133 protein-coding genes and 4 pseudogenes (2 of these 137 running past the window's edge) are annotated in these 230686 nt (G+C 68.6%); 81 read left to right on the plus strand and 56 right to left on the minus strand.

Translation table 11 applies throughout. The annotated features are described in order from the left end of the window. On the plus strand, positions 1-1570 hold the 3' portion of the coding sequence (gene fusA, locus D7316_RS24150) for an elongation factor G (protein WP_124710517.1). The gene continues 536 nt to the left of window position 1, outside the view; 1570 of the gene's 2106 nt are visible here — the last part of the coding sequence; the start codon falls outside the window, past its left edge; it ends in the stop codon at positions 1568-1570. Between the two features lie 119 nt (positions 1571-1689). After that, complete coding sequence (gene tuf, locus D7316_RS24155; RefSeq protein WP_124710518.1) at positions 1690-2880, plus strand: elongation factor Tu; 1191 nt, start codon at positions 1690-1692, stop codon at positions 2878-2880. Positions 2881-3014: 134 nt separating this feature from the next. Here tuf and D7316_RS24160 read toward each other — a convergent pair whose 3' ends face one another. Both D7316_RS24160 and D7316_RS24165 read right to left on the minus strand, forming a co-directional pair. Continuing rightward, entirely contained in the window at positions 3015-3890 is an 876-nt protein-coding gene (locus D7316_RS24160; protein ID WP_124710519.1) for a CDP-diacylglycerol diphosphatase, read from the minus strand. A gap of 155 nt (positions 3891-4045) precedes the next feature. Further along, positions 4046-4897 carry a CDP-diacylglycerol diphosphatase gene (locus tag D7316_RS24165; protein ID WP_124710520.1) on the minus strand — a complete coding sequence of 284 codons (852 nt, stop codon included), beginning with the start codon at positions 4895-4897 and terminating at the stop codon, positions 4046-4048. Positions 4898-5021: 124 nt separating this feature from the next. Between D7316_RS24165 and D7316_RS24170 the strand changes: the two genes are divergently transcribed. From D7316_RS24170 to D7316_RS24180, 3 genes are all read left to right on the plus strand, one after another. Continuing rightward, positions 5022-5873, plus strand: a complete 852-nt coding sequence (locus D7316_RS24170) for an SHOCT domain-containing protein (RefSeq protein WP_232017054.1) — start codon at positions 5022-5024, stop codon at positions 5871-5873. A gap of 112 nt (positions 5874-5985) precedes the next feature. Next, on the plus strand, positions 5986-6954 hold the full coding sequence (locus D7316_RS24175; protein WP_408610050.1) for an alpha/beta hydrolase: 969 nt from the start codon (positions 5986-5988) through the stop codon (positions 6952-6954). Between the two features lie 43 nt (positions 6955-6997). Further along, the gene (locus tag D7316_RS24180; protein ID WP_124710521.1) at positions 6998-7753 is read left to right on the plus strand and encodes an alpha/beta fold hydrolase; all 756 of its coding nucleotides are present in this window, start codon (positions 6998-7000) and stop codon (positions 7751-7753) included. Positions 7754-7770: 17 nt separating this feature from the next. Here D7316_RS24180 and D7316_RS24185 read toward each other — a convergent pair whose 3' ends face one another. Next, positions 7771-8703: an oxygenase MpaB family protein gene (locus D7316_RS24185; RefSeq protein ID WP_124710522.1), complete on the minus strand. Its 933-nt coding sequence runs from the start codon at positions 8701-8703 to the stop codon at positions 7771-7773. A gap of 83 nt (positions 8704-8786) precedes the next feature. Between D7316_RS24185 and D7316_RS24190 the strand changes: the two are divergent. The 4 genes and pseudogenes from D7316_RS24190 to D7316_RS24205 all read left to right on the plus strand — a co-directional run bounded on the left by D7316_RS24190 (position 8787) and on the right by D7316_RS24205 (position 12791). Next, a pseudogene (locus D7316_RS24190) lies at positions 8787-9778 on the plus strand (o-succinylbenzoate synthase). Positions 9779-9867: 89 nt separating this feature from the next. Further along, positions 9868-11202 (plus strand): cytochrome P450, encoded by a 1335-nt coding sequence (locus D7316_RS24195; RefSeq protein WP_124710523.1) that lies wholly within the window; start codon positions 9868-9870, stop codon positions 11200-11202. Further along, entirely contained in the window at positions 11199-11795 is a 597-nt protein-coding gene (locus D7316_RS24200) for a TetR/AcrR family transcriptional regulator (protein ID WP_124710524.1), read from the plus strand. The genes D7316_RS24195 and D7316_RS24200 overlap by 4 nt, the downstream gene beginning before the upstream one ends. 78 nt (positions 11796-11873) lie before the next feature. Then, on the plus strand, positions 11874-12791 hold the full coding sequence (locus D7316_RS24205; RefSeq protein WP_124710525.1) for an SDR family oxidoreductase: 918 nt from the start codon (positions 11874-11876) through the stop codon (positions 12789-12791). Here D7316_RS24205 and D7316_RS24210 read toward each other — a convergent pair. After that, the gene (locus D7316_RS24210; RefSeq protein WP_124710526.1) at positions 12759-13643 is read right to left on the minus strand and encodes a universal stress protein; all 885 of its coding nucleotides are present in this window, start codon (positions 13641-13643) and stop codon (positions 12759-12761) included. The two genes, D7316_RS24205 and D7316_RS24210, sit on opposite strands and share 33 nt — an antisense overlap. Further along, positions 13640-15091: an amino acid permease gene (locus D7316_RS24215; protein ID WP_124710527.1), complete on the minus strand. Its 1452-nt coding sequence runs from the start codon at positions 15089-15091 to the stop codon at positions 13640-13642. The genes D7316_RS24210 and D7316_RS24215 overlap by 4 nt, the downstream gene beginning before the upstream one ends. 154 nt (positions 15092-15245) lie before the next feature. Here D7316_RS24215 and D7316_RS24220 point away from each other — a divergent pair, with 154 nt between their 5' ends. The 6 genes from D7316_RS24220 (at position 15246) to D7316_RS24245 (ending at position 19582) form a co-directional block, all read left to right on the plus strand. Continuing rightward, positions 15246-15827: a hypothetical protein gene (locus D7316_RS24220; RefSeq protein WP_124710528.1), complete on the plus strand. Its 582-nt coding sequence runs from the start codon at positions 15246-15248 to the stop codon at positions 15825-15827. Then, positions 15824-16357, plus strand: coding sequence for a hypothetical protein (locus D7316_RS24225; RefSeq protein WP_124710529.1), 534 nt, complete (start codon positions 15824-15826; stop codon positions 16355-16357). The genes D7316_RS24220 and D7316_RS24225 overlap by 4 nt, the downstream gene beginning before the upstream one ends. Further along, complete coding sequence (locus tag D7316_RS24230) at positions 16354-16971, plus strand: hypothetical protein (RefSeq protein ID WP_232017055.1); 618 nt, start codon at positions 16354-16356, stop codon at positions 16969-16971. The genes D7316_RS24225 and D7316_RS24230 overlap by 4 nt, the downstream gene beginning before the upstream one ends. Then, complete coding sequence (locus D7316_RS24235; RefSeq protein WP_124710531.1) at positions 16968-17519, plus strand: hypothetical protein; 552 nt, start codon at positions 16968-16970, stop codon at positions 17517-17519. Before D7316_RS24230 ends, D7316_RS24235 begins: the two co-directional genes overlap by 4 nt. Before the next feature lie 115 nt (positions 17520-17634). Beyond that, entirely contained in the window at positions 17635-18849 is a 1215-nt protein-coding gene (locus tag D7316_RS24240; RefSeq protein ID WP_124710532.1) for an NAD(P)/FAD-dependent oxidoreductase, read from the plus strand. A gap of 19 nt (positions 18850-18868) precedes the next feature. Beyond that, positions 18869-19582 carry a DNA alkylation repair protein gene (locus D7316_RS24245; RefSeq protein ID WP_232017056.1) on the plus strand — a complete coding sequence of 238 codons (714 nt, stop codon included), beginning with the start codon at positions 18869-18871 and terminating at the stop codon, positions 19580-19582. A 24-nt stretch (positions 19583-19606) separates the two neighbouring features. On the opposite strand, the gene D7316_RS24250 is transcribed toward D7316_RS24245, so the two are convergent. The 3 genes from D7316_RS24250 to mftR all read right to left on the minus strand — a co-directional run bounded on the left by D7316_RS24250 (position 19607) and on the right by mftR (position 21806). Next, positions 19607-19981, minus strand: coding sequence for a DoxX family protein (locus D7316_RS24250; protein WP_124711552.1), 375 nt, complete (start codon positions 19979-19981; stop codon positions 19607-19609). 55 nt (positions 19982-20036) lie between these two features. Beyond that, on the minus strand, positions 20037-21092 hold the full coding sequence (locus D7316_RS24255) for a ferredoxin--NADP reductase (protein ID WP_124710533.1): 1056 nt from the start codon (positions 21090-21092) through the stop codon (positions 20037-20039). Between the two features lie 111 nt (positions 21093-21203). After that, a complete protein-coding gene (mftR, locus tag D7316_RS24260; RefSeq protein WP_124710534.1) occupies positions 21204-21806 on the minus strand; it encodes a mycofactocin system transcriptional regulator in 603 nt (200 codons plus the stop codon). 128 nt (positions 21807-21934) lie between these two features. On the opposite strand from mftR, the gene mftA reads away from it, so the two are divergent. From mftA to D7316_RS24285, 5 genes are all read left to right on the plus strand, one after another. Next, positions 21935-22027 (plus strand): mycofactocin precursor MftA, encoded by a 93-nt coding sequence (mftA, locus tag D7316_RS24265; protein WP_124710535.1) that lies wholly within the window; start codon positions 21935-21937, stop codon positions 22025-22027. After that, positions 22027-22416, plus strand: coding sequence for a mycofactocin biosynthesis chaperone MftB (gene mftB, locus D7316_RS24270; RefSeq protein ID WP_124710536.1), 390 nt, complete (start codon positions 22027-22029; stop codon positions 22414-22416). Before mftA ends, mftB begins: the two co-directional genes overlap by 1 nt. Before the next feature lie 48 nt (positions 22417-22464). Beyond that, positions 22465-23742: a mycofactocin radical SAM maturase gene (gene mftC / locus D7316_RS24275; protein WP_124710537.1), complete on the plus strand. Its 1278-nt coding sequence runs from the start codon at positions 22465-22467 to the stop codon at positions 23740-23742. 90 nt (positions 23743-23832) lie between these two features. Beyond that, positions 23833-25029, plus strand: coding sequence for a pre-mycofactocin synthase MftD (gene mftD / locus D7316_RS24280; RefSeq protein ID WP_124710538.1), 1197 nt, complete (start codon positions 23833-23835; stop codon positions 25027-25029). 108 nt (positions 25030-25137) lie between these two features. Next, positions 25138-25950 carry a mycofactocin-coupled SDR family oxidoreductase gene (locus tag D7316_RS24285; protein WP_124710539.1) on the plus strand — a complete coding sequence of 271 codons (813 nt, stop codon included), beginning with the start codon at positions 25138-25140 and terminating at the stop codon, positions 25948-25950. A gap of 75 nt (positions 25951-26025) precedes the next feature. On the opposite strand, the gene D7316_RS24290 is transcribed toward D7316_RS24285, so the two are convergent. Then, positions 26026-27138, minus strand: coding sequence for a CaiB/BaiF CoA transferase family protein (locus tag D7316_RS24290; RefSeq protein ID WP_124710540.1), 1113 nt, complete (start codon positions 27136-27138; stop codon positions 26026-26028). 182 nt (positions 27139-27320) lie between these two features. On the opposite strand from D7316_RS24290, the gene mftE reads away from it, so the two are divergent. The 7 genes from mftE (at position 27321) to D7316_RS24325 (ending at position 35040) form a co-directional block, all read left to right on the plus strand. Continuing rightward, complete coding sequence (gene mftE / locus D7316_RS24295; protein WP_124710541.1) at positions 27321-28067, plus strand: mycofactocin biosynthesis peptidyl-dipeptidase MftE; 747 nt, start codon at positions 27321-27323, stop codon at positions 28065-28067. Continuing rightward, positions 28064-29500 (plus strand): mycofactocin biosynthesis glycosyltransferase MftF, encoded by a 1437-nt coding sequence (gene mftF / locus D7316_RS24300; RefSeq protein WP_124710542.1) that lies wholly within the window; start codon positions 28064-28066, stop codon positions 29498-29500. The genes mftE and mftF overlap by 4 nt, the downstream gene beginning before the upstream one ends. Positions 29501-29503: 3 nt before the next feature. Next, positions 29504-30829, plus strand: coding sequence for a mycofactocin system GMC family oxidoreductase MftG (gene mftG / locus D7316_RS24305; RefSeq protein WP_124710543.1), 1326 nt, complete (start codon positions 29504-29506; stop codon positions 30827-30829). A gap of 39 nt (positions 30830-30868) precedes the next feature. Next, positions 30869-31294: a PPOX class F420-dependent oxidoreductase gene (locus D7316_RS24310; protein WP_124710544.1), complete on the plus strand. Its 426-nt coding sequence runs from the start codon at positions 30869-30871 to the stop codon at positions 31292-31294. Positions 31295-31324: 30 nt separating this feature from the next. Then, entirely contained in the window at positions 31325-32002 is a 678-nt protein-coding gene (locus D7316_RS24315) for a FadR/GntR family transcriptional regulator (protein WP_124710545.1), read from the plus strand. Positions 32003-32118: 116 nt separating this feature from the next. Next, positions 32119-33237 (plus strand): CynX/NimT family MFS transporter, encoded by a 1119-nt coding sequence (locus D7316_RS24320; RefSeq protein ID WP_232017221.1) that lies wholly within the window; start codon positions 32119-32121, stop codon positions 33235-33237. A gap of 207 nt (positions 33238-33444) precedes the next feature. Next, on the plus strand, positions 33445-35040 hold the full coding sequence (locus tag D7316_RS24325) for a DUF222 domain-containing protein (RefSeq protein WP_232017057.1): 1596 nt from the start codon (positions 33445-33447) through the stop codon (positions 35038-35040). A 15-nt stretch (positions 35041-35055) separates the two neighbouring features. Here the strand turns inward: D7316_RS24325 and D7316_RS24330 are convergent, their stop codons facing one another. The 8 genes and pseudogenes from D7316_RS24330 to D7316_RS24365 all read right to left on the minus strand — a co-directional run bounded on the left by D7316_RS24330 (position 35056) and on the right by D7316_RS24365 (position 45975). After that, on the minus strand, positions 35056-35784 hold the full coding sequence (locus tag D7316_RS24330; RefSeq protein ID WP_124710547.1) for an aspartate/glutamate racemase family protein: 729 nt from the start codon (positions 35782-35784) through the stop codon (positions 35056-35058). A 17-nt stretch (positions 35785-35801) separates the two neighbouring features. Then, positions 35802-37370: an NCS1 family nucleobase:cation symporter-1 gene (locus tag D7316_RS24335; RefSeq protein ID WP_124710548.1), complete on the minus strand. Its 1569-nt coding sequence runs from the start codon at positions 37368-37370 to the stop codon at positions 35802-35804. A gap of 162 nt (positions 37371-37532) precedes the next feature. Further along, positions 37533-38252: a YoaK family protein gene (locus tag D7316_RS24340; protein WP_232017058.1), complete on the minus strand. Its 720-nt coding sequence runs from the start codon at positions 38250-38252 to the stop codon at positions 37533-37535. Positions 38253-38263: 11 nt separating this feature from the next. Continuing rightward, positions 38264-38959 (minus strand): GntR family transcriptional regulator, encoded by a 696-nt coding sequence (locus D7316_RS24345; protein ID WP_124711555.1) that lies wholly within the window; start codon positions 38957-38959, stop codon positions 38264-38266. A gap of 8 nt (positions 38960-38967) precedes the next feature. Next, positions 38968-40917 carry a S9 family peptidase gene (locus D7316_RS24350; RefSeq protein ID WP_232017222.1) on the minus strand — a complete coding sequence of 650 codons (1950 nt, stop codon included), beginning with the start codon at positions 40915-40917 and terminating at the stop codon, positions 38968-38970. 14 nt (positions 40918-40931) lie between these two features. Further along, a complete protein-coding gene (locus tag D7316_RS24355; RefSeq protein WP_124710550.1) occupies positions 40932-42731 on the minus strand; it encodes an N-acetylglutaminylglutamine amidotransferase in 1800 nt (599 codons plus the stop codon). A gap of 6 nt (positions 42732-42737) precedes the next feature. Continuing rightward, positions 42738-45424 (minus strand): annotated as a pseudogene (locus D7316_RS24360) (glutamate--cysteine ligase). A gap of 65 nt (positions 45425-45489) precedes the next feature. Next, on the minus strand, positions 45490-45975 hold the full coding sequence (locus tag D7316_RS24365) for a hotdog fold domain-containing protein (protein ID WP_124710551.1): 486 nt from the start codon (positions 45973-45975) through the stop codon (positions 45490-45492). 428 nt (positions 45976-46403) lie between these two features. Between D7316_RS24365 and rpsJ the strand changes: the two genes are divergently transcribed. The 16 genes from rpsJ to D7316_RS24445 all read left to right on the plus strand — a co-directional run bounded on the left by rpsJ (position 46404) and on the right by D7316_RS24445 (position 58101). Further along, positions 46404-46709: a 30S ribosomal protein S10 gene (gene rpsJ / locus D7316_RS24370; RefSeq protein WP_003938093.1), complete on the plus strand. Its 306-nt coding sequence runs from the start codon at positions 46404-46406 to the stop codon at positions 46707-46709. A gap of 19 nt (positions 46710-46728) precedes the next feature. Further along, positions 46729-47403, plus strand: coding sequence for a 50S ribosomal protein L3 (rplC, locus tag D7316_RS24375; RefSeq protein WP_124710552.1), 675 nt, complete (start codon positions 46729-46731; stop codon positions 47401-47403). Next, a complete protein-coding gene (gene rplD, locus D7316_RS24380) occupies positions 47400-48056 on the plus strand; it encodes a 50S ribosomal protein L4 (protein WP_124710553.1) in 657 nt (218 codons plus the stop codon). Before rplC ends, rplD begins: the two co-directional genes overlap by 4 nt. A gap of 2 nt (positions 48057-48058) precedes the next feature. Next, positions 48059-48364, plus strand: coding sequence for a 50S ribosomal protein L23 (gene rplW, locus D7316_RS24385; protein ID WP_124710554.1), 306 nt, complete (start codon positions 48059-48061; stop codon positions 48362-48364). 30 nt (positions 48365-48394) lie between these two features. Beyond that, positions 48395-49231, plus strand: a complete 837-nt coding sequence (gene rplB, locus D7316_RS24390) for a 50S ribosomal protein L2 (RefSeq protein ID WP_124710555.1) — start codon at positions 48395-48397, stop codon at positions 49229-49231. 18 nt (positions 49232-49249) lie between these two features. Then, positions 49250-49531, plus strand: a complete 282-nt coding sequence (rpsS, locus tag D7316_RS24395) for a 30S ribosomal protein S19 (protein ID WP_005203946.1) — start codon at positions 49250-49252, stop codon at positions 49529-49531. Beyond that, positions 49531-49941 (plus strand): 50S ribosomal protein L22, encoded by a 411-nt coding sequence (gene rplV, locus D7316_RS24400; RefSeq protein ID WP_124710556.1) that lies wholly within the window; start codon positions 49531-49533, stop codon positions 49939-49941. Before rpsS ends, rplV begins: the two co-directional genes overlap by 1 nt. Then, entirely contained in the window at positions 49941-50759 is an 819-nt protein-coding gene (gene rpsC, locus D7316_RS24405) for a 30S ribosomal protein S3 (RefSeq protein ID WP_124710557.1), read from the plus strand. Before rplV ends, rpsC begins: the two co-directional genes overlap by 1 nt. 2 nt (positions 50760-50761) lie before the next feature. Next, the gene (rplP, locus tag D7316_RS24410; protein ID WP_023956020.1) at positions 50762-51178 is read left to right on the plus strand and encodes a 50S ribosomal protein L16; all 417 of its coding nucleotides are present in this window, start codon (positions 50762-50764) and stop codon (positions 51176-51178) included. Further along, the gene (gene rpmC, locus D7316_RS24415; protein ID WP_124710558.1) at positions 51178-51411 is read left to right on the plus strand and encodes a 50S ribosomal protein L29; all 234 of its coding nucleotides are present in this window, start codon (positions 51178-51180) and stop codon (positions 51409-51411) included. The genes rplP and rpmC overlap by 1 nt, the downstream gene beginning before the upstream one ends. Next, positions 51408-51707 carry a 30S ribosomal protein S17 gene (gene rpsQ / locus D7316_RS24420; protein WP_124710559.1) on the plus strand — a complete coding sequence of 100 codons (300 nt, stop codon included), beginning with the start codon at positions 51408-51410 and terminating at the stop codon, positions 51705-51707. Before rpmC ends, rpsQ begins: the two co-directional genes overlap by 4 nt. A gap of 80 nt (positions 51708-51787) precedes the next feature. Further along, positions 51788-53248: an alpha-amylase family protein gene (locus D7316_RS24425; protein ID WP_124710560.1), complete on the plus strand. Its 1461-nt coding sequence runs from the start codon at positions 51788-51790 to the stop codon at positions 53246-53248. A 67-nt stretch (positions 53249-53315) separates the two neighbouring features. Next, entirely contained in the window at positions 53316-54563 is a 1248-nt protein-coding gene (locus D7316_RS24430; RefSeq protein WP_124710561.1) for a sensor histidine kinase, read from the plus strand. Further along, positions 54560-55687 (plus strand): hypothetical protein, encoded by a 1128-nt coding sequence (locus D7316_RS24435; RefSeq protein WP_232017059.1) that lies wholly within the window; start codon positions 54560-54562, stop codon positions 55685-55687. Before D7316_RS24430 ends, D7316_RS24435 begins: the two co-directional genes overlap by 4 nt. Positions 55688-55748: 61 nt before the next feature. Continuing rightward, positions 55749-57023 carry a sensor histidine kinase gene (locus D7316_RS24440; protein WP_232017060.1) on the plus strand — a complete coding sequence of 425 codons (1275 nt, stop codon included), beginning with the start codon at positions 55749-55751 and terminating at the stop codon, positions 57021-57023. Beyond that, positions 57010-58101: a hypothetical protein gene (locus tag D7316_RS24445; RefSeq protein ID WP_124710562.1), complete on the plus strand. Its 1092-nt coding sequence runs from the start codon at positions 57010-57012 to the stop codon at positions 58099-58101. Before D7316_RS24440 ends, D7316_RS24445 begins: the two co-directional genes overlap by 14 nt. Before the next feature lie 6 nt (positions 58102-58107). On the opposite strand, the gene D7316_RS24450 is transcribed toward D7316_RS24445, so the two are convergent. The 3 genes from D7316_RS24450 to D7316_RS24460 form a co-directional block, all read right to left on the minus strand. Then, a complete protein-coding gene (locus D7316_RS24450; RefSeq protein ID WP_124710563.1) occupies positions 58108-58482 on the minus strand; it encodes a GNAT family N-acetyltransferase in 375 nt (124 codons plus the stop codon). Between the two features lie 48 nt (positions 58483-58530). Continuing rightward, entirely contained in the window at positions 58531-59334 is an 804-nt protein-coding gene (locus tag D7316_RS24455) for an ABC transporter permease (RefSeq protein WP_232017223.1), read from the minus strand. Between the two features lie 68 nt (positions 59335-59402). Further along, positions 59403-60197: an ABC transporter permease gene (locus tag D7316_RS24460; protein ID WP_232017061.1), complete on the minus strand. Its 795-nt coding sequence runs from the start codon at positions 60195-60197 to the stop codon at positions 59403-59405. Positions 60198-60817: 620 nt separating this feature from the next. On the opposite strand from D7316_RS24460, the gene D7316_RS24465 reads away from it, so the two are divergent. The 6 genes and pseudogenes from D7316_RS24465 (at position 60818) to D7316_RS24485 (ending at position 124254) form a co-directional block, all read left to right on the plus strand. Continuing rightward, positions 60818-69148: a non-ribosomal peptide synthetase gene (locus D7316_RS24465; protein WP_124710566.1), complete on the plus strand. Its 8331-nt coding sequence runs from the start codon at positions 60818-60820 to the stop codon at positions 69146-69148. Then, positions 69145-114741: a non-ribosomal peptide synthase/polyketide synthase gene (locus tag D7316_RS24470; RefSeq protein ID WP_124710567.1), complete on the plus strand. Its 45597-nt coding sequence runs from the start codon at positions 69145-69147 to the stop codon at positions 114739-114741. The genes D7316_RS24465 and D7316_RS24470 overlap by 4 nt, the downstream gene beginning before the upstream one ends. Then, positions 114639-122177, plus strand: a pseudogene (locus D7316_RS27565) (amino acid adenylation domain-containing protein); the annotation flags it as partial. The gene D7316_RS24470 and the pseudogene D7316_RS27565, both read left to right, overlap by 103 nt. A gap of 78 nt (positions 122178-122255) precedes the next feature. Continuing rightward, a pseudogene (locus D7316_RS27745) lies at positions 122256-123467 on the plus strand (thioesterase domain-containing protein); the annotation flags it as partial. Then, entirely contained in the window at positions 123464-123697 is a 234-nt protein-coding gene (locus D7316_RS24480; RefSeq protein ID WP_124710569.1) for an MbtH family protein, read from the plus strand. The pseudogene D7316_RS27745 and the gene D7316_RS24480, both read left to right, overlap by 4 nt. 215 nt (positions 123698-123912) lie before the next feature. Beyond that, positions 123913-124254, plus strand: a complete 342-nt coding sequence (locus tag D7316_RS24485; RefSeq protein WP_124710570.1) for a hypothetical protein — start codon at positions 123913-123915, stop codon at positions 124252-124254. 57 nt (positions 124255-124311) lie between these two features. Here D7316_RS24485 and D7316_RS24490 read toward each other — a convergent pair whose 3' ends face one another. From D7316_RS24490 to D7316_RS24500, 3 genes are read right to left on the minus strand one after another with little or no spacing between them, the layout of a single operon-like run. Next, positions 124312-125133, minus strand: a complete 822-nt coding sequence (locus tag D7316_RS24490; protein WP_124710571.1) for an ABC transporter permease — start codon at positions 125131-125133, stop codon at positions 124312-124314. Next, positions 125130-125924, minus strand: coding sequence for an ABC transporter permease (locus D7316_RS24495; RefSeq protein ID WP_124710572.1), 795 nt, complete (start codon positions 125922-125924; stop codon positions 125130-125132). Before D7316_RS24495 ends, D7316_RS24490 begins: the two co-directional genes overlap by 4 nt. Continuing rightward, positions 125921-127513 (minus strand): ATP-binding cassette domain-containing protein, encoded by a 1593-nt coding sequence (locus D7316_RS24500; RefSeq protein WP_232017062.1) that lies wholly within the window; start codon positions 127511-127513, stop codon positions 125921-125923. The genes D7316_RS24495 and D7316_RS24500 overlap by 4 nt, the downstream gene beginning before the upstream one ends. Before the next feature lie 489 nt (positions 127514-128002). Between D7316_RS24500 and D7316_RS24505 the strand changes: the two genes are divergently transcribed. The 4 genes from D7316_RS24505 (at position 128003) to D7316_RS24520 (ending at position 161786) form a co-directional block, all read left to right on the plus strand. After that, positions 128003-136024 carry a non-ribosomal peptide synthetase gene (locus tag D7316_RS24505; RefSeq protein ID WP_232017063.1) on the plus strand — a complete coding sequence of 2674 codons (8022 nt, stop codon included), beginning with the start codon at positions 128003-128005 and terminating at the stop codon, positions 136022-136024. Then, positions 136021-160983, plus strand: coding sequence for a non-ribosomal peptide synthase/polyketide synthase (locus tag D7316_RS24510; RefSeq protein ID WP_124710574.1), 24963 nt, complete (start codon positions 136021-136023; stop codon positions 160981-160983). Before D7316_RS24505 ends, D7316_RS24510 begins: the two co-directional genes overlap by 4 nt. Next, positions 160980-161222, plus strand: coding sequence for an MbtH family protein (locus D7316_RS24515; protein WP_124710575.1), 243 nt, complete (start codon positions 160980-160982; stop codon positions 161220-161222). The genes D7316_RS24510 and D7316_RS24515 overlap by 4 nt, the downstream gene beginning before the upstream one ends. A 264-nt stretch (positions 161223-161486) precedes the next feature. Next, complete coding sequence (locus tag D7316_RS24520; protein WP_232017064.1) at positions 161487-161786, plus strand: hypothetical protein; 300 nt, start codon at positions 161487-161489, stop codon at positions 161784-161786. Between the two features lie 100 nt (positions 161787-161886). Here D7316_RS24520 and D7316_RS24525 read toward each other — a convergent pair whose 3' ends face one another. Together D7316_RS24525 and D7316_RS24530 are read right to left on the minus strand one after the other, a co-directional pair. Continuing rightward, on the minus strand, positions 161887-162480 hold the full coding sequence (locus D7316_RS24525) for a DUF4190 domain-containing protein (protein ID WP_124710577.1): 594 nt from the start codon (positions 162478-162480) through the stop codon (positions 161887-161889). Between the two features lie 183 nt (positions 162481-162663). Next, positions 162664-163176: a DUF4878 domain-containing protein gene (locus D7316_RS24530; RefSeq protein ID WP_124710578.1), complete on the minus strand. Its 513-nt coding sequence runs from the start codon at positions 163174-163176 to the stop codon at positions 162664-162666. A gap of 130 nt (positions 163177-163306) precedes the next feature. On the opposite strand from D7316_RS24530, the gene D7316_RS24535 reads away from it, so the two are divergent. Together D7316_RS24535 and D7316_RS24540 are read left to right on the plus strand one after the other, a co-directional pair. Then, on the plus strand, positions 163307-164419 hold the full coding sequence (locus tag D7316_RS24535) for an LLM class flavin-dependent oxidoreductase (protein ID WP_124710579.1): 1113 nt from the start codon (positions 163307-163309) through the stop codon (positions 164417-164419). After that, on the plus strand, positions 164416-165129 hold the full coding sequence (locus D7316_RS24540; protein ID WP_124710580.1) for a CE1759 family FMN reductase: 714 nt from the start codon (positions 164416-164418) through the stop codon (positions 165127-165129). The genes D7316_RS24535 and D7316_RS24540 overlap by 4 nt, the downstream gene beginning before the upstream one ends. 4 nt (positions 165130-165133) lie before the next feature. On the opposite strand, the gene D7316_RS24545 is transcribed toward D7316_RS24540, so the two are convergent. After that, positions 165134-166147 (minus strand): pirin family protein, encoded by a 1014-nt coding sequence (locus D7316_RS24545; protein WP_124710581.1) that lies wholly within the window; start codon positions 166145-166147, stop codon positions 165134-165136. A gap of 97 nt (positions 166148-166244) precedes the next feature. After that, the gene (locus D7316_RS24550; protein ID WP_124710582.1) at positions 166245-167003 is read right to left on the minus strand and encodes an acetoacetate decarboxylase family protein; all 759 of its coding nucleotides are present in this window, start codon (positions 167001-167003) and stop codon (positions 166245-166247) included. Between the two features lie 198 nt (positions 167004-167201). On the opposite strand from D7316_RS24550, the gene D7316_RS24555 reads away from it, so the two are divergent. Together D7316_RS24555 and D7316_RS27570 are read left to right on the plus strand one after the other, a co-directional pair. Continuing rightward, entirely contained in the window at positions 167202-167915 is a 714-nt protein-coding gene (locus D7316_RS24555; protein ID WP_124711559.1) for a response regulator transcription factor, read from the plus strand. A gap of 254 nt (positions 167916-168169) precedes the next feature. After that, positions 168170-168556: a LuxR C-terminal-related transcriptional regulator gene (locus tag D7316_RS27570; protein ID WP_232017065.1), complete on the plus strand. Its 387-nt coding sequence runs from the start codon at positions 168170-168172 to the stop codon at positions 168554-168556. A gap of 55 nt (positions 168557-168611) precedes the next feature. Here the strand turns inward: D7316_RS27570 and D7316_RS24565 are convergent, their stop codons facing one another. After that, positions 168612-169589, minus strand: coding sequence for an alpha/beta hydrolase (locus D7316_RS24565; protein WP_408610081.1), 978 nt, complete (start codon positions 169587-169589; stop codon positions 168612-168614). A 187-nt stretch (positions 169590-169776) separates the two neighbouring features. Here D7316_RS24565 and D7316_RS24570 point away from each other — a divergent pair, with 187 nt between their 5' ends. Beyond that, positions 169777-170355, plus strand: coding sequence for a sigma-70 family RNA polymerase sigma factor (locus tag D7316_RS24570; protein ID WP_232017067.1), 579 nt, complete (start codon positions 169777-169779; stop codon positions 170353-170355). Continuing rightward, positions 170348-171181 carry an anti-sigma factor gene (locus D7316_RS24575; RefSeq protein WP_124710584.1) on the plus strand — a complete coding sequence of 278 codons (834 nt, stop codon included), beginning with the start codon at positions 170348-170350 and terminating at the stop codon, positions 171179-171181. Before D7316_RS24570 ends, D7316_RS24575 begins: the two co-directional genes overlap by 8 nt. A gap of 103 nt (positions 171182-171284) precedes the next feature. On the opposite strand, the gene D7316_RS24580 is transcribed toward D7316_RS24575, so the two are convergent. The 4 genes from D7316_RS24580 to D7316_RS24595 are packed head-to-tail and all read right to left on the minus strand — an operon-like array spanning position 171285 to position 187249. Next, complete coding sequence (locus tag D7316_RS24580) at positions 171285-172064, minus strand: ABC transporter permease (RefSeq protein WP_124711561.1); 780 nt, start codon at positions 172062-172064, stop codon at positions 171285-171287. Continuing rightward, a complete protein-coding gene (locus tag D7316_RS24585) occupies positions 172064-173116 on the minus strand; it encodes an ATP-binding cassette domain-containing protein (protein ID WP_408610051.1) in 1053 nt (350 codons plus the stop codon). Before D7316_RS24585 ends, D7316_RS24580 begins: the two co-directional genes overlap by 1 nt. Continuing rightward, positions 173094-173354 (minus strand): MbtH family protein, encoded by a 261-nt coding sequence (locus tag D7316_RS24590; protein WP_124710586.1) that lies wholly within the window; start codon positions 173352-173354, stop codon positions 173094-173096. The genes D7316_RS24585 and D7316_RS24590 overlap by 23 nt, the downstream gene beginning before the upstream one ends. Then, on the minus strand, positions 173351-187249 hold the full coding sequence (locus D7316_RS24595; RefSeq protein WP_232017068.1) for a non-ribosomal peptide synthetase: 13899 nt from the start codon (positions 187247-187249) through the stop codon (positions 173351-173353). Before D7316_RS24595 ends, D7316_RS24590 begins: the two co-directional genes overlap by 4 nt. Before the next feature lie 422 nt (positions 187250-187671). Here D7316_RS24595 and rplN point away from each other — a divergent pair, with 422 nt between their 5' ends. Genes rplN through D7316_RS24620 form a run of 4 tightly spaced genes read left to right on the plus strand, consistent with a single transcriptional unit; the run spans position 187672 to position 189126 of the window. After that, positions 187672-188040 (plus strand): 50S ribosomal protein L14, encoded by a 369-nt coding sequence (gene rplN, locus D7316_RS24605; protein ID WP_004019493.1) that lies wholly within the window; start codon positions 187672-187674, stop codon positions 188038-188040. Between the two features lies 1 nt (position 188041). Further along, the gene (gene rplX / locus D7316_RS24610) at positions 188042-188359 is read left to right on the plus strand and encodes a 50S ribosomal protein L24 (protein WP_124710587.1); all 318 of its coding nucleotides are present in this window, start codon (positions 188042-188044) and stop codon (positions 188357-188359) included. 1 nt (position 188360) lies between these two features. Further along, entirely contained in the window at positions 188361-188939 is a 579-nt protein-coding gene (rplE, locus tag D7316_RS24615; protein ID WP_124710588.1) for a 50S ribosomal protein L5, read from the plus strand. A gap of 1 nt (position 188940) precedes the next feature. Continuing rightward, on the plus strand, positions 188941-189126 hold the full coding sequence (locus tag D7316_RS24620; protein WP_023955966.1) for a type Z 30S ribosomal protein S14: 186 nt from the start codon (positions 188941-188943) through the stop codon (positions 189124-189126). A gap of 114 nt (positions 189127-189240) precedes the next feature. On the opposite strand, the gene D7316_RS24625 is transcribed toward D7316_RS24620, so the two are convergent. After that, entirely contained in the window at positions 189241-189846 is a 606-nt protein-coding gene (locus tag D7316_RS24625; RefSeq protein WP_124710589.1) for a DUF4262 domain-containing protein, read from the minus strand. A gap of 152 nt (positions 189847-189998) precedes the next feature. On the opposite strand from D7316_RS24625, the gene D7316_RS24630 reads away from it, so the two are divergent. Next, positions 189999-191675 (plus strand): alpha-keto acid decarboxylase family protein, encoded by a 1677-nt coding sequence (locus D7316_RS24630; protein ID WP_124710590.1) that lies wholly within the window; start codon positions 189999-190001, stop codon positions 191673-191675. Between the two features lie 36 nt (positions 191676-191711). On the opposite strand, the gene D7316_RS24635 is transcribed toward D7316_RS24630, so the two are convergent. The 11 genes from D7316_RS24635 to D7316_RS24685 all read right to left on the minus strand — a co-directional run bounded on the left by D7316_RS24635 (position 191712) and on the right by D7316_RS24685 (position 207364). Next, positions 191712-195014, minus strand: a complete 3303-nt coding sequence (locus D7316_RS24635) for a helicase HerA domain-containing protein (protein WP_124710591.1) — start codon at positions 195012-195014, stop codon at positions 191712-191714. Continuing rightward, a complete protein-coding gene (locus D7316_RS24640; RefSeq protein ID WP_124710592.1) occupies positions 195014-195679 on the minus strand; it encodes a MarR family transcriptional regulator in 666 nt (221 codons plus the stop codon). Before D7316_RS24640 ends, D7316_RS24635 begins: the two co-directional genes overlap by 1 nt. Before the next feature lies 1 nt (position 195680). Then, positions 195681-196811: an endonuclease domain-containing protein gene (locus D7316_RS24645; RefSeq protein ID WP_124710593.1), complete on the minus strand. Its 1131-nt coding sequence runs from the start codon at positions 196809-196811 to the stop codon at positions 195681-195683. A gap of 69 nt (positions 196812-196880) precedes the next feature. Beyond that, entirely contained in the window at positions 196881-198095 is a 1215-nt protein-coding gene (locus D7316_RS24650) for a nitrate/nitrite transporter (RefSeq protein ID WP_124710594.1), read from the minus strand. Continuing rightward, positions 198092-198838, minus strand: a complete 747-nt coding sequence (narI, locus tag D7316_RS24655; RefSeq protein ID WP_124710595.1) for a respiratory nitrate reductase subunit gamma — start codon at positions 198836-198838, stop codon at positions 198092-198094. The genes D7316_RS24650 and narI overlap by 4 nt, the downstream gene beginning before the upstream one ends. 4 nt (positions 198839-198842) lie before the next feature. Continuing rightward, positions 198843-199529, minus strand: a complete 687-nt coding sequence (narJ, locus tag D7316_RS24660; RefSeq protein ID WP_124710596.1) for a nitrate reductase molybdenum cofactor assembly chaperone — start codon at positions 199527-199529, stop codon at positions 198843-198845. Beyond that, positions 199526-201190, minus strand: coding sequence for a nitrate reductase subunit beta (gene narH / locus D7316_RS24665; protein ID WP_124710597.1), 1665 nt, complete (start codon positions 201188-201190; stop codon positions 199526-199528). The genes narJ and narH overlap by 4 nt, the downstream gene beginning before the upstream one ends. Then, the gene (locus tag D7316_RS24670) at positions 201190-204909 is read right to left on the minus strand and encodes a nitrate reductase subunit alpha (protein ID WP_124710598.1); all 3720 of its coding nucleotides are present in this window, start codon (positions 204907-204909) and stop codon (positions 201190-201192) included. Before D7316_RS24670 ends, narH begins: the two co-directional genes overlap by 1 nt. 177 nt (positions 204910-205086) lie before the next feature. Beyond that, positions 205087-205419 (minus strand): cupin domain-containing protein, encoded by a 333-nt coding sequence (locus D7316_RS24675; protein ID WP_124710599.1) that lies wholly within the window; start codon positions 205417-205419, stop codon positions 205087-205089. 84 nt (positions 205420-205503) lie between these two features. Continuing rightward, positions 205504-206571, minus strand: coding sequence for a PQQ-dependent sugar dehydrogenase (locus D7316_RS24680; protein ID WP_124710600.1), 1068 nt, complete (start codon positions 206569-206571; stop codon positions 205504-205506). A 52-nt stretch (positions 206572-206623) separates the two neighbouring features. Next, complete coding sequence (locus D7316_RS24685; RefSeq protein ID WP_197718395.1) at positions 206624-207364, minus strand: DUF2127 domain-containing protein; 741 nt, start codon at positions 207362-207364, stop codon at positions 206624-206626. A 119-nt stretch (positions 207365-207483) separates the two neighbouring features. Here D7316_RS24685 and D7316_RS24690 point away from each other — a divergent pair, with 119 nt between their 5' ends. The 12 genes from D7316_RS24690 (at position 207484) to D7316_RS24745 (ending at position 217841) form a co-directional block, all read left to right on the plus strand. Continuing rightward, the gene (locus D7316_RS24690; protein WP_124710602.1) at positions 207484-208149 is read left to right on the plus strand and encodes an EthD domain-containing protein; all 666 of its coding nucleotides are present in this window, start codon (positions 207484-207486) and stop codon (positions 208147-208149) included. 244 nt (positions 208150-208393) lie between these two features. Then, complete coding sequence (gene rpsH / locus D7316_RS24695; protein ID WP_124710603.1) at positions 208394-208792, plus strand: 30S ribosomal protein S8; 399 nt, start codon at positions 208394-208396, stop codon at positions 208790-208792. A gap of 12 nt (positions 208793-208804) precedes the next feature. Further along, positions 208805-209341 (plus strand): 50S ribosomal protein L6, encoded by a 537-nt coding sequence (gene rplF, locus D7316_RS24700; RefSeq protein WP_124710604.1) that lies wholly within the window; start codon positions 208805-208807, stop codon positions 209339-209341. 3 nt (positions 209342-209344) lie between these two features. Then, positions 209345-209749, plus strand: coding sequence for a 50S ribosomal protein L18 (rplR, locus tag D7316_RS24705; RefSeq protein ID WP_124710605.1), 405 nt, complete (start codon positions 209345-209347; stop codon positions 209747-209749). 61 nt (positions 209750-209810) lie between these two features. After that, positions 209811-210467: a 30S ribosomal protein S5 gene (gene rpsE, locus D7316_RS24710; protein WP_124710606.1), complete on the plus strand. Its 657-nt coding sequence runs from the start codon at positions 209811-209813 to the stop codon at positions 210465-210467. Positions 210468-210472: 5 nt separating this feature from the next. Continuing rightward, complete coding sequence (gene rpmD / locus D7316_RS24715) at positions 210473-210655, plus strand: 50S ribosomal protein L30 (RefSeq protein ID WP_124710607.1); 183 nt, start codon at positions 210473-210475, stop codon at positions 210653-210655. Then, entirely contained in the window at positions 210655-211095 is a 441-nt protein-coding gene (rplO, locus tag D7316_RS24720; protein WP_124710608.1) for a 50S ribosomal protein L15, read from the plus strand. Before rpmD ends, rplO begins: the two co-directional genes overlap by 1 nt. Before the next feature lie 243 nt (positions 211096-211338). Then, positions 211339-212664, plus strand: a complete 1326-nt coding sequence (secY, locus tag D7316_RS24725; protein ID WP_124710609.1) for a preprotein translocase subunit SecY — start codon at positions 211339-211341, stop codon at positions 212662-212664. Beyond that, the gene (locus D7316_RS24730; RefSeq protein ID WP_124710610.1) at positions 212661-213215 is read left to right on the plus strand and encodes an adenylate kinase; all 555 of its coding nucleotides are present in this window, start codon (positions 212661-212663) and stop codon (positions 213213-213215) included. Before secY ends, D7316_RS24730 begins: the two co-directional genes overlap by 4 nt. A gap of 36 nt (positions 213216-213251) precedes the next feature. Then, on the plus strand, positions 213252-214049 hold the full coding sequence (map, locus tag D7316_RS24735) for a type I methionyl aminopeptidase (RefSeq protein WP_124710611.1): 798 nt from the start codon (positions 213252-213254) through the stop codon (positions 214047-214049). A gap of 331 nt (positions 214050-214380) precedes the next feature. Further along, complete coding sequence (locus tag D7316_RS24740; protein ID WP_124710612.1) at positions 214381-215673, plus strand: alpha/beta hydrolase; 1293 nt, start codon at positions 214381-214383, stop codon at positions 215671-215673. After that, on the plus strand, positions 215670-217841 hold the full coding sequence (locus D7316_RS24745; protein ID WP_124710613.1) for a bifunctional lysylphosphatidylglycerol flippase/synthetase MprF: 2172 nt from the start codon (positions 215670-215672) through the stop codon (positions 217839-217841). Before D7316_RS24740 ends, D7316_RS24745 begins: the two co-directional genes overlap by 4 nt. 16 nt (positions 217842-217857) lie before the next feature. Here the strand turns inward: D7316_RS24745 and D7316_RS24750 are convergent, their stop codons facing one another. The 12 genes from D7316_RS24750 to D7316_RS24805 all read right to left on the minus strand — a co-directional run bounded on the left by D7316_RS24750 (position 217858) and on the right by D7316_RS24805 (position 228105). Continuing rightward, positions 217858-219297 (minus strand): alanine--tRNA ligase-related protein, encoded by a 1440-nt coding sequence (locus tag D7316_RS24750; protein ID WP_124710614.1) that lies wholly within the window; start codon positions 219295-219297, stop codon positions 217858-217860. 53 nt (positions 219298-219350) lie between these two features. After that, entirely contained in the window at positions 219351-220241 is an 891-nt protein-coding gene (gene fdhD, locus D7316_RS24755; protein WP_124710615.1) for a formate dehydrogenase accessory sulfurtransferase FdhD, read from the minus strand. Between the two features lie 49 nt (positions 220242-220290). Then, on the minus strand, positions 220291-220740 hold the full coding sequence (gene dtd / locus D7316_RS24760) for a D-aminoacyl-tRNA deacylase (protein WP_124710616.1): 450 nt from the start codon (positions 220738-220740) through the stop codon (positions 220291-220293). Between the two features lie 61 nt (positions 220741-220801). Further along, positions 220802-221644 (minus strand): nitroreductase family protein, encoded by an 843-nt coding sequence (locus D7316_RS24765; protein WP_124710617.1) that lies wholly within the window; start codon positions 221642-221644, stop codon positions 220802-220804. 99 nt (positions 221645-221743) lie between these two features. Beyond that, positions 221744-223105, minus strand: coding sequence for an LLM class flavin-dependent oxidoreductase (locus D7316_RS24770; RefSeq protein WP_124710618.1), 1362 nt, complete (start codon positions 223103-223105; stop codon positions 221744-221746). A gap of 6 nt (positions 223106-223111) precedes the next feature. Next, complete coding sequence (locus D7316_RS24775) at positions 223112-223873, minus strand: ABC transporter ATP-binding protein (protein ID WP_124710619.1); 762 nt, start codon at positions 223871-223873, stop codon at positions 223112-223114. Then, positions 223849-224724, minus strand: a complete 876-nt coding sequence (locus D7316_RS24780) for an ABC transporter permease (protein WP_124710620.1) — start codon at positions 224722-224724, stop codon at positions 223849-223851. The genes D7316_RS24775 and D7316_RS24780 overlap by 25 nt, the downstream gene beginning before the upstream one ends. Then, positions 224721-225851 carry an ABC transporter substrate-binding protein gene (locus D7316_RS24785; RefSeq protein ID WP_232017069.1) on the minus strand — a complete coding sequence of 377 codons (1131 nt, stop codon included), beginning with the start codon at positions 225849-225851 and terminating at the stop codon, positions 224721-224723. Before D7316_RS24785 ends, D7316_RS24780 begins: the two co-directional genes overlap by 4 nt. Before the next feature lie 242 nt (positions 225852-226093). Continuing rightward, positions 226094-226822: an SIMPL domain-containing protein gene (locus tag D7316_RS24790; RefSeq protein ID WP_124710621.1), complete on the minus strand. Its 729-nt coding sequence runs from the start codon at positions 226820-226822 to the stop codon at positions 226094-226096. Continuing rightward, positions 226819-227205 (minus strand): phage holin family protein, encoded by a 387-nt coding sequence (locus D7316_RS24795; protein WP_124710622.1) that lies wholly within the window; start codon positions 227203-227205, stop codon positions 226819-226821. Before D7316_RS24795 ends, D7316_RS24790 begins: the two co-directional genes overlap by 4 nt. A gap of 70 nt (positions 227206-227275) precedes the next feature. Then, the gene (locus D7316_RS24800; RefSeq protein WP_124710623.1) at positions 227276-227623 is read right to left on the minus strand and encodes an iron chaperone; all 348 of its coding nucleotides are present in this window, start codon (positions 227621-227623) and stop codon (positions 227276-227278) included. A 5-nt stretch (positions 227624-227628) separates the two neighbouring features. Then, positions 227629-228105 (minus strand): MarR family winged helix-turn-helix transcriptional regulator, encoded by a 477-nt coding sequence (locus D7316_RS24805; RefSeq protein ID WP_124710624.1) that lies wholly within the window; start codon positions 228103-228105, stop codon positions 227629-227631. 71 nt (positions 228106-228176) lie between these two features. Between D7316_RS24805 and D7316_RS24810 the strand changes: the two genes are divergently transcribed. From D7316_RS24810 to rpsK, 5 genes are all read left to right on the plus strand, one after another. Then, positions 228177-229373 (plus strand): FAD-dependent monooxygenase, encoded by a 1197-nt coding sequence (locus D7316_RS24810; RefSeq protein WP_124710625.1) that lies wholly within the window; start codon positions 228177-228179, stop codon positions 229371-229373. A 271-nt stretch (positions 229374-229644) separates the two neighbouring features. Next, on the plus strand, positions 229645-229866 hold the full coding sequence (gene infA, locus D7316_RS24815; protein ID WP_005170487.1) for a translation initiation factor IF-1: 222 nt from the start codon (positions 229645-229647) through the stop codon (positions 229864-229866). Between the two features lie 75 nt (positions 229867-229941). Then, positions 229942-230055: a 50S ribosomal protein L36 gene (rpmJ, locus tag D7316_RS24820; protein ID WP_005207978.1), complete on the plus strand. Its 114-nt coding sequence runs from the start codon at positions 229942-229944 to the stop codon at positions 230053-230055. A gap of 193 nt (positions 230056-230248) precedes the next feature. After that, positions 230249-230617: a 30S ribosomal protein S13 gene (gene rpsM / locus D7316_RS24825; RefSeq protein WP_124710626.1), complete on the plus strand. Its 369-nt coding sequence runs from the start codon at positions 230249-230251 to the stop codon at positions 230615-230617. Beyond that, a protein-coding gene (gene rpsK / locus D7316_RS24830) for a 30S ribosomal protein S11 (protein WP_124710627.1) crosses the window boundary here: on the plus strand, positions 230617-230686 show its 5' portion. It continues 338 nt past the right edge of the window; only the first 70 of its 408 coding nucleotides appear in the window; its start codon is at positions 230617-230619; its stop codon lies beyond the right edge, outside the window. Before rpsM ends, rpsK begins: the two co-directional genes overlap by 1 nt.

Below are 230686 nucleotides of genomic sequence, written 5' to 3' on the forward strand. Positions count from 1 at the left end.
CCTGATCGAGCAGAAGGCGATCACCTGGCGCGGCACCGTCGAGATCGGCGCCGCACCGACCATCGAGGAGATCCCCGCCGATCTCGCCGACCAGGCCGCCGAGTACCGCGAGAAGCTGCTCGAGACCGTCGCCGAGACCGATGAGGCACTGCTCGAGAAGTACTTCGGTGGCGAGGAACTCACCACCGACGAGATCAAGGCGGCCATCCGGAAGCTCACCATCGCGCGTGAGTACTACCCGGTGATCTGCGGTTCGGCGTTCAAGAACAAGGGTGTCCAGCCCATGCTGGACGCGATCATCTCCTACCTGCCGTCGCCGCTCGACGTCCCCTCGGTCGAGGGTCACGCCGTGGGCAACGAGGAAGAGATCCTGTCGCGCAAGCCGTCGGCCGACGAGCCGTTCTCGGCGCTCGCCTTCAAGATCGCGGCACACCCCTTCTTCGGCAAGCTGACCTTCGTGCGCGTGTACTCGGGTCACATCACCGCCGGCACCCAGGTGCTCAACGCCACCAAGGGCAAGAAGGAGCGCATCGGGAAGCTCTTCCAGATGCACGCCAACAAGGAGATGCCCGTCGAGGATGCGACCGCTGGTCACATCTACGCGATGATCGGCCTCAAGGACACGACCACCGGTGACACCCTGTGTGACTCCAGTGCGCCGATCGTCCTCGAGTCGATGAGCTTCCCGGACCCGGTCATCAACGTCTCGATCGAGCCGAAGACCAAGTCCGACCAGGAGAAGCTCGGCACCGCGATCCAGAAGCTCGCCGAAGAGGATCCGACCTTCTCGGTCAAGCTCGACGAGGAGACCGGCCAGACCGTCATCGGCGGCATGGGCGAGCTCCACCTCGACATCCTGGTCGACCGCATGAAGCGGGAGTTCAAGGTCGAGGCCAACGTCGGCAAGCCGCAGGTGGCCTACCGCGAGACGATCCGCAAGACCGTCGACAAGCACGAGTTCACCCACAAGAAGCAGACGGGTGGATCGGGGCAGTTCGCCAAGGTCATCATCAAGCTCGAGCCGTTGGTCGACGCCGAGGACGGCGCCACCTACGAGTTCGACAACGCGGTCACCGGTGGTCGCGTCCCGCGCGAGTACATCCCATCCGTGGATGCCGGTGCGCAGGATGCGATGCAGTACGGTGTGCTCGCCGGTTACCCGCTGGTCAACTTGAAGGTCACCCTGCTCGACGGTCAGTATCACGACGTCGACTCCTCGGAGATGGCCTTCAAGATCGCCGGTTCGCAGGCCCTCAAGGAGGCCGCGCGGATGGCGAGCCCGGTCATCCTGGAGCCGATCATGGCCGTCGAGGTCACGACTCCGGAGGACTACATGGGTGACGTGATCGGCGACCTGAACTCCCGCCGTGGCCAGATCCAGGCCATGGAGGAGCGCAGTGGTGCGCGTGTCGTGAAGGCACAGGTGCCGCTGTCGGAGATGTTCGGCTACATCGGAGACCTTCGGTCGAAGACCCAGGGCCGGGCAAACTACTCCATGGTGTTCGACTCCTACGCGGAAGTTCCCGCGAACGTGTCGAAGGAGATCATCGCGAAGGCCACCGGCGAATAAGTCGGTCGTCCCCGCGACACGCGCCGGCCACATCACAAGCGGGCGCAACAACGTAAGTAACCGAAAACAGCTGTTGGGATCCACCCAACAGAGCAACAACAGTCCAGGAGGACAATCAAGTGGCGAAGGCGAAGTTCGAGCGGACCAAGCCGCACGTGAACATCGGCACCATCGGTCACGTCGACCACGGCAAGACCACGCTGACCGCGGCCATCACCAAGGTGCTGCACGACAAGTACCCGAATCTCAACCAGAGCTTTGCGTTCGATCAGATCGACAAGGCGCCGGAAGAGAAGGCTCGTGGTATCACGATCAATATCTCGCACGTGGAATACGAGACCGAGAAGCGTCACTACGCACACGTCGACGCCCCTGGTCACGCTGACTACATCAAGAACATGATCACCGGTGCGGCCCAGATGGACGGCGCGATCCTCGTGGTCGCCGCCACCGACGGCCCGATGCCGCAGACCCGCGAGCACGTGCTGCTGGCCCGCCAGGTCGGTGTGCCCTACATCCTCGTCGCCCTGAACAAGGCCGACATGGTCGACGACGACGAGATCATCGAGCTCGTCGAGATGGAGGTCCGCGAACTGCTGGCCGCCCAGGAGTTCGACGAGGAAGCTCCGGTCGTCAAGGTCTCGGCGCTGAAGGCGCTCGAGGGCGACGCCGAGTGGGCGAAGTCGATCGAGGAACTGATGGCTGCGGTCGACGAGTCGATCCCGGACCCGGTCCGCGAGACCGACAAGCCGTTCCTGATGCCGGTCGAGGATGTCTTCACGATCACCGGCCGCGGCACCGTGGTCACCGGTCGTGTGGAGCGCGGCGAGGTCAACGTGAACGAGGAAGTCGAGATCGTCGGCATCCGCGAGAAGTCCACCAAGACCACCGTCACCGGTATCGAGATGTTCCACAAGCTGCTCGACTCGGCTCAGGCCGGCGACAACGCCGGTCTGCTGCTGCGCGGCCTCAAGCGTGAGGACGTCGAGCGCGGTCAGGTCATCGTGAAGCCGGGCACCACGACTCCGCACACGGAGTTCGAGGGCCAGGCCTACATCCTGAGCAAGGACGAGGGTGGTCGTCACACCCCGTTCTTCAACAACTACCGTCCGCAGTTCTACTTCCGTACCACCGACGTGACCGGCGTCGTGACCCTCCCCGAGGGCACCGAGATGGTCATGCCGGGCGACAACACCGAGATGAGCGTCAAGCTCATCCAGCCGGTCGCCATGGACGAGGGCCTGCGCTTCGCCATCCGCGAGGGTGGCCGCACCGTCGGTGCGGGTCGAGTCACCAAGATCAACAAGTGACACTCTCACCTGCTTGATCTGACTCACTGAGTCGACAAAGGCACCCGGTCACGAAAGTGGCCGGGTGCCTTTGTCTGTCGGTGCCTTTGTCTGTCAGGGGCTTGTCTGTCGGGGGTCTCGGATGGCCTCAGGGGCTAGTACTTCCACCCGTAGACATAGTCGGCCAGGCCGGTTCCGTGCTCGGATTGCTGCCCGGGCAGACCCGGCGTGCTGTTGAGTACGTAGTACGTGTTCGGTGTGCCCGCGTCGATCACGGCGATGGACTGGCTCGACATGGTCTCATTGGCAGGCAGCGCCTTCTGGAGGGTCACGAACAGATTCGGCAGCGAGCCCGTGTACTTGACGACGCGGAACTGAGCGTGCGTCTTCGTCTTCTTGGGATCGTTGATGCGCAACCGGACATTGGTGCTCATCCAGTTCGTGAAGCTCGTCGCGGGATTCTTGATCGCCTTCAGATCGGCCACGGTGTCGGGATTCGCCTGCGCGAGATGGATATGGAGCTGGTCCTGGCCGCGCGCAGTCGCGGAGTTCACACCCAGGGCGATCGGCTTGGCCGGGTTCTTGGCAACTCGCCGGGTGGCCTGGAACCATGCGGCAGACCACAGGTTCAGCTGAGATCCGTTCCACAGGTAGGAACACTCGATGCCCTTGATGCGGTTGGTGGGCAGCAGCAGGAAATCGTCATTGACACCTTTGCTGTCACCGCCTTTGCGCACCGCGTAGAACTTGGGATGGGCCGGGCTGGGCTGATACTGCGGACCCGGTTTGATCACGTCGATGTTCGTTCCGACCTTGCCGGGTGCGGTGTCCTTCACCTGGCCCCACAGATAGAGGCGTTTGTCGGTCTTCGGATCGTCGCTGTTCTGTCCGCAACCCGCCGGTGCCGGTTTCGGCGCGGCCGAAGCGAGGCCGGCGACACCTCCACCGAGTGCGAGGCTGACGGCCAGTGCGATTCCGACGACGATAGTGGCAAGAGTCCGGCCACGGGCCCTCCGGCGGGTCGCTGTCATGGAGATCCTCTCGCCGGTGAGCCGGTTCGACTCGTCTGCAGCGAAAGTGTGCCACCGTACATGCTGGTGAGCGCGCCGAACGGCGAGATCGACGGGGGTTGTTCACCGACAGGACCGCCAGAGAAAGGGGACTGGGTGGCTGTGCGTCCCACTGGTCACATGAAGAACAGGCCCTCACACGAACCGGTGCCGTCGTGGACCCCGCTCCCGGAACTGCTGATGACGTAGAAACCCTTGGGCGCCTTCGCGACCGCGATCATCTGATCCGCCATGGCAGCTTTGCCGACCAATTTGTGGAGTTCGACGAAGAGATTGGGCAGCAGAGCGTCGAGGTGCACGACGCGGAAATGTGCGCTCGGGCGGCCGGGTTCGTTGATGGACAGCTTCACGAGCGCGTTGGGCTGCGTCCAGTCCGACAGTTTCGTGGGCAGTCCCGTTGCGCCGTTCAAGGACTTGCGAGTGTCGTTGTTGAGGCGCGACAGATGAATGTGGAGCTGATTCAGCTTGCGCGCCTTCTTCGAGTTGATCCCGACGACGATGGTCTCCTCGGGGATCTTCAGGATGCTCGTCGCCTCGGTCCACGAGTACTTCCAGAGGTTCAGCATGTCCGGCTGCCAGGTCGTCTCGCATTCGATGCCCGAGATGCGTCGGGTGGGCAGCAGGAGTTGATCGAACGGGGATTTCGGTTGATCGCCCCCGTGGCGGATCGCATAGAGCTGGCTGAAAGCGGTCGTCGGCTGGGGTTGCGGCTCGACCACGTAGTCATTGGTCCCCTTGTTCGCGGGCGTCACGTCCTTGACGGCCTGCCACAGGAAATCCTGCGAGTTGACGCTTCCGCAGCCCGGAGGCGGTGGGGGCGGGGCGCCGCGGAGACCCGACGACCCGAGGTCGAGCGGCGCGGCGGATACGGAGCCGGCGCCGAGGGCGGCACCCACGCCGATGGCCGCCGAGGTCGTCAGAAAGGTGCGGCGACTGAAGCCCTGTGTCCTATGCGTCGAGTCATCCATGATCGCCCTCTCGCCCCGTGCCTCATCTGCACATCGAGTGTGCCACCGGGCGCGGCGGTCGGCGCGCAGAACGCGACGGATCGGAGGCGGCAGGTCACCCGGTGCGCACTATCATCTGCAGGACATGACGATGTTCGGTGAGGCCGGTACGGGACCTCGCGTGCCGGGGACGGTCACCTCGTTCCTCAAGATCTTCGGATTCGTGATGTTGTGCGGCATCGTCGGACCGATCTTTCTGGTCGCCTACTTCCTCATCGATGAGCCGGGCACCGAGTGGATGTTGTGGACGGGGCTGGGGGTGACCCTCCTCGACGTGGCAATCGCGTTGTTCGTCGCGCGACTGAGCATCGGCGGGCAGCAGAGGAGCGCACGGTTGCGGACCACAGGACGGATGGCCGTCGCTGAGATCCGGGGAGTCGAGCAGACGAATGTCCAGATCAACGATCAGCCGCTGATGAAGCTGGATCTCCACATCCACGGCGAAGGTGTCGCGCCGTTCGACACGCAGAAGCGAACCGTCGTGCCGATCTTCCAGCAGCCGATGCTGCATCGACGCACGCTCGCGGTCCTCGTCGATCCGACCACCAACGAATACGAGATCGATTGGCAGGGAACGGCGTTGCTCACCGGATCGGTTCCCGCACAGTTCACCTCCGGCGAGGATGGCCGCACCTACGACCTGACGGGTCAGACGGAACCGTTGATCAAGATCCTCGAGATCCTCCGGCAGTACGACGTGAGCGCCTCGGGATCGATCGACCTCCGCAGCAATCCCCATGCGCGGCAGGCGGTGATGGACGTCGTACGGACCTACGTAGACGGGGGAGCGGTCGGCCCAGGCCGGGAGGAGGGTGCCCCGTCGCCTGCGCGGACGTCGGGTGAGCGGTTGGCGGAACTCGAGGGTCTGCGGCTCCGTGGTGCGATCAACGATCAGGAGTATGCGGCGGCGCGCCAACGGATCCTCGACTCGATCTGAAACGCCTACCTCCTAAGTCACATGCGTCACTTTGGTAACACCTCGATTGCAATGTGCCGGAACCGGGCCGCAGCTGTGGCGTGGTGAGACCTGGCCGAATTACGGTGCTGCGGTGCGTGTTCACCACTCCCGCCGGCGTCAGGCCGTCTTGCGGCGTCGATTCGTTGTCCTTCTGCTCGCCGTCGCGGCGACGCTCGGAATCGGGGTGGTGTCGGCGGGGACGGCGAACGCCGCGACCTTCGGTCGTTTCTACGTCGCCGGCTGCGGCATGCCGTCCACGCCGGTGGACATGTGGACCCGGTGGGGCAATTACAAGACGGTGATCGCGCTCGACGGACTGCGTGCGACGAACGACTCCAGCGGTTGGCGCCACGAGACGCGCATCCAGCGGATCGCCGACTCCGGTGTGAACGTGATCCAGCCCGTCGGCGGGCTCGCGAGCTTCTACACCGATTGGGATGCCGCGAGCCCCGGCAACAAGGTCAAGTACCGCTATCGCTGGACGTGCCGACTCAACACCATCATCAACGAGCTCGACGCACGGGGTCTGGCTGTCGGCCCACGCGAGAAGTACGCCCTCATGGGCATCTCGATGGGTGGCAACGCGGCGATGATCTACGGTGCGTACCACCGCAAGCGGATCTCGCACGTCTTCTCCATGTCGGGGTTCCTGAACCCGTCGGCGCCGACGATGCGTGAGGCGGTCCGGTTGGCCCTCATCGACGCCGGGATGGCGGCCGGTGTGGGGCCGTTCAGTGCGGACAGCATGTGGGGACCGCCCTGGGGCAAGCGGTGGGTCACCAACGACGCCGTCGTACAGCTGCCGCGGATGCGCGGCATGCACATTCGCGTTGGGGCGGCATCCGGGGTCTGGGGCCGCTACAACACCGACGCCATCGGGTCCATCAAGGGCACGCCGCTCGAGGTGTTCTCGCTCGCGCAGACGCGGACCTTCGAGGTGGCTGCCGCGATCTCGGGCGTGCGCATCACCACCGACTACCCGGCCGTCGGGACGCATCAGTGGGGGTACTGGCAGGACATGGTGTTCAACGCCAAGCGCAGCGGGTGGTTCCGCGACTGACGGGCCGATTCCCGACGTCTGTCGCCTCGCTAGGCTGTCGCCCATGCGTGTGCTGCAACGACCGACCTCTGCCGGAGAGCTCGCTCTGGGTGTCCGGGTCAGCGGTGCCGACCCTGACCGCCCGCCGGTGCTGCTGGTGCACGGTATGGCCGGCGACCACAGCACCTGGCGTACCTTCGCCGGCGCGCTGCGTCGTCAGGGAAGGGCGGTCGTCGCTGTCGACCTCCGCGGTCACGGCCGGAGTGGGCACGCCTCGACCTATCGGCTCGACGACTTCCGCGACGATCTGCGATTCGTCCTCGACGACCTCGACATCGCGGTGGCCGACGTCGTGGCCCACTCGCTCGGTGCGCACGCCGCGCTGAGACTGGCGATGGACGAACCGGACCGGATCCGGCGTCTGGTGCTGGAGGAGATCCCACCGATGCCCCGTGACCAGGATGACCTCGACCTGAACATCGTGGTCGCGGCCTCGCTCGGCGAACGGGTGCGGGGATTGGGCTGGGCCGTGCGCAATCCGCTGCCGCTCATCCGATTCGACCGGCGCGTCGCCGACGACGTCTCGCCGCAGTTCGAGGTCGCCGACCCGGACTGGTGGGCGGGACTCGACGCGGTCACCGCGCACACACTCGTGATCTCCGGTGGGCGCCAGAGCTTCCTGCCGCCGGACCATCTGCGTACGCTCAGTGCGGCACTACCCGATGGTCGGTTCACCCAGATCGACACGGGACACAGCGTGCATCGCGATCGGCCGGCCGACTTCGGTTCGGCTGCCGGCGATTTCCTTTCCGCTCCGTAGGGGCGGACGACGTACGTTCAGGCGGCGGGCTTGTTGTACAGCGGACGCGGGTCGACGCCGATCTCGCGCCACGCCTGATAGGCCCACGGCACGTACAACCATTGCAGCGGCAATCGGTTGATCAGTGGGTTGGCGGTTCGCATAAGAGACGCGAAACGCTGAAAACGCTTCTCTCGTTTGGTATCCCACTCGAGGCCGCAGACGTCGCGCATCTGCTGTGGGATCGTGCCGACGATCACCGTACGGATGAAACCGTTGAGCGGGGCCGACAGCACCCGCCAGACCGGGGCCGGGATCTTCTTCGGTCGGGGGAGTCCCTGGCGGATATAGCCGGTCGCATAGACCACCGTCTTGTGCGGAACGAAGCGGTCGAGCATGTCGTCCCAGTAGGCGAGGAACTCCTCGTACGTCTGCGGCTGACTGCGCGCGCTCACGCCGTAGAGCTGGTACCAGACCTTGCTCTCCTCGAAGATCTGGACCTTCTCGGCATAGCTCAGTCGTCGGATGAACGTGTCGGTGATGTAGAGGACCTGGTCGACGAAAGTCGCATGGGCCCAATAGAACAGCTCGGGATTGAGGGCGTGGTAACGCGAACCGTCGCTGATCGTGCCCTTGATGTCGCGGTGGAAGTCGCGAACGGTGCGACCCCATTTCTGCGGCTCGGTGCTGTAGACGGTCTTCATCACCGGCGGCCCGGTGCGGCGGGCGCGACCGAGGAAGTCGTCGAAGATGACCGAGTGGTCGAGGACCGCCTGGCCGAGCTGCTCGATGCAGTTCTCCGTACCCGCGAGTCGCTGGAATCCGAGGATGCCCCGACTGTCCCCGTAGAACTTCCAGATCAGCGAATCGGCACCCAGGCGAGGCGTGGCCTCGACGGCGGTCGCATCGTCGTCGACGATCACCGGTTCCGCCTCGCGGATTGCATGCTCGTAGTCCTGGTTGACTGACATGAGAAGGAGAGTAACCCAGCTTGGAACGAAGTGGAAGATTTGTTCCAAGCGTGTGGCGAACCCGGTGACGAGAGGATGTGTCCATGGAATCGATCGCGCCACCACCGGCCGCGGAGTTGCTCGAGTCGGCGCTGGTGGTCCGATTGCCGATGCGTACCCGGTTCCGCGGGCTCATCGAGCGCGAGACGATGATCTTTCCGGGACCGGCCGGCTGGGGCGAGTTCGGCCCGTTCGTGGAGTACGACGACGTCGAGTCGTCGGCGTGGCTCGCGGCGGGTATCGAGGCGGCCTACCTCGGGCCACCGGCGGCCCGGCGGTCGGCCGTGCAGGTCAACGCGACGGTGCCGGCCGTTCCGGCCGCCGATGTGGCCGCGATCCTCGCCCGATACCCCGGCGTCACCACGGCCAAGGTGAAGGTCGCCGAGCCCGGGCAGACCCTCGACGACGACGTCGCCCGAGTGGCCGCCGCGCGCGCGGGGTGGCGCGGGTGCGCATCGACGCCAACGGCATGTGGACCGTCGACGAGGCGATTCGCGCGATCCGGGCGATCGGTGACGTCGAGTACGTGGAACAGCCGTGCGCCACGGTCGAGGAACTCGCCGAGGTCCGCCGTGCCGTCGAGGTGCCGATCGCCGCGGACGAGTCGATCCGTAAGGCGGCCGATCCGTACCGCGTGGTGGCCGCCGGTGCTGCGGACGTGGCGATCGTCAAGGTCGCGCCGCTCGGCGGCATGCGGGCGACGCTGGATCTCGCGGAGAACCTGGGGTTGCCGATCGTCGTGTCGTCGGCGCTCGACTCCGCGGTCGGAATCGCAGCCGGGGTGGCCGCGGCGGCGGCGCTGCCGAAACTCGACCATGCCTGCGGACTGGGCACCGGCACACTCTTCACCACCGACGTCGCGTCGTCGTTCGTGCCGGTCGGCGGGGTTGTCGTCCCACGGTGGCCGGGTTCGGACGCCGTGGACCCGGCCACGGTGCCGACGGTCGGTCCCGAGCGCGAACGGTGGTGGCGGGATCGACTCCTCCGGTGTCATGCCGTTCTGGCCCGTCGCGCGACGTCGCCGGCAGGGGACTAGAAACATTTTCGTCAATCTGTTCCAATAGACACCTGATGGGATCGGGGTCACAGTCGGCGCCTGATCCGTGGTGTGGTGAGGAGACGACGATGAAGGTGTTCGCCGAGGCCCCGACCGGCAGCGACCTGCTCGAGGTGCCGTGCGCCGAGCGCAACGGAATTCTCGAGATGATGTCGATGCGGCGTGATCCGTTCGCATTCGGCGACGACCGGTTGGCCCGGTTCGGCCAGGTGTCCGGGCTCAACGCGCTGGGTATCCAGATGGTGATCGCGGCCGGACCGCGTGCCGCCGACGAGATCCTGATGAACCGCGACAAGGCGTTCGCCAACGGTCCGGCGTGGAGCTACTTCATCGGCCCGTTCTTCAATCGCGGCATCATGCTGCTCGACTTCGACGAGCACCGCCACCACCGCCACATCCTCCAGCAGGCGTTCACGCCGTCGGCACTCAAGGGCTACATGCAGGAGATGCAGCCGATGATCGCCGACCGCATCGAACGGTTCCCGACCGGAGATGTGAAGCTGTTCAGCGAGTTCAAGGCCTTGACCCTCGACGTCGCGCTCGAGGTGTTCCTCGGGGTCGAACTGCCCAAGCGTGATGCCGACAAGCTCAACCAGGCGTTCATCGACACGGTCCGGGCGGGTGTCGCCTACGTGCGCAAGCCGGTTCCGGGTGGACGGTGGTGGAAGGGGCTCCGTTCCCGCAAGGTGCTCGAGGAGTTCTTCTACGAGAACATCCCCGCCAAGCGGGCGCGGGAGACACCCGACCTGTTCTCGGTGCTCTGCCACGCGGAGAGCGACGAGGGTGACACCTTCACCGACGCCGACGTCGTCAACCACATGATCTTCGTGCTCATGGCCGCCCACGACACGTCGACGATCACCATGAGTCAGATGGCCTATCGGATGGCGAAATCACCTGAATGGCAACAGAAGGCGTATGAGCAGTCGATGGAGTTGAACCCGGAGCTGGGCTACGACGACCTCGGCAAGCTCTCGGTCATCGACGCGGTGATGAAGGAGTCGCTGCGGATGTGCCCGCCGGTGCCCGCACAGCCGCGGATGGCGATCAAGGACACCTCGGTTCAGGGCTATTTCGTCCCGAAGGGCAGCTTCGTCTCGGTCCCGCAACTCACCAATCATCGCGACCCCGAGTTCTTCACCAATCCCGACATGTTCGACCCCGAGCGATTCTCCAAGGAGCGGGCCGAGGACAAGGGACACCGGATGGCGTGGATGCCGTTCGGCGGCGGAGTGCACAAGTGCATCGGCCTGTATTTTGGCCAGATGGAGATCAAGACGATCCTGCATCACCTGGTGCGTGGGTACGAGTGGTCGGTGCCCGACGATTATCAGATCCCGATGGACTACAGCTCGCTGCCGGTCCCGAAGGACAAGCTCCCGGTGAGTCTGCGGCGCCGATGACCTCCACCAAGACATCCCGCAAGACCCGGAACACCTCGAGCCCCGAGGACCAGGAGCAGGCGATCCTGGCCGCAGCGGGTGCCGAGTTCACCGCGGCGGGCGTGCGCCGCGCGAACATGGACGAGGTCGCCGCGCAGGCCGGGGTGAGCCGGAGCACGCTCTACCGTCGCTTCCCGAACAAGGAAGCGCTGCTGCTGGCCGTCGCCAACGACCTCTACGTCCGGGGCATGCACCGCCTCGAGAGCGCGGTCGTGGGACTCGCGCCGGCCGACGCGGTCGTCGAGGCCTTCGCCGAGGGTGCGGTGATGATCTCCGAGGATCCGCTGATGCGTCGTCTGGTCCTCACCGACTCGGAGATGAAGGGCATCACCTCGGCGATCACCGGACTGTTCATCGACATGGTGACCAATCGGGTCGCCGCGACCCTGCGTGACGCCGGCGCGAAGATGCCCGACGAGGAACTCCATCATGCGGTGGAACTCCATGTCCGGCTGGTGATCTCCTATCTCGAGGTGCCCACCACCGACGAGCGGCAGCAGCCGGACGCCGTGCGTGCGCTGGCGGCGAAGTACCTGGCACCGATGATCTGGTGAGCAGATCCACCTGCGCCTGATCCACCTGCGCCTGATCCACCAGCACCCGAACCACCCGACACCATCGAAGGAATTGCCATGTCCGTACGTGACCTGCTGAACCGGAAGCCCGATCGCGACGAGGTCTCCTCGGTCCTGCGCGGCAAGGTCATCGCCATCACCGGTGGCGCCCGCGGCATCGGCTTCGTGACCGCGACCCAGCTGTTCGAGGCGGGCGCAACCGTCGTGCTCGGCGACATCGACGACGACGCGGTCGGCAAGGCCGCAGCGGACCTGGGGGTCGAGGGTTTCGCCGTCGACGTCACCGACCGACGCTCGTTCGACGACTTCCTCACCGCGGTCGAGGAATCCGTCGGACCGATCGACGTGCTGATCAACAACGCCGGCATCATGCCGGTGGGGGCGTTCCTGTCCTACGACGACGCGCTCATCCGGCGCACCTACGACATCGACGTGATCGGCGTGATCACCGGAACCCAGCTCGCCGCCCGCCGGATGGTGGCCCGCGGGCACGGTCAGGTCGTGAACATCGCATCGGTCGCGGGCCGGCTGCCCACCCCCGGACTGACGATCTACAACGGCGCCAAGGCCGCCGTCATCGAGTTCTCCGAGGCTCTCGACGCCGAGCTCGAGTCCACCGGCGTCCGCATCAGCACGGTCTTGCCGACGTTCACCCGGACGGGCCTCATCTCCGGATTGCACACCAACAGCATGGTGCGCGCCGTCGAACCCGAGGACGTGGCCGAACAGGTCGTCGCCATCATCGTCCGTCCCCGCGTGCGCCTGACCGCGCCCCGGTCGATGGCCTGGACCCACGCGAATCCGATCATCCCGCAACGGATGAAGCGTGCATCACGCCGGATGACCAAGTTGGACACCATGTTCCTGGATTACGACCACGATCAACGGGCCGCGTACTCCACCCGGATCGGCGCCGGCCAGACCTCCGCGGAGGAGGCGCAGTCAGCGCGGCAGGACGACCACCGGGACGGATGAGTGCCGGATGAGTTTGGTTGCCCGGGACCCGAGGAACACCTGGGACAGGATGCCGTCGCGGGTGCTGCCGACGAACAGGACCTCGCCCTCGATCCACTCGATCGAGTCGAAGGCCTCGCGATAGCCGCGGCCCGAGGCGATCACGCAGGTCGTGTCGGCCGGTACGACACCGTCGGTGAGCAGTTGTCGCTGCGCGGCCAGTGATTGTTCCTTCCACTGATCGAGCACCGCGTCCTCGGTGCTCAACCCGACCAGGGGTGGGTACATCGCGCCACCTCGGACCGCGAAGGTCGCCAGGCGCAGCGGAGCATCCATCCGATCGCACAGTCCGCGGGCACGTTGCACCACCGGCAGCGATTCGGGTCCGGATCCGGCGACCGCGGCCGTCACCCGGGTGAGCTGCCCATCCTTCGGGGATCGGTAGCCTCGCGGGCTGATGCCGACCGGAACGGGTGAGCGGTGCAGCAGGGTGTCACCGGTGGAGCCGATGACGATCTGCCCGAGCTGGCCGTCGCCGCTGGACCCGATCACCAGTGCGTCCGCGGACAATTCGCGGGCGCAGTCGATGAGTGCGGCCGATGTCGTCCGATGGTCGAGCCGCCGGAACCGCCAGCTGAGTTCCGGTGGATAGATCTGCATGTACTCCGCGATCTCCGACTCCGCGGTGGTCGTCACCCGGTCGGTCCACTCGATGAACTCGGCATCCACCTTTCCCATCGACGGGGTCGTCCACGGCCTGGGCACCACCGTTGCCACCACGAGATCGGTGTGCAGCGATTCGGCCAACATCGCTCCGAGCTGGACACCGCCGGTGCCACCCGTGCCCGGCGCGTACCCGACGAGGATCGTCATCGCGGTGTCTCGTCGACCTCGGCGGCGTTCAGCGCGCTGTGGCGCCGACCCCAGAGGAAGTAGAAGATCAGCGCCGCGCCGACCCAGATCCCGAAGAACAGGAAGGTGATCGGGGTCAGTCCGCTGAGAATCCAGATGCACGCGGCCACGGACAGGAACGGTGTGACCGGGTAGCCGGGAACCTTGAACGGGCGGGGCAGATCCGGCATCGTCCGACGCAGGATCACGACGCCGATCGAGACGACGATGAAGGCTGCGAGGGTGCCCACCGACACCAGATCCCACAGCTTGTCGATCGGCACGAAGCCACCGAGGATGCCGATGATCGCGCAGACGATGACGGTATTGTTCACCGGCACCATCGTTTTCGGGCTGACCTTGGAAAAGGTGGCGGGCAACAGGCCGTCCCGGCCCATCGCGAACAGGATCCGCGTCTGACCGTAGATCACCACGAGCGTCACCGAGAAGATCGAGATCACCGCGCCGGCGGCGATGATGGTGCCGACCCAGGTCGATCCGGTCACGGTGTTGGCCAATCGGGACAGGCTCGCGTCGTCCTCCGGATTGAAATCCGTCCAGGCCTGCGCGCCGATCGAGGCGACCGCGGTCAACAGGTAGATGCTCACCACCACCACCAGTGCGCCGATGATCGCGCGGGGCATCGCGCGCTGCGGGTCCTTGACCTCGTCGCCAGCGGTGGACACGGCGTCGAGGCCGATGAACGTGAAGAAGATGACCGCGGCTGCCGAGGTGACACCGGCCATGCCCTCCGGCATGAAAGGGGAGAAGTGGCTGGAGGTGAACGCGGTCAGGCAGACCGCCGCGAACAGCAGCAGGACACCGATCTTGATCAGGACCATCACGGTGTTGACGAGGGCCGATTCGCTGGCCCCACGGACCAGGAGCAGCCCGCACAGGACGACGAGGATCACCGCGGGCAGGTTGACCCAGCCCGGGTCCTCGACGCCCCACGGCGCGGCGGCGAGTTGGTGGGGGATCGACCAGCCGAAGAGGTTGTTGATCAGTTCGTTGAGGTACTGACCCCAACCGATGGACGTCGCCGCGGCGGACACGCCGTACTCGAGCATCAGGCAGGCGCCGATTCCGACCGCGACCACTTCGCCGAGGGTCGCGTACGCATAGGAGTAACTCGATCCGGAAACGGGAACCGCGGACGCCATCTCCGCGTAGCAGATCGCGGCCAGTCCGGCGGCGACGCCGGCGATGATGAAGGAGATCAGCACCGCGGGGCCGGCCTTGCTGATGGCCTCCGGGACGACGATGAAGATACCGGTGCCGACGGTGGCGCCGACCCCGAAGAGGGTCAACTGAAAGGTGCCGATGCTGCGGCTCAGATGGGGATCACCGGATGCGGACCCGGGCGCACCCGCACCCACGACCGGCTTGCGTCGGAAGATCGTGCTCGAGATGGAGTGTGATTGCGTCATGGCAGCGCCTCCTCGCAGGTAATTGATGATTGTGCGCCCTCGACGGTCCACATGCAGGGCAAAGGTCGCAGATGGTCCGAAGTTCCGCCGATCGCCGACCGTTAGGGTGGAGTCGGCCGGCCGGGGGCGCCGGTCGTCGGGAGAGGACGAGTTGATGGCCGAGGATGCCCGCCTCGACGCCGAGCGGGCCGCACGAGCCGGTTTGCGACGTGCGGTCGACGACCTGCGGGCCGCGGAAGTCGCGGCCGGGGTGCGGCGCCGGTCCCGGATCGCGTGGATCCTCCTGCCGATCGCGCTCGTCGCCGTGGTTGCCGCCGTCCTCGCCGTGACGATGTGGGTGCGGGCGGAGCGTGCCTACACCGACGCCGACTACCAACGCGCGGCGATCGCGCGCGTATCCCTGCTGCTGAGCCCGGACCATCGCCGACCCGATCAGGCACGCCGCATCCTCGACGGTGCCACCGGCGAGTTCCACGACGAGTTCGCCCAGTCGGCGGACGGTTTCACCCGCTTCATCCGGTCCCAGGGCACCGCGGCCACCGGAACGGTCGACGGAGCGGGTGTGTCCGGTCGATCGGGTGATCGGGCGACCGTGCTCGTCTCGGCGACCGTGGAATTCGAGAATGATTCCGGCGCAACGGGAACGCCCGTCAACACGCGGCAGTTCCGTCTGCGGACCCTGCTGGTGCCCGCTGACGGTGAGCTCAAACTCGCGGCGGTGCAATACCTCCCATGACCTCATCCACCCCGTCTGAGACCAGGACGACCGGCGGCACCCGTTCCGGCATCCTGTCGGTGAGATCGGCGATCGTCATCGTCACAGGCGCGACGATGGTGCTCGCGGTCGCGGTCGCCGCATTGATCTGGATGTGGCAGGTGTCGGTCACCGATGCCGCCACCGAGCGGAGCCGGGACGAACTGCGTCGTTCGGCGGGTGGGATCGTCGCGCAGGTCTTCTCGGTCGACGCCACCACGTGGCAGGACGATCGGGCCAGGGCCCGCGGACTGGTCGGCGGGGCGTTCGCCGCGCGGTACGCGACGGAACTGACCCGGCCCCCGACGGCGGGTGCCCGCGCGGTCACCTGGACCCCGGAGATCGTCGGCATCATCGACGCCGGTCCCGACGAGGGTGAGGTGCTGATCCGGGCGAAGGTCGTCACGACTCCCGAGGCAGGTGCCGCGAGCACCGAACAGCGTTCGGTCACTGCGGGTTTCGAGCGGACCGGCGACCGATGGGTCCTGACGCGGGTGGGAGTCGTGTCGTGAGCGCGGAGCGCGACGATCGCCTGGCCGTCGCGCGCGCGAGGGTCGAGGACGCGACCCGTGCCGCCCGGACGGCGCGGATCGCCGCCGCGGATCCGTTGCGCGAACGGGCCCGGCGCCGGACGCGCCACCTCCGTATCGGTGTGGCCGTGGTCGGCGTGCTCGCTGTAGCGGTCGGGGCGGTGGCGATCGGTCTGGCGGTGCACAATCGCGCTGCGGCCGAGCGCAGTGCTGCCGCGGACGACGCGCTGGCCGCCTCCCGCACCGCGATCACCACGCTGCTGACCGCGGACCCCGCCGACCCCGCGGGGTACGTCGACCACGCGCTCGCGGTCACCACCGGCGATCAGCACGAGCGGCTGGCGACGGCGCGCGACGCGCTCGCCGCGGAGATCGGCGCCCAGGAACGGCCCAGCAGCGGACAGGTGCTGTCGGCCGGTCTCGTCACCGACCCTCCCTCCGACGACGTCGGCGCGGAGGCGACGGTGCTGATGGTTGCGGAGGCGACCGACCCGCAGCTGGTCGGCGGGGACCGGCAGGACAGTCGGGTCACCGTCGAGGTGACGATGACCCGCACCGATTCCGGGTGGTCCATCAGCTCGGCGGGGATGGCATGACCGGCCGCGCGCACCTGTCGTCCCGCGGCCGGCGCTGGGTGGCGGTCGGTATCGCGGTCGCGCTCATCGCCACCGTGGTGGCGATCGCCGGTGTCGTCGGTGCCGCACGCGCCCGGCCCGTCCCAGACGAGCATCAGCGCACTGCCCTGCTCAGCGCGACCCGGGACGCGGTCACGGCGGTGATGACCTTCGCGCCCGACGACTCCCCCGCCGACCGGGACGCGGTCGCCGGACACCTGACCGCCCCGCTGCTCCCGGCCTATCGCGGCGCGGGACCCGACGTGGTGCTGCCCGGGGCGGTCGCGAGCGGACTGGGCATGTCGGCACGAGTGGTCGGCGTGGGGGTCAACGCCTACGCCGCGGATCAGGCCCAGGTGATCGTGTTCGTCGATCAGACTGTCCGGCTCCCGGGCGGAGACGGTGCCGGCGGAGCGCCCGACGTGCAGACCGGTCAGCACACCCCTACCGCTCGGTGGGCCACTATGCGTAATGTCGAGGGCAATTGGCGGCTCGCCGACCTGGAAATGGTCGGCGACGTCACCCGATAGGGGGGTCACATACCCCCGGGCCTGCCCGGCTGAGGCAGGCCGTCGCGCACGGCGGGGATCGCCGGTACCGCGGCTGGATTCCGTCATGGAAGGACACGCGTATGGAGGGACGGCGATGAGTGGGGCACCCGCGGGTGTGGTCGTGGTCGGTGCGGGGCTCGGAGGTATCCGCGTCGCGGAGAGCCTGCGCGCCAACGGTTACACCGGTCCGATCACGCTGATCGGCGCAGAGGCGCATCCGCCGTATGACCGGCCGCCGTTGTCGAAGTCGGTGCTGTTGGGCAAGGACGACCGGGTCGACCTCAAGCCGACGGAGTATTTCGCCGAGTCGTCGATCGAGCTGCGGATGGGGGAGCGCGTCAGCGCGATCTCACCCGATGACCATACGGTCACCATCGAGCGACCCGACGACCCGGCGCACAGCGAGACCATGGTCTACGACGCGCTGGTCCTCGCCACCGGCCTCACCCCGCGCGCGCTGCCCGGCACCGAGGGCGTGCAGGGTGTCCACGTGCTGCGCACCATCGACGACGCGCTCACCCTGCGCGGCGAGATCGACTCGGCGGCACGTGCTGTGGTGATCGGTGCCGGATTCATCGGCTGCGAGGTGGCGGCGAGCCTGAACCAGCGTGGACTCTCGGTGACGTTGGTCGAGCCGGCGCCGACCCCGCTCGCCGCCGCTCTCGGAACCGAGGTCGGGGCATTGGTCACCCGACTGCACCAGGCCAACGGGGTCGATGTGCGTACCGGCGTCGGGGTGGAGGAGATCGTCGACGACGGCACCGCGGTGACCGGTGTCAGGCTGGCCGACGGAACCGCCCTCGACGCCGACCTGGTGGTCGTCGGGATCGGGTCCATCCCGGTCGTCGACTACCTCGACGGCTCCGGGATCGAGCTCGCTCCGCGCGAATCGGGTGGCGGCATCGCCTGCGACGCGCGCGGCGCGACGTCGGCGCCGGATGTCTATGCGCTGGGTGACGTGGCGAACTGGGCCACCGGCGACGGCGGCACCCGCCGCGTCGAGCACTGGACGCACACCGTCGAGCAGGCCACCGAGGTCGCTCATCGAATCGCGCAGAGCGACAACATGATCCCGGCGGCACCGGCCTACTTCTGGAGCGACCAGTACGGGCTCAAGATCCAGGTGCTCGGGCGCCCGGCGCCCACCGATGAGCTGCATCTCGTCGACGACGACGGCACAAAGTTCCTGGCGTATTACAGCCGCGACGGTCTGCTGACCGCCGTGGTCGGCGCGGGCAAGGTCGGCGCGGTCATGAAGACCCGGCCCAAGTTGCTGACGCCCACGCCGATCGCCGACGTACTCGAATGACGCCGGCGCCGGGAACGGAGTGAGCGGGCCTGTCATTGCCGCGGTCGACGAGCTCGCCGATCCGGTGCGGGCCGCCGGCTCGGCCCGGTTCTTCAAGACCGGGCCGGGCGACTACGGCGAGGGCGACGTGTTCGTCGGCGTGACCGTGCCGCAGCTCCGCAAGGTGGCCAAGCGTTTTCGCGGTACCGAACCCGAGACGGTTCGGGAGCTGCTGGCCTCACCGATCCATGAACATCGCCTGGTCGCGCTGTTCCTGCTGCGTGCCGAGTTCGATCGGGCGGTCGGCGACGCGGCGCGGGCGGCCTGGGTGGACCTGTACCGGGATGCGCTGTTCGCCGGCCGGGTGGACAACTGGGATCTCGTCGACGCATCGGCCGACCCGATCCTGGGCGAGTGGCTGGTCGCGCGGGGTGATCACGGACCGCTGGTGGACTTGGCGGCGGAGGAGGACCTGTGGCGCCGGCGCGCCGCGATCGTGGCCACTTTCGCCTTCCTCAAACGTGGTGACCCGGATGCGACGCTCGCCGTCGTTCCGTTGGTTCTCGACGACCGGCGCGACCTGATCCAGAAGGCGTCCGGGTGGATGTTGCGCGAACTCGGCAAACGGGTGGACCGAGCGCTGCTGATGAGGTTCCTGAACGGTCGCGCCCCCGAGATGGGCCGTACCGCATTGAGTTACGCGATCGAACATCTCGACCCGGAGGACCGGGCGCGCCTGCGCGCGTTGCGGTGACGTCGCCGGGTCAGTGGTGCGATATCAGGACTTCGGTGCCGACCGGAAGACCTTGACCGCGGCCCAGATCATCGGGAACTGCAGCGGCAGGCGTCCGATCGCGATGGCGCGCATGGCCGCCGGCTTGTCCTTCCACAGTCGCACCATGTTGATGTTCGCCGGATAGACCGCGACGAACAAGGCGACGGCGAGCGCGGCGGCGGTGCGTCGGGTCCGGGGGGCCAGCAGTCCCGCACCGATCGCGACCTCGGCGACGCCGGAGGCGTAGGTGAGGGTCCGGGCATCGCCGGGGATCTCTTCGGGGATGATCTCGTCGAACGGCTTGGGCACCACGAAATGCAGTGTGCCCATGGTCAGCAGCGAGCCCGCCATCACGCGAGTCAATCGGTCCGGAGTCATGCGTGAGCCCTTCGTCGTGGGTGCGTCCATCGGGTGATCCGCCCGGCTGCGTGTGTCAGAACTCGATCTTCAACGCATCCGAGGTGGGGTGCGCCTGGCAGCCGAGGATGTAGCCGTCGGCGATGTCCTCCGGGTCGAGCGCACCGGTGTTCTCCATCTCGACCGTACCCTCTGTGAGGGTGCATGCGCACGAACCACATTCGCCTTCCTGGCACGAATACGGGGCGTCGAGCCCGGCGGCCAGCATCACGTCGATCAGCGATCGCTTGCGCGGCCAGCGCAGGTTGTGGGTCTCACCGTCGAGTTCCACCTCGACCTGTGCGGCCTCGGCGTCCTCGGCCTCGCTGACCTCGTCGAGTTCGACGTCGGCGAAGGGGTCGCCCGACAGCGAGTTGTAGACCTCGGTGTGCACGTTGTGGTGCGGGAAACCCGCTCCGGCAAGGCCTTTGTGGACGGCGTCCATGAACGGCCCGGGACCGCACATGTAGGCGGTGTGATCGGCGAATGCCCGGAACGTGGTGGCGAGCGCCCTGTCGTCGGGGAGGCCCTGCAGCGTTTCGAGCCAGTGGATCAGGGTGAGCCGGTCGGCGTGTGCGCGTTGCAGCTCTCGCAGCTCCGCGGCGAAGATGACATCGTCGATCCCGCGGTTGGCGTAGAAGAAGGTGATCGGTGCGGTGCCTGCGTGAAGTGCGGCCTTGAGGATCGACATCACCGGGGTGACCCCGCTGCCGGCCGCGATGAGCAGCAGCTTGGTGTCGAGTTCCTTGGGTGTGAAGACACCCGACGGCGGCAGCACCTCGATGCGCGAGCCGGGTGTCAGGTTGTCGCAGACCCAGTTGGAGCCGTATCCGTCGACGGTGCGCTTGACGGTGACCTTCGGCAGCTGATCCGTACGCGGTGACGACGCCAGTGAATAGCATCGTGCGACCGAGCCGGTCCGATCACTGGGGATTCGCAGGGTCAGGAACTGTCCCGGCTTGTAGTCGGTGAACGACTCGCTGTGGGAGTCCGGCACCTCGAAGACGACCGACCTCGCGTCGGCGGTCTCCTCGATGACCTCGGCAACGGTCAGGATCACGCTGCGCGAGCCATGCGGGGTCAGCTCGGTCATCACTCGTCACCTCTCCACAATCGTCTCCCAGCTGCGATAGCACCCGCATCGCAGCTGTTCAGGACGTAAATTAGAACACGTTCTAGTGGAGTCTACCGCAGTGTCCGCCGATCATGACAGCGCGTCCACTCCCTGCGCAAGGGTACGGCTACCGGCGACGATGAGCGCCTCGAGGTCGGCGTCGGGGTGCGTCAGCCACTGGTCGTACGCGGCCAGGGCGGTTCCCAGGCACAACCAGGCGATCGTCTGGGGGAGATGGGCGTGCTCGTCGAGTCCGAGCCGGTGGGCGCAGAACTCCGCGATCACCTGTCGCCATTCGGCGTACATGAGCATCGAATGGGCCTGCAGGGCGGGCACTCCGAGCAGGAGTGACATCCGTCGACGATGGCCGGCGAGCTCGGTGGCCGGGACGTCGTTGAAGGAGATCAGGGCTCGGCGCAGGGCGTCCGCGATCGGGAGGTCGTCGGGGATCTCGGCGAGCAGGGTGCGCATCTCGGCCAGATGTGAGTCGAAGTCGCCCCAGGCGATCGCGTTCTTCGACGGGTAATAGCGGAAGAGGGTGCGACGCGCGACGCCGACCGCGTCCGCCACGTCGTCGACGCTGGTGTCCTCGAAACCCTTGGCGGTGAACAGATCGATGGCGACAGCGCTGATCTCGGCACGTGAGGTCACGGGTCGGCGGCCCGGCTGGGTGGTGCGAGCTGTCGGTGTCATCGCGTCCGATGGTGTCATCGTCACCTGTCCAGAAGGTCAGTTTTGGGTTCGGGGTGTTTTTATGCACCGAGTGCCATTATAGTATCTGGTGATCCGCATCACTACCGAGAGAAATGGGAGGTTGGATCATGGCCGATCAGGTATCCGCTCAGGAGAACGAACTCGTGGGCGAATCGCTCGTCGAAGAGGTGTCGATCGACGGGATGTGCGGGGTCTACTGATGTCCACCCCGACATCGAGTCCGGTTGCCGGCGGCCGCAGTGATGCGGCCGCCGGGGCCGGGCCGTCCCCCCGATTCGACGCCCCTGGCTTCGACACCCCTGACTTCGACACCCCTGGTTTCGACACCACCGACGCCTGGGTGCTGAACCCGAAGGTCGCGCTGCGGCCGGAACCGTTCGGTGCCCTGCTGTATCACTTCGGAACGCGCAAGCTCTCGTTCCTCAAGAACCTCACCGTCGTCGGCATCGTCAATTCACTCGGCGATCACCCGACCGCAGAGCATGCCCTGTCCGCTGCGGGTATCGGTGCACCGGAACGTCCCCTCTATCTGCAGGCGCTCGGTGCGCTCGCGGACTCGGGGATGATCGTCCGCCGCGCCGACGCCTGACCGGCGACCGAAACCCGCACAGACTCGCCCCAGCCCGAGGAGTCCTCGATGACCACGCTTGAAATGCCGCCCACCGCACACGGTCTCGCCGTGCCCGAATCGCAGCCCGCCGCACCACCCAAGGTGGGCCGTCTGGTCGACCAGTTCGAGAAGGGACTCGACGCACCGATCTGCCTCACCTGGGAACTCACCTACGCCTGCAACCTGGCGTGTGTGCACTGCCTCTCGTCGTCGGGTAAGCGTGACCCGCGCGAGCTCTCCACCGAGCAGTGCAAGGCGATCATCGACGAACTCCAGCGCATGCAGGTGTTCTATGTGAACATCGGCGGCGGCGAGCCCACGGTCCGCCCCGACTTCTGGGAGCTGGTCGACTACGCCACCAGTCACCAGGTCGGCGTCAAGTTCTCCACCAACGGCCTGCGCATCGACAAGAAGGTCGCCGCCCGCCTCGCGGCCTCGGATTACGTCGACGTCCAGATCTCGCTGGATGGAGCGACCGCGGAGGTCAACGACGCCGTGCGTGGTCCGGGTTCGTTCGACATGGCCGTGCGAGCCCTGGAGAACCTGCACGAGGCCGGCTTCGCCGACGCGAAGATCAGCGTCGTGATGACCCGGCAGAACGTCGAGCAGCTCGACGAGTTCAAGGCGCTCGCCGACCGGTACAACGCGACCCTGCGCATCACCCGCCTGCGGCCGTCGGGTCGGGGCGCCGACGTGTGGGACGACCTGCACCCGCTGCCCGAACAGCAGCGTGAACTCTACAACTGGCTTGTCGCACATGGTGATGGCGTCCTCACCGGCGACTCCTTCTTCCATCTGTCCGCGTTCGGCGGGGCCAATGGCGGTGGCGCGCTGCCGGGTCTGAACCTGTGCGGCGCCGGGCGCGTGGTGTGCCTCATCGACCCCGTGGGCGACGTGTACGCCTGCCCGTTCGCGATCCACGAGAACTTCCTCGCCGGCAACATCGTGAGCGACGGCGGGTTCCAGCAGATCTGGCAGCACTCGGATCTGTTCACCGAACTGCGCGAACCTCAGAACGCCGGGGCGTGCACCAAGTGCGCGCATTTCGACGCGTGCCGTGGTGGCTGCATGGCCGCGAAGTTCTTCACCGGCCTGCCCCTGGCCGGGCCCGATCCGGAGTGCGTGCAGGGCTACGGCGAGCAGTTGCTCGCCGGTGAGCGCACCAAACCGACTGCGAACAAGGATCATTCGCGCGGCACACCGCTGACGCTGATGACCCGCCGACCGGACGGCGACCTCTTGCCGGTCGGCTCGCCACCCTCGAAGAGTTGCGACGAGAACCCGTTGGCGGGTTTCTCCGTCTAGACCCCCGTAGCGGCGACGCTGCACGCCCCGTCGTTCGACGCGGGGCGTGGTCGTGGCGCCACCAACACAACGAAGTAGGTAGGAAGAACAATGGCCAATCCCTGGGCAAAGAACCCGTGGTTCGAGACCGTCCACGAAGCGCAACGGCGCGCCAAGAAGCGGCTGCCCAAATCGGTGTACTCGTCGCTGGTCGCCGGCACCCAGGCCGGGATCACCCTCAAGGACAACACCGACGCCTTCTCCGAGTTGGGCTTCGCGCCGGTCGTCGTGGGCTCCCAGGCCGACCGCGAGTTCTCGACGACGGTGATGGGCCAGGAGATCTCCTTCCCGGTGATGATCTCGCCCACCGGGGTGCAGGCCGTCGACCCGGACGGCGAGGTCGCCGTCGCCCGTGCGGCCGCCGCCCGCGGTACCGCGATGGGATTGTCCAGCTTCGCATCTCACCCGATCGAAGAGGTCACCGCGGTCAACGACAAGGTCTTCTTCCAGATCTACTGGCTCGGTACACGCGACGAGATCCTCGCCCGCGCCCACCGCGCCAAGGAGGCCGGCGCCAAGGGGCTGATCGTCACCACCGACTGGGTGTTCAACGTGGGTCGGGATTGGGGTAGCCCGGAGATCCCGGAGAAGGTCGACTTCCAGGCGCTGCTCAAGCTGGCGCCGGAGATCGCGGTCAAGCCACGCTATGCGCTGGACTGGATTCGCGGCGGCAAGGTGGAGATCCCCGACCTGACCGCGCCCAATCTGGTGCACAAGGGTGAGCAGGGTCCGACGTTCTTCGGCGCGTACGGGCAGTGGATGGGTACCCCGCCGCCCACCTGGGACGACCTCCAGTGGCTGCGCGAGCAGTGGGACGGACCCTTCATGGTCAAGGGCATCACCCGGCTCGACGATGCCAAGCGGGCGGTCGACATCGGTGCATCGGCGATCTCGGTGTCCAATCACGGTGGCAACAACCTCGACGGGACGCCGGCGACGATCCGGCTGCTCGGCCCGATCGCCAGGGAGGTCGGCGGCCAGGTCGACGTGCTGCTCGACGGTGGCATCCGCCGCGGTAGCGACGTCGCCAAGGCGCTCGCCCTCGGAGCCCGCGCGGTGATGATCGGGCGCGCCTACCTGTGGGGTCTGGGCGCCAATGGTCAGGCGGGTGTGGAGAACGTCCTCGACCTCATGCGGATGGGCCTCGACGGGGTGGTCATGGGCTTGGGGCACAAGAGTGTTCACGATCTCTCCCGAGACGATCTGATCATTCCGGACGACTTCGAACGCACCTTCGGGGACGGCTGAGCGATCGTCTGCCAGTGGGCACCCGCCACAAAGTAGAACGTGTTACAGTTTTGCCTGTGACGGTTGCCTGTGGCGGGTGACCGACGAGCAGACGAGGACACGGAGCGGATGGGGCAGTTCGACGGCAAGGTCGTCTACATCACCGGCATCGCACGCGGGCAGGGGCGCAATCATGCGCTGCGCTTCGCACGTGAGGGGGCCGCGATCATCGGTATGGACATCGCGGCGTCGGTGGCCGATCACACCACCTATCCGGCGGCCACCGCCGACGACCTCGCCGAGACCATCCGTCTCGTCGAGGAGGCCGGTGGCAAGATCCTTGCCCGGCAGGGTGATACGCGCGATCTGGCGTTCCAGCAGCAGCTGGTCGCCGACGGTGTGGAGCAGTTCGGCCGCCTCGACGTCGTCGTCGCCAATGCCGGCCTGCTGACCTGGGGCAAGGTGTGGGAGCTGACCGAGGAACAGTTCACCGACGTCGTCGACGTCAATCTGGTCGGCACCTGGAAGACGCTGCGGGCCGCGATCCCGGCGATGCTCGAAGCCGGGAACGGGGGCTCGATCGTGGTCATCAGCTCGTCGGCAGGACTGAAGGCGATGCCGCTGCAGGCGTCGTACTCGGCCTCCAAATTCGGCCTGCGCGGGCTCACCCAGTCCGCGGCCAAGGAACTGGGTCACTACCGGATCCGGGTCAACAGTGTGCACCCCTACGCGGTCGACACCCCGATGGGGGTGGGCGACACCGAGGCGCACCGCATCTTCGGTATCCCTTGGGTGGGACCGCATCTCACCTCGATGATGAATCACCACCCCGTGGCCTCGCTCGACGAGATCTCCGACGCGGTGCTCTATCTCGCCTCCGACGGCGCCAAGGCCGTCACCGGCGCCGAGTTCCAGATCGACATGGGCGCCACCAAGGTCTGACCGCCGCCCGCCGTACGGGCGACACAGCAGGACGAGCCGGCACCCGAAGGGTGCCGGCTCGCTGTGCTCGAGGGGTCAGTCCTGCCAGAGGGTCGTCGCGTCGATGGCCTCGCGGGCCGGCCCGGCCGGCGTCTCCGGAGAAGTACGGGAGAAGCGCGGGGCCACCTGCGCCTGCATCACACCGTCGATCTCCACGAGGTTCGACCGTGCCGACATGTGCGGGTCCGCCGGCGCCTCGCCGAAGTCGAGGACCGGCGACGTGCACGCATCGGTACCGTCGAAGACCTTGGTCCACTCGTCCCGGGTGCGCGACTTGAAGGTGTCGGTGAACACCTCTCTGAGCTTGGGCCAGTTGGCAAAGTCGTTCTGGCCGGGCAGATCCGCGTCGGCGAGCCCGAGCCCGGAGATCAGTTCCGCGTAGAACTGCGGCTCGATCGCGCCGACGGCCATGTACTTGCCGTCGGAGGTCTCGTAGACCTCGTAGTAGGGGGCACCGGTGTCGAGCATGTTCACGCCCCGCTCGTCGCTCCACAGCCCGGTCCCGCGGAACGCCCACATCATCTGACCGAGGACCGACGCGCCGTCGACCATCGCGGCGTCGACGACCTGCCCACGGCCGGAGCCCTGACGTTCCAGCAGTGCGGCCAGCACCCCGACGACGAGGAACATCGATCCGCCGCCGAAGTCACCCGCGAGGTTCAGCGGCGGCACCGGACGATCCTCTTTGCGGCCGATCGCATGCAGCATGCCGGTCAGCGAGATGTAGTTGATGTCGTGGCCCGCACGGTCCGCCCGGGGGCCCTCCTGGCCCCATCCGGTCATCCGGCCGTAGATCAGTCCCGGATTGATCGCGGCGAGATCGTCGGGCCCGAAGCCCAGGCGCTCCATCACGCCGGGGCGGAAACCCTCGAGGATCACATCGGCCTTGGTGATCAGGCGCAGGATGGTGTCCCGGTCGGCCGGGTCCTTGAGGTTGGCCTCCACGACGGGCCGTCCGCGTAGGAGTGCGTCGGCGTTGCGGCCGGCCGCCGGCAGCGATCCGGGGCGCTGTACCCGGACCACGTCGGCGCCGAGATCGGCGAGAAGCATCGCCGCGTGTGGCCCTGGCCCGATGCCGGCGAACTCGACCACGCGGATTGCGCTGAGGGGCCCGCTCTTTCCGCTGCTGCGCGGCGCAGTTGACGTCATGACTGTCCTCCCGATCGGAACCCGATCGATGTGTCGGGTCTCACGTTTGTGGGTCCAGCATTACACAACCGATCGATCACTCGGGAAGGTGGGCGGCCGAACCATCGCGAATACGGGAATCGGAGGGAGCAAATGCGCCGACACGGTTAACACGCGACGGTGCCGTCGCTAGAGTTGAGCGAATGGGACGTCGGGCCGCGCTGGGACAGTTGTACTGGCCAGAATTGTCCGGACGATCGGTCACCCTCCTCGTCCCACTGGGCGCGACCGAACAGCACGGCCCTCATCTTCCGCTCGACACCGACAGTCGGATCGCCGCCATGGTGGCCACCCGCGCAGCGGCTCGTCTGGGCGCCGACGAGTCGTCGGAGGGTGTCGCCGGCCCGGTCGATTCGCTGGTCTTGTCGGCGCCCGGCCTGAACTACGGCGCGAGCGGCGAGCACGAGGGCTTCCCTGGCACCATCTCTCTCGGACATGAGGCACTGCATCTGATGTTGGTGGAGTACGGCCGCAGCGCTTGCCGCTGGGCCGATCGGGTGGTCTTCGTCAACGGCCACGGCGGAAACGGTCCGACGCTGGTCTCCGCGGTGGAGCGACTCCGCTACGAGGGCCGCGACATCGCCTGGTATCCGTGTGCCGTGCCGAACTCCGATGCCCATGCTGGTCACACCGAAACTTCTGTGCTGCTGCACTTTTCGCCCGACGACGTGACCCTCGCGCAGGCGGAGGCGGGCAATGTGGCGCCGATCGCGACCCTGCTGCCGTCGATGCGTACGGGTGGTGTGGCGGCGGTGAGTCCCAACGGGGTGCTGGGTGACCCGGTGGGGGCGACCGCGGAGCAGGGCGAGCTGATGGCCGAGGGTGTGGTGACCGGCTTGGTCGATGCGCTGCGTTCCTGGTCGGTCGCGGCGAACGGCCGGATCGGATGACCGCGGTGGAGCGCGAGCCCGAGGCCGCCGCGGTGATCGACCACGCCCTTCCCGACGGCTTCCAGGTGCAGATCGACATGCGCTGCGCACGCAACCGCGACCTGCGCTACCTGGTCGGGGGGTCGCCCACCCGGATGTTGCGCCTGACCGACGCGGCGCTCGGCATGACCTCCGCCGAGGGGCGCATCGAGGTGTGTGACTCGGCCACCCGCAGTCTTGCCCGTCGGTTGCTCGACAGCGGAATCGCCAACCCGCGCCCCATGTTCGGCCCGCGACCCGATGCGGTGACCGTCGTCGTCCCGGTGCGTGGCAACCAGGCAGGAGTCGACCGGCTCCTGCACGCCGTCGCCGGGACCAAGGTGATCGTCGTCGACGACGGCTCCGCGGAGCCGATCCGGGTGAGCGGCCCAGACGTCTCACTGATCCGCTTCGACGAGAACCGCGGCCCCTCGGCGGCACGCAACGCCGGTGCCGCCGCGGCGACCACCGACTTCGTCGCCTTCCTCGACTCGGACGTGGTCCCACCGGCCGACTGGCTGACCATGCTGCTCGGACACTTCTCCGATCCGGCGGTCGCGATCGTGGCGCCGCGTATCGTCGGACTGCGCCGCGGCGATCACGATCCGTCGATGGCCGAGCGGTACGAGAACGGCTACTCGTCTCTCGACATGGGCCCGGAGGAGTGCTCGGTGGTGCCCGGCAGTCGGGTACCGTATGTGCCCAGCGCGGCAATGCTGGTGCGGCGCACAGCTTTCGGTGGATTTGACGAGAGTCTTCGAGTGGCCGAGGACGTCGATCTGTGTTGGCGCACGCACAAGTCCGGGTGGCGGGTGCGCTACGACCCGGTGGCGCACGTCTCCCACGACCACCGCACCGACGTCCGTTCCGTGCTGGACCGTCGCCGCTACTACGGCACCGGCGCCTCGTACCTGGCGGACCGCCACGGCGGCTTCGCGGCGCCGGTGGTGATGTCGATCCCGATGGCCGCGGCGGTGGTCGCGCTACTCACCCGCACGAAGATCGGTCTGGCGATCGCCCTCATCATCGTCGGCCAGATCGGGATGCGCCTGCGACGCCGCCTGGGCGAGCTCCCGGAGGCGCCCATCGTGGCGACACAGATGACCGGCCGGGCCGTCGGATTCGGGCTGCTGCAGGCAGCCGGAGCCGTCTGTCGGCACTACTGGCCGGTGGCCGTGCTGCTCGCCATCTTCTCCGCGCGTTTCCGCCGCCTCGTCATCGAGATCGCGATCGCGGAGGGGATGGTCTCCTGGATTCGGCAGGTGGTCGCCGAACCTGCGGCCGGGCCGGCACTGGGGCCGGTGGCCTACACCCTGTTCCGTCGGCTCGACGACCTCGCGTACGGCGCCGGGCTGTGGCAGGGGGCGTTGCACCATCGCGACTTCGGTGCGCTGCGTCCCGTTCTCACCAGGTAGCCCATGACGGCTGCCGATCTGCCGACCGCGGTCGACGTGGTGATCGTCGGGGCGGGCAGCGCGGGCTGTGTCCTCGCTGAACGGTTGTCGCGCAACCCTGATCGGTCGGTCCTACTGCTGGACCGGGGGCCGGCCGGATGGCCGTCACCGACGGTCCGGGACCTCCACTCGCTGCCGATCACGGCCGACTCGCCGTACGCACTTGCCTACACCGAGGCGTCCGGCCTCGGGATCGTCCGCGGGCGTGGTCTCGGCGGATCGTCGTCGGTCAACGGCGGATACTTTTTGCGCTGGCACGCCGACGACTTCGCCGGGTGGCCGACCGGGTGGCACCCCGACGACATCGACCACGCCTATCGGGAACTCGACGGACCCGGCGGCACCATGAACGTCTCCGCGTTCGGCGACGACGAGCTGGCCGCGGTGGTCCCGAGGTTCGAGGAGTACTGGAGCCGGACACTCCCGGTGCGGCCGCACGATGAGCCGTGGCCGGTGGTGGGCGTCAACCGGGTCCGGTCCAACCGTGAGGGCACCATGCGGCGGACCGCGGCCGAGGCCTACCTGCGGGCGGCGCTGAACCGGCCCAACCTGATCGTCCGCGCCGACGCCGAGGTCGACGCGCTGGTCTCGAGCGGCCGGACCGTGAGCGGTGTGCAGGTGGGCGAGGACGTGGTCGGCTGCGGCGAGGTGCTGCTGTCGGCGGGCACCCTGGGCACCGCGTCGATCCTGCTGCGGTCCGGGCTCGATGTACTCGCCGGGGCCGACGAACTCCCCGTGCACGAGCACCGCGAGGTGCTGGTGCACTACCGGCGGCGCGTGGAGGATCGCCGGACGCCGTTGTTGCAGTCAGTGGTGCACACCGATGATGGACTCGAAATACGTTGTTACAGTGACGATATGGCGCGGTATATCGCGGGCTTGCCGCCGGTCGGGCCCGCGGTCGGGGTCGCCGAGATGCGGCCGGGCGCGCCCGGGGCGATACGGATGACCACGGCCGGACCCATCATCGACCTCGGTGTGGTGGAAGGTCTCGAGGCGGCCAGGCTCGACCGTGGCGTGGGCGAGGTCCTCGAGATGTTGCGATCGGCGACGTTCGCCGATCTGCTCGAGTCGGACTCGGTGGCGGTCGACCCGGTCGTACGGACCTCGCAGCACGCATGGGGCTCCATGCCGATGGGCACGCGGACGGATTGGCTCGGCGCAGTCGTGGGTATGCACGGACTCCGGATCGTGGACGGGTCGATCCTGCCGACCGGTGGCAGCAGCGGGCCGCACGCCACCATCATGATGGTCGCCTGCGCGATCGGCGATCGGTTGGCCCGAGCCTGACGGGGGTGCCGTGATCTCCGGCGGACGTAGGGTGGGGACATGGCCTCTCTGGACGACCCGAAGATCCGCGAATTCCTGACCGGTGGCACCAAGACCGGGCACCTGGGGTACCTGGCCAAGGACGGTCGGCCGCTGGCCGCGCCGATCTGGTTCGTGCTCGACGGTGACCGCATCGCCTTCAACACGGGTGCCACCACCGCGAAAGGTCGCGCAATACAACGAGATCCGCGAGTCGTGCTGACCGTGGACCTACCGGAGCCGCCGTACGCCTTCGTCCAGATCCAGGGCGTGGTGGTGATCGATGAGGATCTCGACGAGGTGCGGAGGATCGCCACCCTGTGTGGCGGTCGCTACATGGGCCCCGACCGGGCGGACGAGTTCGGGGCGCGCAACGGCGTCCCCGGCGAGCTCGCGGTGTGGATCGACACGACAAAGGTGATCGCGGGGCTCGACGTCTCCGGCTGAGCAGCAAACATGGGATGTTAGGCTTTTTGCATGTCGGATCTGATCACGCCACCTCCGCGTACCAGTGAACTCGTGGTGAGTCGCATGCAGGAACTCATCCGGACCGGCGACTGGCCGGTGGGTGGTCGCATCCCGGCGGAGCCCGCACTCGTCACCCAGTTCGGTGTGGGGCGCAACACGATTCGAGAAGCCGTACGCGCGTTGGAGCACTCCGGGATGCTGGTGCCGCGCCGCGGTGACGGTACCTACGTGCGTAGCCGCAACGTTCTGGCCGCAGCGATCGAGCGCTGCGTTCCGCGGTCGGACGTCCTGGAGCTGCTCGGTGCCCGTCGCGCCGTCGAGGTGGAGGCGGCGGCCGCCGCGGCGGACTGCGCGACGACGGCGCAGATCGAGGGTCTGCGCAGCCTGCTCAGTGCTACCGAGGGCGCTCTCGAGGTCGGCGACCACGCGGCATACACCCAGTCCGACATAGCATTTCACGCTGCGGTGGTCGCCGCGTCCGGGAACGGCCTGCTCGTCGAGCTGTACGGCGGGATCGTCGAGGTGATGCAGCGCGTGCACTCCGCGGTGCTCGATGCGAGCCGGGCCGACGGAGTGCATCCGCCGGGACATTCGGTGGTCGTCGACGCAATCGAGGCGGGTGACGCGGCTGCGGCCCGAGCGGCGGTCCACTCCTATCTCGACCATGCACGCGACGGCCTGACATGACGGCACGACGACCGGCGGTCGAGGTCTCGCCCGACCCTGCGGACGAGACGGTGCTGCCGGCGCGGGATGCGAGTGCGCCACGCGGGATCGCCGCCGTCGTGGCCGCCATCGGCATCATGCTCGTCGCGGCGAATCTGCGTCCACCGGTGGTCTCGGTGGCCCCGCTGGTGGACGACATCATGACCGACATCGGATTCAGCAGTGCGGCAGCCGGTTTGCTGACGACGCTACCGGTGCTCTTCTTCGGGCTCAGTGCGCCGTTCGCGCCCCGGATCGGGGCCCGGTTCGGTATCGAGCGGACGATCTTCGGCTCATTGATCGTGTTGATCGCGGGGATGTGCCTCCGGTACCTGCCGAACACCGTGACGCTCCTCGTCGGTTCGGCGGTCATCGGCGCGGCGATCGGTGTCTGCAACGTGGTGTTGCCGGCATTGATCAAGCGTGACTTCGCGCATCGATCGGGCCTGATGACCGGGCTGTACTCGATGACCCTCTCCGGTGGTGCGGCGATCGCCGCGGCGCTGACGATTCCGATCGATGAGCGAGTCGACGGCAACTGGCGACTCACCCTGACTTCGTGGTCACTACTCGCGGTGGTGGCGCTGGTGGTCTGGGTGCCGCAGCTGTCGAGGGTGCATCGCGTGGTCGTCGACCACGCTCCGGTATCGCTGTGGCGCAATCGGATCGCATGGTCGGTGACCGTCTTCATGGGCGCCCAGTCGCTGATCTTCTACACCTTCAGCGCATGGCTGCCGCAATATCTGCTCGATCACGGGCGGACCGACGGGCAGGCGGGGGCGATCCTCGCGATCGGTCAAGTGGTCGCGTTGCTCTCATCGTTGCTGATCCCCATCGTCGCGGGGCGATTCGCCGACCAGCGGTTGATCACCCTGTCGGTGGTCGGTGTGTGCGCGGTCGGTTTCATCGGCCTGCTGGCGACCGATCAGGTCGTGACCCTGTGGGTCATGCTCATCATGTTCGGGCCTGGTGCCTCGATCAGCCTGGCGCTGCTGTTCATGGTGCTGCGCAGCCCGTCGACCGCGGTGACCGGCCAGGTGAGTGGCATGGCCCAATCGGTGGGTTACGCCGTCGCCGCGTTCGGTCCCATTCTCATCGGGGCGCTGCACGACGTCACGGGGTCCTGGAATGTGGCGATGGCGGTGCTGGGTCTGGCGTTGCTCCCGCAGGGACTGGCCGCCCTCCTGGCCGCGAAGAACGTCACGATGCGGGTGTGACACGCGAGGCCTTGGCCTCATCTGCCGGCTTCGGTCGGTCGGCCCGCGGGTCGGTCGATCTTGTCAGTGGCCCGTTGTAGAGTTCTTGGCAGCAGGAACAAATGATGTGATGATGCGGGTGGAGGGCTTGGTGCCCTTGGCCTTTCAGGAAATGTTGATGCCGGAGCTGTCCTGCGGTGGTGTCCATTTCTCTGGAAGGTGGTTGCGGTGTCGGGTCGGGCGTGGTCGGTGGCGTCGTGGTGGGCAGCGGCTTCGCCGTGGCCGGATCTGCCTGCGATGTTCACCGGACACGTCGAGGTCGACGAGGTCGGCGAGGCCGACATCAATGATCTGATCGGCAGTCTCGTCGCCACCCAGCGGGGTCGCTCGTTTCTGGCGTGGCGCGACTATCAGGTGGCCGCCGAACTGCACTCGCGGTTGGTGCGCACCGAATCCGACCCGCACGATCTCTTGCTGGTCGATGGTCTTGCTGAATGTGCCGCCCGGATCGCGATCACCTTCGGGATCGGACAGGGCACAGCCGAACGACTGATCACCGAGGGTCTGGCCCTGCGCGACCGGCTTCCGCAGGTGGCGCAACGGTTGCGCGACGGTCGGATCTCGGCCGAGCGCGTGAAGTCGATCATCGCGCGCACCGACCTCGTCGACGGACATGACTGTGCCGCCGAGGTTGATGCCGACATCGCCGCCCGCCTGGACCTGCACCAGGGTGCGTGGTCCTCGGAGCGGTTGCGCGACATGGTCGATCGCATCGTCTACCGCCACGATCCCGATGCGGTACGCGAACGCCGTCAGACGGCCTTGGATGCCCGCGGTGTGCACACGCAGCCGCTGCCCGACGGCATGGCGAGGTATTCGGCGACCATGTCAGCGGAGAACGCGCGACTCTCGGATGCCTGCGTGAAGGCGCTGGCCGAAACGGTCTGTGCCCATGATGCGCGGACCGCGCAGCAACGCCGCTCGGATGCCGCGTTCGCCCTGTTGACCGGCACCGCGTTCGAATGTGAATGCGACGGCCAGGACTGCACCGCCGTCACCCCCGAGCAGGGCGCCGCGCCGCCGACCGGCAGCAGAGTCGTCGTCCACGTGGTGGTCGACGAATCCACCTTGAACGGCGACGCCGACAACGCCGGCCACCTCGCGGGACACGGCGTCATCTCCGGCGAACACGCCCGCGACCTCGCCGCGCGCCCCGACGCGGTGATCAAGCCGTTGGTGGCCAAGGGCACACCCGAGAACGCCGACGGCCCGTTCACCCTGCCCGCGCACCTGCCGTCGGATCCGTATCGGCCGAGCACCGCGTTGGACACGTTCGTGCGCATCCGGGACGGCTCCAGCGTCATCCCCGGCTCGACGGTTTCGGCATTCGACGCCGACCTCGACCACGTCGGCGAGTTCGACCACGAGAATCCCGCGCAGGGTGGCCCTACGTCGCCGGACAATCTCAACGCGAAGCACCGATTCGGGCACCTGCTCAAGACCTTCGGGAAGTGGGTCGATGATCAGTTTCGCGATCGCCACGGCGACCTGCGAACCGAATTCATCACCCCCGAGGGCCTGGTGATCCCCGGCGACCCGGAGAACCTCGAAGTCCTGTTCCCCGGCTTGCGGAGGATTCGATTCACCGGGCCGCCGCTCGGCGACGCCGGTCCCGACGCCGGCGACCAGCCACCTCCCGCCCGTCGCATGAGCCGGGTGGCGGCCAAACACGCTCGCCGACGCCAGGAACGCGAGCGGAATCGGCGACGTCGCGAATCGGAGGGCGAATCGCATGGGGGATCCGACACCGGCCCCGAGAGCTGACCAGATGGCCCGGGCTCACGTCCGTCCGAAACCCTCCAGCGGACCGGAGTAGATCTTCGTTGGGGGAGAGGCGAACTCGCCGGACGCCGTGCCCGTCCGCAGCCCCATCGCGGCCATCGACGACAGCATGCCGACCCCGGCGGCGACGCCGTCGATAACCGGGGCGCCGATCGCATCGCTGATGCGGTGGGCGAGGTCTGCCATCCCGGCACAACCGAGGACGATGGCATCGGATCCGTCGGCATGAAGCGCTTCGCGGCAGGCCTTCTCGAGGATGTCCGCGGTTGCCGGGTTGGTCTCGAGTTCGAGCACGGGGATGTCGCAGGCATGGATACCCCGGCACTGTCGGGCGAATCCATAGTGCTCGACCAGATCTCCTGCGCGCCCGATCGTTCGGTCCAACGTGGTGACGATCGAGAAGCCACGACCGAGGGGCGCCGCGACATGCATGGCGGCCTCCGCGATGCCGAGCACCGGGGCCACCGCGATCTCACGCGCGGCGTCGAGTCCGGGATCACCGAAGCACGCGATGAGGTAGCCGTCGTGATCCGGATGGTCGTCGATGGCACGCAGCAGACCCGGTACGGCGAGCGCCTCGTCGTAGTGACTCTCGATGGACGCCGGACCCATCGGTGAAGTGACAGCGACGATCTCGGCGTCGGGTCGGGCAACGGAACGCGCCGCGACGGCGATGACCTCGGTCATCGCCGTCGCGGTGTTCGGATTGATGACGCAGATGCGCATCGTCGGCGGCGTCACTCTCAGAGCGCGGACGGCTCGAGCTTGCCGTCCTTGGCCGTGGGGAGCACGGCCGGCTCCTCGCCGGCGGTGTAGATGAAGCTCGCGGGAGCGAACTTCATGCCCAGCCAGTAGATCAGGGCGCCGGCCGCCGCGCCCATGAACCAGGTGAAACTGGCCTGATATGCGGTGCCCCAGATGACGAAGCTGATCGGCAGGATCGACGCCACGATCACCGCGATCACCGCGATCGGGTTCCATCCGTTCCGATAGGAGTACGACTTCCCGGCGTCCATGCTGAACAGATCGTCGACCTCGATCTTCTGCTTCTTGATGACGTAGAAGTCGATGATCAGGATGCCGAACAGCGGACCGATCACCGCGCCCAGCGTGTCCATCGTGTAGTGGATGGCGGTCGGGTTGTTGAACAGGTTCCACGGAGTGATCAGCACCGAGCCGACCGCCGCGATCATGCCGCCGGTGCGCCAGGTGATCTTGGTCGGTGCAACATTCGAGAAGTCGAAGGCAGGCGACACGAAGTTGGCCACGATGTTGATGCCGATGGTGGCGATGGCGAAGGTCAGCACGCCGAGCACGGCCGCGGTGGTGTTGTCGATCCGGTCGACGATGTGCACCGGATCGGTGATGATGCTGCCGTCCTCGTCGGTACCGATCACCGTGGCACCGGCGGACACCGTGCACACCACCAGCAGCGAGAAGAACAGGAAGTTGACCGGCAGACCCCAGAAATTGCCCTTCTTCACCTCGGCGAACGACTTGCCGTAGCGGGAGAAGTCGCCGAAGTTGAGCATCGGACCGGAGAAATACGAGACCACGAGGGCGAACGCGCTGATCATCTGGGTGACCGACGACCAACCCGACAGCCCCGGACCTTCGGAGAGATCAAAGCTGACGTTGCTCCAGCCGGCCTTGACGATCAGGTATGCGGCCAGCGCGATCATCACGACATACACAGCGGGACCGCAGAAGTCGATGAACTTGCGGATCGTGTCCATGCCGTTCCAGAACACGAACGCCTGCAGGATCCACATGAGGATGAAGCCGGCCCACCCGAGAGTGCTCAGACCGAGGAAACCGTGCTGATCGACGTCGCCCCACGGCGCCAGCCCGGGCCAGAACTTCAGCGCGAGCAGACCGAAAGCGACTGAGGCCAGGTAGGTCTGGATGCCGTACCAGACCACCGCGATCAGGCCGCGGATGATGGCCGCGATATTGGCGCCCTTGACGCCGAATGCGACTCGCGTGGTGACCGGGTAGGGGACACCGGCCAACTGTGACGGCTTGGCCACCAGGTTGCACAGGATGTTGACGGCGACGATGCCCACCAACAGCGCGACCAACACCTGCCATGCGGCGATCCCCAGGGCGAAGAGGCTGCCGGCGAAGACATATCCGCCGACGCTGTGCACATCGGACATCCAGAAGGCGAAGATGTTGTACCACGTCCACTTCTGTTCCTTCAGTGGCGCGAGATCGGAATTCGTGAGGTTCTGGTGATACCCCAGTTTGATGACGCTCTCGCCGGCAGCACTCTCGTGAGCTGTCGCGACGTCGGCAGAAGGTGCAGACATGGTGGTTCTCCCGGTCGGACGGAGTCAGCGACGGACGGTCGGGGACGCTGATGTGATCACGCTAAGAACGCTTTGTTACCCGGGAATTAACGGATAGATATATTTCCGGATGACGGCTTTCTATTTCCCATCGCATGCCGAGAATGCGCCGGAATGTGACCGTTATGTCTGATTCTGTTCCGCGGCGGCGGTGCGGCCGTTGCGTTGACGGTCGTGCGTGGCGCCCGCCACGGTCACCCCGCAGATAAGCACCGCGGCGAGGAGCAACGCGGCGCCCATGTGTACATGCAGCATCGCGGCGCCGATGCCGGCGCCGCAGATGATCGCCACCACGGCGGCGATCCGGCGGCCCGTCCCACTCCCGTTGCCGGAGCCGAGGACCGAGTCCGCCGCCAGACCCGTGATGGTCGATGTCACCACCACGGTGGTCACATCCTTGACCGCCACCACCCGCGCGGCGGCCGCCTGGATGCCCATCGCGGTGGCCGCGATGGTGGTGACGGTGACCATCGTCGGCTTGCTCGGATCCTCACCGACGACGAACAATGTTGTCGCCAGGCCGAACATGATCAGCGCGACCGTCGCGAACAAGACGGTTGTCCCCGTGGTCCATCGCCGCCCCTGCTGACGGAGTACACGACCGCCGACAGCGGCGCCGACCATGAAACCGACCAGCGCCATCGCCGGGCCGAGAACCGGTAGATCGGAACCGCCGGCGATCGCCATGCCCAACACGACGACGTTGCCGGTCATGTTCCCGGTGAACACCTTGTCGAGTCCGAGATAGCCGACTGCGTCGTTGATCCCGGTGGTGAAGGTCAGGATGATCATCAGGATCAGGTGCATACGCTCGTCCGGAATCCGTGTGAGCCGGGTGAACAAGAGGAACTCCGTCAGTTGTCGTGCCGCACGTCGAGTTCGGCGGCGGTCTCGATGATCGCACTCTCCAGGCGTTGATGGTGCACCTGGGCCACGCGGAGCACTGCATCGACATCGCGGGCGGCGAAGGAATCGAGCAACGCTGCGTGGTCATCGTTGAGGGCTTGCTGCGTCTGTGATCCGACGGAGCGCATGACCTGGAACGGCTCGGTCAGATTCCACGTGGCCTCGAACATGTTGAGCAGGCGCGGCATCTCGCATGGTGCGGTCAGTTCGCGGTGAAAGTCGCGCGAGATGTTGTGAAATGCCTTGCGGTCGTTGTACTTCACCGCCGTCACCAGTTCGACATGACGGTCCCGGGCGCGCGCCAGGCCGTCCGAGTCGATGCGCTCCACGGCTCGGGCGAGTGCGGCCTGCTCCAGAGTCCCACGCACGAAGTAGATCTCACGAAGCTCGTCGGTCGAGAGCTGGCTGACCCGGTAGCCGGCGTTGCGTTGATGCACCACCAGTCCCTCGCCGACCAGTGTCTTGAGTGCTTCGCGAACCGGGATGGGGCTGACCTGGAACGCATCCGCGACCTCGCCGGGCGGGATCTGCGCCCCGGGCGGTGCTCCGCCCGACAGGATCAACCGACGTAACTCCTCGAGCACGTTGGCGCGCTCGTTGCCCGACCGGGTCTCGATGAGTTGGGCGATGAGGCGGTCGGTCATGCGTGAGTTCATCCGGTCACCGCCGCCGGTCTCACCGGATGCCGCAGGACCCACCCGGCGACCGCCTCGGTGAGTCGTTGTTGGTTGTGCCGCTTGACGATCTCATGCCCCTCGTCGTTGAACAGCAGCAGCTCGGCGATGGCACCCCGGGCGCGCAACTCGTCGACCATCTGCTGGGATTCGCTCACCGGCACATTGGTGTCGTGGGCGCCGTGGATCACCAGCAGCGGTGCCCGCACGTCGGCGATGCGATGGATCGGGGACAGGTCGGCGAGCAGCTCCCGATCGGATTCGGGGTGGCCGTACTTGGTGTGGGCCGCCACCGCGATCCACGGCTCGGTGTTGCGGAAGAACGACTCCAGGTCGCTCATGCCGCAGATGGCGATGCCGGCCGCGAACATGTCCGGATGGAAGGTCAGGCACGCCAGCGTCAGATATCCGCCGTAGGACCGGCCCGAGCAGTAGATCGCATCCGGATCGGCGACACCCTGCGAGACGAGGAACTCGGCGCAGTCGGCGGCGTCGTCGATCCCGGCGTACCGTCCGTAGCGGTCGTCGGCATGGGAGAAGAGCCGTCCATATCCCGAGGACCCGCGGACATTGGGGGCGAAGACGGTGATCCCGGCGTCGACGAGTGGACCGAACAGGAAGTTGTAGTCGGGCCGGGTCTGTGCCTCCGGTCCGCCGTGGAAATAGAGCAGGGTGGGGCCGGGGCCGTCGCGGCGGGCGCGGAACAGCAGGCCGGACAACGGCATCCCGTCACGGGCGGAGAACTCGAGCAGCTCCGGATGCAAGCCGCTCGACGGCCCCTCGCCGGTGATCACGTCGTCGCGGACGGCGAGGACATCACCGGTCCCCGTGTTGATCAGGTGTACGAGCGGCGAGTGCTGCGGACTCGACACCGTGACCGCGACGAGGCTGCCCGCCGCACTGATCGACAGGTCGGCGGCCACCGCCCCGGGTAGGGGGATCGGATCGTGCAGAGTCTGGTCGGGGAGGGTGAGCACCTGTAATTCGCTGCGGCCGTTGATATTCCAGAGCATGGCCACGGTGGACTGGTCGTGACTCACGGCGAACTCGTCGATGCCGGCGCCCGGCCGTTGTGCGAGCACCCGGAAGCGAACGCCGCCGGCCCCGACCTCGACGCCGAGCAGGCGGGGATACTTGGCGTCGAAATCACTGATCACGATGGCCTGCACGCTGTCGAGGTCGCGCAGCGCATCCTGCGGCGGTCCGACGAACACCGATGACGGATGATCGAAGCCCTGATCCAGGATGTACCCGTGGTCGGTCACGGCGCCGGGATCGTTGGGCAGCAGTGGTGTCATCACGATCTCGTCGGATGCCGCGTCGACGCGGCGGCGCAACAGCAGCATGTCCCGGTAGCCCCGCGGGCCGACCCGGACGAGGGTGGCGCCCTTCCACGAGTCGACGAGGGCGCCGCCGACGCGGACGTCGAGGGTCGTGGTGGTGGAGGTGCCCGGGTGTACCCGGAGGGCGTGTGCGGTGCCATCGGGTTCGGTGGCGGTGATGAGGACCCAGTCGGTGTCCCAGCCGACGAGCGCGACCGTGCCGAACGACCGCCCGTCCGGGCGGGTGGCGCCGATGCGATGGGCGGTGTCGTCGTCGGCGTCGGTGGTGACCACCCAGACCTGGTGGTGCTCACCGCCACTCGGCGCGATCTCGACGGCCAGCCACCGGCTGTCGGTGGAATGGATGACCTTGCGTACCGGTCCGGTCGCCCGCAGCCGCACCCACCGCAGGTCGCCGACGCCGTCCTTGGACAGGGAGCGTTGGGCGGCACGGGGATACCCGGTGCCGTCGTCGATGATGTAGGCGAACGCGGAACCGTCGGGGGACACCGACGCGCCGTAGGTGTGCCAACCGCGTTCGTCGAAGCGCACGGGGTGGGCCGGTGCCGACGTGTCCCGTCCCGGGTCGCCGGGGCCGGGCGTGATCGTCCTGCTCACGCTCACGGTGCGGTGACCGCTTCCATGCTCTGTAGCCACATCTCGAGCATCGCGAGCTGCCACAGTTCGTTGGAGCCCAGGGTGGTGCGGGTGCCGTTGGGGTCGGCGAAGAGTCGATCCAGCGCCTCGGGCCGGTAGAGCCCACGGTCAACGGCGGTTCGCGAGCGCAGCGCGTCGTTCACGAGGTCGAGGACACCGCCCTCGAGGTGACGGATTCCGGGGACCGGGAAATAGCCCTTGGTGCGGTCGATGACCGCCGCCGGGAGCAGAGATCGGCTGGCCTCCTTGAGAACTCCCTTGCCGCGATGGGCGAGTTTGAGATCCGGTGGGCAGGATGCGGCCAGTTCCACGAACTCGTGGTCGAGGAACGGCACCCGCGCCTCCAGTCCCCAGGCCATCGTCATCGTGTCGACGCGTTTGACCGGGTCGTCGACCAACATGACGGTGGTGTCCAGGCGTAGTGCCGCGTCGACGGCGGTCCGAGCGCCGGGCGCCGACTGATGCGCCAGGGCGAACTCCCAGCTGGGGTCGTAGTCGCGGTCGAGGTGGTAGGGCTCGCTGAGCAGCGCACCGATCGCGGCGTGACCGCGGTCGAAGAAGACCTCGGCATATGCCTTGGTGGTGTCCTCGCGGGGAGTGTGCTGCAACGGCGGATACCAGTCGTAGCCGCCGAGGATCTCGTCGGCGCCCTGCCCGGACTGGACGACCTTGATGGACTTGCTGACCTCCTCGGACAAGAGATAGAAGGCCACGCAATCGTGACTGACCATCGGTTCGCTCATCGCCGCGATGGTGTCCGGGACCGCGGGCAGCAGCCGGTCGGTACCGATGTGGATCTTGTGGTGGTCGGTGCCGAAGGTGTCGGCGATCAAATCGGAATAGGCGTATTCGTCGCCGGATTCGCCACCGGCCGAGTCGAATCCGATACTGAACGTCGCGAGGTCGGTCTGACCCTGTTCGGCCAGCAGGGCCACCACGAGGGAGGAGTCGATGCCGCCCGAGAGCAGGACCCCGACCGGGACGTCGGCCACCATACGGCGGCGTACCGAGGTGCGCAGTGAATCGAGCAACTCGTGCTGCCACCGTGCCTCGTCCCAGTCCTTGTGGTCGGATCTGGGCTCGAAAGCCGGCGTCCAGTAGCGCTTCTCGACGCTGCGGCCATCCGGGTTGATGGTCCGGACGGTGGCCGGCGGGAGTTTGCGGATGCCGTTGTAGATCGTGTGCGGCGCGGGGACGACGGCGTGGAAGCTGAAGTAGTGGTGCAGCGCGACCCGGTCGATCGAGGTGTCCACGCCGCCGGCGCGCAGCAGTGCCTGCAGCGACGACGCGAACCGCAGTCGACCCGGTGTCTCGGCGAGGTAGAGCGGTTTGATGCCGAGTCGGTCGCGCGCGAGGGTCACGACGCCGGTGTCGGTGTCGACGACGGCGAACGCGAACATACCGATGAGATGGTCGACGCAGTCGGGTCCCCAGGCGTGGAACGCCTTGAGGATCACCTCGCTGTCGGCGTGCGAGAAGAAGCGGTAGCCCTTCGCCTCGAGCTCCGTCCGCAACTCGCGGTGGTTGTAGATGCAGCCGTTGAACACCAGGGCGAGCGCGAGTTCCGGGTCGACCATCGGCTGTGCGCCGCGTTCGGAGAGGTCGATGATCTTCAGTCGGCGATGGCCCAGGGCCACCGAGCCCTTGGCGAAGATGCCGGAACCGTCGGGGCCGCGGCGGGACATCTCACACGTCATCGCATCGACGGCGGCGACATCCGGAGATGTTGCGTCGAAACGGATCTCACCACATATACCGCACATGTCGGATCAGCCCTCTCGTGGTTCCGGTGCGACACCCGCATGGCCCGCGCCCTGGATCCAGGTGTCCTTGCCCCCGCCGCCGCGCGAGGAGTTGACGATCAGACTGCCCGCCGGCGCCACCCGGGTCAACGCGGCGGGCGCGACGAGCGCATCGATCTGATCGCCGGTGTCGCGCAGATGGACGAACGCCCGGAGGTCGACGTGGTGGGCGTAGAAGCCGTTGCCGTCGAACGTCGGATGCGTGGACAGGGCGACCACCTCCTGGGCGATGAAGCGCTCGGGCTGGGTCAGCAGGTCGACACGGCGCTGTGCGAGCTCTTCGTCGCTGCATTCGGGTCCGATCGTGATCCCCGACCCGCCGAGTCCGTCGATCGGTTTGACGACGAGGCTCTCCAGATTCGCCAGGACGTGGTCGCGCTGGTGGCGCTCCGCGCACAGCCAGGTGGGCACCTGGTCCAGCAGCGGCTCCTCACCGAGGTAATAGCGGATCATCGCGGGCACGTAGTAATAGATGGCCTTGTCGTCACCGACCCCGTTGCCCAGCGCGTTCGCGATGGCGAAGCGACCTCGCCCGAGGCCGTCGAGGATGCCCGCGCGCAGGGGCTGCTCGTCGAAACCCTTCGAGGAGAGCAGCATGTCCTCGTCCATGCGCACGTAGGCCGTGTTGACGGGTACGCGGGTGGTGCCGTGATGGAAGTACACGCGCCCCACGTCGGGGCCGTCGGAGGTGTCCACCGAGATGTTCTCCGGCGTCGCGAGTCCGAGGCCCGCACCCTCGGCCAGCAGCTGGTGTTCGAACCAGGCCGAATCCTGCCAGCCGGAACTGAGCATGACGTCGATGCCGTCGGGGTGCGGGTCCGGAGGCCCGGCCGCGGCGATGGTCTCGCCGATCATCTTGGGGACACCGGCGATCGGCATCGTGCCGTCGGGCATGGGGATCTCGGGTAGGAACTGGGTCAGCAGAGCCCGGTTGGACATCGCGTACGCGATTCCCGACGGAACCCGCAGGTTGTCCTCGAGGACGACGAACTCGCCGGGCGTCGGGGAGACGAGGTCGGTGCCGCAGATGTGCGTGCGGACGCGTTGCCACGCGGGTACCCGTCCCGTGCGGCGGTAGCCCGGCGCGCGGTCGAGGGCCTCGGGCGGGAGTATGCCGTCGCGGATGGCGTGCTGCTCGCCGTAGACGTCGGCGATGAACGCGTTCAGCGCGAGTGCGCGTTGCGTCAGTCCTCGTCCGACCCGGAGCCAGTCGTCCGAGCCGATGTAACGGGGCATGACGTCGAGCGGGAAGAGTTGGGCGAGGGACTGTCCGGTGACGCGGAAGGTGACGCCGTCGATGCTCTGTTCACGTTCGATCTGGTACTGCCGTTTGCGCAGTTCGATGACCCCGAGCCCCGCTGCCGCGGTGAGGATCTCCGCGTAACCCGGTCGGGCGGACATCTCGGTGGTGACCGCCTCGTCGTAGGAGAGGAGTTCCGGCGACGTCACGGAAGGCACACCGGCTGGTGGTTCGACACGGTGATAGCCGTGCAACAAGCGGCCTTCGGGGTCGTCGGGCACCGTGAACGTGGTCAGCGTCCCCGCGGTCTCCGCGATCAAGCTGTCGACGACGGCGGTCAGGCGGCCGCGACGCCGCAGGGTACGGCGCTGCCGGGCCGACGAGCTGCCTTGCGCCAGGGTGACCTCGGCGAGTTCCTCGATGAGGTCGCGGTCGCCGGACTCCTCGAGTTCGGGACGGAGCGCGATGGTCAGATCGGTGACGACCTCGGCGGCCGGCCGGGGGTGGAACTGGCGACGTCGATCAGATCGCCCTCCAGACCGGACCGGGCGGCCTGCCAGATCGCGGCCCGATAGAGGGCGGGTGAGGTCGGTCGCGGTGGTTCGTCGAGATGCTTGGCCTCGCGCACCACGAGGGCCCGGAACAGCCCGGCGATCAACGCGATGGTGTCCACGGACGGGCAACTGTCGCAGACCCGCAACTCCAGCGTGCTGACCCGCGCCGACGGCCGCACGTCGAAATAGACCATCCCCCGGTCGCTGATCACGCCACTGCTGATCAGTCGCTCGATCTCGGCGTCGTAGTCGGCGGCGGTGTGGACGTCGGGGAACGGCCCGGTGGTCGGCCAGCGCTGCCACACGAGAGTCCGCGCACTGGCATATCCGGTGTCGGTACCGTCGGCCCAGAAGGGCGAACTCGCCGACAGCGCGAGCAGCGTGGGCAGATGTTGTGTGATGCGCGAGGCGATCGTGACCGCCTCGTCGCGGCTCGCCACATCGACGTGCACCTGGGTGCCGCAGATGAGTTGCTCGCGGGCGAGCAGTTGGTAGTCGGCCAGCATCCGTCGGTATCGCGGTGTCTCGGTGACCCGCATCTCGGTCGGTACCGCCAGAGGTACGGACCCGGCGGCGACGACCCCGATGCCGAGCGCCGCGGCGGCGTCGACGAGGACCGAACGATTGGACCGCAGGTTGTCGCGCAGTTGGGTCAGCTGGGGATGCACGCCGCTGTTGGCCTCGATGACGCAGCGCTGTAGTTCTTCGACGTACGGCCCGTCCGTCGGAAGGATCTCGAGGAGTTCCGGGGCACGGGTGGTCAACCTCGAGGTACGCAGATCGACCAGGTGGAATTCTTCTTCGACCCCGACCCGGCGGACACCGCGGATTGGATCGTCGCGGAGGGGGCGGGGCGTCATCGTCCAAGCCTAGGAGCAACACCGCCCCGGGGCAGGACGAGCGAGCAGGCCGACGGGCGGCAACGCTAGCGCGGAGTCACCCAGGTGGTGATGTCACAGTGGACGACCTCGACACCGTTCTTGTCGAGCACCCGGACATCGACGACGACGTCGGTGCCGTCGACGATCTGATCGAAGTCGACCGGTTCGGCCAGCCGGGCCTCGGCGGTGAGTCGTGTCGTCGCCTTGGCCAGGTACTGCGTCTGCATGGCCTTGGGGATCCAGCGATGATCGGCCGGGGTGGTGGCCTCCATCAACATGCCCATCGCGGCCTCGGCGAGATTGCACGCGGCGATGGCGTGGAAGGTCCCGAGGTGGTTGTGCACGCCGAACCAATTGGGTCCGGAAACCCGGCAGAATCCCGGCCGCATCTCCGTGACCACCGGTAGGACCGTGCCGAAGTACGGCACCCGCGCGACCATACCCAGGGAGAACAGGGCGTGCCCGACGACGTTGTCGGGCAATCTGCGGCGCAGGGCATAGGTGGGACTCGACGTCCGGATGTCGCTCATGGGCCCAGATCTTACTACTCGGTAAGTTGGTGGGTTCTCCGAGCCGCGCAGGTCCCGGCCGCCCGGATTTGAATAGTGACCCCGACCTGGTGCATACTTGTCGGGTTGCCTTGAGCGGCGGACGCGGGTTTCTTTGCGGCCTCCATCAGGTGAATGACTCCCAGGCCCCGGATTTCCGGGACCGGGCGTGTAACGCGTGCCCTGATTCAGTGGTACGGCCACGACACGCCCGACCGCGGGTGCCGGAGCACAACCGGTTCGTCCACAGTGGCGAACTTACGTACAACGATAGATGAACAGCGTCGATCCCCGTATCTCACACGGGTGGTCATGTGCCCACCGGCAATCTGAGCCGGCCTTCCCCTCGCGGGATGAAACGGTCACGCGGTGTTTGTCTGTCGAGAACAACTGACGGAAGAGGACACAGCGTGGCGGGACAGAAGATCCGCATCAGGCTCAAGGCCTACGACCACGAGGCGATCGACGCTTCGGCGCGCAAGATCGTGGAAACCGTGACCCGTACCGGGGCACGCGTGGTCGGCCCGGTGCCGTTGCCCACCGAGAAGAACGTGTATTGCGTCATCCGTTCGCCGCACAAGTACAAGGACAGCCGCGAACACTTCGAGATGCGCACACACAAGCGACTCATCGACATCCTCGACCCGACGCCGAAGACGGTGGATGCGCTGATGCGTATCGACCTGCCGGCCAGCGTCGACGTCAACATCCAGTAGGCGGGGGGCGAGAGCAGATATGACTACGCAGAGTGCGACCAGCAATCAAAGTGCCACACGGGGAATTCTGGGCACCAAGCTCGGCATGACCCAGGTCTTCGACGAGAACAACCGTGTCGTTCCGGTGACGGTGATCCAGGCCGGACCGAACGTCATCACCCAGCTCCGTACCGCGGACCGCGACGGCTACACCGCCGTCCAGCTCGCCTACGGCGCGATCGACCCCCGCAAGGTCACCAAGCCGGTGGCGGGTCAGTATGCCAAGGCCGGTGTCACGCCGCGCCGCCATCTCGCCGAGATCCGCGTCGCGGACGTCTCGGAGCTCGAGATCGGCCAGGAACTGACGGCGGAGATCTTCGCCGACGGCACCAAGGTCGACGTGACGGGTACCTCCAAGGGCCGCGGATTCGCCGGCGTCATGAAGCGCCACGGCTTCTCCGGTCTGGGTGCCAGCCACGGCGCACACCGTGTGCACCGCGCGCCCGGCTCGATCGGTGGCTGTGCCACCCCGGGTCGTGTGTTCAAGGGCATGCGGATGGCCGGCCGGATGGGCAATGACACCGTGACCACGCAGAACCTGACCGTGCACAAGGTCGACGCCGAGGCCGGTCTGCTGTTGATCAAGGGCGCGATCCCCGGCCGCAAGGGCGGCATCGTGGTGATCCGCGACGCAGTGAAGGGTGGTGCCAAATGAGCACCGAGACGACAACGAATCTGACGCTGGACGTGAAGTCGGCCGACGGCAAGACCAACGGCACCGTTGATCTGCCCGCCGACCTGTTCGACGCGCCGGCCAACATCGCGCTGATGCACCAGGTCGTCGTGGCCCAGCAGGCCGCGGGACGCCAGGGCACCCACTCGACCAAGACCCGTGGTCAGGTCAGTGGTGGCGGCGCCAAGCCGTACCGGCAGAAGGGCACCGGTCGCGCCCGCCAGGGTTCGACCCGCGCACCACAGTTCGCCGGTGGTGGCGTCGTGCACGGCCCGCAGCCGCGCGACTACAGCCAGCGCACCCCCAAGAAGATGAAGGCCGCCGCCCTGCGCGGGGCACTCTCGGACCGGGCGCGCAACGAGCGCATCCACGTGATCACCGAACTGGTTGCCGGGCAGGCCCCGTCGACCAAGTCGGCACGTCGGTTCCTCGAGGCGCTGAGCGATCGCCGCAAGTTCCTGGTGGTGCTCGGCCGTGAGGACGACGCCGCATGGAAGAGCGTCGCGAACCTGCAGAATGTTCTGCCGATCGCACCGGATCAGCTCAACACCTACGACGTCCTGGATGCGGACGAGGTGGTGTTCAGCGTCGAGACGCTCAACGCGTTCATCGAGCAGAACAAGAAGGAGGCCTAGATATGGCTACGCAGGCTGACCCGCGTGACATCATCCTGGCGCCGGTGATCTCCGAGAAGTCCTACGGACTGATCGAGGACAACGTGTACACCTTCCTGGTGCACCCGGACTCGAACAAGACCCAGATCAAGATCGCGGTCGAGAAGATCTTCGACGTCAAGGTCACCAGCGTCAACACCGCAAATCGGCAGGGCAAGCGCAAGCGCACCCGCTTCGGCTACGGCAAGCGCAAGGACACCAAGCGCGCGATCGTGACGCTGGCCGACGGCAGCAAGCCCATCGAGATCTTCGGAGGACCGGTCGGCTGACCGGGACTCGGGAACTGAGGGACTAGAGACATGGCTATTCGTAAGTACAAGCCGACGACCCCGGGTCGTCGCGGCGCCAGCGGATCCGATTTCGCGGAGGTCACCCGTGACCATCCGGAGAAGTCGCTGGTTCGCCCGCTGCACGGACGTGGCGGCCGTAACGCCCACGGCCGCATCACCACTCGGCACAAGGGTGGCGGTCACAAGCGTGCCTACCGTCTGATCGACTTCCGTCGTAACGACAAGGACGGCATCAACGCCAAGGTCGCGCACATCGAGTACGACCCGAACCGCACTGCGCGGATCGCGTTGCTGCACTTCGTGGACGGCGAGAAGCGCTACATCATCGCGCCCAAGGGTCTGAACCAGGGTGACGTGGTGGAGAGCGGCGCGGGCGCCGACATCAAGCCGGGCAACAACCTGCCGCTGCGCAACATCCCGACCGGTACCCAGGTGCACGCCGTCGAGCTGCGCCCGGGTGGCGGGGCGAAGATGGCCCGCAGCGCCGGTGCCTCGATCCAGTTGCTGGGCAAGGAGGGTGCATACGCCACCCTGCGTATGCCCTCCGGCGAGATCCGTCGCGTCGATGTGCGCTGCCGCGCCACCGTCGGCGAGGTCGGCAATGCCGAGCAGTCGAACATCAACTGGGGCAAGGCCGGCCGTATGCGCTGGAAGGGCAAGCGCCCCACTGTCCGCGGTGTCGTCATGAACCCGGTCGACCACCCGCACGGTGGCGGCGAGGGCAAGACCTCGGGTGGTCGCCACCCGGTCAGCCCGTGGGGTCAGCCGGAAGGCCGTACCCGCAAGAACAAGGCGAGCGACAAGCTCATCGTCCGTCGCCGTCGTACCGGCAAGAACAAGCGATAAGCAGGAGGGAGTAAGAGAATGCCACGCAGCCTCAAGAAGGGCCCGTTCGTCGACGACCACCTCCTTGCGAAGGTGGATACCCAGAACGAGAAGGGCACCAAGCAGGTCATCAAGACCTGGTCGCGTCGTTCGACCATCATTCCTGACTTCATCGGGCACACCTTCGCCGTCCACGACGGCCGCAAGCACGTCCCGGTGTTCGTCTCGGACAACATGGTCGGGCACAAGCTGGGCGAGTTCGCCCCTACCCGCACCTTCAAGGGTCACATCAAGGATGACCGGAAAGCGAAGCGCCGGTAATGACTACGCAAACCGATAATCCGACAGCCAAGGCCACCGCGAAGTTCGTCAGCGTGACGCCGATGAAGGCGCGTCGCGTGATCGACCTGATCCGCGGCAAGAACGTCGACGAGGCCCTCGACATCCTGCGGTTCGCCCCGCAGTCGGCTTCCGAGCCGGTGTACAAGGTCCTCGCCAGCGCCGTCGCGAATGCGGAGAACAACCTGGATCTGGATCGCCGGACCCTGGTCGTCGCCACCGCGTTCGCCGACGAGGGTCCCACGCTCAAGCGGTTCCAGCCGCGTGCGCAGGGTCGTGCGTTCCGCATCCGCAAGCGCACCAGCCACATCACCGTCGTCGTCGAGAGCCTTCCCGAGAAGGCAACCGCTTCGCGCGGCCGGTCGCGTCAGCCGAAGAAGGGAGCCCAGTAGTGGGTCAGAAAATCAACCCGCACGGCTTCCGTCTGGGCATCACCACGGACTGGAGTTCGCGGTGGTACGCCGACAAGCAGTATGCGGAGTACGTGAAAGAGGATGTCGCCATCCGCAAGCTCCTGTCCACCGGACTCGAGCGCGCCGGCATCGCCAAGGTGGAGATCGAACGCACCCGTGACCGGGTCCGCGTCGACATCCACACCGCCCGTCCGGGCATCGTCATCGGCCGCCGCGGCGCCGAGGCCGACCGGATTCGTGGCGACCTGGAGAAGCTGACCGGCAAGCAGGTGCAGCTGAACATCCTCGAGGTGAAGAACGCAGAGTCCGAGGCCCAACTGGTGGCCCAGGGCGTCGCTGAGCAGCTGAGCAACCGTGTGGCGTTCCGTCGCGCGATGCGCAAGGCGATCCAGTCGGCGATGCGTCAGCCGAACGTGAAGGGCATCCGGGTCCAGTGCTCGGGTCGCCTGGGCGGTGCAGAGATGAGCCGCAGTGAGTTCTACCGCGAGGGACGCGTGCCGCTGCATACGCTGCGCGCCGACATCGACTACGGACTCTACGAAGCCAAGACCACCTTCGGCCGCATCGGCGTGAAGGTCTGGATCTACAAGGGCGACATCGTCGGCGGCAAGCGTGAGCTCAGTGCAGCCGCGCCGGCCACCGAGGACCGTCGTCCCCGCCGGCCCAGCCGGCCCCGGCGCAGCGGTGCTTCCGGCACCACTGCCACGAGCACCGACGCGGGTCGCGCGGCGGAGGCTCCGGCAGAAGCCACCGCGGGGGCCACTGCAGCGGCGGGCGCCGAGAAGCAGGAGGGCTAGCCATGTTGATCCCCCGTCGGGTCAAGCACCGCAAGCAGCATCACCCCAGCCTGAAGGGTCAGGCGAAGGGCGGCACCAAGGTGACGTTCGGTGACTACGGCATCCAGGCTCTGGAGAGTGCCTACATCACCAACCGTCAGATCGAGTCCGCTCGTATCGCCATCAACCGGCACATCAAGCGTGGCGGCAAGGTCTGGATCAACATCTTCCCGGACCGCCCGCTGACCAAGAAGCCTGCCGAGACCCGCATGGGTTCCGGTAAGGGTTCGCCCGAGTGGTGGGTCGCCCCGGTCAAGCCGGGTCGCGTGCTGTTCGAGATGAGCTACCCCAATGAGGAGACCGCGCGCGAGGCCCTGCGCCGTGCGCAGCACAAGCTCCCCATCAAGACCCGGATCGTGACCAGAGAGGAGCAGTTCTGATGGCACTCGGAGTTGCTGCGAACGAGCTGCGTGAGCTCAGTGATACCGATCTGGTCGATCGCCTCAAAGAGTCGAAGGAAGAACTGTTCAACCTTCGGTTCCAGATGGCCACCGGCCAGCTCGACAACAACCGTCGTCTGCGGACCGTGCGTCGCGAGATCGCACGTATCTACACCGTGATGCGCGAGCGCGAGCTGGGCCTGGCGTCGGGACCGGATGGTGATGACGCATGAGTGAGGACCAGAACGTGAGCCAGACCGCCACAGGTAAGGCTGAAGTGCGTAACGACCGCAAGGAGCGGATCGGTTACGTGGTCAGCGACAAGATGCAGAAGACCATCGTGGTCGAGCTGGAAGATCGTAAGAGCCACAAGCTCTACGGCAAGATCATCCGGACCACGAGCAAGGTCAAGGCGCACGACGAGAACGAGACCGCCGGTGTCGGCGACCGCGTGCGGCTCATGGAGACCCGCCCGACGTCGGCCACCAAGCGGTGGCGCCTCGTCGAGGTGCTGGAGAAGGCCAAGTAAGCCTCTTCTCCGCGAGAGAGATTCAGAGAACGGCCCGTTCCCCGCTGGGGGGCGGGTCGTTTCTCGTGTAGAGAGTGCTTGTGCCCCAACTGCCGCCGTCGCCGCTGATCTACGAGATCAACACCTGGCCGTGGCTCGCCCGACTCACCCTCGAGAACGGGCGGCCGGTCACCCTCGGGACCGTGCCCGACGTCGAGTGGGACGCGATCGCGGAGTCGGGTTTCCACGCGGTCTGGTTGATGGGGGTGTGGCGGCGCAGTGCTGTCGGCGTCGCGATCGCCTGCGCCGACGAGCCGCTGATGGACTGGTTCGCATCCGCACTGCCGGATTTCCGATCCGACGACGTCGTCGGATCGCCGTACTGTGTGCGTGACTACGTCGTCGACGATCACCTCGGCGGTCCCGACGGGCTCGCCCATGCGCGTCGCGCGCTGGCCGATCGCGGTGTCGCGCTGATCCTCGACCATGTGCCCAATCACGTGGCCCTCGACCATCCGTGGGTGGCGGCCCATCCGTCGTGGTTCGTCACCGGCGACCTCGACGACCTCGATCGGGAGCCGGAGTCGTATGTGCTGGTCGACGGTGCCGTGATCGCCAACGGGCGTGACCCGTACTTCCCGGCGTGGCGAGACGTCGTCCAGCTGAACGCGTTCAGCCCGGGCCTGCGTGCCGCGACACTGGATACTCTCCGGCAGATCGCCGGCCAGTGCGACGGCGTCCGCTGCGACATGGCGATGCTGATGATGAACGACGTCTTCGCGCGGACGTGGGGGGCGAGCGAAGCGACGGGGGATGTGGGGGCGAGCGAAGCGACGGGGGATGTGGGGGCGAGCGACGAGTTCTGGCCCGGCATCATCGCCGCCATCCGCGCGGAGGTGCCCGGCTTCTGCTTCATCGCGGAGGCCTACTGGGGCACGGAACCGGCGTTGCGGGCGCAGGGCTTCGATCACTGCTATGACAAGTCGCTCTACGACACGTTGCGCGAGGACCCGGCGGGTCTGCGCGCGCAGTTGTCGGCGGACCCGGGACACCAGCGAGCGCTCCTGCGGTTCATCGAGAACCACGACGAGCCGCGCAGCGCCGCGTCCTTCGGCGAACGCGATGAGCTCGCGGCGGTCGCCACCCTGACCCAACTCGGGGCCCGACTCGTCCACGACGGTCAGCTGCAGGGACGACGCATCCGGGTCCCTGTCCAGCTCGGCCGGTTCCCCGACGAACCGGTCGACGCCGCGCGCGCCGACTTCTATCGGGGCCTGCTGGCCGTGCTCCGCGACGACGCTTTCGCCGGCGTCGAGTGGGGTCTGGTCCATGGCGCCGACGCATCGGATACCGGGGTGGTGGCCGCGTGGCGACGCGGCGGCCGTGACGGAGAGTGGCTGGTGGTGGTCAATCCCGGCGATCGACCTGCGACCGTGCGTCTCGCGTGCCGGACGACGGGGCACGAACTGTCCGACCCGTTGTCCGGGGAGTCGATCCGCGTCGGCGACGACGGGACCGTCGACGTCTCGCTGCCCGCGTGGGGCCGGCGGATCTACCACTGATCAGCGGCGGTCGCGCCTGCCACCCGCGATTCAACGATCGCGACGGGTCGATTTCTGGTGAACTTCCATGGTGGTGATCGATCGGCGCCCGCAGGTCGGGCACGCGGCTGTCGATCGCGTGCGTGCCTATCTCGGCGGATTCCGGGGCCCTCGGGTCGACGACTCAGACGTCACCCGCATGCAACGCATCGGAGCACGGTTCGTCGGGTGTGGGCTGCTCGTGTTCACCCTGGTGATGCTTCCGGTGACGGTCCGGTGCGCCGATCTCACCGACGCCTGGTGGACCCCGGTCAGTCTGCTGCTCGTCGTCGGGCCGGCGCTGGCGCTGGTGACGGCGACGCTGCGTCCGGTGCCCCAGGGTCTGATGGTGCTGACCTGCGTCTCGGCGATCGCCTATGTGGTGGCCACCCTGCTGTGGTTCGTGGCGTGGCGTGGGGTGCCCGACGATGTGACCCGGTACTCGGTGTGGTTGTGCCAGTTCCCGTCGGTGCCGAGTATCGCGCTGGTCCTGGTGTTGCGACCGGGGTGGGCGTTCGTCCATCTCGTCGGCGCGACGGTCCTCGCGCATGCGGCCAATCAGGTCGGTCTCTACGGTGAGATCCGCCCGGCCACGATGCTGAGTGCGCCGCTGACGATGGCACTCAGCGGGGTGTTCATGGCGGTGGCGTACGCGACGGTCCGCAACGTGCAATCACTCGACGCGAGACGTGCGGCGATGCTGCGGGCGGCGGCCTCGAGTGCCGCGGACATGGCGCAGGAAGGCGAGCGGACGCGCTTCGCGGCGATGATCCACGACAAGGTGATCGCCTCGCTGCTGGCCGTCGGTGCAGGTCGGTCGGATCCGCGCGTCGCCCGGCAGGCGGCCGCGACCCTCGAGGAGCTGGATCGTCGCGACGACGACACCGAGGGCGGCGAGGTCACCGTCGTCCGCTTCGCGGACGGCATCCGGCGCTCTGCCACCGCGGTCGGCGGCCGGATTCGCACCGAGATCGCGATGCCCGAGGAGGAGATCTCGTACCCGACGTCGGTCGTCGCCGCGATGACCGGCACGACCGACGAGGCGGTTCGCAACTGGCGACGGCACGCCGGGCCCGGTGCACACTGTGTGATCGACGCCGACTTTCACGACGGCGCCGTTCGCATCGTCATCGCCGACGACGGCGTCGGCTTCGACCCCCGATCCGTCAGCCCGGAGCGGTATGGGATCGCCGTCGGTGTCCACGGCCGCATGGACGCCCTGCCCGGCGGGTCGGCCCGGATTCACAGCGCACCCGGCGAAGGTACTGCCGTGGTCGTCGAATGGCGGCAGCCATGACGGATCGGCCGACCCGGATCGACGATCGCGACGTCGACGACCGTGACCTCGACGATGCGTCCGTCGACCTGTTCGGTCTCGGCTCCACGACGGTCACGGCAGCACTGTGGGTGTTCGCGGTCGTGTACGTGATCGTGTCGATCGGCGCCGGGTGGGAGATCACGTCCGTGGCCAGTTGGGTGGGGCGCGCGATCGGTCTGGGCATCTTCGCCGTCGCCGTCGCCATCGTCGTGCGCACGCGTGGTTCGCGGAGTCCCGTACCCGCTGCGGTCATCGTCGTCGTGTCGGCGGTCTGCGGCCTGGCGGTCTCGCTGTGGAGTCTGCCACCGGAGACGTATCAGACGTTGCAGACCGCGCCGCCGGTGTCGGCGATGACGATCGTGCTCACCTTGCTGGCGGTGCACCGGCGCCCGCTCTATGCGTGGGTCGGCGCCTTCTGCTGCACCGCGGTCTCCGGGCTGTGGGCCGCGGACGTCGGGCTGGGATTCGCGACGGGGGCGGTGAACACCAACTTCTGCTATCCGGTGCTGGTCCTGGCCGTGCTGTTCGCCCTCATGGCGCGGCCGATGGAAGAACGCATCCGCGTGTTGCGGGTGCGTGCGGTCGCGCAGGCGGCGACGGAGGCGGCCACCGCGGCGGCGGCGCGGGAGCGGGGTCGCCAGTTGCGCAGGCTCGATCGTCGTGCCCGTCCGATCCTGCAGCAGGTGGTGGACGGTCACGAGTTCACGCCGGCTGAGGTGGCCGACGCACGCCTCACCGAAGCGCAACTGCGCGATGGCATTCGCGCGCCCGCCTGGGAGTCGGGACAGGTCAGTGATGCCGTGTGGGCGGCGCGGCGGCGGGGCATCTCGGTCCTGTTGCTCGACGACGGTGCGCTCGCGGCACGACCCGACGACGACCTGACGGCACGCCTGCACGAGGTACTCGTCGCCGAGCTGCGTGGTGCACCGACCGGACAGGTGACCGCCCGGGTTCTGCCCCCGGACCGGGACCTGCTCGCGTCGATCGTCGTCAACGCGGGCCCCGACATCCGGCGCATCGAATGCGCGACAGACGGTGTGGTCACCGTGCAGGACGGTTCGGTGAGCGCTGTCGTCGACCGTCCGCGGGTGGGGGGTGGGTGACCGATCACCCGTGCAGGCATGGCATCGTCGGGTCCGAGTACTGCACGACGGAGATGATCTCGTGAACCAGCCTGCCGCCACCACGGTGATCGACCGACCGGCGGTCGCATCGAGTTCGGCGCACCTCCATCAGTGGCGTCAGCGGGTGATCGGGCCGCCCGACCGCTCCGACCTCGCGCGCGTCCAGCGGGTCGGTGCACGGTTCGTCGGGTGTGGGCTGATCACCTTCACCGTCGGGCTGACCCCGTTGATCGCGGGCCGCGCTGATCTGACCGCCTGGTGGTGGCCGGTGCTGAGCGTCCTGCTCGTGGCGGGGCCCGCCTTGATCCTGATCGTCGCGACCTATCGTGAGCAACTCGCTCATCTCACCGCCCTCGCCGCGATGTGCAGCCTCGGTTTCCTCGCGGCGACAGCGCTCTGGTTCGTGGCGTGGACCGGCGACGTTCCCTCGGACCACTCGGGGTGGAGCGTCTGGCTCGTACAGTTCCCCGGTGTACCCGGCCTGGTCTTCGGAATGGTCGGGCGCTATCGGCTTGCCCTGGCCCACATCGTCACCGCGGCACTGCTGGCCCAGACGGCCAACCAGGTCGGCCTCACCGGACATTTGGTCCCCGAGTGGTATCTCGGCTCGTTGATGACCATGGCGCTCACGTGCGTCTTCCTCGCCGTCGCGGTGGTCACCGTGCGGACCGCCGCGCTCCTCGACGACACGCGGGCGGCCGCGATGCAGGCCGCGGCGGCGTCGGCGGCGTCCACGGCCGTCGAGACCGAACGCGCCCGCTTCGCGGCGCTCGTCCACGACAAGGTCATCGCGATCCTGCTGGCCATCGACGTCGGCCGTCCCGCGCCGCGGCTGGCGACCCAGGCCGCCCTCGCACTCGACGAACTCGATCATCGGGACAGCGAGAATCCGCCGGCGTCGGTCGTCGGCGTCGACGAGTTCGTGCAGCGCGTCCGCACCGCGGTGACCACCACCGACGACGAGGTCGGCCGGGAATTCTCGATCGACCACACTGTGGCCGGCCGGTATCCGACCGGAGTGGTCTCCGAGATGATCGACGCGATGTGTGAGGCGATCCGCAACTCCGGCAGGCATGCCGGAGCAGACGCATCATGTCTGGTCGTCGGCGACTTCCGGGCCGATCGCGTCACGTTGGCGATCGTCGACGACGGCCGCGGATTCGACCCCGGACAGGTCAGTCCGGAACGGTTGGGCGTGGCCGTCGGAATCCGTCGTCGGATGACCGCGTTGGCCGGCGGCGGGGCCGAGGTACGCAGCGAGCCCGGTCGGGGCACCGCCGTCGTCTTGAGGTGGGTGCACGATGTCGGGGCGTGAGGACGTCGCGACGGCGCCGTCGGGGGAGTCGACGAGCGCCGACGTGGTCGACCTGTTCGGCGTCCGGTCGCGGCCCGTCGTCGGGGCGTTGCTGGCGTTCGGTGTGGTCTACGTGGTCGTCACCGTCGGCTCCGGCCTGGAGAACGATTCGGTGTCGAGCTGGGTCGGCCTGTCGACGGCCTTCCTGATCCTCGCGTCCGTGCTGGTGGGATTGATCCGGGTCGAGGGCGACCCGTATCCGTTGCCCGCCGGGGTGATCGCGGTGACGATGCTGGTCACGGGGGCTTCGATCGCCTGGTGGTCGGTACCGCTGAGCAACTTCGAAACCTTGCAGTGCATGCCGGCGGCGATCACCGGGATCGTGGTGCTCGCGCTGCTCGCGGTCCGGGGCCGACTCACGTTGTCCTGGATCGGCACGGTCGCCATGAGCTTGGCCGCCGGAATCTGGGCGGCGTTCCGCGGACTCGGGTTCGTCACCGGTGTGGGCTACACGTCGTGGGTCTACCCGGTGATGATCTTCGCGTCGCTCTTCGTGGTGATGCTGCGCCCGATGGCCGCGCGGATCGGGGCCCTGCGCGCCCGGGAGCTGCGCTATGCGGCGGCCGATGCCGCGGCCACCGCCGCCGCGGACGAACGCGATCGGCAGTTGGCGCGGCTCGATCTGCGCGCCCGGCCGGTGCTCGCGCAGGTTGCCGCCGCCCACGACTTCTCCACCGCAGAGGTCTCGGCCGCACGGCTGGTCGAGGCTGCTTTGCGCGACGGCATCCGGGCACCGTCCTGGGCGTCGCCGCGAGTCCGCGAGGCGGTGTGGCGGGCGCGTGAGCGTGGGGTTTCCGTGATCCTGCTCGACGACGGCATCGGGGTCCGGGCCGACGATGTCCAGACGCGCCTCGACGGCGTCCTCGTGGACGAACTCGAGAGTCGCGACGCGCGCCGCGTCACTGCCCGGGTCATGCCGCCCGGCCGTCCGACGCGCGCGACGATCGTCGTCAACACCGCAGGCGGAACCCGGTACCACGAATGTTCGGCCGACGGGGCGATCACGGACCGGCTCACCGCACCCGCGCCGGGTACCTGACGACGGTCAGCGCAGGGCGGTGTCCAGCCAGTGCAGGACATCGGGCGTGACCGGATGAGTGGCGTCGGCGTACCCGGGATTCTTGCGGAGGAACGCGGCGACCATCGGACACACCCCGACGATGGCCCGACCCTGTGCCCGGGTGTCGTCGAGGGCCTCGCGGATCAGGATGGTGCCGAGACCACGCCCGCCGAACTCCTCGGCGACCTCGGTGTGGAAGAACACTCGCTCGGCGCCGCTCTCGACGTCGCGGTCGCGATAGGCGGTGAACCCGGCCACCACCGTGCGGGCGGACTCGGTGTCCGGGACCGATATCTCGTAGCGGTGTTCGGCACTGTTGTCGGCGACGGAGGTCTGCGCCCCGGTCTTGTCGGTGACCATGATCCGAGCGTACGTGTGTGCGGCCCCCGCCTCAGCGGTCGTGGTGGTTCAGCGGTCGGTCGCCGCGCGTCGGTATCCGCGGAGGGCGGGCAGTGTGAACACAGCGAGCAGCAACGCCGCCCAGATGATCACCTTGATCAGGTTCTCGGTGATCGGTCCGCCGGATGCGAGTGACCGCATGACCTCGATGGCCGGCGTCATCGGCTGATTCGCGACGATCGGCTGCAGCCATCCGGGGTAGGCCTCGAGGGGACTGAACCCTGAATTGAAGAACATCATCACGCTCGCGCCGAGTGAGATCAGTGGCACGATCGGCGCCGTCGGCTTCGTGTTCACGGCCAGCGCGAGGACCATCATGGAGAACGCCATTCCGTAGAGCAACGCGACCCCGACGATGCCCGCCGCCGCCCAGGCGCCCTGGGTGAACCGGAATCCGATGAACACCCCCGCGATCAGCAGCACCACCGTGGCGACCAGGATGCGGACGAGTTCGGCGATGATCCGGGCACTCAGGTCGGCCGCCCGGTTGATGGGCAGGACGTACAGACGCCCGAGCAGGCCGGTGGCACGTTCCCGGTTGAGGCGTACCGCGGCCGCCATCGAACCGAACATGGCGCCGACCAGGATCACCAGTGGCACCGTCCCGTACGCGCTGTTCTGTCCGGTCGTGTCGGCGACGACCTCACCGAGCACCACCTTGAACATCACCATGGCCAGGGCCGGGAACAACAGGCTCTGCGTCAGCGTCGAGTAGTCCCGTAGCCAGACCGTCAACTGCCGGCCGGACAGGATCAGCGTCTGCGCCGTCCATGCCCCGACGGTGTGCTCCGGCGGCGAGTCGGCCGTCGGCATGTCGTCGGCTGCTGTCACGGTGAGTGTCGGCTGTGCTGTCGTCGCTGCTGTCGTCGCCGATGTCCTCGTCATGCGTGCGACCTCCGTTCCGCCCAGAAGAGCAGGGCGGCGGCCAACGCGGCGAGGCCCACACACCAGAACACCGTCGGCGCGACGACCGGCCAGGTGGCGCTGCCGTCGTTGAATGCCCGCATGGCATCGGAGAACTGCGAGACCGGCTGATTGCGGGCGAACGGCGCGATCCAATCGGGAAACCTGCTCGCCGGCACGAACCCGGTGGACAACATGCCGAGCACCAGGATCGGCAGGCCGATCAGCTGGCTGGTCGACTCCGGGCTGCTCGCCAGCAACCCCAGCGCGTCGGCGATCACCGACACCAGCAGCCCGACCGAGAGCGCGACGGCGTAGAGACCGACGGTCCCGTCGACGCCACCGTGCGGCCGCCATCCGATGACCAGGCTCGCGATGGTCGCGAACGAGAGCGATATCACCAACAGGATGGCGTTGGCCGATCCGCGCGCCGCGACCGGGACCACACCGTTCATCGGCATCACCCGGAATCGGACGTTGATGCCGCGCATCCCGTCCATCGACGAGCGCATCGCGGACGACGATGCGACGAACGACACGGATTGCAGGGCGATGATCGGCATGAGGTACTGCGCATAGTCCATGCCGGGGTAGCTGTCCATCATCGAGCGCAGCGGGATGTAGAAGCAGACGGCCAGGAATGCCGGCGCGATGATCGCGAAGACGATCTCGCCGTTGCGGACGATGCCGAACACGCCCCGGGAGGTCAGTGCCCACCACTGGTGTAGCGCGTTGATCTGCGGGGGAGAGGCCTCGGCCACCGGGGGATCCACAGGAGGATCCACCGGCGGATGCGGTGCGGCGGTATCTGTTGCTCGGGTGATCAGGGGGTCGGCACTTTCGTCGTCGGGAAGCGGGGCGTCGAGGGGAGCACCTCGTCGAGGGTAGTTGCCCGGCCGGCGGCGGCCCGTTGTCGGCAGTGCACGCACAACCGACAGCACCCACGGCGCCACCGGACAGCGTTCCCACAGGTTGGACTCGTAGAGTCCATCCGTGACCAGCGCGACATCGACCCTCGGCCACCGGCCCGGACCTGCGACGATCCGGCCGGTTGATGGCCCGGCCGACGCATCGATTACGGTCTCTCGGGTTGTGTTCGGGACCGTTCGTCGGCGAATGTTGCAGCAGACGTTGTAACGAACCGGCCACGAAGAACGAAATACGTCGTGGCTTTTGGAAGTTAGTTACTGACACTAAGGGAGTTGGATCGACAGCTGATTCACACGGTCGGGGGATCGGTCGGGGGAGATCGTCGTCATCATCCGCACTGCGGATCGGCGGCGAAGCACGCACGGAACGAGAGACGTCGTCGGGTGCCACATGCGGGAGTTCATCCTGCGGTACCCACAGGCCCCCGGGCGGAACGACGCACCCCCGAACGAGAGCGAGCCGAATGGACCCGACCGAAAGCGCGGATCGTCGCGCTGTCGACGACGTGGGGTACCGGCAGCTGTCCTTGACCGCCGCACAGCGCGGCATGTGGTTCGCGGAGAATCTGTCCCCCGACTACTCGGTGATCGTCGCCCAATATCTCGACATCCGGGACGACGACCGTCCGCTCGACATCGAGCTGTTCGCCCGTGTGGTCGGCGAGGTGGCCTGGCAACTCGAGTCCACCTTCACCCGCATCATCGAGGTCGACGGCGTACCCATGCAGGTCGTCGATCCGGAGGTCGACTTCCGACTCGAGGTCCTCGACTTCCGCGACGACCCGGATCCCATCGCGCGCGCCCACCGGTGGATGCACGACGACCACCAGCGCACCATCGACCTGGCCGACGATCGTCTCGCGATCACCAGGCTGATCCGGGTGGCCGACGATCGCGCCTTCTGGTATCTGCGGGCGCATCACATCGCCATCGACGGCTACGCCGCGCTGACCTCCGTCCACGAGGTCCTCGACCGGTACAACGCGATCATCCGCGGGCAGGAGCCCGTCGACCGGCCGCGGGCCGACCTCGCCGAGCTCGTCGCCGACGACGCCGCGTACACGGCCGGCACCCGGAGGGAGACCGACCGCAGCCATTGGGCCGCGCGGGTCGCGGATCTGCCCGAACGGGTCAGCCTCGCGGTCACGTCCGCCATCGCACCCCTGCACCCGGTGAACGTGGTGGCCGGCCGAGCGCTCGACGGTGACGTGCAGCGGGCCCTCGAAGATCACGCGGCGAAGACCTCGAGCTCGCCCGCGGTGGTGTTGACCGCCGCATTCTCCGCCTACCTCTCGCGGATGACCGGGACCGACGACGTGGTGCTGAGCCTGCCGGTGACCGGTCGCGCCACGGCCCGCATCAAGCGGGCCAGCGGGATGGTGTCCAACATGCTTCCGATCGTCGCGCGTGACGTGCGCGGGCTGCGTCTGCTCGATCTCGTCGAGCAACTCAAGATGGAACTGACCGGGGCGCTACGGCATCAGCGATATCGGTTCGAGGACATTCGGATCGATGCCGGGATGGGACAGTCGAACGCCGCGTCGTTCGGCCCGATCATCAACATGATGTTCTTCGACAAGCCGATCGAGCTCGTCGGTGCGCATGTCGACTATCAGATCCTGTCGTCGGGCATTCTGGAGGACCTGCGCGTCAACCTGTATCAGGCCGGTCCGGGGGAGCGGCTCGTCGTGGACCTGCACGGCAACCCGGGCCTCTACGCACAGTCCGAACTCGACGGGCACCTGCAACGCTTCCTGACCTTCCTCGAGCGCCTGCTGGCCGACCCGCACGCGACGATCATCGACATCGACCTCCTCCTCGACGACGAACGTGACGAGGTGCACGCGCTCGGACGTGGACCGCGCGCACGCGTGCCGGCCGATGACGACGGTGTGCTCGACGCGTTCGAGCAGCAGGTCACCCGGTCACCGGACGCGGTGGCGATCGATTTCGACGGCCGCACATGGACATACGCGCAGTTCGATGCTCTGCGCCTGCGACTGGCGCGCGAGATCGCTGATTCCGGTGTCGTCCCGGGTGAGCGGGTCGTGGTGTCGCTGCCGCGCGGCGTCGCCCAGGTCTGTGCCGTCTACGCGGTGCTCACCGTCGGGGGGACCTACGTGCCCGTCGATCCCGAACAGCCCGCGCGCCGGCGCGCCCTGATCGCGGAAACCGTTGGGGCGCAGGTCGTCGTCGACGCGGCGTACCTGCGGTTCGTCGGCTTCGACGAGAACCGCACCGACATCGCGGGGCCGGCGAATACGGTATGGTCCCCGCCACGCGGCTGCGGCGGGGACGCGTCGGCGTACGTCATCTTCACCTCCGGCTCGACCGGGGCGCCGAAGGGCGTCGAGGTGGGACACCGCGCGGTGATCAACCGCCTGTCCTGGATGCAGGACGACCACCCGATCCGCGCCGACGACGCGATCCTCTACAAGACACCCATCACCTTCGACGTCTCCGTCTGGGAGCTGTTCTGGCCGTTGGGCGTCGGCGCCCGGATGGTGATCGCACGGCCGGATGGCCATCGCGACCCCGAATACCTCGCCGGCCTGATCTCCGAACGCGGCGTCTCCGTCCTGCATTTCGTCCCGTCCATGCTCGATGCATACGCCGACATCATCGCGCACCGCAGTCGCGCGGATGCCCCGATCTTCGGGCCGTCGGTGCGCACGGTGTTCACCTCGGGCGAGACGTTGAGTCGTGCACTGGCCGACAAGGTGGCCGCCGCCGGTCCGGTCGAACTCGTCAACCTCTACGGTCCGACCGAGGCGGCCGTCGACGTCACCGGACATCGGGTGGCGCGGCGGGGCGGGCCGGTGCCGATCGGTCGGCCGGTCGCCAACACCGACATCCGTGTCCTCGACTCGCGCTTGCGCCCGGTACCCGTCGGGGTCGCCGGCGAGCTGTACATCTGTGGGGCGCAACTGGCGCGTGGCTATGTCGGCCGACCCGAGCTGACCGCCGACCGGTTCGTGGCCGACCCGGCCGGGCTCGGCGCACGGATGTACCGCACCGGTGATCTCGTCCGCTGGAACGCCTCCGGTGAACTGGAGTATCTGGGGCGCACCGACTTCCAGGTCAAGATCCGGGGCCAGCGGGTCGAACTCGGGGAGATCGAGGCGGTCCTGCTCGAGGCTCCGGGCGTCGATGCGGCGGTCGTGGTGGCGCGCGCCGACGACGGTGCGCCACCGATGCTGGTGGCCTACCTGCGGTCGGACTCCGCCGAGGTCTCCGCGACGGAGACGATCGCATTCTGTCGCCGACGCCTCCCGTCGCACATGGTGCCGTCCGCGGTGTTGGTCCTCGACGACTTCCCGGTCAACGCCTCGGGCAAACTCGATCGTGCCGCGCTGCCCGCGCCGGCGCTCGCCGCCGACGTCGCGTACGAGGCGCCGACGTCACCGGTGGAGGTGGCGTTGGCCGAGCTCATCGTCGACCTGGTCGGCGTGGAGCGGGTCGGGCTGCGCGACAACATCTTCGCGATCGGCGGTGATTCGCTGACAGCGGCCCGTCTGGTGTCGAGGGCGCGCACCGAGCACGGCATCTCGGTGCAGTTGACCGACGTCTTCGACAATCCGACCGTCGGCGACCTCGCCCGCCGTGCGGATGGCGGCCTCGACGCGGCGTTGCCCGTGCTCGTGCCGGTCGGCGACCGCGGTCCCCGGGTACCGCTGTCCCACGCCCAGGTCCGCCTGTGGTTCATCAACCGGATGGACCCGGCCGCGTCGACCTACAACATGCCCGGCGCGATCCGGCTCGGCGCCGATGCAGACATCGCCGCGCTGCGCCTCGCCGTCCGCGACGTGCTCGAGCGGCACGAGTCGCTGCGGACCCGGTATCCCTCGGTCGACGGCGAACCGGTGCAACAGATCCTGTCCATCGACGACGTGGCGCACGTCGCGGATGTCGACGTACGCCGGATCGACACCGTGGCGCACGTCGCGGATGTCGACGTACGCCGCATCGACTCCGCGGACACCGTGGCGCACGTCGCCGATGTCGACGTCCGCCGCATCGACTCCCCGGTCGCCGACGCCGTGGCCGAAGAGGTCGACCGCGGCTTCGACCTGGTGGACGAGATCGGTTTCCGGTGGGCACTGCTCGCCGACGACGATGGGTTCGTCGCCGTCGTCGTCCTGCACCACATCTCCGCCGACGGGTTCTCGCTGCCGCCGCTGATCCGCGATCTGCGTCAGGCCTACGATGCCCGTCGCGCCGGGCGCGCACCGGGATTCGAACCGCTGCCCATCCAGTACGCCGACTTCGCGTTGTGGCAGCACCGCGTACTCGGGGACGCGGAGAGTCCGACCGCCACGCGGACGCGGGAGCTCGAGTTCTGGCGCTCCGAGCTTGCCGGGATGCCGGAGTTGCTGGCCCTGCCGACCGATCGTCCGCGCCCCGAGATGGCCAGTGGTCGAGGTGGTTACGTCGACCTCGTCGTCGACGCCGATCTTGTCACCGGCATCCGAGCGCTGGCGCGCAGCGCCTCGGTGACCCCGTTCGCGGTGGTCCACGCGGCGCTGGCCGCGGTGTTGGCGCGGCTGGCCGACACCGACGAAGTCGCGATCGGGACCGCGGTCGCCGGACGTGAAGACGAACTGACCGCCGACCTCGTCGGCATGTTCGTCAACACCGTCGTCCTGCGTACGCCGGTGCCGACGGCGGCGACGGTCACCGATCTGCTGAGCACCGCGCACACCGGCCGCGCCCACGCGATGTCCAACGCGCACATCCCCTTCGAACGGGTGGTGGATGCGGTGGCCCCGCAGCGGTCCTTCGCGCACACCCCGCTCTTCCAGGTCGCGCTCACCATGCAGACCGATCGGTCCGGTGACGTTGCGCAGTGGACCGATTCGTCCGGTCCTCTCGACGCCCGTGTGCCCGCGGCCAAGTACGACCTCGCGTTCGCCCTCACCGAGCATGCCGCGGGTCAGGCGGGAGCCACCCGGTATGACGTCGAGATCTCCTACGCCACAGATCTGTTCGACGAATCGACGGTCGCCGGGATCGGCGATCACCTGATCACGATGCTGCGGGGGATGACGGCCGATCCGCACGGGCACGTCGCGCACATCGATCTGTTGCCGCCCGACCAGGTCGCCGCACTCACCGAGGCGCCGCACGACACGGTGGAGCCGCGGACCCTGCGTGAGTTGCTCGCCGCCGGCGCGGCAGCGGCCGATCCGGCCTCGCCGGCCCTCGTCGGCGACGAGACGGAGATGACCTGGTCGGTGTTCGATGCCCGCACCGATCAGCTCGCCCGCGAACTCGTCTCCCGCGGTGCGCGTCCCGGCACATCGGTGGCCATCTCGATCAGCCGCTCGGTCTACTCGGTGTTCGCCGCGGTCGCGGTGGCGAAGACCGGTGCCGCGTTCGTGGCCATCGATCCGCGCCACCCCGAGGTCCGACGCCGGGAGATGCTCGAGGATGCCGAGCCGGTGCTGGGTCTGACCGTTCTCGGTGTCGCGGACGAGGTCCCGGACGGTGTCGAGTGGCTGGTGATCGACGATGAGCCCGTCGAGCTGCAGGTGGCCGGCCACCGGGGTACGGCACTACGTGACGATGAGCTGCTCGCCCGACCGAGTGCCGACGACACCGCCTACCTGATCTACACCTCGGGTTCCACCGGACGGCCCAAGGCCACCGCGGTCACCCATCGCGGACTGGCCAACCTCGTCGCCAACCAGCGTCGCCTGCTGGGGGTGGGACCGGACAGCAGCGTGCTGCACGTCGCATCGCCGAGTTTCGACGCCTCGATGTTCGAGCTGACCATGGCCCTGTGTACCGGTGGTCGGCTCGTGGTCAGCCCGGCCGACGTCTTCGGCGGCGCCGAACTCGGCTCGATCATCGCCACCGGCGGGGTCACCCACGCGGTGATGACACCGTCGGCACTGAGCACCCTGGAGCCACAGGCGGTCCCGGGCCTCTCGACCGTCGTCAGCGTGGGCGAACCGTGTCCGCCGGAACTGATGCGCCGATGGGTCGGGGCGGGCCGCCGGTTCCTCAACCTCTACGGGCCGACCGAGGCCACCATCTGGGCGACCGCGACCGGCCCGATGCGCGCCGACGACGTCGTCACCATCGGGACCCCGGTGCCCGGGGTCGGGGCGTTGGTCCTCGACCGGGGCCTCCGACCGGTGCCCGCAGGGGTGCCCGGCGAGCTCTACCTCACCGGCACCCAACTCGCCCGTGGCTATCACGGCCGGACCGACCTGACCGCAGGCCGGTTCGTCGCCGACCCGTTCACGTCGGGGGCCCGGATGTATCGCACCGGCGATCGCGTCGTCCGCACCTCGTCCGGTGCGCTGATCTACTACGGCCGCAGCGACTTCCAGATCAAGATCCGTGGACAGCGGATCGAACCGGGCGAGGTGGATGCCGCACTGATGGATCATCCCGGGGTGGGCAACGCGCTCAGCCTCGGAGTGTCCGGACCGGCCGGTGAGACCACACTCGTCTCCTACGTCACGATCGTCGACGAGATCTCGCCGACGCCGCAGGATCTCCTCGATCACGCGGCATCCCGGCTCCCGGCTCACCTGGTGCCCCATACCGTGGTGATCGTCGACGCCTTCGAGCTGTCGCCGGTCGGCAAGATCGACCGTGCCGCACTGCCCCCTGTCGACATCTCCGTGAGCGACGAGTTCGTCGCACCGCGCAGCGAGATGGAGGCGGTGGTCGCCGACATCTTTGCCCACGTCCTCGGCGTCCCGCGGGTCGGCGTGCACCACAGCTTCTTCGACCTCGGTGGCAACTCGCTCTCGGCGACCAAGGTGGCGTCCCGACTCGCCGAGATCCTCGACAGCCGGGTCCCGGTCCGGGATCTGTTCGAGAAGCCCACCGCCGCCGGATTCGCCGCCCATCTCACCGCGAGCATGACCGGACGGTCCGCACCGCCGCTGACCGCGCGCACCCGTGCCGCGGTGGTCCCCGTGTCGGGCGTGCAGCGTGGCATGTGGCTGCTCAACCGCGCCGACCCGGAGTCGGCCAACTACAATGTGGCACTGGCCCTCCGGCTGTCCGGCGACCTCGACGTCGAGGCATTGCGGGCGGCGACGATCGACGTGATCCGCCGTCACGAATCACTGCGCACGACCTATCCGATGATGAACTCGGTGCCGAAGCAGATGATCGTGCCCGCCGATGTGTTCGCCGACGACCTGGACCTGCGCGTCGTCGACGTCGCGGGGGACGTGGCGGACGAGATCGCACGTGTCACGGGTGCGGGTTTCGACATCGTGTCGAGAGCACCGGTCCGGATGTCGGTGCTGCGCAACGGTCCCGAGGACCACGTCCTCGTCTTCGTCGTGCATCACATCAGCGCGGACGGGGCGTCCATGGCCCCGCTGGCGCGAGACCTGATGACCGCCTACGCCGCCCGGCTGGTCGGCGCCGCCCCTGCGTGGGAGCCCCTCGACATCCAGTACGCGGACTTCACGCTGTGGCAATCGGATCGGCTGGCGGCCGTCGGCGACGGCGGCGTCACCGAGGGTGACCGTCAGCTGCAGTACTGGACGGAGCGTCTCGCCGGTGCGCCCGATCAGATCGAACTGCCCACCGATCGCCCGCGCCCGCGGACACCGAGTTTCGACGGTGATGTCGTGGAGTTCGAGATCCCCGCGGATCTGGTCACCGCACTCGGGTCGCTCGCCCGGGCGAGCAACACCACGTTGTTCATGGTGACGCACGCCGCGTTCGCGGTGCTGCTCGGTCGGATCACCGGCAAGGACGACCTGGTGATCGGCACTCCGTACGCGGGCCGGGGTGACGTCGCCCTCGAGGCCGTGGTCGGCATGTTCGTCAACACGCTGGCGTTGCGGACGCGGGTGTCGGTGGACGAGTCGTTCTCCGGGTTGCTCGACCGCGTCCGGAACGACGACCTGGTCGACATGGCGCACGGTGACGTCGCGTTCGACGACATCGCGGCGCGGGTACTGGAGACGACCCCCACGTCCTACAACCCGCTGTTCCAGGTGATGTTCGCCTTCCAGAACATCGAGTTCCCGACCCTGGAGCTCGACGGTCTGCGGATCACACCGGAAAGTGATTCGCTCACCGCGGCGAAGGTCGACCTGCAGTTGACCGTGTTCCCGCGAGACCCGGCGGGCCGGACGTCCGACGGTGCGATGAAGGTTCAGTTGCTGTATGCGACGGACCTTTTCGATGCAGCGACGATCGAGCGGTTGGCGCAATGGTACCTGCGTGTGCTCGATGCGGTGACCGCCGATCCGGTCTGTATCGTGGGTGACATCGTGCTGGATCTCGCTGACCCCGACGTCGTCGACGCCGACGACATCGCCTCCATCGCGGACCCCTCCCCGGCCTCCTGGCGGGAGCTGGTGTCCGGGGCCTCGGCGACCGATCCTGAGGCCGCGGCGGTCGAACGCGACGGATATCTGCTGACGTTCGGTGAGCTCGAATCGATGACCGTCACGATGGCGACCGTGTTGCCGGATGACGACCCGAATGCCGCCCTGACGATGGCGTTGATGAGCCTGGTGCCGGACCTGGCCGCGGCCGGCCCGGACGCCCTGCACTCCGTGATCGGCGAGTTGCGTTCGCGCGCCGCTGCTGTCACCGGCGCCGGGAGCGAAGCGAGCGGGCCGAATGTCACCGGCGCCGGGAGCGAAGCGAGCGGGCCGAATGTCACCGGCGCCGGGAGCGAAGCGAGCGGGCCGAATGTCACCGGCGCCGGGAGCGAAGCGAGCGGGCCGGATCAGGATCAGAATGTCTACCGGCTTCCGGCGGCCGGTGACGCCCTGTCCGCGGCGGAAGGTGTCGACAGGGCGTGACGGCGATCGACACGGGTTCGATGGTCATCTCCCAGGGATGGGGCCGTCGACCCTCCACAGTGCATCTCATCGGTGCGGCGGCCGTGACGGCCCCGGACCGGGTCGCGTTGCGCGCCGCGTCCGGCCCGATGTCCTTCGCCGAGCTACACGAGCGTGTCGCGGTCACCGCGGGCGTACTCGCCACGCAGGGGCTCGACGCCGAGGCCGCGGTCGCGGGCACCGTGACCGGTCTGATGCGCAAGGACGGACTGGCGCCGACGGAGATCGCCGGTGAGGCGCAGCGACTCGTGGGTGAGATCCGTGCGGCCGCCTTCGACGTCGCGGGGTCGGCCGACTGGGGCTCGTTGGCCGGGTTGTTCCGGTCGGCCGCCCACCGCTTCGCCGATCGCACCGCCGTCGTCGATCTCGACGGCACGGCGTTGACGTACCGGGAACTGGACGAGCGGTCGGATCGGCTGGCCGCCGGTCTGGTCGCGGTGGGTGCCGGACCCGAGGTGCTCATCGGGATCGCGCTGCCGCGCACCGCGGAGCTGATCGTCGCCCTGCTCGGTGTGGTCAAGTCCGGTGCGGCCTACCTGCCGCTGGATCGTTCGCATCCGATCGAACGCCTGCGCACGATCGTCGAGGACGCGCGGCCCGCGGTGGTGCTCGCCGACGACGAGACGATCGCCGCGTGGTCCGACCTCGATGTCGCGTTGTCGACGGTCGCCGGCGCCGAGAGCGACGCGGGATTCGATCGGATCCCGACGCGGATCGACGGTGACCATCCGGCCTACGCGATGTACACGTCCGGGTCGACCGGCACGCCCAAGGGGGTGGTGGTCACCCACGACGATGTGGTCACGCTGCTGCGGTCGATGGGGGAGATGTACGACTTCTCCGAGCGCGACGTCTGGACGATGTTCCAGTCGTATGCGTTCGACGTGTCCGTCGGCGAGATCTGGGTGGCCCTGATCTTCGGTGGTCGCCTCGTGGTGCTGGATTATTTCACCACCCGTTCGCCCGCCGACTTCGCCGATGTGCTCGAACGCGAGCAGGTGACGGTCGTCAACCTGACGCCGTCGGCGTTCTATCAGCTCGCGGCAGCGGTGCGACCGCCGACCGCGAAGCGCCTCGCGTCCTCGATCCGGTACATGATCTTCGTCGGTGAGGCACTGGATTTCGCCCAGGTGCGTCGGTGGCACGACGACCGGCTGGAGTTCGACGGGACCGCCGGGCCGTCGCTGAACAACATGTACGGGCCGACCGAGGCGACCGTCTACATGACCCGGCGTGAACTGACCGTCGATTTCGTCGCGAACACCCTGGCCTCCGACATCGGCGGCCCCATCCCGGGCACCCGGACCTATGTCCTCGATCGGCGTCTGGCCCGCGTTCCGGACGGCGTCCCGGGCGAGTTGTACATCGCCGGTGGCCAGGTCGCCCGCGGCTATCTGGGCCGATTCGCAGTGAACGCAACACGTTTCGTGGCCGACCCGTTCGTCTCGGGCGAGCGGATGTACCGCACCGGGGACATGGCGATCGTGCGTGGGGACTCGATGGAGTATCTCGGGCGCGTCGACACGCAGGTCAAACTCCGTGGGTTCCGCATCGAACTCGGTGAGGTCGAGGCCGCGCTGCTCGCCGCGTCCGGCGTGAACGCGGCCGCCGCCGCGATCAAGCAGCGTGACGACCAGCCGGCTCAACTCGTGGGTTACGTCGTCGGAACCTCCACCACCGGTGGCCAACTCGATGTGGGGGAGATCCGGTCGGTCGCGGCCACCCGGGTGCCGGACTACATGGTTCCGGATGTCATCGTGCTACTCGATCAGTTGCCCCTCAACGTCAACGGCAAATTGGATCGCGCAGCCCTCCCTGTTCCGGCGCCCGCCGAGGCCGGCGTCTACGAGCCGCCTCGCGACGGCACCGAGCGTCGCATCGCCGACATCGTCGCGTCGGTCCTCGACGTCGACCGGGTCAGCGTGGTCGAGTCGCTGTTCGCGATGGGCGGGAATTCGCTTGTTGCCGCGCAGATCTCGGCTCGCTGCTCGGATGAATTGGGCGTCGATGTCTCGGTCCGGGACATCTTCGAGGCGCCGGCCGTCCGGGATCTCGCCGCACGCATCGCCGATCACCGGCACATCCGGCGGCCGGCGCTCGAAGCGGCCGACCGGGTGGGGCCGATCCCACTGTCCCACGCGCAGCGGCGGATCTGGTTCCTCGCCGAACTGGATCCCGGCAGCCACGTGTACAACATCCCGCTCGTCCTGCGGTTCCGCGGCGAGTTGTCCCCGTCGGCGCTCGACGCCGCGATGCGGGATCTCATCGGTCGGCACGAGATCCTCCGGACCGCGTTCCCGGCGGCCGACGGCGTACCCGAGCAGGTCGTGCTGTCCGTCGACACGCATGGTCCCGATGTCGTGATCACCCCGCCGGTGCGCGTCCCGGCGTCCGCGGACTCGGCGGCCCTCGATGACGCGGTCGCCGAGATCGTCAGCGCCGGCTTCGATCTCCGGCAGGCGCCGCCGATCCGGGCGCGGCTGCTCGAACTCGCGCCGGACGACTTCGTCTTCGTCCTGGTCGCCCACCATGTGATCAGCGACGGCGGTTCGCTCACCCCGCTGGCCCGCGACCTGATGACGGCCTATGCGGCGCGCTGCGTCGACGAGAGCCCCGGATGGCCTGCTCTCGACGTGCAGTACGTCGATTACACCCTGTGGCACCGTCGGTTGCTCGGCGACGTCGACGACCCGGATTCTGTTGCCGCGCAGCAGCTCGACTTCTGGGCGGCCACACTCTCCGGTGCTCCCGAGCTGATCGCGTTGCCGACCGACCGTCCCCGCCCACCGGTTCAGAGCCATCGCGCCGATGCCGTCACGTTCGACCTCGACCCCGAGCTGTTCACCGGCATCGGGCGGTTCGCGCGCAGCCACAACGTGTCGCTGTTCATGGTTCTGCACGCCGCGCTGGCGGTGGTGCTGCACCGACTCACCGGTGATCGCGACGTGGTGATCGGCACTCCGTACGCGGGCCGCGGCGAGCCTGCTCTCGATCACCTGGTCGGCATGTTCATGAACACCGTCGTCCTGCGTACCCCGGTCGACCCCGCGTCGGGCTTCGCGGCGCTCGTCGGCGACGTCCGCGATCGCGACCTCGCGGCACTGGGCAACGCCGACATCCCGTTCGACCTGATCGTCGAGAGGCTTCAGCCGACACGCAGCGCGGCGCATGCGCCGATCTTCCAGGTCCTGCTCCTGCTACAGGACGCGCAGGGCGCACGTTTCGACCTGCCCGGTGTCGGCGCCGAACTGCTCGAGCAGTACCGCGACCTGACCGACCACGATCTCGCGATCACCTTCATCGAGGGTGCCGGGTCGACGGACGTCCTGACCGGCGTGATCGAGTTCGCCACCGACCTCTTCGACCGGGACACCATGGTCGGCCTCGTCGCCCTGTTCGAACGGATCCTCCGCCAGGTGATCGCCGATCCGGAGAGCCCGGTCGGCGACCTGGACGTGCTGACCGTCGAGGACCGTGAGCGGCAGCGACAACTGTCCACGGGTGTGACCGCCACGGAGCCGGCCGGCACCGTGGCCGATGCCGTGTCCCGACAGGTGTCGTCGACCCCGGACGGCACTGCGCTGGTGTCCGGCGACCGGACCCTGACCTATGCCGAGTTCGGCGCCCGGGTGAATTCCGCGGCCCGCGAGCTGATCGCCCGCGGCGTGGGACCCGACGTCGCAGTGGGCGTGTGCATCCCGCGGTCGGTGGAGATGGTTGTGGCGATCCACGCCGTGGTCGCGGCAGGCGGCCAGTATGTCCCCATCGATGCCGCCGCGCCCGCCGACCGGGTGCGCTACATGCTCGACACCGCGGGTGCGCGGCTGGTGCTGGTCGGCTCGGACACCGTCCCCGGTGCCATCGCCGAGACGGGCGTGTCGACGTGGCAGATCCGGTGCGATGCGGAGATCACCGGCGACACGGCACCGATCCGCGACGACGAGCGCACCGATGTCCTGCGCCCCGGACATGCCGTCTACACGATCTTCACCTCCGGATCGACCGGTCGCCCCAAGGGCGTGACCCTCGCGCACGACGCTGTCGTCAACCGGTTGCGGTGGGGGCTCGAGGAACTGCCGATCGATTCGTCCGACGCCGTCATGCTGAAGACCCCGTACACGTTCGACTGTTCGGTGGCGGAGCTGTTCGCGCCGTTGATGATCGGCGCCCGCATGGTGATCCTGCGCGCGGACGGCCACCTCGATCCGGTGCATGTGGCGCAGCAGATCGCCGAACACCGCGTGACCATGGTCCATTTCGTCCCGTCGATGTTGTCGGTGTTCCTCGAGGTCGCGGGACCCGAGCGCATCCGGGCCCTCGACACCGTCCGGATCGTGTCGACGACGGGCGAGGCGCTGCCACCCGCGGTGGCCGCGCAGACTCGCGACCTGTGGCCGGATGTGTTGTTCTACAACCTCTACGGACCGACCGAGGCCGCCGTGGAGATCACCTATCAGCAGATCGGTGGAGTCGACGACTCGGCCGGATCGGTGCCGATCGGCGTCCCGGTCTGGAACTCGACGGCGTTCGTGCTCGACGCCCGACTGCATCCGGTGCCGTCCGGGGTCGCCGGGGAGCTGTATGTCGGCGGTGTCCAACTCGCCCGCGGATATGCCGCCCGGGCAGATCTGACGGCCGAACGGTTCGTGCCCGATCCGTTCGGAACGCCCGGGTCAAGGCTCTACCGGACCGGCGACCTGGTCCGCAGGCTGTCCGACGGCACGCTGGATTACCTCGGCCGCACCGACTTCCAGGTCAAGCTGCGCGGCCAGCGCGTCGAGCTCGGCGAGATCGAGGCTGTTCTGGCCTCGGCGCCGGGCGTCGTGCACGCCTCGGCGACGGTGGCCACGGCTCCCGCGGGTGGCGAACATCTCGTCGCCTACCTCGCCGGGCCGGCGGGTGCCGCGCCGGATGTCGACGCGGTGCGCGCCGCGGTGGCGGATGCGCTGCCGGAGTACATGCGGCCCACGGTGTGGATGGTGGTCGACGACATCCCGTTGAACTCGGCGGGCAAGCTGGATCGTCGCGCGCTGCCGGAGCCGGAGTTCGCGGCCGGCGACTACGTCGCCCCCGAGACGACGGCCGAGGCCACGGTGGCCGCGGTGTTCGCCGACGTCCTGGGCGTCGATCGGGTGTCGGTGACCGACAGCTTCTTCGACCTCGGTGGCAACTCGCTGTCGGCGACGCGGGTGGCTGCGCGGGTCGGCGATGCACTCGATGCGGATGTGCCGGTGCGGGCACTGTTCGACGCACCGACCGCGCGTGAGCTGGCCGCAGTCGTCGACGCGGGCGGACACCGGACCGACGGCCTCCCGGTTCTGGGGCCCCGACCCCGCATCGGGCGGGAGCCACTGTCGTTCGCGCAGCGGCGGATGTGGTTCATCAACCAGTTCGACCCGGCCTCGCCGGCCTACAACATCCCGGTGATGCTCCGGCTGCGCGGGCCCGTCGATGCCGACGCCATGGGTCGCGCCCTCGGCGATGTGGTCGCCCGCCACGAGGTGCTGCGCACCCGGTATCCGGTCGGACCCGACGGCGCCCCGTACCAGGAGATCGCCGACGTCGCCGACGCCATCGACTCCCTGGACTGGGCGGTCTGCGACGAGGCGGCGGCGCGCGAGATCGTGACACGCGGTGTCGACGTCTCGCGCGAGGCGCCCATCCGTGCACGTCTGGCGCAGGTCGGGCCAGACGAACACCTGCTCGTCGTGGTCGTGCACCACGTTGCCGCCGACGGGGAATCGGGCCCCGTCCTCTCCCGGGATCTCGCCGTCGCGTACACCGCACGCGCACAGGGACACTCGCCGGAGTGGTCTCCGATGGCGCTGCAGTACGCCGACTACGCGGGGTGGCAGCGGGAGCTCCTCGGCGACGATCGTGACCCGGACTCGGAGATCGCCCGGCAGCTCGCCCACTGGGCGACACACCTCGCCGGCCTCCCCGACGTCCTCGAACTGCCGACCGATCGTCTGCGCCCGAAGGTCGCCTCGATGCGCAGCGGAACAGTCGAGTACACGGTGGGAGCCGACGTGCTCCGCGGACTCGATCGACTCGCGCACGAGCGCGGCACCACCCGGTTCATGGTCATCCACGCCGCGCTGGCGGTACTGCTGGCGCGGTTGTCGGCGACCTCCGACATCGCTGTCGCCACCCCGGTCGCCGGCCGTGGCCACGCAGCACTCGACGATCTCGTCGGCATGTTCGTCAACACGCTCGTGCTGCGTACCGAGGTGACCCCCGACGAGACCTTCGCCCGCCTGCTCGACCGGGTGCGCCGCGTCGACGTCGACGCCTTCTCGCACGCGGACGTGCCGTTCGAGCGGGTCGTCGAGGCCCTCGACCCGGTACGCTCCGAGGCCTTCGAACCGCTCGCCCAGGTGCTGCTCGTCCTCGACCAGAGCGGCGCGGGGGACAGCGTCGTCGGAGATCTGGAGATCTCCGCCGAGGACCCCGGCGCCGACGCAGCCAAGTTCGACCTCACCGTCGGTGTGACCGAGCGGAGCGACGGCGTGCTCGGCGGCAAGATCGTCTACGCCGCAGATCTTTTCGATCACGCAGGGGCCCAGCGCATCGCGGCGGCGTTCCGCGGCCTGTTGATCGGGATCGCCACGTCCGCGGGGACGGGCCGCGACGTGATCGTCGGCGACCTCGCCATCATCGACGAGTCGGAGGCGGCGCAACGGGTCGCCGCCGCCACCGGGCCGCGCGTCGATCTCGCCGCACGGGTGCTGCCCGATGCGACGGCCGAGTTCGGGGCCGGGCATCCGGATGCCCCGGCGCTGGTGTCCGACGGCCGGGTGGTCGATCACGCGGAGTTCGCCGCGCGGGTGAACACCCTGGCCCGGCACCTGATCTCGCTCGGGGTGGGGCCCGACGTCGCGGTGGCCGTGTGCATCCCGCGGTCGGTGGAAATGGTCGTCGCGATCCACGCGGTGGTGACCGCAGGTGGGCAGTACGTGCCCGTCGACACCGAGGCCCCGACCGACCGGGCCGGCTACATCATCGGCTCTGCCGGGGCGGTGGTGCTGCTGGTCGCCCCCGGTGATCGTCCGGATCCCTTCCGCGACAGCACGACACCGATCGTCGTCGTCGACGCCCACGAGCCCGTCGATCCCCGTGCCCCCGGCGGGCGACCGATCACCGACGCCGACCGGATCGGACCACTGCGGCCCGATCACGCCGCCTACACCATCTTCACCTCGGGCTCGACCGGGCGGCCGAAGGGTGTCACGGTCAGACACCGCTCGGTGCTCAACCGATTGCGGTGGGGCCTGGCGGCCTTCCCTGTCGGAACCGATGACACCGTGATCCTCAAGACGCCGTACACCTTCGACGTGTCGGTGCCGGAATTGTTCGCTCCGCTGATCGCCGGTGCACGACTGGTCATCGCGCGCCATGGCGGACACACGGACCCGACCTACCTCGCCGACGCGCTCGAGACCCATCGGGTGACGTCGGTGCATTTCGTGCCGTCGATGCTGTCGGTGTTCCTCGACGTCGTCCCCGCAGCGCAACTCACACGGCTGCGCCACCTCCGGTACGTCTTCTGCTCCGGGGAGGCCCTGCCGCCCACGGTGGCCGCCGCAACCCGGGAAGCGTTCCCGCAGGCGGGATTGCACGACCTGTTCGGTCCCACCGAGGCCGCCGTCGAGGTGGCCCACCAGGAACTCGACGTGGTCGGCGACATCGTGCCGATCGGCCGTCCGGTGTGGAACACCCAGACCCTCGTGCTCGATGCCCGCCTGCGGGTGGTGCCGGTGGGCGTGCCCGGCGAGTTATACCTCGGCGGGGTGCAGGTGGCCCGTGGCTACTCCGGCCGCCCCGACCTCACCGCGGACCGCTTCGTGGCCAACCCGTACGGTGCGCCGGGTTCCCGGCTGTATCGCACCGGCGACCTCGTCCGGGTCAACTCGGCCGACGAGCTGGAGTACCTGGGCCGCACCGATTTCCAGGTGAAGTTGCGCGGTCAGCGCGTGGAGTTGGGTGAGATCGAGTCGGTGTTGGCGGGTGTGTCGGGCGTCGTCCACGCGGCGGCCACCGTCGCCACCGGGCCCGGTGGCGCGCAGCACCTCGTGGCCTACCTCGCGCCCACGTCGACGGTCGACGTCGAGGCGGCGCGACGGGACGTGACCGCCGTGCTGCCGCAGTACATGTGGCCGACCGTGTGGACGGTGCTCGACGAGTTGCCACTGGGCACTGCCGGCAAGCTCGATCGCCGAGCACTCCCGCAGCCCGATTTCTCGACCGCGACGACCGCCGACCCGGTCGCGCCGGGTACCGACGCGGAGCGGCGCATCGCGGAGATCGTCGCGGGCGTGTTGGGTGTCGACCGCATCGGGGTCACGGAATCGTTCTTCGCGGCCGGCGGCGACTCCATCATGTCGATCCAGCTGTCCTCGCTGTTGCGAGCCGCGGGATTCGCGGTGAGTCCGCGAGAGATATTCGAACACAAGACAATCCGGGCACTGGCGCGCTCGGTCGGGGAGGCCTCGCAGGGTGTGCTGGAGGAGTACCCCGGTGGTGGTGCCGGCGAGGTGGCGATCACGCCGACGGTCCACTGGATGCTCGAACACGCCGATGTCGCGACCGACGTCGCGGACTACTCCCAGGCCGTCGTGCTCGCGCTGCCCGCCGACGTCGACGATGCGGGACTCGTCCGCGTCCTCGCGGCGGTCGTCGAGCACCATCCGATGCTGTCGTCACGCCTGGCGCCGGGACCCGACGGCCCGGTCATGCATGCGGGCGAACCGTTCGACGCCGCCGCCGCGCTGACCGTCCGGACCGGCGCGGACGTCGCCGCCCAGGGCGGATCGACCGACCGGGACGCCCGCATCCGGTCGGCCCACGCCCAGGCGGTCGGCCGGCTCGATCCGTCCGCGGCGCGGATGCTGGCGTGCGTGGCCGACCGCGCCGATTCAGACGCACCGGGTCACCTCGTCCTGGCCGTGCACCACCTCGCTGTGGATGCTGTCTCGTGGCGTCACATCGTCACCGATCTCGCCGTGGCGTGGTCACAGCACCGCGCGGGCGAACCGATCAGCCTGCAGACCAACGGCACCTCGATGCGTCGCTGGGCGGGCGTGCTCGCCGATCTCGCGACCCGCACCGACGAACTGCCGATCTGGGATCGGCACCTCCCCGAGCACCCGACACGGCTGGGCGGGTCGCTCGAGCGGGACCGGGACCGGCAGTCCACCGTCCGATCCGCGACGCACCGCGTGCCGGTCGACACCACCGAGGCCGTCCTCGGCCGCGTCGCCGCGGCCTTCCGTACCGGTGCAGACGACATCATGCTCGCGGCTCTCGGACTCGCCGTGGCCCGCCACCGGGGTGGGCCGACGCCGGTGTCGGTGCTCCTCGAAGGCCACGGCCGGCACGAGCAGGTGGCGGCAGGTGCGGATCTGTCCCGCACGGTCGGCTGGTTCACCAGCGTCTCGCCCCTGACCGTCGACATCGATCCGGCAGCGCCGGTCGGTGCGGTGGTCAAGGCCACCAAGGAGGCCGTCGCCGAGCGACCCGACGACGGGATCGCGTTCGGTTCACTGCGTTACCTGCTGGACGATTCGCCGCTGGCATCGCGGCCGTTGCCGCCGATCACGTTCAACTTCCTCGGCGCGGGCACGCGTGAGACGCGGGTCGGCGCGGAGGCGGACGAGAGCATCGCCTTCGCCCCGGTCGTCGACGCACCACGCCTGCCCGGCAGCGTCGCCGGCGCAATGGCCGTGCTCGCCGAACTCGCGATCAACATCAACACCGTGCCGAGCGTGGACGGTCGCGTCCTGGAGGCGGAGTTCAGCGCTCCGGCAGCGATTCTCGACCAGGACACGGTGACGTCGCTGGCCGACGGCTTCCGCGCGGCGCTCGCGGAGATCGCGGCACATGTGGACGAGGTCGGGGACCCGGGACTCAGCCCGTCCGATGTCACCGCGACCGGTCTGACCCAGCAGGAACTGGACGAGCTCGCCACCCGGTACCCGGGGGCCGACGTGTGGTCACTCACCCCGCTGCAACGGGGCCTGTTCTACCAGGCGGAACTCACGCGGCCGGCCAAGGCCGACGGCACCGGCGCAGGCCTCGACGTCTACGTCACCCAGGGCGTCATCGACGTGCACGGCGACGACCTGCGTGGCGGGGTCGATGCCGACCGCCTGCAGGAATCCGCCCGACGTCTGCTCGGCGATCACCGCGTGCTCCGCTCCGGATACCTGCGGACCGCGTCCGGGACCCCGGTCGCGGTGGTGCCGCGACACGTCGAACCCGGTTGGACGGAAGACGATCTCAGCGGCCTGCCGATCGCCGAGGCGCAACGGCGTGCCGCCGAGGCGGCGCTCACCGACCGGATCACGCCGTTCGATCTGGCCGTGCCACCACTGCTGCGGTTCCGGCTGATCCGGCTCCCCGGCGGCATCGCCCGTCTCGTCGTGACCAACCATCACCTGCTGCTCGACGGGTGGTCCAACCCGCTCGTGCTCGCCGAGTTGTTCGCCCACCACGGCGGTCTCGAACTCCCCGGCACCGACGAGGCGATCTCCGGTGACTTCGGTGACTTTCTCGACTGGCTCGCGGCCCGCGACGACGCGGCCGGGCTCGCGGTGTGGCGCGACATCCTGGCCGACGTCGACGGACCGACCCTCGTGCGGCCCGGATACCGTCCCGGCGCAAGCGAATTGCCGCAGGACAAGGCGGTCGCGACCGGGCCGGAGCTGGCGGGGCAGCTGGCGCGATTGGCGCGTGAGCGCGACACCACCGTCCCGACGATCCTGCAGTACGCCTGGGGCGTCCTGCTGTCGCGACTGACCGGCGCGACCACGGTCACCTTCGGCGAGACGGTGTCCGGGCGGCCGCCGGAACTACCCGGCGTCGAGACCATGATCGGCCTGTTCATCAACACCCTCCCGGTGGTGGTCACCGTCGACCCGGCGCAGCCGGTACACGCGGGACTCGCCGCCCTACAGGGCACCAAGGCGCGCCTCCTCGACCATCAGCACCTCGGTCTCGCCGACATCGCCTCGGCGACCGGGCTGCACACCCTCTTCGACACCCTGACCGTCTACGAGTCGTATCCGGTGGACGCCGACGCGGTCACCGCGGGCAGTTCCGCCGCCGGCCTCGAGATCACCCAGGTGTCGCTCACCGACGCGACGCACTACCCGCTCAATCTCGCCGCCGCACCGTCCGGCGACGACATCGCACTGACGTTCAAGTACCTCCCGGGGGCGTTCTCGGACACCGAGATCGAACACATCGCCGGGCTGTACCGCAGGCTGCTCGCCGGCTTCGTCGCGGCTCCCGCATCGCCGGTCGGCGACATCGTGCTCGCCGGCCCCGAGGAACGTGCCGCGCTCACCCCGTTGACCGAGCCGACCGCGGTCGGGCCGCAGACGATCACCGAGATCCTCGCGGCCCGCGACGTGACCGGCGACCGACCCGCACTGATCCTCGGCGACCGGTCGATCACCCACGACGAGTTCGGCGACCGCACAGGCAGACTCGGGCGCCTGCTCATCGACGAGGGTGTCGGGCCGGGCGACGTGGTGGCGGTCGCGATCGGCCGGTCGGTCGAGTCCGTCGTCGCGGTGTGGTCGGTGCTCGTCACGGGCGCCGCCTACCTGCCGATCGACCCCACCCTCCCGCCGGATCGTGTCGCGCACATGCTCACCGACTCCGGTGTCTGCGTCGCACTGACCACCGATGCCGACGTCGTCGGCCTCGGCGGCGACGACATCACCTGGATCTCCGTCGACAGCCCGTCCACCCGTACGCGTCTCGACGGCCTGTCGGGCAGCGCGGTCACCGATGACGAGCGCACCCGCGCCCCGCGCCTCGACGACATCGCGTACCTGATCTACACGTCGGGCTCCACCGGGCGGCCCAAGGCGGTGGCGGTGTCCCACCGCGGTGTCGCCGACCTGCTGCACGCACAGCGGGCCATCTCGGGCACCGAGCCCGACACCCGGGTGTTGCACGTGGCGTCCCCGAGCTTCGACGCCGCCTTCTTCGAGATGGTCTGGGCCATCGGACACGGTGCCACCCTGGTCATCTCGCCCTCCGATGTGTTCGGCGGACCGGCGCTCGTCGACGTCATCGTGCGGGGCGCCGTCACGGACGCCGTCATCACGCCTGCGGTGCTCGCGACGATGGACCCCGCCGGTGTGACCACACTCCGGCACCTCACCACGGCCGGCGAGGCGTGCCCGCCCGCAGTCGTCGCGGCGTGGGCTCCCGGCCGGGAGATGGTCAACCTCTACGGACCGTCGGAGACGACGGTGTGGGCGACGTCGGCCACCGTGCGACCCGACGAGCCGATCAGCATCGGCCGTCCGATCGCCGGGTTCTCGGTCGCGGTGCTCGACGAGCGCCTGCATCCGGTGCCCGTCGGCGCCGTCGGCGAGCTCTACCTGGCGGGCGATGCCCTCGCCCTCGGCTATCTGAACCGGACCGGGTTGTCGGCGGCATCGTTCGTGGCCGATCCGTATGGCGCGCCGGGCAACCGGATGTACCGCACCGGCGATCTCGTCCGCTGGACACCGGACGGCCCGACGCGGACGCATCGCCTCGAGTTCGCCGGCCGCGCCGACTTCCAGGTCAAGATCAACGGCCAGCGTGTCGAACTCGGCGAGATCGACGCCGCGCTGGCCGCGCAACCGGGCGTCGCCACCGCGGTGACACTGGGTCTCGATGCACCGGGTGGCGCCGCCCGCCTCGTGAGCTACGTTGTCGCCGAACCGGACTCCGCTATCCCTGTCGATCCGGACACACTCACGGCCGCGGTGGGCGGACGGCTGGCCCGGTACATGGTGCCGTCGGCCGTCATCGTGCTCGATGCGCTCCCGCTCACCGCGAGCGGCAAGCTCGACCGCCGCGCGCTGCCGGAACCGGCGTGGGGATCGGCGGACGGCATGGTCGTCGCCGCGACGCCGGACGAGTCGGCCATCGCGGAGATCGTCGCCGATCTCCTCGGCCGCGACCGCGTCGGCGTCACCGAATCGTTCTTCGACCTCGGCGGCAACTCGCTGTCGGCGACGCGTCTGGCCGCGCGCATCTCGTCGCGCTTGCGCACCGATGTCGCGGTCCGCGACGTGTTCGACAATCCGACGGTTCGTGAGCTCGCCGGCCTGACCGTGGCCGCATCGGCGACGCGGGGTTCGCGGATGTCGGTCGTGCCCGGATCGATCGCCCGTCCGGACCTGCAGCCACTGTCCTACTCGCAGCAGCGCATCTGGTTCATCAATCGTTTCGACCCCGCGTCGCCCGCCTACAACATCCCGTTGGTGCTCGAGCTCGGCGGCGACCTCGACGTGGGCGCGCTCCGCGCAGCACTCGTGGACGTGGTCGGCCGGCACGAGGTGTTGCGCAGCACTTTCGACGACGTCGACGGAATGCCCGCCCAATGCGTGCACCCGATCGCCGACGTGGACGCGATGCTGCCGTGGCGCGAGGTCCGCGGGTCGGCGCCGGACATCACCTCCGCGGTGACCGACGCGGTCGCCACGGGTTTCGACGTCGCCGCGCAGCTGCCCGTGCGTGCGGTGCTGGGCTCCGACACCGGAGCAGAGCAGCGGCACGTGCTGGCCCTCGTGGTCCACCACATCGCCGCCGACGGTGAGTCGATGGCGCCGCTGCTCACCGATGTCCTGACCGCCTACCGCGCGCGGACCGCCGGCCGGGCGCCCGACTGGACGCCACTGTCGGTGCAGTTCGCGGACTACGCCCTGTGGCAGCGTGCGGTACTCGGTGACGCCGACGATCCCGGGTCGGCGCTTGCCGCGCAAACCCGTTACTGGACGGAACAACTGGCCGCGCTCCCGGATGTGCTCGAACTCCCCGCCGACCGGGCGCGACCGGCTGTCGCGTCGATGCGCGGCGCATCGGTCGGTCTCGACATCCCGGCCGACGTCGTGGCCGCCGTCACGACCCTTGCGGGAACGGCCGGTGTCACGCCGTTCATGGTGGTGCACGCCGCGCTCGCGGTACTGCTGTCGCGACTGTCGGGTACGTCCGACATCGCGATCGGCACCCCGATCGCCGGACGCGGCGACGCCGCCTTCGACCGGCTCGTCGGCATGTTCGTCAACACCCTCGTGCTGCGGACCGAGGTCGAGTCGTCCACCGCGTTCTCCGATCTCCTCGACGAGGTCCGCCGAACCGATCTCGACGCGTACGCGCACGCCGACGTCCCCTTCGAATATCTTGTCGAGAAGCTGAATCCGACCCGTTCGGAAGCATTCGCGCCGCTGTCCCAGGTGCTGCTGACCGTCGATCAGAACCCGGCGCCGCAGATCGACATCCCGGGACTGTCGGTGCGGCCCGTCGATGCCGGATCGCCGTTCGCCAAGGTGGATCTGACGATCGACATCACCACCGACCACGATGGGGCCAGCGACCCCGATGGCGTCACCGACGCCGGCCACGGATGGCGCGGATCGATCGTCTACGCGACGGACATCTTCGACGCGCCGACCGTCGAGCGGCTCGCCGCCCGGTTCGTCGCACTGCTCGGTGACCTCGTCCGGCGCCCGACCATCGCGGTCGGCGACAGCCCGCTGCTGACCGACGACGAGGCCGCAGCCGTGCGTCGGCTCTCCGTCGGCCCCGACGTCGCGGTCCGTGCGGCCACTCTCGACACCGCGATCATCGAACAGGCGCGCCGCGCACCATCCGACCCGGCACTCGTGTTCGAGGGTCGGACCGTGGATTACGCGGAGCTCGTGACCCGGGTGAGCGGCCTCGCACGCGACCTCATCGGGCGCGGCATCGGCCCGGACGTCGCCGTCGGCGTGAGCATGCCACGATCCGTCGAGATGGTGATCGCGATCCATGCGATCGTCGCGGCGGGCGGTCAGTACGTCCCCGTCGACACCGAGGCACCCACCGAGCGGGTGCGGCACATGCTCGACACCGCGGGCGTGGGACTGGTCCTCGTCCGGCACGACGACTCGCCGACGGCACCCGCCGAGGCCGGCGCCACCATCGTCACCGTCGACAGCACCGAGCCCGTCGACACCGACGTCACACCCGTGACCGACGCCGACCGGATCGCGCCGCTCCGTCCCGACCATGCCGCCTACACGATCTTCACGTCGGGTTCGACCGGCCGCCCCAAGGGCGTCACGGTGTCCCACCGCGCCGTCCTCAACCGCCTGCACTGGGGCCTGGACACGTTCCCGATCGACGCATCGGACACGGTGATCCTCAAGACGCCGTACACCTTCGACGTCTCGGTGCCCGAACTCTTCGCGCCGCTCTTCGCCGGCGCGCGCCTGCTCATCGCCCGTCCGGGCGGACACACCGATCCCGACTACCTCGCCGAGGTCATCGAGTCGGAGCGGGTGAGCACCGTGCACTTCGTGCCGTCGATGCTGGCGGTGTTCCTCGACGTCGTCGACGACGCCACCCTGGCCCGGCTGACGTCGATCCGCCACGTGTTCGCGTCCGGCGAGGCACTGCCCCCGTCGGTCGCGGCGGCCACGCGCGCCGCTCTGCCGTGGGCGGGTCTGCACGACCTGTTCGGTCCCACCGAAGCCGCCGTCGAGGTGGCCCACCAGGATCTGACCACGGTGGGGGACGTCGTACCCATCGGCCACCCGACGTGGAACACCGCGACCTGGGTCCTCGACGACCGTCTGCGGCCGGTCCCCGTCGGCGTGCCGGGCGAACTGTATCTGGGTGGTGTGCAGATCGCCCGCGGATATGCGGGCCGCGCCGAACTCACCGCCGAACGCTTCGTCGCAGACCCGTTCGGTGCACCCGGCGACCGGCTCTACCGCACCGGCGACCTGGTGCGACACAACCCGCAGGGTGAGTTGGAATACCTGGGCCGCACCGACTTCCAGGTCAAGCTGCGCGGCCAGCGGATCGAGCTCGGTGAGGTCGAGGCCGTGCTGACCGGTGTCGCCGGTGTGGTGCACGCCGCGGTCACCGTCGCGCGCTCGTCCACCGGGGCCGAGCACCTCGTCGCCTACCTCGTCGGACCGGGTTCCCCGGAGGGTGCGAAAGCCGCAGTCATGCAGGCTCTCCCGGAGTACATGCGGCCGACCGTGTGGACCGTGCTCGACACCTTCCCGCTGGGCAGCACCGGAAAACTGGACCGCCGCGCGTTGCCGGAGCCCGATTTCTCCACCCTGGACGGCCACTACGACGCGCCCGCCGACGACCACGAACGGGTGATCGCCGATGTCCTCGCAGGCGTGCTCGGCGTCGAGCGGATCTCGGTCACCGAATCGTTCTTCGCACTCGGCGGCGACTCGATCATGTCCATCCGGGTCGCCTCCGCGTTGCGCGCCGCGGGCTACGCCTTGAGCCCCCGGGACATCTTCGAGCGACGCACCGTCCGCGCCCTCGCCATCGCGGCACGCACCGACGCCGTTGAGCGCCTGGACGAATATCGCGGTGGCGGAGCAGGTCGGGTCGAGCTCACCCCGTCCGTGCACTGGATGCTCGAGCACGCCGAGGACCCCTCGGACTTCGCCGACTTCTCCCAGAGCAGCGTGCTCGCCCTGCCCGCCGGCATCTCCGAGACGGACCTGCGTACGGTGCTCGCCGCGGTGGTCGCGCATCACCCGATGCTCAGCGCGCGACTCGTCGCCACGGACAGCGGCTGGGAGCTGACCGCGGGCGACGAGGTCGATGACGGCGAGCGTCTGTCGGCCGCGGTGCGCATCCACGACGTCGACACCCCGATCGACTCCGGTGTCTTCACCGACGCGATCCGTGACGGGCACGCGCAGGCGCTGAGTCGACTCGATCCGGCGACCGGCTCCGTCGTGGCGGCCGTCGGGGTGCGCAGCCGCGACGGCGGCGGCCGGCTCGTGCTCGCCATCCACCACCTCGCCGTGGACGCGGTCTCCTGGTCGACGATCATCACCGATCTCGTCACCGCATGGGCGCAACACTCGGCGGGACAGGCGATCTCGCTGCAGCCGACCGGGACGTCGATGCGACGCTGGGCCGGGGTGCTCGCCGACCTCGCCGACCGGGACGACGAACTCGACATGTGGGCAGATCATCTGCGGCCGGCCGCGATCGACCAGGTGGGCCGTCCGTTCGATCGGACCCGCGATCGTCAGTCCACGGTGCGCACGATCTCGTGGACGTTGCCCACCGGGCTCTCGGAGTCGCTGCTGACCCGGGTGCCGGACGCCTACCGGACCGGTACGGACACGCCGTTGCTGGCGGCGCTCGCCCGGGCCGTCGCGGACCCGGCCGCCGGCCGTCGTGTGGCCATCCTGCTGGAGGGCCACGGGCGTGAGGAATCGGTCGCGCCCGGGGCCGATCTGTCCCGGTCGGTCGGGTGGTTCACCAGCATCGCCCCGCTGTCCATCGACGTCCCGGCCGATGCCGGGCAACCGGTCGGCATCTCGTCGATGGTCAAGGCCGTCAAGGACTCCCGGGCCGCGATGCCCGATCGTGGAGTCGGCTTCGGGTCGCTGCGCCACCTGCGCGACGGCTCACCCCTCGCGCGACTGCCGCTGCCCTCGATCACCTTCAACTACTTCGGCAACGTGTCCGGTGGGACATCGAACGACGACGCGGACTTCCTGCCGTCGTCCGATGCGCCGGTATTGCCGCCGTCGGTGTCCGGCGCGATGGTCGCCCTCGCCTCCCTGGCGGTCAACGTCTCGACCGTCTCCGGTGTCGACGGCCGGACGCTGCGCGCGGACCTCAGCTTCCCCGCGGCCGTCCTCGACGACGACGAGGTCACCGCGATCGGGCAGCGATGGCAGGACGGGCTCGCCGCCATCGTCGCCCATCTCGACGCGGTCGGTGATCCCGGACCGTCCGAATCCGACGTCACGGCAACGGGTCTCGTCCAGGACGAGATCGACGAACTGGTCGCGCGGTACCCGGGTGCCGACCTGTGGCCGTTGTCGCCCCTGCAGCAGGGGCTGCTGTTCCAGTCGGAGGTCGCGGACCGACCTGGTGACATCGACGTGTACTCGGTGCAGGCAGTCATCGAGATCGCCGGCGGGATCGACGAGGCGCGGATGCGACGCGCCGCCGCCGAACTGTTCCGCGCGCACCGCGTCCTGCGGTCGGCGTACGTCCGTACGTCGGCGGGCACGCCGGTCACGGTGGTACCACCGCATACAGAACCCGATTGGCAGAGCGTCGATCTCGGCGCCCTGGACCCGGCGGCGGCACGGACTCGCCTCGGTGAACTGGCCGATGAGCAGCGCCTCGCCCGATTCGACCTGACCCGGCCCGGCCCCATCCGGTTCGTCGCGGTCGCGATGCCGTCGGGTGAGCACCGGTTGATCATCACCAACCACCACATCCTGCTCGACGGCTGGTCCGGACCGCTGGTGATCGCCGATCTGTTCGCCGCCTACCTCGCCGACGGGGCGATCCCCACTCCGCCTGCGCCGCGGGCCGAGTACGACGACTTCCTCGCCTGGCTCGCCGGGCGCGATCGCTCCGCCGCACTGGAGGCGTGGCGGGAGGCGTTGGCGCCGGTGGAGGGAGCGACACTCCTCGCGCCCGGGCAGGTCGCAGTGGCGGCGACACCCGCCGAACTCGGCGTCGACCTCGACCACGCGCTGGTGTCCGGACTGCATCGATTCTCCCGCGACCACGGGGTGACGCCGTCGACCGCGATCCAGGTCGCCTGGGCGCTCACGCTCTCCCGGCTGACCGGTCAGCAGATCGTGACCTTCGGCGAGACCGTGGCGGGCCGACCGGCCGACCTCGACGGCGTGGAGTCCGCCATCGGCCTGTTCATCAACACCATCCCGGTGATCGTCGACTGCGATCCCGATGCGACCCTGGCCGAGGTCGCCACCGCCCTGCAGGACGCGAAGACGAGACTGCTCGATCATCAGCATCTGGGACTCGCCGAGATCGGTGAGATCGCCGGACATCCGGTCCTGTTCGACACCCTCACCGTCTACGAGTCCTATCCGGTCGACTCCGACGCCCTCGCCTCGGGGAGCCGGGCGGCCGGCCTGGACATCACCGGCGTCGACGTCGCCGATGCCACGCACTACCCGCTGAACCTCATCGCCGGTCCCGACGGGGACGGCATGCGGCTGGCCTACAAGTATCTGCCGAGCGTGTTCGGCGACGACGACGTCGTACGCGTGGCCGATCATGTCCGGACGGTGCTGACCGCGCTCGTCGAGGCACCCGGGCGCAGACTCGTCGACGTCGACACCATCGGCGACGCCGATCGTGCACTCGTGACCGGATGGGCGCACGGGGACCGGGTCGATCTCGAACCCGCGACCCTGGCTGATCGGGTTGCCGCGCAGATCCGTTCGACGCCCGACGCGACCGCGCTGGTGTTCGGGGGCCGGGACGGGGAGTGCGACAGCTCGGTCACCTACGGCGAATTCGGCTCGCGGGTATGGGCACTCGCCCGCGACCTGATCGCACGCGGTGTGGGGCCGGACGTCGCCGTGGGCGTGTGTATCCCACGATCGGTGGAGTTGCTCGTCGGGTTGCACGCGGTCGTCGCGGCCGGCGGCCACTATGTACCGATCGACCCGGAGGCCCCGGCTGACCGCGTCGCGTCCATCGTGGACACCTCGGGCGCCCGTCTCGTGCTCGTCTCGGGCTCCACCGGGCCGGATGCCGCGTTCACGTCGTTCCCGGCGGCCGACGCGGGCGTGCCGCACACCGACGTCGTGGTCGTCGACACCGAGGCCCCGGCCGCGATCGTCGCACCGGTGACCGATGCCGACCGGATCGCGCCGCTTCGCGGTGATCATCCCGCCTACACACTGTTCACCTCCGGATCGACCGGTCGCCCCAAGGGCGTCACGGTGACGCACGAGGCGATCGTGAACCGTCTCGCGTGGATGCAGGCGTCCTACCCACTGGACGCCGACGATGTCGTCGTGCAGAAGACACCGGTCACCTTCGACGTGTCGGTGTGGGAACTGTTCTGGCCGTTGACCGTCGGTGCGGAGCTGGTGATCGCCCGCCCGGACGGCCACCGTGACCCGCGCTACCTGGCGACCCTGCTGCGGGACACGCGGGCCGGCACCGTCCACTTCGTCCCGTCGATGCTGTCGGCCTTCGTCGACGTGCTGGGTGCCACCGGCCTCGCCGAGCTGACGTCGCTGCGGCAGGTGTTCACCTCCGGCGAGGCGCTCACACCGACGGTGGCGGCCGCCGCACTCGACGCACTTCCGCATGCCCGGCTGCACAATCTGTACGGGCCCACGGAGGCGGCCGTGGACGTCACCGCCCACGAGGTCCTGCCGGGGGACACGGTCGTGCCGATCGGACGTCCCGTCCGGAACACCATCACGCGGGTACTCGACTCCCGGCTGCGCCCGGTCCCGCCCGGGGTGGCCGGCGAACTGTATCTGGGCGGCGTGCAGCTCGCGCGTGGCTACGCGTCCCGACCCGACCTCACCGCGGACCGGTTCGTCGCCGATCCGTTCGGCGAACCGGGTACCCGCCTGTATCGCACCGGCGATCTGGTGCGGCACACCTCCGACGGCTCGCTGGAGTACCTGGGTCGCACCGACTTCCAGATCAAACTGCGCGGCCAGCGGATCGAACTCGGCGAGATCGAGGCCGTACTCGCGTCGGCTCCGGGTGTCGTGCAAGCCGCGGCCACCGTCGGCGAGAGCCCCAGCGGCGACCACCATCTGATCGGCCACCTCGCGGGCGATTCGATCGACATCGAGGCCGTGCAGGCGACCGCCGCGCGGGCGCTGCCGGAGTACATGCGTCCGACGGTCTGGTCGCTGCTGGACGTGATGCCGCTGAACACGGCAGGCAAGATCGACCGGCGTGCGCTGCCCGAACCCGAATTCGCGGCGGGGGAGTACGTCGCACCGGGCACCGACGCCGAGCGCGCCGTCGCCACCGTGTTCGGCGACGTCCTGGGCCTCGACGCCGTGTCGGCCACCGACAGCTTCTTCGACCTCGGTGGCAACTCGCTCTCGGCCACCAGGGTCGCCGCCCGCATCGGCGATGTCCTGGGCACCCGGGTCGGGGTGCGCGACCTGTTCGACGCACCGACCGTCCGCGCGCTCGCCGCGCGCGCCGCCGATGTCGCCGGTCCGGCGATGGAGGTACTGACCGCCTCCACACGCCCCGACCACATCCCCCTCTCCAGCGCACAGCAGCGGATGTGGTTCATCAACCGGTTCGACCCGTCGTCGCCCGCCTACAACATCCCGTTCGCGCTGACGCTCACCGGCCGCCTCGACGCGCACGCGCTGCGCGCCGCGCTCGCCGACGTCATCGTCCGCCACGAGAGCCTGCGCACCGTCTTCCCGGCCGATGCGAACGGTGATGCGACACAACAGATCCTCGACCCCACGAGCGTGGTGACCGACACGACCTGGTGGAGTCGACCCGCCGACACCACCACCGCGCTCGATCTCGCCCGGCAGCCCTTCGACGTCACCAGTGACCTGCCGATCCGTGCGGCACTCGTCCCGACCGGGGAGGATGTCCACCTGCTCGTGGTGATCATCCACCACATCGCGGCCGACGGTGAGTCGCTCGCCCCGCTGTTGCGCGACATCGTCACCGCCTATACGGCGCGCGTCGCGGGCGACGAGCCGGACTGGCCGGAACTGTCCGTCCAGTACGCCGACTTCGCGCTGTGGCAGCAGCGGGTGCTCGGTTCCGCCGACGACCCGGGCTCGGTGGCGGGACAGCAGGTCGCCTACTGGACCGCACAACTCGCCGACCTGCCCGACGTCATCGAACTCCCCACGGACCGAACCCGTCCCGCGTTCGCGTCGCTGCGGGGTGGGCTCGCGGAGTTCGACGTGCCCGCCGATCTGGTCGAGGCCGTCGACGAACTCGCCCGGCGTCATGGTGCGACACCGTTCATGGTGCTGCACGCAGCCCTCGCCGCTCTGCTCGGCCGCATCGGCGCGACCACCGACGTCGCCATCGCGACACCCGTCGCGGGCCGCGGACAAGCCGCGCTCGACGACGTGATCGGCATGTTCGTCAACACGCTCGTGCTGCGCAGCGCGATCGACCCCGGCATGACATTCGACGAACTGGTGTCCGCCACCCGGGGAACCGATCTCGATGCCTTCGCCCACGCCGACGTCCCCTTCGAGCATCTCGTCGAACGTCTCGCCCCCACCAGATCGGAGGCGTTCGCCCCGCTCGCCCAGGTGATGTTCACGCTGGAACAGCATGCGGAATCGGGAATCGACCTGCCGGACCTGAACATCGCTCCGGCCGACCCCGGGGAGCCGGCCGCACGCTTCGACCTGACCGTCGGTCTGGCCGCGACCCGGACCGACGACGGCCGGCTCACCGCCCTCGACGGTTCGATCGTCTACGCGACCGACCTGTTCGACGACGACAGCGCGGCCCGCATCGCCGACTGGTACGTCGCGGTGCTGCGGGCCGCCGTCGACGACCCGACCCAGGCGATCGGCGACGTGCCACTCGTCGATGCCGCCGGGCGCGGCCGGTTGCGCGCGTGGGCGCAGGGTCTCGAGGTCGACACCGACGCCGCGGTACTGCCGGATGCGATCGCGGCCGCGATCCGCGCCCACGGCAGCACACCGGCGCTCGTCGACGGGGACCGCACCCTCACCTATGCCGACTTCGGCGCACGGGTGAACAGCCTTGCGCGCGAGCTCATCAGCTCGGGCGTGGGCCCCGACGTCGCCGTCGGCGTCGCCGTCGAGAGGTCGGCGGAGATGCTGGTCGCCATCCACGCGGTGGTGACCGCGGGCGGACACTACGTACCGGTCGACCCGGACGCCCCGGCGGAACGCATCGACCACATGCTCGACACCGCCCGCGCGGCCGTGGTGATCGTCGGCCCGGGTACCGTACCCGGCGTGCTCGCCGCGGCGAACCGTGCGGTGGTGGTCGCCGATCTCGGGTCGCCGGTCACGGGGGACACCTCGCCGGTCACCGACGCCGATCGCAGCGCGCCGCTGTTCGCCGACCACGCGGCGTACACGCTGTTCACGTCCGGGTCGACCGGACATCCCAAGGGTGTGGTCGTCTCGCATGCGGCCATCGCCAACCGGCTGGCCTGGATGCAGGACTCCTATCGGCTGCGTGCGGCGGACGTGGTGGTGCAGAAGACGCCGGTGACCTTCGACGTGTCGGTGTGGGAGTTGTTCTGGCCGTTGATGGTCGGTGCACGGTTGGTCATCGCCCGTCCGGGCGGTCACCGCGATCCCGCCTACCTCGCGCAGCTGATCCGCGAGCAGCGGGTCACCACGACGCACTTCGTGCCGTCGATGCTGTCGACGTTCCTCGATGTCCTCGGCACCGAGGGGCTCTCGGCGCTGACCTCGATCCGACAGCTGTTCACCTCGGGAGAGGCGCTCGCGCCGTCCGTCGCCGCGGCCGCGGTGGATGCGCTGCCGAACTCGCGGCTGCACAACCTTTACGGGCCGACCGAGGCGGCAGTCGACGTGACCTTCCACGAGGTGCGCCACGGTGACACCGAGGTGCCGATCGGTCGTCCGGTCTGGAACACCACCGCCCACGTCCTCGATGCGCGGCTGCACCCGGTGCCCGCCGGCGTACCCGGCGAGCTCTACCTCGGCGGCGTGCAACTCGCCCGCGGGTACGCCGCGCGCCCGGACCTCACCGCCGACCGGTTCGTCGCGGATCCGTTCGGCGACCCCGGCGCTCGTCTGTACCGCACCGGCGACCTCGTACGGCACACCCCGCACGGGGACCTGGACTACCTGGGCCGCACCGACTTCCAGATCAAGCTTCGGGGCCAGCGCCTCGAACTCGGCGAGATCGAGGCGGTGCTCGCGGCCGCACCCGGAGTGGTCCATGCCGCAGTCACCGTGGCGACCACCGCCGACGGGTCGGAGCATCTGGTCGCCTACCTGGCCGGCCGTCCCGGGGCCCGGGCGGTCGACCTCGACGCCGCCAAGGCGCGGGTGGCCCGCCTGCTGCCGCAGTATATGCGGCCGACGGTCTGGATACCGCTGGAGCGCGTCGAGCTCACCGGCGCAGGCAAACTCAACCGACGTGCCCTGCCCGCACCGGAGTTCGGCGGCGGCGAGTACATCGCGCCGACCACCGACATCGAGGTGACCATCGCGGGTGTGTTCGCCGACGTCCTCGGCATCGAGCGTGCCTCGTCGACCGAGAGCTTCTTCGACCTCGGTGGCAACTCGCTGTCCGCGACCCGGGTGGCCGCGCGTGTCGGCCGTGCATTCGACACCGACGTGTCGGTGCGTGACCTGTTCGATGCGCCCACGGTGCGCTCACTCGCCGAGCGGGTCCGGCCGGGTACCGGAGCGACGGCCCCGATCGTCGCGCAGACCCGACCCGAGGTCATCCCGCTGTCGTTCGCGCAGCAGCGGATGTGGTTCATCAACCAGTTCGACACCGCGTCCTCGGCGTACAACATCCCCCTCGGCCTCCGCCTGCGCGGCGACGTCGACATGGATGCCCTCCATGGCGCCCTCATCGACGTCGTCGGCCGACACGAGGTCCTGCGCACCGTCTACCCGACCGTGGACGGGCGACCCGCCCAACGCATCATCGGCGCCGCCGACGCCGCCGAGCGTCTCGACTGGTCGATCGCCGGTGAGCCGGGCGACCTGCCGGCCGTCACCGCGCGCGGATTCGACGTCGTGACCGATCTCCCCATTCGTGGACGGATCTGGCACGCGGCGGATTCCGACACCACCGACGTCATCGTGGTGTGCCACCACATCGCCTTCGACGGTGAGTCGGCCAGGGTGCTCGCAGCCGAGTTGGTCCGCACCTACCTCACGCGCACCGGTGGCGGGTCGGCCGTCGAGCCGCCGACCGTCCAGTACGCGGATGTCGCGCTCTGGCAACACCAGACGCTCGGCCGGACCGACGACGTGGCCTCGCCGATCGGCCGACAGCTCACGCACTGGCTGTCCGTGCTCGACGACATCCCGGCGGTCACCGATCTGCCGATGGACCGTCCGCGGCCCGCGGTACTCGACCCCGAGGGCGAGCGTGTCGGCATCGACGTGCCGACCGAGCTCGCCGCGGCCGTGCACCGCACCGCCACGGAAACCGGTCTGACGCCGTTCATGGTGTGCCACGCCGCACTTGCGCTCACCGTCTCCCGGCTCGCCGCGACGCGCGACGTGGTCATCGGCGCACCGGTCGCCGGCCGCGGCCAGGCGGTACTCGACGATCTCATCGGGATGTTCGTCAACACCCTGGTCCTGCGCACCGCCGTCGACCCGGCCGACTCGGTCGGCGACTTCCTCGCCGAGATCCGCGCTGTCGACCTCGACGCCTTCGCCCACGCCGACGTCGCCTTCGAACAACTCGTGGACGCGCTGGCACCCGAACGGTCGTCGGCGCACGCCCCGCTCACCCAGATCGCGTTCACCTACGCGACCGACGATGTGGCCGGCCGGGACGCGTTCGCCGGCGCCGGACTGGACGTCGAGGCGCTCGACATCGCGGAGCGGGACGCCAAGTTCGACCTGACGGTCGGCGTGCTCGAGTGCCCGGGAGACGGCGGGATTCCCGACCTGTCCGCCGACTTCCTCTATGCACGAGCACTGTTCGACGAGCCGACCGTCCGCGGATTCGCCGACACCTGGCTGCGCGTACTCGCCGCGATCACCGCCGATCGCACCGCCGTCGTCGGCGACATCGATCTGCTCGACGACGCCCAGCGGCGCGAGATGGACGCCGTCCGTGCCGAACTCGCGGCGGCGGCCCGGGCGAACGAGACCTTCGGCGGCGGGAAGACGCTCCCGGAGATCCTCGTCGACCGCACCCTCGACCCCGATCACGCGGCAGTCGTCACCGACGACCAGACGATCGATCACGGCGAGTTCGAGGCCCGCACCAATCGCCTCGCCCGCAGTCTGATCCGCCGCGGCATCGGGCCGGAGGTCGTCGTCGCGGTCGGCATCGCGCGGTCGGTGGAGTCGGTCATCGCCACCTGGGCGGTGATCAAGGCCGGGGGCGTCTACCTGCCCATCGACCCGACCTATCCCGACGAGCGCATCGACCACATGCTGTCCGATTCCGGTGCGGTCCTGGGGATCACGACCATCGCCGACCGCGATCTCCTCGGCGATCGTGAGCAGCCGCGCTGGTTGGTGCTCGACGACGAGGAGATGATCGCGGAGGCCGGATCGCAGTCGGCGGGCACCGTGACCGACGACGACCGGATCGCACCGGTCCGTCTCGACGGCCTCGCGTACCTGATCTACACCTCGGGTTCCACCGGCAGACCCAAGGCGGTCGCGGTCACCCACCGGGGTGTCTCGGATCTGGTGGGCGCCCATCGGGAGATCTCGTACGGCTCCGCGACCCGCGTGCTCCACGTCGCGTCCCCGAGCTTCGACGCCTCGTTCTTCGAGATGGTCTGGGCCATCGGCTCGGGTCACACCCTGGTGATCTCGCCGGCCGAGATCTATGGCGGCGCCGAACTGACCGAGCTCATCGCGCGCCACCGGGTCACCGATGCGGTCATCACCCCGACCGTCCTGCAGACCATGGATGCGTCGGGTCTGACCGACCTCAAGCATCTGGCCACCGCGGGGGAGGCGTGCCCGCCCGATCTCGTCGAGAGATGGGCGCCCGGGCGCGCGCTGTTCAACTTCTACGGACCGTCGGAGACCACCGTGTGGGCGACCGCCGGACGGTCCCGCCCCGGCCGGCCGGTGACCATCGGGCGGCCCATCCGCGGCGTCACCGCCTACATCCTCGACGACCGTCTCAACCCCGTCCCGCACGGCGTCGTCGGCGAACTGTATCTGTCCGCCCCCGGGGTTGCCCGCGGTTACCTCGACCGTGCAGGCCTGACGTCGACCCGGTTCGTCGCCGACCCGCTCGGCCTGCCCGGCTCGCGGCTCTACGCCACCGGTGACCTCGTCCGTCGCACACCGTCCGGTGAGATCGAATTCGCCGGCCGTGCAGACCATCAGGTGAAGATCAACGGCCAGCGCGTCGAACTCGGTGAGATCGATGCGGTGCTCGCGGCGGCACCGGGAGTGGCGCACGCGGTGACCGTCGGTGCATCGGACGCCACCGGACGCACTCGACTCGTCGGCTATCTCGTCGGAGACGACAAGACCACCCCGAACATCGACGTCGTGACACGCGAGGCCGCCAGGCGGCTCGCCGCGCACATGACCCCGGCGCAACTCATCGTGCTCGACGCGCTGCCGCTGACCCCGGCGGGCAAGCTCGATCGCGGTGCCCTACCCGCGCCCGACTTCGGCGTGACCGCCGAATTCGTCCCGCCCGCAACGGATGCGGAACGAGCCCTCGCGGGCATCGTGGCCGGGCTCCTCGGCGTGGACCGGGTCGGCGCCACCGATTCGTTCTTCACCCTCGGCGGTGACAGCATCATGTCCATCCAGCTCGTGTCTACGGCGAAGGCCGTGGGGCTGGTCCTGACTCCCCGCGACATCTTCGAGCACAAGACGATTCGCGAGATCGCCCGGGCGGCAGGTACCGCGGCCGTCGCCCTCGAGCCGCTCGCGGAGCCCGCCGACGGTCCGTCGGGCGACACCGAGATCATGCCGATCGTCGACTGGATGATCGCGCACGCCGACACCCCGTCGGACTTCGCCGACTTCTCACAGTCGACGATCCTGCGGTTGCCCGCCGACGCGACCCGCGCCGATCTGACCGTCATGCTCGATGCCTTGATCGCCGCGCACCCGATGCTGTCGGCGCGGCTTGCGCAGACCGGCGACGGCTGGACGCTCCACACGTGCGACACCGTCGACGTCGAGAACGTCCTGCGGTCCGCGCCGGTGTCCGTGGAACCGGGCACCGGCGGGTTCGCCGAGGCGGTCGGCCGCGTGCACGCCGCAACACTTGCCGAGCTCGATCCCGCGCACGGCGACATCCTGCGTGCCGTGGTGCTGACAACCGGCGCCGGGGGGATCGACGACACGGCTGCCGTCGGTGACGACGCCCGCCTGCTGATCGTCGTGCACCACCTAGCGGTCGATGCGGTGTCCTGGTCGACCATCGTCACCGACCTCGCGACCATGTGGTCCCAGCTCCGATCCGGTCTCGCCCCGGCCCCGACGCCCGAGGGCACCTCGGTTCGACGGTGGTCGCAGTTGCTCGCCGAGCAGGTCGGTGACCGCCTGGCCGAGTTGCCGTACTGGCTGCACCGCCTGCCCGCCGCGGCCCTCCCGGTCACCGAGCCGACCCGGGACACCGATGACGACCGCTCGCCGCACACCGTCACGGTGACGGTCGCCGCCGACGTCACCCGGGCACTGCTGACCACCGTGCCCGACGCCTTCGCGGCGGGCACCCAGGACGCATTGATCGCCGCGCTCGCCCGGGCTGTTCACGGAGCCGGCGCCATCGACCCGGCGAACGCCGACGACGCGGTCGTCATCCAGGTGGAAGGGCATGGACGCGAGTCCGAGATCGCCGCGCGCGGTGCGGATCCGCGCGCAGCCGACCTGTCCCGCACGGTCGGCTGGTTCACCACGATCTCGCCGGTCCGCATACCGGTGGGTCGCGACCATGACGTCGTCCGGACTGTCAAGGAGGTCAAGGAAGAGCTCCGCGGCCGAACCGACAACGGACTCGGGTTCGGCGTCCTCCGTTACCTCGCACCGCGTCTGCTCGACACCGCCGAACTCGTCGACCTCGTCGAACTGACCCGCCGTCCGCTGCCCGCGATCGGCTTCAACTACTTCGGCAATGTCGCCGGCGGCACCCCGGAAGCCGACGGACGAGGCGACACCGCGTTCCTCCCCTCCGGCGACGACGTGGTGCTCCCCTCGACCGTCAGCGGCACCCTGTCCACTTCGACCACACTCTCGGTGGACGTCAACACCGTTGTCGCCGATGGTGTCCGGGAATTGCGCGCCACTTTCGCCCACCGCGATGGGTCACTCACCGAGGCCCAGGTCACCGACATCGCGAACTCCTGGAGCGCCGAGCTGTCCGCCATCGTCGGCGCCATCGAGACCGCCGATCCCGGCCCGTCTCCATCCGATCTGATCGGGCCACGCCTCACCCAGCCCGAGATCGACGACCTCCGCCGCCGTCACCCGGACGCCGAGATCTGGCCGCTCACTCCGCTCCAGCAGGGCCTGTACTTCCAGGCCGAGCTCGGCGCGACGCCGGTCGACTCCGGCACCGCCGACGCCGAGGTCGACGTCTACGTCACCCAGGCGGTCATCGACCTCGCCGGCGAGGTCGACGTCGACCGGATGCGGGCCGCCGCGGCGACACTGCTCGATCACCATCGGGTCTTGCGGTCGGGCTATGTGCGGACGATCGAGGGCACGGTCGTCGCCGTCGTCCCGCAGCGCGTCGATCCGGAATGGACGACGATCGACCTGCGGACATCCGAGGAGAACCCGGGGGAGCGCCTCGACGCCGTCGCGGCCGACCAGCTGCGCCGCCCCTTCGTGCTCGATGACCCCGCGTTGATCCGGTTCGCGCTGGTGCTGCTGCCCGATTCGCGGGCATCGCTCGTCGTCACCAACCACCACCTGCTCGTCGACGGCTGGTCGGGCCCGTTGGTCCTCGGTGACCTCTTCGCCACCTACTTCGGCGGCACTCCCGTGACCGCGACACCCGTGACCGATACGGAGAGCGGCGATTTCGCGACGTTCCTGACCTGGCTGGACGAGCGTGACACCGACGCCGGGCGCGCAGCCTGGTCGCGGGCGCTCGCCGGCCTCGACGGCCCCACCCTCGTCGCACCGGGGCGGATCGCCACCGACGACGCACGACCGCGCGCGCACATCATCTCCGCCGGCGCCGACCTGGGTGCCGACCTCGGGCGCACCGCGCGACGCCTCGGTGTCACCACGTCGACGCTGCTGCAGTTCGGGTGGGCGGTCCTGTTGTCCCGGTTGACGGGCCAGGCGACGGTCGCCTTCGGCGAAACGGTGTCCGGCCGTCCCGCCGACATCGACGGCGTCGAGCAGATGGTCGGCCTGTTCATCAACACGGTGCCGGTCGCGGTGACCGTCGATCCCGCCCAACGGGTCGACGACGCGATCCGTGCTCTGCAGGACGCGAAGACCGGACTCCTCGACCACCAGCACGTGGGTCTCGCCGAGATCGCCGCAACCACCGGGCATCACACGTTGTTCGACACACTGACGGTGTACGAGTCCTACCCGGTGGACACCGACGCGATCGCCGAGGCCGGTCACACCGACGGTCTGCAGATCACCGAGGTCCGTACGGGCGATGCGACGCACTATCCGCTGAACCTGGTGGCGGCGCCGGTGCGCGGCGCGTCGGCCGAGACGACGGGGATCTCGCTACAGCTGAAATACCTTCCGGACGCGTTCTCCCAGAGCCAGATCGAGCACCTCGGCAATGCGTACCGACAGATCCTGACCGCGCTCGGCGCCGACGATCCGGGTGACGTCGGCGACATCGATCTGCTCGGCCCGGCCGCCCGGGACCTCGTCGATCGCCTCGGCGTGGGTGTCGCGGCGCAGGTGCCCGCCGAGTTCGTCGGTGGCGCACTGGCCGAGCAGGCGGCACGCACCCCCGACGCCGTTGCCGTCGTCGACGGCGACCGCGCGATCAGCTATGCCGACCTCGACACACACGTGAATCGCCTCGCCCGATCGCTGATCGCGTCCGGGGTCGGGCCCGATACGGCGGTCGGCGTGTGCATCCCACGCTCGATCGAGATGATCGTCGCGGTGCACGCGGTCGTCGTCGCCGGCGGGCAATACGTGCCCATCGAGACGGATGTGCCCCCCGATCGCCTGCGCTACATGATCGACACCGCCTCGGTGGCACGGATCCTGGTCGGCGCCGGGTCGGTGCCCGATGCGGTCGCCGCGGCCGGGCTGCCCACCGAGCTCGTCGACGCGACTGCGCCCGTCGACACGACCGCAGGCGCCCCGGCCGAATCGTCGGCAGCCGTCACCGACGGGGACCGTCGCGCCCCGTTGCGCCCGGAACACGCCGCCTACACGATCTTCACCTCCGGCTCGACCGGACGGCCCAAGGGTGTCACCGTCTCGCACCTGTCCGTGGTCAACCGGCTCCGATGGGGCCTGGCGAGCTTCGACGGGATCGACGAGACCGCCACCACCATCCTCAAGACGCCCTACACCTTCGACGTGTCCGTGCCGGAGCTGTTCGCGCCGTTCATGATCGGCGCGCGCGTGGCGGTGGCCCGGCCCGGTGGTCATGCCGAACCGGCGTATCTCGCCGACCTCATCGCCCGGCTCGGGATCGTCGCCGTCGACTTCGTCCCGTCGATGCTCGCCGCGTTCCTCGACGTCGTCGCCGACGACCAACTCGCCGCGATGACCCGGCTGCGTCACGTCTACATCGCCGGCGAGGCATTGCCACCGGCGGTCGCCCGGGCCGCCCGCGTCCGCCTCCCGCAGGTCGCGCTGCACAACCTGTACGGTCCCACCGAGGCCGCGGTCGAGGTGACCGCGCACACCGTCGAGGCCGTCGATGACCGCACCACCGTGGTACCGATCGGTGGGCCGGTGTGGAACACCGACGTCCGGGTGCTCGACGACCGGCTGCGCCCGGTTCCGCCGGGGGTGGCGGGTGAGCTCTACCTCGGCGGTGTGCAGATCGCCCGCGGTTACGCGGCACGCCCTGATCTCACCGCGGAACGCTTTGTCGCGGATCCGTTCCGCGGCGACGGTTCCCGGCTCTATCGCACCGGGGATCTGGTCCGGTGGGGACAGTCGGGTGCCGTGGAGTATCTTGGCCGCACCGATTTCCAGGTGAAACTCCGTGGTCAGCGCATCGAGCTCGGTGAGATCGAATCAGTGCTGACCTCGGCGCCCGCCGTCATCCACGCCGCGGCGACCGTCGCCACGTCCGCGGACGGGGGAGAGCACCTCGTCGCCTACCTGGCCGCGGGACCCGGCGATCGGCTCGATCTGGATGCGGTGCGCGACACGGTCGCCGAGTCGCTGCCGGAGTACATGCGCCCGACCGTGTGGATGCCGCTCGACGACGTCCCGCTCAACAATGCCGGCAAACTCGACCGACGGGCGCTGCCCGCACCGGAGTTCGCCGGTGGTGACTTCGTGGCACCCGACGGCGCGGTCGAGGCGACCATCGCCGAGATCTTCGCCGACGTTCTCGGTGTCGACCGGATCTCGGTGACCGACAGCTTCTTCGACCTCGGCGGCAACTCGCTCTCGGCGACCCGGGTGGCCGCCCGGGTCGCGGGTGCCCTGCACACCGATGTCGGTGTCCGTGACCTGTTCGAGGCGCCGGCTGTCCGCGACCTCGCGCGACGAACCAGACCCGGCGACACCGAGCTGGAAGCACTGGTCGCCGGACCGCGGCCCGCCGTGATCCCCTTGTCGTTCGCGCAGCAGCGGATGTGGTTCATCAACCGGTTCGACACGGCGTCGTCGGCGTACAACATCCGCGTCGCTGTCCGGTTGACCGGTGCCCTCGATGTCCCCGCACTGCGTGCGGCGGTCGGCGATGTGGTCGACCGCCACGAGATCCTGCGGACCATGTACCCCGCCGCAGACGGGATCCCCCGACAGGTGATCGTCGATGCCGACTCCGCACGGGCCGAACTGGATTGGGCGGTCGTCGACGGCCTCGGCGAGATCGCCGAGGCAGTCGACACCGGCTTCGACGTCACGGTTCGCCCACCTCTGCGCATCCGGTTGTTGGCCGAGGAGGCGGATCGTCACGTCCTCGTCGTCGTCATGCACCACATCTCCGGTGACGGCGAGTCGATCGGTCCGCTGATCTCGGACGTCGCCGTGGCCTACGCGGCGCGCAGTCGCGGTGCGGAACCCGGGTTCGATTCGCTGGACGTCCAATACGCCGACGTGACCCTCTGGCAGCATCGCGTCCTCGGGTCGGCCGATGACCCGCATTCGGTTCTCGGTGAGCAGCTCTCGTACTGGGATGACCAGTTGGCCGGCCTCCCGGACGTCCTCGTGTTGCCGTCCGATCGTCCTCGGCCGCCGGTCGCGTCGATGCGCGGTGCCCGCCACGACTTCGCGGTTCCCGCCGACGTCGTCGACGAGATCTCCGACTATGCCGCAGCACGCGGCGTCACACCGTTCATGGTGATGCACGCCGCGCTGGCGGTGCTGCTGGCCCGATTGTCCGCGACCGAGGACATCGCGATCGGCACGCCGGTGGCGGGTCGTGGTCGGCCGGAACTCGATCCGCTGGTCGGCATGTTCGTGAACACGCTGGTGCTGCGGACCCGGATCGACGGTGCGAGCAGTTTCGACGACCTCGTGGCGCAGGTGCGCGACATCGATCTCGACGCGTTCGGGCATGCGGACGTGCCGTTCGAGTATCTCGTGGAGCGGTTGCAGCCGGTCCGCTCGGAGTCGTTCGCCCCATTGACGCAGGTCTGGCTGAACCTTGCCGGCACGGCACCGCGGGCCGTCGAGATCGACGGTCTCGGTGTGGAACCGGTTGACGACGGTGGTGAGCCGATCGCCCGGGTGGACCTCGGTGTCGATCTCGGTGCCTTCCCGGCGGCCGGGCGTTCGTGGGCGGGCGCCATCACCTATGCCACCGACCTCTTCGATGACGATCGGATCGTCGGGTTGGGCGCCACCTTCACCCTGCTGATCGCCGAACTGCTCGCCGCGTCGGGTATCGCCGTCGGAGACGTGTGCCCGACCGGCGACGTGGACGTCGCGTGCGCGCAGGGCGACGTCGTCACGCTCGACGACTCGACTGTCGTCGATGACGTCGCGGCCAGTGTCTTGGCATCGCCGGACGCGATCGCGCTGGAGTTCGGCGACCGATCGGTGACCTACCGCGAGTTCGGCGCACGCGTCTGGACGCTGGCGCGTGAACTCATCGCGGACGGCGTCGGCCCCGATGTCGCGGTGGGGGTGTGCATTCCGCGGTCGGTGGAGTTGCTGGTCGCGATCCATGCGGTCACGGCGGCCGGCGGCCACTTCGTCCCCGTCGACCCGGACGCGCCCGCCGAACGCGCCGCGTACATGCTGTCCACCGCGGGCGCCGCGGTGGTCCTGATCGGCTCGACGGTGCCCACCGCGCTGATCGGGTCGGACGCGACCGGCCCGGATGTGACCGGCCCGGATGTGACGATGGTGACGGTGGATGCGGCCCGGCCGATCGCGGTCTCGGCCGAACCGGTGTCCGACGCCGACCGGGTGATGCCGCTGCGCAGCGCGCACTCCGCGTACACCCTGTTCACCTCCGGGTCGACGGGGCGGCCGAAGGGCGTCACGGTGTCCCACGCCGCCATCGCGAACCGGTTGGCGTGGATGCAGTCGTCGTATCCGCTGGACCTCACCGACGTCGTGGTGCAGAAAACGCCGGTCACCTTCGATGTCTCGTTGTGGGAATTGTTCTGGCCGTTGATGGTCGGTGCCCGACTGGCGATCGCACAATCCGACGGCCACCGCGATCCGACCTACCTCGCCGCCCTGCTGCGCGATACGCGGGCCACCACCGTCCATTTCGTCCCGACCATGCTCTCGACGTTCATCGACGTCGTCGGTGTCGATGTCCTCGCCGACCTGACGTCCCTGCGTCAGGTGTTCACCTCGGGCGAGGCACTCGGCCCTTCGGTGGCGGCGGCGGCACTCGATGCGTTGCCGAACGCCCGATTGCACAACCTGTACGGACCGACCGAGGCCGCCGTGGATGTCACGTTCCACGAGGTGCGTTCCGGTGACACGGCGGTACCCATCGGACGTCCGGTGTGGAACACCGGGATTCGGGTTCTCGACGCGCGCCTGCATCCGGTGCCCGCCGGGGTGCCCGGCGAGCTCTACCTGTCCGGCGTCCAGTTGGCGCGGGGATATGCGGCGCGGGCCGACCTCACCGCCGATCGCTTCGTCGCCGACCCGTTCGGGCCGGCAGGCACGCGCATCTACCGGACCGGCGACCTGGTGCGGGTCAATGGGGCCGCTGCCGGGAGCGGAGCGGGCGGGCCGCGTGTCACGACCGACGGTGCGCTGGAGTATCTGGGGCGCACCGATTTCCAGGTGAAGTTGCGTGGCCAGCGCATCGAACTCGGCGAGATCGAGGCGGTCCTCGCCGCGGCACCCGGTGTGGTGCATGCGGCGGCGACGGTGTCGACCACGCCCGGCGGAGACGAGCGGCTCGTCGGCTATCTCGTCGGTGATGCCATCGATCTGACCGCCGTGACGGCAGTCGCAGCGCAGAGGCTGCCGGAGTACATGCGTCCCACGGTGTGGACCGTGCTCGAGCAGGCTCCGCTGAACGCCGCCGGAAAGCTCGACCGTCGTGCGCTGCCCGCGCCGGAGGTGGTCGCCGGCGAGTACGTGGAACCCGCGTCCGATGCGGAGCGGGCGGTGGCCGAGGTCTTCGCCGACGTGCTCGGCGCCGATCGGGTGTCGGTCGTGGAGAGCTTCTTCGACCTGGGTGGCAACTCGTTGTCCGCGACGCGGGTCGCCGCCCGCGTGGGCGATGCACTGGGCGTCGAGGTCCCGTTGCGCGTGCTGTTCGATGCGTTGACGGTGCGTGAGCTCGTCGCGGCGTTGTCGGACACGTCGGCGCGGAGCTCCCACAGCCCACTCGTTCCGCAGCCGCGGCCGGAACGCATCCCGCTCTCGTACGCGCAGCAGCGGATGTGGTTCATCAACCAGTTCGATCCGACGTCACCGGCTTACAACATCCCCGTGGTGCTGCGGCTGTCGGGCGAGATCGATCTCGACGCGATGCGCGCCGCGGTCTCCGACATCGTCGAACGCCACGAGGTGCTGCGCACCATCTATCCGGCGGATGGCGCGGGGTCACCGGAGCAGCGCATCCTTGACCTGGGCGAGCGCAGCGACGGGGAGTGTGACCTGGGCGAGCGCAGCGACGGGGAGTGTGACCTGGGCGAGCGCAGCGACCGGGAGTTCGACGACCCCGGCATCGATTGGGCGGTCACCGACGAACGAGGCGCCCGGGACATCGTGCTGCGCGGCTTCGACGTCACCGACGAGGCGCCGATCCGGGTACGCGTCGCGCCGGCCGCCGACGGGGCCTCTCATCTGCTCGTGCTCGTCACACACCACATCGCCTCCGACGGCGAGTCGGCACCGGTGCTGGCCCGCGACCTCGTCGAGGCCTACCGCGCCCGCGTAGGCGGCAGCGCCCCGGGCTGGTCCCCGCTGCCGCTGCAGTACGCCGATTACGCACTGTGGCAACGGAACCGCCTCGGTAACCCCGCCGATCCCGACTCCGAGGTGGCGCGGCAACTCCACCATTGGACCGACACCCTCGCCGGGGTGCCCGACGTTCTCGAGTTGCCGACCGACCGGCGACGCCCGGACACACCCAGCCGCCGCAGCGCGGAAACCACCTTCACCATCCCGGCTGAGATCCGGAACATGTTGGCGGAGAAGGCGCACGCTCGGGGCGCCACCGTGTTCATGGTGTTGCATGCCGCGCTCGCCGCCCTCCTGGCACGGCTGTCGGGTACGCAGGACATCGTCATCGCGACGGCCGTCGCCGGGCGTGGTTCCCGAGCGCTCGACGACCTCGTGGGGATGTTCGTCAACACCCTCGCACTACGCACCCAGGTCGACCCCGGCGCCGATTTCGACGCACTCCTCGACGCGGTGCGTGAGGTCGATCTCGACGCGTTCGCCCACGCCGATGCGCCGTTCGAACAGGTCGTGGAGGCGCTCGACCCGGTCCGGTCGCAGTCGTTCGAACCGCTGGCACAGACCATGCTGGCGTTCGAGCAGTCGCATTCCCCGTCGCTTCGCTCGCCCCTGTCACATTCCCCGTCGCTTCGCTCGCCCCTGTCACATTCCCCGTCGCTTCGCTCGCCCCTGTCACATTCCCCGTCGCTTCGCTCGCCCCTGTCACATTCCCCGTCGCGTCGCTCGCCCCTGTCCGATTCTTCGGCAGGGCAAGAAGCGTCCGACATCGACTTCGGTGGTGTCACCATCGCCGCCGAGCGACCCGACACCGCCGCCGCGAAGTTCGACCTGAGCGTCGGCGTGCGCGACACCGGGACCGACATGGTCGGCCGGATCGCCTACGCCACCGACCTCTTCGACGCGGAGTCGGTGGAACGCATCGCCGCGCTGTACGTACGTCTGCTGACCCTCGTGGGCGCCGGCACCGCCTCGCCCGTCGGCGACCTCGATCTGCTCGACGACGATCAGCGCGCGGCGATCCTGCGTTCCGGCGCCGGCGATCGCACACCGGAGATCACCGCGACGCTGCCCGATCACCTGTTCGCGACCGCGGCCGCACGGCCCGATGCCATCGCGATCGAGACGTCGGCGACGCGACTGACCCGCCGGGAATGGGTCACCCACGTGGCATCACTGGCGCGAACGCTGATCGGACGCGGCGTCGGCCCGGATGTCGCGGTCGCGGTGTGCCTGCCGCGATCGGCCGAGATGGTCATCGCCATCCACGCGGTCGTCGCCGCGGGCGGGCGCTACGTGCCGATCGACCCGGAGCTGCCCGCCGATCGCGTCAGCTACATGATCGCGATCGCGGGCGCGCGCATCGCGCTGGTGGGCGCCGGCGGCGCCGACATCGATCTGCCGGACGGACTGGACCACGTGCGTGTCGACCTCGCCGACATCGTCGACGACACCATGCCGTCGCCGATCACCGACGACGAACGCACCGCTGCGCTGCGTCCCGACCACGCCGCGTACACCATCTTCACGTCGGGTTCGACGGGACGCCCCAAGGGCGTCACCGTGTCTCATCGTGCGGTGCTCAACCGTCTCCTGGTGGACGCCGAGACCTTCGGCGTACACGACGGTGTCGGCGACGTGGGAGGCGACGTCGGGCACGGCGACCGGGACGCCATCCTGCACAAGACGCCGGTCACCTTCGACGCATCGGTCCGCGAGTTGTTCCTGCCCGTGGTCACCGGCGCCCGGATGGTGGTCGCGGACGAGCGGGGTCACCGCGACCCCGCGCACATCGCGGCGATGATCGAGCGGCACGCGGTCTCGCTGGTGCACTTCGTCCCGTCCATGCTGTCGGCATTCCTCGACTCGGTCGACCGGACCGACCTCGCCCGACTCGGCGCCGTCCGCCACATCCTCACCGGCGGTGAGGCACTGCCGCCGGCACTCGCCCAACGGACCCTCGCCGCGCTGCCCGCGGCACGGTTGCACAACCAGTACGGGCCCACCGAGACGACCGTGGTGGTGACCCGGCATGAGGTGCGGACCGGCGACGACGCCGTGCCGATCGGCCGGCCGATCGCGAACACGACCGCGTACGTCCTCGACGAGCGACTGGGCATCGTGCCGATCGGGGTGCCCGGTGAGCTCTATCTCGGCGGTGTCCAGCTCGCCCACGGATACGCGGCTCGCGGGGATCTGACGTCGGAACGATTCGTCGCCGACCCCCATGGGCCGGCAGGCGGGCGCCTCTACCGGACCGGCGATCGTGCCCGGTGGACCGCGGACGGCGAATTGGAGTACCTGGGCCGCAACGACTTCCAGGTGAAGCTGCGCGGCCAGCGGATCGAGCTCGGCGAGATCGAGGCGGTGCTGCGTTCGGTTCCGGGCGTGGTGAACGCGGCCGCCGACGTGGTGACCGCGCCGGGCGGCGGGCGGCATCTGGCCGCCTACCTGGACGGCGTCGACGACCGCTCCGGCGCGGTGGCCGCCGTCGAGGCGACGCTGCCGGACCACATGCGGCCCACCGTCTGGGTCCTGCTCGACGAGGTCCCCCTCACCCCGGCGGGAAAGATCGACCGCCGCGCGCTCCCGGCACCATCGTTCGGCACCCCCGACACCGGCCACGTGGAACCGGAATCCGACATCGAACGCCGGATCGCGGCCGTCTTCGCGGCGGTCCTCGGACTCCGGCGGGTCTCGGTCACCGATTCGTTCTTCGCCCTCGGCGGCGACAGTATCGTGTCCATCCAGCTCTCCTCGCTGCTGCGGGCCGCCGGGCTCGCCGTGTCGCCGCGCGACATCTTCGAACACACGACGGTCCGCGGTATCGCCCGGGCGATCGCAGGCCGGGAGACCGAGCGCCTCGACGAACTCGACGGGGGCGGCACCGGCGAGGTCGCGCTCACCCCGGCCGTGTCGTCGATGATCGAACGCGCCGACACCGCAGCCGATTTCGCGGACTTCTCGCAGGCATCGCTGTTGCTGCTACCCGACGACGTCGAACTCGATGGGCTGCGCGCGATGGTGGCGGCCGTCGTCGCGAACCATCCGATGTTGACTGCCTCGCTCGTCGAGACCGGACCCGGCTGGCAGATGCTGTCGGGCAACGGGTTCGACGCGGAGGAGTCCGTCCGCGTGGTGCACACCGATGCCGAGCCCGGTACGCCGGTCTTTGCCGACGTGGTGATCGACGAGCACCGAGCGGCCCTGTCGCGCCTCGATCCCGCACGCGGGCGCCTCGTGGCGGCGGTGGCCATCCGATCGCGGACGGGCGGTGGGCGACTACTGCTCGCCATCCACCACATCGGCATCGACGCGGTGTCCTGGCCGATCCTGCTGTTCGAACTCAACACCATCCGCGCGCAATCCGCGCACGGGGAACCGATCCGGCTCGCGCCCGAGGCGACGTCGATGCGGCGCTGGGCCGCCGTGCTCGACGACGCCACGACCGCGCGGACCGACGAGATCGACTTCTGGCGGAGGCGTCTGCCGGCGGCCGCCGGGCCGCTCGCCCGACGCGTCGACCCCGACCGCGACCGCCAGCACACGGTCATCTCGCTCGAGGCGGCGCTGACCGTCGAGACGACCGAAGCAGTCCTCGGCCGTGTCCCCGCCGCATTCCGCACCGGTGCCAACGACGTCCTGGTCGCCGCACTGTCCGTCGCCGTCGCCCGATGGGAAGCACGCCACGGGGAGAGCGATCGTTCGGACGACGCGGCGAGGGTGGCCATCCTCACCGAGAGTCACGGTCGGCACGAGGAGATCGCGCCCGGGGCCGACCTCTCCCGCACTGTCGGTTGGTTCACCACCTACGTGCCGGTCGCGGTGACCGTCGACGTCACCGGCGACGGTGGCGGCCCGCCCGGCGCGGCGGTGGCCGACGCCGTCAAGGCCGTGAAGGAATCGTTCGCCGGGCTCCCGGACAAGGGAATCGGCTTCGGGCCACTGCGATTCGGGCCACTGCGATTCGGTTCCCAACGGCCAGGTCAGCAGCCGGCGTTGGCCGACCGGGCACTCCCGCCGATCCTGTTCAACTACTTCGGTACCGTCGCCGAGCGCGACGAGTCGGCCGCGGACACCGGGAAACCAGGCGTCGCCGCGCAGTTCGGGTTCGCAGCCGACACGCCGCTGCTGCCGGCGTCGATCCGGGGCGGGATGGCCGCACCCGCCCTCGCCGTGCAGGTCCACGTCGGCCACGACGACGGCGGCCGGCGCATCAAGGTCATGTTCGCCTTCCCCCGTCACGTGCTGGCCGACGATGACGCCACCGAGATCTCGACGTACTGGGCTGCCGCACTCGACGACCTCGTCGCACACGTGGACTCCGTGCACGAGGTCGGTCTGACACCGTCGGACGTGCCCGGCGCCGAGGTGACGCAGCACGATCTCGACCAGATCGCGGCATGCCACCCGGACGCGGACATCTGGCCGATGACACCCCTGCAGCACGGCCTCTACGTCGAATCCGCGCGGTCGGCGTCGGGCGACGAGGACGTCGATGTCTACGTCGCCCAGGTGACGCTGCATCTCGGCGGCGCCGTCGACGAGGGACGACTGCGCGCAGCCGCGGAGTACCTGACCGATCGTCATGCGGTATTGCGCTCGGCCTACCTGCAGACCACCGAGGGCGCCGTGGTCGGCGTCGTCCCGCCGCACGTCGAACTGCCGTGGCGGGTGGTCGATCTGCGCGACGAGGACCCGGCCGAGGCGACCGCCCGGCTGGCCGGGCTGGCTCTCGCCGAGCGGGTCGACCGGTTCGATCTCGCCCGTCCGCCGCTGATCAGGTTCGTGCTGGTGCAACTGCCGGCCGAGAACGCGACACCGCGGACCGCACTGATCGTGACCAATCACCATCTGCTGTTCGACGGCTGGTCCGGACCGCTCGTGCTCGCCGACCTGATCGGGTACTACGTCACCGGCGTCGCGGACGAGGTCGCCCCGATGCAGTTCGGCAAGTTCCTGCGCTGGCTGCATCGCCGCGACCGGTCGGCCGGCGTGCGCGCATGGGCCGACGAGCTGCCGGTCGTCGAAGGCCCCACCCTGGTCGGCGGCGGGGCCGTGGCCACCCGCGACGAGATGCCCCGTCAGCACGCGGTGCTCGCCGGTGCGGAGATCACCGCCGGGCTGCGCGAGGTGGCGCAGGCCGAGGGCACCACGCTGAGCACACTCGTCCAGTTCGCGTGGGCGATCCTGTTGTGCCGGATCACCGGGCAGCAGACCGTCGCGTTCGGCGAGACGGTGTCGGGGCGCCCACCCGAACTCGACGGTGTCGAGCGGGCGGTCGGGCTGTTCATCAACACGCTCCCGGTCGTCGTGAGCTGCGATCCCGAACGGGGCCTCCGTGAGGCGATCGCCGACCTGCAGGCCCGCAAGGCGCGGCTGCTCGACCACCAACACGTCGGTCTACCCGAGATCACTGCGGCGGTACCGGATCTCGGGTTCGACACGCTCACGATCTTCGAGTCCTATCCGATCGATTCGGAGGCGGTCGCCGACGGCAGCCGCACCGCAGGCCTCGACATCCTCGGGGTCGACTTCGCCGACGCCACGCACTACGCGCTGAACCTGTTCAGCACGCCGTCCGACGACGACCTCGCCCTCAACCTCAAGTACCTGCCGGAGGCGTTCGGTGACGACGAGGTGGCCGCGTTCGCCCGTTCGATCGTCGAGATCCTGGCAGGCATCGTCGCCGACCCGACCACCCGGATCGGCGATCTCGACCTGCTGTCGGACATCGATCGCACCGGAATCGCCGTCGCGGCCGATGGTCCCGTCGTCCCGATCCAATCGACGACCGTCGCCGACCTGGTCGCGCGACAGATGACCGCGACGCCGGAGTCGCCGGCCATGGTGTTCGATGACGGACGCCACGTGTCCTATGCGGAGTTCGGCGCACGTGTCGCGACCCTCGGACGTGACCTCATCCGTCTCGGCGTCGGACCGGACGTCGCTGTCGCCGTGTGCATCCCGCGCTCCCTGGAGATGATGGTCGCGATCCACGCCGTGGTCGCCGCCGGCGGCCACTACGTGCCGATCGACGTGGACACACCCGCCGACCGTGCCGGGTACATGCTCGCCACCGCAGGCGCGGTCGCGGTGCTCGTGGGCCCCGATCGCAGCGATGAGGCTGACGGCGATGGGGCTGACAGCGATGAGGCTGACGGCGAAGGGAACGGGACCGGCGGAGGAGTGCGCGCCGCCGCGTCGGCAGGTGACATCGCCGTCGTGGCCGTGGACGTCGCCACCCCGGTGCCCGTCGACGTCGCGCCGATCACCGACGCCGAGCGCCGTGCCACCTTGCGGCCCGACAACGCCGTCTACACGATCTTCACGTCCGGGTCGACCGGCCGGCCCAAGGGTGTGACACTGCCGCACGCAGCGGTCGTCAACCGGTTGTGGTGGGGCCTGGACCGCTTCCCGCTCGACGAGCACGACATGGTCGTGCAGAAGACCCCGTACACCTTCGACTGTTCGGTCCCGGAACTCTTCGCGCCGTTCATGGTCGGCTCCCGACTGCTCGTCGCCCGGCCCGGCGGGCACGCGGACCCGGTCTACATGGCCGACCTGATCGCCGATCACGGCGCGACGATGGTGCACTTCGTGCCGTCGGTGCTGTCGGTGTTCCTCGACGTCGCCGGGGTCGACCGCCTGGCCCGACTCACCGACGTCAGGTACATCTCCACCACGGGTGAGGCGCTGCCTCCCGCGGTGGCTGCCGCCGCGCGACAGGCCCTGCCGCAGGCCGAGTTCTACAACCTGTACGGCCCGACCGAGGCCGCGGTCGAGATCACCTCCCGACGAGTCGACGAGGTCGACGCCGACGCGTCGTCGGTGGCCATCGGCGAACCGATCTGGAACTCGACGGCCCATGTCCTCGACGATCGCCTACGGCCGGTCCCGCCCGGCGTGCCCGGCGAGCTCTACCTCGGCGGCGTGCAGCTGGCGCGTGGCTATGCGGCCCGGCCCGACCTCACCGCCGAACGCTTCGTCGCCGACCCGTTCGGTGCGCCCGGGTCGCGGCTCTATCGCACGGGCGATCTGGTCCGTCGCCGCACCGGCGCCGGTACCGGTGACACCTCGGCGGCCTCGCTGGAGTACCTGGGCCGCACCGATTTCCAGGTGAAACTGCGCGGTCAGCGCATCGAGCTCGGTGAGATCGAGGCCGTGCTCGCATCCGCGCCGGGTGTGGTGCACGCGGCCGCGACGGTCGTCACCGCGCCCACCGGTGGTGAGCACCTGGTCGCCTACCTGGCCGGCGCCGGAGCGGGCACACCGGAGCGGGTGATCGACGCCGACACCGTCCGCGGTGTGGCCGCTGCGGCACTACCGGAGTACATGCGACCGACGGTGTGGATGGTGCTCGACGAGATCCCGCTCAATTCGGCGGGCAAGCTCGACCGCCGCTCGTTGCCGGCCCCCGAATTCGGCGCAGGCGAGTTCGTCGCACCGGCGAACCGGATCGAGGAACGCATCGCCGGCATCGTGGCCGAAATCCTCGGTGCGGAGCGGGTGTCGGTGACCGACAGCTTCTTCGACCTCGGTGGCAACTCGCTGTCGGCCACCCGCGTGGCGGCACGGGTGGGCGACGCACTCGACACCGATGTGGCGGTCCGCACCGTGTTCGATGCACCGTCGGTTCGCGAACTCGCGGAGCGGGTGGCGCCCGGCACCCGTCACCACGTGACGCCGATCGAGTCGGTGACCCGCCCGGATACCATCCCGCTGTCCTTCGCCCAGCAACGCATGTGGTTCATCAACCGCTACGACCCGTCGTCGCCGGTCTACAACATCCCGGCCGCGCTGCACCTGTCCGGTCCGCTGGACGCATCCGTGTTGCGGCAGGCGCTGATCGACGTCGCGGCCCGGCACGAGATCCTGCGGACCGTCTACCCGGCGGATCAGGGACGGCCGTACCAATCGGTGCGGTCGGTCGATGACTTCGCGTCCGACGTGCCGTGGGCGATCGTCGGCGATGCGGCCGCGGCGTCGGCTGCGGTCACCGCCGGATTCGACGTGACCGACGACTGGCCGATCCGGGTCCGCCTGGCCCGCGAGGGTGATGACCACCTGCTCATCGTCGTGGTGCACCACATCGCCGCGGACGGCGAATCGGTACGTGTCCTCGCACGCGATCTGATCACCGCCTACGCGGCGCGTATCGACGGCGGCGACCCCGGCTGGGCGGAGCTGCCGGTGCAGTTCGCCGACTTCGCCACCTGGCAGCACCAGACCCTCGGCGCCGTCGACGAGCCCGGCTCGCTGCTGTCTGAGCAGGCCGAGTACTGGCGCGAGCGACTGGCCGGACTCCCCGACGTGCTGGACCTGCCGACGGATCGACCGCGACCGCGGGTGGCGTCGATGCGCGGTGCGACAGTCGCATTCGACATTCCCGCAGACGTCGCCGCAGGGGTGACCCGACTGGCCCGCGACCACGCGGTCACCGAGTTCATGGTCCTGCACGCGGCGCTCGCGGCGGTGCTCGGCAGGCTGGCGAGCAGCCGCGACGTATCGATCGGTACCCCCATCGCCGGGCGCGGTGCGGCCGTGCTCGACGACCTCGTCGGCATGTTCGTCAACACACTGGTGTTGCGGTCCGCCGTCGACCCGTCGATGCCGTTCACCGACCTGCTGGCCGACATCCGGTCGACCGACCTCGACGCCTTCGCCCATGCGGACATTCCCTTCGAGCAGGTCGTCGACGCCGTCGACCCGGTGCGATCGGAAGCCTTTGCACCCCTGGTGCAGACCCTCCTGGCGGTCGATCAGAAACCCGCCGATCAGGCCGCGGGCGACGACGTCACGGGGATCGGAGACCTCCGCATCCGGCCGGTCGATGCCGCGGCGGCCTCGGCGAAGGTCGATCTCACCGTCGCGGTGGCGACGGGGGATGAGGTCTCGCGGAAGTGGGCGGGAGCGATCACCTACGCGACCGACCTCTTCGACGAGGACTCGGTCCGGCACATCGCCCGGCGGCTGGTGCGAATGCTCGCGACGGTCACCGCCCGACCGGAGACCGCGCTCGGCGACGTCGATGTGCTCGACGAGGCGGAGACCGCCGAACTCACCCGCGTCTCCGGCGGAGAGGGAACCTCACCGGTGATCCTGCGCGACCTGTTCGCCGCCGCCGCGGCGCGATGGGCGGACCGCGTCGCGGTGCGGGACGCCACGGGCGCCGAACTGACCTATGCCGCCCTCGACGAACGGTCGAACCGGCTTGCGCGGTGGCTGAGCGCGCAGGGGATCGGGGCCGAAACGCTTGTTGCCCTGGCGATCGGCCGGTCGGTGGACCTCCTCACCGCCATCTGGGCGGTCGCCAAGACCGGCGGCGGCTACGTACCCATCGACCCCGACTATCCGGCGGCGCGCGTCACCGACATGATCGAGGACTCGGGGCCGTGTTCGGTCTCACCGTCGCCGCCGCGGGCGTCACCGCACTGTCCGACGAGACCTTCCACTGGGCCACCCTGGACGCTGACGAGGTCGCGGCCCGGGTCGATGCGCAGTCCGCTGCGCCGCTCGACGACGATGAGCGCGATGCCGTCCGGCCGGCGAACGTCGCCTACGTGATCTACACGTCGGGCTCGACCGGACGCCCGAAGGGCGTCTCGGTCACCCACACCGGCCTCGCCAACTTCGCCGCGCAGGAGATGTCCCGGCTCGGCGTCGCCGCCGAGGCGGACCGGGCGCCGCGAGTGCTGGGCTTCGCCTCGCCGAGCTTCGACGCCTCGGTGCTGGAGTACCTGCTCGCGACGGTGTCCGGCGGATCCGTCGTCTATCGCGCCCCCGACGCGGTCGGAGGTGCGGCCCTGACGCGTTTCATGGCCGACCATCGGGTGACCCACACCTTCCTGACACCGACGGTGCTCGCCACACTGGAACCCGAAGAGCTGCCTGATCTCTCGGCGCTGATGGCCGGCGGCGAGGCCGTCCCGTCGTCGCTGGTGGACAGGTGGGCGCCGCATGTCGCCGTGCACAACCTGTACGGACCGACCGAGACCACGATCGGCGTGACATTGTCGGCGCCCATGCGGGCCGGCGCCCCGGTCCGGCTGGGCGGCGCACTCGCCGGCGTCGGACTGCGCGTGCTCGACGACCGGTTGCGACCCGTTCCGGTCGGGGTCACCGGTGAGCTCTACGTGACGGGGCCGGCGCTGTCGCGCGGCTACCTGGATCGGCCAGGTCTCACCGCGGAACGCTTCGTCGCGGACCCGTATGGGGCTGCCGGGGAACGGTTGTACCGGACCGGCGACGTCGTGCGGTGGCGGCGCGACGACGTGGGCACGCTCGTGGTGGAGTACGCGGGCCGCAGCGACGACCAGGTGAAGCTGCGGGGCCTGCGCATCGAACTCGGTGAGATCGAATCGGTACTCACCACTGATCCCGGCATCGCGTCCGCCGTGGTGATCGGTGTCGGGGGTTCTGTCGCCACCGCGCTGGCCGCCTATGTGGTTGCGACCGACGGTGCCGATGTCGATGTCGCCGCACTCACCGAGACTCTCGCGCAACGACTCCCGGCCTTCATGATCCCGTCGTCGATCACCGTCCTCGACGCCCTGCCGGTCACACCCGTCGGCAAGCTCGACACGGCGGCACTGCCCGAACCGGTCATCGAGGTCGCCGACGATGTGGCCCCGGAGACCGACGACGAGCGGGCGGTGGCAGGGGTGTTCGCCGACGTCCTCGGCGTCGAGGCGGTCGGCGTCACGGCGGACTTCTTCGCACTCGGCGGCAACTCGCTGTCCGCGACCCGGGTCGTCGCGCGCGTCTCCGACGTACTCGGGGTGGACCTGACCGTCCGCGATTTGTTCGAGGCGCCGACCGTCCGTGGACTCGCGGCCCGGCACGCCGTCCGTCGAACCGTCGAACCGCTGACCGCAGGGCCACGCCCCGAGCGGATTCCGCTCTCGAACGCCCAGCGGCGGATGTGGTTCATCAACCGATTCGATCCGGAATCGGCCGCCTACAACATCCCCGTCGCGATGCGACTGCGCGGCCCACTCGGGGTGTCGGCACTGCACGCCGCCGTTCTCGACGTGCTCGCCCGGCACGAGGTGCTGCGGACCCGATATCCGCAGTATGCCGGGGAACCGGTCCAGCAGATCCTGACGCCCGAGGAGGCCGGCGCGACCCTCGACTGGGCCGACGTCCACACCGAGATCGACCTTTTCGACGCGGCGCACGCCGGGTTCGACGTCACCATCGATCTGCCGATCCGCGTGCGGTTGTTGCAGGTCGGCGCCGACGACCACACCCTGCTGCTCGTCGCACACCACATCGCCACCGATGGTGAATCGATCCGGCCCCTCGTCGCTGACCTGGTCGCCGCCTATCGTGCCCGGGCCGCCGGTGTCGAGCCCGAGTTCGCGCCGCTGCCGGTGCAATTCGCCGACTTCGCACTGTGGCAGGAGCGTGTCCTGGGTGACGTCGACGATCCGTCGTCGGTGCTCGGGGAACAGGTCGACCACTGGGTGCGAGCGCTGGCCGGTCTGCCCGACGTGCTCGAGTTGCCGACCGACCGACCGCGCCCACCGGTCGCGTCGATGCGCGGCGGACTCGTCGACTACGAGATCCCGGCTCCGGTGGTGTCCCGGGTGAGGGCGCTCGCCGCCGAATACGGCGTCACCGAGTTCATGGTGGTGCATGCGGCGCTGGCCGTGCTGCTCGCGCGTCTGTCGGCGACCTCGGACATCGCGATCGGCACCCCGACGGCAGGTCGCGGACGAGAAGCCCTCGACGACCTCGTCGGCATGTTCGTGAACACGCTGGTCCTGCGTACCGAGATCGACGGGTCCGCGGCGTTCGCCGACGTTCTCGACCTGGTCCGTCGCACCGACCTCGACGCGCTCGCCAACGCCGACGTCCCGTTCGAATACCTCGTCGAGCGACTCGATCCGGTGCGATCGGAGGCGTTTGCGCCGCTGACGCAGGTGATGCTCGGCTTCGACCAGAGTGTGGCGCGCGCAGCGGAAGATCTGGCGGCGATGGCCACCGACGGAGCCGCTGCGACCGATGGGGCCGACGGCGAGGGACTGTCGGTGACCCCGGTCGCGGACCCGGCGGTCCCGCCGGCGCGGGTAGACCTCTCGGTCGGCGTCGCGCCGAACGGCGCCGACGGCGGTTGGCGCGGCGACATCGTGTACGCGGCCGACCTGTTCGATCGGGTCACCGTACGGTCGATCGCTGATCGATTCGTCCGGCTGTTGGATGAGGCGACCGCGAATCCCCATGTCCCGGTGGGGGACATCGACATCCTCGAATCGACGGAGGCGGGCGAGCACGCGATACGGTCCGCCGGAACCGACGTGCTGGTGAGCGATGAGTTCGTCGGCGACGTCGTCGCCCGGCAGGCGCGCCGCACCCCGTCGATCACCGCCCTGCGTAGCGGCGAGCGGACGGTCGGCTACGCCGAGTTCGCCGACCGCGTCACCGTGTTGGCCCGCGAGCTGATCGGTCTCGGCGTGGGTCCGGATGTGGCCGTGGGTGTCTGCATGCCGCGCTCGGTGGAGATGGTGGTTGCGGTCCACGCCGTGGTCGCCGCGGGCGGGCAGTACGTGCCCATCGACGCCGGCGCGCCCGCCGACCGCGTGCGCCACATGATCGCGACGGCCGGCGTCCGGATCGTCCTGGTCTCCGGGGACACGGCACCGGATGCGGTGAGCGGAGCGACGGGCGAAATCCGAGTCGATCTCGTCACCGTCGACACCACCACACCGTTGGCCGGTGACACCACACCGATCACCGATGCCGACCGGATAGCACCGCTGCGACCCGACCATGCGATGTACACCATCTTCACCTCGGGCTCGACCGGACAGCCCAAGGGCGTCACCCTGACCCACGAGGCCGTGCTCAACCGCCTCTGGTGGGGCCTGCACCACCTGCCGATCGACACCTCGGACACCGTGGTCCTCAAGACGCCGTACACATTCGACTGCTCGGTGCCGGAGTTGTTCGCGCCGCTGATGGTCGGCGCGCAGACGCTCGTGTTGTCCGCCGACGGTCACCTCGACCCGGTGTACGTCGCCGAGCAGATCGCCGAGCACCGCGCCACGATGGTGCACTTCGTGCCGTCGATGCTGTCGGTGTTCCTCGAACTCGCCGGACCTGAGCGGTTGGCCGCACTCGACAGCGTGCGCATCCTCTCCACCACGGGCGAGGCGTTGCCGCCCGCGGTCGCCGCCACGACCCGTGAACTCGTGCCCGGCGCCGACCTGTACAACCTCTACGGGCCGACCGAGGCGGCGGTGGAGATCACCCACCAGCGGATAGACACGATCGCGGCCGGCGACGCGACCACCCCGATCGGCGTCCCGGTGTGGAACTCCACCGCGCACGTCCTCGATGCCCGACTGCACCCGGTGCCCGACGGCGTGCCCGGCGAACTGTACGTCGGCGGTGCGCAATTGGCGCGCGGCTACGCCGCACGGCCGGACCTGACCGCCGAACGCTTCGTCGCGGATCCGTTCGGGGAGCCGGGTGAGCGCCTCTACCGCACCGGCGACCTCGTGCGGATCAATCTCGACGGAGATCTGGAGTATCTGGGACGCACCGACTTCCAGGTGAAGTTGCGCGGGCAGCGCATCGAGCTCGGCGAGATCGAGTCCGTGCTCGCGTCGGTGTCGGGTGTCGTGCACGCTGTCGCGACCGTCGTCTCCGCGCCGGGCGGCGGTGAGCATCTGGTGGCCTACCTGGCCGGTGACGAGATCGATCTCGGCACGGTCGAACATGCGGTGGCGCAGTCGCTCCCGGAGTACATGCGGCCGACCCTGTGGACCGTCCTCGACGACATCCCACGCAACAGCGCGGGGAAGCTGGACCGCCGAGCCCTGCCGGAGCCCGATTTCTCGGCGACCGGTGAGTTCGTTGCGCCGTCCGGAGCGGCCGAACTCGCGGTGGCGCAGGTCTTCGCCGACGTGCTCGGGGTCGACCGGATCGGCGCCACCGAGAGTTTCTTCGAACTCGGCGGCAACTCGCTGTCGGCGACCAGGGTGGCCGCCCGGGTCGCCGAGGCACTCGACACCGAGGTGCCGGTCCGGACGATCTTCGATGCGCCGTCGGTTCGTGAGCTGGCCGCCCGGCTGGCCCCGGGGGCCGGTCCGGGTGTGGCGCCCATCGTGGCAGTGTCGCCGCGACCGGCGCAGATCCCGTTGTCGCTGGCGCAGCAGCGGATGTGGTTCATCAACCGGTTCGATCCGGCCGCGGCGACCTACAACATCCCGATCGTGCTGCGGCTGGAGGGCGACCTCGACGTTCCGGCGTTGGCGGCGGCGATGACCGATGTGGTCGCGCGGCACGAGATCCTGCGGACCACCTATCCGGAGTCCGACGGCGTTCCGCGCCAACTCGTCCACGGCGCGGGCGACACCCCCGGCCGGCCGGATTGGGCCGTCGTCGACGAGCGCTCCGAGCTCGAGGCCGCCGTGTCCACCGGATTCGACATGACCCGCGAGACGCCGGTCCGGGTGCGGCTCTGGCAGGCGGACACCGACGAGTACATCCTCGCGGTGATCGTGCACCACATCGCTGCGGATGGTGAGTCGATCGCGCCGCTGATCGCCGACGTCGTGCACGCCTATGCCGCGCGCCGGCGCGGCGTCACGCCCGACCGACCGCCGCCCGCGATCCAATTCGCCGACTATGCACTCTGGCAGGAGCGCGAACTGGGGTCTGCCGCGGACCCGGATTCGGTCATCGGGCGGCAACTCGGGTTCTGGCGCGACGAGCTCGCCGGGCTGCCCGACGTCCTCGACCTCCCCGCCGACCGTCCCCGGCCGGTGGTGGCATCTCACCGGGGAGCCCTGTCCCGCTTCGAGATCCCGACGCAGGTGGCGCACCAGGTGACCGAGATCGCGCAGGCGCACTCGGCGACGCCGTTCATGGTGGTGCAGAGCGCGCTCGCCGTCCTGTTGGCGCGGCTGTCCGCCTCCGACGACATCGCGATCGGCACGCCGATCGCCGGACGCGGCGACCGCGTGCTCGACGACCTCGTCGGCATGTTCGTGAACACCCTCGTGCTCCGTACCCCGGTCCGGCCGGCGATGTCGTTCGGGGAGTTGCTCGATGCGGTGCGCCGGATCGACGTCGACGCCTTCGGACACGCCGACGTGCCGTTCGAGGCGGTCGTCGAGCGGCTCGACCCGGTCCGTTCGGAATCGTTCGCCCCGCTGACCCAGGTCTCACTGACCTTCGATCAGTCCGCGGTCGTCGACGTCGCATCCGCGGCGCTGCCCGGGGCCGAGGTCGACGGGATGCGGATCACCCCGCTGGGCGCTCCCGACGTCTCGGCGAAGGTCGACCTGACCGTCGCGGTCACCGCCACCACCGACGGAACACCATGGGCCGGTTCGGTTGTCTACGCCACGGACCTGTTCGACCCGTCCACGGTGGATATGCTCGCGTATCGGCTCGTCGCGCTTCTGGATCTGCTGACCTCCGCTCCGGAGACCGCCGTCGGTGATGTCGACCTGCTCGACGCGACCGAACGCGCACAGTTGGTTCCGGTCTCGGGACCGCCTTCCGACGGCCAGGTGCTGCTCGCCGAGATGTTCGACCGTGCCGCACGCGCATGGCCGGACCGCGAGGCGGTGGCGGACGCACAAGGCGGACGCCTGACCTACGCCGAGCTGGATGCGCGCGCCAACCGGTTGGCACGCGTGCTCATCGCGGCCGGTGTCGGCCCGGATTCCCGGGTGGCCATCGCCATCCCGCGCTCGGTCCAGCTGATGACGGCGATCTGGGCGGTCGCCCGGGCCGGTGGCGCGTTTGTCCCGATCGATCCGGATTACCCCCCGGAGCGGGTTGCCGCGATGGTCGGCGACAGCGCGGCCGTCCTGGGCCTGACCGTGCCCGGCGTCACCGGCCTCGGCGCGGACGGTCCGCGATGGCTGACCATCGACGGCGACGAGATCCAGGGGTCTGGGATCCAGGGGTCTGGGGTGTCGGCGCAACCGCTGCGCCCGGACGAACTCCGCGGCGTGCCGCGTCTGGACAACCTGGCCTATGTCATCTACACGTCGGGTTCGACGGGCCGGCCCAAGGGTGTCGCGGTCACCCATCGCGGACTCTTCGACTTCACCATGGGGTCCATCGAATCCATTCCGTACGAGGAGGGTTCGCGCACCCTCGGGTATGTGTCGCCGAGCTTCGACGTGTCGGTCTTCGAGATGATCGTGACCGTGTTCGGCGGCGGCACACTCGTCTACCGGCCGGCCGACGCGGTGGGCGGTGAGGACCTGCACCGGTACCTCGCGGAGCAGCGCATCACCCATGCGATGATCCCGACCAGCGTCGCGGCGACGTTGTCGGCCGACGGACTGCCGCATCTGCTATCCCTCACGACCGGCGGCGAGCCGGTGCCACAGACCCTGGTGGAGGAGTGGGCGCCGCACGTCGACGTCTACAACGCGTACGGCCCGACCGAGGCCACCATCGCCGTCACCTACACGCCGCCGATGCTCGCGGACGAACCCGTCTACGTCGGCGGCCCGTTCCGCGGCGTGCGGTTGATCGTGCTCGACGAACGCCTGCACCCGGTGCCGTTCGGTACCGCAGGCGAGTTGTACGTCATCGGAAAGGCTTTGGCCCGAGGCTATCTCGCACGGCCCGGTCAGACCGCGGCGAGTTTCGTCGCGGCACCGTTCGGCCGGCCGGGGGAACTGATGTACCGCACCGGAGACGTGGTCCGCTGGGCCGTCGACCGAACGGGCGAGTACACCATCGAATTCTCCGGTCGTCGCGACGACCAGGTGAAGCTGCGCGGACTGCGTATCGAACTCGGCGAGATCGAGACCGTGCTCGGTGAGCATCCCGATGTGCGCCGCGCCGTCGTCCTCGGTGTGGGACAACCGGTCACGGCGCTGGCCGCATATGTCGTCGCCGATCCGGACCGCGACGTCGAGGAGCTCCGCGCCCATCTGGCACGACGACTTCCTCGCCACATGGTCCCGGCGACGTTCACCGTGCTGGACAGTCTGCCCATCACCCCGGTCGGCAAGCTGGACAAGCGTGCCCTGCCGCAGCCGGAGGTCGAGGCGGCGGTCTACGTCGCACCCGCGACCGACGCGGAACGCCGTGTCGCCGAGGTCTTCGCAGCGATCCTCGACGTCGAGCAGGTGGGCGCCACCGACGGCTTCTTCGATCTCGGTGGCAACTCGTTGTCGGCGACGCGGGTCGTCGCGCGACTGCGTGCGCACGCCGACAACGTCGAGCTGTCATGGCTGTTCAGCGATCCCACCGTGCGTGGGGTGGCCGCCCGGATGGACGGCGGTGACGGTGCCGAGATCGGGGAGGTGCTGTTGCCGCTGCGGCGTGACGGTAGTCGCGCGCCGCTCTTCTGTGTCCACCCGGCAGGCGGATTGGCCTGGTTCTACGGCGGATTGGCGCCGTACCTCGACGACCGCCCGATCTACGGTCTGCAGGACCCCCACGTCGTGTCCGGCGAGCCGAGTGCGACGACCATCGACGAACTGGCCGCCCGCTACGTCGACGAGATCCGACGGATCGCCCCGGACGGCCCGTACCACCTCCTCGGCTGGTCGCTGGGCGGACATGTCGCCCACGCCATGGCCACGAGATTGCAGGCCGACGGGGACGAGGTGGCCTTCCTCGGCATCATGGACGCGGCCGCCCCCATCGATGCGCCGAGCTCCCGGTCCGTGGACACCGAGCCGAACGACACCGAGCTGACCGACACCGAGCTGACCGACACCGAGCCGACCGACACCGAGCTGACCGACACCGCGCCGACCGACACCGAGCTGACCGACACCGCGCCGAACGACACCGAGCCGACCGACACCGAGCCGAACGACACCGAGCCGACCGACACCGAGACCGAACAGGCCGACGGCGCCGTCGTCGGGGATCTCCTGGGCGGTTGGCGTGACCTGTTCGACCTCGGCGACGACATCCACGCCCGCACCCCCGACGAGGTCGCCGCCGTGGTCCGCGAGCAGATCGCCGCGATGGGACTGCTGCGGTCCGAACAGGTCGCGTGGGTGATGGACAGCTTCGACGCGGCGGCCGGCATCGTCGGCACCTACCTGCCGGACGTGTTCGACGGCCCGCTGTCGGTGGTCACCGCCACCGCGGACAAGGCCGACCCCGGCGTCGTGCGGGCCTCATGGCGGCGCCACGTGACCGGCACGATCACCAACGTCGACGTCGACGCCCACCACCTCGGACTCGCCGATGCCGCCGCGCTCGAGACGATCGGGCCCTGGCTCGACAAGCACATCCCCAATCCGGCACCATCCGGTGCCGAGACTCCCGATGAGAGGAACAACCGATCATGACCAACCCCTTTGATGACGAGAACGGCCGTTTCTTCGTGTTGGTGAACGAGGAGAATCAGCATTCGCTGTGGCCGACGTTCGCGGATATCCCGGCCGGCTGGACGAAGGTGTTCGGTGAGGATTCTCGTGCGGCGTGCCTGGAGTATGTGGAGCAGAACTGGACGGATCTGCGGCCGAAGAGCCTGATCGACGCGATGGCGGCCGATCAGTCGGCACACAGCGACGGCTGATCGACGGTTCGTGCCCGGGGCGGGTGAGTCCCTGTGGTCACATCGACCACTCGGGTAACACCGGCCACGACGCGGGAAAAATCATCCGACGAAACGCCGGGCAATCGGTGCCGGACGAATGACACCCGCCACGGAGTCTGTCATCATTTTCCCATCGAGAGTTCCCAGGTCCGAGGGATCGATGGGCGCCTCTCGTAGGCGAAAGCAGGTCAGGCATGGTCGGAAACTCGGGGCCGTGGGGGACCGCGCGACTGCGCGCGACGTTGGACGAGGTACAGCGCCGCGCCGAACTGACCCCGACCTTGACCGCTGTGCGCTACAGCGGCGAGTCGGTGACCTACCGGGATCTCGCCATCGCACTCACCCGCTATGACGTCGTCGCCGAGACGAACGGCCTCGGCATCGGTTCATCCCTGGTCGCCGCGATCCTGCACTGCCTGCCCCGCATCGGTGCGCTCGGCGATCCGACGGCTGTCGCCCGCACCGTCCACCAGGTGGTGGAATGGCTCGCCCGCGACATCGGCGACGGATACGGGTCACTGCGCGCGGTCGGCTGAGACCGATCGTCAGGCTCTCCGCGCCGGCACAGTCGCCCCGATGGCCGGTCGCAGGCGTCAGCGAGCGGTCGCGGCCTTGTGGTAGCCGCGCAGCGCCGGGTACAGGCACGCCCCGATGATCACGACGGTCCAGATCGTCACCTTGATCATGTTCTCGGCGATCGGCCCGCCGGCCGCCAGCGCCCGCATCACCTCGATGGTGGGGGACATCGGTTGGTTCTCCACGATCGGCTGGAGCCACTCCGGGTAGGCGTCCACCGGCGAGAAACCTGAGTTGAAGAACATCAGGACACTCGACACCAGCGACAACAACGGCACCAGCGGCGCCGACGGCCGGGCGCTGACCGCGAGCGCCAGGACGAGAGTGGCGTAGGAGATGCCGAACATCAGTGCCACTCCGAAGATGCCCGCCACCGCGCCGACCCCGCCGGTGATGTCGAAGCCGATCGTCGACCCGACCGCGATGAGCAGCGCCGTCACCACGACGATCCGGAAGACCTCGCTGAGCAGTCGCGACGTGAGGTCGGCGGCCCGATTGATCGGGAGCACGTAGAGCCGCGCCAGCAGGCCGGTGCCGCGCTCCTGGTTGAGCCGGATGCCCGCGGCCACCGACCCGAACATCGCGCTCACCAGGATGACCAGTGGGACAGTGCCATAGGTGCTGTCCTGGCCCGTGGCGCTGCCGATCGCGTCACCGAGCACCACCTTGAACATGATCAGGGTGAGGATCGGCACGATGATCAATTGCAGGAAGGTGCCCTTGTCGCGCACCATGACCGAGATCTGCCGCCACGCCAGCACGCCGCTCTGGCCGACCCACGCGCGCACCGAACCCTCGGCAGGACCACCGTCCGAACGGGTCTCGACCGCCGCGGTCATCGCACCGACCTCCGTACGCCGATCAGCGTCAGCACGATCCCGCCGATCGCCAGACCGGCACACCACCAGATGGTCGGGGTCAGCACGTCGAGCGTCGCGGTGCCGTCGCTGAGGGCCCGCATGGACGTTGCGAACTGTGAGATCGGCTGATTACGGACGAACGGCTGGATCCACTCGGGGAACTGGTCTTCCGGAACGAATCCGGTCGACAGCATGCCCAACACCAGGATGGGCAGGGACAGCGCCTGACTCGTCGCCTCCGGACTGTTCGACAGCAGGCCGATCGCATCGGCGAGCACCGCGATCAGGATGCCGACGGCCAGTACCACCGCGAACAGGCCGACGGTGTCGAGCCAGCTGCCGAGTGGTCGCCAGCCCATCACCAGGCTGGTGGCCGCGGCGCAGATCACCGAGATGACCAGAAGTACCGTGTTGGTCCCCAACCGGGCGAGCGTGGGGATCGCGACGGGCATCGGCATGGTCCGGAACCGGGTGTTGATGCCCTTGGTGGTGTCGAGCGATGCGCGCATCGCCGCCGACGACGCGACGAAGCTCACCGACTGCAGCGCGATGATGGGCATCAGGAACGCGGCGTAGTCCATCGATGGGTTCGCGTCCATGATGGTGCGCAGCGGGAGGTAGAAGCAGATCGCGAGGAGGACCGGCGCGACGAAGGCGAACACGATCTCGCCGTTGCGGATCATCGCGGCCAGCCCTCGGCCGGTCAGGGTCCACCACTGGGTGGCCGCGTGTGTCGGCGGACGCCCGGTGACCGCCGCATCGGAGATCATGCCGAGGTGTCCCGCCCGTCTTTCGTCACCGGCGCGTCCGTCACCCTCGCATCCGTCACCGGCGCTTCCGCGGCGGGATCCGCCCGTGTCGGATCGGTCAGCGCGAGGAAGACCTCGTCGAGGCTGGGCCGGCGGAGTGCGACGTCGGAGAGGCGGATGCCCGCCCCCGTGGTGCGTTTGACGATCTCCACGAGCGTGTCGGCGCCGTCGGGTGCCGGCACGGCCACGGACGGCGTCGTGTCGGTGACCGCGTCGTCGGGGAGTGGGGCGGCGGCCGGCACCAGGTCACGCAGACATTCGACGAGCCCGGTGATGTCGTCCGGATTGGCCGGGGTCACCTCGTAGTGCGAGGCGCCGGTGGCGGTCTTGAGTTCGTCGGCGGTGCCCGACGCGATGACCCGGCCGCGGTCGATCACCACGATGTGGTCCGACAGGGTGTCTGCTTCTTCGAGATATTGCGTGGTCAGCAGGGTGGTGACGCCCTGATCGCGCAAGGATTCGACGAGGTTCCAGACCTCCTGGCGACTGCGCGGATCGAGGCCGGTCGTCGGTTCGTCGAGGAACACCACCTCGGGCTGGGTGACCAGACCGCAGGCGATGTCGATGCGACGCCGCATACCGCCGGAATACTCGCCGACCTTCCGTTTTGCGGCTGCGGTCAGGTCGAATGAGGTCAGCAGTTCATCGGCGCGGGAGCGAGCCGCCGACTTCGTCAGGCCCATGAGGCGGCCGAACAGGATGAGGTTGTCGCGTCCGCTGAGTGCTTCGTCGAGCGCGGCGAACTGCCCGGTCAACATGATGGAGCGACGAACGCCCGCGGCATCGGACACCACATCGTGCCCGGCCACGGTGGCCGTACCGCCATCCGGCTTGAGCAGGGTGCACAGCATGTTGACGGTCGTCGTCTTTCCCGCGCCGTTGGGACCGAGCAGCGCCAGGATCGATCCTTTCGCGACCGAGAAGCTGACGCTCTCCACAGCGACGTTGTCGCCGAAACGTTTGTGCAGGTCGACCACCTCGATCGCGATCTCCGCGCGCGCCTCGCCGGTGGTCGCGACCGAGGTGGGGTCGGTGGCCGTCGGAACCTCCGTCGCTGGTGGGGTGATGTGTGAATCATCAAGTGCGAGAGGCGTGTCCGCGGCGGGCGGCACGAGGTTCGACGCGTCCGACGCCGATGAACTGGTGGCCGTGGACGGCGGTGTGACCTGCGATCCGGTCGTCGACACCGGCGGGATGGGTATCGTCGGCGACTCGTCGCTGTCCACCGCGGCATGCCGCGCCCGCTTTCCGACGGCCGGGACGGGTACCGACCGGGGGGTGTCGGAGTTCACGCCGGGCGTGCCGTTCGACGGGGTCGCGGAGCCGGCGTCGGAGTGGTTTCCACCGAGGCCGTACGAGGCGAGGTCGACATGCAGATCGCCGGACATGAGCACATCGGCGACGGTCCCGTTCGCGCCGGATGGCGCGGCGTGTCGGAATCGTCGCGGTGCGCCGGACGTCGACGAGTCGGCCCGGGATACGTCGGATCGGGATGCGTCGAACGGGGATGAGGAGATGGGCGACCTGCGGTATTGCTCGGCCTCGGCCATCAACTACTCCTCTCGGGCCACCTCGGTTGCCGGAGCACAGGGCCAGATCTCTGCGACACGCCGCGACGCTCCGGTGACTTCACGCGCCGGGCGTCCCACGTTCGGGCATCGAGAGCATCCGGTTTGGGCGATGCTACCGAAAATATCTCTGATGTCGTCGAATCATTGTCGTCGCCCGGCGTGGAAACATTACTTGCGGCATGGTCGTATTAGTACGTTTGGGGGACTTCTGATCGCCCTCGGTAACGATCTGCGGTGCGAGACCGAATTCCTACCGTGAGCTAGTCGTTTACCGTTGATTCAGGTGGTGGTGCACCGCTCGACCATTCAACCGAATCATGGTGAACGACGAATCGAAAGGTGGATAATGACGCACACTGTTGCGAGGGAACGCACTTCCCCCGGAACAGACAGCCCACAACAGTCCTGGCATCGGTCGATTCGCCCGATGCTGGCTCGGGCTGGCCGATGACCTGGGAGAAAGAGGCTATGGGGTCAGTCGAGAGCACCCATGACGCCACCGAGACGGAACTGGTACCCCTGGCGCTGACGGCTGCTCAGCGCGGGATGTGGTTTGCCGAGAATCTCTCCGCAAACTACTCGGTAACAGTTGCGCAATATCTTGATATCCAGGACCGGGAACTGACGCTGGATCGAGATCTGTTCCGGCGGGCCGTCGTGGACAACGGTCGGGCACAGGGATCGGCTTTCACCCGCATCGTCGAGACCAACGGCGTGCCGATGCAGATCGTCGACCAGAGCATCGACAACGATCTGGAGTTCCTCGATTTCCGTGACCGCCCCGATCCGCTCGGGGCGGCACTGGCGTGGATGAACGACGACTACCAGCAGCAGATGGACCTGCGTACCGATCGCCTGGTGGTGTCAACCCTGATCCGGGTCGCCGACGACCGGTCGCTCTGGTATGTCCGCGCCCACCACATCGCTCTGGACGGCTACGCGGGGCTCACGGCGGTGCAGGACGTCGTCAACCGGTACAACGCGGCCGTCACCGGCGCGGACTACGCGCCGAAACCGGGCGCCTCGCTCGCCGAACTCGTCGACGACGACAAGAAGTACATCGAGGGCACCCGGCGCGTGGCCGACCGCGAGTACTGGGTGGAGCGGGTCCGCGATCTCCCCGAGCGCGTGACGCTGGCCCAGCAGTCCGCGGCGGCCGAACTCTCTCCCCGTAACCTCGTGGCCGGCTCCCAGCTCAGCGTCGATCAACAGGCCGACCTCGACCGTGTCGCCGCCGACCTCAACACGTCGGCGGCCGTTCTGCTGACCGCGGGGTTCTCCTCCTATCTGGCCCGGATGGCCGGGACCGACGACGTGGTCCTGAGCCTGCCGGTCACCGGCCGTGCCACGGCGAAGATCAAGCGGGCGAGCGGGATGCTCGCCAACATGCTGCCGGTGCGGGCCCGCAACGTGTCCGGGCTGTCGATGCGGGAGCTGATCGAGCAGGTACAGCTCGAGCTGACGGGCGCTTTGCGTCATCAGCGGTACCGCTTCGAGGACATCCGGATCGACGCCGGGTTGCAGGACGCCAACACCGCATCCTTCGGCCCCATCGTGAACCTGATGTTCTTCGACAAGCCGATCGAGATGGCCGGCGCGAGCGTCGACTACCAGATCCTGAGCTCGGGAATCCTGGAAGACCTGCGGCTCAACGTCTATCAGGCCAGTCCCGGCGCCCGGCTCGTCGTCGACTTCCACGGCAACCCGAACCTCTACATCGAGGACGAGCTGCGGGGACACCTGCAGCGATTCCTGATCTTCCTCGACCGTGCGTTCACCGACATGGACACCCTGATCGGTGACATTGACCTGCTCCTCGACGGCGAACGCGACGACCTGCTCGCCATCGGCGAAGGGCCGCAACTACATCTGCGTGACGACGTCGGCCACCTGCTCACGTCGTTCGAGCGCAGAGTCCGTGACCACGGCGACGAGATCGCCGTCGAGTTCGATGGCCGGGAGTGGACCTACACCCAATTCGACCGCCTCCGTTGTGTTCTCGCGCAACACCTCGTCGACACCGGGGTCGGCCGGGGTGATCACGTCGTCGTCGCGCTCGAACGTGGCGTCGCCCAGGTCGCCGCGATCTACGCGGTTCTGACCGTCGGCGCGGCCTACGTCCCGGTCGACCCCGCGCAACCCGACGAGCGGCGACGACTCATCGCGCAGACCGTCTCCGCGCGGACGATCCTCGACGCGCCGTTGCTCGGCTCGATCGGATTCGACGTCTCGACGACGGCCGCGACCAGCGGGGACACCGTCGCGGTACGCGGCGGTGGCAGCGAGGCCGCGTACGTGCTGTTCACCTCCGGCTCCACCGGAACGCCCAAGGGTGTGCAGGTCTCGCACGCCGCGGTGCTCAACCGCCTCGCCTGGATGCAGGACAACTACCCGCTGGCCGCAGGTGACAAGGTGCTGTACAAGACGCCGTTCACCTTCGACGTCTCCGGCTGGGAACTGTTGTGGCCCTTGGCGCATGGCGCCAGGATGGTGATCGCCCGGCCGGACGGTCACCGCGACCCCGAATACCTTCTCGACCTGATCACCCGCAGAGAGGTCAACGTCCTGCACTTCGTGCCGTCGATGCTCGACGTCTACACCGAGGTGCTGCAGAACGACGGACACGAGACCTTGCTGCCCCCGACGGTGCGCCGGGTGTTCACCTCCGGTGAGGCACTGCCGCGACTGCTCGCCGATCGCGTGCTCGACGGATCGTCGGCCGAGCTGGTCAACCTCTACGGTCCCACCGAGGCCGCGATCGACGTCACCGAACACCGCGTGATCGCCGACGACGGACCCGTGCCGATCGGTCGGCCCGTGGCGAACACCGACGTCTACGTCCTCGACACCCGACTGCAGCCCGTGCCGACGGGTGTGGCCGGTGAGCTCTACCTCGCGGGTTGCCAGCTCGCCGACGGCTACGTGGGCCGATCCGACCTGACGTCCGATCGTTTCGTGGCAAATCCTTTGAGCGGTAACGGGTCCCGGATGTATCGCACCGGCGATCTGGTGCGCTGGAGCGCCGATGGTGACCTCCAGTACCTGGGCCGCACCGACTTCCAGGTGAAGATCCGCGGACAGCGGATCGAGCCGGGCGAGATCGAGTCGGTCCTCGACAGCATGCCCGGCGTGGACGCCACCGCGGTCGTGCCGCGCACCGACCTCGCCGCCGGACCGGTCCTGGTGGCCTACCTGCGCTCCGACGACGGCTCGGTGAGCCCGGCGGCCGCGTTGTCCTGGTGCCGCAGGCACCTTCCGTCCCACATGGTGCCGTCGGCGGCCGTGCTGCTCGACCAGTTCCCGATCAACGCCACCGGCAAGCTGGATCGCAAGCAGCTGCCCGCGCCGGATCTGCGGCCCGTCGTCGGCTACGAGCCCCCGCGCACCCCGGTCGAGCAGACCCTGGCGTCGCTGATCGGCGAGCTACTCTCCGTGGAGCGGGTCGGCCTGCGCGACAACATCTTCGCGCTCGGCGGCGACTCGCTCATGGCAGCCCGGCTGGTGTCGCGTGCCCGCGTGGAACACAACGTCCGGGTGGACCTGACCGACGTGTTCACCTCCGTCGACGTCGGTGAGATCGCGGAACGCTCGCGGCGCGGCGGCGCCGACGGCCGGCCGGAGCTGGCCCGGGTGCACCCGCGGCCGGACACCATCCCGTTGTCCCATGCGCAGACGCGGCTGTGGTTCGTCAACCGGATGGACCCGGGTGCGGGTACCTACAACATGCCCGGTGCGGTCCGACTCGGCACCGACATCGACGTCGCCGCAGTGCAACTCGCGCTCGGTGACCTGATCGATCGTCACGAGACCCTGCGGACGCGGTTCGGATCGCACGGTGGTGAGCCGATCCAGGAGATCTTGACCCGTGCCGAAGCGCTGGCATTCCTCGACATCGAGGTCGCCGTCGTCGACGAGCGCATCGACGAGGTGATCGCCGGCGAGGCCTCCCGTGGATTCGACCTCGTGCACGAGATCCCGTTCCGCGCGCGCATCCTGCGCGACTCCGGCGGATACGTCGTCATGCTCGTGCTGCACCACATCGCCGGCGACGGCTTCTCGCTGATGCCGCTCATCCGCGATCTGTTCGTGGCCTACACCGCTCGCGCCGACGGTGCCGACCGGGGACTGGCGCCGCTGGATGTGCAGTACGCCGATTTCGCCATCTGGCAGCACCAGCTCCTCGGCGACGCAGACGACCCGACGTCGGTGGCCGCGCAGGGAATCGAGTTCTGGCAGGACGAACTCGCCGGGCTGCCCGGCTTCCTGCCACTGCCGACCGATCATCCGCGCCCACACGTGGCCACCGGGAACGGCGGCTACGTGGACACCGCCCTGGATCCCGAACTCGCGGCCGGCATCCGGACGTTGGCCCGCGACCACAACGTGACTCCGTTCTCGGTGCTGCACACCGCGTTCGCGGTCCTGCTGGCCCGCTGGGCCGAGGTGGACGAGGTCGCGATCGGGACGGCCGTGGCGGGTCGTGACGAGCCCGAGACCATCGACCTCGTCGGCATGTTCGTCAACACGGTGGTGCTGCGCACCGCGCTGGCGCCGGGCGACACCACCGCCGACGTGCTCGACCGGGCGCACACCACCCGCACCCGGGCGATGCGTCACGCGTCCATCCCGTTCGAGCGGGTGGTGGAGGCGGTGGCACCGGAACGGTCCGCCGCGCACACGCCGCTGTTCCAGGTCTCGCTGACGATGCATCCGGGCCAGGCGACCGCGCTCGATCAGTGGGTCGATACGGCCGAGCTGATCGACGCGCGGGTCCCCTCCGCCAAGTTCGATCTGTCCGTGACGGTCACCGATCAGGTCGGCGCATCCGGCCTCGATGTCGAAATCGCCTACTCCGCAGATCTTTTCGACCATCGGACCATCGAGCGGGTGGCCGCCCAGCTGGTCACGGTGTTGCGTTCGATGATCGACGCGCCGAGCAGTCCGATCGGGACCATCGACCTCGTCGACGACGACGAGATCGCCGCCCTGACCGGGCCCGTGGAGACACGGGTCATCCCGGAGACGCTGCGCGATCTGCTGTTCAACGGTGTCGTGCAGTCGAATCCGGCGGCGGTCGCCATCAGCGGAACCTCCACGATCACCTGGTCCACCCTCGAGGCGGGTACCAACCAGCTCGCCCGCGAGTTGGTGGCCCGTGGTGTCGGTCCCGGCGACGTCGTCGCCATCTGCATCCCGCGGTCGCACCTGTCGGTGACCTCGATGATCGCGGTGGCGAAGTCGGGGGCGGCGTTCGTCAGCATCGACCCGGGTCATCCGCCGGCCCGACTCGCGGAGATCCTCGCCGACAGCGGGGCCGTGCTCGGGCTGACCTCGGTCGCCGTGGCGGCCTCGGCGCCGGCCGGGATCGAATGGCTGCCGGTCGACGACGAGACCATCGAATTGCAACTGGCCGGGCACAGCGGCTCGCGGCTGCACACCGATGAGCTGCGACGGGCTCCCCGGGTGGACGACCTCGCCTACCTGATCTACACGTCCGGTTCCACCGGCCGGCCCAAGGCGGCCGCCGTCAGTCATCAGGGCCTGGCGAATCTCGTTGCCAATCAACGGATCATCCTGCGACTCGACCAACGGTCGCGGGTGTTGCACGTGGCATCGCCGAGCTTCGACGCCTCCATCTTCGAGATCCTGATGGCATTGTGCACGGGTGCCGAGCTCGTGATCAGCCCCGCCGGGGTCTTCGGCGGCGACGAACTCGCGACGCTCATCGAGCGTCATCGCGTGACCCATGCGGTGATGACACCGTCGGCACTGGGGACCCTGGAGCCGGCCGCCGTGCCCAGTCTCAGCCGGGTGATCAGCGTCGGCGAGGCCTGCCCGCCCGATCTGATGCGCCGCTGGACGCGTGCGGGTCGCGCCTTCTTCAACCTGTACGGACCGACCGAGGTGACCATCTGGGCCACCGCCGCCGGCCCGATGCACGAGGGTGACGATGTCACCATCGGCCGGGCCGTGCCCGGGGTGGGTGCATTGGTCCTCGACCAGACCCTGCGGCCCGTCCCCGCGGGTGTGCCCGGCGAGCTCTATCTGGCCGGGATTCAGCTCGCCCGCGCCTATCACCGTCGAAGTGACCTCACCGCAACGCGATTCGTGCCCAACCCGTTCGGCGACGGCGAGCGGATGTACCGGACCGGCGACCGGGTCGTGCGCACCGCGTCGGGCAATCTGCGCTACGTCGGCCGCACCGACTTCCAGCTCAAGATCCGCGGTCTGCGCATCGAGCCCGGCGAGGTCGACGCGGCGATCCTGCACCATCCGCTGGTCACCGAGGTGGTCAGCCTCGGAGTGCCCGGACCTGGCGGCGACGACGTCCTGGTGGCGTACGCGAAGCTCGCCGACGGGGCGTCCGCCGACCCCAAGCGCATCCTGGAACAGGCCGGGGCGCACCTGCCCGGCTACATGGTCCCGCACGCGCTGGTCATCGTGAAGGAGTTCCGCCTCACCACATCCGGCAAGATCGACCGTAGATCCCTTCCCCCGGTGGACTTCGCGACGTCCGCGCCGTATCGCGCGCCGGGTTCGCAGATGGAGGCCGTGGTCGCCGGGATCTTCGGGCAGGTCCTCGGGCAGGACCGGGTGTCCGCCGACGCCGACTTCTTCGATCTCGGCGGCAGTTCGCTGTCGGCCACCAAGGTGACCTCGCGTCTGTCGGCGCTGCTCGACCGGCAGGTCCCGGTCAAGTTGCTGTTCGAGCGTCCGACCGTGGCGACGCTGGCACAGGCACTCGCGGGCGGGCCCACCGGACACGGCGCTCCGCCGCTGCTGGCGCGCAGCCGTGCCGAACTGGTGCGGGTGTCGGGAATGCAGCGCGGCCTGTGGCTGGTCAACCGGTCCGATCCGGACTCGGCCGCCTACAACGTCGCCATGGCCCTGCGGCTCACCGGTGACCTCGACGTCACCGCCCTGCAATTGGCCACCACCGACCTCGTCCGCCGGCACGAGTCGTTGCGCACCACGTATCCGATGATCAACGGTGAGCCGATCCAGGTGATCATGCCCGCCGACGTCGTGGAGAGTGACCTGACGATCGAGCTGCGGGAGGTCTCGTCGTCGCTGGAGGCGGCCATCGGGCGGGTCACCGGTGAGGGATTCGACATCACCACCCGCCCGCCGGTTCGAGCCGTGCTGCTGCGTGTCTCCGCCGAGGAGCATGTGCTCGTCTTCGTGGTGCACCACATCAGCGCGGACGGTGCGTCGATGTCGCCGCTGGCGCGCGATCTCATGACGGCGTACGCGGCGCGTAGTGCGGGCGCCGAGCCGGCGTGGAAGCCGCTGCCCGTGCAATACGCCGACTTCAGTCTGTGGGTGTCGGAGCGTCTCGCGGTCGCCGACGCGGACGGCGTCACCGAGGAGGAGCGCCAGCTCTCCTACTGGGACCAGCGTCTCGCGGGTGTGCCCGAGCGACTGGACCTGCCGCACGACCGCCCGCGGCCCAAGACGCCGAACTTCCGCGGCGACGTGGTGAACTTCGAGATCCCGTCGTCGGTGGTGGCAAGTCTGGATGCGGTTGCGCGCCAACACCACACGACGGCCTTCATGGTGATCCATGCGGCGTTCGCCGTGCTGCTCAACCGCATCTCGGGTCGCTCCGACCTGGTGATCGGCACCCCGTTCGCGGGACGCGGCGAGCAGAGCCTCGACGATGTGGTCGGGATGTTCGTGAACACCCTGGCACTGCGGACGACGGTGAACCCGGGGGAGCGCTTCGTCGATCTGCTCGAGCGGGTGCGCAACGACGACCTCGCCGACATGTCGCACACCGACGTGGCGTTCGACAACATCGTCACCCGCACCCTGGCGAAGCCGCCGACCTCGTACAACCCGATCTACCAGGTGATGCTGGCGTTCCAGGACGTCGATTTCCCGACCCTGCAGTTCGACCGGTTGACGGTGACCCCGGTGCACGAGGAACTGACCTCGGCGAAGGTCGATCTCCAGCTCACACTGTTCCCCAACGATCCGGACCGGGACGAGCATGGCGGTGCCCTGCGGGCGCAGTTCCTCTACGCCACAGACCTGTTCGAGCGCGACACGATCGAGCGGATGTCCGCGCGATATCTGCAGGTACTGGAATCGGTGGTCTCCGATCCCGAGGGCGTGGTCGGCGACGTCGGCATCCGACTGGCCGACGAGATGCGGGCCGCCGCGGCACCCGCGGACGACACCCCGGACGAGGGTCTCGCCGATCTGGTCTCGCGGGCGGCGGTCGCCGCCGGAACCGCGACCGCGGTGGGGAGCCCGGCGGAGCTGAGTTTCGGCGATCTCGATATCATGATGCAGGCGATGAGTCCGACTGCGCCCGATCCTGATTCGGCGCTGACGATGGCACTGATGACCCTGGTTCCCGGGCTGGCCGAGGCCGGGCCGGAAGGTTTCGACGAGCTCCTGGCGGAGTTGCGTGACCGAGCAAGCAGCGTGGTGAACGAGCACTCGACGGATGCGGTCGAGTCGGAAGGCAGCGAACGAACGTGACAGGAATCGGTCCGGACGCAGTAGACATTTCTACGGGATGGGGGCGACGTCCGCCGACGCGAGACCTGATCACCATTGCGGCGCAACTCGAACCGGAGACACCTGCACTGACCGTTGCCGCCGCACCGGTGACGTTCGCCGAGCTGAACAGTCGGGTGTCGCCGACCGCGGCGGTGTTCGCATCCCGCGGACTGGACACCGAGGCCGCCGTCAGCGCCATCGTCACCGCCCTGATCCCCAAGGACGGACTCGACCCGACCGGCATCGCGTCGGCGATCCAGGCGGCCGTCGACGAGATCCGGCAACGCGCGTGCGCGGTCGCGGGCACCGGCGACTGGGGTTCACTGCCGGGCATCTTCGCCTCCGCCGTGCACCGGTTCGGCGAGCGAGTGGCCATCACCGACCTCAACGGTGGCTCACTGACCTACCGCGAACTCGATGCCCGCTCCGATGACGTGGCCGCCGGGCTGCTCGCCCGGGGCGTTTCCACGGGTGGCGTCGTCGGTCTCGCCACCCCGCGCACCGTCGACGTCATGGTCGCCATCCTCGGCATCCTGAAGGCGGGTGCGACCTACCTCCCGCTGGACACCTCGCATCCGGCCGACCGGCTCTCGTTCGTCGTCGGCGATGCCGCACCCGCGCTGATCATCACCGACCACGATGGCGCCGAGGCGCTCGGCTTCCTCGACGTCGACCGGAGCACCATCGGCGATCTGATCACCGCGGGCGCCGCCCGGCCGGTCCCGCTGCCGAAGACGATCGACGCGCGCACCGCCGCGTACATGATCTTCACATCGGGTTCCACCGGACGCCCCAAAGGTGTTGTGGTGGAGCATCGCAGCGTCGTCGCGCTGATGTCGGCCGCCCAGCAGCACTACGGCTTCACCGAAACCGACGTGTGGACGATGTTCCATTCCTACGCCTTCGACGTCTCGGTGTTCGAGATGTGGGGGCCGTTGCTGTTCGGTGGCCGGCTCGTGGTGGTCGACTTCCTCACCACCCGTAGCCCCGACGAGTTCGCCGAACTGCTCATCGCGGAGTCGGCCACGGTCGTCTCCCAGACGCCGTCGGCCTACTACCAGCTCGCCGCGGCGGTGCGGCCGACCGCGCGCAACCGCCTGGCCGCAAGCGTCCGGTACATGGTGTTCGCCGGTGAGGCACTGGATTTCGCACAGGTCCGGCGCTGGTATACCGACCGCATCGACGGCGAGGGGACGGTCGGACCCGTTCTCGTCAACATGTACGGCATCACCGAGACGACGGTGCACTCCACGTTCCGGGCCCTCGACCCCGAGTTCGTCGACTCCGCCAAGGGCTCCGACGTCGGGCAGGGCCTACCCGACCTGACCATCCACCTGCTCGACGACCGTCTGAGCCCGGTACCCGACGGCGTGCCCGGCGAGATCTATGTCAGTGGTACGCAGGTCACCCGCGGATACCTCGGCCGTCCGGGCCTGAGCTCCGGACGGTTCGTCGCCGACCCGTTCGCCGGCGACGGTTCGCGGATGTACCGCAGCGGTGACCTCGCCATCCAGCGCGACGGCAGCCTGGAGTACCTCGGTCGCTCCGATGCACAGGTCAAGTTGCGCGGCTTCCGGATCGAGCTCGGCGAGGTGGAGACGGCGCTGCTGTCCACTGCCGGCGTGGATGCGGCGGCGGTCGCGGTCAAGCAGCGCGACGGCGGTGACGAACTGCTCGTGGGATATGTCGTCCCCGAAGGCGGCGCCACCCTCACGCCGTCGGAGGTGCGCATCGCCGCGGCCGGTGCCCTGCCGACCTACATGGTGCCCGACGTGGTCATGGTGATCGATCAGCTTCCCCTCACGGTCAACGGGAAATTGGATCGCCGCGGGCTTCCCGAGCCGGAGATCCGTGGTGCCGCAGAGTATGTCGCGCCCAGCACGGAGACCGAGAAGATCCTGGCCGAGATCGTCGCCGACGTCCTGGGCCTCGAGCGCATCAGCGTCGCCGAGTCGGTGTTCGACCTCGGTGGCAACTCGCTGGCCGCGGCCCGGATCGTCGGCCGGGCGGGTGAGGCCTTCAATGTCGAGATGTCGGTCCGCGACGTGTTCGATGTGCCCTCGGTGCGCGGATTGGCCACCCTGATCGGTGGACGCGGCGAGGGTCTCGCGCCGGTGGTCGCCGTGGCGCCGCGTCCGGACCGGGTGCCGTTGTCCTTCGCCCAGGTCCGGATGTGGTTCATCAACCAGTTCGACCCGTCGGCATCGACCTACAACATCCCGGTCCTGCTGCGGCTGACCGGGCCCGTCGACCTCGCGGCGCTGCGGGCGGCCATCGAGGACGTCGTGGTGCGCCATGAGGTGCTTCGGACGACTTTCCCGGCCGTCGACGGCACGCCCGTTCAGGTGATCAGTCCGGTCGACACCGTTGCCACACAGCTGGATTGGGCGGTGGTCGACTCCGCCACCGACCTCGCTGCCGGCGTCGCCGCAGGTTTCGACGTGACGTCGCAATGGTCGTTGCGCGCACGGGTGTGGCGCTCGGCGCCGGACGAGTACGTGTTCGGTCTGGTCGCGCATCACATCGCCGCCGACGGAGAGTCGATGGCTCCGCTGGTCGCCGACGTCGTGGCGGCCTACGCGGCCCGCGTCGCCGGTGCGGAGCCCGAATTCGCGCCACTGGACGTGCAATTCGCCGACTTCGCCATCTGGCAGCACGAGGTCCTGGGCTCGGCCGACGACCCGGACTCCGTGGTGGGACGCCAGTTGGCGTACTGGTCGCGTCAGCTGGCCGGAGTGCCCGATGTCCTGGAACTCCCGACCGACCGACCACGTCCGGTGGTGGCATCCCAACGCGGCGCCCAGGTGTCGTTCGAGGTTCCCGGTTGGGTCATCGACCGGGTGTCGGTGGTGGCGCGCGAGCGCAGCGTGACGCCGTTCATGGTGGTGCATGCCGGTCTCGCGGTCCTGCTGGCGCGGCTGTCGGCGACCGACGACATCGCGGTGGGCACCCCGATCGCCGGTCGCGGTCAGCGCGTGCTCGATCCGCTCGTGGGTATGTTCGTCAACACCCTCGTGCTCCGTAGCCGGGTGGACACCGACATGTCGTTCATGGATCTGCTCGATCACGTCCGGGTGACCGACCTCGAGGCGTTTGCGCATGCCGATGTGCCGTTCGAGACCGTGGTCGAACATCTGCAACCCGTACGCTCGGAATCCTTCGCACCCTTGACTCAGGTCCTGCTGTCGTTCGATCAATCGGTGCTGGCCGAATTCGCCAGTGGCGGTGTCCTCGCCGACGACGTCGCCGGAGTGCAGGTGAGTTCCGTCGCGGTCGACGAGATCCCGGCCAAGGTCGACCTCACCGTCGGCATCACCGACGGCGGCGACCGGTGGCACGGATCGCTGATCTATGCCACCGATCTGATCGATGCCGACACCGCCGAACACATGGCGGCGCAGTTCGTCCGCCTGCTCGATCAGCTCACCGCCGACCCCACCGCGCCGATCGGTGAGTCGCATCTGCTGTCCGACGAAGAGGCGGCCGCACTGCTGCCCGTCTCCGGCGCGCCGGCGGCGACCCCGCGGCATCTGGCGGAGGTGTTCGGCGAGATCGCCCAGCAATTCGGAGACCACGAGGCGGTCACCGACGGGCACGGGTCCGCCCTCACCTATGCCCAGCTCGACGCCCGGTCGAATCAGGTTGCGCGCTGGCTGATCTCGCAGGGTATCGGTGCGGAGTCGCTGGTCGCGCTGGCGATCGGCCGGTCCAAGGACCTCCTCGTCGCGATGTGGGCGGTCGCCAAGGCGGGCGCCGGGTATCTCCCTATCGACCCGGACTATCCGGCCGAGCGGATCGAACACATGCTCACCGATTCCGGGGTGCGGGTCGGCCTCACCGCGGCGCGGTACGAGGCGACCCTGCCGGGCGGCGTCGCCTGGACATCGGTGGAGAATCTCGGATCCGCCGCGGTCATCGACAGATTCGATGACGCCGCCCTGCGCGTCGACGAACTCCCGGCCGGGCGGCACCTCGACGCGATCGCCTACGTCATCTACACGTCCGGATCGACGGGCACGCCCAAGGGCGTCTCGGTGACCTACCGGGGCATCCACAACTTCGCGGCGGCCGAGGTCGCCCGCTTCGGCACGGACGCGACGTCGCGGGTACTCGCCTTCGCGTCGCCCAGTTTCGACGCGTCGATCCTCGAATGGCTGCTGGCATCGGTGGCCGGTGCAGCCCTGGTGTATCGCCCCGACGGGGTGCTGGGCGGGGACATGTTGTCCGCCTTCATCCGGGAGCAGTCCCTGACCCACGTCTTTCTCACCCCAACGGTGCTGGCCACCCTGGAACCCGAGACCGTCGGCGATCTGCGGGTGCTGATCTCCGGGGGCGAAGCGGTGTCGCAGACCCTCGTCGACCGGTGGTCGTCGTCGCTGGCCTTCTTCAACGCGTACGGGCCGACCGAGGCATCGGTGGCGGTGGCGATGAGTCATGCGCTCGAGGCCGGGCGGCCCGTGCACATCGGCGGCCCGATCGACGGTGTCGGACTGCTCGTGCTCGACGCCCGTCTGCATCCGGTGCCCATCGGTGTCCCCGGTGACCTGTACGCCGCAGGCGTCGCGGTGGCCCGCGGGTACCTCGACCGGCCGGGCCTGAGCGCGGAGCGCTTCGTGGCCAATCCCTTCGGTGGCATCGGCGACCGGATGTATCGGACCGGCGACGTGGTGCGCTGGCGCCACGGCCGGACGGGCGAGCTCGTGCTCGAATACGTCGGCCGCAGCGACGACCAGGTGAAGTTGCGCGGTCTGCGGATCGAGCTGGGCGAGATCGAGACCGTGCTGGAGTCCCATCCGGCCGTGTCGTCGGCCGTGGTGATCGGTGTCGGCGGGTCGGTGGCGACCGCCCTCGCCGGGTATGTGGTCGCTGATCCGTCCGTCGACGGTGCCATATTACGTGACTTCGTGTCACAGCGGCTGCCCGCCCACATGGTGCCGGCAAGCATCATGGCGCTCGACGCGCTCCCGCTGACCCCGGCCGGCAAGCTCGACAAGAGGGCGCTGCCGGACCCCGTGATCGACACCGAGACAGCCGATTACGTGGGACCGGCGTCGTCGACGGAAGAGCTGCTCGCCGCCGTGGTCGCCGGGGTGCTCGGCGTGGACCGGGTGAGCGTGGTGGAGTCGTTCTTCGCCTTGGGTGGCGATTCCATCCTGTCCATCCAATTGTCCTCTGCGGCAAGGTCGGCCGGACTGGCGCTGTCACCGAAGGACGTGTTCGAGCACAAGTCGGTCCGGGCGATGGCACGTGCGGCAGCGCTGGGCGACGACGCGGTCGCGCTGATCGACGAACCGGTCGGCGGTGGCGCCGGCGAGGTGGTCGTCTCCCCGGTCGTGGCGTGGATGCTCGAACTCTCCGATGTCGCCGAGGATTTCGCGGATTTCTCCCAGTCGGTCGTGCTGGTGGCGCCGGACGGTCTCGACTCCGTGGTCCTCGGTGCGGTCCTGGGCGTGGTGATCGACGCGCACCCGATGCTGTCGGCACGACTCGCGGAGATCGACGGACACTGGGTACTGCGTTCGGGGGCGGGTGCCGATCCGGTCGTCGCCGCGGTCTCGACCCCTGCCGCGGTCGGCTCCGCGGAGTTCGGGGCGGCCGTGTCCGCCGCGCATGCGGACGCGTTGCGGCAACTGGATCCGGTTGCGGGCGTGCTGGTGTCGGCGGCGATCGTCTCCGGTTCCGATGGTGCACGCGTTGTCCTGGCGATCCACCACGTCGGTGTGGATGCGGTGTCGTGGCCCATCCTCCTCGAGGACGTGATCACGGTCTGGGGTCAGCTGACCGCCGGGCAGGAGCCGGTGGTCCGGCCGGAGGTCACCTCGGCGCGCGCGTGGCACGCCGGCCTGGCGGCGCTGACGCCCGACCACGTCGGCGAGGCCGACTACTGGTTGTCGCGTCTGCCCGAGCCGACGGGTTTCGGTTCGGCGTTCGACCGGGACCGGGATCGCTTCGACTCGGTCGGGTCGGTGCGGCACCAGGTGGATGCCGCGGTGACCGAGGCGCTGGTGACCGTGGTGCCGGAAGCCTTCGGCGGACACGTGAACGATGCTCTGCTGGCAGGTCTGGCACGTGCGGTGCGGTCGTGGCAGACCGCTCGTGGGATCGCCGACGACGCGCCGGTCGGCGTGCTCGTCGAGGGACACGGCCGCTATGAGGATGCCCTGACGACCGGGCCGGATCCGCGTCGCGCCGATCTCGCGCGCACCGTCGGCTGGTTCACCACGGTGGCGCCGGTGGTGCTGGACCCGGGTGCGGACGTGGTGCATGCCGTGAAGGCCGCCAAGGAGGAACGGCTGGGCCAGCCCGACCGCGGTGTCGGGTTCGGCCTCTTGCGATTCGGCGGGGACGAGCGACTCGCCGGTCGCGCGCTGCCGTCGATCGGGTTCAACTTCTTCGGTGCCGGCGGTCGAGGCGGCGGCGACGGTGTCGAGGTGCCGTTCATGGTGGACTCCGGTGCCCCCGCGCTGCCGTCCTCGGTGTCGGGCGCGATGACGGCGATGAACGTGATCACCGTGAACGTGGGTACCCGGGTGACGGAGCAGGGCCGCGAGTTGTCGGCGGATTTCCTGTTCGCACAGGGGATTCTCTCGGACGAGGACGTGGCCGATCTCGCCGCCCGCTGGTCGGCCGAACTCGCGGCGATCGTGGATGTGGTCGCGCGTGCGGTGGATCTGGGCCTGTCTCCATCCGACGTGCCGGGAACCGGTGTGTCGCAGGATGATCTGGATCTGCTGGCCGCGCGCCACCCCGGCGCCGACATCTGGCCGCTCTCGCCCCTGCAGAAGGGCCTCTATCTGCAATCCGCCCTGGCCGGTGCCGGTGCGGGCACGGATGCGGTCGACGTCTACGTCAGCCAGGGGGTGTTGCGACTGGGCGGTGACGTCGACGAGCAGCGACTGGCTGCGGCCGTGCACTCGCTGTGCGGTCAGCATCGGGTGTTGCGGTCCGGATTCGTGCAGACCGACAGCGGCGCCGTGGTCGCCGTCGTCCCCGACGACGTGACGGTGCCCTGGCGCACCATCGATGTCGGCGACGTCGACGAGGATCGTCGCCGCGCCGTCGTCGACGAGGTGATCGCCGCCGAGCGGGTCGAGCCGTTCGACCTGGCGGCACCACCGTTGCTGCGGGTCGTCCTCGTGCGCGACACCGACGGCGTGAGCGTCGTCATCACCAACCATCACATCCTGTTCGACGGATGGTCGGGCCCGCTGGTCCTCGCGGATCTGTTGGCCATCTACGCCACGGGCGCGACGTACACGGGCCAGACCGCCACGGGCGACACGGATTTCGCCGATCATCTACGGCGTATCGCGCGGACCGATGATGCGGCGGGACTGGCGGCGTGGCGTGAGGTGCTCGCGCCGGTCGAGGGCCCGACGTTGGTCGCACCGGGGGTCGAGGCGACCGCGGATGCACTGCCCCGTGACCATGCCGTGGTTCTGGACGCCGAGTTGACGGCCGGCATCGAAGCGGCAGCCCGCGCCGAGGGCGCGACGGTGGCCACCGTGTTGCAGTTCGCGTGGGCGGTGCTGTTGTCGCGGCTGACCGGCAATCGGGTCGTCACGTTCGGCGAGACGGTGTCGGGTCGCCCGGCCGATCTCGACGGTGTCGAGTCGATGGTGGGGCTGTTCATCAACACCCTGCCGGCCGTGGTCGATGTCGATCCGGCGGCGCCGATCTCCGAGGTGCTGTCGAGGTTGCAGGCGGCCAAGGTCTCGGTACTCGACCATCAGCATCTGGGTTTGCCCCAGTTGGCCGGGAGCGTCACCGGTGCGCTGTTCGACACGTTGACGGTGCACGAGTCGTATCCGGTGGACACCGATTCGTTGTCCACCACGGATGCCGCGCTGACCGGTGGCCTGCAGATCCGCGAGGTCGAGGTCAGTGACTCGACGCATTACCCGCTCAACATGGTGACATCGCCGATGGGCGATCGGTTGTCGGTGAAGCTGAAGTATCTGCCGGTCGCTTTCGACGACGCGCAGATCGCGGTGTTCGCCGATGCGCTGGTCGAGATCCTGCGGACGATAGCGACGGCGCCGGGGTCGCTGGTGGCGGACCTGTCGCTTGTTGCCGGACCGCAGCACGCCGAACTCGCCCGCTGGTCGGTCGGCGCCGGTGTGGTGATTCCGGGAGAAACCGTCGCGGACGCGCTGGCCGCGCAGATCGCGCGGACGCCGGACGCCGAGGCCCTGCTGTTCGAGGACCGCATCGTGAGCTACGCCGAGCTCGGCGCACGCGTCGCCGGACTGGCGCGGGTCCTGATCGCTGCGGGCGTGGGACCCGGTGTGCCGGTGGGGATCTCCCTCGAGCGGTCGGTCGAGTTCGTGGTCGCCATCCATGCGGTGGTGGCCGCCGGCGGCCAGTATGTGCCCTTCGACACCGCCGCTCCCGCGGATCGCGTGCGGTACATGGTCGACACCGCCGGTGTGGCCGTGGTGCTCGTCGCCGCGGGCCATGTGCCTGCGGCGATCGGCGAACTCGGTGACGATGTCACCGTCATCGAGGTCGACGCCTCGGCCGATGCCGATGAGTCCGCGACACCGGTGACGGACGCGGAACGGTTGGCGCCGTTGCGGTCCGACGACGCGCTCTACACGTTGTTCACGTCGGGGTCGACCGGACGCCCGAAGGGTGTCACCGTGTCGCACCGGTCGGTGGCCAACCGGCTCTGGTGGGGGCTGTCGGAGTACCCGTGGACCTCGGGGGATCGGGTGATCCAGAAGACGCCGGTGACCTTCGACGTGTCGGTGCCGGAGTTGTTCGCGCCGTTGATGTCCGGCGCGGCGATGGTCGTGGCGCGGCCGGGTGGTCATGCGGATCCGGCCTACATCGCGGAGTTGATCTCGTCGACGCGGGCGACGTCGGTGCATTTCGTGCCGTCGATGCTGTCGGTGTTCCTGGATGTGGTCCCGGCCGAGCGGATCCGTTCACTGGACACCTTGCGATGGGTGTTCTGCTCGGGTGAGGCCCTGCCGCCCGCGGTGGTGGCCCACGCGCACGCGCTCCTCCCGCAGGTCGCCATCGTCAACCTGTTCGGCCCCACCGAGGCCGCGGTCGAGGTGGCGGTCGCGGACGTGACCGAGCGCGAGACGCTGGTGCCGATCGGGGTGCCCGTGTGGAACACCACCACGTATGTGTTGGATGCGCGGTTGGCGTTGGTGCCGCCGGGTGTGCCGGGTGAGTTGTATCTGGGTGGTGTGCAGGTGGCCCGCGGGTATGCGTCGCGTCCGGGGTTGACCGCGGAGCGGTTTGTGGCGGATCCGTTCGGTGGGCCGGGTGCGCGGTTGTATCGCACGGGTGATCTGGTGCGGTGGAACACCTCGGGTGAGGTGGAGTATCTGGGGCGTACCGATTTCCAGGTGAAGTTGCGTGGTCAGCGGATCGAGTTGGGTGAGATCGAGTCGGTGATCGCGGCTGCCCCGGGAGTGGTGCACACCGCGTGTACCGTCGTCGAGACACCCACCGGCGGACAGCAACTCGTCGCCTACGTGTCGCCGGCGTCGGTCGACCTCGACGTCGTGCGTGCGACGGTGGCCGAGGCATTGCCGGAGTACATGCGGCCGTCGGTGTGGATGCTGCTCGACGACATCGCGCTCAACAGTGCGGGCAAACTCGATCGGCGGGCGCTGCCCGCACCTGTTTTCGAGGCCGGTGAGTTCGTCGCTCCGCAGACCGCGGCGGAGGAGTCCGTGGCCGCGGTGTTCGCCGACGTGCTGGGACTCGATCGGGTCGGCGTGACCGAGTCGTTCTTCGACATGGGCGGCAACTCGTTGTCGGCGATGCGGGTGGCGGCGCGCGTCGCCGACGTCTTCGGGGTCGACGTGTCCGTGCGTGATCTCTTCGGTGCGCCGACGGTCCGGGCGCTGGCGGACGTGGTGGCAGCCGGGGACGCCGGCCTGGCGCCGCTGGTGGCCATCGATCCGCGCCCGGCACCGATTCCGTTGTCGTTCGCGCAGACCCGGATGTGGTTCATCAACCGGTTCGATCCGGCGAACACCACCTACAACATCCCGGCGTTGCTGCGCATGTCCGGCGCGCTCGACGTCGATGCGCTGCGGGCGGCGGTGGTCGATCTCGTGGTGCGCCACGAGGTCCTGCGCACGACGTTCCCGTCCATCGACGGTGTACCGATCCAGGAGATCGGTCGCATCGACGCCGTCGCGAGCGGAATCGACTGGGCGGTCGTGGATTCCCGCGCCGCGCTGGATGCAGCCATGGCGACCGGCTTCGACGTGACCGCCGAATGGCCGTTGCGGGTCCGGCTGTGGTCGGTCGATCGCGACGAACACGTCCTGGCGGTGGTGGCCCACCACATCGCGTCCGACGGCGAATCCATGTTGCCGCTGGTGACCGACCTGGTGTCGGCCTACGTGGCCCGCGCGGGCGGAGCGTCGCCGGACTTCGCGCCGCTCCCGGTGCAATTCGCCGACTACGCGCTCTGGCAGCACGACGTCCTCGGCTCGCCCGACGACCCGTCGTCGGTGGTGGGCCGGCAGCTGTCGTACTGGACCGGACAACTCGCCGGTGTGCCCGACGTGCTCGAACTACCGGTCGATCGCGAACGGCCGTCGGTGGCGACCCATCGTGGTGCCCGCACAGGATTCGTGATCCCGGCGTCGGTCGGCGAACAGATTGCGGCGGTGGCACGAGAACGCGGCGTGACCCCGTTCATGGTCGTGCACGCCGCTCTGGCGGTGCTGCTGGCCCGCTTGTCGGCGACGCCGGACATCGCGATCGCGACCCCGATCGCCGGCCGCGGACAGGCCGCCCTGGATGGCCTGATCGGCATGTTCGTCAACACCCTGGTGTTGCGCACCGAGGTCGATCCGGCCGAGGGATTCGCTGATCTGCTGGACCGGGTCCGCGTCACCGACCTCGACGCCTTCGCCTACGGCGATGTCCCGTTCGAGACGGTCGTCGAAGCCGTGAATCCGGTGCGTTCGGAAGCGTTCGCGCCGCTGGCACAGGTCATGTTGTCCTTCGATCCGGCAGCGTCCGCGGAGCGAGCTGAGGTGGCGCTCGACGGTCTCGACGTGACGTCCATCGAACCACCGGTGGTCTCGGCGCAACTGGACCTGTCGGTCACGGTGAGCTCGGCTGTCGCGGGCGGGGACTGGGTGTGCTCGATGGTCTACGCGACGGATCTGTTCGACGAGTCGACCGTGCACACCCTCGCCGACCGGTTCGTCACGGTGCTGTCGGAGCTCACCGCACGGCCGCTGACCGCCGTCGGTGACGTGTCCGTGGTGTCGTCGGACGAGACCGAGACACTCGTCGGGTGGTCGTCCGGTGAGATCGTCGCCATCCCCGACCATTCCGTCGCCGAGGCGATCGCCGGGCAGATGGCCCGAACGCCCGACAGTCGTGCGGTGGTGTTCGAGGGCCGCGACGTCTCCTACCGCGAACTCGGTGCACGGGTGGGCGTGTTGGCACGACACCTCATCGGGATGGGCGTCGGCCCCGGTGTGGCCGTCGGCGTGTCGATCGACCGTTCGGTGGAACTGCTGGTGGCCGTGCACGCGGTGGTGAACGCGGGAGCCCAGTACGTGCCGATGGATCCGTCGACCCCGGCCGACCGGGTTCGGTACATGGTCGACACCGCGGGCGTCGACGTGATCCTCGTCGGATCGGATGCGATCTCTGGATCAGTTGCAGCACTGAATGATTCGGTCACAGTGGTGGAGGTCGACGCCACGGCCGACGTGGACATGTCGGTGACACCGGTGACAGACGCGGATCGGTTGGCGCCGTTGCGGTCCGACGACGCGCTCTACACGCTGTTCACGTCGGGGTCGACCGGACGTCCCAAGGGTGTGACCGTGTCGCATGCCGCGGCCATGAGTCGACTCACCTGGTGCATCACCGCATTCGGGTGGGACGGGAATGCCCGTGTGGTCCTGAAGACGCCGGTGACCTTCGACGTGTCGGTGCCGGAGTTGTTCGCGCCGTTGATGTCCGGCGCGGCGATGATCGTGGCGCGGCCCGGTGGTCATGCGGATCCGGCCTACATCGCGGAGTTGATCTCGTCGACGCGGGCGACGTCGGTGCATTTCGTGCCGTCGATGCTGTCGGTGTTCCTCGATGTGGTCCCGGCCGAGCAGATCCGGGCACTCGGCTCACTGCGATGGTTGCTCGCCTCCGGCGAGGCGTTGCCGCCGGCGACCGTCGTGCGCGCCCACGAACTCCTGCCGGATGTGTCCATCTTCAACCTCTACGGCCCGACGGAGGCCACCGTCGACGTGACCTACGTCGACGTGACCGAGGCGGATCGGTCGGTACCGATCGGCGTGCCGACGTGGAACACCACCACGTATGTGTTGGATGCGCGGTTGGCGTTGGTGCCGCCGGGTGTGCCGGGTGAGTTGTATCTGGGTGGTGTGCAGGTGGCCCGCGGGTATGCGTCGCGTCCGGGGTTGACCGCGGAGCGGTTTGTGGCGGATCCGTTCGGTGGGCCGGGTGCGCGGTTGTATCGCACGGGTGATCTGGTGCGGTGGAACACCTCGGGTGAGGTGGAGTATCTGGGGCGTACCGATTTCCAGGTGAAGTTGCGTGGTCAGCGGATCGAGTTGGGTGAGATCGAGTCGGTGATCGCGGCCGCCCCCGGAGTGGTGCACGCGGCGTGCGCGGTCGCCGACGCCCCCACGGGCGGACAACATCTGGTGGCCTACGTGACGCCGGCGTCGGTGGACGCCGATGTGGTCAAGTCCGTGGTGGCCGACGCGTTGCCCGAGTACATGCGACCGTCGGTGTGGATGCTGCTCGACGACATCGCGCTGAGCAGTTCGGGCAAGCTCGACCGTCGGGCGCTGCCCGCACCTGTTTTCGAGGCAGGCGAATACGTCGCGCCGGAGACCGACGCGGAAGCGTCGGTCGCGGCGGTGTTCGCCGACGTGCTGGGACTCGATCGGGTCGGCGTGACCGAGTCGTTCTTCGACATGGGCGGCAACTCGCTGTCGGCGATGCGTGTCGCGGCCCGGGTGTCGCAGACGCGCGGCGTCGACGTCTCGGTGCGCGACCTGTTCGACGCGCCCACCGTCCGCGAACTCGCCGCGGCCCTCGAGGGCCGCGGCCAGAGCCTGCCCGGCCTGGTGCCGGCGCCGCGGCCCGACCGCGTGCCGCTGTCGACGGCACAGGCACGGATGTGGTTCATCAACCGGTTCGATCCGACATCCGCGGCGTACAACATCCCGTTGGCGCTGCGCCTGCGCGGCGATCTCGATGTCGACGCACTCGCGGCCGCGCTCGGTGATGTCCTGGAGCGGCACGAGGTGTTGCGCACCGTGTATGTGCTCGACGCGGACGGACCGCGTCAGCAGATCATCGATCCGGCGACCGCGCGGGCACGGCTGGACTGGTCCGCCACCGACGACTCAGCCGAGTTGATCCGTTCGGCCACAAGTGGATTCGATGTGTCGACCGATCTGCCGATCCGGGGACGGATCCGCCGGTCCGGCGCGGATGAGCACGACGTGGCGGTGACGGTCCACCACATCGCCTTCGACGGTGGGTCGATGGCGGTGTTCGTGGGCGACTTGCTCGCCGCCTATCTCCGGCGCGTGGACGCCACCGTCCCCGCGCCCGAGCCGCTTGCGGTGCAGTACGCCGACTTCGCGGTGTGGCAGCGGGCGACGCTGGGCAGCGTGGATGACCCGTCGACCCCCATCGGTCGGCAGATGGGCTACTGGCGCTCGCATCTGGCGGCGCTGCCGCAGGTGACCGACCTGCCGATGGACCGGCCGCGGCCGGCGGTCCGCACCACCGAGGCCGGCGTCGTCACGATGATCGTCGACGACGCACTGGCGGGGCGCCTGTCGGACTTCGCCCGCGAGCACGGGGTGACGGCGTTCATGGCGGCGCATGCGGCGCTGGCCATCACCGTGGCACGGCTGGCGGCCACCGACGACGTGGTCATCGGTGCCCCGATCTCTGGTCGCACGGACGCGGCACTCGCCGATCTCGTCGGCATGTTCGTGAACACGCTGGTGTTGCGGACCCGGGTGGACCCGGACCAGTCGGTGGCCGACATCGTGTCGGCGGTGCGCGCCGCCGACCTCGACGCGTTCGCACATGCGGACGTGCAGTTCGAGGATCTGATCGAGGAGTTGGCGCCGACGCGGTCGACCGCGTTCGAACCGCTCGTGCAGATCGCCTTCACACACGTCGACGACGAGCCGGGTGCGACCGCGCTGGAGACCGCCGGGGTGATCGCCGAGCCGATCGAGCTGCCCGACCAGGTCGCCAAGTTCGACCTGGCGGTCAGTGTGGCCGCGCGCACGCCCACCTCGTCGATGACCGCCGAATTCGTCTATGCGCGAGCGCTGTTCGACGAGTCGACCGTGCATCGCCTGGCGGAGACCTGGATGCGGGTCGTCGAGACGATGGTGACCGATCCGTCCACCACGGTCGGTGACATCGTCGTGCTGGCGCCCGAGGAGGCCGCCTCGCTGACGCCGGTCAGTGGGGGACCGGGAGTGCGGGCGCGACTGCTGCCGCAGATGTTCGCCGACGTGGTCGCCGCGCACCCCGACGGGGTCGCCGTGACCGACGGGTTCGGCGCGTCACTGACCTACACCGAACTCGATCGACGGTCGAATCGCCTCGCGCGGTGGCTGATCTCGCAGGGCATCGGTGTGGAGTCGCTGGTGGCGTTGGCCGTCGGCCGGTCGGTGCACCTGCTCACCGCCATCTGGGCCGTCGCCAAGACCGGGGCGGGTTACCTGCCGATCGATCCGGACTATCCGGCCGAACGCATCGCACACATGCTGTCCGACTCCGGGGTCCGGGTCGGTCTCGTCGGGCCACACGCGTCGCCCGAGGGCACCGCCGTCGACTGGACGTCGATCGACGATGACGGGTTCCGCAGTGGCATCGACCGATTCGACGATGCGGCACTGAAGCCGGGCGAGACGATCGGCACGCCCCACCCGGATGCGGTCGCCTACGTCATCTACACCTCCGGGTCGACGGGTGTCCCGAAGGGCGTGCAGGTGACGGCGCGCGCGCTGGACAACTTCGCGCAGACCGAGGTGGCCCGCCTCGCGGTGGACGCGCATTCGCGGGTGCTCGGCTTCGCGTCCCTCAGCTTCGACGCCTCCGTCCTGGAGTGGTTGATGGCGACGGCGTCGGGCGCGACCCTGGTCTACCGACCGGACGGTGCGCTGGGTGGCGATCCGTTGGCCGACTACCTGCGGACACAACGGATCACGCATGCGTTCCTGACGCCGACGGTGCTCGCGACGTTGGAGCCCGGCTCGCTGCCGGATCTGCGTGCGCTCGCCGCCGGTGGTGAGGCCGTGCCGCAGGCGCTCGTGGAGCGCTGGGGCACACGGCTCCCGTTCTACGATTTCTACGGACCCACCGAGACTTCGATCGTCGTGACCATGAGTCAGCCGAAGCGGCCGGACGGACCGTCGGCGTTGGGTGGCCCGATCCCCGGTGTCGGCCTCCTGGTGCTGGATTCGCGGATGCGGGTGGTGCCCGTGGGCGTACCGGGCGAACTGTACGTGATGGGTGACGTACTGGCCCGTGGTTATGTCGGGCGTGCCGCCCTCACCGCCGAGCGGTTCGTGGCGAACCCCTTCGGGACCGCAGGCGATCTGATGTACCGCACCGGCGACGTGGTCCGCTGGCGCCGCGACGACTCCGGCGACTTGCTCGTGGAGTACGTCGGACGCAGCGACGACCAGGTGAAGCTGCGTGGACTGCGCATCGAGCTGGGCGAGATCGAGGCGGTCCTGGCCGCGCACCCACAGGTGGAGTCGGCGGTCGTCGTCGGGGTGGGCGGCTCGGTGGCCACCGCGCTGGCCGGGTACGTGGTGCTGCGCGAGGCCGTCGAGATCGCCGAACTACGCGCCTTCGTGGCCGAGCGCCTACCGACGCACATGGTTCCGGCGAGCATCGCCGTGCTCGATGCGCTGCCGCTGACCCCGGTCGGCAAGCTGGACAAACGGGCACTGCCGGAGCCGGCGATCGATGTCGCGCACGAGTTCGTGCCGGCGGCGACGGCCGACGAGGAGTCCGTGGCCGACGTGTTCGCCGATGTCCTGGGCGTCGAGCGGGTCAGCGCGGTGGAGAACTTCTTCGACGTCGGCGGCAACTCCCTGTCGGCGACCCGCGTCGCCGCCCGAGTGGCCGATCTGTTCGGTGTCGACCTGACCGTGCGTGACGTGTTCGTATCGCCCTCGGTGCGTGAGTTGGCCGCGCTCGCGGCCGGCCGCGGGGCCGGACTGCCGCCGGTGGTGGCCGTCCCCGTGCGTCCGGACCGGATTCCGGTGTCGTTCGCCCAGGCGCGGATGTGGTTCATCAACCAGTTCGACCCTTCGTCGTCGACCTACAACGTCCCGGTGTTGCTGCGCCTGGCCGGCGATCTCGACGTCGACGCCCTGCGCGCGGCGCTGGTCGACGTGGTGGTGCGGCACGAGGTCCTGCGCACCAGGTTCCCGGCGGTCGATGCCGTCCCGATCCAGGTGATCGATCCGGCGGATGCTGTTGCCGAACAGCTTGATTGGGACGTGGTGTCCTCCGGCGCCGAGCTCGAGGCGGCGGTGTCGGAAGGCTTCGATGTCACCGTGCAGTGGCCGCTGCGGGCCCGTCTGTGGCCCGTCGCCGATGGCGAGTTCGTCATCGCGTTGGTCGCCCATCACATCGCCGCCGACGGAGAGTCGATGGGGCCGCTGGTGGCCGACGTGGTCGCGGCGTATGCGGCGCGGGTTGCGGGCAACGCTCCTGAGTTCGCGCCGATGGCGGTGCAATTCGCCGACTTCGCGATCTGGCAGCACGAGGTCCTCGGATCGGGAGACGATCCGACGTCCGTGGTGGGACAACAGTTGTCGTACTGGGCCACACAGCTGGCAGGCGTGCCGGACGTACTGGAGTTGCCGACCGACCGGCCGCGCCCGGTCGTCGCATCCCAGCGCGGCGACGAGGTCCGGTTCGAGGTCCCCGCCGATCTGGCGGAGCGGATCGGGTCGGTCGCGCGCGAGCACGGCGTCACGCCGTTCATGGTGGTGCATGCGGCCTTGGCGGTGTTGCTGGCGCGCCTGTCCGCCACCGACGACGTCACCGTCGGCACCCCGATCGCGGGCCGCGGCCAGCGATCGCTGGACGCGTTGGTCGGCATGTTCGTCAACACACTGGTACTCCGGTCGGCGGTGCACGCCCGGATGACCTTCGCCGAGTTGCTCGATCAGGTCCGCGTCGCCGATCTCGATGCGTTCGCCCACGCCGATGTGCCGTTCGAGACGGTCGTGGAGCGGCTCGACCCGGTGCGTTCGGAGGCGTTCGCGCCCTTGACCCAGGTCCTGTTGACCTTCCACCAGACCACGCTGCCGGAGTTCTCCGCGGCAGAGGGTTCGTCGACGGTCGGCCCGACCAGCGTCGCCGGCATCGCGATCTCACCGGTCGACCTCCCCGAGACCCCGGCCAAGGTCGACCTGACCTTCGGCATCGCCGCGGGCGCCGACGATCAGGCGTGGCCGGCCCAGATCATCTATGCGACAGACCTCTTCGATCCCTCGACCGTCGACGCGATGGCGCAGCGCTTCCTGCGTGTCCTCGCCGGATGCGTGGGATCGGTCTCGACGCCGGTGGGAGACGTCGACCTCACGTCGACGGACGAACGGAACGTGCTGGCCGCGTTGCCGGCGCCGGTGGTCGACACCGTCAACGCCGAACGGAGTCTGGTCGATCTGTTCCGGTCGACCGTCGCACGGCATCACGATCTGTCCGCGGTAACCGCGGACGGGATCACCCTGACCTACGCGGAGTTGGACGGGGCATCGGATGCCGTGGCCGCGGCGCTCGCCGGCCGTGGCGTCCGGGTCGGCGACCTCGTCGGCGTCGCGACCGCCCGCTCGGTCGACCTCGCCGTGGCGATCCTCGGTGTGCTGAAGGCCGGCGCCGGATATCTGCCGCTGGACACCACCAACCCGGCGGAACGCCTGGCGTTCATCGTCTCCGATGCCGCCGTCGAGGTCGTCGTCACCGACGCGGCCACCGCCGGACACGAGCTGTTCGCCGGCCTGCCCGCGGGCGTCGTCCCGGTGGACATCGCCGACCTGGTGTCCGAGGGTGCCGACACCCACGAAGCCGCGGTGGTCGTGTCACCCGCGTCGCGCGCATACGTGATCTACACGTCCGGCTCGACGGGTCTGCCCAAGGGCGTGGAGATCACCCACCGCGACGTCATCACGTTGATGGACACGGCGGCAACGGACTTCGACTTCCGGCCCGATGACGTGTGGACGATGTTCCACTCCTATGCGTTCGACTTCTCCGTCTGGGAGCTGTGGGGCCCGTTCCTGTCCGGTGCGCGACTGGTGATCGTCGATCGCCTGCTCGCCCGTGACCCGGATGCGTTCGTCGAGCTGCTCGCCGACGAAGGTGTCACGGTGCTGAACCAGACGCCCTCGGCGTTCTACCAGCTGATCGACGCCCGCCGCCGCAACCGGGTCGATCTGCCGTTGCGCTACATCGTCTTCGGTGGTGAGGCGCTCAGCTTCGATCAGGTCCGCCGATGGTTCGACGATCACCCGGGTGCAGCGCCGCAACTGGTGAACATGTACGGCATCACCGAGACCACGGTCCACGTCAGCTTCCGCCCGCTCGACCGTGACCTCGTGGCGGCCGGGGACGCCTCACTCATCGGCCGTCCGCTGCGATCGTTGGCGATCCACATCCTCGACGAGCGCCTGCATCCCGTCCCGCCGGGCGTGGTCGGCGAGATGTACGTCACCGGTGGACAATTGGCGCGGGGATATCTGGGTCGCGCGGCGCTGTCGTCGACCAGGTTCGTCGCGAACCCGTTCGACCGGGGCGAGCGTATGTATCGCACGGGTGACCTCGCGCGCCGCGTCGGCGACGACATCGAGTACCTCGGACGTGGTGACGCGCAGGTGCAGCTGCGCGGCTTCCGGATCGAGTACGGGGAGATCGAGGCGGCCCTGCTCGGGGTGCCCGGGGTCAGTGCGGCGGCCGCGAGCGTCGTCGAACTGCCGGGCCGTGGCGAGCAGTTGATCGGGTACATCGTCACCGATCCGGGTACGGTGGTCGACGCGCAGGATGCGCGGGACACCGCCGCCCGTGCGGTGCCCGGCTACATGGTGCCGAGCGTGATCGTCCCCATCGATACGCTCCCGTTGACCCCGAACGGCAAACTCGACCGTAAGGCATTGCCGCAACCGGTGATTGACAACACCGGCGACGACTACGTCGCACCGGAATCCTCGGTGGAGGAGACGCTGGCACGTGTTGTCGCGGGTGTACTCGGCGTGGATCGGGTCAGTGTGGTCGAGTCGTTCTTCGCGCTCGGCGGCGACTCCATCCTGGCGATCCAGTTGTCGTCGGCGGCGCGCGCCGCCGGCCTGGTGGTGTCGCCGCGTGATGTGTTCGAACACAAGTCGGTTCGTGAGTTGGGCCGCGCGGTCGCGGCCGGCGGTGCCGGTCCGGAACTGCTGACCGAGCCGGCCGGTGGCGCCTCGGGCCAGACGGTGATCTCGCCGGTGGCGTCGTGGATGCTCGAACTGTCCGACACCGCAGCGGATTTCGCGGACTTCTCCCAGTCGATGGTGCTGGTGGCACCCGACCGACCCGACGTCGCCGGGCTGGACACCGTGGTGCGTGCCGTGGTGGATGCACACCCGATGTTGTCGGCGAGACTGAGTTCGGTCTCCGGCGAGTGGGTGTACACCGCCGGTGCGGGCCGCGGACCCGTGGTCGGCGAGGCGCACACCGCCGCGAGCACGGACTCTCCGGAGTTCGACGAGGCCGTGCACGCGGCCCACGCCGATGCCCTGGCCGCATTGGATCCCGATGCCGGCGTGCTGGTCTCGGCGGTGCTCGTGTCGGGGGCCGACGGAGCCCGCGTGGTGCTGGCGGTACATCATCTCGCCGTCGACGCGGTGTCGTGGCCCATCCTGGTCGAGGACCTGGTCACCGTGTGGGGTCAGCTGCAGGCCGGCCACGAGCCGGCGGTGCGACGGGAGGTCACCTCCGCACGTGCCTGGCATGCCGCCATGGCCGCGCAGGCGACCGGCCGGAGCGGTGAGGTGGACTACTGGCTGACCCGGGTCGGCCGGGCGCCGACCGACTTCGGTGTGCCCTTCGACCGCGACCGGGATCGTTTCGCGGCCACGGGTTCCGTGCGGGTACAGGTGAGCACCGAGGTGACCGAGGCGCTGTTGGCCGCGGTGCCCGAGGCGTTCTCCGGCCACGTCAACGACGCGCTGGTCGCCGGTCTCGCACGGGCCGTGCGGTCCTGGCAGCGGGCCCACGGCATCGACGACGATGCGGCCGTCTCGGTGCTGGTGGAGGGACACGGCCGGTACGAGGAGATACTGGCGGCGGGTCCGGAGCCGCGGTCGGCCGACCTGTCCCGCACCGTCGGCTGGTTCACCACCATCGCCCCGATGGTCATCGATCCGTCCGACGATCCGGTACACGCGGTGAAGGCGGCCAAGGAGGAACGACTCGGGCAGCCGGACCGTGGCGTCGGGTTCGGCGAGTTGCGTTTCGGCGGCGACGAGCGACTCTCGGGAACGTCGTTGCCGTCGATCGGATTCAACTTCTTCGGCGCGGGTACCCGCGCCGGTCGCGACGCGGTCACGGTGCCGTTCATGGCCGACGCCGATGCGCCGTCGCTGCCCGCGACGGTGTCGGGTCGCATGGTCGCGATGAACGTGCTGACGGTCAACGTGGGCACGGCCGCCACCGAGCTCGGCCGCCGGCTGACGGCGGACTTCCTGTTCGCACAGGGCATCCTGTCGCCCGAGGACGCCCACGACCTCGCCGCCCGGTGGGACCGGGAGCTCACCGCGATCGTCGAGCAGGTGGCCGACGTCGTCGATCCCGGCCTGTCGCCGTCGGATGTCCCGGGAACCGGTGTCTCGCAGGCGGACCTGGACCGGCTGGCCGAACAGTATCCGGGCGCCGACGTCTGGCCGCTGTCGCCGCTGCAGAAGGGGCTGCACTTCGAATCGGAACTCGCCGGCACCGTCGACACCGGAGCCGTCGACGTCTATGTCGTGCAGTCGGTGCTCGAACTCGGTGGCGACATCGACGGCGGACGTCTGCGCACCGCGGCCGAAGCACTGTTCGCCCACCACCGCGCATTGCGGTCCGGCTTCGTCCGCACCCCGAGCGGTGCCGTGGTGACCGTGGTGCCGGCGTCGGTCGACGTGCCGTGGCACGACATCGATCTCGATGACACCGGCTTCGGGGAGTCCATCGCCGCCGAGGTGCGTCGGATCGCCGACGCCGAACGGTCCCAGTCGTTCGACCTGGCCGCTCCGCCGCTGATGCGCTTCGCCCTGGTGCGCCACGGCGGCACCGCGCACCTGGTGGTCACCAACCATCACATCCTCATCGACGGCTGGTCGGGTCCGCTGGTGTTGGCCGATCTGCTGGCGCTGTACGCATCGGGCACCACCTACACCGGCCAGATCGGCGGCGGTCGAGGCGATTTCGCGGACTACGTCAAGCGCGTCGCGACGGCGGACGACGAGGCCGGTCGAGAGGCGTGGCGCGCGGTGCTGGCGCCCGTCGAGGGTCCGACCCTGGTGGCGCCGGGCGTCGAGGCGACCGTCGACTCGTTGCCGCGCGATCGGTCGGTGATCCTCGACGCCGAACTGACCGCCGGGATCGATGCGGTGGCGCGCGCCGAGGGCGCGACGGTGGCGACGGTGCTGCAGTTCGCGTGGGCGGTCCTGCTGTCCCGGTTGACCGGGAACCGGGTGGTGTCCTTTGCCGAGACGGTGTCGGGTCGCCCGGCCGATCTCGACGGCGTCGAGGCGATGGTGGGTCTGTTCATCAACACCCTGCCGGCCGTGGTCGATGTGGACCCGTCGGCGAGGATCTCGGAGGTGCTGGCGCGATTGCAGGCGGCGAAGGTGTCGGTGCTCGATCACCAGCACCTGGGTCTGCCGGAGCTGACCGGGCTCGTCCACGGCGGCGCGTTGTTCGACACGCTGACCGTGCACGAGTCGTATCCGGTGGACACCGATTCGCTGTCCACCACCGACGCCTCGCTCACCGGTGGTCTGGAGATCCGGGACTTCGAGGGCTCCGACGCCACGCACTACCCGCTGAACATGTCGACCGCTCCCGTTGTCGGAGAACGACTCTCGCTGACCCTGAAGTATCTGCCGGATGCGTTCGACGACGGGCAGATCGATGTCTTCATCGCGGCGTTGACGCAGATCCTGCGGACGGTCGCGGCGCGACCGGACACCCGGACCGCGGACATCGTGCTCGTCGGCGACGCCGACGTCGCGGACCTGACGCCGGTGTCCGGTGGCGTGGGTTCCGCGCCCCGGATGCTGGGGGAGCTGTTCGCCGAGGCCGTCGACCGGCATCCGGACCGGATCGCGGTGATCGACGGTCACGGTTCGTCGCTGACCTACGCGGAACTCGATGTCAGATCCAATCGCCTCGCGCGGTGGCTGATCTCCCGTGAAATCGGGGTGGAGTCGCTGGTGGCGCTGGCCATCGGCCGATCGGCGGAGCTGCTCACCGCGATCTGGGCGGTGACCAAGACCGGCGCAGGCTATGTCCCGATCGATCCCGACTACCCGCCGGAGCGGGTCGCGACCATGGTCGAGGACTCGGGTGCCGTCCTCGGCCTGACCGCCGGCACCGGCGATCTGCCCGATCAGGGATTCGACTGGGTGCGCCTCGACGACACGATGGCGGTGGAGATCGCGGCGCTCGCCGACGACGCGCTGCGGCCGAACGAGCCGCTGGGTCGGGTACGCCCGGAGAACGTCGCGTACGTGATCTACACCTCGGGTTCCACCGGGCGGCCCAAGGGCGTCTCGGTCACCCACGCCGGACTGTTCAACTTCGCCGCACAGGAGTCGAGCGGACTCGGTGTCGCCGACGGGCCGGTGGTGCTGGGATTCGCATCGCCGAGCTTCGACGCCTCGGTGCTCGAATACCTGCTGGCCACGGTCAACGGGGGCACGCTCGCCTATCGTCCGAAGGACGCCGTCGGCGGTCCGGCGCTGCAGGAGTTCATGCAGACCCACCGCGTGACGCACACCTTCCTCACACCGACCGTCCTCTCGACCATCGAGCCCGGCGCACTGCCGGACCTCGTCGCGTTGATGGCCGGCGGCGAGGCCGTGCCGCCGTCGTTGGTCGAGACGTGGTCCCCGCATGTCCGAATCCACAACCTGTACGGACCCACCGAGACCACCATCGGCATCACACTGAGCACCGCGATGACTGCCGGACGGCCGGTCCGGCTGGGCGGGCCGCTGGCCGGCGTCGAGTTGCTGGTTCTCGACGGCCGACTGCATCCGGTGCCGGTGGGCGTGCCCGGCGAGCTGTTCGCGGTCGGTCGCGCGCTGTCCCGCGGCTACCTGGACCGGCCGGCGCTGTCGGCCGAGCGGTTCGTCGCGAACCCGTTCGCCACCGACGGTTCCCGGATGTATCGCACGGGCGACGTCGTCCGGTGGCGGGCCGACCCCGACGGCGGGCTCGTCCTGGAGTACGCGGGCCGCTCCGACGACCAGGTGAAGCTGCGTGGCCTGCGCATCGAGCTCGGTGAGATCGAGGCCGTGCTGGCATCGCACCCGGCGGTCGAGTCGGCGGTCGTGGTCGGTGTCGGTGGATCGGTCGCGACGGCGCTCGCCGGATACGTGGTCGCCGACCCGTCGGTCGACGTCGCGACACTGCGCGAGTTCCTCGCCGCACGTCTGCCGTCGCACATGGTGCCGGCGAGCATCGCCCTGCTCGATGCGCTGCCGCTCACGCCGGTCGGCAAACTCGACAAACGTGCTCTGCCGGAGCCGGAGATCGTCTCGGATGTGGGGGAGTACATCGAGCCCGCGACCGAGCAGGAGGCGGCGGTGGCGGCCGCGTTCGCCGAGGTGCTCGGGGTCGACCGGGTCGGTGCGACGCACAGCTTCTTCGACCTGGGCGGTAACTCGCTGTCCGCGACGAGGGTGCTCGCCGAGCTGCGCGCACGGGGACACGAACTCGAGCTCGCCTGGCTGTTCAACGACCCGACCCCGCGCGGACTCTCAGCCCGCCTGGGCGGCGCCGGTTCGGCGGCCGGGGACGTGATCATCACGCTGAACGGCCAGGGCAGCAGACCGCCGCTGTTCTGCATCCATCCGGCCGGTGGTCTGGCCTGGTTCTACGGCGGCTTCGTGCCCTATCTCATCGATCGTCCCGTCTACGGGCTGCAGGATCCGCATGCCGTCTCCGGAGAGCCGAGCGCCTCGTCGGTGGAGGAGATGGCCGACCGCTACCTCGAGGAGATCCGGCGGATCTCCCCGCGGGGGCCGTACCACCTGCTCGGCTGGTCCCTCGGGGGCTACGTCGCGTATGCGATCGCGACCCGGTTGCAGGCCGAGGGCGACGAGGTCGCCTTCCTCGGTGTGATGGATTCCTCTCCGGTGCCCCAGGCAGCCGAATCCGGCCCCGACGCCGCCGAGGTGCCCGTGGGCGTCCAGCTCGGCGGCGACTTCGTCGGTGACTTCCTCGGTGGCTGGCGTGACCTGTTCGATCTGGACGAGAACGTGCACGCGGACAGCGCGGAAGAGGTCGCCGAGATCATCCGGCACCAGATAGCGTCGATGGGCCTCCTGAGCGGCGACCAGGTGCAATGGGTGATGGACAGCTTTGCCACGTCGGAGGCGCTCGTGGAAAACTTCCGTCCTGAGCCATACGACGGTTCGCTGCTGGTGTTCACCGCGACGCGGGACAAGGAGGATCCGAGTGCGGTGCCGCGCGGCTGGGAACCCTACGTGAACGGCACGATCGCCAACGTCGATGTCGACGCCGACCACCTCGGTCTGGCCAACGCGTCGGCATTGGACGTCATCGGGCCGACATTGGACGAATGGTTGACTACCGGTGGTGGTCACCGACCTGACACGACCGTGTCGACGGGTACGACGACAACTGAAACGAATCGAGAGGACTACGCATGACCAACCCCTTTGATGACGAGAACGGCCGTTTCTTCGTGTTGGTGAACGAGGAGAATCAGCATTCGCTGTGGCCGACGTTCGCGGATATCCCGGCCGGCTGGACGAAGGTGTTCGGTGAGGATTCTCGTGCGGCGTGCCTGGAGTATGTGGAGCAGAACTGGACGGATCTGCGGCCGAAGAGCCTGATCGACGCGATGGAGGCCGACAAGGCCGCGCAGGGTGGTTCGTCGGGCGAGTGACATCGCGGCGACATGTCACCGCGGTAACGCTTGCACATCAAGCGCACTGGCCACTTCAACAACTCAAACCACACCAGTAACATCGGTGATGTCGAGAGGGGAACGGATTTCTGTGAAATTCCCCGATAAATCCCGTCACCGGTTTCCAAAAGGCCGTTAGCAAGGCAAGCTATATGCAGGGACCCGGTGCCAGTTCGAACTGGGAGGCAGAGTGGCCAGGGTCAACATTTCAAGCTCGGGGGAGCGACTGTGATGGTGCATCAAATGATCGAGGACATCCAACGGCGCGCGGAGGTCACTCCGCGACTCACCGCCGTGCGATTCGGCGATGACGTGGTGACATACGGAGCGCTGGACGAAAGCATCACCAAGTACGGCTCGGTGATGGATCGGCACGGTCTGTCGCAAGAGGCGGCGTTCCACGCCGGCCTGCTGCACTGCATGCCGTCACTGACACGTATCGAGGGCACCTCCGAGCGCAACCGTGTGCTCGGCGAGGTCGTCGCCTGGCTCGGCCGTGATGCCGACGGCGGCGCCACCGGCGGTCTGCGCGCCGTCAGCTGACGCTCGTCTCTCCGGCTCCGGCAGCACAAGCCTGTCAACGCTGACCGCGGCGGGCTCCCGTCGGGAATCCGCCTGCCGGCGTCTCGAAGGGCGTGCCGGGTCAGAAGACGGCCATCAACGCCAGTATCACGAGCAGGATCGGTGCTCCGACCACGACGCTCGCCGTACCCATGATGATCGCGGCCACCGCCCGTCCGGTGCCGCGGGTCCGCGCTACGTCTGCCTGCCGGATGCCTGCCTGCCCGGCGGCCATTCGCTTCCGCGAGCTGATCTGCACCAGTCCGACGATTCCCAGCACGACACCGATCAGGCCAACAACAGCGCCGATGCCGATCAGTGCCAGCGGTAGGGACACCAACGATGTCACCAGGCCGGCGGTCGCTGCTGCGACCGTCGGCCGACGTGTGGACGGATGACCGGGGACGGGACCGAGCGGACGAACCGTGCCGGGTGTGGGCAGGTCCCAGACCTCCCCGAGTGGCGGGAGCGGGCCGTCGACGACGCGTGTGTGTGCCGGAAGGGCGACCGCAGGCTCGGGCGCGGCAGGCGCGCTCACCGCAGGGGTGGTCACCTCGGGCAGGCGCGCGGACCCGACGGCACCGAAGTCGCCGGTGTCCTGCGGCGGTGGCCAGGTCAGGATGCGGTCGGTGACCGCGGGCGGGATCGGTTGAGTGGGATGATCGGTCACCCGCATGGCGCACCTCCTCGCGGCCGAGATCTCGGAGTCGGCCGCGATGTCCATTCTGTCTCACCCCACTGCACCCGACGAACATCACGACGCGATAACGGCCGCTATCCGCCGTCGTGACCAGCCGAGAAAAATCTCGCCGCACCCGGGTGACCCGGATGCGGCGAGATCGTTGATCGGATGCTGCTATCAGCCGCCGTGCTGTCCGCCCATCGAGGTCAGCTGGGTGACCGCGCTGCCGGCGAGCTTCCAGTCCCCGTCGACCTTCACGTACGCCAGGGTGATGTCGACCGGCTCGGGTGAGTGCGGGCTCTTGACCGACACGGTCGCGACCGCCTTGTCGTCACCGTCGGCCTTGACCTCCTTGACCGTGTAGATCTCGGGGGTGTAGCCGGCCATGTTCGACGCCTTGGCGTAGGCCTGGATCGCACCCTTGCTGACCGGGTTCGAGGTGTCGACGACCGCATCGAGTTCCGTCGATGACGTGGCCGGGTCGACGGCCTTGCGAAGGATCACCTGGGCATCGTCGGTCTTGAGGCCGACGACGGCCTGCTTGGCATCGCTCGCCGCCGATGCGACGGCGGCCGAGGCGTCGTTCGCCGCACTGCTGACGGTGTCCGTGGTGTCATCGGAACAACCGGCGACGACGAGTACGGTCGCGCCGGCCAGCAACGCTGCGGCCAGGGTCTTCCGAACGTTCATTTCGTTCTCCTCCTCTTGGGGTGAGCCAACACTAACCCATGCGTACGCAGGCGAATCCGCGGCCGGAATTAATCGGACCGTGGTCCGGTTAGACTGGGTGACATTCGGGTAATCATCCAGGAGGCGCGACATGCAGTTCGGACTCTTCAGCGTCAGCGACATCACGGTCGATCCCACGACCGGCGTCGAGCCGACGGAGCACGAGCGGATCAAGGCGATCGTCGAGATCGCCACCAAGGCCGAGGACATCGGGCTCGACGTGTTCGCACTCGGCGAGCACCACAACCGTCCGTTCGTCTCGTCCTCACCGACGACCACCCTCGCCTACATCGCCGCGCAGACCTCGACGCTGCAGCTGTCGACCGCGACCACGCTGATCACCACCAACGACCCGGTGAAGATCGCGGAAGACTTCGCGATGCTGCAGCACCTCTCCGACGGCCGCGTCGATCTGATGCTCGGCCGGGGCAACACCGGGCCGGTCTATCCGTGGTTCGGCAAGGACATCCGTCAGGGCATCCCGCTGGCGATCGAGAACTACGCCCTGCTGCACCGGTTGTGGACCGAGGACGTCGTCGACTGGGAGGGCAATTTCCGCACCCCGCTCACGTCCTTCACCTCGACCCCACGACCGCTCGACGACGTGGCGCCCTTCGTGTGGCACGGATCCATCCGCAGCCCCGAGATCGCCGAGCAGGCGGCCTACTACGGGGACGGGTTCTTCGCGAACAACATCTTCTGGCCCAAGGAGCACTTCCAGCGGCTGATCGCGTTCTACCGCGAACGCTTCGAGCATTACGGTCATGGCGCCGCGAACCAGGCGATCGTCGGCCTCGGCGGCCAGTTCTTCATCCGCAAGAACTCGCAGGACGCCGTGCGTGAGTTCCGGCCGTACTTCGACAACGCACCGGTGTACGGCCACGGCCCGTCTCTCGAGCAGTTCTCCGACGAGACCCCACTGACCGTCGGCAGTCCGCAGGAGTTCGTCGACAAGACGCTCTCGTTCCGGGAGAGCTTCGGCGACTACCAGCGTCAGCTGTTCCTGGTCGACCACGCCGGGTTGCCCCTCAAGACCGTGCTCGAGCAACTCGACCTCCTCGGAGAGGTGCTGCCGGATCTGCGGGCGGGATTCGCTCAGGGGCGCCCCGCGGGCGTGCCGGACGCACCGACACACGCGTCGCTGGTCGCCGCGCGCGATGCCGATGCCACCACGGCGGACGAGGAGCGGGCGGTGCGATCATGAGCCCGGCGACCCTGTCGCTCGTGGCGGTCAACGCCGGGCTCGGGGATCCGTCCTCGACCCGGCTGCTGGTCGACCGGCTGATCGAGGCAACAGCCGATGAGTTCGCCGGCCGGCCGGCGGCCGAACTGTCCGTCGAGGTCATCGACCTCCGCGACCTCGCGGTCGACATCGCACGGTCGTTGACCACGGGTTTCGCCGTCGGCGACCTACGCGCCGCGCTGGACGCGGTGCACGGCGCGCACGGGCTGATCGTGGCGACACCGGTGTTCAACGCGTCCTACAGCGGGCTGTTCAAGTCGTTCTTCGATCTCGTGGACGTCGATCGGATGCAGGGCACGCCGGTCTTGATCGGGGCCACCGGCGGCAGTCCCCGCCATTCGATGGTGCTCGATCACGCAGTGCGCCCGTTGTTCTCGTACCTGCGCGCCGTGGTCCTGCCGACCGGGGTCTATGCCGCGGCGGAGGACTGGGCGGGCACGTCGGGGGACACCGCGCTCCTGTCGGACCGGATTCGACGGGCCGCACGTGAGCTGGCGACAGCGGTGCGTGCCACGGAAAACATTGCAGGGGTGCAGGTCTCAGTCCGCGGCTCCGAAGGCTCCGAAGCGGATGCGAGCTCTGGTGGGCCGTTCGGCGAGGTCGCACGTCGCTCGGCGCTCGAGGCGGCCGGCATCGCCAACTTTGCGAAGCTGTTGGGCGACAACCACTGACGACTCACGCCTGGCCCGGGACATTGTGCCTGGGGCGCAGGTGTGTGGTCGGCAGTTCCGGGGCGGGCAGGTGCTGGATCTCGCCCGCATACCCCTCGACCTTGCCGAAGCGGTCGCTGTGTGCCGTCCACTGCTCACGGAATCGCACGATGTCGTCGTGAGTGCGGCCGACGAAGTTCCACCACATGATGATCTCCTCGTCGAGCGGGGTTCCGCCGAGGAGCACCGCGCGGGCCCGCTCGCCGGACTCGTTGCGCAGGACCAGGCGGTCGGTGCCGACACCGACGTAGCCGAGCTCGGTCCGCTCGAGCGGACCGGCTGCCGAGTTCACGATGCGGATGCGGCCCTGATCGACGATGAGCCCGTGTTCGAAGTCCGGGGCCACCGGCAGTGCGATCTCGGCATCCGGCGGCATCGTCAGCTCGGCACCGAGCAGCGGGGTGAAGGTGTGGACCGGCGACCGCTCGCCCAGCAGCTCGCCGAGGAACACCCGGACCTCGATTCCGTCGCGCTCGAGGACCGGCGGGATGTGATGGGCGAAATCCCGTGGGGTGTCGGCGGCCGACTCCGGCAGCGCGACCCACAGCTGGACGCCGTGCAGCACGGTGGTGTCGGGTGTCGAGACCTCTGTGTGGGCGATGCCGTGACCGGCCGTCATCAGGTTGACCTCGCCCGGCCGCACCATCGCATGGTTCCCGATGGTGTCGCGATGCTCGATCTCACCGGAGAACAACCAGCTCACGGTCTGCAATCCGGTATGCGGATGCGGCGGGACATCCATGCCGCCGGTTGCCGAGACATCGTCGGGGCCGTAGTGGTCGGCGAAACACCAGGCGCCGATCAGGGAGCGCTGTCGCTGGGGGAGGGTGCGGTGCACGGTCATCGCGCGCGGACCGCCCAGCGGGACGTCGCGGGCGGACAGGACCTCCACCGCGACCGCGTCGCCACGACCGCCGTCACCGCGATGAACTGTTGAGTGGCAATCGATCTCGGTCGGTCGAGGTTCCAGGTTGCTCATGGGCGCACCACTGTTCGAAGTAGTTCCGGGCTGTCCGAACAGTCTAGAGGTCGCACGAGGGAGGACCTCGTCGCGATGGTGTCAGGGCGCCGTGGTGTCAGGCCACGACGGTGGCATCCTCGAAGGTCATCGTCACCCGGTCGACCGACGATGACATCAGCGCATGGCGGCTCAGGCGCAGCGACCGGAGTTCGTCGGCGACCGGATGTGTCCCGAGCTCCAATTCGGCCCCACCGATGCGAGTACGGGTGCCGGCCGTCGAGGTGAGCTTCCACGGTGTTCTCCGGAGCACGCCGTCGAGCTGGGAGTAGGCGTTGAGCACCGCGTCCTTGCCGGAGTCCGGAACCCGGATGCCCGGTCGGACGGTCAGGTCGGCGATGAGACTGCCGTCGGCGGTGACGCGTCCATGTTTGGTCGCCGACTCGTGGTCGACATCGAACTCGGCGAGGGTCTTGGGGAAGCCCCAGATCCCGCGACCCGCCGCGAGGGTGAAGTCGCCGTCGACGGGTAGATGGTGGATCAGGGCACGCGCGTCACCGCCGGCCAGCGAGCGCAGGGCGCGCAGCGGTGACGCCGGTGGCCGGGACGGGTCCTCGACCAGGAAACACACCCCGAACTCGTTGTACGGCCCGAGGTCACCATCGACGTAGTCGACGAAGACGAGCATGCACATGGTGCGGCCGGGCTTGATGCGCAGAGGCCGCAGCTGACCCTCGCCGGTGCCGGCGGCGGTGATCGCGTGTTCGACGGCTCCGCTGTCGGCGGAGAATCCGGCCACGAAGCAGCGGGCGTGCCGGATCTCGACCGGCATGGTGACGGTGGTGCCCAGTACCTCGTGGGTGGCGGCGTGGGTCATCGACTGGTTCTCCTCGGATCGCGCAGAGCTGACTAGAACGTGTTCTCGTTTGATGTCATGGTGCCAGGTTCGACCGCGTAGGTCGATGGCCGGACCGGACCGCGCCGCCGACCGTCGCGGCCGTTGTGGCAAGGATGGCCCAACGCGGTCGATAAGCTCCATGGTCAAGTGACCAGAAACGTCGAGCAGGAGGTGGGGATGGCGTCCGACCGGCCGCCCGTTGTCCGCGTGGGGATGGTCGACGACCATCCGTCGCCGATCTGGGGTATCGAACGCATCCTCGACGGTCTGCCCGACCTCGAGCTCGTCTGCTCGGCGTCCACCGTCGGCGGACTGCTGGAGCAGGGCATCCGGATGGACATCGTCATCCTCGACCTCCGGCTCGACGACGGGACGACACCCGGCGAGAACGTCACGCGGCTCACCGAGGCCGGCATCGGGACCGTGGTCTACACGTCGGGTGAGCACCCGTCGTTGCTGCGCTCGGCGGCACGGGCCGGAACTCTGGGTGTGGTGCTGAAATCCGCATCCGAGCAGGAGGTCGTCGCGGCGATCCGTGCGGCAGGGGCGGGTCGTGAGGTGCTCACCACCGAGTGGGCGGCCGCGATCGATGCCGATCCGGAGCTCGCCGCGGTCGACCTGAGCCCGCAGTTGCAGCGGGTCCTGACCCTGTACGCATCGGGCGAGACCTCGGCGGGCGTCGGAGCCGCCCTCGGGGTCAGCGCGGAGACCGTCAACGAATACCTCAAGCGCATCCGGCAGAAGTATGCGGCCGCCGGTCGTCCGACCCGCACGAAGCTCGACCTGTTCAAGCGTGCTGTCGAGGACGGTTGGCTGCCGGTCCCGGGTCGTCATCAAGGGTCGCCGGACCGGTCCCCGGGTCGCGACGGCCCGGGTCGCGGAGACGACTGAGCGCGCGATTGCGACGATGTCGGATCGAGACCTATCTCACACCCTGTCGGACACCGTGTGCGGTGGCGGAAAGCCCAGGTGGGAGCGGTCGTCGGCTGGTGTCGGTGGGTGATCTGTCCGATGTGTCCCCAGTTCTGGGTCTACTGATCGTCACGACCACTGCCTAGCGTGCAGGTATCTGTGGTGCGGTCTGTGTCGGGGGGACCGGGGCGCCCGTGGAACGAAGACGGATGACTCCGAACGAAGGAAGACCAGTGACCGCGAGTTCACGTGCGCACCTGCCGATGGCACGCGCCCTGCACGCCCGAGACGAGTCGGCGGGAGCGCTGGAACGGTCCACCGCCGAGCGACAGGACCGACAGGTCACCCGCATCTCGGACTATCGGCAACACGACGCGGCGGTGATCGATCACCGGCGTCCGGAGCTGTCGTCGCGCGAGGTCGAGGTCCTGCTCGCCTGGCTGGCCGCGGAGTCGAAAGAAGAGGCCGCCGGGTCACTGTTCATCTCGGCCTCGACGGTGAGCACCCATCTCGCGCGTATCCGGGCGAAGTACTCGGCCGTGGGCCGCGATGCGCCGACGAAGACCCACCTGCTTGCCCGTGCGCTGCAGGACGGGTACACCAGCCTCGATCGCTGGTGACCGATCGTCGCCCCCGCGCGCGGGAGGCGACGATCGGCAATCTGTTCCGGGTGTGTCAGGCCAGGTCGCGCGCGAGCTGTGGCCACGTCTGGTGCAGGTCGTCCTGCCAGTAACCCCATGAATGCGTGCCGGTCGGCCGCAGGTTGACCTTCGCGGGGATTCGCAGCTGTGCCAGCCGGGTGGTCATCTGCCGCGTGCACTGATCGATCGCCACCTCGATCAGTCCGCCCAGCGCGGCCTGGTTGGCCAGGAAGAACGGGTCACCCTCGACGAATGGGTCGTCGAGGCGCTCGTGCGGGCCGGGTAGACCGGTGCCGGACGTCATGTAGATCTTGGTGCCGCGGAGCTTTGCGGCGTTCAGATACGGATCATTGGCTCGCCAGCCGGGACCGTCCAGCGGCCCCCACATGTTCTCCATGTTCGCCCCACCACGATCGAGGACGAACCGGATGTACTGCTGCCCGACGGGGTCGCTGGTCCGCGCACAGCCGCTGAAGGCGGCGACGGACTTGTAGAGCCCGGGCGCCGCGATGGCCAGATTGAGCACCGACGTCCCGGCCATCGAGATGCCGGCGAGCCCGTTGCGCTTGGTGGTGTTGAACTTCCCGTCGATCAGCGGGGGGAGCTCCTTGGTCAGGAACGTCTGCCACTTGTTGCGGCCGAGGGCGGGGTCGTCACGCTGCCAGTCGGTGTAGTACGAGAAGGCGCCGCCGATCGGTGTGACGACGTACACATTCTTGTTCGCGAAGAACTTCTTGTAGTCGGTGCGCGCGTCCCAGGTTGCCGAGTCCTCGCCGCCGCCCGCGCCGTTGAGCAGATACAGGGTCGGGCTGGCGACCGCGCGGTTGCGCGGGGTGAGCACGGTGACCGGGATGTTGCGGTTCATGGATGCCGAGTAGACGATGAGCGTGACCTGCTGCGGATCGTCGTCGTAGCTGCTCACGATGTGCGATTGGGGTGCGGCCGATGCCGGTCCGGTCACACCGGCGACGAGCGCCGCGATGGTCGCTGTCACCGTCAAGATCGCGCCGATGACGAGGCGCTGGGGTTTCCGCACGTTTTGTCCCACCCGTTCCACTCTGATGCGTGGCTGCCCAGTGTAACCGGGACCGGATCGGCAGATCGTCGAGCACCCGGTCCGCCGCGTGTGGGGGGCCGGGGTGGGGCCGTTTCCGACGGGGAATGAGCAGTCCATCGATATTTTTCGTTACCGTGTAGACGTGACTTCCACGGGGGCGGCCAATGACACCGAGCTTCTGCGAACCCTGCTCGCGGATTCGGCCCTCGGCGACCGTGGCGCATTCGCGCGTCTGTACGACCTCACGAGCGCTCGAATCTACGGTCTGGCGCTGCGGGTGGTCCGGGACCGCAACTACGCGGAGGAGGTCGTTCAGGAGGCGTATCTGCAGTATTGGCAGAAGGCCGGCGACTATCAGCCCACCCGCGGGACCGTGATCAGCTGGATGATGACCATCGCGCACCGGCGCGCGGTCGACCGCGTGCGGTCGGAAGAGTTGCAGCATCGCAAGATCGGTGAGTACGAGGCGACCAGCCGGCTGCCGGCGGGGCCGGTGCCGTTGGAGCTCGTGGTCGATCGCGAACAGAGCGGGGAACTCCGTACCTGCCTGAACCGGCTGACCGATCTGCAGCGCGACAGCATCGAGATGTCCTACTTCAGCGGGATGACCTACCCGGAGGTGGCCGAGCACACCTCGACCCCCCTGCCCACCATCAAGTCGCGGATCCGAGATGGACTGCGTAAGTTGCGCAGTTGTCTGAGGAGCCGCGACGATGCCTGATACCGACTGGCTCGACGACCACGTCGAACTCTTCGCCGTCAATGTGCTGACCGCGCCGGAACACGAACGGGTACAGCAGGAACTGGATGCGCTGACCCCGGTGCAGCGCAGCATCTACGACGGGCGCATCGACGAGACACGTTCGGCGATGGCTGATCTCGCGAGCTCGTATGCACTCGACGCGCCGATCGAACTGCGCGACCGGGTCCTCGACCACGTGTTCGCCGTACCGCCGGCCGCCCTCCGCGCGGCCGAGCCGGCCGAGGCGCCGGTCGCCGAACCTCCCTCTGCCCCCGCGACACCCGAGGCATCGGGCGCGCCCGGTGTGGTCGTGCCGATCGATCGCGCTCGCTCGCGACGTCGCTGGGCGGCCGGGCTCGCGGCTGCCGCCGCAGCGGTCGTCGTGGCACTCGGCGCCGGCGTCCTCGTCGGTCGGACCACGGCACCGGAGCCCGCTGCGCCCACCGCCTCCGCGTCCCAGCAGCAGGTGCTCGACGTCCTCTCCGCGCCCGACGCCCAATTGTCGGTCGGTCAGCTCGACGACGAGCGGGGCACGATGTCGGTGGTGACGTCGCGGCAACGCAATCAGGCGGTCGCGTTGCTGCGCGACCTGCGCAACCCGATCCCGGACGACCGCGAGTTCCAGCTGTGGCTGGTCGGCAAGGACGAGAATCCGGTCTCGGCCGGCCTCATCCCGCCGGGCGGTGCGGGTGCACCGACGCTGGTCGACGCGCTGGACGACTCGAGTGTGCTGGCCGTGACGATCGAGCCCCAGGGTGGTTCGGATCAGCCGACCACACCGATCCTGACCCAGGTCCGGCTGTAGCAGCGCGCGGCCCCGGGCAAGCCACACAGAGATCTGCCCTCCGCGCGGCCGGTGGCCGCGGGAGGGCAGAGGTGGTGACCGCAGGTCGCTGTCGGGACCGCGCTCAGTTCGTCGAGCGCCGGTAGAGGATCAGCGACAACGGGATACAGATCGCCAGGATGGCCAGGCTGCATCCGATCGAGTAGCCGACGGCATGGTCGGCCACCCAGCCGGTCGGGGGCGGGAAGTCGGGTGGGGAGGCGTTGCCGAACTTCTGTCGGCACGCCGTCGCCACCGCGGTCACCGGATTCCACTCGGCGATCGGCCGGAGGAATCCCGGCAGGCTCTGCGCGGAGATGAAAGCGCTCGACAGGAACGTCACCGGGAACATCCACAGGAACCCGATACTCTGCGCCACTTCGACATTCGGCGCGGCGAGTCCGGTGACCGCACCCACCCACGCCATGGCCAGGGCGAACAGCAGGATGACGCCGAAGGCGATCGCGGCGTCGAGCGCGCTGCCCCGGACCCGCCAGCCGATGGCGAGCCCGCAGGCCACCATCACGCCGAGTCCGATGACACCGAGCAACATGTCGGAACTGACCCGCCCGGCGATAACGCCGAGCCGCGACATCGGTAGCGATCGCAGCCGGTCGATGATGCCCTCGGACATGTCGTTGGCGAGGCCCACGGTGGTGAACGCGGCATTGAACACCACGGTCTGGGTGAAGATCCCGGCCATCAGGAACTCACGGTACGAGCCGCCACCGAACGTCGCGCCGAACACGTAGGCGAACAGGAACACGAACATCAACGGCTGGATCGTCGCGCTCACGAGCAGCGTCGGGATGCGCTTGACGGTCAGCAGATTCCGCTCGACGATGACTGCAGTGTCGGTCAATATCACACGGGCTCCAATCGTTCGGTGAGACGCAGGAACACGTCGTCGAGGGTCGGGGTGGTGACCTCGGCGTCGACGACGTCGATGCCCGCGCGGTCGCAGTACTTCACGGCGTCCACGCCGCTGCGGGTGCCATCGGCGACCTCGACCGACCAGCGGGTCGGGTCGAGTCGCCGGGGCATGCCGAGTCCGATGTCGGCGAGGGTGGTTGCGACGAGATCCGCCTGACCGGCGGTGATCTCGCCGCCGCCCACCTCGATCGTCAGGACCGACTGGGCGGTGGTGGATTTGAGTTCGGCCGCGGTGCCTTGCGCACGCACGGTGCCGTGGTCGATGACCGTGATCCGATCGGCGAGCGCATCCGCCTCCTCGAGGTACTGGGTGGTCAGCAGCACCGTGGTCCCCGACGTCACCTGCGTCTCGATGACCTCCCACATCTGGCGTCGTCCACGCGGATCCAGTCCGGTGGTCGGTTCGTCGAGGATGATCAGATCGGGCCGGTTGATGAGGGCGCCGGCGAGGTCGAGGCGTCGGCGCATGCCACCGGAATAGGTGCGCATCGGGCGGTCGGCCGCGTCCTGCAGTGCCAGTTCGGCGATCAGTTCACGAGCACGTTCGGCGGCCTCGCGCCGTGGCTGCCCGTACAGCTGTCCGACCAACCGCAGATTCTCGAAACCCGTGAGAGTGCCGTCCACCGCGGCATATTGGCCGGAGACCCCGATGCGGTCACGAACCGTGTCGGGATCGGCGAGGGCGTCGAGGCCGCAGACCTCGACCTCGCCCTCGTCGGGGCGCAGCAGGGTCGCGACGGTGCGGACGGTGGTGGTCTTCCCCGCGCCGTTGGGGCCGAGCAGGGCGTGCACGGTGCCGGTGGGCACGGTCAGATCGAGGCCGTCGAGGGCGTGCACCCGGGGCCCTCGACCGAACAGGCCGGAACGGTAGGTCTTTCGGACGCCGCGCAGTGCGAGGGCGGCGCCGGCTGCGACGTCGCCTGCAGTGGCGGTGTCGGTCTCGTCGATGTGTTCGGTCGCCTCAGTCATCCTGTGACGTCCCATGGCCGCCCTCACTTCCCGTTGTTGCCGCGGCCGCCTCCATCGCACGGATCAGGCTGGCCGGGCGCATGTCTCGCCAGTTCTCCTCGACGTAGGCCAGGCAGTCGTCGTGACCGCCGGGTCCATGGACCCTGGTCCAGCCGTCGGGGACGGGGGCGAACTCGGGCCACAGCGAATGCTGGCCTTCGGCGTTGACAAGAACGAAGAACACACCTTCGGTGTTGTCGAACGGGTTGGTCATGCTTCCTCCTCGGTGACAGTGGTGCCCTGGTAGATGGAGTGCTGATGGACAGGTGGCGCGTCGATGACGTGTGCATAGCCGGTGACGTTCTCCGGCAGCAACATCCGCGCGTGTGTGGAGTCGATGACCACCTCGTGGATTCGGCCCGAGACATGCGCGCGCCAGTCGTCGACGGCGGGCCGCCCGGCCGGCGGATCGGCTGCCGCCGTCACGAACGTCATGTCGCCGTCGAACGTGCCGGGGCGCCAGTGCGCGGCCAGCGGTGTCGCCTGCCGGAACGTCTCGTGAACGGCGGCGAACTCGTCGGCGCCGAGACCGCCCAGCGGGCCACCGGCGGAACGCACCGCCTGCCAGGCCTGCTCCACGGTGGGTTCGCCCTCTCCGGTCGACAATCCGAACTCGGCCAGCAACTCGGCCACCGACTGCTCGGTCGCCAGACCCGGACGATCCGCGAGCACGAACGAATCGAGCAGTACGAGTTGCGCGACCTCCGCCCCCGCCGCCGCCAGCTGAATGGCCATCTCGTGGGCGATGAGACCGCCGAGCGACCACCCGACGAGGTGATACGGACCGTGCGGGGCGACCTCGCGGATGCGGGCCACGTAGTCGGCTGCCAGGGTGGTGATGGACTGTGCCGCAGGCTCTCCGGAGAGCATCGGGTTCTGCAGTCCGTACACCCCGCGATCGGGTGACACATGCGGCAGCAGTGACGAGAAGCTCCACGACAAACCGATCGCCGGGTGCACCACGAACAGCGGTGGCCGCGACGGTTCCGAACCGGCGGCGGTGCGGCGCAACGGCAGCAGGGGCGCGAGTCCGGTCGCGGACATCGATGCACTCCCACCGGCGCTGTGGCGTCCGGCATGCGAGGCGGCGGCAGCCAGTTCGGCCGGCGTCGGCGCCGCGAACAGGCTCTGCACCGGGACCTCGCAGCCCAGGACGTCGCCGAGCCGGGAGGCGACCGTGGTCGCCATCAGCGAGTTGCCGCCGAGATCGAAGAATCCGTCGTCGGCACCCACCGCGTCCTCGTCGATACCGAGAACGTCCGCGAACACGGCGGCGACCTGCTGTTCGACGCCCGGCCGGGGCGCCCGCGAGGCCGACGGGGTGGACGCCACCGGCAGTGCGTCCCGGTCGAGCTTGCCGGTGGGCGTCAGCGGAACGTCGGTGAGCCGGGTCAGTGACGTCGGGAGCATGTGCCGCGGCAGACGCGCGCCCAGGTGCTCACGCACCGCGGACTCATCGATCGGATCACCGTGATAGGTGGTGACGTAGCTGCGCAGGGTGGGGGCGCCGCCCGACTCGTCGACGACGGTGACCGCGTAGTCGATCGACGGGTGTGACGCCAGGGCGTCGTCGATCTCGCCGAGCTCGATCCGGAAACCGCGCACCTGGACCTGGTCGTCGGCGCGGCCCACGTATTCGATCCGGCCGTCGCCGGTCCACCGGACCAGGTCGCCGGTCCGGTACATGCGGCGGCCGGCGAAGCCGTCGCCGGTGACCATCGGCGCGGGTACGAACCGTGTGGCGGTCAGTTGGGGGCGGCGGTGATAACCGCGGGTCACCTGATCGCCGATGAGGTAGAGCTCACCCACCACGCCTGCGGGTACCGGGTGCAGGCGACGGTCCAGCACCAGTGCGGCGACACCGTTGTTCGGGGTGCCGATGGTCAGGCGACCGTCGCCGGTCAAGGGCTCACTGTGGGTGGTGATGACCGTCGTCTCGGTGGGACCATAGACGTTGATCATGGTGCGGCCGGGCGCCCACCGCCGGACCAGCTCACTGCCGAACGCCTCACCGCCGACGGCGATGGTGCGCAGCCGCGGGACCGCGGCCGGGTCCATGCTGGCCACCGCGGCAGGGGTGATGAACGCGTGACTGACCCGATGCCGTTCGATGAACCGCTCGAGGTCCACGCCGCCGTAGACGCCGGGCGGGACGATCGCCAGGGTGCCGGCCCCCGCCGCGGCGAGCAGGAACTCCAGCACCGAGGCGTCGAAGCTCGGCGACGCGAAATGCAGGACACGCGAGTCGGGTTCGGGGCGCATGCGGGTGCCGAGTTCGTGGTAGACGGCGGCGAGGCCGCTGTGCGGGACCAGCACACCCTTGGGTCGCCCGGTGGAGCCCGATGTGTAGATGATGTAGGCGAGCTGGTCGACCCGGATGGGTGCGGCGCGCTCGCTGTCGCGGATCGGTGCCGGCGACGAGTGGCCCAGTCGTGTCCGGGTGGACAGATCGTCGAGGACCAGCGTGGGCAGGTCATCCCCGAGTGCGGTCAGGTTCGACGAGGTGGTGACCACCATGGTGGTCCCGCTGTCGTCGATCATGTGTCGAATCCGCTCGGGCGGATACGTCGGGTCCACCGGCACGTAGGCGGCGCCGGTCTTGATGATCGCCCAGATCGTGACGAGTGCCGGGATGGAGCGGGGGATCGCCATCGCGACAACGCTTTCCGGCTTGTCGCCGACACCGCGGCCGAGCAGCACCCGCGCGAGCCGGTTGGATCTCGCGTCGAGGTCGGCGTAGGTGATCGCATCACCGTCGGTGACCGCGGCCCACCCCTCCGGATTGTGGCGGACCGCGTCGGCGAGCAGGTCGCCGAACGTGGCGGGTGCGGTCGCGGGTGGCACCGCGACCGGACTGACCTCCGCCACCTCGAGCGGATCGGTGATGCGCACATCGCCCACCGCGCGGAACGGGTCGGCGATCACGGCGCGGATCACCCGCAGGAATCGCGTCACCGCCTGCTCGGCCTGCTCGGCGGAGTAGCGATCGGTGGCATAGGTGAGTTCGACGGCGGCCTCGGGCGCACCCGACGACATCCCGGTCACGGTGAACTGCATGTCGAACTTCGCGGTCCGCGTGCCGATCTCGTCCAGACGCAGCCGGAGATCCGACGTGACGGGCAGCCATTCGTCGGTACCGGCCGACGACTCGGCGTAGTCATGCACCGACAACGCTGTCTGGAACAGCGGGTGGCGGCCGAGTTCGCGGGTCGGGTTGAGATCGGCGACCACATCGTCGAACGGCGCGTCGAGGTGGTCGAGCGCGTCGAGATCGTCGGCCCGGGTGGTGTCGAGCAGAGCCGCGGCCGTGTCCGCCGGGTTCATCCGTGTCCGCAGGGCGAGGGTGTTCACGAACATCCCCACCACTCGGTCGTAGCCGACCGACGTGCCGCGCCGCGGAGCCCGGTTGGCGACCGGGGTACCGATCACGAGATCGTCGCCGACGCCCATGCGGTGCAACAGGATCGCCAGAGCGGTGTGCAGCACCGAGAACGGCGTCGCCGACCGGGCGCGGGCGAAGTCGGCGAGCCCGCTGCGCAGGTCGTCGTCGAGCGTGCGGACGACGGTGGCACCCGTGTGGTCGTCCGCATGGTCGCGGCCGGTGTCGTCGCCGCCGGGGATGGCGGTCTCCGCCGGTGCATCCGCGAGGACCTCAGCCCAGAACGCGCGGTCCTGTGCGGTGGTGTCCGCGGACGCATCGTCCGTACCGACCTCGACCGCGTAATCGCGATAGTCGACCGCAGCCGGCGTCCACGCGACGTCGCGACCCTCGGCCCGCTCGGTGTAGGCGGCGACGACGTCGGAGATCAGGATCGGCAGGGACGCACCGTCTGCGGCGATGTGGTGGATCACCAGCAGCAAGGTGTGGTCCTCGGACCCGTGCCGCAGGAGCGTCGCGCGCAGCGGAGCCTGCGAGGTCACATCGATCGGGCGCATGTACTCGCCGATCTCGCCGGAGTCGCCTCCGGTGTGCGGTATCGCCGTGAGGTCGCCGATCACCGACTCGGCGTCGTCGAGGACGACCCCCACCGGTGCACCCTCGCACACCGGATACACGGTGCGCAGCGCGGCATGTCGGCTGACGACGTCGACGAGCGCGCCCCGCAGGGTCGCCTGGTCCAGTCGTCCGGTGAGGCGGATCGCGAACGGCATCAGGTAGTCGGTCGCATCGGGTGCGGTGCGGGCCAGCGACCAGAGTCGTCGCTGAACGGGGGCGAGGGGAATCCGCGTCGGCCGCGGGCGATCCGGATCGGGAATCCGTGCCTGCGAGTCGGCACCGGCGATTCCACCGGCGGGGAGCAGGCCGGCGAGCGCCTCGTCGTCGGGGATCGCGTCGGTGGGCACCATCGCGGCCAGGCCGGCGATCGTGGGTGTGTCGAAGATGTCGCGCACCCGCCAATCGACGCTGCCGAACGCGTGATTCAGACGACTGGTCAGCGTCGTCGCCTGCAGCGACGTACCGCCCAGCCCGAAGAAGTCGTCGTCGGGCGACACCGCGGCGGCATCCACACCGAGCACCTCGGCCATCACCGCGACGATCGCCGTCTCGGCGCGGCTCGACGGCGCGCGCCCCACCCGATCCGGGGCGATCTCCGGCTCCGGCAGTGCCGCGCGATCGAGCTTCCCGTTGGTGGTCAACGGGATACGGTCGAGAATCGTGACCGATGACGGGATCATCTGGCGTGGCAGCCGGCCGCGAACCGCGGCTCGCAGATCGGCGCCGGTCGGTGTCGCCGCGGGGTCGGTGCCGTCGTGCAGCGTCACGTACGCAGCGAGTGTGGCGTCGGCTCCGGTGCCGCGCACGAGGGTGGTCGCGAAGTCGACGGCGCTGTGCTCGGCCAGAGCCGCGGACACCTCGTCGAGCTCGATCCGGAAGCCGCGGACCTTCACCTGATTGTCACTCCGGCCGTGGTAGACCAGTGCACCGGAGATGTTGCGGTGCACGATGTCTCCGGTTCGGTACATCACCGTGCCGGTCCCGTCGGGAGCCGCGACGAAGCGTCCGGCCGTCAGGTCGGGTCGCCCGAGGTAGCCGCGCGCGACACCGGGACCGACGAGGTACAGCTCGCCGGGGACCATCGCGGGAGTCGGCTGCAGCCGATGATCGAGCACCAATGCGGTGCACCCGGGAATCGGTGCGCCGATGGTGATCTCGTCACCCGGGCGCAGCGGAGGAGACATGGTCGAGACGATGGTGGTCTCGGTCGGCCCGTAGCCGTTCAGGTAGCGGCGATCGGCGCCCCAGCGCTCGATCAGCGCAGGCGTCGAGGCCTCGCCACCGACCCCGAGGCAGCGCAGGTGCGGCAACTCGGCGGTGGTCGCCGCGGACAGGGCCGCAGGGGTGATGAACGCGTGAGTGACCTGTTCGGTCGCGAGGAACTCCACGAGTTCGTCGCCGCCGTAGACCGTGGGCGGCGCGATCATCATCGTCGCACCGGCCGATGTCGCCAGCAGGAACTCCAGCATCGACGCGTCGAACCCCGGGGATGCGAAGTGCAGGGTGCGATCACCTTCGGCGACCTGGTAGTGCTGCTGTTGGGCGGCGGCGAAGGCGGCCAGGCCGCGGTGGGTGACCACGACGCCCTTCGGTGTGCCGGTGGAGCCGCTGGTGTAGATGATGTACGCGGCGGAGTCGGGATTGCGCCGCACATCGCAGGGCGAGGCCGGACGCTGCAGACGTGTCCGTTCCGGATGGCTGTCGAGGTCGTCGGTGGTCAACCACCAGAGCTGATGTGGCAGTTCGGCGAAGCGGGTCGGATCGGTGATACCGAGCACGGCGTGCGAATCGTCGAGCATGTGCCGGACCCGGTCGGCGGGATAGCGGGGGTCGATGGGCAGGAGGGTGGCGCCGGCGCGGGCGACCGCCCAGATGGCGGTCACCGACGCGGCGGACCGGTCGAGTGCGACCGCGACGACGTCCTCGGCGCCCACGCCCAGCGTGATCAGCAGATCGGCCCAGCGGGCCGACCGACGATCGAGATCGGCGTAGCCGAGTTCGACCGGACCGTCGTGTAGGGCAACGGCGCCGGGGTGCTCGGTGACGGTGCGGTCCAGGATCTCGGCCAGATGTGCCGGCTCGGTGAGCGGCGCTTCCGGTTGTGGCCGGTCCACCGTGAGCTCGAGGTCGTCGATCGGCCGGTGCGGGTCGTCGACGATGCGCCGGCTCAGTTCGACCAGGCCGGCCGCGATCGCCTCGACTCGGTCGCGGCTGAACACGTCGGTGGCGTAGGTGAAGCGGGCGGTGTCGCCGCGCAGTCGCAGTTCGAGGTCGAAGCGGGCTGCGCCGGTGTCGATCTCCTCGCCGGCCACGTCGAGACCGTCGAGGCCGATGTCGACGCCCAGCGCGGATTCGGCGCCGGTGGACCCGGTTCCGGTGGTCACCGCGTCGAACGCGAGCGCGATCTGGAAGATTGGATGCCGTCCGGTCCGGGGCGGATTCACCGTCGCCACCACATGTTCGAACGGCATGTCGGCCTGTGACAGGGCCTCGAGGTCGCGTCGGCGGATCTCCTCGAGGAGATCGGCGAACGCGGCAGATCCGTCCACCGGCGTGCGCAGCACGACGGAGTTGACGAACATGCCGACCAGCTCCGACAGCCGCGGATCGTTGCGGCCGGCGACGGGTGTGCCGATGACGACGTCCGAGGGGGTGCCGTCGACGTGGGTCCCGGGGTCGGCGTGCAAGCGGTGCAACAACGCGGCGAACACGGCGTGGATGGTCATGAACTCGGTGGTCCGGCCGTCGGCGATGTCCGCGAGCGCGGCCCGCAATGCGCCGTCGAAGCCGACCTCCACCACGCCGGCCGCCGGTTCGGTGTCATCGGCCGGGATCTCCGGGAGGAGGATGGGGGTGGAGTCGAGGCCGTCGAGCTCTCGACCCCACCACCCGGCCAGTTCGTCGAACCGACCCTCCAGATTCTCGGCCTGCCACCGGAGATAGTCGCGGTAGCCGACCGGGAGCGGGGTCTGCGCGGGTGATCGACCCTGACGCAGATCCGCATAGGCGCCGGCGATGTCTCGCGCGAGCGGCGCCATCGACCATCCGTCGGCAGCGATGTGGTGCACGACGATGGTCAGCTTGTGATGCCCCGACTCCTGCTGGGCCGGATCGGCCTGCCCGGTGATGCGATGCAGGGCCACACGGATCGGGGCATGGTCCGTGAGGTCGAACGGAGTGCGACCGAGAGCTTCTGCCGCAGCGGCCCATTCGTCTTCGGCGACGTCGGTCGCCATGAGTGTCGGGCACACGTCGTCGGCGCCGCGGATCTCCATCCCGGGGCGTCCGTCGCGATCGGGATACACGGTCCGCAAGGGCTCGTGCCGCTCGATCGTGTGGCGGAGTGCGCCGTCGAGCGCGTCGATGTCCAGGTCACCACGCAGATCGAGGGCGAACGCGATGTTGTACTCGCCGGAGGCCTCGTCGGCGGTCTGGTTGAGGAACCAGAGTTGCTGCTGGGCGGGGCCGGGCGCCACCACGGTGTCGACGTCGTGGTGCAGCGATGCCAGGGGACGGGCGTCGTCGAGATCGGTTCCGGCTGTGTCGGACCCGAGCAGACGGGTCAACTCGGCGACGGTCGGGTGATCGAAGATGTCGCGGACGGCGATGCGGACGCCCGTCACGTCTTCGAGGCGGCCGACGATCTGGGTCGCCGACAGCGAGTTCCCGCCGAGATCGAAGAAGTCGTGATCGCGGCCGACCTCGCCGACGTCGAGGCCGAGTTGATCGGCGATGACCGCGGCAACAGCCCGTTCGGTGTCGGAACGGGGGGCGACATAGTCGGTGCCGACGGAGGAGCCGTCGACGGTCGCGGGGTGGGGGAGTGCGCGCAGGTCGACCTTGCCGATCGGTGTCGTCGGGATCTCGTCGAGTTCGATGATGGTGCTCGGGATCATGTGTCGCGGAAGACGTCCGGCGAGACGGTCACGGATCGCGCGGGCATCGTCGGCGCGCTGCGATGCGGTACGCGCGTTCGCGCGCGTCGCATCGTCGATGGTCACGTAGGACACCAGGCGAGCCTGGGCGCCCTCGCCGACGGTGGTGGTGACCGCAGCGGTGACGGCGTCGTCGGCGACCAGCGCGGCATCGACCTCGCCCAGCTCGATACGGTGTCCACGGATCTTGGTCTGGTGATCCGCGCGGCCGCGGAACTCGAGTTCGCGATCGGCGTTCCAGCGCACCAGGTCTCCGGTCCGGTACATCCGGTCACCCGGATCACCGAACGGATTGGCGACGAAGCTCTTCGACGTCAGTTGGCGGACCTCGTGGTAGCCGCGGGCCAGGTGTCCGCCGGCGATGTAGAGCTCGCCGACGGCGCCGGGCGCGACCGGCTGCAACCGCTCGTCGAGGACCATCGCGGCGATACCGCGGATCGGCCGTCCGATGGTGAGCACGGTGTCGTGGGGAGTGATGTCGTCGGAGATGGTGGCGACCACGGTCGTCTCGGTGGGGCCGTAGGCGTTGAACAGCGCGCAGGTCGCCGACCAGCGTCGCACCACCTCGGGATTCGGGTGCTCGCCGCCGATCACCAGTGCTTCGAGATCGGGCAGTTCGTCCGGCGACATGGTGGTCAGCAGTGACGGGGTGAGGAAGGCGTGCGAGATCCGGGCGGCGCGCATCAGTTCCGCGAGTTCGTCACCGCCGACCATCCCGGGCGGCGCCGCGTGCATCGTGGCGCCGGCCGACACTGCCATCAACACCTCGAGCACGGATGCGTCGAAGCTCGGTGACGCGAGGTGCAGGGTGCGGCTGCCCGGGGTGAGACCGAACTGGATGACCTGTTGCGCAGCGAAGTCCGCCAGTCCGCGGTGGCTGACCACCACTCCCTTCGGTGTGCCGGTGGTGCCGGACGTGTAGATGAGGTACGCGGGATGGTCGACCGCGAGCGGCGCCGTGAGCTCTGCCGTGCCGATGGGCTCGTCCGGGAGTTGCGCGCGCTCCGTCTGCGTGGCCGCGTCGTCGAGCACCACCGTCGGCAGACCCGCGGGGATCGCCGCGTCGGGGTTCGAGGCCGAATCGGTCACCAGCAGTCGCGCGCCGGAGTTGTCGAGCATGAACGCGATTCGCTCGGTCGGGTAGTTGGGGTCGATCGGGACCCAGGCCGCGCCGGTCCGGGCGATCGCCCACAGGGTGACCATCCACTCCGCACTGCGCGGCAGGGACACTGCCACATAGCTTTCCGGTCCGGCGCCGTGCGCGATGAGTAGGCGCGCGAGCCGGTTGGCGGCCGCGTCGAGTTCGCGGTAGGTGAGCGTGGAGGTGGCGTCGCACACCGCGGGCCGGTCCGCCTCGGCGTCCACGGCGCGGGCCAGGATGCGGGTCAGGTGCTCCACGGGCCGACGTCCGGCGCCGACCGCGGGCACGAGGTGGAGTTGTTCATGCGGATCGAGCAGCGGGATGTCACCGATCGAGATGTCCGGCCGCGCGGTGACCGAGTCGATCAGACGATTCAGGCGACTCGACAGCCCGGCGATGGTGGCCCGATCGAACAGGGCTGTCGCATAGTCGATGTCGACGCCCATGCCGGCGGGCGCACCGTCGGAGTCGGTGTGCTCGGTGAAGGTGAACTGCAGGTCGAACTTGGTCTGCCCGATCTCCACCCGGGATGCGGTGGCCGACAGCCGGTGGGCATCAGGTCCGCTCGCTTCGCTCCCGGCGCCGTGTCGATTCGGCCCGCTCGCTTCGCTCCCGGCGCCGTGTCGATTCGGCCCGCTCGCTTCGCTCCCGGCGCCGTGTCGATTCGGCCCGCTCGCTTCGCTCCCGGCGCCGGCAAAATCCAATTGGATCGCCGAGTTGTCCTCGAGGGCAACCGAGACCTGGAAGAACGGATGGATGTTGCCCGACCGGTCCGGGCTCAGCTCGGTGACGATGCGGTCGAACGGCAGGTCGGCGTGGGAGAACGCGGCGAGGTCACGCTCCCGGACATCGGCGAGGAAGCTGCTGAACGGCGCAGCCTTGTCGACGCTGGTGCGCAGCGCCAGCGTGTTGACGAACATGCCGATCAGGCCGTCGATCTCGGCATCGCCGCGACCGGACACCGGTGTGCCGATGGTGATGTCGGTGCCGGTCGACATGGTGCGCAGCAGGGCTGCGACGGCCGCGTGCAGCACCATGAACGTGGTGGCGTCGTGGTCGGCGGCGAGGGTACGCAGGCCCCGGTGGCGTGACGCCGAGATCCCCGCGTGCAGGCTCGCACCGGTCGTGTCCGGGGTGCGGGGCCGGGCCCGGTCGAAGGGCAGTTCGGTCTCGCGTGGCGCGTCGGCAAGCTGCTCGGTCCAGAACTCGAGGTCGGCGACCGCGGGTGAGTCGTCGGCGGTGTCCGCGAGCCAGGCATGGCGTGCCGCACTCACCTGCGAATAGGAGACGGGCAGGGCCTGCCAGTCCGGTTCGGTGCCGTCCCGGCGAGCCCGGTAGGCGGCCGCGAGGTCGGCGGCGAGCGGTCCCAGTGACCATCCGTCCGCGGCGATGTGATGCACGACGACCGTCAGCCGGTGGTCATCGTCGCCGCTGCGCACCAGGCGCGTGCGGATCGGCAACTCGTTCTCCAGATCGAAAGCAGCCGAGGCATATTCGCGGACGTCGGCGATGGCCGGGTCCGCGCTCGGATCGAGGACCGGCAGGTCGACCCGCGCGTCCTGCGCGTCGACGACCACCGCGTACGCGGTGCCGTCCCGTTCGGTCACCGTGGTCCGCAGGGGCTCATGACGCGCCACCACGTCGCCGAGGGCGCGGCGTAGCGCCTCGACGTCGAGGGTGCCCACCAGGCGCACGGTGAACGGAATGTTGTAGGTGCCTGCGGAATCCGGGTCCAGACGGGTGGCCAGCCACAACCGGTGCTGTGCCGGGGAGAGCGGGACCGGGCCGTCGACCGGGGCGAATCGGGCGGGCGCGTGATCCTGCGCCGAGGCGAGCGCGACCTCATCGACCCCCTGAGCGGCGAGTGCGCGTGCGAATGCGGCGATGTCGGCGGAGTCGAACACGGTTCGCAGGTCGACCCGGTGCCCGGTGGCCCGGGTCAGGCGGGCGGCCACCCGGGTGGCCGACAGCGAGTTGCCGCCGATCGTGAAGAAGTTGTCGGTCATCGAGATCGCATCGGTACCGAGCACCGCGCTGACCGTGTCCGCGATCAGGGTCTCCAGCGGACCGCGCGGCGGCACATGGGTATCCGACGTCGGCAGGTGCGGTGCGGGCAGCGCGCGGCGGTCCAGCTTCCCGTTGGCGGTCGTCGGCAGGTCGTCGAGCACCACGATGACCATCGGCACCATGTGTTCGGGTAGGTGACCGGCGAGGTCGGTGCGCAGGTCGTCGCCGGACAGGTCGCTGTCGCCGGCGACATAGCCGACCACCGCCACGTCGTCGGTGACGAGGTCGTCACGGACCACCACTCCCGCGGCGCGGACACCGTGCAGGCGACTCAGGGCGATCTCGATCTCCCCGAGCTCGACCCGCTGTCCGCGGATCTTGATCTGGGAGTCGCTGCGGCCCAGATACTCCAGCTCACCGTCGGCGCGCCGACGGACGAGGTCGCCGGTGCGGTAGAGGCGATCACCGCCGCCGAAGGGGTCGGCGACAAACCGGCCGGCGGTCAGGTCGGGACGATTGCGATACCCGCGGGCCAGCTGGACGCCACCGAGGTAGAGCTCACCGGTCGCGCCGATCGGTTGCGGTGTCAGTCGATGGTCGAGCACATGAACCGTGGTGTTCCACACCGGCCGACCGATGGGTACGGAGCGCTCGTCCGGTGCGCAGTCGTCGTGGAATGTGACGTCGACGGCGGCTTCGGTGGGGCCGTACAGGTTGTGTACCGGCGCATCGGTGATCTGGCGGATGGCCGTCACCGTGTCGGGGGTGAGTGCCTCACCGCTGGTGATGATGCGACGCAGCGACCGCAGGTCGCCCCGCGACTGTTCGTCCGCGCCGAGGGCGGCGGCGAACGTCGACAGCATCGACGGGACGAAGTGGGTGGTGGTGACGGCATGTTCGGCGATGATGTCGCGCAGATACCACGGGTCGCGGTGTCCGTCGGGGCTCGGGATCACCAGGGCCGCACCGGCGATCAGCGGCCAGTAGAACTCCCACACCGAGACGTCGAAGGTGGCCGGCGTCTTCTGCAGGACGCGGTCGTCGCCGTCGAGGCGGTAGCGCTCCTGCATCCACCGCAACCGGTTGACGATGGCGCGATGGCTGATCATGACGCCCTTGGGCTTTCCGGTCGAGCCGGAGGTGAACAGCACGTACGCGGGGTGATCGGGACGCAGCGGCGTCGCGGGGTGCGTGCTGCGCGCGTGTCGGGAACCGTTGCGCACCTCGTCGAGGGCGACCGTCTCTCCCGGGTGATCGGCGAGCGGTGTGCCGTCGGTGGTGATCACGATGGCCGGACGCGCGGTGTCGAGGATGTGCTGCAGTCGCCCCGCCGGCTCGTGCGGATCGATCGGCAGGAACGCGCCGCCGGCGCGGGTCACCGCATGAAGTGCGACCACCTGATCGATGCTGCGGTGCAGGGCCACGCCGACCACGGACTCCGGGCCGACTCCTCGGGCACGCAGACCCGCCGCGAGCATCTCTGCGCGATGGGTGAATTCGGCATGATCGATCGTCTCGCCGTCGGCGTCGACGATCGCGACCCGGTTGCGGTACCGGCGCCCGGAATCGGTGAGCACATCGACGAGGGTGGCCTCGCCGACGCCAACGGTGTCGCCCGCCGCGTGGTGTGCAACGGCTGCGTACTCGTCGTCGCCCATCAGCGGGATGGCGGTGACCGCATCGGTGGCGTCGGTGCGCACGAATCGTTCGAGGAAGTCCACGATGCGATCGTGGTGCGCTGCGATCTCCTGGGGGGAGTACACATTCGGGTTGGCCTCGAGATCGAGCCGCATGCCACCGGTGAAACCGTCGTAGACGTTGACCGACGCGTCTTCCACCGGACCGGTCGACAGGACGTTGAGCTCGCCGCGCAGCGAGCCGAAGTCGATGTGTTCGAAGAACAACATCACGTTGACCATCGGGCCGAAGAATCCCCGGCGCCCGCCGGGGGCGCCCAGCACATCGCCGGTGATGTCCTCGTGCCGGAACTTCTGGTGGCGCACAGCCTGTTTGATGTCGGCGTTCACGTCGCGGAGCAGCGTCGCGACGGTCGCGGCGCGGGCTCCCTTGTCCTCGCCCGCGGTGATCCGGGCCCGGACGGGCACGACGTTGGAGGTGAGTCCGGCCGAGGTGCGCAGGATCGCCCGGTCGCGGGCGGCCATCGGGAGGCTCAGCATCGCTTCGTCGCGGTCGTTGAGGCGGGCCAGGTACAGCGCGACGGCTGCTGTGATCACCGACGCCGGACGCACATGGTGGTCGTCGGCGACCGAGCGGATCCGCCCGACGAGATCGGCGGGCAGGGTGGTGGCGCGCACGGTGGCGGTCGGCGCCGCGACGGCGGTGCGCGACGAGAGCGAGGTGGTCTCCGGCAGTTGTCCGGCATCGTCGAGAAGATAGGCAGCCCAATGTCGCCGGTCGTCCTCGAACGCCTCGGACGTCCGGTACTCGTCGTCGAATGCGGCGATCTGCGTCATCGAGGCGATGTCGGCGGGCGGGGCGTCGGTGCCGTCGGCGATGGCGGTGTAGTGCTGGGCGACGCGCAGCATCATGTACATCGCCGCGTATCCGTCGAACGCCAGGTGATGGCCCCAGCAGTACCAGATGTGGTGGTGATCGCCGAGGCGCAGTAGGTAGGTCTGCAGTAGTTGGCCGGTGAAGAGGTCGGTGGGCTGCGAGCGGTGCTCGTCGATCCACGCCAGGGCCGCCGCGCGCGGGTCGTCGGCGTCACCGAAATCGCGACGTCCGAGCGTCACCGTGCGGGTGTGATCGACCACCGTCATCGGCTCGCCGTCGTGGGTGGGCGTGAGCCGCAGGAGACCGGACTCGGTCTCGGCGCAGGTGGCCGCGACGGCACGCTCCATGATGTCGGCGTCGACCGCGTCGCGGAACTCCGCATACGCGGCGACCGACATGGGGACGTCGGGATCGAGCTGCTGGGCGTAGAAGATCCCCCGTTGCGCGGCGGTCATCGGGATCGCGCCGTCGGGGTCGGTGGTGATGTCGGTCCGGATGGCGTTCTCGGTGGTCACGCAATGCCCCTCTCGTCGGCGGTTGGCTCGGCCGGGTGGCCGGTGCGTAGGCCGTCTATGGGTGCTTCGCGCGAGACGATCGGGCAGATTGGTCTGAATCCGGGACGTCGGGATTCGCCGGTCGGCACGGCTCCGGGCGAGTGCGGAATGGCGCCGCGCGAGCCTGCCGGCGGACCCTATGGCCCCGAATCGGATCGCGAGGGGGCCCGGATTTGGTTGCGACCTGCGGTTTCCCCTACACTTGTGGGGTTGCCTGCGGCACAGCTGTGTCGCGAATCGGCCCGTGAACCCACTGGGATGGCCGCACTGACGTCACCGTCAGCTGCAAAACCCCAGGCAGGCGCGCGTCCGATGGTGACAGACCGTGTGCGTCGGGTCGGCAATCCGGCGGACATCAACATCCAGGTCAAGGAGATTGACGAGTGATTCAGCAGGAATCTCGCCTGCGGGTCGCCGACAACACCGGTGCAAAGGAAATCCTTTGCATCCGCGTGCTGGGCGGTTCCTCGCGGCGCTACGCCGGCATTGGTGACGTGATCGTCGCCACTGTCAAAGACGCCATCCCGGGCGGCAACGTCAAAAAGGGTGAGGTCGTCAAGGCGGTCATCGTGCGCACCACCAAGGAGCGCCGTCGTGCGGACGGAAGCTACATCCGTTTCGACGAGAACGCCGCCGTCATCCTCAAGGGTGAGAGCGACCCCCGTGGTACCCGCATCTTCGGCCCGGTCGGCCGCGAGCTGCGTGAGAAGAAGTTCATGAAGATCGTGTCGCTGGCACCGGAGGTGATCTGACATGAAGGTTCACAAGGGTGACACCGTGATCGTCATCTCGGGCAAGGACAAGGGCGCCAAGGGCAAGGTCATCCAGGCCTTCCCCAAGGAAGACCGGGTCCTGGTCGAGGGCGTCAACCGAATCAAGAAGCACACCGCCGCCTCGGCGAACGAGCGTGGCGCATCCTCCGGCGGCATCGTGACCCAGGAAGCCTCGATCCACGTCTCGAACGTGATGGTCGTGGACTCCGACGGCAACCCGACTCGCGTGGGCTACCGCGTCGATGAGGAGACCGGCAAGAAGGTCCGGATTTCCCGCAAGAACGGGAAGGACATCTGACATGACCACCACAGAGAAGACCCAGCCGCGCCTCAAGACTCGCTACCGCGAGGAGATCAAGGACGCGCTGAACAAAGAGTTCGCCTACGACAACGTCATGCAGATCCCGGGCGTCGTCAAGGTCGTCGTCAACATGGGTGTGGGCGATGCCGCTCGCGACGCCAAGCTGATCAACGGCGCCGTCGAGGACCTCGCGCTGATCACCGGTCAGCGTCCGGAGATCCGTCGTGCCCGCAAATCCATCGCGCAGTTCAAGCTGCGTGAGGGCATGCCGATCGGTGCCCGCGCCACGCTGCGCGGCGACCGTATGTGGGAGTTCCTGGACCGCCTCGTGTCCATCGCCCTCCCGCGTATCCGCGACTTCCGTGGATTGTCGGACCGCCAGTTCGACGGCAATGGCAACTACACCTTCGGCCTCAACGAGCAGTCGATGTTCCACGAGATCAACATCGACAAGATCGATCGGCCGCGGGGTATGGACATCACCGTCGTCACCTCGGCCACCAACGACGAGGAAGGCCGCGCACTGCTTCGCGCGCTGGGCTTCCCGTTCAAAGACAACTCCGTGAAGGACAACTGACATGGCAAAGAAGGCTCTGGTCAACAAGGCCAACAAGAAGCCCAAGTTCGCCGTGCGGGGCTACACCCGGTGCAACCGTTGCGGTCGTCCGCACTCGGTGTTCCGCAAGTTCGGCCTGTGCCGAATCTGCCTGCGCGAGATGGCACACGCCGGCGAGCTGCCGGGCGTGCAGAAGTCGAGCTGGTGACTTCTCACCCGATTTCGTAGTACGAACACGCGGAATCCGCGTGTAGGCACTACGGATTCAACAGGTTTGGCGAACGGCCCCACCTTCCGGACGGGAAGGTGGGGCCGTTCGTCGTCACCCGCGACGCTCGCGCATCGCTCGTCGCCGTTGTGCGCGATTGGGCCCCGACCCTCGGCTGATGACGCGTGGGCCGCGAACCACGCCGGTGCCCGTCCCGGAGAAGCCCTTGATCTCCTGATCAAGAACCCGCAGTGAGCAGTCCTCGTCCCACGGGTACTGCCCGAAGTCGTCGGGCCAGATCGCTTGTAGTGCGGGCGAGTCCGGGAAAAGCTCGTTGGTGAGGAGCAGGTCGTCCTTGTCGACCATCTCGATCACGCGAACCGGGACCTCGAGTGAGGTGAGTCGGATGTCGACAGCCCGGTCGACGCATTCGCGCCAGTCATGTGTGTGGAACAGGTCGCCGAGCTCGTTGAGAACAGTGCCGCCGGTGGCGGCGTCGAGGCCGTAGATCGCGAGCTCGGGGATGTCGTGCAGGGTGAGGCCGGACGTATAGGCGAACGAGCACTCCGGAGGGCGGCAGTCGTCCGACTGGCACGAGCACTGCTCGCTCACCGCGGTCACCGCCCATCCGCATTCCCGGATTCGGTGGATGGTCTCCTGGATCAACGGGTTGGGATGCCAGCGTCGAAGTCCCCGGATCGCGGCGGCGTGATCGGACATGATTCGCTCCTTTGTTCGAAGGTGCGATCGAGTAGACCAGAGCGGTCCGACAAGGTCGTGAGCCGATGTGAGCGCTTTGTGAGAGGGATCTGGTGAAGTCGGACAGAATTGACAGGGCCGGGGGCCTCGACGACGACTGACAGGGCGCACGTATGACGACTCCGTACACCGTTGCCGACTACCTCTTCGACCGGTTGGGCGAACTCGGAGTCGACACCGTCTTCGGGGTGCCCGGGGATTTCACCCTGGGCCTCCTCGACCACATCGACGACCGTGACGATCTCTCGTGGGTCGGCACCGCCAACGAACTGGGGGCGGGTTACGCCGCGGACGGATATGCCCGCATGCGCGGGGTCGGTGTCGTGTGCTCGACCTTCGGAGTGGGCGAGCTCAGCGCCATCAACGCCGTCGCAGGCGCCTACGCCGAGCATGTGGCCGTCCTGCAACTCGTCGGGTCGCCGACCGAACCCGTGCAGGCCGCCGGGAGGCCGACACACCACTCGCTCGGCGACGGCGACTTCGACCACACGTTGCGCATGACCGTCGAGGTGACGGTGGCGCAGGCGAAGCTCACCGCGACTACCGCTCCGGGAGAGATCGACCGCGTGCTGGCGACGATGGTGGCACTGCATCAGCCGGGCTATCTGTCACTGCCGGCCGACGTCGCGGAGGCGCCCTGCACACCGCCGTCGGGAGCGCTCGCGGTACCGGCGGCGACGACGGATGCGACGGTCTTGCGCCAGTTCACCGCGGCTGCACTGCGATTGCTCGACGGGCGGTCCCCGGTCGTGCTGGCCGACATCTATGTGCACCGGGCAGGTGCACAGGACGAGCTGGACCGATTCGTCAAAGTCGGCGGCCTCCGCTACGCGTCGCTGCTATGGGGACGACGGGTGGTCGACGAGAGCGGGCCCGGCTACCTCGGACTGTATCTCGGGGCCGCGAGCAGCCCGGAGGTCCGCGACGCCATCGAGAACACTGCATGCCTCGTCACCGCCGGTGTCTACTTCACCGATCTCATCTCCGGTTTCTTCAGTCAGCACCTGGACGCCAACGTCCGGATCGACCTGCAGCCGCATACCGCGGTCGTCGCGGGGGAGGTGTTCACCGGGATCGAGATGAGTGATGCCCTCGCCGCGTTGACGGACGTGATCCCGCCCGCCGACCCCGCCGACACCGACCCCGTCCCGACACCCGATGCGGTGCCGGTGGCCGATGCGGTCGACGCGGATTCGCCTCTGTCGCAAGCGGTGTTGTGGGAGCGGGTGGCCACCGCGCTGACGTCGTCGGACATCGTGCTCGCCGACCAGGGCACATCCTTCTACGGCATGGCCGGTCAGCATCTGCCGCATGGGGCCGTGTTCATCGGGCAGCCACTGTGGGCGTCGATCGGGTACACGCTGCCGGCGATCGTCGGTGCCGCGGTCGCCGCGCCGGAACGACGTCCTGTGCTCCTGATCGGCGACGGCGCAGCTCAATTGACCATCGCCGAACTCGGCACCATCATCCGTCTGCGCATCCCGGCGGTGATCGTCGTCGTCAACAACAACGGGTACACGGTCGAGCGGGCGATCCACGGACCCGACAAGGCGTACAACGACATCGCTGCGTGGAACTGGACCGCGCTGCCCGCCGCATTCGGTGGTACGCCGGACACCGTCCGTGCGCACCGGGCGACCACGGCGAACGAGTTGTCTGCGGCATTCGCGGACGCAGCCGAGCGCCCCGGCATGCTGACCCTGATCGAAGCGGTCACCGGTGAACTCGATGTGCCCCCGGTCCTGGAGGCCGTCGCGGAGGCGGCGGCGAGGGCGAACACGAAGTCGTGAGGTGTGTGCGACCGACCACACCTGCCTCGCAGGTGATCAGCCGGCCGATTCGCGAGCGATGTCGACGACCTCCTCCTCGGTGGGCGGGCTCTTCGGGTGATGGCTGAGGCACAGTGGGGTCGAGATCTTCGCGAAGCCGCCGCCCTCGCGGGCGACATAGAAGACGCCGGTCCGCAGCCTGCCGACGTCGTCGATGGAACTGCCTTTCGCACGGGCGATCTCGCGTGCGGTATCGATCTGCACCGGCGCGTTGAGCATGCCGAAGAACTGGGTGGCCGAGTTCCCGGGGATCTTGGCGTTCAAACCCTTCGGCGCCTGCGTCGCGAACACGAGGCCGAGTCCGTACTTGCGTGCCTGCGATACCAGGGCGAGGGTGCTCTGCGAACACGCCGTCCCGCGGTCGGACGGTGCGTAGTTCTGTGCCTCATCCATGACGAAGAGTCCACCGAGGGGGCGGTCGCCGGCGGGATGCTTCTTGATCCACGCGAACAACGCCATCTGGAGTTCGTTGACGAAGTTGGACCGTTTGTCCTCGCTCGAGAGCGCGGCGAGATTGATGACCGATACCCGTGCGCGATAGCCCGGTGACGGGGTGAGCAACACGCCGGGATCCGCGGGTGCGCCGGCCCCGCCGAAGAGTGGGTCGTTGGCGCGAGCGGCTTTCAGATTCTCGGCCATGTCCGCCGCATAACGACGAGCCTCCCGAAGTCCGCTGACACCATCGGGAAGGTCGGTCAGCAGCTCGATGAGTTCGGCGATCCCGCCGTGGCCCTGCCGGCCGAAGTATCGGAGCGCATCCTTCAGTACCGCTTGGGATTGCGAGGCCTTCGCCGTCCGTCCGCCGACCAGGGCACGTGGGATCAACCCGGCTGCAGCGGCCTCGACCGCCGCCTCGAACTCATCGGGATCGTCGACGACGTCGGAGAAGTCGGGCAGCGGACGGAAACTGAGAGGACGTCCCGAGGAGCGGCCCGGCGTGAACACCGCGACCTCGGTGTCGGCGAAGTACTGTTTCGCCTTCTGCTCTTCCAGTTCGCTCGACCAGGTTCGTTCACCGGCCGGCCACGGCATGCCCAGACGCGCGAGGTCGTTGTTCACATCGAGCACGATCGACGAGACCCCTTGGAGGGCGCACTCCTCGATCATGCGGCGGATCAGGACCGTCTTCCCCGAACCGGAACCCGCAAAGATGGCGGTGTGCTTACGCAGGGCCTCGAGAGACACCGACACCGCGGGGCCGCCGGTCAGCGGGATCCCGAGCGTGATCGATGGAACCGCCTCCGCCGCAGTGTGACTGGATGCGACTTTGTTTCGATCAGCGATTGCGACGGGACTCGGCGAGGCAACTGCTGCGGCTTCTCTGAGATCGGCCGGAGCGGTCGACGGAACACCGGTGTGCGCCGACGCTTGCCGTTGCGGGGCCGGTCGTCGCGCGGGGGAGGGCGTGGGCTTTGGGACACTCGGCGGCGGAGTTGCCAGGGGCGGCAGCAGGGAAGGCTCGGGAGCGGCATGGCGGCCGTCCTCGCCGGACCCGGACATCGGCTCGGTGACGAGCGACGTCGCCACGATGTCCCGGAGGAACGCGATCTGTCCGGCCGGATTGCGCAGCGCGATCCACTCACTGAGGAATTCTGAACGCTCCGAACGTAGTTGACGCAGCGCCATCAGAGTGCGGATGTCGTCGTCGGACCACGCCACCACGTGGCCACCGCGCGCGTGCATCTCGTCGACCATCTGAGTGGTCTTGGTACCCGACGGCCATGGCGTGCGCCGCAAGACGATCAGGGTGCGCCGCTTGCCGCCGAGGCTGAGTCCGGCGGCGGTGGTGGCATTGGCGAGGCGGGATTGGACAGAGCGATAGTGGGTCGCCGCGATGCCCCGGAAACTCCACGATTGTTCGGAGTCGGTCTCGAGGTCGACGATACGGCGGAGCGTCCCATGGAGGTTGGCTTTCGGACTGGGCTTCGGGTCTTGCTGGAACCGGTCGGCGCCTTCGGGGAGGGCTTCTATCCACGATGCGAGACCCGCGTGGAGCAACGGCGGGACGACAGCATCTTCCTGCTCGGCCGAGACGGCTGGAGCGACATCGGCGGCGGACTTGAGCTCGTCGAATCGCCGGTCGAGTTGCGCCAGTTCGGGTTTGTCCTCGGCGACGGGATCGATGTCGATCACGGTCGTGTGTCCGAGGCTGCGCATCTCGGTGAAAGCATCCGCCCGCAGGGATGACCCGATGTGGCGATCAACGTTGCGCATCAGCTCGCGGGGGGTGTAGTCGCGGGCTTCGGCGAGTGCCCCTTCGGTGACGGGCCAGGTGGCGTAGGGAGGTGAGAAGCCTGCCTCGGCGAAGCATGGGGCGAAGCGTTTGGCGAGCAGTGTCCGCCCGAACTCCACCGTCGTCGGTCGTTGCAGGATCGGCGGTTGGCGGAACCTGTCGACCACGGAACGCATGACGTGGCTCTCGAGGTACTGCCAGGCCGCCGTGATGCAGGAGACGACGGCGACGGTGCGGCTCATCGTCTCTCTGACGGACATGAGTCCGTGAGCCACCTTCTCGACCGAGTTCTCATCCTCGCGGCGTTCCGATTTGGCAGCTTCGATGAGGGTGTCGATCTGATCGATCGCGAGCACGGCAGCGTTGTCGAACGCGATGATGCGCGAGATGTTCTCGACGATCTCCTGATACCCGAGCCGCGCGTTCCGGATGCCCCAGGCCGAGAGATCCTCGGCGTCGTCGATGTCGAGATGGAGGAACGACTCACCGAGATCCTTGACGGCGAAGTCATCGGACTCGGTCAGGACGAGGGCGCGGAGGATGTGCTGGGATCGTCGGCGATGACGAGAGTGCTTGGTGTAGACACCTCGGATGAACTGGTCGAGGTGGTCAGGAGACAGCTCGGCCTCGCCCGAGACGGCGGCGATGATCTCGTCGGGCAGCCCGGCCTCACCACCCAGACGATCGAGGAGTTGGGTGAGCTGCGAGCGGTGCGTCGGGGTTGGGCGACTCAGATCCTCCAACAGGCCGACCAGAATCGATCTCCAGAAATCCTCACCGTCAAGCAGTTTCACCAGAAAGAAATACCCGCCGCGGGCGTGGACCTGTTCGCGGACCTGACCGAAGAGGTGAGTCTTCCCCGATCCGGCGGGCCCGCGGACCGCGACTCCGAGTGGACTTGCGGAGGTGCTGCGAGCCGCGTCGCCGAAGGCGCGGAGGACCTCGTCCACGACGTCGTCGTGCAGCCCCGGAACGTGCAGTGGTGTTTGTGGCCCCCAGACGTCGTCCGGTGTGGTGGCCCAGTCGAGACGGATGGCCTCGAGTGCTCGTCTGGTCTGGGTGTCCATCAGACGTCCTCGATGGCGAAGAGATGGCAATCTTGTGTGCCGACTCGGACGGACGCCTGCCGCTCGTCATCGGTCAGAAGCATTTGGTCCTCCTGGGGAATGAGGCTTACACCTGGTTCCCGCTGAAGAGCGACCAGTACAGCGTCCAACTCCGAGCGATCGATGCCCGCGAGCGCCTGACGCAGTGCGAGGACACCGACCCACCGTCCAGGGCCGGACGTCACGGCGTGATACGTGGCCCGGATTCTCTGATCGAGCGGCACTGCATCCGCCGACGGCTCTGCGGAAGGTTCTGCCTCCGCCGCTGATCCACCACCGGCAACTCCGAACACCTCATGCAGTCGGAGATCGCTCGCCGCCAGGTAGCGACCGACCCCGGCCATCACCGCGTAGAGCGCGCGGATCGGGGGCAACGACTTCGGCGGGGGTGCGGCGCTGAGTTCCCGGGCACACCAGGCCCATCCGCGATCGGTGAGCGAATGGCTGAAGGCGTTGCGGGAGCCCTTGCGAGATTCGATCAGGCCCAACCGGTTCAGCTTGTCCCGGCTGGGCTTCTTCAGGTCGGGCGCGAGCGCCGCCAGGTCCGGGTTACGTACCTCGCGCGCCTCGGCCATCAGCACGAAGAGCACGGCACTCTCCGACGGTGTCAGCTGCGGATGGTCCATCTCATGGCTCCTCGTGATGGTCGGCGGTGGTTGGGGTCGGCACTGCGACAGCTGGTGTACGAATCCCGGAACGGGTATCCAGGACCGCTCGCAGTTCGTCGACGACGAGTCCGACGTCGGTGAGCACCTGGTGGTTGGTGTAGCGCAGGACCATGCACCCTTGACGTTGCAGAATGTTGTCGCGGATGCGGTCGGCCGCGTACTTGTCGGGGCGGCGGTGGTCGTCGCCGTCGACCTCGACGACGAGGCGGGCACTGGGCCAGAAGACATCGACGATGGCCATCGGCAGCATCGGGTCGAGGTCGCCGATCCGTCGGTTCCACCGTCGGCCATCGGCCCAGATCGTTCTCGACAGGGCACGTTCGAGTGCCTGTTCCGCCGCGCTGTGGGGCGATGGTAGGCCCTCGCACCGCGAGATCGTGAGGACCGGTGGATCGTCGTCGGAACTCTGCGACGCGTGCTCGACGACCGGGCCTGCGCCACCGATTCGATCGGGTCGGCCCCGCACATGCGTACAGCGGGTCACCTCCGGTAGGACGCCCGCCGACAACCACACGGTGAGCCGACCGTGGTGGGCGAGCCAGGTGAGCCCTTCCTCCACGGCAGCCTGTACGTCCGTACCGGAAGCCTCGTCGGCGCCGACGGCAACAACGATCGACTCGCGCCTGTAGCCGCGCCGGATCAGCCGGGCGAGTCCGCGTAGACGGATCTCGGTGGAGAACTGTGATCGTGGAACCATGCCGGCCGCAGCGGCACGCGCCAGCTCGACGACGAACGGTCGGTAATCCTCGCTGTCCGAGCACAGATCATGTGCCAGCTGCTCCGCCGTGGCGGCGTCGACGGTCGGGCCGAGATCATCGTCGGTGAGCCATGCGGGAAACAGTCGGATCGCGATGTCGGTCATCGCGGCGACGATCTCGTCGACGATTCCGCGCGCACTGGTCAGGTCGGTGCGCCAGTAGGCGAGGATGACGGGGATGTCGGAGCGGATGTCGGTGAGGAGGTCATCGAGATCCTGTTGCGTGACGTCGACGAGGCGGAGTACTCGACCCGGTCGCACGACGTGACTCGACCATGCGTCATTCGGGCCGCCCACGTCGCTGCTCTCCATCGCCGGTGCGGTGCTCGACACCCGCACGGATTCGTCGAAGAGCAATATAACCGTCGACCCGGACAGGCGCTGACCGGCGGCCCGGGTATGTCAGGCGGGACGTTCCTCCCGCTTCCTGATCCCGAAGATGGTGAACACCAGGGCGAAGCACGCGGTGATCACCAACAGGACGAGGCCGATCGTGTAGCTGTGTGCCTCGGCGTCGTAGGTCGCCCCCAACACCAGTGGTGGGAAGAATCCGCCGAGGCCGCCGGCTGCGCCGACGATGCCGGTGACCGAGCCGACCCGGGCTGCCGGGGCGTCCCGGGCCACCCAACTGAACACAGAGCCCGACCCGAGACCCATGCACACCGCCATCAGGACGAAGTCCAGACCCGCGGGGATCTCGAGCGGCGGTTGGGTGATCATCCACACCGCCAGGAGCGCCGCGCCCGCGGTGGAGATCGCCGTGATGATGCGCGGCCCGAAACGATCGGACAGGATACCGCCGAGGGGGCGCGCGATGACCGCGGCGACCGCGAAACCGGCTGTGCGTGTGCCTGCTGCCTGTAGGTCGAAGTCGTAGACGTCCTTGAGGTAGGTCGGCAGGTAAGTGGAGAAGGCCACGAAACCGCCGAAGGTCGCCGCGTACAGGAATCCCATCTGCCAGGTGATCGGGAGTTTGGCCGCCGCGATGAGTTTCGGTGCGACCGCATCGCGGTTCGGCGCCCACTGGGGTGCGTCGCGCATGAACATCCACACCACCGCGGCGACCACGACGAGGGCGACGGCGATGATGACGTGGGTCGTGACATACCCGAACCAGCTGACGAACCGGGGCGTGAAGAATGCGGACAGGGCGGTGCCACCCATACCGGCGCCGAACACACCGGTCGCGAATCCCCGTTTGGACGGGTCGTACCAGGCGTTCACGAACGGGATGCCGACGGCGAAGGTGGTACCGCCGATGCCGAGGAAGAACCCGATGACCAACATCATCGGGTAGGAGCCGAGTTCTCCTGCGACGGCGATGAGGACGACGAACGGCGCTGTCGCGATCAGGAGCACAGGAAACATCAGACGCCCGCCGAAGCGATCCGTCAGTGCGCCGGTGAGGATCCGGCCGACGGACCCGACGATGATGGGGATCGCGACGAGGATCGACTTCTGGGACGACGAGAGGTCCAGGACTTCCGAGTACCGGACCCCGAGGGGGCCGACGATGTTCCACGCCCAGAAGCTGATGGTGAAGGCGAGTGTGGCGAGGAAGAGGTTGACACTCTGCCCGGATCGCAGGGTCGCGGGATTCGTGGACGGTGTGGTCATCGCTGCCGATCCTTGGTTCCGACGGGAGCCCAACCGGGCCGGGACGAGCGGTTCCCGGGCGTGCGAGCGGCGTCGCGGCTCCGGTAGACGATGTAGGGCCGGAACAGATAATGCACCGGCGCGGTGAATGCATGGACGAGTCGGGTGAACGGCACCATCGCGAAGACGAGCATGCCGACCAGGACGTGGATGTGGAACCGCGCCGGAGCCTCGCTCATCGCGTGGACATCGGGCCGCAGGTAGAAGATCGACCGGAACCACGGTGACACGGTGTCCCGGTAGTTCACCCCCTCGGCGCCCGGCACCATGCCGATGAGCGTGACGTACACACCGAGTGCGAGCGCCGCGGTGAGTACGACGTACATGGTCTTGTCGTTGGTGGTCGTCGCCATGAATACCGGCCCGGTCCTGCGGCGACGATAGATCAAGATCGCGAGGCCACCGAGAGTGGCGATGCCTGCGATGATCCCGAAGCCCGCCGCGACGACGTGATAGGTGTGCTCGGACACGCCGATCGCCTCGGTCCACGATTCGGGGATCACCAAACCCATCGCGTGCCCGATGATCACCACCAGGATTCCGAAATGGAACAGGGGCGACCCGATGCGCAGGAGCCGGGACTCGTAGAGTTCCGACGACCGTGTGGTCCAGCCGAACTTGTCGTAGCGGTATCGCCAGATCGTGCCGCCGATGAGCAACAGCAGCGTCACGTAGGGCAGGACACCCCACAGCAGCACGTCCATGACCTCACCTGACCTCCATGATCCGGCTCGCTCGCTGTGGTCCCTGCGCCGCCACGGCTATCGGGAGCAACCTCGGGTCGTACGGTTCGAGCCCGACCGATTCGGCAGGCGGTGGCGCGCCCTGCATGGTCATCACAGCGCGACGGTCGACGGGCGACTGGCCCGGGAGCGTCGCGCAGACGGCTGCGACGACGTCCGCATAAGGAGTTCGACGATCGAGGAGAGACAGCCGCAGGAGCTCGAGGGCCGGCCGATGTTGTTGGAGGAGCCGGGAGCCGGACTGTGGGTCGACTCGTGCGGCGAACTCCAGCACGATCGGTAGGTGGTCGGGCAGTTCGCCGCCCAGGTCCACGAGGAAACCGCTGTCGCGGTAGTGCTGCTTGAACGCGCCGAGGGCCTCACCGCGCCGTCGGGTGTCGCCCGCGGTCCAGTAGGAGAGGTACAGAGTGTGCTTGCGTGACAGGTCGAAGAGGTCGATGTAGTTCTGACGCAACACCTCCGGGGCTGAGGTCCCGAGGTGGCCGACGAAATCCCGGAGCGCCGTGATCGTCTGGTCGACAGGTTGCTCGGCGAGGGCGGCGTCGAGCAGCGGCGCCATCGCGATCGTCTCGTCGTCCGGATAGCTCAGGCATACGGATGCCGCTTGGCGGATGACTGCCGGATCGGGTCCGCGGCGACTACCGAGTCTCACCGTTCCTCCGGCTGTTTGGGGAACATGCCATCCGGGACACCGTTACCGTCCCAGTTGAGCAGGTTGGTTCGCGCGGACATAGCGCGCGAGCTCGCTGCGGTGTCACTGGTCTGTCGTTGGCGGAGAGCATGAAAGGTCTCGACCGAGACCGGTGCCGGCCGTCCGCTCGCCTCACCGAAGGCAGACGAATCGAACATTCCGGGGCCATCGTCGTAATCCAGGGAGCACCCGATCTCCTCGAGGTCGTGCGCCTGTTCCAGATGGGCCGTCGGGATCACGTATCGCTCGTCGTATTTCGCGATCGCCATCAGGCGGTACATGCGGTAGATCTGCTCTTCACTCATTCCGACGGCCGCGGGTATCGACGCGTCGGGCTCGCGCCCCAGGGTCACACCCCGCATGTACGAGCGCATCGCGGCGAGTTTGCGCAGGACCCCTTCGACCACCGTTGTGTCGCCGGCGGTGAACAGCTCGGCGAGGTAGTCGAGCGGGATGCGCAGAGAATTGATGGCGCCGAACAGGTTTCGGTGATCCTCCGCGTCGTGCCCCTGTTCGGACAGCAGATCGACGATGGGTGAGAGAGGTGGGACGTACCAGACCATGGGCATCGTGCGGTACTCCGGATGGAGCGGTAGGGCAACCCGATACGTCTTGGCGAGCGCGTACACCGGGGAGCGGCGGGCGGCGTCGAGCCAGTCCTCGGGGATGCCCTCTGCGCGCGCAGCCGCGATCACCTCGGGATCCTCCGGATCCAGCATGAGGTCCAGTTGCGCGGCGTAGAGGTCCTTCGCGTCCGGCACGGAGGCGGCCGCCGTGACGGCATCGGCGTCATAGAGAAACAGACCGAGATAGCGGAGCCGGCCCACGCATGTCTCCGAACAGACGGTGGGCAGGCCCACCTCGACGCGCGGATAGCAGAACGTGCACTTCTCGGCCTTGCCGGACTTGTGGTTGAAGTAGATCTTCTTGTAGGGACATCCGGTGATGCACTGTCGCCAGCCGCGGCAACGATCCTGGTCGACGAGGACGATCCCGTCCTCTGACCGTTTGTAGATGGCGCCCGACGGGCACGACGCCATACACGACGGGTTGAGGCAGTGCTCGCAGATCCGCGGCAGATAGAACATGAAGGTCTGCTCGAAGCTGAACTTGATTGCGTCCTCGGACTCGCGGCGCAGCTTCTCGACGACGGGGTCGAGCCCGCCCATCTCCGGTGCGCCGCCGAGATTGTCGTCCCAGTTGGCCGACCACGAGACCTTGGTGTCCTCGCCGGTGATGAGCGACTTCGGCCGGGCCACCGGGAAGTCGTCACCGAGGGGCGCGTCGACCAGTGTCTGATAGTCGTAGGTCCACGGTTCGTAGTAGTCGTCGAGGGTCGGTTGCACCGGGCTGGCGAACAGCGTCAGCAACTTCTGCAGCCTGCCGCCGGTGCGCAGCCTCAGGCGCCCCTTCTTGTCGAGATGCCAGCCGCCGCGCCACTGTTCCTGATCCTCGTAGCGGCGCGGATAGCCCTGGCCGGGCCGTGTTTCGACGTTGTTGAACCAGACGTATTCCGTGCCCGCCCGATTCGTCCAGGCCTGTTTGCAGGTGACCGAACACGTATGGCATCCGATGCACTTGTCGAGATTCATCACCATGCCCATCTGGGCCATGACACGCATCAGTAGGTCACCTCCTGGCTTCGTTTCCGGATGGTGGAGACCATGTCGCGCTGGTTGCCGGCGGGGCCCAGATAGTTGAAGGCATACGACAGTTGGGCGTAACCGCCGATCATGTGCGTCGGTTTGACGAGGAGCCGCGTCACCGAGTTGTGAATACCGCCGCGCCGACCGGTCGCCTCGGACTTCGGCACGTCGATCGTCCGCTCCTGCGCGTGGTGGACGTAGCAGACCCCGTCCGGCATGCGGTGACTCACGATCGCGCGGCACACCACCACACCGTTGGCGTTCGTGCACTCGATCCAGTCGTTGTCGCGGACATCGATGGAGGCGGCGTCGGCGGGACTGAGCCACGCCGTCGGACCGCCGCGCGAGAGCGAGAGCATGAACAGGTTGTCCTGATACTCCGAGTGGATCGACCACTTGGAGTGCGGGGTCAGATAGCGAACCGTGATCTGGCGGTCGCCGTCGGGGCCGAGTTTCGGTTCGCCGAACAACCGGTGCATGTCCAATGGCGGCCGATAGATCGGGAGGGACTCACCGATGTCGATCATCCAGTCGTGATCGAGGTAGAAGTGCATCCGGCCCGTGAGGGTGTGAAAGGGCTTGAGCCGCTCGATGTTCACCGTGAACGGTGCGTAGCGGCGGCCACCGGTTTCCGAGCCGGACCATTCCGGTGAGGTGATCACGGGAACCGGTGCCTGCTGAGTGTCGGCGAATCGGATGCGCTTCTCCTCGGAGCCGCGGGCGAGATCGTCGAGCACGAAACCCACGCGTCGCTGCAGCGTGCGGAATCCCTGGACCGCGAGTTCGCCGTTCGTGGTGCCGGACAGTGTCAGGATGGCCTCGGCGAGCTTGGCGTCGGTGTCGATGGCCGGGCGTCCGTCGCCGGCTCCGCCGAGCATCACGCCGTTGGCCTCGGACAGCTTCTTGTTCTGCTCGGTGACTTCGTACGTCACGTTCTTGACGGTGAAACCGAGTGAATCGGCGAGGGGCCCGATCGTGCCCAACTTGTCGGCGATCGCCGTGTAATCCCGTTCCACCACACTGAAGGTCGGCATGTTCCGTCCCGGACGAGCGGGTACCGCCCCGCCGGAGCCCCACCAGTCGGCCACCCGACCGTGCGGTTGGGCGACCTCGCCCGGTGTGTCGTGTTGCAGTGGGACGCTCACCAGATCGCGCCGGATGCCGAGGTGGGTGCGCGCCAGGTCCGAGAACCTGGTGGCGAGCAGGTGGAACAGGTCGAAGTCGGTCTTCGCCTCCCACGGTGGATCGATCGCCGGCGAGAAGGCATGGACGAACGGATGCATGTCCGTGGAGGACAGGTCGTGTTTCTCGTACCAGGTCGCCGCGGGGAACACGACGTCGGAGAGCAGGGTCGTCGACGTCATGCGGAAGTCCGCCGACATCAGCAGGTCGAGTTTGCCCTCCGGGGCCTCGTCGTGCCACACCACATCACGCGGACGGGGGGCATCCGGGTCCTCGGTGCCGAGCACATTGTGGTGGGTGCCGAGCAGATGTCGCAGGAAGTGTTCGTTGCCCTTCGCCGACGATCCCATCAGATTCGAGCGCCACAGCACCAGGGTGCGTGGCCAGTTCTCGGGTGCGTCGATGTCCGAGATTGCCGGGGTCAGCGAGCCCGAGGAGAGTCCCTGTGCGACATAGCTGCCGACGCTCTCGGCGTCTCCACGCTCGACTGCTTCCTGTGCCGACTCGGCGACATCGAGCGGATTGGTCGAGAACTGGGGGTAGAAGGGCATCCAGCCCAGGCGCGCCGATTGCGCTATCGCGTCGGCGGTGTGCTCGTGGTCGAGGACCCCGCGTGACAGTGGAGAGGTCAGCGAGGCCGCAGAATAGCCGTCGGTGCGCCACTGGTCGGTGTGCATATACCAATACGACGTGCCGGTCATCGTCCGTGGTGGTCGGGTCCAGTCCAGCGCGTTGGCGAGTGAGATCCAGCCCGTGATGGGGCGGCACTTCTCTTGGCCGACATAGTGCGCCCAGCCGCCGCCGTTGCGACCCATGCATCCGGTGAGGATCAACAGTGACAGGATCGATCGGTAGGTGGCGTCCCCGTGGAACCACTGGCAGATGCCTGCGCCCATGATGATCATCGACCGGCCGTCGGATTCGTCTGCGTTGGTCGCGAACTCGCGGGCCACTCGGATGGCCGCCTCGGCCGGAACGCTGGTGATCTCGGCCTGCCACGCGGGCGTGTACGGGGTCTCGGCGTCGTCGTAACCACTAGGCCAGTCACCCGGCAGCCCGTCACGGGCCACGCCGTACTGGGCGAGCATGAGGTCGAAGACAGTGGTGACGAGGTGCCCGCCGACGCGGCGTACCGGCACGCCGCGATGGAGGACAGAGCCGCTGCCGTCCGGCGCGTCGAACGCCGGAAAGCTCACTGGTACGAACTCATTGCCGTCGCCATACAGACTCAGTGCCGGCACGATCCCGTCGAGATCGAGATTCCATCGGCCGACACCGGAGTCGGCGTACCGGAAACCCATGGAACCATTGGGCACGACGGGTTGTCCGGTCGCCTGGTCGATGAACACCGTCTTCCAGACGTCCTCCTCCGGGGAGCGTGCTGCGCCGAGTTCGTCGGCAGTCACGAACTTTCCCGGCACATAGCCCTTGTCCCGGTCGCCGTCGCGCTCCTCCAGGTGCACCAGAAACGGCAGGTCCGTGTAGCGGCGGACATAGTCGTCGAAGAACGGGGTCCGTTGCCGGACAAAGAATTCGGTTAGGATCACATGGCCCATCGCCATGGCCAACGCGGCGTCGGTGCCCGCCTGCGCCGGGAGCCATTCGTCGGCGAACTTGGTGTTGTCCGCGTAGTCCGGACTCACTGTCACGACCTTGGTGCCGCGGTATCGCACCTCCGCCATCCAGTGCGCATCCGGGGTCCTGGTCACCGGGACATTGGATCCCCACATCATCAGATACGTCGCATCCCACCAGTCGCCGGATTCGGGGACATCGGTCTGATCGCCGAACACCTGGGGGCTGGCCACCGGGAGGTCGGCGTACCAGTCGTAGAACGACGTCATCACGCCACCGATGAGCTGGATGAATCGTGTACCGACACAATGGGAGACCATCGACATCGCGGGAATCGGGGAGAATCCCGCGCAGCGGTCGGGTCCGTAGGTCTTGATCGTGTGCACATGTGCGGCCGCGGCGATCTCGATCGCCTCGTCCCATGAGACGCGCACCAATCCGCCTTTGCCCCGCGCCTGCTGATAGGAGCGGCGGCGAAGCGGGTCCCCGACCACGTCGGCCCAGGCGAGGACCGGGTCGCCGAGCCGGGCCCGTGCCTCGCGGAACATCTCGACGAGTACCCCGCGGGCGTACGGGTACCGAACTCGCGTGGGCGAGTATGTGTACCAGGAGAAGGCGGCGCCGCGTGGACATCCGCGAGGTTCGTACTCGGGGCGGTCGGGACCGACCGAAGGGTAGTCGGTCTCCTGGGTCTCCCAGGTAATGATCCCGTCCTTGACATACACCTTCCAGGAACAGGAGCCGGTGCAATTCACCCCATGTGTGGAGCGCACGATCTTGTCGTGACTCCATCGATCGCGATAGAAGACGTCGCCGGCACGCCCGCCACGACGGAACACCGCACGCCCGTCGTCGCTCTCATCCCACCGGGTGAAGAACCTGCCGACATCCAGCAGTGCCTTCGCCGCCTCGCCGTCCACTCCGGAAGATCGGCCCACAGTTGTCCACCATACGATCGAAGCGAATCCGGTTGGTGAAATGCGAGAAATCGGCCGATGAACGAATCCGGTTGGTCAGTTGATGCTCTCCTCCCGGTGCGAATTCGGCCTGAGCGTCGTACCTCTCAGGACGACATCGAGCCGGTGAGGTTTGTCTCGTTACTGTTGCGGCGCCGTTCATCTCGTGATGACGGTCAGCAGTACCGCCGAATCCTGTTGCGCGGTAAGCCCATGACGCTGAGCAGGGATCACCACGAGGTCGCCGTCGACTCCCTCCCACTGTTCGCCGTCGTCCGTCGTGATCGTCACGTGTCCACGCAGTACGTGCAGGCTTGCCTCGCCCGGGCTGTCATGGTCGGTGAGTCCCTGGCCTGCCACCAGCGCGATCACCGTCTGTCGCAGACGGTGGCTGGAATTCCCGTACAGAGTGTGGGCGGCGCGTCCGCTCCGAGCAGAGTGGGCCGATGTCATGAGCTGGTCGACGAGTTCGGGGAGGCGTGTGCTGTCCATGAACTCATTTTCCTCGCCCGGGACCTCCGGAGGCGGGGTTCGGCCGAAGTCACCCGCTGCGCTGTGCCCCGGGAAACCGCGCCGTCACAACGCGACCCGCAGGATGCGGTCGTCTCCGGGCGACGGTCGGCCGCGGCCGTCGGTGTTGCTGGTGCCGACCCACAGCGAACCGTCCGGTGCCGCCGCGACGGCCCGCAGTCGGCCCACCTCGTCGGTCAGCAGGGCGGACGGGTCACCGGCGGACTCGCCGTCGAGCGGCACCCGCCAGAGTCGGCGGCCGCGGAGTGCGGCGACGTAGGCGGTGTCGCCGACGATCGCGAGGCCGGCGGGAGAGGCCTCACCGGTCGACCACGTGACCGCCGGCGCGACGAACCGGGGATCGTCGGAGTCGCCCTCGACCTCGGGCCAGCCATAGTTGCCGCCGCGCCGGATGAGATTGAGTTCGTCTCGGTCGTTCTGGCCGAACTCGCTGGCCCAGAGGCGGCCCGATCCGTCGAAGGCGAGGCCCTCGACGTTCCGATGGCCGTAGGACCAGACCTCGTTGCCGAACGGGTTGCCGGCCGCGGGGCGGCCCTCGCGGTCCACCCGGAGGATCTTGCCGTTCAGTGCGCGGACATCCTGGGCCACATCGGGCTGTGCCGCGTCGCCGACCGCGACGTAGAGCAGACCGTCCGGGTCGAACAGCAGGGCACCACCATGGTGGTTGACCGCTGTGTCGAGGCCGGTCAACAGTGGTCGCGGTTCACCGATGCGCCGGCCGTCGAACGCCACCCGGACCAACCGGTTGTCGCGGTCTGAGGTGAGGTAGAGGTACAGCGCCGATTCGTCGCCGGGTGCGACTGCGATGCCCTGCAGCCCGCCCTCGCCGCGCGGCGCCACGCCGGAGACGTCGCCGATCGTCGTCACGGTCCCGTCCGGAGCCACGCGGACGATCGTCGCGTCGTCGCGCTGGGTGACCAGCGCGCTGCCGTCGCGCAGGAAGGCGATCGCCCACGGGACGTTCAACCCGGACGCGACAGTGGTCACACCTGCGCGACGGTCGGGGGAGCTCCCCGGTGTGAAACTCGGCGGGGCAGACGACTCGGTGCCGCATCCCCCCAGCAGGGCCAGACCGCCGAGGGCGCCGACGATCAGGAATTCACGACGGTCCATGGGTCAATACTGCCGCAGCCGGGCCGCTCATTCCCGCCTCGTCGGCCGGCGGTCACCGCCCGACGGACGCGGTGGCCGCGGCACGTTCGACGGTGAGCAGGCTCTCGGCATGATGTTCGGCGTGATAGGCGGCGCCACCACCGCGGACCCCGAACAGCCGCTTGCTCCACACCAGCCACACCACCGCCGCGACATTGACCGTCAGCAGGAGCAGGCGTACGACCGTGACCCGCTCGGTGAGTTCGTAGATCTCGACGGGCAGGAAGACGCTGGTCACCACCACGGCGAAGTACTCACCCCACCGCTTCATGAACCACAGACCGCCGGCCTCGACGAACTGGCTCGCGGCGTACACGATGACGGCGATCCCGATCCAGACGATGGTCGTGGTGGACAGCGTGAAGGATCGCTCGATCCACTGCACCATCTTGGAATCGTCGATGTTCCAGCCGACCTGCTCCGCGAGCGGGCGCAGCAGCGGCATCTCGTCGTCGAATCGTGCCTGCAGAGATTCCTGGCTGTGGCGCAACCCGATGATGAGAATGCCCGCAGCCAGCAGGAACAGGCCTCGGACCAGACGTTCGACGGCGAGCAGTCGCATGATCACCAGGTCGCGGAGCAGCCGGCCGCGCGGCACCTCGGGGGCGTGATCGGCCGGTCCCGTCCGACGGGCCGGACCCGGAACGAAGGTGCCGCACCTCAGGCATCGCCACGTCTCGCCGGCCGCGGTGGTGACATGCAGTCGGTCGCGGAGTCGGGGTTCGTCGGGGTCATACGTCTCGTGGCCGCGCATGCCGCAGGAGAGCAGTTCCCAGTTCACCTGCGTAGATTACGGTCCGCGCCCGTCGGGTCCCGGCCGGTTTCGGCCGAACGGGTTCGTGTCCGACGGTTCGCTGGATACCCTCACCGACCATGACCAAGGTGATGGCGGCGGCCTGGGGTGACGGTCTCGACGGCCGGCTGCGCGATCCCGATCTGCCGTCCGCATGCGCCGATGCGGGCGCCACGCGACTCCAGGTGAACATCTCCGACGATGCGGTTGCGGGTGCGATGCGCATCGCGGAGCTCACACCGCCGATCGACGGTGTGATCAGCATCTGGGCCGATGAGCCTGCTGGGGTGCTCGACGTGCTGTCGGCGCGGGTGGGCCGACTGTCCGCCTGGGCCGTCGAGGAACGCGCGCCGCTGAATCCGGTGCTGCCCGCCGCCGGCCGGCGGATCGACGCGCTGAGCAACGTCGCCTTTCTGCGTCGCCCGCCGGAGCTGTCGAGAACCGAATGGCTGCATCGCTGGCTCGACGACCACACCCAGGTGGCCATCGACACCCAGGCGACTTTCGGCTACTACCAGAACGTCGTGCTGGGCCCGCTCACCGATGGCGCGCCCCCGGTGGACGCGATCGTCGAGGAACTGTTCCCGATGGCCGCGGTGTCCGATCCGCACGCGTTCTACGGCAGTGGAGGTGACCAGGCCGAGCTCGAGGATCGTCTCGGACGGATGCTCGCGAGCGTGGCGAGATTCGGCGCCGACCGCAACCTCGACGTGGTGCCGACGTCGCGGTTCCAGTGGGAGCTGTGACGGTGATTTGGGTCTGGCCAGCGACTTCTCTACACTAGAACGGTTGCCTGCGCTCTGCGGTCTTCCCCGGGGCGCGCACGCCACAACCGAATAGTCGCCGGTGCCGGTGAAAAGCCAAGGGCATCGGCGGCAAGAACCTTATTTACAACTATCCACTTCGTGGAAGGCCCACCGCAGGTCAGGGATCATTTTCCCGTGATCGGCGCTGTATGGGAACCGCTACGAGAAAGGTTGACGGTCAACCATGACCATGACTGACCCGATCGCAGACTTCTTGACACGTCTGCGTAACGCCAACTCGGCGTTCCATGACGAGGTGACCCTCCCGTCGTCGAAGATCAAGGTGAACATCGCCGAGATCCTGAAGCGCGAGGGCTACATCACCGACTACCGCATCGAAGATGCCGAGGTCGGCAAGAGCCTCGTCGTCTCCCTGAAGTACGGCCCCAGCCGTGAGCGCAGCATCGCCGGCTTGCGTCGCGTCTCCAAGCCCGGCCTTCGGGTGTATGCAAAGTCCACCAACCTGCCCAAGGTTCTGGGCGGCCTCGGCGTGGCCATCATCTCCACGTCGTCCGGCCTGCTCACCGACCGTCAGGCAGCCAACCAGGGCGTGGGCGGCGAAGTCCTCGCTTTCGTCTGGTAGGGGAGAGCTGACATGTCGCGAATCGGAAAGAACCCCATCGAGATCCCCGCGGGCGTCGACGTCACCGTCGACGGCCAGCACGTGAAGGTCAAGGGCCCCAAGGGCGAACTGAGCCTGACCGTGTCGGAGCCGATCTCGGTCGCCAAAGAAGACAACAGCATCGTTGTCACCCGTCCGAACGACGAGCGTCGCAGCCGTGCGCTGCACGGTCTGTCCCGGTCGCTGGTGAACAACCTGGTAGTCGGTGTCACGCAGGGCTACACCACGAAGATGGAGATCTTCGGTGTCGGTTACCGCGTGCAGGCCAAGGGCAAGGACCTCGAGTTCGCCCTCGGCTACAGCCATCCCGTTCCGATCGAGGCACCCGACGGCATCAGCTTCGCCGTCGAGTCGCCCACCAAGTTCTCGGTCACGGGTATCGACAAGCAGCAAGTCGGCCAGATCTCGGCGAACATCCGCCGCCTGCGTCGTCCGGACCCCTACAAGGGCAAGGGCATTCGCTACGAGGGTGAGCAGATCCGTCGCAAGGTCGGAAAGACGGGTAAGTAAGCCATGAGTGATACAGCAACCAAGAACACCCGCAAGCCGCTGGGCCGGGACGCGTCGACCCGTCGTCGCACCGCGACCACGAATCGGCACTTCCGCCTGCGCAAGAAGGTCAACGGCACGGCCGAGCGTCCGCGCCTGGCCGTCAAGCGCAGCTCGCGTCACATCCACGTGCAGCTCATCGACGACCTGGCCGGCAAGACCCTGGCCGCGGCGTCGACGATCGAGGCCGACGTGCGTGCCGCCGGTGGCGACAAGTCCGCGCAGGCCCGCAAGGTCGGCGAACTGATCGCCGCCCGCGCCAAGGCCGCCGGTGTCGAGGCCGTCGTGTTCGACCGTGGTGGCAAGGACTACCACGGCCGGATCGCCGCGCTCGCCGACGCCGCCCGCGAGGGAGGGTTGAGCTTCTGATGAGCACAATCCTGATGACCATCTACACCAGCACTACCAACATGACCGGAGGGGACCTCTGATGCCCGGACGTCAGCGTGACGGCGGAAACGGACCCGCCGGAAACGACAACAACGCGAACGCAGCAGGCGGCGGCAACGACCGTCGTGGCGGAGGCGGCGGCCGCGGCCGTCGCGACGACCGCGGAGGACGCGATCGCGAGGACCGCAACCAGCTCGAGCGCGTCGTCGCAATCAACCGTGTCTCCAAGGTGGTCAAGGGTGGACGTCGGTTCTCCTTCACCGCTCTCGTGGTCGTCGGTGACGGCCAGGGCATGGTCGGCGTCGGCTACGGCAAGGCCAAGGAAGTTCCCGCGGCCATCCAGAAGGGCGTCGAAGAGGCTCGCAAGAACTTCTTCCGCGTGCCGCTGATCGCGGGCACCGTGACCCACCCGGTCCAGGGTGAGGCCGCAGCCGGTGTCGTGATGCTCCGTCCGGCCAGCCCCGGTACCGGTGTCATCGCCGGTGGCGCGGTGCGTGCCGTGCTGGAGTGCGCGGGCGTCCACGACGTCCTCGCCAAGAGCCTCGGCAGCGACAACGCGATCAACGTGGTGCACGCCACCGTTGCCGCGCTGAAGATGCTGCAGCGCCCCGAAGAGGTCGCCGCACGTCGTGGTCTGCCGATCGAAGATGTCGCACCCGCGGGCATGTTGCGTGCCCGCGCCGGCCAGGGAGTCTGATCGACATGGCAGAACTCAAGATCACCCAGATCAAGGGCACCATCGGTACCAAGCAGAACCAGCGTGACAGCCTGCGGACCCTCGGACTGAAGGGCATCCGCAAGACGGTCACCCGCGAGGACACGCCGATCAACCGCGGCCTCATCAACGTGGTTCGGCACCTCGTGACAGTCGAAGAGGTCAAGTAATGACAATCAAGCTCCATCACCTTCGCCCCGCACCGGGCGCGAAGACCGAGAAGACCCGCGTGGGTCGCGGTGAGGGCTCCAAGGGCAAGACCGCGGGGCGTGGCACCAAGGGCACCAAGGCGCGCAAGAACGTGCCTGCCGGCTTCGAAGGTGGCCAGATGCCGATCCACATGCGGCTGCCGAAGCTGAAGGGCTTCACCAACCGTAACCGGGTCGAGTACCAGGTCGTCAACGTCGGCGACATCGCCAAGCTGTTCCCGCAGGGCGGCACCATCGGCGTCGACGAGCTCGTCGCGGCCGGTGCGGTTCGCAAGAACCAGCTCGTCAAGGTGCTCGGCGACGGCGACCTCGGCGTCTCGGTCAATGTCACCGCAAACAAGTTCACGGCCTCGGCCAAGGAGAAGATCGCCGCTGCCGGTGGCAGCGTCACCGAACTCTGAGCCAGCCGGATACCGTCGGCGGCCGGCAACACTCACGGTGTTGCCGGCCCGCCGGCGGTGTCGCCGTTTGGCCGTCCACGCGACGCCCAACGGTCAAGGCGGACATCGACTCGTCGCGCTGACGAGGCCCGATGTCGTGACTGTTAGAGTTCAAGCGTTGTCTTGACGCTTCGATCAACGTCGATTGCCGAGCACGTGGGGGGACGTGAGTCCGCCTCCCGTGGTCGTTCCTAGGAGGAGTTAGTGCTTTCCCCCCTCGTCGCGGCCTTCCGGACGCCCGATCTGAGGAAGAAGATCCTCTTCGTCATCGGCATCATCGTGCTGTATCGACTGGGTGCGACCATTCCTTCCCCAGGCGTCGACTACAAAGCCGTCCACGCGTGTCTCGACGAGGTGTCGCACGGCAGTTCGGCGAACATCTACTCGTTGATCAGCATGTTCTCCGGCGGTGCGTTGCTGCAGCTGTCGGTGTTCGCGATCGGCATCATGCCGTACATCACGGCCAGCATCATCGTGCAGCTGCTCACCGTGGTCATCCCGCGGTTCGAGCAGCTCCGTAAGGAAGGCCAGTCCGGCCAGGCGAAGATGACGCAGTACACCCGCTACCTCACGGTGGCGCTGGCACTGCTCCAGTCGACCGGCATCGTCGCCCTCGCCGACCGCGGGCAGCTCCTGCAGGACTGCTCGCAGGCCGACCAGATCCTCAACGACCAGTCCATCTTCGGTCTCGCGATCATCGTGCTCGTGATGACCGCGGGTGCGTGTGTGGTCATGTGGTTCGGCGAGCTCATCACCGAGCGCGGCGTCGGCAACGGTATGTCGCTGCTGATCTTCGCCGGTATCGCGGCACGCATCCCCGCCGAGGGCAAGACCATCCTGGACACCCGTGGCGGACTCGTCTTCGGACTCGTCTGTGTGGCGGCCCTGTTGATCGTCGCCGGCGTGGTCTTCATCGAGCAGGGCCAGCGCCGAATCCCGGTGCAGTACGCCAAGCGCATGGTGGGCCGCAAGATGTACGGCGGATCGTCGACCTATCTGCCGCTGAAGGTCAACCAGGCGGGTGTCATCCCGGTGATCTTCGCCTCGTCGCTGCTGTATCTCCCGCAGCTGATCCTGCAGTTGACGCAGGGCTCCAGTGGTGAACAGTCGACCTGGCAGCGCTACATCAGTCAGTACCTGACGGACCCCAGCAGCTGGGTCTACATCCTCGTGTACTTCCTGATGATCATCTTCTTCACCTACTTCTACGTCGCGGTCACCTTCAACCCGGAGGAGCGCGCCGACGACATGAAGAAGTACGGCGGCTTCATCCCCGGCATCCGTCCGGGGACACCGACCGCCGACTACCTCGGCTATGTGTTGAGTCGCATCACACTGCCGGGTTCCATCTACCTGGGTATCATCGCGGTACTGCCAAACCTGTTCCTCGAGATCGGTAACAGCGGTGGTGTGCAGAACTTGCCATTTGGGGGCACGGCCGTGTTGATCATGGTCGGCGTTGGTCTGGACACGATGAAGCAAGTCAACAGTCAATTGATGCAACGCAAGTACGAAGGATTCCTCAAGTGAGACTCGTGATACTCGGCCCCCCCGGCGCTGGCAAAGGTACTCAGGCGGAACTGCTTTCCGAGGCATTGGGCATTCCCCACATCTCCACCGGAGACCTCTTTCGTGCCAACATCTCCCAGGGCACCGCGGTGGGCATCGAGGCGAAGCGCTACCTCGACGCCGGTGACCTCGTGCCGTCGGAGATCACCGTTGACATGGTGCGTGCTCGCGTCGGCGAGCCCGATGCCGCAAAGGGTTTCATCCTCGACGGCTTCCCCCGTTCGACCGACCAGGCCGACTCCCTGAAGGACATCCTGGCCAAGCTGGACACCTCGCTCGACGCGGTCCTCTCATTCCGGGTCGACGAGGACGTCGTGGTCGACCGCATGCTGGCCCGTGGCCGCGCGGATGACACCGAAGCCGTGATCCGTAACCGGATGGGCGTGTACACCAAGGAAACCGCTCCGCTGCTGGAGTACTACGGCGAGCAGGTCAAGACGATCGACGCGGTCGGCGACGTCCAGGACGTGCATCAGCGCGTACTGAGCGCGCTGGGTGCCGGCGTCTCCTGACACCCGCTCGACTGACGACGGAGAGCGGTCGCGCCCATGGCATTTCGTAAACCGAAGCCGGTTCCTTTCCGGACCGCCGGTGAGGTCGACGCCATGGCCGCGGCCGGTGCCGTGGTGGGTGCCGCGCTCGTCGCCGTCCGCGCGGCAGCCGGGCCCGGCGTGAGCACCCTCGACCTCGACGAGGTGGCCGAGACCGTCATCCGGCAAGCCGGCGCGGTGCCGTCGTTCAAGGGCTACCACGGCTTTCCGGGATCGATCTGCAGCTCGGTGAATGACGTCGTGGTGCACGGGATCCCGTCCGCCGACGTGGTGCTCGCCGACGGTGACCTCGTCTCCATCGATTGCGGCGCGATCCTCGACGGCTGGCACGGCGACTCGGCCTGGACCTTCGGTGTCGGCGAGATCTCCACCGCGGACGCGGATCTGTCGGAGGCGACGCGTCTGTCGATGGACGCGGGTATCGCGGCGATGGTGGAGGGCGCGCGTCTCACCGACATCTCCCATGCGATCGAGCAGGGCACCCGGGCCGCCGAGCAGAAGTTCGGCCGGTCGTTCGGCATCGTCGACGGTTACGGCGGACACGGCATCGGCCGGGAGATGCACATGGAGCCGTTCCTCGCGAACGAGGGCAAGCCCAACCGCGGGCCGGTGCTCGTCATCGGGTCGACGCTCGCGATCGAGCCGATGCTCACCCTCGGTACAACCGCGACCAGCGTGCTCGACGACGACTGGACGGTCGTCACCGACGACGGGTCTCGCTCGGCGCATTGGGAACACACCGTCGTGGTCACCGGCGACGGACCGCGGATTCTCACGGTGCGTCCCGACGCCTGAACGGTTGAGCATCACTGAGGCCGACCTGTCGCGCCCGTGCGGTGAACTTCTTTCGTCGAACGTGCTGCGCGACGATGAAATCTGGTTTAAGCTCCTCACAACTCGCGAGAGTGCGAGGGGGATGCGCCGGTTGGGGTGCCCTTGATACGTTCGATCCGTATGTCCTCCACCATGTACCCGGACCCTGTCCGGGAGCGGTAGTAGCCCAACGACACTCATGTCATCGAAATCCCATGTCATCGAAACGGCGTGGCCGTCGCGTAAAACCGGCTCACCGGCCGGGTCTGTTGTTACGCTGACCTCCTGAAATCCGGAGGCGAAAGGCCGTGCGATGGGCGACGTCGGCGAACTGTCCATCATCGACGGATGGGTTCCGCTGGGCATCTGGATCGTGGGTCTGCTCGGCTTCGCCTGGCTGATCATCTATCCGCGGTTGCGCTATCTCGTCATCGTGGTTCCCGCGGCGATCGCGGTCACCATCGTGTGCACCGTGATCGCGAATTACGTGGTCGAGAAGGTCTGGCATCCGTTCCCGGAGCCCATCCCGACCGCGGTCTACGTGTGGGGCGGTGTCGCCCTGCTCGGTCTCCTCCTGGCGGTCGCGAGGTTCATCGTCGGGCACGGCATCATCCAGAAGTTGGTGACGGTGATCGCCGGCGTCCTGGCGATCAGCTTGGGGCTCGCGCACATCAACATGAGCTACGACGCCTATCCGACAGTGGACACCTTGCTGGGTGATGTCGGTGCGCAATCGGTCTCCCTGCAGGAACTCGACGACGTCGACACCAAGGTGGTGCCGATCGACAAGTGGCACAAGCCTTCCGAGATGCCCGGCGAAGGTCGCATCCTGACGGCCGCCATCCCGGGCGTGAAGTCGGGGTTCGACGCGAGGCCGGCCAAGGTCTACCTGCCCCCGGCGATCTTCACCAGCCCGGCACCCCGGCTGCCGGTGGTGGTCCTGATGGCCGGTCAGCCCGGGTCCCCGGACGACTGGCTGCTCGGCGGGCAGCTGGTGACCACGATGAATGCGTTCGCCAGTCGTCATGAGGGGCTCACCCCGATCGTGATCGTCGCCGATGCGACCGGCACCGAACTCGGCAACCCGCTCTGTGTGGACTCCACTCTCGGCAACGTGGCCACCTATCTGACCGCAGACGTCGGTGCGTGGGCGAAACAGAATCTGCGCGCCGCGGACACCGAACGCACCAAGTGGGCTGCATCGGGCTTGTCCTACGGCGGCACCTGCGCGCTGCAGCTGGCCACCAACTTCCCCGAGCTCTATCCGACGTTCGTGGACATCTCCGGGCAGCTGGAGCCGACCCTGGGCAGTCGGCAACGCACCATCGACGTCGCGTTCGGCGGTGACGCCGCGGCCTTCCGGGCGGTCAACCCGATGGACCTGATGACCACCCGCCGTTATCCGAACTCGGCCGGCGCGTTCGTGGTCGGCAACACCGACGCCGAGTACAAGGCGGGGGTCCGCACCACCTACGAAGCCGCGCGAAAAGCCGGGATGGACGTGCATTATTCAGAGGTGCCGGGCGGACACTCCTTCGCGGTGTGGTCGGCGGGGTTCCGGCAGCAGCTGCCCTGGCTCGCCAAACGATTGGGGATACCTGAATGAGCGCACCCGCTGACTCGCCCGCGAGCGGCTCGTCCGCGACCGCCGCCGACGGCACCGATGACACCGATCGGGGTGCGGTCGTGCGGCGACTACGTGCTTTCGGATCGACGGTCGTCCGGCTCCCGTTCACCCTCGCCCTGTGGGTGGTGATCTTCGGTCTCGGTCTCGTCACCGGGGCGTTGTGGGATCACGCGTCGCACAAGTCCTGGTACGTCGACGTCGCGTTCGGTCTGCCCGCGCTCGAGGAGAACAAGTGGTGGACGATCGTCACGTCCTCGGTGTTCGAGCCGAGCCCCGGCAAGTACGTGATCGCGCTGATCCTGGTCGCGGTCGGGATCGGTTGGGCGGAGTGGCGTCTCGGAACGGCACGGGTGGCGATCGTCGCCATCGGCGGAAAGATCGGCGCCGAACTGCTGTCGGTCCTGCTGGTGTGGTTCTTCAGCCGTGACTTCACCTCGTGGCAGTGGGTCGACCACATGGCCGGTACCCGCGGGACGGGCGTGATCACGATGGTCGTCGCCGCGGTCGCCGTGGCCTCGGCGACCTTGCGATCGCCCTGGCGACTCCGGGTCCGCGTGTTCCTCGGGGCGGTCGTGGCCATCACCTTCCTGTTCGAGGGCACCTTCGGCACGGTGCAATACGTCCTCGCGGCACTCATCATGTTGCCGATCGGGGAGCAGTGGTTCAGTACCGCTGAACGCGGATACCTGCCGCGCACCCGCCGTGAGGTCCGCATGCTGGGGTCGGTGGGGATCCTGTTGATCGCCGGCGCGAACCTGATGGTCTTCTTCTTCCCGGCGAGCGGACCGCTCGGCCCCACCGACGCCAACGACGAGTCGACGGTCTCGATGATCGTCATCCTGGTCATCAATCTCCTCATCGCCGACCAGTTGCGTCGCGGACGGCGGTGGGCCTGGTGGGTCGCCGTCGTGCTGGGTCTGCTCAACGTGTTGCTGACCATCCTGGTGGTCGCCCTGGTCGCGTTCACGAACTTCGACAGTGAGGGCGGGGTCACCGTCGGCACCACCCTGTTGTGGGCGGTGGTCCTCGCGATCCTGATCCCCGGCCGCTTCGCGTTCGCGGTGCCCTGGCGTACCAGGCGCAGCGGTTCGGTCGACGGCGATCCCGTCGACCGCGTCAAGGAACTCCTGCACTCGCACGGTGGCGGCACGATGTCGTGGATGATCACCTGGCCCGGTAACGAATACCTGTTCTCGGCCGCCGCGAACAGTGTCGTCGCCTATCAGCGGCACATGGGAACGATGCTGGCACTGGCCGATCCGGTGTGCGACGAGGACGAACTGCGCCGCACCATCGCCGGGTTCATCGACCACGCCGAGAAGAGCGGCAAGACCCCGTGCTGGTTCTCGGTGGGGGCCGAGACCGCCCGGATCGCGGACGAACTGGGCTGGCGCAGTCTGCAGATCGCCGAGGACACGATCGTCGACCTGCCGGATCTGGCGTTCAAGGGCAAACCGTGGCAGCACGTCCGCTCGGCGATCAACAAGTCCAAGAAAGAGAACATCACCTTCCGGCTGGTGGTGCTGGCCGACGAACCGTTCTCCATCAAGTCGCAGGTGCGGGCCATCTCAGAGGAATGGGTGGGCGACAAGGGCCTGCCCGAGATGGGGTTCACCCTGGGCAGCGTCGACGAGGCGATGGATCCCGAAGTGCGGGTGGCGCTCGCGGTCGACGACACGGGAAGCGTGCACGGCGTGTTGTCGTGGTTGCCGGTCTACGGTGCCGTCGGAGCCGACGAGGAGCGCACGGTCCGTGGTTGGACGCTCGACGTGATGCGCCGTCGCACCGACGGATTCGGCCCGGTCATCGAATACCTGATCGCGTCGTCGGCGATGGCCTTCAAAGACGAGGGGGCACAGTTCATCTCACTGTCCGGAGCGCCACTGGCGCGCAGCGACGACGCAGCGGAGGCGGAGCGGATGGACCGCCTGCTCGACAGCCTGGGGGCGGCGATGGAACCGTTCTACGGGTTCCGCTCTCTACACGCGTTCAAGAAGAAGTTCAGCCCCCGCTACGAACCGGTGTTCCTGTCCTTCCGCGACGAGAGTGATCTTCCCCGAATCGGTTTGGCGATCTCGCGGGCCTATCTGCCCGACGCCACACCCACTCAACTGGTGCGCCTCGCCGCATCCGGTGGCCACGACTGAGCAACGCCGTGACGGGTCAGTCGTGCACGCCGAGTTTCGTGGCGGCCTGCGACCGCTGACGCTGCTCCTCGCGCCGCGCATCAAACTCCGCACGCCAGTCCTCCGCCAGGGTGAGCCCTTGTCGCTGAGCCTCTTCGGTGCTCAGCTCGACCGGGAAACCGAAGGTGTCGTTGAGGATGAAGAAGTCGCCTCCGGTGATCGGGCGCTGTTCCTTGGCGATGTGTCGCAGTTCGCGCAGGCCCTTGTTGAGCGTGCGGCGGAATGCGCGTTCCTCCTTCTGCAGGACCTTCGTGATCGTTTCGCGGCGGTCCCCGACCTCCGGGTACGCGTCGGCGTAGAGGCCGGCCACGATGTCGACGAGCGGGGTGAGGACGTTGTTCTCGATGCCCAGTTCGGCGGCGAAACGGATCGCCCTGCGCAGCAGGCGGCGCATCACGTAGCCCGCCTCCTTGTTGCTGGGGGTGACGCCGTCGGCAGCGAGGAACACCGCACCGCGCACATGATCGGTGACGATGCGCATTGCGTGCGTCTGCTCGTCGTAGCTCTTGCCGGACAGCCTCTCCAGCTCCTCGACGATCGGCCACAGCAGGCTGATGCGGAACACGTCCGGTGAGTCCATCGCCGCGGCCGCGATGCGTTCGAGGCCACCGCCGTAATCGACGTTGCGGTTGGGCAGTTCGGCGAACGTCGCCTCGGCCGGGGAGCCGTCGGTCTGCTCGTTCGGCATCCGGCGGTACTGCATGAACACCGAGTTGCCGATCTCCAGATACTGTCCGCCATCGGAGTTCTGGTGCGGGAACCGGCCGTAGGCGGTGTCGTGGGTGACCTGGGGGAAGTAGTAGAACACCTCGGAGTCGGGGCCGCCCGGGTCACCGACCAGCATGGCGTCCGGCCCGCCACCACGCGACCACCAGTTCTTGTCCTGATAGAACGCGATGCGGGCGCCCTGGTTACCGACCTCGTTGCCATGTTCCTCGGTGATGAGGTCGACGGTCTCGTGCGAGATGCCCGCCTGCGCGAACAGTCGGGTCCAGATCTCCGCACTCTCCTCGTCCCGGGGGATGCCGTGTTCGTCGTCGCCGGCGAACACGCTCACGTAGATCCGTTCGGGGTCCAACCCCACGACGTCGACGAGGAAATGCCAGAACATCGGGATCTGCTGCGACTTGAAGTAGTCACCGAGACTCCAGTTGCCGAGCATCTCGAAGAAAGTGGTGTGCCGGTTGTCGCCGACTTCCTCGATGTCCTGGGCGCGGACGCAGGGTTGGACGTCGGCGAGACGGGTGCCTGCGGGATGCGGCTCGCCCAGGAGGTAGGGCAGCAGCGGCTGCATCCCGCTGCCGGTGAACAGCGTGGTCGGGTCGTCGCGGGGGACCAGCGATGCGCGTTCGATGAGACTGTGGCCGCGTTCGGTCATCAGCTGCAGGTAGGCGGTGCGGATCTGCTCGGCGTCCATCGCCGTATTCTCCCAGCCGGAACGCGATCGGTGCGGCTCAATCGGCGATCCGATCAGGCGCTGCGATGTCCTGGCCGCGGTGTCTCGCCGTCCGATGCCCGGGCCGGGGGGCCGGAGACGGTGACGCGATCCGGGCGTGTGTAGACCACGAGGGAGTCGTCGCGGACGAAACCGAGGAGGGTGATGCCGCGCTCGTCGGCGAGATCGGCGGCCAGTGACGACGGAGCAGACACAGCGGACAGCATGGGCAGACCGGCCATCGCGGCCTTCTGCACGAGCTCGAAGCTGGCCCGTCCGGACACCTGGAGGATGTGCCCGCGCAGCGGCAGCAGGTCGCGGACCAGGGCCCAGCCGATCACCTTGTCCACGGCGTTGTGCCTGCCGACGTCTTCCCGGAGCACGAGCATCTCGCCGGTGTGCCCGTCGAAGAGGGCCGCGGCGTGCAGGCCGCCGGTCTTGTCGAACACCGCCTGTCCGTCCCGCAGCCGTGCGGGTAGGGACAGCATGGTGGCGCTGTCGACGACGAGGTCGTCATCGGCGGAGGTGAACGCCGACCGTGTGACCACCGTGTCGATACTCGCCTTGCCGCACAGCCCGCATGCGCTGGTGGTCAGGAAGTTGCGGGTGACGTCGGGAGCCAGGGGTGCGATGTGATCGGCGATCGCGACGTCGAGCACGTTGTAGGTGTTGACGCCCTCGTCCGTGGCACCCGCACAGTATCGCGCGGTACGCAGATCCTCGGCCGAGGTCAGGACGCCCTCGGACACCAGGAACCCGGCTGCGAGTTCGACGTCGTCGCCCGGGGTGCGCATGGTGACGGCCAGCGGCGATCCGCCCACCCGGATCTCCAGCGGTTCCTCGACGGCCAGGACGTCGGCGCGCGTGGTGGGCTCCGCGCCGGTCCGGATGCGTGTCACCCGCCGTCGAGCGGTGATGCGTCCCATAGCCGTTCAGGCTACCCCCGTGGCGCCGTCGGTCCGGGCGAGCGGTCGATCAGACGTCGAGGATGACGGTCACCGGACCGTCGTTGACCAGGCGCACCCGCATGTGCGCTCCGAAGCGCCCGGTGGCGACTGTGGCGCCGGCCTGCCGCAATGCTGCGACGACCGCATCGACCAGGGGCTCGGCGACCGGTCCGGGCGCCGCCGCGTTCCACGACGGCCGACGTCCCTTGGTGGTGTTGGCATACAGCGTGAACTGGCTGATCACCAATATCGGGGCGTCGGTGTCGGCGGGGGAGCACTCGCGGCCGCCGTCGCCGTCGAGGATGCGCAGCCGCCAGATCTTGTCGGCGAGCTTCGCGGCGAGCTCGGGGGTGTCGTCATGGGTGACCCCGATCAGGGCGACGAGTCCGTGCCGGCCGTCGGTGAGGTCGAGTTCGCCGACCGTCTCCCCGTCGACGACGACGGCGGCCTCGGTGACGCGTTGGACGACTGCACGCATGGGCAACAGGGTGCCACGGCAGCGGGACCGGAGCGAGCGCCGACGTCGCTCGGCGATCCGCTCACCGTGACGGCAGACCCCGTTCCTCGAGGTGGCGGCGCAGCTGGTCGCGTCCCTTCAGGCTGTGCCGGTCGGCGAGGCGCGCCAGCACGGGCGTCGTCCAGTCGGCGTCGCGACCGTGCTCCGTGTTGTAGCCGCGCAACCGGACGTCGTAGTCGGCGATGGCGGAATCCCGTGCGGGATCGTAGGTCTCCCGATGCAGCACCACCTCCTGTGGCAGGCGAGGTTTGATCCCCGCCGATTCGGCCGGGTCGGGTACGCCGACCGCGAGGCCGAAGGTGGCGAAGACATGGTCGGGCAGGCCGAGCTCGGCCGCGACCTCGGCGGGACGATTGCGGAAAGCGCCGACGAACACCGTTCCGAGGCCCAGGGATTCGGCTGCGAGCGCGGCGTTCTGGGCGGCCAGCGATGCATCGACGAAGCCCAGGATGGTCGTCTCGAGGTAGTCGGTGGCCCCGAGTTGGGTGCGGTGCTCGGCCGCGAGTCGTGCGGCCCGGCCGAGATCGGCGAGCCATACCAGGACCAGAGGCGCGCACCGCAGGAACCGCTGATCGCCGGCGAGCGCGGCGAGCCGGCTCCGACGGTCGGCATCGCGCACCGCGATCACGCTCCACGCCTGCAGGTTCGACGACGTCGACGCGGACTGGGCGGCGGCGACGATCGACGTCAGCTGCGCGTCCGTGACCGGTGCATCGAGGAACTCGCGGACCGAGCGGTGAGCGAGTTGCTGATCGATGGTCGGGGTCCGATGGGCGAGCGAGGTCAGGTCGGGGTCGCGATAGCGCCGGCCGACCAGATCGGCGGACCCGATCGGTGTGGCGGGGGTGGGTGCGGTCTGCGTCATGACTACTTTCCGGAGGTCGGTACGAGGATGGGAGGTGCGGCCGGTGCACGCCGACGTCGGACACGTGGCCTCACCGGAGCGCACATGCGCACTGTCCGCTCAACCCGCGTGCGATGCTGCGCGGTCGCCGGCGAACTGGCTTGCGGGACGCGGAAGGTCGAAGTGTTCGCGGAGGGTGGTGCCGGTGTACTCGCTGCGGAAGAGTCCGCGTCGACGGAGGAGGGGGACCACCGTTTCGGTGAACACCTCGAGCCCGCCCGGGTAGTACGGAGGCATCACGTTGAAGCCGTCGGCGGCGCCGTGGGTGAACCACTCGGAGATGGTGTCGGCGATCTGTTCCGGCGTGCCGGTCACGACCCGGTGCCCGCGGGCGCCGGCCAGTCGGTGCAGCAATTGCCGCACCGTGGGCCTCTCGCGCTCCACGATGCCGGCCACGACCTGTTTGCGGCTGCGCTTGTTGTCGGTGACGTCGCCCGCATCGCCGAAGATGTCGATGGGGACCGGCGCGTCGAGGTCGAGCGTCGACAGATCGACCTCGGTGATGCCGCGCAGTTGGTAGAGCCCGTAGGCGGGCACCGTCAGCTCGTTGAACTCCCGCTCGAGGTCTCGCGCGGCCCGTTCGGTGTCCCCGATGAACGGACTGATCCCGGGCAGGATCTTGACATGGTCCGGATTTCTCCCCAATGCCTCTGCGCGCGCACGGATGTCGCCGTAGAACGCCTGCGCGTGACCGAGTGTCTGGTGCGCGGTGAAGATGGCCTCGGCGTACTGCGCCGCAAACGCTCGCCCGTCGTTGGAGGCACCGGCCTGGACGAGGACCGGATTGCCCTGCGGGGAGCGAGGCGCGTTGAACGGGCCGCGCACCTGCAGGTGCTTGCCGACGAACTCCGCCCGGTGGATCTTGTCGGTGTCGGCGTAGAGGCCGGAGTCACGGTCGGCGACGATCGCATCGTCCTCCCAGCTGTCCCACAGGCGTAGTGCGGCATCGACGAATTCGCGAGCCCGCTCGTAGCGGACAGCGGGATCAGGGTGGGTGGGGAGGCCGAAGTTCTCCGCGGCCGCGTCGGTGGACGTGGTCACGATGTTCCAGCCCGCGCGACCTCTCGACAGGAAGTCGAGGGTCGAGAACAGCCGCGCGAGGTTGTACGGCTCGTAATAGGTGGTCGAGGCCGTCGCGATCAGGCCGATGCGTTCGGTGGCGGCGGCGACCGAGGCCAGCAACGTGATCGGTTCGAGCCGGCCGGCCGTGCTGTAGCGCGCCTCGCTGCGGAGCGCCGGCCCGTCCGCGAAGAAGATCGCATCGAACTTCGCGGCCTCCGCGGTCTGCGCGATCTGGTGGTAGTAGTCGGCGTCGAAGATGCGCTCGGGTTGGCTCGACGGATGCCGCCAGGCGGCCTCGTGGTGCCCGGCGGGGTAGATGAACGCATTCAGGTGGAGCTGACGTGCCGATGGTGAACTCATGAATTCCTATCCGTTCGTGGATGTTTCGACACCGAGAGCCTCCAGGAGAGCCTCCCGGTGGGCGATGAATGCGGGATCGCGCAGCGAGCGGCGCGTACCCAGATCGGTGAGGTCGCGGTCGGCGACGAAGCGTCCGTCGTCGAGGACCAGCACGCGATCGGCGAGGGTGACGGCCTCGTCGACGTCGTGGGTGACGAGCAGGACGCCGGGGCGGTACTTCGCGCACAGGTCGCGCAGCAGCGCGTGCATGCGCAGTCGGGTGAGAGCGTCCAGCGCGCCGAACGGCTCATCGGCGAGCAGGAGGTCGGGACGCCGGACGAGTGAGCGCGCGAGTGCGGCCCGCTGCTGTTCGCCGCCGGACAATTCGTTGGGCCACGCGCGTTCCCGGCCGGCGAGGCCGACGTCGTCGAGGGCGGTCTGTCCGGCGTCCCGGGCATCGCGGCCGGTGAGTCCCAGGACGACGTTGGGTAGGACGCGGGCCCAGGGGAGCAGCCGGGAATCCTGGAAGACCACCGATGTCTCGCGCGCGACCTCCAGTTCGCCGGAACCGGCGACGCCGTCGTCGAGGCCGGCGACCGCGCGCAGCAGGGTGCTCTTGCCGCTGCCGCTGCGACCGAGGAGCGCGACGAACTCACCCTCGGCGATCGTCAGGTCCAGGCCGTCGAGAACGGTGCGTTCGCCATAGCGACGTGTGAGATCGTGTGCGGCGAGGACGGTTCCGGTGCGCGTGTCATCGCGGGTGCTCAGCTGCCCAGTGACCGGCGCCATGACAGTGCCCTCCTCTCGATGGCCCGGACCACGGTGTCACCGACGAGCCCGAATACGGCGTAGACGACGAGACCGACGACGACGATGTCGAGTTGCCCGTAGACGCGGGCCTGGTTCATGAGATAGCCGACCCCCTGGGTGGCGTTCACCTGTTCCACGACGACGAGGGCCAGCCACGAGATCGTGACCGCGAGGCGCAATCCGGTGAAGAAGCCCGGCACCGCGCCCGGCAGCGCGACCCGTCGGATGAACTGCCACTGCGAGAGTTTCACCGTCTGGGCGAGTTCGGCGTAGCGGACGTCGACGCCGCGGAGCTGGGCGTGTGTGTTGATGTAGACCGGGATCAGCACGCTCGTCGAGATGATGATGATCTTCATCTGGTCCCCGATGCCGAACCACAGGATCGCCAACGGGATGATCGCCAATGTCGGGATGGCGCGCTTGATCTGGATCGGGCCGTCGATGACCGCTTCGCCGATCCGGCTGAGGCCGGAGATCAACGCCAGCACGACCCCGAGGGTGACGCCGATGGCCAGCGACACCGACGCCAGTTTCAGTGAGGCGAGGATGTTCTCCGGCAGGCGGCCGTCGGACCACAGCTGCGATGCCGTGTCCAGGATGGTCAGCGGCGCGGGCAACGTGCGGTCGTCGATGAAGCCGACGGCGGACCCGACGATCCAGACGCCGAGCAGGATCGCCGGCCCGAGAAGCCAGCCGCCGGGGATCGGGCGCCCGGGCCCGAGGCGCCGCGGTCGCTTCGTCTGGTGCCGACTCTCGAGGGCCGGGCTGCGAGTAGTGGTGGGCCCGGTCGCGATCCGGGTTGCCGTCGACTCGACGGTGGCGGCGGTCATCGGGTCACGTCCTCGGGTGTGCGGGTGGCGCCGTACCGTTTCACCGCGGCGTCGACGACCGGCGCGAATCTCAGGTCGAAGAGGTCGGTGGCGGTCACCGGTTCGGGGAGTGCGTCGGCCTTCTCCAGCAGATCGATGGTGCTCTGCTGGCGCGCGATGAGCGCGTCGTCGAGCGCCGGGATCGCGGTTGTCCCGTTGCTCTGCAGGATCTTCCACCCATCGGCCTCGCTGACCTTCTGGTCGTCGACGTAGTACGCCTTGATCCATTCCGCGGGGTGGGTGTTCGTCCATTGGAACGCCTGCACCAGGGTGGTGACCAGGGCGCGGAGTGCGGCGGCCTTGGCCGGCTCGGCCAACGACTCACCGCGGGCGTAGACGTAACTCAGTCCCTGACTGATGGTCCCGGCGACCTCGGGGTCGACGAACGATGCTCCGTCGGGACCGTAGTCGCGGAGATAGCGGGTCAGTCGTGGCTCGTTCAGCGGCGCGACGTCGACTTCCTTCGCGCCCAGCGCTTCGGAGAACTCCGCCAGCTGCAGGCGTACCAGCTCGACGTCGTCGGTGCTCAGACCCGCGTTGGCCAGTGCGCGGAGCACGACGACCTGCTGCGCGGTGCCCTCGGCGTAGGCGATCTTCTTGCCGCGCAGATCCTGCAGCGACGTGATCGCCGGGGCGCCGGGCCGGGTGGCCAGCGACATGCTGGACGGCTTGATCTCGCGGCCGAGGATGATCGGTACCTGCTGCCCGGTCGACGCGGCGTGGATCGGCGGGACGTCTCCGACGGGGGCCACATCGGCGGTGCCCGCCCGGAATGCCTCGAGCACGGCGGGGCCGCCGGTGAAGTTGGCGTACTCGATCGTGAACGGCAGCGTCTTCTCCAGGCCGCTCGCACGGAGCAGGACCTGGATCTGGTTCTGCTGGTCGGCGACGGTGATCGTCGTGCCGGCTGGGATGTCGGTCGGGAGCGGGACGTCGGTGTTGAGTTCGGGACCGTCCTGCGACGAGCAGGCGGCCAGTCCGACGGTCACCACGAGCGCGGTGAGCAGGGTCAGGAAAGGTTTCCGGGCAACGCGTTTCGGCGTGCGGGCGGTGGGTTCGAGAGCTGTCGGTCTGGGCCGGGCGTTCACGTCTGGAGTACCTCCGTAGACGGTTCGGGGACATTCGTCTCATGCGTCGATTGACCACCATGACCCGCGAGCACCCCGCGACCAACCGTTACATTCCCGGTGGGCTTTTGTCGGATCGGCCGACCCGTCGGCCGCCGACACCACGAATCGGCGAAGGCGCCGAGGGTGTGGACCCTGGGCGCCTTCGCCGAATGAGGTTGTCTGCCGACGTGGTTCGAACTGCCCGCGTCTCGGGCCCGCGCTCAGCTCAGCGCATACGTGACCGTGACCGAGAACGTCAGGGTCTGTTCGCCGGGTTCGACCGGCACCGGTGCGGCAGCGGCCATCGAATCCCGTTGCAGTGGTGCCGGCTGATCCTGCCCGCTCGTCTGCTCGGTGATGGTCTGCACCTTGCCGAGTGAATCGCCGGCCAGCGACGCGTACTGCTCGGCCCGTGACCGGGCGTCGTCGAAGGCGGCCTCCCGGGCCTGCTTCATGAGTTCCGAATCATCGTCGATGGCGAACGAGACGTTGCTGATCCGGGTGTTGTCGCCGCCCGCGGTGGCCGCGGCGGCGAGGACGTCGGAGGCCTTGGCGATGTCGCGGATGGTCACCCGGATCGTGTTGGTGGCCTGGTAACCGGAGATCTGGCTCGAGCTCCCGGGGGCCGGGTTCGAGTACTGCGGACTCAGATTCACCTGCTGTGTCTGTACGTCCTTGCGTTCGACCCCGGCCGCGACCACCGCGTCGGTCACCTTCGCGACCTGGGCGCTGGACTCGTTCAACGCGCTCGAGACGTCGGCGCCGGAGGCCTCGACGCCGATGTCGGCACGCAGCGTGTCCGGTGTGCCGGTGACCTTTCCGCTGCCCACCACGGTGACGGTGCGGGGGTTGTCGCCGCCACCGTCACTGCCGCAGGCAGACAGCCCGAGCGCGGCGATCGCGGCGATTGCCAGCGCGAGCAGACGGGCGGGGTGCCGTCGGCCGTTCACACCGGCTCCTTGAGGAGGAGCCCGAGTGCCCAGCCGACCAGCGAGATCACGATGGCACCGAAGATGGCCGACCAGAAGAAGCTGTCGACCTGCAGTCCCCAGTGGGTGGTGTTGCGGGTGATCCAGGCCGTGATCTCCAGCATGAACGCGTTGATCACCACGTGGATGAGTCCGAGCGTGAGGATGTAGAGCGGAATGGACAGGATCTGCACGACCGGTTTGATGAAGGCGTTGACGACGCCGAAGATCAGCGCGACCACGACGACGATGCCGAACTTCTGCGCATTGGTCGAACCGCCGACGAAGTCGAGGCCGGGAACGATCAGAGTGGCGATCCACAGGGCGAATCCGGTGAATGCGGAGCGAATCAGGAACGCGGACATGGGCACAGTGTGCCAGGCGAGAGGCCGGATCGACCGGTCACCGGGCAACCGGATCGCCCACGCCGTCGGTTCAGTGCGGCTCGATCTCATCCAGGCGGGCGGTGACCATCGCGCGGATCGCGTCGTCGGGGAGCGGTGCGTCGGGCTGGAAGCGGATCGTGCCCTTGGCGAGGTCGAATCCGTCGAGCATCGGCGCCGCCGCCGACACCGCCGCCGGGCTGAACGGGTAGACGCCGATGTGCCCCTTGGCCCGCATCACCGACAGCAGCGGTTTGTCACGGTGGACCAGGGCGGGCATGCCGTAGCCCGTGCCCTGCCGCGCGTCGGGGACGAGGTCCCGGGCGATCGCATAGACCCGCTCGACCGCCGTGCGGTCGTCGGGGTCGAGGCCGGCCAGATAATCGTCGACGGTGCCCATCGTTCCTATTCTCCCTTCCGATCACTCCGGGTTGTCACGCGTTCGCGATGACGATCGGTGAGGTCGGACATCGCATCGAGCAGATCGCGCAACGTGTCGAGCTGCGCGATCGTGTAGTCGTCGAACAGCCCCTGCCCCTCGGTGACCATCGGCCCGTAGGCCGCCCAGACCTGCTCCCGCCCTTCCTCGGTGAGCTCGACGAGGACCCGCCGCCGATCCGTGGTCGACGGGACACGGCGCACGAATCCCTTGTCGGCGAGGCGATCGATCAGCGCGGTGGTCGCGGCGGGCCGCAGTCCGGTGGCGACGGCGAGTTCACCGGCGGTTCGCGGTGCCTCGCTCAGCCAGTCGAGGCAGCGGAGGTCGGCCGGACCGACCCCGAGGCGTCGGCCGACGGCATCGTCGAAGGACTGCACCGTGCGCTGATAGTGCTGCAACGCATGGCCGACATCGTCCATCGCCGCTTGACGGAGGCGGGCCATGGTGGTTTCCTTTCGAAATACAAAAGATTCGATTTCCGAATCATACGGGTTTCGTACGAAGGGATTCTGACATGCTGGCAGTGGTGGTGGGTGGTGGAATCGCCGGTCCGGCGACCGCGATGGCGCTGCAGGCCGTCGGGGTGGACGCGGTGATCCTGGAGGCGCGGGCCGCGGGCCGCCGCGGCGGCTCATGGTTCACCATCTCGCCGAACGGGCTGGCCGCCCTCGCCGCCATCGACGCATTGGACGTCGTGCGCGGGCTCGGAGTACCGACGCGCACCAACGTGATGATGGGGGCGACCGGGCGGGAACTCGGCGTGCTGCCCCTCGGAGCGCCCCTCGACGACGGCACTCCCGCCCTCTCGTTCCGGCGTCCCGACTTAGCGGCCGCCCTGCTCGACGAGGCGCGGCGACGGGGGATCGAGGTGCACGACGCGGCGCGGGCGGAGTCGGCGACGACCACCCCGGACGGTGCGACGGTGGCGGTGGCCGACGGGCGACGGTTCGAGGCCGATCTGGTGATCGGTGCGGACGGTATCCACTCCGTCGTACGCGCGGCGATCGATCCGGACGCGCCGGCAGGTCGCTACGTCGGCCTGACCAACTTCGGCGGGATCACCCGCGACACCCCGATCGCGTCGACCCTGCCGCCGGACTCCTGGTACTTCGTCTTCGGTCGTCGAGCGTTCTTCGGGGCGTTGCCGACGCCGGCGGGCGACGTCGTGTGGTTCGCCAACGTGCCGCGGGAGCCGATCTCACCGGCCGAACGCGCTGCCACACCCGTGGACCGGTGGCAGGAGATCCTCACCGACCTCGCCACAGGAGACCACGGTCCGTTCGCCGAGCTGATCGGTGGCGGGGAGCTCGAGCTCGTCGCCGACAACACCTATGACATGCCATCGGTGCCGGTGTGGCATCGCGGTCGGCTCGGGCTCGTCGGAGACGCGATCCACGCACCCGCGCCGAGTTCGGGGCAGGGAGCATCGATGGCACTCGAGGACGCGGTCGAGATGGCGTCGTCGATCGCTGCCGCGGACTCCGTCACGGGCGGATTCGCCGCGTTCGAGGCGACGCGACGCGCGCGTGTGGAGAAGGTGGTGGCGGTCGGTGCGCGTGCGAGCAGCACCAAGACTCCGGGCGGTCTGCGTCGGGTGGTCAACGACGCCGTGATGCGCCTGGTCTTCCGCTACGCGGTCACCGAGCGGTCGCAGGCGTGGATGTTCGATCACCGGGTCCGGCTGGATCCCGTCGGCGGCGCCGGGACGTGACGGTCTCCGCGCTGAACCGGCTGCTCCTGGCGGTTTGGACTGTTCTGCCTGTTCGCGTAACATAGAACGTCGGTGTGCGTCGCACGCCGGTCCTTGCGTGTCATCCGGCCGTGTGCCGCTCGACGACGAGGGTCGACGAGCTTGCACTCCGATGGAACCGGTCAGCCGATTCGGTGCCATCACACTAACGGATAAACACGGTTTCAACCGGGCTTCCCACGCAGGTCAGCATCGCGTACGCCCGGGTGAGCAGCCAAGGATCGCGGAGGACATGGCGAAAAAAGACGGGGCCATTGAGGTCGAGGGACGAGTCATCGAACCCCTGCCCAATGCGATGTTTCGCATTGAGTTGGAGAACGGTCACAAGGTTCTCGCCCACATCAGCGGCAAGATGCGGCAGCACTACATCCGCATCCTGCCCGAGGACCGGGTCGTCGTGGAACTCTCGCCCTACGACCTCGGTCGTGGGCGCATCGTTTATCGGTACAAGTAAGACTTCCCCGGAACACGGGAAAGAACAACCGACGGGCGCGGCATTGTCGTGCCCGACATTCAAGGAGAAGCCGACGTGAAGGTTCAGCCGAGCGTCAAGCCGATCTGCGAGAAGTGCAAGGTGATCCGTCGTAACGGTCGGGTCATGGTGATCTGCGAAAACCTGCGCCACAAGCAGCGTCAGGGCTGATCACGGCAACCCTCCGGGTCGCTTGAAGGACAACTGAATACCAGGAAGCCCTCCCAGCACCAGCGTCGACACACGCGTCGGCGCCCACCTTCGGTTCAGAGGCCGAAGCCCGAGAGGCCGGACACAACGGTCCGGCAACAGTTTCGGGACGGACTGGGAGCAGACCTCTGAAAATGAAAAGGAAATCCGCCACATGGCACGTGTTGCTGGTGTGGATCTCCCCCGCGAAAAGCGGCTGGAGATCGCACTGACCTATATCTACGGAGTTGGACGTACCACCTCCAAGGAGATCCTCGAGGGTACCGGCCTGTCCGCCGACCTTCGGGCCAAGGATCTCACCGACGCAGACGTCGCAAAGCTGCGTGAGTACATCGAGGCCTCGGTGAAGGTCGAAGGTGACCTGCGTCGCGAGGTGCAGGCCGATATCCGTCGCAAGATCGAGATCGGCTGCTACCAGGGCTTGCGCCACCGTCGTGGCCTGCCCGTCCGCGGACAGCGCACCAAGACCAACGCCCGCACTCGTAAGGGCCCGAAGAAGACCATCGCCGGGAAGAAGAAGTAATGCCTCCTAAGTCACGTAGCGCAGGCCCCAAGAAGGGCGCACGCCGTCGCGATAAGAAGAACGTCCCGC

Source organism: Gordonia insulae (assembly GCF_003855095.1).
Classification (GTDB): domain Bacteria; phylum Actinomycetota; class Actinomycetes; order Mycobacteriales; family Mycobacteriaceae; genus Gordonia; species Gordonia insulae.

Bases quoted from the DNA above. Each gene is read 5' to 3' on its own strand.
- D7316_RS24160 (WP_124710519.1), bottom strand. From the start codon at position 3,890: ATGACAGCGACCCGCCGGAGGGCCCGTGGCCGGACTCTTGCCACTATC.
- D7316_RS24165 (WP_124710520.1), bottom strand. From the start codon at position 4,897: ATGGATGACTCGACGCATAGGACACAGGGCTTCAGTCGCCGCACCTTT.
- D7316_RS24170 (WP_232017054.1), top strand. From the start codon at position 5,022: ATGACGATGTTCGGTGAGGCCGGTACGGGACCTCGCGTGCCGGGGACG.
- D7316_RS24180 (WP_124710521.1), top strand. From the start codon at position 6,998: ATGCGTGTGCTGCAACGACCGACCTCTGCCGGAGAGCTCGCTCTGGGT.
- D7316_RS24185 (WP_124710522.1), bottom strand. From the start codon at position 8,703: ATGTCAGTCAACCAGGACTACGAGCATGCAATCCGCGAGGCGGAACCG.
- D7316_RS24195 (WP_124710523.1), top strand. From the start codon at position 9,868: ATGAAGGTGTTCGCCGAGGCCCCGACCGGCAGCGACCTGCTCGAGGTG.
- D7316_RS24200 (WP_124710524.1), top strand. From the start codon at position 11,199: ATGACCTCCACCAAGACATCCCGCAAGACCCGGAACACCTCGAGCCCC.
- D7316_RS24205 (WP_124710525.1), top strand. From the start codon at position 11,874: ATGTCCGTACGTGACCTGCTGAACCGGAAGCCCGATCGCGACGAGGTC.
- D7316_RS24210 (WP_124710526.1), bottom strand. From the start codon at position 13,643: ATGACGATCCTCGTCGGGTACGCGCCGGGCACGGGTGGCACCGGCGGT.
- D7316_RS24215 (WP_124710527.1), bottom strand. From the start codon at position 15,091: ATGACGCAATCACACTCCATCTCGAGCACGATCTTCCGACGCAAGCCG.
- D7316_RS24220 (WP_124710528.1), top strand. From the start codon at position 15,246: ATGGCCGAGGATGCCCGCCTCGACGCCGAGCGGGCCGCACGAGCCGGT.
- D7316_RS24225 (WP_124710529.1), top strand. From the start codon at position 15,824: ATGACCTCATCCACCCCGTCTGAGACCAGGACGACCGGCGGCACCCGT.
- D7316_RS24235 (WP_124710531.1), top strand. From the start codon at position 16,968: ATGACCGGCCGCGCGCACCTGTCGTCCCGCGGCCGGCGCTGGGTGGCG.
- D7316_RS24240 (WP_124710532.1), top strand. From the start codon at position 17,635: ATGAGTGGGGCACCCGCGGGTGTGGTCGTGGTCGGTGCGGGGCTCGGA.
- D7316_RS24250 (WP_124711552.1), bottom strand. From the start codon at position 19,981: ATGACTCCGGACCGATTGACTCGCGTGATGGCGGGCTCGCTGCTGACC.
- D7316_RS24255 (WP_124710533.1), bottom strand. From the start codon at position 21,092: ATGACCGAGCTGACCCCGCATGGCTCGCGCAGCGTGATCCTGACCGTT.
- mftR (WP_124710534.1), bottom strand. From the start codon at position 21,806: ATGACACCGACAGCTCGCACCACCCAGCCGGGCCGCCGACCCGTGACC.
- mftA (WP_124710535.1), top strand. From the start codon at position 21,935: ATGGCCGATCAGGTATCCGCTCAGGAGAACGAACTCGTGGGCGAATCG.
- mftB (WP_124710536.1), top strand. From the start codon at position 22,027: ATGTCCACCCCGACATCGAGTCCGGTTGCCGGCGGCCGCAGTGATGCG.
- mftC (WP_124710537.1), top strand. From the start codon at position 22,465: ATGACCACGCTTGAAATGCCGCCCACCGCACACGGTCTCGCCGTGCCC.
- mftD (WP_124710538.1), top strand. From the start codon at position 23,833: ATGGCCAATCCCTGGGCAAAGAACCCGTGGTTCGAGACCGTCCACGAA.
- D7316_RS24285 (WP_124710539.1), top strand. From the start codon at position 25,138: ATGGGGCAGTTCGACGGCAAGGTCGTCTACATCACCGGCATCGCACGC.
- D7316_RS24290 (WP_124710540.1), bottom strand. From the start codon at position 27,138: ATGACGTCAACTGCGCCGCGCAGCAGCGGAAAGAGCGGGCCCCTCAGC.
- mftE (WP_124710541.1), top strand. From the start codon at position 27,321: ATGGGACGTCGGGCCGCGCTGGGACAGTTGTACTGGCCAGAATTGTCC.
- mftF (WP_124710542.1), top strand. From the start codon at position 28,064: ATGACCGCGGTGGAGCGCGAGCCCGAGGCCGCCGCGGTGATCGACCAC.
- mftG (WP_124710543.1), top strand. From the start codon at position 29,504: ATGACGGCTGCCGATCTGCCGACCGCGGTCGACGTGGTGATCGTCGGG.
- D7316_RS24310 (WP_124710544.1), top strand. From the start codon at position 30,869: ATGGCCTCTCTGGACGACCCGAAGATCCGCGAATTCCTGACCGGTGGC.
- D7316_RS24315 (WP_124710545.1), top strand. From the start codon at position 31,325: ATGTCGGATCTGATCACGCCACCTCCGCGTACCAGTGAACTCGTGGTG.
- D7316_RS24320 (WP_232017221.1), top strand. From the start codon at position 32,119: ATGCTCGTCGCGGCGAATCTGCGTCCACCGGTGGTCTCGGTGGCCCCG.
- D7316_RS24330 (WP_124710547.1), bottom strand. From the start codon at position 35,784: ATGCGCATCTGCGTCATCAATCCGAACACCGCGACGGCGATGACCGAG.
- D7316_RS24335 (WP_124710548.1), bottom strand. From the start codon at position 37,370: ATGTCTGCACCTTCTGCCGACGTCGCGACAGCTCACGAGAGTGCTGCC.
- D7316_RS24345 (WP_124711555.1), bottom strand. From the start codon at position 38,959: ATGACCGACCGCCTCATCGCCCAACTCATCGAGACCCGGTCGGGCAAC.
- D7316_RS24355 (WP_124710550.1), bottom strand. From the start codon at position 42,731: ATGTGCGGTATATGTGGTGAGATCCGTTTCGACGCAACATCTCCGGAT.
- D7316_RS24365 (WP_124710551.1), bottom strand. From the start codon at position 45,975: ATGAGCGACATCCGGACGTCGAGTCCCACCTATGCCCTGCGCCGCAGA.
- rplC (WP_124710552.1), top strand. From the start codon at position 46,729: ATGACTACGCAGAGTGCGACCAGCAATCAAAGTGCCACACGGGGAATT.
- rplD (WP_124710553.1), top strand. From the start codon at position 47,400: ATGAGCACCGAGACGACAACGAATCTGACGCTGGACGTGAAGTCGGCC.
- rplW (WP_124710554.1), top strand. From the start codon at position 48,059: ATGGCTACGCAGGCTGACCCGCGTGACATCATCCTGGCGCCGGTGATC.
- rplB (WP_124710555.1), top strand. From the start codon at position 48,395: ATGGCTATTCGTAAGTACAAGCCGACGACCCCGGGTCGTCGCGGCGCC.
- rpsS (WP_005203946.1), top strand. From the start codon at position 49,250: ATGCCACGCAGCCTCAAGAAGGGCCCGTTCGTCGACGACCACCTCCTT.
- rplV (WP_124710556.1), top strand. From the start codon at position 49,531: ATGACTACGCAAACCGATAATCCGACAGCCAAGGCCACCGCGAAGTTC.
- rplP (WP_023956020.1), top strand. From the start codon at position 50,762: ATGTTGATCCCCCGTCGGGTCAAGCACCGCAAGCAGCATCACCCCAGC.
- rpmC (WP_124710558.1), top strand. From the start codon at position 51,178: ATGGCACTCGGAGTTGCTGCGAACGAGCTGCGTGAGCTCAGTGATACC.
- rpsQ (WP_124710559.1), top strand. From the start codon at position 51,408: ATGAGTGAGGACCAGAACGTGAGCCAGACCGCCACAGGTAAGGCTGAA.
- D7316_RS24430 (WP_124710561.1), top strand. From the start codon at position 53,316: ATGGTGGTGATCGATCGGCGCCCGCAGGTCGGGCACGCGGCTGTCGAT.
- D7316_RS24435 (WP_232017059.1), top strand. From the start codon at position 54,560: ATGACGGATCGGCCGACCCGGATCGACGATCGCGACGTCGACGACCGT.
- D7316_RS24445 (WP_124710562.1), top strand. From the start codon at position 57,010: ATGTCGGGGCGTGAGGACGTCGCGACGGCGCCGTCGGGGGAGTCGACG.
- D7316_RS24450 (WP_124710563.1), bottom strand. From the start codon at position 58,482: ATGGTCACCGACAAGACCGGGGCGCAGACCTCCGTCGCCGACAACAGT.
- D7316_RS24455 (WP_232017223.1), bottom strand. From the start codon at position 59,334: ATGCCGACGGCCGACTCGCCGCCGGAGCACACCGTCGGGGCATGGACG.
- D7316_RS24465 (WP_124710566.1), top strand. From the start codon at position 60,818: ATGGACCCGACCGAAAGCGCGGATCGTCGCGCTGTCGACGACGTGGGG.
- D7316_RS24480 (WP_124710569.1), top strand. From the start codon at position 123,464: ATGACCAACCCCTTTGATGACGAGAACGGCCGTTTCTTCGTGTTGGTG.
- D7316_RS24485 (WP_124710570.1), top strand. From the start codon at position 123,913: ATGGTCGGAAACTCGGGGCCGTGGGGGACCGCGCGACTGCGCGCGACG.
- D7316_RS24490 (WP_124710571.1), bottom strand. From the start codon at position 125,133: ATGACCGCGGCGGTCGAGACCCGTTCGGACGGTGGTCCTGCCGAGGGT.
- D7316_RS24495 (WP_124710572.1), bottom strand. From the start codon at position 125,924: ATGATCTCCGATGCGGCGGTCACCGGGCGTCCGCCGACACACGCGGCC.
- D7316_RS24500 (WP_232017062.1), bottom strand. From the start codon at position 127,513: ATGGCCGAGGCCGAGCAATACCGCAGGTCGCCCATCTCCTCATCCCCG.
- D7316_RS24505 (WP_232017063.1), top strand. From the start codon at position 128,003: ATGGGGTCAGTCGAGAGCACCCATGACGCCACCGAGACGGAACTGGTA.
- D7316_RS24515 (WP_124710575.1), top strand. From the start codon at position 160,980: ATGACCAACCCCTTTGATGACGAGAACGGCCGTTTCTTCGTGTTGGTG.
- D7316_RS24520 (WP_232017064.1), top strand. From the start codon at position 161,487: ATGATCGAGGACATCCAACGGCGCGCGGAGGTCACTCCGCGACTCACC.
- D7316_RS24525 (WP_124710577.1), bottom strand. From the start codon at position 162,480: ATGCGGGTGACCGATCATCCCACTCAACCGATCCCGCCCGCGGTCACC.
- D7316_RS24530 (WP_124710578.1), bottom strand. From the start codon at position 163,176: ATGAACGTTCGGAAGACCCTGGCCGCAGCGTTGCTGGCCGGCGCGACC.
- D7316_RS24535 (WP_124710579.1), top strand. From the start codon at position 163,307: ATGCAGTTCGGACTCTTCAGCGTCAGCGACATCACGGTCGATCCCACG.
- D7316_RS24540 (WP_124710580.1), top strand. From the start codon at position 164,416: ATGAGCCCGGCGACCCTGTCGCTCGTGGCGGTCAACGCCGGGCTCGGG.
- D7316_RS24545 (WP_124710581.1), bottom strand. From the start codon at position 166,147: ATGAGCAACCTGGAACCTCGACCGACCGAGATCGATTGCCACTCAACA.
- D7316_RS24550 (WP_124710582.1), bottom strand. From the start codon at position 167,003: ATGACCCACGCCGCCACCCACGAGGTACTGGGCACCACCGTCACCATG.
- D7316_RS24555 (WP_124711559.1), top strand. From the start codon at position 167,202: ATGGCGTCCGACCGGCCGCCCGTTGTCCGCGTGGGGATGGTCGACGAC.
- D7316_RS24575 (WP_124710584.1), top strand. From the start codon at position 170,348: ATGCCTGATACCGACTGGCTCGACGACCACGTCGAACTCTTCGCCGTC.
- D7316_RS24585 (WP_408610051.1), bottom strand. From the start codon at position 173,116: ATGGGACGTCACAGGATGACTGAGGCGACCGAACACATCGACGAGACC.
- D7316_RS24590 (WP_124710586.1), bottom strand. From the start codon at position 173,354: ATGACCAACCCGTTCGACAACACCGAAGGTGTGTTCTTCGTTCTTGTC.
- rplX (WP_124710587.1), top strand. From the start codon at position 188,042: ATGAAGGTTCACAAGGGTGACACCGTGATCGTCATCTCGGGCAAGGAC.
- rplE (WP_124710588.1), top strand. From the start codon at position 188,361: ATGACCACCACAGAGAAGACCCAGCCGCGCCTCAAGACTCGCTACCGC.
- D7316_RS24620 (WP_023955966.1), top strand. From the start codon at position 188,941: ATGGCAAAGAAGGCTCTGGTCAACAAGGCCAACAAGAAGCCCAAGTTC.
- D7316_RS24625 (WP_124710589.1), bottom strand. From the start codon at position 189,846: ATGTCCGATCACGCCGCCGCGATCCGGGGACTTCGACGCTGGCATCCC.
- D7316_RS24630 (WP_124710590.1), top strand. From the start codon at position 189,999: ATGACGACTCCGTACACCGTTGCCGACTACCTCTTCGACCGGTTGGGC.
- D7316_RS24635 (WP_124710591.1), bottom strand. From the start codon at position 195,014: ATGGACACCCAGACCAGACGAGCACTCGAGGCCATCCGTCTCGACTGG.
- D7316_RS24640 (WP_124710592.1), bottom strand. From the start codon at position 195,679: ATGGACCATCCGCAGCTGACACCGTCGGAGAGTGCCGTGCTCTTCGTG.
- D7316_RS24650 (WP_124710594.1), bottom strand. From the start codon at position 198,095: ATGACCACACCGTCCACGAATCCCGCGACCCTGCGATCCGGGCAGAGT.
- narI (WP_124710595.1), bottom strand. From the start codon at position 198,838: ATGGACGTGCTGCTGTGGGGTGTCCTGCCCTACGTGACGCTGCTGTTG.
- narH (WP_124710597.1), bottom strand. From the start codon at position 201,190: ATGCGTGTCATGGCCCAGATGGGCATGGTGATGAATCTCGACAAGTGC.
- D7316_RS24675 (WP_124710599.1), bottom strand. From the start codon at position 205,419: ATGGACAGCACACGCCTCCCCGAACTCGTCGACCAGCTCATGACATCG.
- D7316_RS24680 (WP_124710600.1), bottom strand. From the start codon at position 206,571: ATGGACCGTCGTGAATTCCTGATCGTCGGCGCCCTCGGCGGTCTGGCC.
- D7316_RS24685 (WP_197718395.1), bottom strand. From the start codon at position 207,364: ATGCGCGGCCACGAGACGTATGACCCCGACGAACCCCGACTCCGCGAC.
- D7316_RS24690 (WP_124710602.1), top strand. From the start codon at position 207,484: ATGACCAAGGTGATGGCGGCGGCCTGGGGTGACGGTCTCGACGGCCGG.
- rpsH (WP_124710603.1), top strand. From the start codon at position 208,394: ATGACCATGACTGACCCGATCGCAGACTTCTTGACACGTCTGCGTAAC.
- rplF (WP_124710604.1), top strand. From the start codon at position 208,805: ATGTCGCGAATCGGAAAGAACCCCATCGAGATCCCCGCGGGCGTCGAC.
- rplR (WP_124710605.1), top strand. From the start codon at position 209,345: ATGAGTGATACAGCAACCAAGAACACCCGCAAGCCGCTGGGCCGGGAC.
- rpsE (WP_124710606.1), top strand. From the start codon at position 209,811: ATGCCCGGACGTCAGCGTGACGGCGGAAACGGACCCGCCGGAAACGAC.
- rpmD (WP_124710607.1), top strand. From the start codon at position 210,473: ATGGCAGAACTCAAGATCACCCAGATCAAGGGCACCATCGGTACCAAG.
- rplO (WP_124710608.1), top strand. From the start codon at position 210,655: ATGACAATCAAGCTCCATCACCTTCGCCCCGCACCGGGCGCGAAGACC.
- map (WP_124710611.1), top strand. From the start codon at position 213,252: ATGGCATTTCGTAAACCGAAGCCGGTTCCTTTCCGGACCGCCGGTGAG.
- D7316_RS24740 (WP_124710612.1), top strand. From the start codon at position 214,381: ATGGGCGACGTCGGCGAACTGTCCATCATCGACGGATGGGTTCCGCTG.
- D7316_RS24745 (WP_124710613.1), top strand. From the start codon at position 215,670: ATGAGCGCACCCGCTGACTCGCCCGCGAGCGGCTCGTCCGCGACCGCC.
- D7316_RS24750 (WP_124710614.1), bottom strand. From the start codon at position 219,297: ATGGACGCCGAGCAGATCCGCACCGCCTACCTGCAGCTGATGACCGAA.
- fdhD (WP_124710615.1), bottom strand. From the start codon at position 220,241: ATGGGACGCATCACCGCTCGACGGCGGGTGACACGCATCCGGACCGGC.
- dtd (WP_124710616.1), bottom strand. From the start codon at position 220,740: ATGCGTGCAGTCGTCCAACGCGTCACCGAGGCCGCCGTCGTCGTCGAC.
- D7316_RS24765 (WP_124710617.1), bottom strand. From the start codon at position 221,644: ATGACGCAGACCGCACCCACCCCCGCCACACCGATCGGGTCCGCCGAT.
- D7316_RS24770 (WP_124710618.1), bottom strand. From the start codon at position 223,105: ATGAGTTCACCATCGGCACGTCAGCTCCACCTGAATGCGTTCATCTAC.
- D7316_RS24775 (WP_124710619.1), bottom strand. From the start codon at position 223,873: ATGGCGCCGGTCACTGGGCAGCTGAGCACCCGCGATGACACGCGCACC.
- D7316_RS24780 (WP_124710620.1), bottom strand. From the start codon at position 224,724: ATGACCGCCGCCACCGTCGAGTCGACGGCAACCCGGATCGCGACCGGG.
- D7316_RS24795 (WP_124710622.1), bottom strand. From the start codon at position 227,205: ATGTCCGCGTTCCTGATTCGCTCCGCATTCACCGGATTCGCCCTGTGG.
- D7316_RS24800 (WP_124710623.1), bottom strand. From the start codon at position 227,623: ATGGGCACCGTCGACGATTATCTGGCCGGCCTCGACCCCGACGACCGC.
- D7316_RS24805 (WP_124710624.1), bottom strand. From the start codon at position 228,105: ATGGCCCGCCTCCGTCAAGCGGCGATGGACGATGTCGGCCATGCGTTG.
- D7316_RS24810 (WP_124710625.1), top strand. From the start codon at position 228,177: ATGCTGGCAGTGGTGGTGGGTGGTGGAATCGCCGGTCCGGCGACCGCG.
- infA (WP_005170487.1), top strand. From the start codon at position 229,645: ATGGCGAAAAAAGACGGGGCCATTGAGGTCGAGGGACGAGTCATCGAA.
- rpsM (WP_124710626.1), top strand. From the start codon at position 230,249: ATGGCACGTGTTGCTGGTGTGGATCTCCCCCGCGAAAAGCGGCTGGAG.